At 42.3% G+C, this 230,686-nt stretch carries 222 protein-coding genes, 8 tRNA genes, 3 rRNA genes and 2 pseudogenes (2 of these 235 cut by a window edge); 142 read left to right on the top strand and 93 right to left on the bottom strand.

Going from position 1 to position 230,686, the window contains the following annotated elements; all coding sequences use genetic code 11:
- From EL242_RS00930 to ubiE, 3 genes are all read right to left on the bottom strand, one after another.
- Nucleotides 1–187: the 5' portion of a PDDEXK nuclease domain-containing protein gene (locus EL242_RS00930; protein ID WP_126301154.1), read on the bottom strand. Its footprint begins 824 nt before the window's first position; only the first 187 of its 1,011 coding nucleotides appear in the window; its start codon is at nt 185–187; its stop codon lies off the left edge, out of view.
- Nucleotides 188–317: 130 nt separating this feature from the next.
- Complete coding sequence (locus tag EL242_RS00935; RefSeq protein WP_126301155.1) at nt 318–965, bottom strand: SCP2 domain-containing protein; 648 nt, start codon at nt 963–965, stop codon at nt 318–320.
- Nucleotides 966–1,116: 151 nt separating this feature from the next.
- On the bottom strand, nt 1,117–1,905 hold the full coding sequence (ubiE, locus tag EL242_RS00940) for a bifunctional demethylmenaquinone methyltransferase/2-methoxy-6-polyprenyl-1,4-benzoquinol methylase UbiE (RefSeq protein ID WP_126301156.1): 789 nt from the start codon (nt 1,903–1,905) through the stop codon (nt 1,117–1,119).
- Nucleotides 1,906–2,201: 296 nt separating this feature from the next.
- Here ubiE and corA point away from each other — a divergent pair, with 296 nt between their 5' ends.
- On the top strand, nt 2,202–3,155 hold the full coding sequence (gene corA / locus EL242_RS00945; protein WP_126301157.1) for a magnesium/cobalt transporter CorA: 954 nt from the start codon (nt 2,202–2,204) through the stop codon (nt 3,153–3,155).
- Between the two features lie 148 nt (nt 3,156–3,303).
- A complete protein-coding gene (locus EL242_RS00950; protein WP_126301158.1) occupies nt 3,304–5,109 on the top strand; it encodes a DUF4153 domain-containing protein in 1,806 nt (601 codons plus the stop codon).
- A 42-nt stretch (nt 5,110–5,151) separates the two neighbouring features.
- On the opposite strand, the gene EL242_RS00955 is transcribed toward EL242_RS00950, so the two are convergent.
- The gene (locus EL242_RS00955) at nt 5,152–8,157 is read right to left on the bottom strand and encodes a glycoside hydrolase family 2 TIM barrel-domain containing protein (protein WP_126301159.1); all 3,006 of its coding nucleotides are present in this window, start codon (nt 8,155–8,157) and stop codon (nt 5,152–5,154) included.
- A 175-nt stretch (nt 8,158–8,332) separates the two neighbouring features.
- Here EL242_RS00955 and menB point away from each other — a divergent pair, with 175 nt between their 5' ends.
- The 4 genes from menB (at nt 8,333) to EL242_RS00975 (ending at nt 13,128) form a co-directional block, all read left to right on the top strand.
- A complete protein-coding gene (gene menB / locus EL242_RS00960; RefSeq protein WP_126301160.1) occupies nt 8,333–9,190 on the top strand; it encodes a 1,4-dihydroxy-2-naphthoyl-CoA synthase in 858 nt (285 codons plus the stop codon).
- 82 nt (nt 9,191–9,272) lie between these two features.
- Nucleotides 9,273–11,675 carry a penicillin-binding protein 1B gene (gene mrcB, locus EL242_RS00965; RefSeq protein WP_126301161.1) on the top strand — a complete coding sequence of 801 codons (2,403 nt, stop codon included), beginning with the start codon at nt 9,273–9,275 and terminating at the stop codon, nt 11,673–11,675.
- A gap of 174 nt (nt 11,676–11,849) precedes the next feature.
- On the top strand, nt 11,850–12,356 hold the full coding sequence (locus tag EL242_RS00970; protein WP_126301162.1) for a Dps family protein: 507 nt from the start codon (nt 11,850–11,852) through the stop codon (nt 12,354–12,356).
- A 58-nt stretch (nt 12,357–12,414) separates the two neighbouring features.
- Nucleotides 12,415–13,128 carry a tRNA1(Val) (adenine(37)-N6)-methyltransferase gene (locus EL242_RS00975; protein WP_172595332.1) on the top strand — a complete coding sequence of 238 codons (714 nt, stop codon included), beginning with the start codon at nt 12,415–12,417 and terminating at the stop codon, nt 13,126–13,128.
- Nucleotides 13,129–13,240: 112 nt separating this feature from the next.
- Here the strand turns inward: EL242_RS00975 and EL242_RS00980 are convergent, their stop codons facing one another.
- Complete coding sequence (locus EL242_RS00980; protein ID WP_126301163.1) at nt 13,241–14,245, bottom strand: ornithine carbamoyltransferase; 1,005 nt, start codon at nt 14,243–14,245, stop codon at nt 13,241–13,243.
- A gap of 284 nt (nt 14,246–14,529) precedes the next feature.
- Here EL242_RS00980 and EL242_RS00985 point away from each other — a divergent pair, with 284 nt between their 5' ends.
- Complete coding sequence (locus tag EL242_RS00985; RefSeq protein WP_126301164.1) at nt 14,530–15,864, top strand: anaerobic C4-dicarboxylate transporter; 1,335 nt, start codon at nt 14,530–14,532, stop codon at nt 15,862–15,864.
- 79 nt (nt 15,865–15,943) lie between these two features.
- Here the strand turns inward: EL242_RS00985 and EL242_RS00990 are convergent, their stop codons facing one another.
- Nucleotides 15,944–16,354 carry a DoxX family protein gene (locus EL242_RS00990; protein ID WP_021279633.1) on the bottom strand — a complete coding sequence of 137 codons (411 nt, stop codon included), beginning with the start codon at nt 16,352–16,354 and terminating at the stop codon, nt 15,944–15,946.
- 122 nt (nt 16,355–16,476) lie between these two features.
- Nucleotides 16,477–17,154 carry a phosphoribosyltransferase family protein gene (locus EL242_RS00995; protein ID WP_126301165.1) on the bottom strand — a complete coding sequence of 226 codons (678 nt, stop codon included), beginning with the start codon at nt 17,152–17,154 and terminating at the stop codon, nt 16,477–16,479.
- A 116-nt stretch (nt 17,155–17,270) separates the two neighbouring features.
- Here EL242_RS00995 and EL242_RS01000 point away from each other — a divergent pair, with 116 nt between their 5' ends.
- Nucleotides 17,271–18,083 (top strand): Cof-type HAD-IIB family hydrolase, encoded by an 813-nt coding sequence (locus EL242_RS01000; RefSeq protein WP_126301166.1) that lies wholly within the window; start codon nt 17,271–17,273, stop codon nt 18,081–18,083.
- A gap of 48 nt (nt 18,084–18,131) precedes the next feature.
- Here the strand turns inward: EL242_RS01000 and EL242_RS01005 are convergent, their stop codons facing one another.
- From EL242_RS01005 to rplU, 3 genes are all read right to left on the bottom strand, one after another.
- Nucleotides 18,132–19,052 (bottom strand): DMT family transporter, encoded by a 921-nt coding sequence (locus tag EL242_RS01005; protein WP_126301167.1) that lies wholly within the window; start codon nt 19,050–19,052, stop codon nt 18,132–18,134.
- Between the two features lie 100 nt (nt 19,053–19,152).
- Entirely contained in the window at nt 19,153–19,410 is a 258-nt protein-coding gene (rpmA, locus tag EL242_RS01010) for a 50S ribosomal protein L27 (RefSeq protein WP_006249511.1), read from the bottom strand.
- A 20-nt stretch (nt 19,411–19,430) separates the two neighbouring features.
- Nucleotides 19,431–19,742, bottom strand: a complete 312-nt coding sequence (gene rplU, locus EL242_RS01015) for a 50S ribosomal protein L21 (protein WP_006251992.1) — start codon at nt 19,740–19,742, stop codon at nt 19,431–19,433.
- 278 nt (nt 19,743–20,020) lie between these two features.
- Between rplU and ispB the strand changes: the two genes are divergently transcribed.
- The 7 genes from ispB (at nt 20,021) to mutM (ending at nt 26,556) form a co-directional block, all read left to right on the top strand.
- Entirely contained in the window at nt 20,021–21,016 is a 996-nt protein-coding gene (gene ispB / locus EL242_RS01020; RefSeq protein WP_126301168.1) for an octaprenyl diphosphate synthase, read from the top strand.
- A 102-nt stretch (nt 21,017–21,118) separates the two neighbouring features.
- Nucleotides 21,119–21,865: an epoxyqueuosine reductase QueH gene (locus tag EL242_RS01025; protein ID WP_021279635.1), complete on the top strand. Its 747-nt coding sequence runs from the start codon at nt 21,119–21,121 to the stop codon at nt 21,863–21,865.
- A 250-nt stretch (nt 21,866–22,115) separates the two neighbouring features.
- Nucleotides 22,116–23,051 (top strand): ACP S-malonyltransferase, encoded by a 936-nt coding sequence (fabD, locus tag EL242_RS01030; protein WP_126301169.1) that lies wholly within the window; start codon nt 22,116–22,118, stop codon nt 23,049–23,051.
- Nucleotides 23,052–23,067: 16 nt separating this feature from the next.
- Entirely contained in the window at nt 23,068–23,532 is a 465-nt protein-coding gene (locus tag EL242_RS01035) for a hypothetical protein (RefSeq protein ID WP_126301170.1), read from the top strand.
- A 20-nt stretch (nt 23,533–23,552) separates the two neighbouring features.
- The gene (fabG, locus tag EL242_RS01040) at nt 23,553–24,275 is read left to right on the top strand and encodes a 3-oxoacyl-ACP reductase FabG (protein WP_126301171.1); all 723 of its coding nucleotides are present in this window, start codon (nt 23,553–23,555) and stop codon (nt 24,273–24,275) included.
- 112 nt (nt 24,276–24,387) lie between these two features.
- Entirely contained in the window at nt 24,388–25,686 is a 1,299-nt protein-coding gene (gene brnQ, locus EL242_RS01045) for a branched-chain amino acid transport system II carrier protein (protein ID WP_126301172.1), read from the top strand.
- Nucleotides 25,687–25,731: 45 nt separating this feature from the next.
- Nucleotides 25,732–26,556 (top strand): bifunctional DNA-formamidopyrimidine glycosylase/DNA-(apurinic or apyrimidinic site) lyase, encoded by an 825-nt coding sequence (gene mutM, locus EL242_RS01050; RefSeq protein WP_126301173.1) that lies wholly within the window; start codon nt 25,732–25,734, stop codon nt 26,554–26,556.
- 82 nt (nt 26,557–26,638) lie between these two features.
- On the opposite strand, the gene dtd is transcribed toward mutM, so the two are convergent.
- From dtd to proA, 3 genes are read right to left on the bottom strand one after another with little or no spacing between them, the layout of a single operon-like run.
- The gene (gene dtd / locus EL242_RS01055; protein WP_126301174.1) at nt 26,639–27,073 is read right to left on the bottom strand and encodes a D-aminoacyl-tRNA deacylase; all 435 of its coding nucleotides are present in this window, start codon (nt 27,071–27,073) and stop codon (nt 26,639–26,641) included.
- Entirely contained in the window at nt 27,048–27,893 is an 846-nt protein-coding gene (locus tag EL242_RS01060; RefSeq protein WP_006251985.1) for a virulence factor BrkB family protein, read from the bottom strand. Before EL242_RS01060 ends, dtd begins: the two co-directional genes overlap by 26 nt.
- 1 nt (nt 27,894) lies before the next feature.
- The gene (gene proA, locus EL242_RS01065; RefSeq protein WP_126301175.1) at nt 27,895–29,133 is read right to left on the bottom strand and encodes a glutamate-5-semialdehyde dehydrogenase; all 1,239 of its coding nucleotides are present in this window, start codon (nt 29,131–29,133) and stop codon (nt 27,895–27,897) included.
- 307 nt (nt 29,134–29,440) lie between these two features.
- On the opposite strand from proA, the gene mutL reads away from it, so the two are divergent.
- The gene (gene mutL / locus EL242_RS01070; RefSeq protein ID WP_126301176.1) at nt 29,441–31,339 is read left to right on the top strand and encodes a DNA mismatch repair endonuclease MutL; all 1,899 of its coding nucleotides are present in this window, start codon (nt 29,441–29,443) and stop codon (nt 31,337–31,339) included.
- 18 nt (nt 31,340–31,357) lie between these two features.
- On the opposite strand, the gene EL242_RS01075 is transcribed toward mutL, so the two are convergent.
- Together EL242_RS01075 and EL242_RS01080 are read right to left on the bottom strand one after the other, a co-directional pair.
- Nucleotides 31,358–31,627, bottom strand: coding sequence for a type II toxin-antitoxin system mRNA interferase toxin, RelE/StbE family (locus EL242_RS01075; RefSeq protein WP_006250322.1), 270 nt, complete (start codon nt 31,625–31,627; stop codon nt 31,358–31,360).
- On the bottom strand, nt 31,614–31,880 hold the full coding sequence (locus EL242_RS01080; protein ID WP_006250323.1) for a type II toxin-antitoxin system RelB/DinJ family antitoxin: 267 nt from the start codon (nt 31,878–31,880) through the stop codon (nt 31,614–31,616). Before EL242_RS01080 ends, EL242_RS01075 begins: the two co-directional genes overlap by 14 nt.
- 137 nt (nt 31,881–32,017) lie before the next feature.
- Between EL242_RS01080 and miaA the strand changes: the two genes are divergently transcribed.
- From miaA to hflX, 3 genes are all read left to right on the top strand, one after another.
- Entirely contained in the window at nt 32,018–32,971 is a 954-nt protein-coding gene (miaA, locus tag EL242_RS01085; RefSeq protein ID WP_126301177.1) for a tRNA (adenosine(37)-N6)-dimethylallyltransferase MiaA, read from the top strand.
- Nucleotides 32,972–33,039: 68 nt separating this feature from the next.
- Nucleotides 33,040–33,312, top strand: coding sequence for an RNA chaperone Hfq (gene hfq, locus EL242_RS01090; protein WP_126301178.1), 273 nt, complete (start codon nt 33,040–33,042; stop codon nt 33,310–33,312).
- A 19-nt stretch (nt 33,313–33,331) separates the two neighbouring features.
- Nucleotides 33,332–34,717 (top strand): ribosome rescue GTPase HflX, encoded by a 1,386-nt coding sequence (hflX, locus tag EL242_RS01095; protein ID WP_126301179.1) that lies wholly within the window; start codon nt 33,332–33,334, stop codon nt 34,715–34,717.
- Nucleotides 34,718–34,937: 220 nt separating this feature from the next.
- Here the strand turns inward: hflX and EL242_RS11520 are convergent, their stop codons facing one another.
- The 4 genes from EL242_RS11520 to EL242_RS01160 form a co-directional block, all read right to left on the bottom strand.
- The gene (locus tag EL242_RS11520) at nt 34,938–48,500 is read right to left on the bottom strand and encodes a YadA-like family protein (protein WP_232019675.1); all 13,563 of its coding nucleotides are present in this window, start codon (nt 48,498–48,500) and stop codon (nt 34,938–34,940) included.
- A 506-nt stretch (nt 48,501–49,006) separates the two neighbouring features.
- Nucleotides 49,007–49,237 carry a hypothetical protein gene (locus EL242_RS11525; RefSeq protein WP_126301180.1) on the bottom strand — a complete coding sequence of 77 codons (231 nt, stop codon included), beginning with the start codon at nt 49,235–49,237 and terminating at the stop codon, nt 49,007–49,009.
- A 7-nt stretch (nt 49,238–49,244) separates the two neighbouring features.
- Complete coding sequence (locus tag EL242_RS01155) at nt 49,245–49,988, bottom strand: hypothetical protein (protein WP_126301181.1); 744 nt, start codon at nt 49,986–49,988, stop codon at nt 49,245–49,247.
- Nucleotides 49,989–50,159: 171 nt separating this feature from the next.
- Nucleotides 50,160–50,498, bottom strand: a complete 339-nt coding sequence (locus tag EL242_RS01160; protein WP_126301182.1) for a P-II family nitrogen regulator — start codon at nt 50,496–50,498, stop codon at nt 50,160–50,162.
- A gap of 284 nt (nt 50,499–50,782) precedes the next feature.
- Here EL242_RS01160 and dnaK point away from each other — a divergent pair, with 284 nt between their 5' ends.
- From dnaK to dnaJ, 4 genes are all read left to right on the top strand, one after another.
- Nucleotides 50,783–52,681 (top strand): molecular chaperone DnaK, encoded by a 1,899-nt coding sequence (gene dnaK, locus EL242_RS01165; RefSeq protein ID WP_126301183.1) that lies wholly within the window; start codon nt 50,783–50,785, stop codon nt 52,679–52,681.
- Between the two features lie 152 nt (nt 52,682–52,833).
- Nucleotides 52,834–53,259: a VapD gene (locus EL242_RS01170; RefSeq protein ID WP_126301184.1), complete on the top strand. Its 426-nt coding sequence runs from the start codon at nt 52,834–52,836 to the stop codon at nt 53,257–53,259.
- 31 nt (nt 53,260–53,290) lie between these two features.
- Nucleotides 53,291–53,593: a hypothetical protein gene (locus tag EL242_RS01175; protein WP_126301185.1), complete on the top strand. Its 303-nt coding sequence runs from the start codon at nt 53,291–53,293 to the stop codon at nt 53,591–53,593.
- 54 nt (nt 53,594–53,647) lie between these two features.
- Nucleotides 53,648–54,760, top strand: coding sequence for a molecular chaperone DnaJ (gene dnaJ / locus EL242_RS01180; protein WP_126301186.1), 1,113 nt, complete (start codon nt 53,648–53,650; stop codon nt 54,758–54,760).
- Nucleotides 54,761–54,942: 182 nt separating this feature from the next.
- Here the strand turns inward: dnaJ and EL242_RS01185 are convergent, their stop codons facing one another.
- Entirely contained in the window at nt 54,943–55,641 is a 699-nt protein-coding gene (locus tag EL242_RS01185) for an XRE family transcriptional regulator (protein ID WP_126301187.1), read from the bottom strand.
- Nucleotides 55,642–55,871: 230 nt separating this feature from the next.
- Here EL242_RS01185 and EL242_RS01190 point away from each other — a divergent pair, with 230 nt between their 5' ends.
- From EL242_RS01190 to EL242_RS01440, 53 genes are all read left to right on the top strand, one after another.
- Nucleotides 55,872–56,141, top strand: a complete 270-nt coding sequence (locus tag EL242_RS01190) for a helix-turn-helix domain-containing protein (protein WP_126301188.1) — start codon at nt 55,872–55,874, stop codon at nt 56,139–56,141.
- A 33-nt stretch (nt 56,142–56,174) separates the two neighbouring features.
- Entirely contained in the window at nt 56,175–58,118 is a 1,944-nt protein-coding gene (locus EL242_RS01195) for a Mu transposase C-terminal domain-containing protein (RefSeq protein WP_126301189.1), read from the top strand.
- Between the two features lie 225 nt (nt 58,119–58,343).
- Entirely contained in the window at nt 58,344–59,225 is an 882-nt protein-coding gene (locus EL242_RS01200) for an AAA family ATPase (RefSeq protein ID WP_126301190.1), read from the top strand.
- 10 nt (nt 59,226–59,235) lie between these two features.
- Nucleotides 59,236–59,556, top strand: coding sequence for a hypothetical protein (locus EL242_RS01205; protein WP_006248632.1), 321 nt, complete (start codon nt 59,236–59,238; stop codon nt 59,554–59,556).
- Nucleotides 59,557–59,558: 2 nt separating this feature from the next.
- Entirely contained in the window at nt 59,559–59,750 is a 192-nt protein-coding gene (locus EL242_RS01210) for a hypothetical protein (protein WP_126301191.1), read from the top strand.
- Nucleotides 59,751–59,762: 12 nt separating this feature from the next.
- Complete coding sequence (locus tag EL242_RS01215) at nt 59,763–60,380, top strand: DUF3164 family protein (RefSeq protein WP_126301192.1); 618 nt, start codon at nt 59,763–59,765, stop codon at nt 60,378–60,380.
- 318 nt (nt 60,381–60,698) lie between these two features.
- The gene (locus EL242_RS01220; protein ID WP_126301193.1) at nt 60,699–60,902 is read left to right on the top strand and encodes an ANR family transcriptional regulator; all 204 of its coding nucleotides are present in this window, start codon (nt 60,699–60,701) and stop codon (nt 60,900–60,902) included.
- Nucleotides 60,903–60,911: 9 nt separating this feature from the next.
- Nucleotides 60,912–61,091, top strand: coding sequence for a hypothetical protein (locus EL242_RS01225; protein ID WP_111402748.1), 180 nt, complete (start codon nt 60,912–60,914; stop codon nt 61,089–61,091).
- Between the two features lie 10 nt (nt 61,092–61,101).
- On the top strand, nt 61,102–61,284 hold the full coding sequence (locus EL242_RS01230; protein ID WP_126302683.1) for a hypothetical protein: 183 nt from the start codon (nt 61,102–61,104) through the stop codon (nt 61,282–61,284).
- A gap of 22 nt (nt 61,285–61,306) precedes the next feature.
- Nucleotides 61,307–61,882: a DUF5420 family protein gene (locus EL242_RS01235; protein ID WP_126301194.1), complete on the top strand. Its 576-nt coding sequence runs from the start codon at nt 61,307–61,309 to the stop codon at nt 61,880–61,882.
- Between the two features lie 3 nt (nt 61,883–61,885).
- Nucleotides 61,886–62,281, top strand: a complete 396-nt coding sequence (locus EL242_RS01240) for a hypothetical protein (protein ID WP_126301195.1) — start codon at nt 61,886–61,888, stop codon at nt 62,279–62,281.
- 156 nt (nt 62,282–62,437) lie between these two features.
- On the top strand, nt 62,438–62,698 hold the full coding sequence (locus EL242_RS01245) for a hypothetical protein (protein ID WP_232019677.1): 261 nt from the start codon (nt 62,438–62,440) through the stop codon (nt 62,696–62,698).
- The gene (locus tag EL242_RS01250) at nt 62,695–63,249 is read left to right on the top strand and encodes a hypothetical protein (protein WP_126301196.1); all 555 of its coding nucleotides are present in this window, start codon (nt 62,695–62,697) and stop codon (nt 63,247–63,249) included. The genes EL242_RS01245 and EL242_RS01250 overlap by 4 nt, the downstream gene beginning before the upstream one ends.
- Nucleotides 63,233–63,658 carry a gp16 family protein gene (locus EL242_RS01255; RefSeq protein WP_126301197.1) on the top strand — a complete coding sequence of 142 codons (426 nt, stop codon included), beginning with the start codon at nt 63,233–63,235 and terminating at the stop codon, nt 63,656–63,658. The genes EL242_RS01250 and EL242_RS01255 overlap by 17 nt, the downstream gene beginning before the upstream one ends.
- Nucleotides 63,659–63,739: 81 nt before the next feature.
- Nucleotides 63,740–63,943 (top strand): hypothetical protein, encoded by a 204-nt coding sequence (locus EL242_RS01260; protein ID WP_126301198.1) that lies wholly within the window; start codon nt 63,740–63,742, stop codon nt 63,941–63,943.
- Nucleotides 63,940–64,290, top strand: a complete 351-nt coding sequence (locus tag EL242_RS01265) for a hypothetical protein (RefSeq protein ID WP_172595333.1) — start codon at nt 63,940–63,942, stop codon at nt 64,288–64,290. The genes EL242_RS01260 and EL242_RS01265 overlap by 4 nt, the downstream gene beginning before the upstream one ends.
- 134 nt (nt 64,291–64,424) lie before the next feature.
- On the top strand, nt 64,425–64,847 hold the full coding sequence (locus EL242_RS01270; RefSeq protein WP_126301199.1) for a Mor transcription activator family protein: 423 nt from the start codon (nt 64,425–64,427) through the stop codon (nt 64,845–64,847).
- An 85-nt stretch (nt 64,848–64,932) separates the two neighbouring features.
- Entirely contained in the window at nt 64,933–65,466 is a 534-nt protein-coding gene (locus tag EL242_RS01275; RefSeq protein WP_126301200.1) for a glycoside hydrolase family 108 protein, read from the top strand.
- Between the two features lie 2 nt (nt 65,467–65,468).
- Nucleotides 65,469–65,702 carry a DUF2644 domain-containing protein gene (locus tag EL242_RS01280; protein WP_126301201.1) on the top strand — a complete coding sequence of 78 codons (234 nt, stop codon included), beginning with the start codon at nt 65,469–65,471 and terminating at the stop codon, nt 65,700–65,702.
- A complete protein-coding gene (locus EL242_RS11605; protein ID WP_126301202.1) occupies nt 65,699–66,070 on the top strand; it encodes a DUF2681 domain-containing protein in 372 nt (123 codons plus the stop codon). The genes EL242_RS01280 and EL242_RS11605 overlap by 4 nt, the downstream gene beginning before the upstream one ends.
- A gap of 11 nt (nt 66,071–66,081) precedes the next feature.
- Entirely contained in the window at nt 66,082–66,240 is a 159-nt protein-coding gene (locus EL242_RS11425) for a hypothetical protein (RefSeq protein ID WP_172595328.1), read from the top strand.
- Nucleotides 66,233–66,490, top strand: coding sequence for a hypothetical protein (locus EL242_RS01290; RefSeq protein WP_126301203.1), 258 nt, complete (start codon nt 66,233–66,235; stop codon nt 66,488–66,490). The genes EL242_RS11425 and EL242_RS01290 overlap by 8 nt, the downstream gene beginning before the upstream one ends.
- On the top strand, nt 66,490–66,744 hold the full coding sequence (locus EL242_RS01295) for a hypothetical protein (RefSeq protein WP_126301204.1): 255 nt from the start codon (nt 66,490–66,492) through the stop codon (nt 66,742–66,744). Before EL242_RS01290 ends, EL242_RS01295 begins: the two co-directional genes overlap by 1 nt.
- A 7-nt stretch (nt 66,745–66,751) precedes the next feature.
- The gene (locus tag EL242_RS01300) at nt 66,752–67,252 is read left to right on the top strand and encodes a DUF1804 family protein (protein ID WP_126301205.1); all 501 of its coding nucleotides are present in this window, start codon (nt 66,752–66,754) and stop codon (nt 67,250–67,252) included.
- Complete coding sequence (locus EL242_RS11430) at nt 67,252–67,398, top strand: hypothetical protein (RefSeq protein WP_172595334.1); 147 nt, start codon at nt 67,252–67,254, stop codon at nt 67,396–67,398. The genes EL242_RS01300 and EL242_RS11430 overlap by 1 nt, the downstream gene beginning before the upstream one ends.
- A gap of 3 nt (nt 67,399–67,401) precedes the next feature.
- Nucleotides 67,402–69,027, top strand: coding sequence for a phage terminase large subunit (terL, locus tag EL242_RS01305; RefSeq protein WP_126301206.1), 1,626 nt, complete (start codon nt 67,402–67,404; stop codon nt 69,025–69,027).
- 59 nt (nt 69,028–69,086) lie between these two features.
- Nucleotides 69,087–70,760, top strand: a complete 1,674-nt coding sequence (locus tag EL242_RS01310; RefSeq protein WP_126301207.1) for a DUF935 domain-containing protein — start codon at nt 69,087–69,089, stop codon at nt 70,758–70,760.
- Nucleotides 70,747–72,051 (top strand): phage minor head protein, encoded by a 1,305-nt coding sequence (locus EL242_RS01315; RefSeq protein WP_126301208.1) that lies wholly within the window; start codon nt 70,747–70,749, stop codon nt 72,049–72,051. Before EL242_RS01310 ends, EL242_RS01315 begins: the two co-directional genes overlap by 14 nt.
- Nucleotides 72,052–72,201: 150 nt before the next feature.
- Nucleotides 72,202–72,618: a phage virion morphogenesis protein gene (locus tag EL242_RS01320; protein WP_126301209.1), complete on the top strand. Its 417-nt coding sequence runs from the start codon at nt 72,202–72,204 to the stop codon at nt 72,616–72,618.
- Nucleotides 72,619–72,874: 256 nt separating this feature from the next.
- The gene (locus EL242_RS01325) at nt 72,875–73,951 is read left to right on the top strand and encodes a phage protease (RefSeq protein ID WP_126301210.1); all 1,077 of its coding nucleotides are present in this window, start codon (nt 72,875–72,877) and stop codon (nt 73,949–73,951) included.
- The gene (locus tag EL242_RS01330) at nt 73,951–74,859 is read left to right on the top strand and encodes a Mu-like prophage major head subunit gpT family protein (RefSeq protein ID WP_126301211.1); all 909 of its coding nucleotides are present in this window, start codon (nt 73,951–73,953) and stop codon (nt 74,857–74,859) included. Before EL242_RS01325 ends, EL242_RS01330 begins: the two co-directional genes overlap by 1 nt.
- 127 nt (nt 74,860–74,986) lie before the next feature.
- On the top strand, nt 74,987–75,322 hold the full coding sequence (locus EL242_RS01335) for a hypothetical protein (RefSeq protein WP_232019703.1): 336 nt from the start codon (nt 74,987–74,989) through the stop codon (nt 75,320–75,322).
- The gene (locus tag EL242_RS01340; protein ID WP_126301212.1) at nt 75,322–75,747 is read left to right on the top strand and encodes a gp436 family protein; all 426 of its coding nucleotides are present in this window, start codon (nt 75,322–75,324) and stop codon (nt 75,745–75,747) included. Before EL242_RS01335 ends, EL242_RS01340 begins: the two co-directional genes overlap by 1 nt.
- Nucleotides 75,744–76,382, top strand: coding sequence for a DUF1834 family protein (locus EL242_RS01345; protein WP_126301213.1), 639 nt, complete (start codon nt 75,744–75,746; stop codon nt 76,380–76,382). The genes EL242_RS01340 and EL242_RS01345 overlap by 4 nt, the downstream gene beginning before the upstream one ends.
- Nucleotides 76,379–76,645 (top strand): Gp49 family protein, encoded by a 267-nt coding sequence (locus EL242_RS01350; RefSeq protein ID WP_006251292.1) that lies wholly within the window; start codon nt 76,379–76,381, stop codon nt 76,643–76,645. Before EL242_RS01345 ends, EL242_RS01350 begins: the two co-directional genes overlap by 4 nt.
- Complete coding sequence (locus tag EL242_RS01355) at nt 76,632–76,811, top strand: DUF2635 domain-containing protein (RefSeq protein WP_006248661.1); 180 nt, start codon at nt 76,632–76,634, stop codon at nt 76,809–76,811. Before EL242_RS01350 ends, EL242_RS01355 begins: the two co-directional genes overlap by 14 nt.
- Nucleotides 76,811–78,223 carry a phage tail sheath subtilisin-like domain-containing protein gene (locus EL242_RS01360; protein ID WP_126301214.1) on the top strand — a complete coding sequence of 471 codons (1,413 nt, stop codon included), beginning with the start codon at nt 76,811–76,813 and terminating at the stop codon, nt 78,221–78,223. The genes EL242_RS01355 and EL242_RS01360 overlap by 1 nt, the downstream gene beginning before the upstream one ends.
- A 10-nt stretch (nt 78,224–78,233) precedes the next feature.
- Nucleotides 78,234–78,608, top strand: a complete 375-nt coding sequence (locus EL242_RS01365) for a phage tail protein (protein ID WP_126301215.1) — start codon at nt 78,234–78,236, stop codon at nt 78,606–78,608.
- A complete protein-coding gene (locus EL242_RS01370; RefSeq protein ID WP_126301216.1) occupies nt 78,608–78,973 on the top strand; it encodes a hypothetical protein in 366 nt (121 codons plus the stop codon). Before EL242_RS01365 ends, EL242_RS01370 begins: the two co-directional genes overlap by 1 nt.
- Before the next feature lie 29 nt (nt 78,974–79,002).
- Nucleotides 79,003–79,191: a hypothetical protein gene (locus EL242_RS01375; protein WP_126301217.1), complete on the top strand. Its 189-nt coding sequence runs from the start codon at nt 79,003–79,005 to the stop codon at nt 79,189–79,191.
- A 52-nt stretch (nt 79,192–79,243) separates the two neighbouring features.
- Nucleotides 79,244–81,631, top strand: coding sequence for a phage tail tape measure protein (locus EL242_RS01380; protein WP_126301218.1), 2,388 nt, complete (start codon nt 79,244–79,246; stop codon nt 81,629–81,631).
- The gene (locus EL242_RS01385; RefSeq protein ID WP_126301219.1) at nt 81,631–82,989 is read left to right on the top strand and encodes a DNA circularization protein; all 1,359 of its coding nucleotides are present in this window, start codon (nt 81,631–81,633) and stop codon (nt 82,987–82,989) included. The genes EL242_RS01380 and EL242_RS01385 overlap by 1 nt, the downstream gene beginning before the upstream one ends.
- A 3-nt stretch (nt 82,990–82,992) precedes the next feature.
- Nucleotides 82,993–84,165: a phage baseplate assembly protein gene (locus tag EL242_RS01390; protein WP_126301220.1), complete on the top strand. Its 1,173-nt coding sequence runs from the start codon at nt 82,993–82,995 to the stop codon at nt 84,163–84,165.
- Between the two features lie 2 nt (nt 84,166–84,167).
- Complete coding sequence (locus EL242_RS01395; RefSeq protein ID WP_126301221.1) at nt 84,168–84,821, top strand: phage baseplate assembly protein V; 654 nt, start codon at nt 84,168–84,170, stop codon at nt 84,819–84,821.
- A gap of 105 nt (nt 84,822–84,926) precedes the next feature.
- A complete protein-coding gene (locus EL242_RS01400; protein WP_126301222.1) occupies nt 84,927–85,277 on the top strand; it encodes a phage GP46 family protein in 351 nt (116 codons plus the stop codon).
- 2 nt (nt 85,278–85,279) lie between these two features.
- Nucleotides 85,280–86,341, top strand: a complete 1,062-nt coding sequence (locus EL242_RS01405) for a baseplate J/gp47 family protein (RefSeq protein WP_126301223.1) — start codon at nt 85,280–85,282, stop codon at nt 86,339–86,341.
- On the top strand, nt 86,341–86,925 hold the full coding sequence (locus tag EL242_RS01410) for a YmfQ family protein (RefSeq protein WP_126301224.1): 585 nt from the start codon (nt 86,341–86,343) through the stop codon (nt 86,923–86,925). Before EL242_RS01405 ends, EL242_RS01410 begins: the two co-directional genes overlap by 1 nt.
- A gap of 15 nt (nt 86,926–86,940) precedes the next feature.
- Nucleotides 86,941–88,572, top strand: a complete 1,632-nt coding sequence (locus EL242_RS11535; RefSeq protein ID WP_232019678.1) for a tail fiber protein — start codon at nt 86,941–86,943, stop codon at nt 88,570–88,572.
- A 1-nt stretch (nt 88,573) separates the two neighbouring features.
- Complete coding sequence (locus EL242_RS11540) at nt 88,574–89,182, top strand: hypothetical protein (RefSeq protein WP_232019679.1); 609 nt, start codon at nt 88,574–88,576, stop codon at nt 89,180–89,182.
- Nucleotides 89,175–89,639 carry an enoyl-CoA hydratase gene (locus EL242_RS01425; protein ID WP_126301225.1) on the top strand — a complete coding sequence of 155 codons (465 nt, stop codon included), beginning with the start codon at nt 89,175–89,177 and terminating at the stop codon, nt 89,637–89,639. Before EL242_RS11540 ends, EL242_RS01425 begins: the two co-directional genes overlap by 8 nt.
- Before the next feature lie 134 nt (nt 89,640–89,773).
- Entirely contained in the window at nt 89,774–89,890 is a 117-nt protein-coding gene (locus tag EL242_RS11610; protein WP_126301226.1) for a Com family DNA-binding transcriptional regulator, read from the top strand.
- Nucleotides 89,891–89,939: 49 nt separating this feature from the next.
- Nucleotides 89,940–90,782 (top strand): hypothetical protein, encoded by an 843-nt coding sequence (locus EL242_RS01435; RefSeq protein WP_172595335.1) that lies wholly within the window; start codon nt 89,940–89,942, stop codon nt 90,780–90,782.
- Nucleotides 90,783–91,260: 478 nt separating this feature from the next.
- Entirely contained in the window at nt 91,261–92,769 is a 1,509-nt protein-coding gene (locus EL242_RS01440) for a catalase (RefSeq protein ID WP_006248547.1), read from the top strand.
- Nucleotides 92,770–92,831: 62 nt separating this feature from the next.
- Here EL242_RS01440 and EL242_RS01445 read toward each other — a convergent pair whose 3' ends face one another.
- The 7 genes from EL242_RS01445 to rluC all read right to left on the bottom strand — a co-directional run bounded on the left by EL242_RS01445 (nt 92,832) and on the right by rluC (nt 99,268).
- Complete coding sequence (locus EL242_RS01445; protein ID WP_006248546.1) at nt 92,832–93,053, bottom strand: sulfurtransferase TusA family protein; 222 nt, start codon at nt 93,051–93,053, stop codon at nt 92,832–92,834.
- Nucleotides 93,054–93,074: 21 nt separating this feature from the next.
- A complete protein-coding gene (locus EL242_RS01450) occupies nt 93,075–94,103 on the bottom strand; it encodes a YeeE/YedE family protein (protein ID WP_126301227.1) in 1,029 nt (342 codons plus the stop codon).
- Between the two features lie 108 nt (nt 94,104–94,211).
- Nucleotides 94,212–95,546, bottom strand: a complete 1,335-nt coding sequence (locus tag EL242_RS01455; protein ID WP_126301228.1) for a cation:proton antiporter — start codon at nt 95,544–95,546, stop codon at nt 94,212–94,214.
- Between the two features lie 110 nt (nt 95,547–95,656).
- On the bottom strand, nt 95,657–96,805 hold the full coding sequence (gene dapE, locus EL242_RS01460; protein ID WP_126301229.1) for a succinyl-diaminopimelate desuccinylase: 1,149 nt from the start codon (nt 96,803–96,805) through the stop codon (nt 95,657–95,659).
- 179 nt (nt 96,806–96,984) lie between these two features.
- Entirely contained in the window at nt 96,985–97,335 is a 351-nt protein-coding gene (locus EL242_RS01465) for an ArsC family reductase (protein ID WP_126302688.1), read from the bottom strand.
- Nucleotides 97,335–98,198, bottom strand: a complete 864-nt coding sequence (gene folP, locus EL242_RS01470) for a dihydropteroate synthase (RefSeq protein ID WP_126301230.1) — start codon at nt 98,196–98,198, stop codon at nt 97,335–97,337. The genes EL242_RS01465 and folP overlap by 1 nt, the downstream gene beginning before the upstream one ends.
- Nucleotides 98,199–98,305: 107 nt before the next feature.
- Entirely contained in the window at nt 98,306–99,268 is a 963-nt protein-coding gene (gene rluC / locus EL242_RS01475; protein ID WP_126301231.1) for a 23S rRNA pseudouridine(955/2504/2580) synthase RluC, read from the bottom strand.
- 107 nt (nt 99,269–99,375) lie between these two features.
- Between rluC and EL242_RS01480 the strand changes: the two genes are divergently transcribed.
- Nucleotides 99,376–100,278 carry a mechanosensitive ion channel family protein gene (locus tag EL242_RS01480; protein WP_126301232.1) on the top strand — a complete coding sequence of 301 codons (903 nt, stop codon included), beginning with the start codon at nt 99,376–99,378 and terminating at the stop codon, nt 100,276–100,278.
- Nucleotides 100,279–100,375: 97 nt separating this feature from the next.
- Nucleotides 100,376–100,873 (top strand): ribonuclease E activity regulator RraA, encoded by a 498-nt coding sequence (rraA, locus tag EL242_RS01485; protein ID WP_126301233.1) that lies wholly within the window; start codon nt 100,376–100,378, stop codon nt 100,871–100,873.
- Nucleotides 100,874–100,920: 47 nt separating this feature from the next.
- Here the strand turns inward: rraA and EL242_RS01490 are convergent, their stop codons facing one another.
- Nucleotides 100,921–102,282, bottom strand: a complete 1,362-nt coding sequence (locus EL242_RS01490; RefSeq protein ID WP_021279662.1) for a patatin-like phospholipase family protein — start codon at nt 102,280–102,282, stop codon at nt 100,921–100,923.
- Nucleotides 102,283–102,473: 191 nt separating this feature from the next.
- Here EL242_RS01490 and EL242_RS01495 point away from each other — a divergent pair, with 191 nt between their 5' ends.
- Complete coding sequence (locus tag EL242_RS01495; RefSeq protein WP_126301234.1) at nt 102,474–103,025, top strand: NADPH-dependent FMN reductase; 552 nt, start codon at nt 102,474–102,476, stop codon at nt 103,023–103,025.
- A 69-nt stretch (nt 103,026–103,094) separates the two neighbouring features.
- Here EL242_RS01495 and EL242_RS01500 read toward each other — a convergent pair whose 3' ends face one another.
- The gene (locus tag EL242_RS01500; RefSeq protein WP_126301235.1) at nt 103,095–104,003 is read right to left on the bottom strand and encodes a LysR family transcriptional regulator; all 909 of its coding nucleotides are present in this window, start codon (nt 104,001–104,003) and stop codon (nt 103,095–103,097) included.
- Between the two features lie 90 nt (nt 104,004–104,093).
- Between EL242_RS01500 and EL242_RS01505 the strand changes: the two genes are divergently transcribed.
- The 5 genes from EL242_RS01505 (at nt 104,094) to EL242_RS01525 (ending at nt 109,519) form a co-directional block, all read left to right on the top strand.
- Nucleotides 104,094–105,155 (top strand): NADH:flavin oxidoreductase/NADH oxidase, encoded by a 1,062-nt coding sequence (locus tag EL242_RS01505; RefSeq protein WP_126301236.1) that lies wholly within the window; start codon nt 104,094–104,096, stop codon nt 105,153–105,155.
- A gap of 184 nt (nt 105,156–105,339) precedes the next feature.
- Nucleotides 105,340–105,999 carry an NAD(P)H-dependent oxidoreductase gene (locus EL242_RS01510; RefSeq protein WP_126301237.1) on the top strand — a complete coding sequence of 220 codons (660 nt, stop codon included), beginning with the start codon at nt 105,340–105,342 and terminating at the stop codon, nt 105,997–105,999.
- Nucleotides 106,000–106,134: 135 nt separating this feature from the next.
- Nucleotides 106,135–107,052, top strand: a complete 918-nt coding sequence (locus EL242_RS01515; RefSeq protein ID WP_126301238.1) for a DMT family transporter — start codon at nt 106,135–106,137, stop codon at nt 107,050–107,052.
- 180 nt (nt 107,053–107,232) lie between these two features.
- Complete coding sequence (locus EL242_RS01520) at nt 107,233–108,150, top strand: alpha/beta hydrolase (RefSeq protein WP_126301239.1); 918 nt, start codon at nt 107,233–107,235, stop codon at nt 108,148–108,150.
- Between the two features lie 10 nt (nt 108,151–108,160).
- The gene (locus tag EL242_RS01525) at nt 108,161–109,519 is read left to right on the top strand and encodes an NtaA/DmoA family FMN-dependent monooxygenase (protein ID WP_126301240.1); all 1,359 of its coding nucleotides are present in this window, start codon (nt 108,161–108,163) and stop codon (nt 109,517–109,519) included.
- Between the two features lie 70 nt (nt 109,520–109,589).
- On the opposite strand, the gene EL242_RS01530 is transcribed toward EL242_RS01525, so the two are convergent.
- Nucleotides 109,590–110,522: a LysR family transcriptional regulator gene (locus EL242_RS01530; protein ID WP_126301241.1), complete on the bottom strand. Its 933-nt coding sequence runs from the start codon at nt 110,520–110,522 to the stop codon at nt 109,590–109,592.
- Nucleotides 110,523–110,648: 126 nt separating this feature from the next.
- Here EL242_RS01530 and EL242_RS01535 point away from each other — a divergent pair, with 126 nt between their 5' ends.
- Both EL242_RS01535 and EL242_RS01540 read left to right on the top strand, forming a co-directional pair.
- Nucleotides 110,649–111,665 (top strand): MBL fold metallo-hydrolase, encoded by a 1,017-nt coding sequence (locus tag EL242_RS01535; protein ID WP_126301242.1) that lies wholly within the window; start codon nt 110,649–110,651, stop codon nt 111,663–111,665.
- 188 nt (nt 111,666–111,853) lie between these two features.
- The gene (locus tag EL242_RS01540) at nt 111,854–112,996 is read left to right on the top strand and encodes an NADH-dependent flavin oxidoreductase (protein ID WP_126301243.1); all 1,143 of its coding nucleotides are present in this window, start codon (nt 111,854–111,856) and stop codon (nt 112,994–112,996) included.
- A gap of 57 nt (nt 112,997–113,053) precedes the next feature.
- Here the strand turns inward: EL242_RS01540 and EL242_RS01545 are convergent, their stop codons facing one another.
- Nucleotides 113,054–113,806 carry a KilA-N domain-containing protein gene (locus EL242_RS01545; RefSeq protein ID WP_413463077.1) on the bottom strand — a complete coding sequence of 251 codons (753 nt, stop codon included), beginning with the start codon at nt 113,804–113,806 and terminating at the stop codon, nt 113,054–113,056.
- 264 nt (nt 113,807–114,070) lie between these two features.
- Between EL242_RS01545 and EL242_RS01550 the strand changes: the two genes are divergently transcribed.
- The 3 genes from EL242_RS01550 to EL242_RS01560 are packed head-to-tail and all read left to right on the top strand — an operon-like array spanning nt 114,071 to nt 116,113.
- Nucleotides 114,071–114,925 carry an alpha/beta hydrolase gene (locus EL242_RS01550; RefSeq protein WP_126301244.1) on the top strand — a complete coding sequence of 285 codons (855 nt, stop codon included), beginning with the start codon at nt 114,071–114,073 and terminating at the stop codon, nt 114,923–114,925.
- Nucleotides 114,925–115,269, top strand: coding sequence for a phenylpyruvate tautomerase MIF-related protein (locus tag EL242_RS01555; RefSeq protein ID WP_126301245.1), 345 nt, complete (start codon nt 114,925–114,927; stop codon nt 115,267–115,269). The genes EL242_RS01550 and EL242_RS01555 overlap by 1 nt, the downstream gene beginning before the upstream one ends.
- A complete protein-coding gene (locus tag EL242_RS01560; RefSeq protein ID WP_126301246.1) occupies nt 115,256–116,113 on the top strand; it encodes a DsbA family protein in 858 nt (285 codons plus the stop codon). Before EL242_RS01555 ends, EL242_RS01560 begins: the two co-directional genes overlap by 14 nt.
- Before the next feature lie 84 nt (nt 116,114–116,197).
- On the opposite strand, the gene EL242_RS01565 is transcribed toward EL242_RS01560, so the two are convergent.
- Nucleotides 116,198–116,518 carry a TfoX/Sxy family protein gene (locus tag EL242_RS01565; protein WP_126301247.1) on the bottom strand — a complete coding sequence of 107 codons (321 nt, stop codon included), beginning with the start codon at nt 116,516–116,518 and terminating at the stop codon, nt 116,198–116,200.
- A gap of 90 nt (nt 116,519–116,608) precedes the next feature.
- Entirely contained in the window at nt 116,609–116,962 is a 354-nt protein-coding gene (locus EL242_RS01570; protein ID WP_126301248.1) for a winged helix-turn-helix transcriptional regulator, read from the bottom strand.
- Nucleotides 116,963–117,106: 144 nt separating this feature from the next.
- Between EL242_RS01570 and EL242_RS01575 the strand changes: the two genes are divergently transcribed.
- Nucleotides 117,107–117,766, top strand: a complete 660-nt coding sequence (locus EL242_RS01575; RefSeq protein ID WP_126301249.1) for an NAD(P)-dependent oxidoreductase — start codon at nt 117,107–117,109, stop codon at nt 117,764–117,766.
- A gap of 197 nt (nt 117,767–117,963) precedes the next feature.
- Nucleotides 117,964–118,947 (top strand): NAD(P)H-dependent flavin oxidoreductase, encoded by a 984-nt coding sequence (locus tag EL242_RS01580; protein WP_126301250.1) that lies wholly within the window; start codon nt 117,964–117,966, stop codon nt 118,945–118,947.
- An 88-nt stretch (nt 118,948–119,035) separates the two neighbouring features.
- Here EL242_RS01580 and arsB read toward each other — a convergent pair whose 3' ends face one another.
- Genes arsB through EL242_RS01595 form a run of 3 tightly spaced genes read right to left on the bottom strand, consistent with a single transcriptional unit; the run spans nt 119,036 to nt 120,836 of the window.
- Nucleotides 119,036–120,049 (bottom strand): ACR3 family arsenite efflux transporter, encoded by a 1,014-nt coding sequence (gene arsB / locus EL242_RS01585; RefSeq protein ID WP_126301251.1) that lies wholly within the window; start codon nt 120,047–120,049, stop codon nt 119,036–119,038.
- Nucleotide 120,050: 1 nt separating this feature from the next.
- Nucleotides 120,051–120,461, bottom strand: a complete 411-nt coding sequence (gene arsC, locus EL242_RS01590; protein WP_034293586.1) for an arsenate reductase (glutaredoxin) — start codon at nt 120,459–120,461, stop codon at nt 120,051–120,053.
- A gap of 51 nt (nt 120,462–120,512) precedes the next feature.
- A complete protein-coding gene (locus EL242_RS01595) occupies nt 120,513–120,836 on the bottom strand; it encodes an ArsR/SmtB family transcription factor (RefSeq protein ID WP_126302689.1) in 324 nt (107 codons plus the stop codon).
- A gap of 234 nt (nt 120,837–121,070) precedes the next feature.
- Between EL242_RS01595 and EL242_RS01600 the strand changes: the two genes are divergently transcribed.
- The gene (locus EL242_RS01600; RefSeq protein WP_232019681.1) at nt 121,071–122,015 is read left to right on the top strand and encodes a zinc-dependent alcohol dehydrogenase family protein; all 945 of its coding nucleotides are present in this window, start codon (nt 121,071–121,073) and stop codon (nt 122,013–122,015) included.
- Between the two features lie 60 nt (nt 122,016–122,075).
- Here the strand turns inward: EL242_RS01600 and EL242_RS01605 are convergent, their stop codons facing one another.
- Nucleotides 122,076–123,041 carry a GlxA family transcriptional regulator gene (locus EL242_RS01605; RefSeq protein ID WP_126301252.1) on the bottom strand — a complete coding sequence of 322 codons (966 nt, stop codon included), beginning with the start codon at nt 123,039–123,041 and terminating at the stop codon, nt 122,076–122,078.
- A gap of 99 nt (nt 123,042–123,140) precedes the next feature.
- Here EL242_RS01605 and EL242_RS01610 point away from each other — a divergent pair, with 99 nt between their 5' ends.
- Together EL242_RS01610 and EL242_RS01615 are read left to right on the top strand one after the other, a co-directional pair.
- Complete coding sequence (locus EL242_RS01610; RefSeq protein ID WP_126301253.1) at nt 123,141–123,989, top strand: MBL fold metallo-hydrolase; 849 nt, start codon at nt 123,141–123,143, stop codon at nt 123,987–123,989.
- A 14-nt stretch (nt 123,990–124,003) separates the two neighbouring features.
- The gene (locus tag EL242_RS01615) at nt 124,004–124,504 is read left to right on the top strand and encodes an isochorismatase family protein (protein ID WP_126301254.1); all 501 of its coding nucleotides are present in this window, start codon (nt 124,004–124,006) and stop codon (nt 124,502–124,504) included.
- Nucleotides 124,505–124,590: 86 nt separating this feature from the next.
- On the opposite strand, the gene EL242_RS01620 is transcribed toward EL242_RS01615, so the two are convergent.
- Together EL242_RS01620 and EL242_RS01625 are read right to left on the bottom strand one after the other, a co-directional pair.
- Nucleotides 124,591–125,409 carry a GIY-YIG nuclease family protein gene (locus tag EL242_RS01620; RefSeq protein ID WP_126301255.1) on the bottom strand — a complete coding sequence of 273 codons (819 nt, stop codon included), beginning with the start codon at nt 125,407–125,409 and terminating at the stop codon, nt 124,591–124,593.
- A gap of 121 nt (nt 125,410–125,530) precedes the next feature.
- Nucleotides 125,531–125,644 (bottom strand): annotated as a pseudogene (locus EL242_RS01625) (ATPase); the annotation flags it as partial.
- A gap of 97 nt (nt 125,645–125,741) precedes the next feature.
- Here EL242_RS01625 and EL242_RS01630 point away from each other — a divergent pair.
- Both EL242_RS01630 and EL242_RS01635 read left to right on the top strand, forming a co-directional pair.
- Nucleotides 125,742–126,305 (top strand): flavin reductase family protein, encoded by a 564-nt coding sequence (locus tag EL242_RS01630; RefSeq protein WP_172595336.1) that lies wholly within the window; start codon nt 125,742–125,744, stop codon nt 126,303–126,305.
- A 181-nt stretch (nt 126,306–126,486) separates the two neighbouring features.
- A complete protein-coding gene (locus EL242_RS01635) occupies nt 126,487–127,596 on the top strand; it encodes an SMP-30/gluconolactonase/LRE family protein (protein ID WP_126301257.1) in 1,110 nt (369 codons plus the stop codon).
- A gap of 71 nt (nt 127,597–127,667) precedes the next feature.
- Here EL242_RS01635 and EL242_RS01640 read toward each other — a convergent pair whose 3' ends face one another.
- On the bottom strand, nt 127,668–128,363 hold the full coding sequence (locus tag EL242_RS01640; protein ID WP_126301258.1) for a GNAT family N-acetyltransferase: 696 nt from the start codon (nt 128,361–128,363) through the stop codon (nt 127,668–127,670).
- 26 nt (nt 128,364–128,389) lie between these two features.
- Here EL242_RS01640 and EL242_RS11475 point away from each other — a divergent pair, with 26 nt between their 5' ends.
- From EL242_RS11475 to EL242_RS01665, 5 genes are all read left to right on the top strand, one after another.
- Nucleotides 128,390–128,629, top strand: a complete 240-nt coding sequence (locus EL242_RS11475) for a hypothetical protein (RefSeq protein WP_197720737.1) — start codon at nt 128,390–128,392, stop codon at nt 128,627–128,629.
- Nucleotides 128,630–128,743: 114 nt separating this feature from the next.
- Nucleotides 128,744–129,856 (top strand): S-(hydroxymethyl)glutathione dehydrogenase/class III alcohol dehydrogenase, encoded by a 1,113-nt coding sequence (locus EL242_RS01650; RefSeq protein ID WP_126302690.1) that lies wholly within the window; start codon nt 128,744–128,746, stop codon nt 129,854–129,856.
- A gap of 211 nt (nt 129,857–130,067) precedes the next feature.
- The gene (locus EL242_RS01655) at nt 130,068–131,126 is read left to right on the top strand and encodes an NAD(P)-dependent alcohol dehydrogenase (RefSeq protein ID WP_126301259.1); all 1,059 of its coding nucleotides are present in this window, start codon (nt 130,068–130,070) and stop codon (nt 131,124–131,126) included.
- 79 nt (nt 131,127–131,205) lie between these two features.
- Nucleotides 131,206–132,036 carry an S-formylglutathione hydrolase gene (gene fghA, locus EL242_RS01660; protein ID WP_126301260.1) on the top strand — a complete coding sequence of 277 codons (831 nt, stop codon included), beginning with the start codon at nt 131,206–131,208 and terminating at the stop codon, nt 132,034–132,036.
- 252 nt (nt 132,037–132,288) lie between these two features.
- A complete protein-coding gene (locus EL242_RS01665) occupies nt 132,289–133,008 on the top strand; it encodes a hypothetical protein (RefSeq protein WP_172595337.1) in 720 nt (239 codons plus the stop codon).
- A gap of 53 nt (nt 133,009–133,061) precedes the next feature.
- Here EL242_RS01665 and lldD read toward each other — a convergent pair whose 3' ends face one another.
- A complete protein-coding gene (gene lldD / locus EL242_RS01670; protein WP_126301261.1) occupies nt 133,062–134,207 on the bottom strand; it encodes an FMN-dependent L-lactate dehydrogenase LldD in 1,146 nt (381 codons plus the stop codon).
- Between the two features lie 610 nt (nt 134,208–134,817).
- Here lldD and rppH point away from each other — a divergent pair.
- The 5 genes from rppH (at nt 134,818) to trpS (ending at nt 138,901) form a co-directional block, all read left to right on the top strand.
- Nucleotides 134,818–135,462 (top strand): RNA pyrophosphohydrolase, encoded by a 645-nt coding sequence (gene rppH, locus EL242_RS01675; protein ID WP_126301262.1) that lies wholly within the window; start codon nt 134,818–134,820, stop codon nt 135,460–135,462.
- A 1-nt stretch (nt 135,463) separates the two neighbouring features.
- Nucleotides 135,464–136,252: a sulfite exporter TauE/SafE family protein gene (locus EL242_RS01680; RefSeq protein ID WP_006248520.1), complete on the top strand. Its 789-nt coding sequence runs from the start codon at nt 135,464–135,466 to the stop codon at nt 136,250–136,252.
- A gap of 7 nt (nt 136,253–136,259) precedes the next feature.
- Entirely contained in the window at nt 136,260–137,057 is a 798-nt protein-coding gene (gene lgt, locus EL242_RS01685) for a prolipoprotein diacylglyceryl transferase (protein WP_126301263.1), read from the top strand.
- 86 nt (nt 137,058–137,143) lie between these two features.
- Nucleotides 137,144–137,812 carry a phosphoglycolate phosphatase gene (locus EL242_RS01690; RefSeq protein ID WP_126301264.1) on the top strand — a complete coding sequence of 223 codons (669 nt, stop codon included), beginning with the start codon at nt 137,144–137,146 and terminating at the stop codon, nt 137,810–137,812.
- A 54-nt stretch (nt 137,813–137,866) separates the two neighbouring features.
- Nucleotides 137,867–138,901 carry a tryptophan--tRNA ligase gene (gene trpS / locus EL242_RS01695; RefSeq protein WP_126301265.1) on the top strand — a complete coding sequence of 345 codons (1,035 nt, stop codon included), beginning with the start codon at nt 137,867–137,869 and terminating at the stop codon, nt 138,899–138,901.
- Between the two features lie 58 nt (nt 138,902–138,959).
- On the opposite strand, the gene EL242_RS01700 is transcribed toward trpS, so the two are convergent.
- Nucleotides 138,960–139,715 carry a M48 family metallopeptidase gene (locus tag EL242_RS01700; RefSeq protein ID WP_126301266.1) on the bottom strand — a complete coding sequence of 252 codons (756 nt, stop codon included), beginning with the start codon at nt 139,713–139,715 and terminating at the stop codon, nt 138,960–138,962.
- Nucleotides 139,716–139,770: 55 nt separating this feature from the next.
- The gene (gene ppa / locus EL242_RS01705) at nt 139,771–140,298 is read right to left on the bottom strand and encodes an inorganic diphosphatase (protein ID WP_006248512.1); all 528 of its coding nucleotides are present in this window, start codon (nt 140,296–140,298) and stop codon (nt 139,771–139,773) included.
- Nucleotides 140,299–140,514: 216 nt separating this feature from the next.
- On the opposite strand from ppa, the gene EL242_RS01710 reads away from it, so the two are divergent.
- The 12 genes from EL242_RS01710 to EL242_RS01765 all read left to right on the top strand — a co-directional run bounded on the left by EL242_RS01710 (nt 140,515) and on the right by EL242_RS01765 (nt 147,058).
- Nucleotides 140,515–140,590 (top strand) — tRNA-Lys (locus EL242_RS01710).
- Between the two features lie 22 nt (nt 140,591–140,612).
- Nucleotides 140,613–140,688, top strand: a tRNA-Lys gene (locus tag EL242_RS01715).
- A gap of 22 nt (nt 140,689–140,710) precedes the next feature.
- Nucleotides 140,711–140,786 (top strand) — tRNA-Lys (locus EL242_RS01720).
- Between the two features lie 92 nt (nt 140,787–140,878).
- Nucleotides 140,879–141,913, top strand: coding sequence for an endolytic transglycosylase MltG (gene mltG, locus EL242_RS01725; RefSeq protein ID WP_126301267.1), 1,035 nt, complete (start codon nt 140,879–140,881; stop codon nt 141,911–141,913).
- Nucleotides 141,914–141,923: 10 nt separating this feature from the next.
- A complete protein-coding gene (gene tmk, locus EL242_RS01730; protein WP_126301268.1) occupies nt 141,924–142,544 on the top strand; it encodes a dTMP kinase in 621 nt (206 codons plus the stop codon).
- A complete protein-coding gene (locus tag EL242_RS01735) occupies nt 142,544–143,521 on the top strand; it encodes a DNA polymerase III subunit delta' (RefSeq protein ID WP_126301269.1) in 978 nt (325 codons plus the stop codon). Before tmk ends, EL242_RS01735 begins: the two co-directional genes overlap by 1 nt.
- Before the next feature lie 130 nt (nt 143,522–143,651).
- Complete coding sequence (locus EL242_RS01740) at nt 143,652–143,888, top strand: type II toxin-antitoxin system ParD family antitoxin (protein WP_126301270.1); 237 nt, start codon at nt 143,652–143,654, stop codon at nt 143,886–143,888.
- Entirely contained in the window at nt 143,889–144,173 is a 285-nt protein-coding gene (locus EL242_RS01745) for a type II toxin-antitoxin system RelE/ParE family toxin (protein WP_126301271.1), read from the top strand.
- A 1-nt stretch (nt 144,174) separates the two neighbouring features.
- Nucleotides 144,175–144,963 (top strand): TatD family hydrolase, encoded by a 789-nt coding sequence (locus EL242_RS01750; protein WP_126301272.1) that lies wholly within the window; start codon nt 144,175–144,177, stop codon nt 144,961–144,963.
- A 9-nt stretch (nt 144,964–144,972) separates the two neighbouring features.
- Entirely contained in the window at nt 144,973–145,494 is a 522-nt protein-coding gene (locus tag EL242_RS01755) for a DUF1523 family protein (RefSeq protein WP_126301273.1), read from the top strand.
- Between the two features lie 74 nt (nt 145,495–145,568).
- Nucleotides 145,569–146,270: a UDP-2,3-diacylglucosamine diphosphatase gene (gene lpxH / locus EL242_RS01760; protein WP_126301274.1), complete on the top strand. Its 702-nt coding sequence runs from the start codon at nt 145,569–145,571 to the stop codon at nt 146,268–146,270.
- On the top strand, nt 146,267–147,058 hold the full coding sequence (locus tag EL242_RS01765) for a glycosyltransferase family 2 protein (RefSeq protein ID WP_126301275.1): 792 nt from the start codon (nt 146,267–146,269) through the stop codon (nt 147,056–147,058). The genes lpxH and EL242_RS01765 overlap by 4 nt, the downstream gene beginning before the upstream one ends.
- A 267-nt stretch (nt 147,059–147,325) precedes the next feature.
- Here EL242_RS01765 and rrf read toward each other — a convergent pair.
- The 10 genes from rrf to EL242_RS01815 form a co-directional block, all read right to left on the bottom strand.
- Nucleotides 147,326–147,441: ribosomal RNA gene (rrf, locus tag EL242_RS01770) — 5S ribosomal RNA — on the bottom strand.
- An 89-nt stretch (nt 147,442–147,530) separates the two neighbouring features.
- Nucleotides 147,531–150,429: ribosomal RNA gene (locus tag EL242_RS01775) — 23S ribosomal RNA — on the bottom strand.
- A 244-nt stretch (nt 150,430–150,673) separates the two neighbouring features.
- Nucleotides 150,674–150,749: transfer RNA gene (locus EL242_RS01780), tRNA-Glu, on the bottom strand.
- Nucleotides 150,750–150,916: 167 nt separating this feature from the next.
- Nucleotides 150,917–152,456, bottom strand: a 16S ribosomal RNA gene (locus EL242_RS01785).
- The 16S, 23S and 5S rRNA genes sit together here with 4 tRNA genes alongside, the layout of an rRNA operon.
- 201 nt (nt 152,457–152,657) lie before the next feature.
- A tRNA-Pro gene (locus EL242_RS01790) sits at nt 152,658–152,734 on the bottom strand.
- 24 nt (nt 152,735–152,758) lie between these two features.
- Nucleotides 152,759–152,834: transfer RNA gene (locus EL242_RS01795), tRNA-His, on the bottom strand.
- 29 nt (nt 152,835–152,863) lie between these two features.
- Nucleotides 152,864–152,940: transfer RNA gene (locus tag EL242_RS01800), tRNA-Arg, on the bottom strand.
- A gap of 158 nt (nt 152,941–153,098) precedes the next feature.
- Complete coding sequence (gene wecG, locus EL242_RS01805) at nt 153,099–153,821, bottom strand: lipopolysaccharide N-acetylmannosaminouronosyltransferase (protein ID WP_126301276.1); 723 nt, start codon at nt 153,819–153,821, stop codon at nt 153,099–153,101.
- Complete coding sequence (locus EL242_RS01810; protein ID WP_126301277.1) at nt 153,811–155,079, bottom strand: WzyE family oligosaccharide polymerase; 1,269 nt, start codon at nt 155,077–155,079, stop codon at nt 153,811–153,813. Before EL242_RS01810 ends, wecG begins: the two co-directional genes overlap by 11 nt.
- Nucleotides 155,072–156,142, bottom strand: coding sequence for a TDP-N-acetylfucosamine:lipid II N-acetylfucosaminyltransferase (locus EL242_RS01815; protein WP_172595338.1), 1,071 nt, complete (start codon nt 156,140–156,142; stop codon nt 155,072–155,074). Before EL242_RS01815 ends, EL242_RS01810 begins: the two co-directional genes overlap by 8 nt.
- A gap of 190 nt (nt 156,143–156,332) precedes the next feature.
- Here EL242_RS01815 and glnA point away from each other — a divergent pair, with 190 nt between their 5' ends.
- Nucleotides 156,333–157,754 (top strand): type I glutamate--ammonia ligase, encoded by a 1,422-nt coding sequence (glnA, locus tag EL242_RS01820; RefSeq protein WP_126301278.1) that lies wholly within the window; start codon nt 156,333–156,335, stop codon nt 157,752–157,754.
- 44 nt (nt 157,755–157,798) lie between these two features.
- Here the strand turns inward: glnA and rffA are convergent, their stop codons facing one another.
- From rffA to wecA, 5 genes are read right to left on the bottom strand one after another with little or no spacing between them, the layout of a single operon-like run.
- Entirely contained in the window at nt 157,799–158,944 is a 1,146-nt protein-coding gene (gene rffA, locus EL242_RS01825) for a dTDP-4-amino-4,6-dideoxygalactose transaminase (protein WP_126302692.1), read from the bottom strand.
- The gene (gene rffC, locus EL242_RS01830) at nt 158,931–159,575 is read right to left on the bottom strand and encodes a dTDP-4-amino-4,6-dideoxy-D-galactose acyltransferase (RefSeq protein WP_126301279.1); all 645 of its coding nucleotides are present in this window, start codon (nt 159,573–159,575) and stop codon (nt 158,931–158,933) included. Before rffC ends, rffA begins: the two co-directional genes overlap by 14 nt.
- A complete protein-coding gene (gene wecC / locus EL242_RS01835; protein WP_126301280.1) occupies nt 159,572–160,819 on the bottom strand; it encodes a UDP-N-acetyl-D-mannosamine dehydrogenase in 1,248 nt (415 codons plus the stop codon). Before wecC ends, rffC begins: the two co-directional genes overlap by 4 nt.
- A 45-nt stretch (nt 160,820–160,864) precedes the next feature.
- The gene (locus tag EL242_RS01840; protein WP_126301281.1) at nt 160,865–161,671 is read right to left on the bottom strand and encodes an LPS chain length-determining protein; all 807 of its coding nucleotides are present in this window, start codon (nt 161,669–161,671) and stop codon (nt 160,865–160,867) included.
- A 10-nt stretch (nt 161,672–161,681) separates the two neighbouring features.
- A complete protein-coding gene (gene wecA, locus EL242_RS01845; protein ID WP_126301282.1) occupies nt 161,682–162,746 on the bottom strand; it encodes a UDP-N-acetylglucosamine--undecaprenyl-phosphate N-acetylglucosaminephosphotransferase in 1,065 nt (354 codons plus the stop codon).
- Between the two features lie 142 nt (nt 162,747–162,888).
- Here wecA and hemL point away from each other — a divergent pair, with 142 nt between their 5' ends.
- Together hemL and EL242_RS01855 are read left to right on the top strand one after the other, a co-directional pair.
- On the top strand, nt 162,889–164,169 hold the full coding sequence (gene hemL / locus EL242_RS01850) for a glutamate-1-semialdehyde 2,1-aminomutase (RefSeq protein WP_126301283.1): 1,281 nt from the start codon (nt 162,889–162,891) through the stop codon (nt 164,167–164,169).
- A gap of 259 nt (nt 164,170–164,428) precedes the next feature.
- Nucleotides 164,429–166,012, top strand: a complete 1,584-nt coding sequence (locus tag EL242_RS01855) for a DUF6119 family protein (RefSeq protein WP_126301284.1) — start codon at nt 164,429–164,431, stop codon at nt 166,010–166,012.
- 57 nt (nt 166,013–166,069) lie between these two features.
- Here the strand turns inward: EL242_RS01855 and rpoC are convergent, their stop codons facing one another.
- From rpoC to fkpA, 8 genes are all read right to left on the bottom strand, one after another.
- Entirely contained in the window at nt 166,070–170,353 is a 4,284-nt protein-coding gene (rpoC, locus tag EL242_RS01860) for a DNA-directed RNA polymerase subunit beta' (RefSeq protein WP_126301285.1), read from the bottom strand.
- Between the two features lie 165 nt (nt 170,354–170,518).
- Entirely contained in the window at nt 170,519–174,544 is a 4,026-nt protein-coding gene (gene rpoB / locus EL242_RS01865; protein ID WP_126301286.1) for a DNA-directed RNA polymerase subunit beta, read from the bottom strand.
- Between the two features lie 350 nt (nt 174,545–174,894).
- On the bottom strand, nt 174,895–175,839 hold the full coding sequence (locus tag EL242_RS01875) for a hypothetical protein (protein ID WP_413463074.1): 945 nt from the start codon (nt 175,837–175,839) through the stop codon (nt 174,895–174,897).
- A gap of 70 nt (nt 175,840–175,909) precedes the next feature.
- Nucleotides 175,910–176,185: a sulfurtransferase complex subunit TusB gene (gene tusB, locus EL242_RS01880; RefSeq protein WP_126301288.1), complete on the bottom strand. Its 276-nt coding sequence runs from the start codon at nt 176,183–176,185 to the stop codon at nt 175,910–175,912.
- 9 nt (nt 176,186–176,194) lie between these two features.
- Complete coding sequence (tusC, locus tag EL242_RS01885) at nt 176,195–176,566, bottom strand: sulfurtransferase complex subunit TusC (RefSeq protein WP_126301289.1); 372 nt, start codon at nt 176,564–176,566, stop codon at nt 176,195–176,197.
- Between the two features lies 1 nt (nt 176,567).
- Nucleotides 176,568–176,945, bottom strand: a complete 378-nt coding sequence (tusD, locus tag EL242_RS01890) for a sulfurtransferase complex subunit TusD (protein ID WP_006248453.1) — start codon at nt 176,943–176,945, stop codon at nt 176,568–176,570.
- A complete protein-coding gene (locus EL242_RS01895; protein WP_126301290.1) occupies nt 176,945–177,601 on the bottom strand; it encodes a transcriptional regulator in 657 nt (218 codons plus the stop codon). The genes tusD and EL242_RS01895 overlap by 1 nt, the downstream gene beginning before the upstream one ends.
- Before the next feature lie 96 nt (nt 177,602–177,697).
- Nucleotides 177,698–178,423, bottom strand: a complete 726-nt coding sequence (gene fkpA, locus EL242_RS01900) for an FKBP-type peptidyl-prolyl cis-trans isomerase (RefSeq protein WP_126301291.1) — start codon at nt 178,421–178,423, stop codon at nt 177,698–177,700.
- 87 nt (nt 178,424–178,510) lie between these two features.
- Here fkpA and EL242_RS01905 point away from each other — a divergent pair, with 87 nt between their 5' ends.
- The 4 genes from EL242_RS01905 (at nt 178,511) to EL242_RS01920 (ending at nt 183,020) form a co-directional block, all read left to right on the top strand.
- Entirely contained in the window at nt 178,511–178,732 is a 222-nt protein-coding gene (locus tag EL242_RS01905; RefSeq protein ID WP_006248450.1) for a SlyX family protein, read from the top strand.
- A 57-nt stretch (nt 178,733–178,789) separates the two neighbouring features.
- Entirely contained in the window at nt 178,790–179,482 is a 693-nt protein-coding gene (gene mtnN / locus EL242_RS01910) for a 5'-methylthioadenosine/S-adenosylhomocysteine nucleosidase (RefSeq protein ID WP_126301292.1), read from the top strand.
- A 154-nt stretch (nt 179,483–179,636) separates the two neighbouring features.
- Nucleotides 179,637–180,974 carry a 30S ribosomal protein S12 methylthiotransferase RimO gene (gene rimO / locus EL242_RS01915; RefSeq protein ID WP_006248447.1) on the top strand — a complete coding sequence of 446 codons (1,338 nt, stop codon included), beginning with the start codon at nt 179,637–179,639 and terminating at the stop codon, nt 180,972–180,974.
- A 9-nt stretch (nt 180,975–180,983) separates the two neighbouring features.
- The gene (locus tag EL242_RS01920; RefSeq protein WP_126301293.1) at nt 180,984–183,020 is read left to right on the top strand and encodes an adhesin; all 2,037 of its coding nucleotides are present in this window, start codon (nt 180,984–180,986) and stop codon (nt 183,018–183,020) included.
- A 78-nt stretch (nt 183,021–183,098) separates the two neighbouring features.
- Here the strand turns inward: EL242_RS01920 and EL242_RS11545 are convergent.
- The 3 genes and pseudogenes from EL242_RS11545 to EL242_RS01940 form a co-directional block, all read right to left on the bottom strand.
- Nucleotides 183,099–184,356 (bottom strand): annotated as a pseudogene (locus EL242_RS11545) (NupC/NupG family nucleoside CNT transporter).
- Between the two features lie 12 nt (nt 184,357–184,368).
- On the bottom strand, nt 184,369–185,157 hold the full coding sequence (locus EL242_RS01935) for a 4Fe-4S cluster-binding domain-containing protein (protein ID WP_126301296.1): 789 nt from the start codon (nt 185,155–185,157) through the stop codon (nt 184,369–184,371).
- Nucleotides 185,158–185,159: 2 nt separating this feature from the next.
- A complete protein-coding gene (locus tag EL242_RS01940; RefSeq protein ID WP_006252591.1) occupies nt 185,160–186,701 on the bottom strand; it encodes a YjjI family glycine radical enzyme in 1,542 nt (513 codons plus the stop codon).
- 225 nt (nt 186,702–186,926) lie between these two features.
- Between EL242_RS01940 and EL242_RS01945 the strand changes: the two genes are divergently transcribed.
- Nucleotides 186,927–187,757, top strand: a complete 831-nt coding sequence (locus EL242_RS01945) for an alpha/beta hydrolase (protein ID WP_006251930.1) — start codon at nt 186,927–186,929, stop codon at nt 187,755–187,757.
- 106 nt (nt 187,758–187,863) lie between these two features.
- Here EL242_RS01945 and rplL read toward each other — a convergent pair whose 3' ends face one another.
- From rplL to EL242_RS01980, 7 genes are all read right to left on the bottom strand, one after another.
- A complete protein-coding gene (gene rplL, locus EL242_RS01950; RefSeq protein ID WP_006248748.1) occupies nt 187,864–188,232 on the bottom strand; it encodes a 50S ribosomal protein L7/L12 in 369 nt (122 codons plus the stop codon).
- A gap of 58 nt (nt 188,233–188,290) precedes the next feature.
- Nucleotides 188,291–188,782, bottom strand: coding sequence for a 50S ribosomal protein L10 (rplJ, locus tag EL242_RS01955; protein ID WP_006248749.1), 492 nt, complete (start codon nt 188,780–188,782; stop codon nt 188,291–188,293).
- A 285-nt stretch (nt 188,783–189,067) separates the two neighbouring features.
- Nucleotides 189,068–189,757, bottom strand: a complete 690-nt coding sequence (rplA, locus tag EL242_RS01960; RefSeq protein ID WP_025218160.1) for a 50S ribosomal protein L1 — start codon at nt 189,755–189,757, stop codon at nt 189,068–189,070.
- Nucleotides 189,758–189,761: 4 nt separating this feature from the next.
- Nucleotides 189,762–190,190, bottom strand: a complete 429-nt coding sequence (gene rplK / locus EL242_RS01965) for a 50S ribosomal protein L11 (RefSeq protein ID WP_006248758.1) — start codon at nt 190,188–190,190, stop codon at nt 189,762–189,764.
- Nucleotides 190,191–190,422: 232 nt separating this feature from the next.
- Nucleotides 190,423–190,986 (bottom strand): transcription termination/antitermination protein NusG, encoded by a 564-nt coding sequence (gene nusG / locus EL242_RS01970; RefSeq protein WP_006248760.1) that lies wholly within the window; start codon nt 190,984–190,986, stop codon nt 190,423–190,425.
- Between the two features lies 1 nt (nt 190,987).
- The gene (gene secE, locus EL242_RS01975; RefSeq protein WP_006248761.1) at nt 190,988–191,401 is read right to left on the bottom strand and encodes a preprotein translocase subunit SecE; all 414 of its coding nucleotides are present in this window, start codon (nt 191,399–191,401) and stop codon (nt 190,988–190,990) included.
- Nucleotides 191,402–191,514: 113 nt separating this feature from the next.
- A complete protein-coding gene (locus EL242_RS01980; RefSeq protein ID WP_126301297.1) occupies nt 191,515–192,537 on the bottom strand; it encodes a LacI family DNA-binding transcriptional regulator in 1,023 nt (340 codons plus the stop codon).
- 230 nt (nt 192,538–192,767) lie between these two features.
- Here EL242_RS01980 and EL242_RS01985 point away from each other — a divergent pair, with 230 nt between their 5' ends.
- The gene (locus EL242_RS01985) at nt 192,768–193,037 is read left to right on the top strand and encodes a PTS sugar transporter subunit IIB (protein ID WP_126301298.1); all 270 of its coding nucleotides are present in this window, start codon (nt 192,768–192,770) and stop codon (nt 193,035–193,037) included.
- A gap of 12 nt (nt 193,038–193,049) precedes the next feature.
- Complete coding sequence (locus EL242_RS01990; protein WP_126301299.1) at nt 193,050–194,405, top strand: PTS ascorbate transporter subunit IIC; 1,356 nt, start codon at nt 193,050–193,052, stop codon at nt 194,403–194,405.
- Nucleotides 194,406–194,499: 94 nt separating this feature from the next.
- Here EL242_RS01990 and dprA read toward each other — a convergent pair whose 3' ends face one another.
- Nucleotides 194,500–195,648, bottom strand: coding sequence for a DNA-processing protein DprA (gene dprA, locus EL242_RS01995; protein WP_126301300.1), 1,149 nt, complete (start codon nt 195,646–195,648; stop codon nt 194,500–194,502).
- An 88-nt stretch (nt 195,649–195,736) separates the two neighbouring features.
- On the opposite strand from dprA, the gene def reads away from it, so the two are divergent.
- Entirely contained in the window at nt 195,737–196,249 is a 513-nt protein-coding gene (gene def, locus EL242_RS02000; protein ID WP_006248765.1) for a peptide deformylase, read from the top strand.
- 93 nt (nt 196,250–196,342) lie between these two features.
- Nucleotides 196,343–197,269, top strand: a complete 927-nt coding sequence (gene rfaD / locus EL242_RS02005; protein ID WP_006248766.1) for an ADP-glyceromanno-heptose 6-epimerase — start codon at nt 196,343–196,345, stop codon at nt 197,267–197,269.
- A gap of 67 nt (nt 197,270–197,336) precedes the next feature.
- On the opposite strand, the gene fabA is transcribed toward rfaD, so the two are convergent.
- Both fabA and EL242_RS02015 read right to left on the bottom strand, forming a co-directional pair.
- Nucleotides 197,337–197,867, bottom strand: coding sequence for a bifunctional 3-hydroxydecanoyl-ACP dehydratase/trans-2-decenoyl-ACP isomerase (gene fabA, locus EL242_RS02010; protein WP_126301301.1), 531 nt, complete (start codon nt 197,865–197,867; stop codon nt 197,337–197,339).
- Nucleotides 197,868–197,979: 112 nt separating this feature from the next.
- Nucleotides 197,980–199,617 (bottom strand): AAA family ATPase, encoded by a 1,638-nt coding sequence (locus tag EL242_RS02015; protein ID WP_126301302.1) that lies wholly within the window; start codon nt 199,615–199,617, stop codon nt 197,980–197,982.
- Between the two features lie 92 nt (nt 199,618–199,709).
- On the opposite strand from EL242_RS02015, the gene matP reads away from it, so the two are divergent.
- Nucleotides 199,710–200,156 carry a macrodomain Ter protein MatP gene (matP, locus tag EL242_RS02020; RefSeq protein ID WP_126301303.1) on the top strand — a complete coding sequence of 149 codons (447 nt, stop codon included), beginning with the start codon at nt 199,710–199,712 and terminating at the stop codon, nt 200,154–200,156.
- A 65-nt stretch (nt 200,157–200,221) separates the two neighbouring features.
- Here matP and ompA read toward each other — a convergent pair whose 3' ends face one another.
- On the bottom strand, nt 200,222–201,325 hold the full coding sequence (ompA, locus tag EL242_RS02025; RefSeq protein WP_126301304.1) for a porin OmpA: 1,104 nt from the start codon (nt 201,323–201,325) through the stop codon (nt 200,222–200,224).
- A 417-nt stretch (nt 201,326–201,742) separates the two neighbouring features.
- Here ompA and EL242_RS02030 point away from each other — a divergent pair, with 417 nt between their 5' ends.
- The 3 genes from EL242_RS02030 (at nt 201,743) to yidC (ending at nt 207,367) form a co-directional block, all read left to right on the top strand.
- Complete coding sequence (locus tag EL242_RS02030; protein WP_126301305.1) at nt 201,743–204,835, top strand: FAD-binding and (Fe-S)-binding domain-containing protein; 3,093 nt, start codon at nt 201,743–201,745, stop codon at nt 204,833–204,835.
- A 328-nt stretch (nt 204,836–205,163) separates the two neighbouring features.
- Nucleotides 205,164–205,589, top strand: a complete 426-nt coding sequence (locus EL242_RS02035) for a hotdog fold thioesterase (RefSeq protein WP_126301306.1) — start codon at nt 205,164–205,166, stop codon at nt 205,587–205,589.
- Nucleotides 205,590–205,741: 152 nt separating this feature from the next.
- Nucleotides 205,742–207,367, top strand: a complete 1,626-nt coding sequence (gene yidC, locus EL242_RS02040; RefSeq protein ID WP_126301307.1) for a membrane protein insertase YidC — start codon at nt 205,742–205,744, stop codon at nt 207,365–207,367.
- A gap of 84 nt (nt 207,368–207,451) precedes the next feature.
- Here the strand turns inward: yidC and tpx are convergent, their stop codons facing one another.
- Nucleotides 207,452–207,949, bottom strand: a complete 498-nt coding sequence (gene tpx / locus EL242_RS02045) for a thiol peroxidase (protein ID WP_126301308.1) — start codon at nt 207,947–207,949, stop codon at nt 207,452–207,454.
- A gap of 145 nt (nt 207,950–208,094) precedes the next feature.
- Between tpx and EL242_RS02050 the strand changes: the two genes are divergently transcribed.
- Genes EL242_RS02050 through accA form a run of 3 tightly spaced genes read left to right on the top strand, consistent with a single transcriptional unit; the run spans nt 208,095 to nt 211,262 of the window.
- Nucleotides 208,095–208,829, top strand: a complete 735-nt coding sequence (locus EL242_RS02050; RefSeq protein WP_126301309.1) for a 1-acylglycerol-3-phosphate O-acyltransferase — start codon at nt 208,095–208,097, stop codon at nt 208,827–208,829.
- A gap of 1 nt (nt 208,830) precedes the next feature.
- Entirely contained in the window at nt 208,831–210,255 is a 1,425-nt protein-coding gene (locus EL242_RS02055) for a multicopper oxidase domain-containing protein (RefSeq protein ID WP_126301310.1), read from the top strand.
- A gap of 53 nt (nt 210,256–210,308) precedes the next feature.
- The gene (gene accA / locus EL242_RS02060) at nt 210,309–211,262 is read left to right on the top strand and encodes an acetyl-CoA carboxylase carboxyl transferase subunit alpha (protein ID WP_126301311.1); all 954 of its coding nucleotides are present in this window, start codon (nt 210,309–210,311) and stop codon (nt 211,260–211,262) included.
- A 100-nt stretch (nt 211,263–211,362) separates the two neighbouring features.
- Here accA and EL242_RS02065 read toward each other — a convergent pair.
- A tRNA-Thr gene (locus EL242_RS02065) sits at nt 211,363–211,438 on the bottom strand.
- A 118-nt stretch (nt 211,439–211,556) separates the two neighbouring features.
- Here EL242_RS02065 and pdxY point away from each other — a divergent pair.
- Entirely contained in the window at nt 211,557–212,417 is an 861-nt protein-coding gene (gene pdxY, locus EL242_RS02070; protein ID WP_126301312.1) for a pyridoxal kinase PdxY, read from the top strand.
- An 86-nt stretch (nt 212,418–212,503) separates the two neighbouring features.
- Here pdxY and EL242_RS02075 read toward each other — a convergent pair whose 3' ends face one another.
- The 5 genes from EL242_RS02075 to ulaG all read right to left on the bottom strand — a co-directional run bounded on the left by EL242_RS02075 (nt 212,504) and on the right by ulaG (nt 219,629).
- Entirely contained in the window at nt 212,504–215,830 is a 3,327-nt protein-coding gene (locus EL242_RS02075) for an autotransporter domain-containing protein (RefSeq protein WP_126302694.1), read from the bottom strand.
- A gap of 243 nt (nt 215,831–216,073) precedes the next feature.
- Entirely contained in the window at nt 216,074–216,793 is a 720-nt protein-coding gene (locus EL242_RS02080) for an L-ribulose-5-phosphate 4-epimerase (protein ID WP_126301313.1), read from the bottom strand.
- Complete coding sequence (locus EL242_RS02085; protein ID WP_126301314.1) at nt 216,790–217,650, bottom strand: L-ribulose-5-phosphate 3-epimerase; 861 nt, start codon at nt 217,648–217,650, stop codon at nt 216,790–216,792. The genes EL242_RS02080 and EL242_RS02085 overlap by 4 nt, the downstream gene beginning before the upstream one ends.
- Nucleotides 217,651–217,707: 57 nt before the next feature.
- Nucleotides 217,708–218,454, bottom strand: coding sequence for an HTH-type transcriptional regulator UlaR (gene ulaR, locus EL242_RS02090; RefSeq protein ID WP_126301315.1), 747 nt, complete (start codon nt 218,452–218,454; stop codon nt 217,708–217,710).
- Nucleotides 218,455–218,537: 83 nt separating this feature from the next.
- The gene (gene ulaG, locus EL242_RS02095) at nt 218,538–219,629 is read right to left on the bottom strand and encodes an L-ascorbate 6-phosphate lactonase (RefSeq protein ID WP_006253601.1); all 1,092 of its coding nucleotides are present in this window, start codon (nt 219,627–219,629) and stop codon (nt 218,538–218,540) included.
- A 382-nt stretch (nt 219,630–220,011) separates the two neighbouring features.
- Here ulaG and EL242_RS02100 point away from each other — a divergent pair, with 382 nt between their 5' ends.
- From EL242_RS02100 to EL242_RS02115, 4 genes are all read left to right on the top strand, one after another.
- Nucleotides 220,012–221,808, top strand: coding sequence for a PTS ascorbate-specific subunit IIBC (locus EL242_RS02100; RefSeq protein ID WP_040080535.1), 1,797 nt, complete (start codon nt 220,012–220,014; stop codon nt 221,806–221,808).
- 79 nt (nt 221,809–221,887) lie between these two features.
- Nucleotides 221,888–223,549, top strand: coding sequence for a bifunctional metallophosphatase/5'-nucleotidase (locus tag EL242_RS02105; protein WP_126301316.1), 1,662 nt, complete (start codon nt 221,888–221,890; stop codon nt 223,547–223,549).
- Between the two features lie 15 nt (nt 223,550–223,564).
- Nucleotides 223,565–224,032, top strand: coding sequence for a PTS sugar transporter subunit IIA (locus tag EL242_RS02110; protein WP_126301317.1), 468 nt, complete (start codon nt 223,565–223,567; stop codon nt 224,030–224,032).
- A 54-nt stretch (nt 224,033–224,086) separates the two neighbouring features.
- A complete protein-coding gene (locus tag EL242_RS02115; RefSeq protein ID WP_126301318.1) occupies nt 224,087–224,767 on the top strand; it encodes a 3-keto-L-gulonate-6-phosphate decarboxylase UlaD in 681 nt (226 codons plus the stop codon).
- Between the two features lie 78 nt (nt 224,768–224,845).
- Here the strand turns inward: EL242_RS02115 and EL242_RS02120 are convergent, their stop codons facing one another.
- From EL242_RS02120 to EL242_RS02145, 6 genes are all read right to left on the bottom strand, one after another.
- The gene (locus tag EL242_RS02120) at nt 224,846–225,988 is read right to left on the bottom strand and encodes a glycerate kinase (protein ID WP_126301319.1); all 1,143 of its coding nucleotides are present in this window, start codon (nt 225,986–225,988) and stop codon (nt 224,846–224,848) included.
- A gap of 9 nt (nt 225,989–225,997) precedes the next feature.
- A complete protein-coding gene (locus tag EL242_RS02125) occupies nt 225,998–227,377 on the bottom strand; it encodes a GntP family permease (RefSeq protein ID WP_126301320.1) in 1,380 nt (459 codons plus the stop codon).
- Between the two features lie 121 nt (nt 227,378–227,498).
- Entirely contained in the window at nt 227,499–228,593 is a 1,095-nt protein-coding gene (locus EL242_RS02130) for a CdaR family transcriptional regulator (RefSeq protein WP_126301321.1), read from the bottom strand.
- A 115-nt stretch (nt 228,594–228,708) separates the two neighbouring features.
- A complete protein-coding gene (locus EL242_RS02135) occupies nt 228,709–229,161 on the bottom strand; it encodes a DUF302 domain-containing protein (RefSeq protein ID WP_126301322.1) in 453 nt (150 codons plus the stop codon).
- Between the two features lie 20 nt (nt 229,162–229,181).
- Entirely contained in the window at nt 229,182–229,934 is a 753-nt protein-coding gene (locus EL242_RS02140; protein WP_006249353.1) for an esterase family protein, read from the bottom strand.
- A gap of 10 nt (nt 229,935–229,944) precedes the next feature.
- Nucleotides 229,945–230,686 carry the 3' portion of an ATP-grasp domain-containing protein gene (locus EL242_RS02145; RefSeq protein WP_126301323.1) on the bottom strand. Its footprint extends 443 nt past the window's final position, so 742 of the gene's 1,185 nt are visible here — the last part of the coding sequence; the start codon falls outside the window, past its right edge; the stop codon is at nt 229,945–229,947.

Here is a 230,686-nt window from a genome sequence, read left to right on the forward strand (position 1 = left end):
CAAGGGTTTTAATCAGATACGCACCATAATCAGCACGCTCTTGCCCTTGTTGCTCCTGCTCAAAAATCCGTTTTCCGATGTGCCAATACATCAGCACACGTTGGAAATCTACTGCCCGAACAGCGTTTTCACGGGCTTGAGCAATAATTTGCTTAATATCTTGGATCATTGTTGTTTCTATTAACATAAAAGCCTCCGTTTTGGATTAAGTTTATGCTTAATCTATCCGGAGGCAATTTCTTTCACTCAACTTTTCGAGCCATATCACAATTTTATTTTGTTAAATTTAATTTTGCACAAACGCTTGCGTTTGAACATCAGCTTTGCTGATGGCTCGAAGATCGAACGTAGTGAGTAAATTTTTGCTCTAATTTAACCGCTTGTTGGGCTAACTCTTCAACTTGGTCGTAGAAATTCACTGCTTGCAGGCGATGCACCAACACCGGTCTTTCTTGGATTAAATTCTCAACCAAATGTTGATTATTTTGCTCAAATTGGGCTTTTATTTTGCCTAGCACTTTTTTGGCGAGATCGGTGCTAGTTTGAGCCACCACATCACCGACAAAAGGTGAGAGCAGCTCGGCAGGGTCTTTTTCGAGCTGTTCAAGTAATGCGGTGAAATGTTGCAACACTTGAATATCGCCCGTTAACACCAATGATTTATCATTAATCAGCTCAGTTAATTTCTGTTTATCCGCCAGTTTCGGCAAAATTTCAAATGCTAGTTGCACCGCACAATCTGCCTCCCCTTCGTAATTGCTAAGCCAATCGGTTCGGTTTTCGCGAAACAACACAAAAAAGTCGATTTTAGGCGAAGTTAGGGCAATTTTTAGTACCTTTCCGGACAATTTCTTCAAATTCGGCTCAATATGAGGCGAACGTTTGAGTAACGCATTAAAAGCGGTTTCAATCAACCCAAAGGTAAATTGTGGCAGCATTAATTGTTGTTTTAAATTATTTAACATTAGTACCTACTTACCCTCTCCCTTTGTGGGAGAGATGAATATTTGCAAAATATTGAATAAATATGACCGCTTGCCCCTCTCTCTGCTTATTTCGCTAAACGCTCATAAGCTGTCTCTCTCCCACGAGGGGAGAGAGTCATTTAAGAGAAAACTAAAATTTATAACCTCGATGTAGTGCCACAATACCGGCACTTAAGTTGTAGTAGTTCACGCTTTCAAAACCGGCTTGCTCCATCATTGCTTTTAGCTCGTCTTGTTTCGGGTGCATTCGGATAGATTCAGCTAAATAGCGGTAACTTTCGGCATCATTCACTACCACTTCGCCCACTTTCGGCAAAATGTTAAAGGAGTAGAAATTATAAAGCTGGCTGATTGGGTCGATAATCGGTTTTGAGAACTCTAACACAAGTAAGCGACCGCCCGGTTTTAACACACGGAACATTGAACGCAACGCTTTGTCTTTATCGGTGACATTGCGTAAGCCAAAACTAATCACAATGCAATCAAAAGTGTTATCGGCAAAAGGCAAGCATTCGGCATTCGCTTGAACGTAGCTCACATTACCGACCACGCCTAAATTGCGTAATTTTTCCCGCCCGACTTCCAACATTGAGCTGTTAATATCAGCTAAAATCACCTCACCACTTTCACCAACAATGCGAGAGAATTTTGCGGTAAAATCCCCCGTGCCGCCGGCAAGATCCAACACTTTTTGCCCTTTACGCACACCACTGCAATCAATAGTAAAGCGTTTCCACACTCGATGAATGCCGAAAGAAAGCAAATCGTTCATTAGGTCATATTTGCCTGCCACCGAGTGAAACACATTTGCCACCAGTTGTTGTTTTTCTTCTTTCGCTACGGTTTTAAACCCGAAATGGGTGGTTTCTGCCTGTGGGTTGAGGTTCTCTGTCGGTTCTAATGGTTGAGGGTTAGTCATAGTCAATTTCTCTTTCTCAAAATTTAGGTGTAACCATAGCAAAAAAGCGGTCGTTTTTCTTTAATTTTTTGCAAATTTTCTTAAGTAAATAACCGCTTTCTTGACTAGAAAAGCCAAATTCTGTAACATTCGCACACTATTTTTTCTTGAGGATTACACATTTTGGACAGTCATAGTCGATACTTACCCGTTTAACCTATCTTGTCTAACCTCAATGTTACCGACAAGGTCGGTAATGCTCGCCTAGTATCTTTGTTCCTTTTTGTTCCAAGCCTCCTAACTATTTGGAGCTAAAAATGATCCGTGCTTTTGGACTAGATAACGCACGTTTAATCAGCGTTGATGAAACCAACCCAACTTTACTCAATGATGCGATTTGGATTGACCTAATCGACCCGTCAGAAGCTGAACGAACCGTATTAGAAAACCGCTTAGACCAAACGCTCGCTGAAGAACGTGAATTGGAAGACATTGAGGCATCTGCCCGTTTTTTTGAAGATGAAGACGGTTTGCACCTGCATTCTTTCTTTTACTGTTTAGATGATGACGATTATGCCGATATCGCTACCGTTGCCTTCACTATCCGTGACGGGCGTTTGTTTACCTTGCGTGATCGGGATTTGCCCGCATTTCGCTTATATCGAATGCGTTCCCGCCGTGAGAAACTGATTGACAGTAATGCGTATGAGTTGTTGCTCGACTTATTTGAAACCAAGATCGAGCAGCTCGCAGACGTAATCGAAGAAGTTTATGCCGACTTAGAAAAATTAAGTCGGGTTATTCTCAACGGCCAGCAAGAAAATGAGAATTTCAACGATGCCCTTTCTCGCTTAACCGAATTTGAAGATGCAAGTTCAAAAGTGCGTTTATGTTTGATGGACACGCAACGGGCGTTAAGTTTCTTACTGCGTAAAACCCGTTTGCCGAATAATCAGCTAGAGCAAGCCCGTGACATTATGCGAGATATTGAATCTCTGCAACCCCACAATGAATCCTTGTTCCAAAAAGTGAATTTCTTAATGCAAGCGGCAATGGGTTATATCAATATTGAGCAGAACCGCATTATGAAATTCTTCTCGGTAGTGTCGGTGATGTTCCTACCGGCAACCTTAGTTGCCTCTACTTACGGAATGAACTTTGAATTTATGCCGGAACTCCATTTTCAATATGGCTACCCAATGGCGATTGGTTTAATGATTGTTGCCGCCTCCGCTCCTTATCTTTATTTTAAACGTAAAGGTTGGTTATAATTTATTTTTAAAGCCTATAGTTGAATAACTTAGGCTTTCTTATTTTAATGAATATATTCACCTCTAAAAACAAATAAAGATTAAAACTGTTTACCTATTATTTATTCACATATATACTGTGAGATATTCCTTTCATAGGAGATCTATTATGCTAAGTAAGCTACAACGCTTTACCTTAATGATAAAAAGCACCATCATTAAGCATCCACTGGAAATTTTATTCGTTACTTACGTCACGATTTTACTTATCAATAATGTGAGCGACTACGAATTAATCAAACGCTTTCAAAATCTAATTGCTCTTTTTCCTATTTGCTTTATTTTGCTTTACCTGATACGCGATACCAAAGCTTATTGGCTATTCGCTCCGATTCCGATAGCAATCGTCTTTTTCTTTGATCAAATTAATTTAACATTATTGGAAGATTCTCGTTATTGGGCTACCATAGTTTGTGCATTTCTTTGTTTGCTTAGTCAATATTGGCACAAAAACAACCATTATTTTGTAGCCGAAACCACTAATAAATTAGCCAACATTACCTTTGCTACCGTTTTATCTGGCATTATTTTTGCAACATTAAGCGCTATTACCATAGCCATTATTGCTTTATTTGATTTAAATAAACAAAACAACTTTCATATTTTTGAAAAATTTGGCATTTTTTCTAGTTTTTGGGCATTCCCTGTTTTATTTTTAACTCTTGAACAACAGACTGCCAATGATTCTAGATATCTAAACCGCATTAGTGAAATGTTACTAAACTGGATTTTGTCTCCGGCATTAATTATCTATACTGCAATTATTTATGCTTATGTAATTTTTATTGCGGCTAAGGGGCAAATGCCAGATGGGGTTGTTGCAAACGTAGCACTTCCCTATTTAGCTTTCGGCCTCGCTATACAAGCGGTGCAATTATTACTAAAAAATGCAAAATGGCAGTGGTTTTATTCTCACTTTACCTATTTAGCACTTTTGCCGTTAACATTAATTTGGTATGCCATCTATATTCGTTTCAGCCATTATGGCTTAACTGAAGCCCGTATTTATTTAGTGATTGGCACAATAACCTTATCTATTTGCTATACCTTATTACTATTTAAACAGTTGGCGCAATATCGTCTCTTTTCTGCAGTGTCGATAGCAATTATTTTAATTTCAGTGTTTATTTTAGATCCGAAAATAGTTGCGCTTAAAGATCAAACCAAGCGGTTGGACAACTATTTGCTAAAACACAAATTATTAGATGTAAATAACAAAATCAGCACAAAAGCTGTACTTAAATACCAAGAATCATTAAATGAAAACCGAGATGAAGCCGAATATTTTTATTCAATGCTCCACTATGTTGCCAGAGGAATGCCTGCTGCACAATTTAAAGAGAAATATGGCGTAAATTCAAGCTACGATTTAATGAATGAAATAAGAGAAAGAAATACTGACCCACGTTATTTTGAAGCTACTAATTCTGAGCTGGTTCGCTTAACTAAAGCAGATATGGCAAATGCTCGTGAATATATTACATTTAGTAGCCAATTATATCGGCCTAATTCATTTTCCCATCAAAAAATAGAAAATAAGCTATGCCAAAAACTCCTTTCTCAAGGTTACTATTTTGAGGGAAATATATTAAATATTGAGTATCAATACTCAGAAACGGCTCAAGACTGCTCTTCAATAACACAAGATCCTACTGAATTTGTTATCTACTTTAAAGGACTTGGGACTACTATTGAATTTAACATTAACGATATTTTGAAAAAAATCTTTGCTAAACATCATTTATCTATTACCCAGCAACACAAAAATGAGGTTTTAGAAAAGATTAAAGGCGATTTACTCAAAATGGATTTAGGAAATTCAGTACTTGGGCTTAAGCATATTGAGTTAAGATTTGAAGACAATATCGGCTATATAGTAGAAAGTATTAGTACACAATATATTATGCTGAAATAAAAGGAGATGCTCGTTCAATTAAATTTGAACGAGCATTTTTCGTTAAAAACTCAATTTAAGCAGCCACTCAAAATTGGTTTCATTTAACCGATACGGCTCTTTCAAGCTCGGGCCGCAGGAATTTGAACCGATACCGCTCATTTTGTAATCCACACACAATATCGTTGAGCCACTTTCTTGTAACTCATAGCTATGGGTTTTAGTGGTCAACTCTTCCTGAGTATAAGACGAAAGGTTAAAGCTAAACGGCTGTTCCGCCACAATAGCGAGATCTTGTGCTTTCACATAATGCGTGCCGAAATGGCTGCCGTTCTCCTGCGGTTTGAGGTAATCCGTGTGGTTTTCTCTCGCATTGAGGCGATAAATGCCGAGCTTTGCCAAATGGTGTTTATCAATATAACTTTCCCGCTCGCCATAGCCAAAATATTCTACTTGGTTATTGGCTTTATTGAGGAAGAAACGCAAACCAAAGCGAGGCAAAAACGGTAAATGTGGCGGGCGTTGGGCTTTGACTTTTATCGTGATTTCGCCTGTGGGCGAGATATGATAAACCACTTCCAGCGTTAAAATGCGGCTTTGAGCGGTAGCTACAATGCCACATTCCGCCACAATGGTAACGCCGTTTTCATCCTGGGTAAGCTCAGAACGATAAGCCCGTGTGTAGCATTTATCGTAACCTGCTTTTTGCCAAAACTCTCGAATTAAGCGGTCGTTATCGGTTGGGGCTCGCCAAATGTTGAAATCAAGCGGTTGTTCAATAATCGGCACGCCGTTTTTCTCAATTCGGCTGAAAATCCCCTTGAGTTTATCGAACGTGTAGCGATATTCGCCATTTTGGATCTGCCATTCATTTGCAAAATTTTGCACAAAAATGACCGCTTGTGGGTTTGCTTTTAACTCAGGTTTTACCATTTTGTTGTTTAATATGAGTTGATCGAACCCTAGATGATGACCTTTTGCCAATAAAGCCTTGCTGTCATTCAAGCGATAATCAAGGGTTAAAAGCTGTAGCTTGTCGTTTGGAGTCGGCAACGCTAAGGCTAAACAAGCGGTCTGATTTGGCTCACAATTTACCGATAGCTGCCCCTGATCAATGGTTGTCCCATTTTCAGTAAAGGTGTAATGAACGGTAAGATAATCGGCAAGGTTGGTAAAATCTAATTGATTTTTCAGCCAAATTTTGCCTGCTTTTAATTCCGCTCGCACAGGTCGATTGACATTTTTAACTTCAAGCAAATTGCTGTGCGGAATGCGGTGTTGGGAAACCAAACCGTCCATACAGAAATTGCCGTCGTGCAAGGTTTCGCCGAAGTCGCCACCGTAGCCGTATTTGTCTGAATTTGGCAGAAGTGGGGCGTGGTCGCACCATTCCCACACAAAGCCACCGCACGCACTGCTGTAGCGTTGAAAGGTTTGCCAATAATCTTCCATATCACCACTCGAATTGCCCATTGCGTGAGAATATTCACACAAGATAAAAGGTTTGTGGTTGGCCGGGTCGGCAAAATATTCCTCTAACCGCTCGGTGCTTGGGTACATCTCGCTGTATAAATCGAGGTTTGAAAGATCGTTTTGATGTGCCGAATGTTGGTAAATTGAGCCTTCGTAGTGGGTTAAACGACTCGGATCCCGCTGTTTTACCCAACAGGCTGCGGCTTCAAAATTTTCACCAAAGCCGGACTCGTTACCAAGCGACCAAATAATAACTGAAGTGCGGTTTTTGTCCCGTTCTACATTGGCTATGTTGCGATCTAAAATCGCCTGTTTGAACAGCGGATCTCTTGCAAAATAACAGAAATTATCGACCGCTTGTTGGCGAATTTCTTCCTGTTTGTTTGGGTTTGACACATTGAGGAAAATACTGTTTTCCGGACTTTCAATATACACCGAACTGGAGCCGTGCGATTCAACATCACTTTCGGCAATCAGATAAAAACCGAGTTGATCGCACAATTCACTAAACCACGGAGCGTTAGGGTAATGGGCGGTGCGAATGGCGTTGATGTTATGGGCTTTCATTAAGCGTAAATCCACCAATGCTTGCTCACGGCTAATGCTGTAGCCGGTTTTCGGGTCGGAATCGTGGCGGTTTACCCCTTTAAATTTAATCGGGGCGTTGTTGAATAGCAGCACGCCATTTTCCACACGGATCTGACGAAAGCCGATTTTTTGCTCAATGATTTCGTTTTGGTAGCTCAAGCGTAGGGTGTAGAGTGTCGGATCTTCCGCATTCCACAAACACAAATTGCAAATTTCTTGGCAAAAATCACCGCTTGTTTGCTCGCAGACTAAGCGGTTTTCAGGGTCGAAAAGTTGAAAATGCACAGCTTCAGTGTGGACGGAAAATTGTGTTTCCACCTTGAGTTTTGCCTTTGAAAGATCGGTGTTTAACTCGTAGCGGATAAAGAAATCTTGCAGGTAGTTTTGCTCACGCTCCAAAATATAGACATCACGAAAAATGCCCGACATTCGGAATTTGTCTTGATCTTCCAAATAACTGCCGTCACACCATTTTAGCACCACCACGATGAGGCTGTTTTTGCCCTGTCTAAGCTGTTGAGTGATGTCAAATTCATTGGTGCTGTGGCTGATTTGCCCGTAGCCGACAAATTCGCCGTTTACATAAACAAACAGGCACGAATCTACGCCCTCAAAATTCAGCAAATAGCGTTTGTTAGGCTTGGAGTTAAACATGATTTCACGCTGATATACCCCGCAAGGGTTTTGGTGTGGTACATAAGGCGGATCAAACGGAATCGGGTAGTTGATGTTAGTGTATTGATGGGCATCAAAGCCTTGGGTTTGCCAGTTAGACGGCACGGGGATTTTGTGAGCAAATGTGGTGTTGAGGAAATCCTCCGGCAGATTGTGCGGGCTTGGATAGAAATTAAAATTCCAATCGCCATTTAGCAAAGTAAATAACTCAGATTGTTCCCGTTCCAACTGATTCGGCGTTTGTCCTTTAGCAAACGGAATAAAATAAGCGTGGTGTGGAGTGGTATTAAGGTGCAACACGCTCGGGTCTTGGTAGTAATTCAGTAACGACATAAAAGCCCTATGATCAAAAAGATATAAATACGAATACTTTAATTCTCTTATAAAATAGGGCAATTAACTATGTGAAAAATTGTGAGGCGGATCACAAAATAATTTCCTCACCTTTTTCCTCCGATTCCGTTATAATCACAAGAATTTTTTATGTCATTTTTCAAGGAATTTACCAATGTTATATCCAAGCGAAGAATTTTTATATGCACCGGTTGAGTGGGTTGATCACAGCGAAGGTTACAGCGATATTCGTTACCACAAATCAAAAGACGGAATCGCCAAAATCACCATTAACCGCCCGGAAGTACGTAACGCTTTCCGTCCGCAAACGGTAAAAGAGATGATTGAAGCCTTTGCTGATGCCCGTTTTGATGAAAAAATCGGCGTTATCGTATTAACCGGTGAAGGCAAATATGCGTTCTGTGCCGGCGGCGACCAAAAAGTGCGTGGAGATTACGGTGGTTATAAAGATGAAAGCGGTGTGCATCACTTAAACGTATTGGATTTCCAACGTGATATTCGTACCTGCCCGAAGCCGGTTGTAGCAATGGTTGCCGGTTATGCGATTGGTGGTGGGCACGTTCTGCATATGTTATGTGATTTAACCATTGCGGCAGATAACGCCAAATTCGGTCAAACCGGCCCGAAAGTGGGGTCATTTGACGGCGGTTGGGGTGCAAGCTATATGGCACGTTTAGTCGGTCAGAAAAAAGCGCGTGAAATTTGGTTCTTATGCCGTCAATATAATGCACAAGAAGCGTTAGATATGGGCTTAATCAATACCGTTGTGCCTTATGCTGATTTAGAAAAAGAGACTGTGCGTTGGTGTCGCGAAATGCTACAAAACAGCCCGATTGCCTTACGTTGCTTAAAAGCAGCATTGAATGCAGATTGTGACGGTCAGGCTGGCCTGCAAGAGCTTGCTGGTAATGCAACAATGTTGTTCTATATGACAGAAGAAGGGCAAGAAGGACGCAATGCGTTCAACGAGAAACGTGAGCCAGACTTCAGCAAATTCCGCCGCAATCCATAATTGACGGCAAATACAAGCGGTTCGATTTTGCAAAAAATTTGCAAAAATCGACCGCTTACCTTTTCTAATTTAAGTTAATTTTATGTCAGATGTTGAGTTAAACGAGCAGAGCGAGCAAGAGCCTGAGCAAAAACCGAAAAAGCGAAACTATTTCCTTTCAACCTTATTCAAAATCGGGGTGATAGGAGCTTGCAGTATGGCTTTTTACGGCATTTATTTAGATGGTAAAATCCGCAGCAAAATGGATGGGCAGATATGGGAATTACCGGCTGAGGTGTATGCTCGTATTGAAAGCATTAAAATTGAAGATAACTTGACACTCGAGCAAACCAAGCAGGCTTTGCTGGATAACGGCTATCGCCAAGTTTCTCAAGTTGCGACACCAGGTGATTTCAAAATTGAAGAAAATCAGCTGGTGTTGCTACGCCGAGCTTTCCCGTTTCCAGAAACACCGGAATCGCAACGAGTGCTTCGTTTAACTTTCAAACAAGATAAATTAACTTATATTGAAGATTTGGTGCAGGGTAAGTTGATCGAGGAGTTCCGCTTGGATCCGAAATTACTGGCGTTACTGCATTCCGATAGCGATGAAGAACGTCAAGCATTACGCTTACAACAATACCCTCGCTTGTTAATTGAATCGCTAATTTTAACCGAAGATCGCCGCTTTTATCAGCACGATGGGATTAGCCCAATCGGTATTGCCCGTGCATTAATCACTAACTACCAAGCCGGCAGAACGGTGCAAGGTGGGAGTACCTTAACGCAACAGTTAGTAAAAAACTTGTTCTTAAGCAATGAAAGATCGTTGGTGCGTAAGGTAAATGAAGCGTTAATGTCGGTGATTTTGGACTTTCGCTATGATAAAAACCGCATTTTAGAAACCTATCTCAACGAAATTTATTTAGGGCAGAACGGTAGCTACCAAATTCACGGTTTTGCATTGGCAAGCCAATTCTATTTTGGCCGTCCGATTCAAGAGATTAGCTTAGACCAAATTGCGTTATTGGTGGGAATGGTAAAAGGTCCGTCACTGTATAACCCGTGGCGAAATCCGCAAGGAGCGGTAGAGCGGCGTAATGTGGTGTTAAGATTGTTGTTGGATCATCAAGTGATCAACCAAGAACTTTACGACCTGTTAAGCTCCCGCCCGCTTAATATTCGTGAAAAAGGCACGATTTACCGTGAGCAACCTGCCTTTATGCAGGCATTAACCATTGATTTGAAAAATGAGTTAGGCGAAATTAAGTCAGCTCAACTTTCCGGTACTAAAATTTTTACGACCCTTGACCGTAAACAGCAACGTTCAGCCGAACAAGCAGTGATTACCGGTTTGGAAGATCTGGAAAGTAAAAATAAAAAAGTCAGCGATTTGCAATCGGCGATTGTCGTGGCGGAATACCGCACAGGTAAAGTGAGGGCAATAGTAGGAGACCGCTTAACCCAATTTGCCGGCTTTAACCGTGCGATTCAGTCAAAACGCCAAATCGGTTCTTTAGTCAAACCATCGGTTTATGCGATTGCCTTGGCACAGCCTGAATTATTCCGTTTAAATACACCGATCCAAAATAAACAAATTTCAATTAAGGTTGGTTCAACCTACTGGACACCCCGTAACTATGATCGCAGTTTTAGTGGCTCGGTGATGTTAATGGACGCCTTAGTCCGCTCTCTGAATATTCCAACGGTGAATATTGGTATGAAAGTTGGCTTAAAAAAAGTCATTGCCAAACAAAAAGAGATGGGCTGGGATAATGCAGAAATTCCACCTTACCCATCAACCTTGCTGGGTTCATATTCGATTTCGCCTTACGATGTAACACGTTCTTACCAAGTCATTGCTAATGAAGGGCTAAAAACACCATTAACCACCATTGAGGCAATTATTTCTCACAATGGTGAAATGTTCTACCAGCGAGACAATGCCAAAGTAAGTGAGCAAGTGCTTCCGGCAGAAGCTGCGGTGCAAACAATGTATGCGATGCAGCAGGTTGTGGAACGAGGCACGGCTCGTAGCTTACAAAACGATTTTGCCAAACTGAAATTAGCCGGCAAAACCGGTACGACCAATAATGCTCGAGACACTTGGTTTGTGGGAATTGATGGCGAACACGTCACGACCGTCTGGCTGGGTAAAGATAACAATGGGGATACCAACCTCACCGGTTCAAGTGGTGCATTGTATGTGTATAAGCAATATCTTGAGAGAGCCTTGCCTCAGGCGTATAGATTACCGAAACTTAATACGATGCAATGGGTGGGGATTAATAGTTATGGTAGCTGGAATTGCGATAGTGGCAGACAAATTCCAGTTTGGCGAGATAAAGGGCAACGTTATTGTACCAGTGCTGGTAATGTAGTGGCTACAGAAAAACCAAGTGTTTGGGATGCACTTTCGCTGAAAAAAGAAAATATCGAGGCTAAAGCAGAAGAAGCTGAAGGGAAGCAACCAATCCCTACTGAAGAAGTTGCACCAATTGAATAAAAATAAATTTGATAGCCATTATCATTCAAGATGTATAAGTTGATAGGTTCCACCTATAAAAAGTATATATTATAACCATTTGCTAGTTTTCATTTTGGATTGTAATATAGTAATAAATTAAATAAGCAGTATCTAATTTAATTTTTCAAGATTAACAATTAAGAGGAGCATATTATGGCAATGTCAAATATCGGTTTAGATAAAGAAGTCGCAAAAAAATTAGCAGATGAGTTAAATGGTTTATTAGCTACTTACCAAGTGTTTTACACTAATGTACGTGGCTACCATTGGAACGTACGTGGTGTGAACTTCTTTGAATTACATGCAAAATTTGAAGAAATCTACGATGATTTAGTGACAAAAGTAGATGAAATTGCAGAACGTATTTTAACCTTAGGTCACACACCTCAAAATGCGTTCAGCCAATATTTAACCAAGTCACAAATTCAAGAACATATTGGTGTTTCAGCTGCACAAGAATGTTTACGTGGTACTTTAAATGGTTTCAAAACATTACTAGGACAACAACGTGAAATTCTTGCTCTAGCAAATGATGCAAACGATGAAGGTACTGCCTCTCAAATGAGTGATTACATCAAAGAGCAAGAAAAATTAGTATGGATGTTCACTGCAGCTTGTGCTGAATGTTCAGACTACGCACAAGGCTGTTCTTGTAACTAAGTTGCAATAATATAATTAACCCCTGATAATTAAAAATTCTCAGGGGTTAATTTTTTAGATGGATATGTCGCAAGGATTTCAATTTAAGCAGTTTTTTATTCAGCACGACAAATGTGCTATGAAGGTAAATACAGATGGTATTTTATTGGGAGCGATTGCTCACATAAAAGATTGTCAGAATATTTTAGATCTGGGTACAGGTTCTGGTTTAGTAGCACTTATGCTTGCTCAGAGAACAGATGATTGTTGTCACATTACTGCGTTGGAACTTGAACCAAATGCCTACCAACAAGCGGTCGAAAATGCCCAAAATTCTGCATGGGCAAATCGGATTTCCGTTTTGCAAGGTGATGTGATGCAGCAGGCATTTGAACAGAAATTTGACTTGATTGTTAGTAACCCTCCTTATTTTGCAGATTCACTTGCAGCTCGAACCTCAGAAAGAGATTTAGCTCGCTCAATTAGCCATTACAGCCACTTGAATTGGCTGGCAAAAGCAAAATCATGGTTAGCAGAGAACGGTAAAATTACTCTGATTTTACCAATAGCAGCTGCAGAAAAATTAGTTGATCAAAGTGAACAAATTGGATTGTATTGTGTTGAACAATGGTTAATTTTTACTAAGGCCGGCAAATTGGCTAAACGCAGTGTAGTGAATTTTAGTTTAAACAAGCAAACATGTGAACATAAAGAGCTGATCATCTACGATCTAGATAATTGTTACACTACTGAATTTAAAAGACTTACCCAAGATTTTTATTTGAATTTTTAATTTACTCCCCAGATTAGGGGGTTGCCATAAATTTCCTTCAGCTTCTATGAGCTAGCCCTTAAACTAAAAAGCGGATTACCACCCAAGATAATCCGCTTTTTAGACTTAGCTATTATGCCAAGCTTGCTACCATCACCGCCTTAATAGTGTGCATTCGGTTTTCGGCTTGCTCGAATGCCACATTTGCGGGCGATTCAAACACCTCTTCCGTTACTTCAATGCCGTTTGCCAGTGCAGGATATTTTTCGGCGATCTCTTTGCCGACTTTAGTTTCACTGTTGTGGAACGCCGGTAAGCAGTGCATAAATTTCACTTTCGGGTTGTCGGTTGCTTGCATTAATTCAGGCGTTACTCGGTAAGGCATTAATAAATCAATACGTTCAGCCCAACTCTCTAACGGCTCACCCATTGAGACCCAAACATCCGTATGCACAAAATCTACACCTTTGATTGCAGCCTCAATATCTTCGGTTACCGTCATTCTTGCCCCCGATTCCGCTGCAAATTTTTCACACATTTTCACGAATGATTCTTCCGGTAATAAGGCTTTCGGGGCGCAAATCCGCACGTCCATACCCAATTTCGCACCAATCAATAGTAGCGAATTGCCCATATTATTGCGAGCATCGCCGATATAGACATAACTGATTTGGCTAAGCGGTTTTTCGCAGTTTTCGATCATAGTTAGCACGTCCGCCAACATTTGAGTTGGGTGGAATTCATCGGTTAAACCATTAAACACCGGCACGCCTGCATAATCGGCAAGTTCTTGTACCACCGATTGTTTAAAGCCACGATACTGAATAGCATCATACATTCTTCCTAGCACTCGGGCGGTGTCTTTCATTGATTCTTTATGCCCGATTTGCGAGGAGGTTGGGTCAATATAGGTAACGTGAGCCCCTTGATCGTAAGCTGCCACTTCAAAGGCACAGCGTGTCCGGGTCGAGGTTTTCTCAAAAATTAAAGCGATATTTTTACCTTTTAATTTTTGCTGTTCTGTACCTGCATATTTCGCACGCTTTAAATCACGAGCCAAGTCTAATAAAAAGCGGATTTCACGCTCGGTGTGATTTACTAAACTTAATAAATGTCTGTTTTTTAAGTTAAATGCCATTTTGTTTCTCCCTGTAAACATTAAAATTTATTTTATGCAAAATAATTGCATAAAAATTCACTTTTGGCAAACAGAATTTGCTTATTTTTAACTAAGGTAAATAAAACCACCCCTAAATATAACGAATTGAAATTTTAGCATCTTGAAACGTAATCTCAAAACGAGTAAATTTGCTCATACTCCCCTTTATAGTTATTTATTTTTGATTTATTTCAAAGTAATAAAAAATAGCTAGGAGTAAACTCACACCTAGTAAATATCTTTTAATTTTTAATGAGGTTCTTATGCTTTATGCAGAATTTTTGCTTTTATTAGCCTTTTTATATGCAGGTAGCCGCTTTGGTGGTATCGGTTTAGGGGTGGTTTCCGGCATCGGCTTATTTGTTGAAGTGTTCTTCTTGGGAATGCCGCTTTCCGCTCCACCAATTAGTGTGATGTTAGTAATTTTAGCTGTGGTAACTTGTGCTTCTATTTTGGAAGCGGCAGGCGGTTTAAAATTTATGTTACAAGTTGCCGAACGTATTTTGCGTAGCAACCCAAAGCGTATTACATTTCTTGGACCACTTGTAACTTATCTGATGACCTTAATGCTCGGTACAGGGCATTCAGTTTACTCCATTATGCCGATTATCGGTGATATTGCCTTAAAGAATAAAATTCGCCCAGAGCGTCCGATGGCTGCAGCCTCTGTTGCCTCACAACTAGGAATCACCGGTAGCCCGCTTTCTGCCGCAGTTGCCTATTACTTAACCGAAATCGTTAAATTACCGGGATTTGAAGGGGTGACTTTATTAAATGTAGTAGGGGTAACTATTACTGCAACCTTCTGTGGCGTGATTGCGATGTCATTATATAGCTTACGCCGTGGTAAAGAGTTGGAAGACGATCCTGAGTATCAACGTCGTATGCAAGACCCTGAGCTACGTAAACAAATCGAGCAAACGAGTGCAACATCTTTAGACGAAAAACTGCCATCAAGTGCGAAAAACTCGGTTTATCTATTCTTAGCTGCTATTGCAACCATTGTGATTATTGCAATGATTCCATCCATTAAGCCAACTGTCGCAGCTACAGGCAAAGTTGCCGGTATGGATCAAATCATTCAAATCGTGATGTTAACTTTCGGTGGTTTAATCTTAATTTTAACCAAAACCGACCCGAAAAAAGTACCAAACGGTATTGTATTCAAATCCGGTATGGTAGCAACCATTGCAATTTTCGGGATTGCTTGGATGAGCGATACTTACTTTACCCACGCGATGCCGGCGTTCAAAGAAGGGGTAACAGAAATGGTTCGAGCCCAACCTTGGACATTCGCCTTCGCCTTGTTTGCGGTATCTGTAGTAGTAAACAGTCAAGCCGTAACCGCAAAAATGTTATTACCGGTAGGCATTGCAATGGGCTTGCCTGCTCCATTATTAGTTGGTTTAATGCCGGCAACTTATGCTTACTTCTTTATTCCGAATTATCCGTCTGATATCGCAACCGTTAACTTTGACGTAACCGGTACCACTAAAATCGGTAAATATTACTTCAACCACAGCTTTATGGCTCCGGGTTTAGTTGGCGTAATTACTGCCTGTATTGTCGGTATCGCCGTTGCAAATGTGCTAATTTAATTTTAACAAAAAAACAAGCGGTCAGATTAAGTAAATTTTTTACCAAATCTGACCGCTTGATTATTTACTGCAAAACCAATTAGGCTTTGTTAAAGAGTTTTGCATCTAACGAGTATTTTCCGCCACCGATAAAAATATAGGTTAAGAATAATACCGAATACACGCCTGCTAATTCACCGCCGTTTAATAAAGGTAATAGCACATTGCCTTGAGCTCCGTGAACAATGAAGAACGCGTATGCCATCATACCTGAAAGGATAAACGCTGTTTGGCGGGTAAATAGACCTAAAATAAAGAAAATTCCGCCCACAATTTCCAAAATACCGCCTACACCATAAATGGAGGCAAGAGGTACGCTGCCGTTTCCGTTGGTCATCGACATTGGAAATTCAAAAAATTTCGCTGTGCCGTGTAATAAAAACATATAACCGGCAACAACACGGGTGATTAAAAACGCTAAAGGTTGTAAATTCGTTAAAGTAGAGTTCATTTGCTTTCCTTAAAATAAATTGTGATATAAAGGTCAATTGATTGAGGCAGGCATTCTATTTTAAAAACCTATACTTCACAATCCAGCCGTAATGAAATAGATTATTTACCATTAATAAACAATTAAGCCCTCGCCAACACCCAAACTTGAATTTCCACTACCCCTGCTTTTAATAACTCTGCACAAATTGCATTTAAAGTTGAGCCGGTGGTAAGCACATCATCAACAATCGCCACTCGTTTATAGGCTTTTAACGGTTGATAGCAAAACGCCCCACGTAGATTTTTCCGCCGTTCAGCAGCGGTCAATTCTCTTTGTGAGACGGTTGCTCTTATACGTTGCAAACTCTGTGTATCCAGCGGAATCTGTAACCACTTTGCCAGCCAATTACACAATAATTCACTTTGATTAAACCCTCTTTTCCAATGCCGTTGCCAAAAAAGTGGCACAGGCATAATTACTTCAGGCAAGCTCAGAACTTGTTCCCGTTGAGCTTGCTTAATTGCCAGTAGTAATTGTCGGGCGAGGGCTTGATCCCACCAATACTGTTGCTGAAATTTGAATTGATGTACCCAATGCGAAAGCGGCGGTCGGTATTCATTTACTCTCACTAACTTATGCCATTTCGGTTCATTTTTTAAACAATATCCACAACTATTTCGATACTCCACCGCACTCATTCCGCAATGACGGCAATAAGGCGTAGGCTTTAGCAGTTTTTGGCAATGGCTGCAAACACCTTGCACACCAATAGCAAGTGGATTATCACAACGAAAGCAACGAAACCCAAAGAGATTCACATTTCCTCCTTTTATTTGCAGATTATCAAATTTAGCCTTATTTTTTCCGGCTATTTTTGTGACATCGCTCGAAAAAAGAGTAAAATCTCCTCATTCACACATAAAAGGAAACCGAGATGAAATCCCTCCAAAAACCGATCAAAATTGTCTTTTTCGATATTGATGACACCCTCTATGTAAAACATAAAGCCTATATTCCAAAATCAATTACCGAGCAGGTATTACCTCGTTTAAAAGCCAAAGGTATTATTCCGGCAATTGCCACCGGCAGAAATCACGGCTGCTTTCCTGAAGCCCTAAAACCTTATTTAAACCCGGAAACCGGTTTTGAGCTGTTTGTTACCATTAACGGGCAATATAATTTCTATAAAGATCAAATGATTAGTGATTATTCGTTAAGCCGTGAGCAAATTGAACGCATCATTGAAAAAGCCAATGCCTTGGGTATTCCGTATGCGTTTATTACGCCAATGACCGTTGCGGTTTCCGCCACAAATCCGATTGTGCACGAAGCAGTTTTACCGATCACACCGAATTATTTGATCGATCCACACTACTACGAAAAAGAGAAAATTGTGCAAATGTTGCTGTTCTACACCGAAGAGCAGAAACAAGCGGTCGAAAACAGCGGAATTTTTGCAAATGATTTAAAAGAGGCTCGCTGGCATTCGCATGCAGTAGATATTCTTAGAAAAGAGAACTCGAAAGCACGCGGTATTCAAGATGTATTGGCGACATTGAATATTGAGATTGAAAATGCGATGGCATTTGGCGATGGCATTAACGACTTGGAAATGCTCCCGACCGTAGGGGTTGGTGTGGCAATGGGTAATGGCGTGCCAGAATTAAAAGCGGTGGCAGATTTCATCACCAAGCCGATTGAGGAAGACGGTATTCTATACGCCCTTGAAACGCTTGAGGTGATTTAAAAAGCAAGCGGTTGTAAATTTTTCTCCATTTACAACCGCTTGTAATTTTTATTTACGCCTAAATAACTTATCGCCTGCAATCGCTAAAATCGCCCCACTGACGACCACCAGCGCCCCAAGATAACTGATCCAATTCATATCCGGCTTGGCAAAAATATGCGGATAAAAATAGTGGCTAAGGTTGGAAAAGATCATCGTAAAAATCGGCAACATCGTGGTTACAATGCTAACCTTTGAAGTATCCCAATGATTCAACGCCTCACCGTATGAACCGTAGCCAATTAAGGTGTTCAAACAGCAATAAATAAAGCAACCCCACAGAAAACCGTCCTCAAGATTGCCTAACTGTGCCGGTGAGGCAAACGGTAACATCAGCAGAGAACAGCCGATGTAAATAATAAACAGCACTTGCTGAGAGTTAAATTTCGCTAATAATAATTTTTGAGCCACGCCGTATAGCACCCAAATCAAGCTGGCTCCGGCACTCAATAAAACTCCGAGAGCGTAGGTGTTGAGCTGCAAAATTTCAGCAAATTTATCGTTAAAAAATGCGACAAGCCCGACTATCAATAATATAAAGCCGATCTTTTGAAACAAGCCGAACTTTTCTTTAAACAACAATACGCCTAATAGAATCATCGAAAATGGAGCTAACTGCCACAATACTTGGTTGGTGGTAGGCGAAACATAGTGCAGAGCCTCTGCAAACAAAAAGAAATTTGCCGACAAACCGCATACTCCTAACAAAATTAGACCAAATTCTTTTTTACTACAAGCGGTCAATTTGGGTAAACGTTTTGCAAATCCTAGAATCAACAATAGCCCTACTGATGCCACAACGAACCTAGCCCAAACTAAAGTTTGTGCATCTATCACTTTCAATACTTGCTGGGCGGCAATCGGTAACGTTCCCCACGTCATTGCTGCGGTTAATGCAAGTGAAAAACCAAGTAAAGGGCGTTGTTTCATTGCTGAAATTCCTTTTTCTATTCTATGTTTTCTATATTTGGAAATCTTAAAATACAAAAAACCTCGCCATTGGCGAGGTCTCTTATTGATTTTGAAATGATTAGTCAGCGATGATGCTTACATATTTACGGCTTTTCTCGCCTTTCACTTCAAATTTAACTTTACCGTCAGCAGTTGCAAATAAAGTGTGGTCTTTACCCATACCTACATTGCTACCCGCGTGGAATTTAGTACCACGTTGACGAACGATAATGCTACCTGCTAATACAGATTCACCACCGAAACGTTTAACACCAAGGCGTTTAGCTTCAGAATCACGACCGTTACGAGTTGAACCACCAGCTTTTTTAGTTGCCATCTTCTAGATCTCCTCTGAAATTATGCTTGAATCCCAGTGATTTTCACTTCTGTGAACCACTGACGATGACCTTGTTGTTTACGGCTGTGTTTACGACGACGGAACTTAACGATTTTAACTTTCTCGCCACGACCTTGTGCTACAACTTCAGCCACTACTTTTGCACCTGCTACAACCGGTGCACCGATTTTAACATCTTCACCATTAACGACCATTAACACTGAGTCAAATTCAACTTTCTCACCAGTTGCAAGTTCAAGTTTTTCTAAACGAACTACTTGGCCTTCGCTTACTCGGTGTTGTTTGCCGCCACTTTGGAAAACTGCGTACATATTTACTCCGCTATGTGCCAACTGCTTTTGCTTTTAGGCACTAAATTAATTCATAAAAATAGGGTTGCAATTCTACGGAAAAAGATTCGAAAGAGCAAGAGCGATTTTGAGAATTTTTTGAAATTTGCAAAAAATGGTAAAAATACTACCGCTTGTTTCAACTGCGACTAAAAAACAATAGACTGCTCCGATTTTACAACAAAATCATAATTCTTTTTTGAACACGGACTAAATTAAGGTAGAATCTACCCAATTTTTGTCTTACTTTTATGGATTCGATGGCTGTGCAACTTTCATTAGAACAAATTCAAGCCCTTGCAAATGAAGATATGCAAGCGGTAAATGCAGAAATTTTGGCTCAACTTAATTCGGAAGTTTTACTGATTAATCAGCTCGGGCATTATATTATTGCCGGCGGCGGGAAACGTATTCGCCCGTTAATTGCGGTGCTTGCGGCTCGTGCGTTGGGTTATGGTGGTAAAAAACACATCACGGCGGCTGCTTTTATTGAATTTGTACATACTGCTACACTTTTGCATGATGATGTAGTCGATGAATCCGATATGCGTCGTGGCAGACCGACTGCAAACGCCCATTTTGGCAATGCAGCCAGTGTATTGGTAGGAGATTTTATCTACACCCGCTCGTTCCAGATGATGACGGATTTAGACTCTCTGAGGGTGTTAAAAGTGATGTCTGCCGCCACCAATGCGTTGGCAGAAGGGGAAGTTCAGCAATTAATGAACGTGAACGACCCCAACACCACTGAAGCGAACTATATGCGGGTCATTTACAATAAAACTGCCCGTTTGTTTGAAGCGGCAACCCAATGCGTGGCGATTGCTGCCGATGCTTCTGAAGAAATTGAAATCGCATTAAAAAATTACGGTTGCTACTTAGGCACGGCATTCCAGCTGATTGACGATATTTTAGACTACTCCGCTCAAAGCGAAAGTTTAGGCAAAAACGTAGGTGATGACTTTGTGGAAGGTAAGCCAACCTTGCCATTGCTCCACGCAATGCACGCTGCCGACAAAGCAGGCAAAACTACTCAAGCAGAGCTGATTCGCAATGCCATCGAAAACGGCGGCGAATTGGAACAAATTCCACAAGTATTGGCAATTATGCAAGAACATCAATCTCTGGATTATGCCATGCAAAAAGCCCGTGAAGAAGCCCAAAAAGCGGTGGATTCATTAGGGGTTTTACCGGAAAGCGAGTACAAACAAGCCTTGGTTTCATTGGCGTATTTATCGGTGGATCGCTCTTATTAATTTGCAAAAAATCATATAAATTTAACCACTTGTAGGGGCAAATGATATTTGCCCCATAACCTATAATTCTTTTGGGCAAATGTTATTTGCCCCAACATAACAATGACTGAACAAAACCAACAACCCCAAGAACATATTGAAAGCGTACGAGCGAGACGCCGTGCTCAAAATCAGAAAAAAGACCCGAATGCCCCGTTTGTGCGTGAGAAATTAACGCTGCCAAACGGGCATAACAAATTACTGCTGCACTCTTGCTGTGCCCCTTGCTCGGGTGAGGTAATGGAGGCTATTCACGCCTCCGGCATTGAGTTTACGATCTATTTTTATAACCCGAACATTCACCCGCTGAAAGAGTATTTGATCCGCAAGGAAGAGAATATTCGCTTTGCCGAAAAGTGGGGTATTCCGTTTATCGATTTAGACGATGACTACGAAAACGACCGCAAAGAGTGGTTCAAAAAAGCCAAAGGAATGGAATGGGAGCCGGAACGAGGCATTCGTTGCACAATGTGCTTTGATATGCGGTTTGAAAAAGCAGCGGAATACGCTCACAACAACGGTTTCCCTGTATTTACCAGTTGCTTAGGCATTTCCCGATGGAAAGATATGAACCAAATCAACGACTGTGGTCACCGTGCAGCAGCCAAATTTGATGACGTGGTTTACTGGGACTACAACTGGCGTAAAGGTGGCGGCTCACAACGAATGATCGAAATCAGCAAACGTGAACGTTTCTACCAGCAAGAATACTGCGGTTGCGTCTATTCGTTAAGAGATAGCAACAAATGGCGGTTGGAAACAGGGCGTCAGCGGATTGAAATCGGTAAGCTCTATTACTCACCCGATTAAATGTTACTTTTCTTTGCTTCGCCAAAGAAAAGTAACCAAAAGAAAGGCGGCCCGAACGTGTTTGAATTGGTAGGAAAATTTACTCTGAGCGAAGCGAATGTAAATTTTCCGTGAAACCAATTCAAACTAAGTGAGGATAAGCGGTGAAGTAGGGGTGTTTCTTTGGTTACTTTCTTTGCACAAGCAAAGAAAGTAACGAAAACTCAGATATAGATTTCAACTTAAAAATTTACAGAAGGAATAATAACAAATGTCAAAATTCGCTATGGTTTTCCCCGGTCAAGGCTCACAAGCGGTTGGAATGCTTGCCGACCTTGCGCCACAATATCCAATCGTGGAAGAAACCTTCAAACAAGCAAGTGATGTGCTTGGCTATGACTTATGGGATTTAGTGCAAAACGGTACTGCCGAAGAGTTAGGGCAAACCCACCGCACTCAACCTGCGTTGCTTGCCTCAAGCGTGGCACTTTTCCGCATTTGGCAACAAAAATTCCCTGAGCAAAAACCAGCCGTGATGGCAGGACATAGCTTGGGGGAATACTCAGCATTGGTGTGTGCCGGTGTGTTGGATTTCCAAGATGCGATTAAATTGGTCGAATTGCGTGGTCGTGCAATGCAAGAGGCTGTTCCGGCTGGTAGCGGTGCGATGTTTGCGATTATCGGCTTAGACAACGAAAGCATTATCAAAGCCTGCGAGCAAGCAGCAAACGAGACCGGTGAAATCGTCTCTGCGGTAAACTTTAACAGCCCGGGGCAGGTTGTGATTGCCGGAACAAAAACAGCTGCCGAGCGTGCCGGAGAACTGTGCAAAGAAGCAGGTGCAAAACGTGCGTTACCATTAGCGGTGAGCGTACCTTCACACTGTGCTTTAATGAAACCGGCGGCAGAAAAATTAGCCGAAGCCTTGCAAAATATTGAGCTAAATCAACCGCTTGTCCCTGTTATCAACAACGTGGATGTGGCAGTGGAAACAGATGCCGATACCATTCGTAATGCACTTGTTCGCCAACTTTACAGCCCTGTTCGTTGGACGGAAACCGTTGAAAAAATGGCACAAGATGGCATCACTACTTTATATGAAATCGGTCCGAACAAAGTCTTAACCGGTTTGGCTGGTCGTATTGTGAAAGAATTATCGGCAAAAGCGGTAAACGATGTTGCCAGCTTTGAGGCGGTTGAGGCTTAATTTTCAGGAGCGTAAAATGAGCAAAGAAACCCTCTTTATGCTAACCAGTGCATTGATTGCCTTAGTGATTTTACCTTTAGCTTATACTGTTGGTATCGCTAAAGAAACATTAGACGTAAATATGGGAATGTTAGTCATTGCTGCCGGTTGCTCATTTTTAGCCTATTTTTTAAGTCTAAACCCCAAAATCCGCCACGCCTTTATCGGTGGCTCGGCTATTACAGCTGCCGCTATTCAAGCTTGGGCATTATATGGTGTGCTGTTAAGCAATAGCGATCCAAAAGGGGCGGTGGTATTGTTCCAAATGTATCTGTTTAGTAGTTTAGGGCCACTGGTTTTTTCAGCCATTTGGGCATTTACTCGCCCTCGTTGGATTTATCCTAAACAAGGTAGTGCGGTGAAATATGCCTTATTTGGTGGCTTAACGACCGTGATAAACTACTTTATTACCCTTTTTATTTTTTATATTCTGACGTTATAACGTCATACTAAGGAGAATTTATGAGCAAAATCGCATTAGTCACGGGAGCAACCCGTGGAATCGGCAAAGCGATTGCCGAAGAATTGGTAGCAAAAGGCTACATCGTAGTCGGCACCGCAACCTCTGAAAAAGGAGCGGAATCCATTTCAGCTTATTTAGGTGAGAACGGCAAAGGCTTAGTGCTAAATGTTGCCAATGCAGAATCCATCGAGAGCGTATTAAAGCAGATCAAAGAGACCTTTGGCGATGTGGACGTGTTAGTCAATAACGCCGGCATCACACGTGATGGCTTATTAATGCGTATGAAAGATGACGATTGGTTCGACATCATTCAAACTAACTTAACTTCGGTTTATCGTTTATCCAAAGCGGTATTACGCCCGATGATGAAAAAAGGCGGGCGTATTATCACGATCGGTTCGGTGGTCGGCTCAATGGGCAACCCAGGGCAAACCAACTACTGTGCTGCCAAAGCAGGCTTAGTTGGTTTTTCTAAATCTTTAGCGAAAGAAGTAGCAAGCCGCGGCATTACGGTAAACGTGGTCGCGCCGGGTTTTATTGCCACCGATATGACCGATGAATTAAACGAAGAACAACGCAATGCAATTCTTAGCCAAATCCCAGCCGGCGAACTCGGCTCTCCACAAGATATTGCTAAAGCAGTCGCTTTCTTAGCCAGCGATGATGCTCGTTATATCAATGGAGAAACCCTGCACGTTAATGGTGGCTTATATATGAGCTAATCCGCTACAAGCGGTCTTTTTTCAACCGAGCTTTGTAAATTCAGAGTTCGGTTTTGTTATTTGTTATTTTGTGTTATCACCTGCTTTATAGGTGAAAAAGTGTGAATATGTTATGACTAGAAATACATTAGTAGTAGGCTTTTTATTGTTTGCTATTTTCTTTGGTGCCGGCAATCTGATTTTCCCACCAAAATTAGGTTATGAAAGTAGTACAGAATTTTTCTCAGCCATTTCAGGCTTTGTTTTAACTGGAGTAGGGCTTCCTCTACTCGGTATTATCGTCAGTGCATTTTATAATGGAGGCTATAAATCTGCATTAGACAAAATCCATCCTTGGTTTTCTTTAGCATTCCTAACTTCTATCTATTTAGCGATCGGGCCATTCTTTGCCGGTCCACGCACGGCAGCAACTGCCTATGAAATGGCGATAATGCCGTTTTTAGGAGACTCCAGCCAAATATCAATGTTAATTTTTACCTTAATTTACTTTGCTCTTACCCTATGGTTAGCGCTAAATCCAAGTAAAATGGTTGATCGCATTGGTGCAATTCTTACTCCGATCTTGCTTATCACCATCATTGGATTAGTTATTCGAGCCGGCTTTATTTTAGATGCCGATCCACAAATCATTACGTCTAATACGAATGAACAATCTTACTTTTTTAAAGGTATGGTTGATGGCTATCTAACTATGGATGCACTTGCTTCGTTAGCCTATTCGGTAATTGTATTAAATGCTATTCGTGGGAAAGGGGTAAGCCAAGCCGCATTACAACGCCAAACAGTTGCTGCTGGCTTAGTTGCAGCAGTTGCTCTAGCCGTAATTTATATTTCATTAGGTTGGATTGGTAATAATATGCCAATTAGTGCAGACACACTTTCGATGTTATCAGAAAGAAAATTGGATCTAGGCACTTACATTCTTAACACTGTGACTACCCAAGCCTTTGGTGAACTCGGACGTAGTGTCTTAGGAGTGATTGTTTCACTTGCCTGTTTAACCACTGCTGTCGGTTTAGCCGTATCAGTCAGTGAATACTTTAATGAAATTTTTCCGAAAATTTCATATAAAGTTTATGCTATCTTATTTACTGTGATTAGTTTTACTGTTGCTAACCAAGGATTAAAAGAAGTTATTAGCAAATCCATTCCGGTATTATTAGTTCTCTACCCAATAGCAATGACTGTCATTTTAATGTTGCTGATTAATTTAGTGATTAAACTTCCGTTGTCTGCACAACGTCTATCACTCCTATTAGTGACAATTGTAGCGATAGCTTCAGTTGCCGGTGTCGGGTTTACCGAAAACTTGCCTCTAAAATCTTACTCGATGGAATGGCTACCTTTCGCTATCATTGGAGCTATTATTGGAGCAATTATCCACCCGCTTACCGGTCGAAAGCATAAATAAAGTAAAGGCAGTGAGCATTCACTGCCTCTTTTTTAGGAGAGAATAATGCCTGAATTACCCGAAGTTGAAACCAGCGTTCGTGGTGTATCGCCCTATTTGGTTGGGCAAACTATTGAACAAATCATCGTTCGTCAGCCAAAGTTACGTTGGGCGGTGAGTCCTGAATTAAGCCAAATGGCAGGGGCAAAAATTACCGCAGTAGAAAGACGTGCCAAATATCTGATTATCCGCACCGACAAAGGCGATATTTTGGTGCATCTAGGAATGTCCGGCTCGCTCGGGATTTTGTCTCAAACCGCCGATATCGCTTTCGGTAAGCACGACCACATCGATTTAGTCACCACCAACGGCACAATTTTACGCTACAACGACCCTCGCAAATTCGGTTGTTGGCTGTGGGCGGAACAAGCGGAAACGCACGAACTGGTTGCTAAACTTGGACCGGAGCCACTATCAGAGGCGTTTACAAGCGGTTATCTTTTTGCAAAAAGTCGCAAAAAAACCACCGCTTGCAAGCAGTTTATTATGAATAATGACATCGTGGTCGGCGTGGGTAATATTTACGCTTGTGAGAGCCTGTTTATGGCAGGTATTCACCCTGAACTTGCCGCCCAGAACTTAACCGAAAAACAGTGCGAACGTTTAGTAAAAACCATCAAAGAAGTACTAACGAAAGCGATTATTCAAGGCGGCACAACACTGAAAGATTTTATCCAACCTGATGGCAAACCGGGCTATTTCGCTCAAGTGTTGCAAGTGTATGGAAGAAAAGGGGAAGCCTGTAATGACTGCGGAAAGACAATTGAAACCAAAGTAATCGGGCAGCGTAATACCTATTTTTGCCCAAAGTGTCAGAGATTGCCGAAATAATCTAATAATAAACTCTCTCCCCCTGAGGGAGAGAGACAGCTTGTTGAAACGTTAAGTGAAACAAGCAGAGAGAGGGTAAAACCTAAACCTGCAACCAAAAGGTAACAGGCCCGTCATTTTGTAGGCTGACTTGCATATCGGCTGCAAATTGTCCGGTTTGGGTGTGAATTTTAGTAGCGGCTTGTTGATGAAAGTAGGCATACAAACGCTCGGCATCAGCCGGGCTTGCCCCTTTTGAGAAACTAGGTCGCAAGCCTTTATTGGTATCCGCCGCAAGGGTAAACTGTGAAACCACTAATAAGCTGCCGCCGGCTTGCTGTACGTTTAAATTCATTTTCCCCTCGCTATCCGAAAACACCCGATAATTCAGCACTTTTTCCAGTAGCTTATCCGCTTTCGCTTCATCATCGTCTTTTTCCACACCGAGCAACACCAACAAACCGCTCGCAATTTCACCAACGGTTTGCCCTTCAACCTCCACTTTTGCGAATTTAACCCGCTGAATTAAGCCTATCATTAACGCTCCCCTTATCTGTTTCCATTTCGTCTAAAACCGCCGCAAATTGTCCGCCAAGTAATACCACCTGCCAACTTAACTGAATCCATAACAGCATAATCGGTAACACCGCTAATGCTCCATAAATTGCCTGATAAGACGGAAAAGCAGTAATATACCAAATAAAGGCTTTCTTCCCTAAGGTAAAGAAAATCGCTGCCATTAATGCCCCGATAGCAGCGTGTATAAATTTTACCTTTCTAATCGGAATAAATTTATACACTAAGGTAAAAAGTAACCAAATTAATAAAAACGGCGTCAATTCTAATAAATGCTGCCCGAGCGATAACGCCCCACTTCCATTAAAAATAGAAAGCGACATCACATAGGTGCTAATTGCAATACTCGCGCCGGCAAGCAGCGGCCCAAACAGCAAAATGAGAAAATAAAGCAAAAAAGAGAACCACATCGGGCGCTGACGATTATCGTGCCAAATGGTATTCAATGCCTCATCAATACTCTTAATCAGCATAATAGTAACCACAAATAAGCCGATAAAACTTACCAGCCCCATTTGTTTAGCATTACTGACAAACAACTCAATGTATTCCGACACCATCTCGCTCGCACTCGGGGCAAAGTTGTCATAAATGAACGCTTTTAACTGCTCGTTTGCTTCGTGGAAAATCGGAAAAAAGGTAAAAATGGAAAACAGCACGACAATAAACGGCACTATCGCCAGCATTGTGCTATAAGTGAGATAACCGGCTGAAATCGCAATGTTATTTTCATTATAACGCTTGGCAAAGAGCTTAATAAATCTCCACAGTCGATTTAACATCTTAACCTCTCACCAAATAATCGCCTTCACACACCCATTTGTAGGTGGTTAAGGCTTCTAATCCCATCGGGCCACGAGCGTGTAATTTTTGTGTGCTAACCGCCACTTCCGCACCTAACCCAAACTCACCACCATCGGTGAAACGGGTACTAGCATTAATATAAACCGCCGCTGCATCAACCTGTTGTACAAATTGACGGGCAAGTTGGTAGTCAGAGGTTAAAATCCCCTCTGAATGCTGCGAACCATAGTGGCGGATATGCTCTACCGCTTGTTGCAAGTCATTTACCACTACCACATTAAGATCAAGCGATAACCACTCTCGGCTCAATTTTTCCTGATCAAGCGGTTCAATTCCCTCAATTTTTTGTAAATCGTTACTGTGAATGGTGACGCCAAGCTGTTGCATTTTCGCGACCAATTTCGGCAAAAATTCCACCGCAATCGCTTTTTCCACCAACAACGTCTCTAGCGTATTGCAAGTACTTGGGCGTTGCGTTTTAGCATTGGCGATGAGCTCAAGAGATTTCTCCTGATCCGCCGTTTTTTCCACAAACAGATGGCAAACCCCAATGCCGCCCACAATTACCGGAATGGTCGAATTTTCTTTGCAGAATTGATGTAAACCTGCTCCACCTCGAGGGATCACCATATCAATGTAGCGATCCAATTTCAGTAACTCTAACAATAAGGCTCGATCCGGATCCGTCACCACCTGCACTGCCAATTTCGGCAAGCCGGCTTTTTCTAACGCATCTTGCACTACATCAACCAACACAGCATTGGTAAATTTGGTCTCTTTACCGCCACGCAAAATCACCGCATTGCCGGTTTTGAGGCATAATGATGCCACATCAATCGTTACATTCGGGCGAGCTTCATAAATGGTTAAAATCACCCCGAGCGGCACACGCTGGCGTTCGATTTTCAAACCGCTGTTTAATACGCCACCGTCCATCACCTGCCCGACAGGATCCGCTAATTTGGCAACGTTTCGCACATCGTTGGCAATGCATTTCAGCCGATCTTCATTCAACAATAAGCGGTCAATAATCGCCAATGAAATCCCTTGTGCTTGGGCAAATTCAATATCTTTGGCATTGGCGTATAAAATTTCTTCTGCACGTTGCTCAAGGCTGTCGGCAATCGTGAGTAAGGCTTGGTTTTTCTGTAGGTTGCCAAATTGAGCCAGCTCAAAACTGGCTTGTTTGGCTTGCTGGGCAAGTTCTATCATCTGCATAACTTTCTTCTCATTGATTAATTACGCCATAATCTAACACGTTCTTTTATGTGAAGAAATATGCAAAAGCCAAGAAAATTGGATAAAATGGGGGGAATTTGTGAGTAAACGCACTTTATGAAAAATCTGTAACTAACTCCCCTCTTTAGAAAAGAGGGGGCGGGGGAGATTTGATTACGATACCAAAATGTCGTATGAGCAAAAATTTACTTCTGCCAAATCTCCCCTAGCCCCTCTTTGCTAAAGAGGGGAACTGGATCGAGCATAACATACTTACCTAACACTACCCAAACTTTAGGCAAACATCATGACACCCAACACCCCAACACAGCTAATCCACATTCTTCCGCCGCAACTGGCAAACCAAATTGCTGCCGGCGAGGTGGTGGAACGCCCTGCGTCTGTTGTAAAGGAGCTGGTGGAAAACAGTTTAGATGCCGGAGCCAATACCATTCAAATCGACATTGAAAAAGGCGGCTCTCAGCTTATCCGCATCCGAGATAACGGCTGTGGTATCAGCAAGCAAGATTTACCGCTGGCACTTGCTCGCCACGCCACCAGTAAAATCAGTAGCCTAGAAGATTTAGAGTCGATTTTAAGCCTTGGCTTTCGGGGAGAGGCGTTAGCGAGTATCAGCTCGGTTTCACGTTTAACACTTACCTCTCGCACCGCAGAGCAAACCGAAGCGTGGCAAGCCTATGCACAAGGGCGGGAAATGGCGGTGGAAATTCAACCTGCCTCGCACCCGATTGGCACAACTATTGAAGTAGCAAATCTGTTTTTTAACACACCGGCACGGCGTAAATTTTTACGCACCGATAAAACCGAATTTGCTCATATTGACGAAGTGGTTCGCCGCATTGCCCTTGCCAAACCGAATATCAGTTTTACCTTAAGCCATAATGGTAAAATTGTCCACCAATATCGCAAAGTACAAGATAATTCGGTAGAGCAACAACAAAAACGGGTTGCAGCCATTTGCGGTGATGAGTTTATTCAACATTCCACTTATATTGACTGGCAACACGGGGATCTGCACCTGCACGGCTGGGTTGGCTCACCGGCTCTTGCCCGTCTGCAAAACGACCTTTGCTACAGCTATGTGAACGGGCGAATGATGCGGGATAAAACCATCAATCACGCCATTCGCCAAGCCTACGGCGACAGCATTGCAAGTGGTTACTATCCGGCTTTTGTGATCTTTTTGGATTTAGACCCGACAATGGTTGATGTAAACGTTCACCCGGCTAAACACGAGGTGCGTTTTCATCAAGGAAGACTGGTACACGACTTTATTTTGCAAGGCGTACTCAACAGCCTGCAACAAACCCAACCTACGTTTGAGCTGCGAAATGAAGTGAACGAGCCGTTACCGAGCTATGTTCAATATACTAACCGCCAAGCCGCAGGGCAAAATATTTTTGTGTCGCAAACCGTTCCACAAGCGGTCGAATTTACGCAAAAAAATGCAAATCGCTCAAGCTATACGCCTAAATTTGAAAGAAACTCCAGCGTGAGTTCATCTGCTCAAAAATGGTATAAAGAATTGGTGGGTGGCGATTTGCACGAGACAACACCAACCGTCAAACCTCAAAATCCTATTATTGAGCCCAAAATAGAAGCCCAAACCGAGCGCCAAAAAGAGTCTCAGACAAAAGCAGAAGTTTCGCAAAAAATCACGCAAATTGCACCGCTTGCAAGCCACCATTCACAAGCCCTAGCGATTGTGAAAAACCAAGCGGTGTTAATTAAAGAAGAGGAAGATTTTTACCTGCTTTCATTGGCAACATTAGCCGAGCTTAAACTCAAGCTACAACTGGAAAAAGGGCAATCTCAAGCGTTGTTGATCCCACTGAATCTCAGTTTAGATCAACAACAAACCGAACGCTGGCAACAGACCAAAGAAGAACTAACTGAGCTTGGCTTTTCGATCAGCGAAAAACAGTGGCAAGCCCAAACACGGCTCACAGTGCTTTCCGTGCCACAAGCCGTCAGAGAGCAAAACCTGCAACAGCTTTTATTTGCCCTGTTCAACCAAACACAAGCGGTCAATTTAGCGGAATTTTTTGCAAAAAAATGTGAAAAATCCACCGCTTGCACGCTTAGTGATGTGATTGCTTTGCTCTCAGAAATTGAGCTTTATGCAAATGGGAAAAAAGAGCTGGAGGGAATAAGGAAGGAAGTGGATTTTTCCAAGTTTTTATAGGCTAAGGGGCAATACCCTTTAGCCAAATAAATGAGAGTGGCTGCCAATTCGTAGTAGTTCTAACTTATCATCTTCCACTTTCCGATAGATAAGAACCAAATCAGGTTGGATATGGCAATCCCTAAAGCCTTTCCATTCACCTGTTAAAGCGTGATCACAGTATTTCTCAGGTAATGGCTTGTCATTAATCAGAAAATACAACGCCTCAATTAATGAGGAGGATAAAGACTCAACCGCACATTTTTTATAGTCACGTTTAAAAGCATTACTATACTCAATCTCTCGCATTGAGTTGCTCCATTAAATCCGCAATACTATTTGCTGAATGTAGCTTTTCCTCGCCATTCTTAACAGCCCTTAATACTTCTGCTGTCTCAAAATTAGGCTGATAATCAAACTGAAAACGTTTTTCTGTCGCAATTTTTGCTAATGTCATTCGCATCACATCAGATACAGTCAAGCCGATACCGGCTAACACCTCACTTGCTTGCTCTTTAATTTCAGGGCTGATTCTTACGCTTACTAATGCACTATTTGCCATCAAAAACTCCTTTTGTATATCAAATGATATACAACATAATAACATTTTTTAGAATGAGTGCAACCAATCAACATTAAAACAAATATGCTATACTCCTTTAAATTATTCAAACTAAATTCTCCCTCTGAATTCTTAATATGACTCAAAAACCCCTTGCCCTTTTTTTAATGGGGCCGACTGCCTCCGGTAAAACCGATTTAGCCATTGCTTTACGCCAAGAATTGCCGGTTGAAGTAATCAGTGTCGATTCCGCCTTAATTTACAAAGGAATGGATATTGGCACGGCGAAGCCAAGCAAGGAAGAACTTGCCCTTGCACCGCATCGCTTAATTGATATTTTAGACCCAGCTGAGAGTTATTCGGCAATGAATTTCCACGCTGATGCGTTGCGTGAGATGGCAGATATTACCGCACAGGGTAAAATTCCGCTCTTGGTGGGTGGCACAATGCTTTATTACAAGGCATTGCTTGAAGGGTTATCTCCCCTGCCTTCTGCCGATCCAGCCATTCGGTCTGAAATCGAAAGCCGAGCAGCACAACACGGCTGGGCAACATTGCATCAAGAATTAGTGAAAATCGACCCGGTTGCCGGTGCCAGAATTAACCCCAACGACAGCCAGCGGATCAATCGAGCGTTAGAAGTTTTTTACATTACCGGCAAAACGATGACCGAACTCACCGCACAGCAAGGTGAGGCTCTACCTTATAATATCTTACAATTTGCAATCGCTCCTCAAGATCGAGCAGTTCTACACCAACGGATTGAACAACGCTTTCACAAAATGATCGAGCTGGGCTTCGAAGAGGAAGTCAAGCGGTTATTTTTACGCAAAGATTTGCATATTAATTTGCCCTCGATTCGCTGTGTGGGCTACCGCCAAATGTGGGAATATTTGCAAGGCGATATTTCGCTCGATGAGGCGATCTTTAAAGGCATTTGTGCCACCCGCCAGCTGGCAAAACGGCAGATTACTTGGCTGCGTGGCTGGCAAGGCGAACTGACTTGGTTAGATAGTTTAGCTCCGACCAGTTCTAAAGCAAAAATGGTGGAAAAGATCGATCATTATTTAAAGAATTGTGATAATATCTAAACGCCTTTGGCACTTATCGCATTATTTGGTGTCTTAAAAATCACACAACTATAAAAAGGAAAATAACAATGGCAAAAGGTCAATCTTTACAAGATCCATATTTGAATGCACTTCGTCGTGAGCGTATTCCTGTTTCAATTTATTTAGTTAACGGCATTAAATTACAAGGTCAGATCGAGTCGTTCGACCAATTTGTGATTTTATTAAAAAATACTGTAAGCCAAATGGTGTATAAACACGCTATTTCAACGGTTGTTCCTGCCCGTGCGTTATCGCATAACAATAACAACCAAACCCAACACGCTCAACCGGCTACTGACACGGCTGAACAAGCGGAATAACAACATTAGTACTCAACCAATGTTAAACGAATCATTGCCAAACTCAGAAGAAAATTCTGCGTTTGGCTTTGCTTTATCTGAAGCAAGCCAAACTACAGAGACTATTTCACCTACCGTTCAAGAAAATCAAGATAAAGCCATTTTGGTGCATCTCTATCTCGGGCAACATAAAGATGTTGAAAATTTACTGGAATTTAAAACATTAGCCGAATCTGCCGGTGTCGAAGTGCTGGCAACGCTGACTACCAGCCGCCAAAGTCCACATATCAAATACTATGTAGGGCAAGGCAAAGCGGAGGAAATTGCCGAAGCGGTAGAACAACTCGGGGCAACAGTAGTGCTGGTGAATCATCAACTTAGCCCGGCTCAAACCCGTAATTTGCAATCATTATGCGGCTGCCGTGTGGTGGATAGAACCGGCTTAATTTTGGATATTTTTGCCCAACGGGCAAGATCGCACGAAGGCAAGCTACAAGTTGAGCTGGCACAACTTCGCCATTTATCGACCCGTTTAGTTCGCCGAGTCACCAATCAAGACCAACAAAAAGGCGGTGCGGTTGGCTTGCGTGGACCGGGTGAGACTCAGCTCGAAACCGATCGCCGTTTGATTAAAGTGCGAATCCAACAGTTACTCAACCGCTTGGAAAAAGTCAGCAAGCAACGCAATCAAAATCGAAAAACCAGACAAAAAGCCGATATTCCAACAGTATCCTTAGTGGGCTATACCAATGCCGGCAAATCTACCCTATTTAATGCGATTACCCAAGCCGGCGTTTATGCTGCCGATCAACTTTTTGCGACCCTTGACCCGACTTTACGCCGGATTCAGGTGCAAGATGTCGGCACGACAATTCTTGCCGATACGGTAGGTTTTATCCGTTTTCTACCGCACGATTTAGTTTCAGCCTTTAAATCTACCCTGCAAGAAACCACCGAAGCTACTTTACTGCTCCACGTCATTGACGGCTCAGACGAACGCAAAAACGAAAATATTGATGCGGTAAATCAAGTGCTGGACGAAATCGGAGCGTTAGATATACCTACTTTATTAGTATTCAATAAAATCGATAAATTAGAGGGTGTAGAACCGCATATTGAACGCAATGCTGATGGTATGCCAGTTGCGGTGTATCTTTCCGCTCAAGAAAATAGCGGCGTTGAGTTGTTATTCCAAGCCATTCAAGAAAGGCTTCGCAGTAACTTAGTGTGTGAAAACTTGCTCCTCCCGGTTACTGCCGGTGCAATTTACGCACAATTTAAAGCGGAAAACTGCATTAAAACCGAGCATTTCAATGATTTTGGCGAACGGATTATCGCTATTGAAATTAACGAAGTGCAATGGAACAAATGGGTGAAACAATTTCCGGATCTAGCCGAATATATTGAACTGGCAAAATGGGGGTAATTAATCTCACTTCTGAGTAAGTTATATTTAAATTATGCAAGCGGTCAATTCTTTACGTTTTTTTGCAAAAAAGTGTAAAGAATTGACCGCTTGTTTTATCCATTAAATCCAATTTAGCCAATAAAAAATCCCTCAAATAAACCAGATTTCCCCGTTCTATTTGAAGGATTTTATTTATTCTTCCCCAAAAGTGGGGAAGAAAAGCTTAATCAAGCAGTTACTACCACTGATAACCTACGCTTGCAGCAGCACCTGTATCACCACGGCTGTTAGAGTTAACGCTGAATTTGATACCCACTTTACCATTATCTGATAAACGAGAATAACCTACAGCAATAGCTCCTTGACCACGGTAAGCACCTACACCGGCTGAAACCATCGATTTACCAGGTTGTGTTACGTGATATAAATTACCTGCGGCTAATGCACCTGCAATACCTGCACGTAAGTCTTTATCTACGTTACTGATACGATTGTTCAGACGATTTTCTGCACCTTTCAACTGATTCACATTAACAGCATCAGTGCCTTTCACACCCGGAGCAACGTTCGTAATACGTGTTTGCGCATTCTTGCTACCTGCAATGTTAAGCTCATTTACGCCATCTTTTGCAACAGTTGAACTGATAGTTGTACCACCAACTTTCACTGAATCAAATTCAGGATTGCTTGAGGTTGCCACTTCAACAGTTGAACCTTTACGTGAAACAACGATGTTTTTGCCACCTGAAACGGCCACTTTACCATTGTTATTAACACGTTGAGCACCTTTCTCTGAAGTTTCAGCTACATTACCATCAACAGTGAGATCCCAGCCTGTATTCTGCATTGCATTATACAACTGGCTACCGTTCACAGCATCTTTACTTGTTGCCGTTACATCACCATCTTTAACGTTAGTGATCTTCGTGCCTTTCGCATCAATACCGCCTTTAGTTACACTTGGGCCGTCTTTAATGGTTAAACCATTGTTATTTACAGTTGTGTCGCCAGTTGTTACAGAACCATCTTCAGTTAAATCAATTGCTTTCGCTAATTGTACCTCTAATGTGTCTGTACCATTCGCTTTCACATTGATGTTGCCTGATGCTGACTTAAAGTTTTCAGAAGCTGTTTTATCCACACCTTCACCTTTCACTTTAACTTCAGTATTCAGTTTCTGACGGTTCTTCACATCTTCATTGTTACCAGAGAAGATTAAACCATCATTTAAGGTTGCAACTTGTTCTGTGACAGTTTTACCGTCTTTATCTTTGGTCTCATAAACGATACGAGTCTTACCGTTCTCACCCGGTAATCCATCTTTACCATTTGTACCATCAACACCTTCAGCACCATCTTTCACTGCAATATTTGCACTTGCACCTGGTTTACCGTCAGCGCCTTTCGGACCGGTTAAGCCGATAGAGCCATCTTTACCGTTTAATACAACAGAAGCGCCATCTTTACCTGTAGCTCCAATTGAACCATCAACACCGTCTTTACCGTCACGGCCTGCAGTAATTGTGCCGTCACCTTTAATGGTTACGCCATCTTTACCGTCTTTGCCAGCAATACCGATTTGACCGTCTTTACCATCTTTACCACCAATGGTTAAGTTGTTGTTCAAGCCGAAGGTCACGTTATTACCTTCTTTAGTAATAATAATGTTACCGTCTTTGTTGTTTAGATCAACTGTTGCTCCTGGTTTAACGTTGCCTTTGTCTTTACCATTTGCTGTTAAGTTCCAACCTGCGTTAGCAACTTCTTGCACTTGATATAACTGGCTACCGTTTACCGCATCTTTGCTGGTTGCAGAAATTTCACCGTCTTGAACGTTAGTGATTTTCTTATCGCCTGCATTGATACCGGCTTTAGTTACACTTGGGCCATCTTTGATAGTTAAACCATCATTATTTACCGTAGTATCACCAATAGTTACAGAACCATCTTTCGTTAAATCAATGTCTTTCGCTAATTTAACCGTTAAAGTACCGTTGTTATTTACTACACCGATATTATTAGCATCTGAGAGCTTAGTTGCATCTTTCTCACCACCGGTAATACTTAACGTTTCGTTTAGTTTCTTAGTAATGACTTTACCATCATCACCAACGAATTTTAAGCCATCGTTTAAGGTTGCTACTTCTTCTTTAACAGGGTTGCCGTCTTTGTCTTTGGTTTCATAAACGATACGAGTCTTCGTTTCGCCATCTTTACCATCAACACCCGGTTTACCTTGCTCGAAAGTCATAGTGCCATTCGAACCATCTTTACCGTTGATACCGATTGTGCCATCTTTACCATTTAAGGTCACACCTGTTGTACCGTCTGCACCTTTCACACCGATTGCACCATCTTTACCCGGTTTTCCATCTTTACCCGGACCACCGATAGTTAAATCGTTATTTAATGCAAAGGTTACATTGTTGTCAGTCGTTTCTTTAGTAATGATGATATTACCGTCTTCATTATTAAATGAAACTTTACCTTTAGGACCAACATTGGTGCTGTTATTGCCATTTGCTGCAATATCCCAACCAGAGTTCGCTACATCATAAACCTGTTTTAACTGGTCTTCTGTTGCTGCTTGACCACTAGTAAAGTTATTTGGATCAAATGTCTTATTGGTTAAGCCACCGATTGTACCTTTATTACCGTCAACAGTAATCGAATTATCGCCACCTACTGTTAAGCTATCACCGGTTAATGCCGAATCACCTACACCAACAACATTCGTGTCAATATAAGTATCACCGATTGTTACCGAACCTTCGTCTGTTAAGTCAATGTTTCTTGCTAATTTCACCATTAACTTACCATCTTTATTCACAACGCCGATATTATCATCAGATAAATCATCTAAATCGGTATCGCCGCCTGAAATTTGTAAGGTTTCATTTAGCTTCTTATCGATAACTTTACCGTCATCACCTACGAATCTTAAGCCATCGTTCAGTGTTGCAACTTCCTCAGTTGTACCGTCTGGTTTCTCATAAACGATACGGGTTTTGCTTTCGCCATCTTTACCGTCGTTGCCGGCAAGACCTTTAGCACCATCTTTTACAGAGATAGTTGCACTTGCACCATCTTTACCGTCTTGACCTTTAGGACCGGTTAATCCGATTGAGCCATCTTTTCCGTTTAAGGTCACACCAGCTGTACCATCGGCACCTTTAACACCAACCTTACCATCAACACCATCTTTACCGTCTTTACCCGGACCACCAATGGTTAAATTGTTGTTTAAGGCAAAGTCGATCGCATTATCGCTTACCGTTGTGATGATGTTTTTATCTTTAGAAGTGTAATTTACGGTTTCCCCTAATTTCACATTATCTTCTTTAGCACCATCTGCCAGTTCAGAATTATCCGCAGTAATGTTAAAGCCTTTGTTGATTAAGCTATCCGTTGCATTACGTACATCTTTAATGTTCGCTGCATTAGTACCTACTTTTTCTAGCTGCTCATCTGTTAAATCATTCACAGATTCAACAGCTTTACCATCTTTACCAGGCTGACCATTAATACCATCAATACCGCTCTTCACGTTAACAATTTGGTTGTTACCGTTATCTAAGCCATCTTGAGTTAACTTAACTGGTGCTTTCACTTCACCATCTGCTCCGTCCGCTGGTTTTGCCGGTGTAATAGTCATACCGTTATTGGTAATCTCGGTTGATGGTTTAGTGTTGTCAACAACATCTTTACCACCATTTTCACCTGGCTTGTACTCAACAAATTTCGCACTTGTTAAATCTTTAAGATCACGGTTAAGTTGGATTTCAAGCTGATCTTTCTCATTAGCAACAACATTGATATTACCTGCTGCTGACTTGAAGTTCTCAGATGATTCTTTGTCATTAATTCCTTGTGCTACTTCACCAACGATGTTCACTACGCTATTTAGCTTGTGACGATTTAACTTATCATTGTTACCTGCAAAGATTAAACCATCGTTTAAGGTTGCAACAGTTTCAGGCTCACCTTGTGGGTTACCGTCTTTATCCGTCGGTTGGTAAACGATACGTGTTGTGCCGTTTTGACCCGGTAAGCCGTTTTCACCATCTTTACCATTAACGCCTTGAGCACCATCTGCTGATTTAAATGTTAAACCGTCTTTACCGTCTTTACCATTTAAGCCGATAGAACCATCTTTACCGTTAAGTACAACTGCTGAACCGTCTTTGCCGTTCACACCAACTTTACCGTCAATGCCGTCATCACCGTCTTTACCATCACGACCGACAGTGATTGTTGCTTCACCTGGTGTACCGTCTTTACCGTTATCACCTTTGATTGAAACACCATCTTTGCCGTCTTGGCCTTTAATGCCGATTGTACCTGCTTTACCGTCTTTACCAACACTTAAGTCGCTATTTAAACTTACTTCAAGTGCTTTGGTTGTTGTTCCATCTGGGTTTTGAACATCAACAACTTTGGTATTAATGTTACTATCGCCAGTAATTTGAGCTGTAGTACCTAAGTTTTGTTTAAACTCATTACCTTCTTTATCTTTCAGACCGAAAGCATCTGTAGAAAGATTTTCCGCAGTATTTTTCAAGTCACCTACGTTAACCGCATTGTTAAGCACATCACCTGATGCATTTTTAAGCTCCACGGCATTACCGTCTTTATCTTTTAAGCCGCTATCAACGTTAACGATTTGGTTGTTGCCGTTATCTAAACCTTTATCTGTTAAGGATACTGGTTTAGCATCTGCGCCATTTTCACTATTAGCTGGTGTAATAGTGATACCTTTATTAGTAAGCTCTGTTGATGGTTTAGTATTATCAACAACCTCTTTACCATCATCACCTTGTTTGTACTCAACAAATTTCGCATTTGTTAAATCTTTAAGCTCACGGTTAAGTTGAATTTCAAGCTTATCTGTACCATCAGCTTTAACATTGATGTTACCTGCTGCTGATTTAAATACAGCTGATGCTGCTTTATCAACACCTTCACCCACAACATTAACCACTGTGTTTAGCTTATGACGATTTAACGTATCTGCATTGTTACCAGTAAAGATCAAGCCATCATTTAAGTTAGCAACTTGCTCTTCTTTATCGCCATTTTTGTAAACGATACGAGTTTCGCCGTTATCACCTGGTAAGCCATCTTTACCAGTGCCATCAACACCTTGTTTGCCATCTTTAACAGCAATATTTGTGCTTGCACCTGGCTGACCATCAGCACCTTTCGGGCCTGTTAAGCCGATAGAGCCATCTTTGCCGTTTAATACAACAGACGCACCGTCTTTACCATTTACGCCAACTTTACCGTCAATACCATCGGCACCATTACGACCTACAACAACTGATGCTTCGCCTGGTACGCCGTTTTTACCGTCATCACCTTTAATTGAAACACCATCTTTGCCGTCTTGGCCTTTAACGCCGATTGCACCAGCTTTACCGTCTTTACCAACACTTAAGTCGTTATTTAAACTTACTTCAAGTGCTTTCGTTGTTGTACCGTCCGGGTTTTGAACATCAACAACTTTCGTATTAATGTTGCTATCGCCAGTAATTTGAGCTGTAGTACCTAAGTTTTGTTTAAACTCATTACCTTCTTTATCTTTCAGACCAAAAGCATTTGTAGAAAGATTTTCTGCAGTATTTTTCAAGTCACCAACGTTAACAGCATTATTAAGAACATCACCTTCTGCATCTTTAAGATCTACAGGTTGACCATTTTTGTCTTTTAAGCCGCTGTCAACATTAGTGATTTGGTTACCACCGTTGCTTAAGCCATCCTCTGTTAAGGTAACATTAGATTTATTTGCATCATTAGGATCTTTCTTAGCAATCGTTACACCATCTTTATTGATAACTGTAGAATCACCTTCTGTGCCGAATGTTGCACTATTTAAGCCCGTTAGGTCTTTTGCTAATGCCACGGTAATTGTATTATCTACAATTTGTGTCATTACATTTTGACCGGCATCAAACTTAGTCCAATCGGTATTCCCTGCTGCACCTTTAACATCCACTTGCGTATTTAATTTTGCATTGTGAACTGTGCCATTGTTAGCACCGAATTTTAAGCCATCGTTAAGGGTTGCAACTTCTTCTTTCTCACCGTTTGGTTTTTCGTAAACGATACGAGTTTTGCTTTCGCCGTCTTTACCGTCGTTGCCGTCAAGACCTTTAGCGCCTTTCTCAACTTTGATTGAGGCTGCACCATCTTTACCATCTTTACCATCTGCACCGTCTTTTCCATTTACGCCATCAACGCCGTGGAACACGATTGCTTCTGGTTTAATTGTTACACCATCTTTACCATCAGCACCTTTAACACCGATTGAACCATCTTTACCTGGGGTACCATCTTTACCTGGTTTACCGCCAACAGAGATGTTATCTGCTAAGCCAAAGTCGATTGTATTGTTCGTTACGGTTGTAACAACATTAGTATCGGTTGAAGTGTACTTAACCGTTTCACCTAACTTAACATTATCTTCTTTCGCACCAGCATCTAAACCAGAGTTATCGGCTGTAATGTTAAAGCCAGTTTTAACTAACTTATCAGCTACCGCATAAAGTTGTGAACCGTTGATCGCATCTGTTGAATCAGAAGTGATTCGGCCTGCTGCTACATTTTGAATTTGGCGTTCTTTACCTGCGGAGCCTACTGATACCACATAGTTTGTGTTTTCATTAGCTCCCGCAAAACCAGTGTAAGTAATACCACCTACAGTTGCGTTACTTGTTGGCGTTGCTGCAGTTACAGTTGATTCGCTACCTAATGCTACAGAGTTTTCTAAGGTTGCTTGAGCCCCCATACCTACTGCAACAGCGAACTGTTTATCAGCTACCGATTGAGTACCTACTGCGACTGCTGATTGTGCGCTTGCAGTTGCATTTGTACCTACCGCTAATGCTGCTCGATCTTCAGCTCTTGAGCCTACACCTAAAGCAGTTGCTTTTTCTTTGGTTGCATTTGCATTAGAACCTACTGCTGTTGCATCACCAGCACTTGCTGTTGTTTCACGACCAATCGCTGTTGCACCATTTGCAGTTGCATTTGCTTGAGAACCTACCGCAGTTGCTTGAATACCTTCAGCTTTTGAGTTGACACCTAACGCTGCTGCAGCATTACCATTTGCATTTGAGTTTGTACCCAGTGCAATAGCACCTTGATCTACAGAGGTTGCATTCGGACCAATTGCAATAGAGTTAACACCTTTAGCACCATCATTTAATCTGTTTTCTGGAACCGTTGAATTTACAGAGAAGTATTTAACCGTAAATTTATCTACAGCTGCATCGCTAAGTTTAAAGTCGATAGTATTGTTACTTACTGTAGTCACAATGTTTTTATCAGACGAAGTATAGGTAATAGTTTCACCTAATTGAACATTGTCAGCCGTACCATTATCAGCAGTAATATTGAAGCCTTGAGCTACTTTATTGCTTAAGTTGGTTACATTTTGGTTAGTTGCATAAAGCTGTGAACCATTAACTGCGTCTTTAGAAGTTTCGCTTAAATCACCTTCTTTAACATTCGTGATTTTAACTGGCGCACCATTTACATCACCAACTTTAACGTTACCGCCTTCATTTGTGATTTTCGGACCATTGTTAATGGTAATACCTTCATTAGTAATGTTTGTGCCACCAATGGTTACAGAACCTGAATCAGTTAAGTTTAGGTTTTTCGCTAATTTAACAGTTAAATTACCATTGCCATCTGCAACAACATTAATATTGCCTGCTGCTGATTGGAAAGCGTTTGACTGTTCTTTATTTACACCCTCACCAATAATAGTAACTAAGCTGTTTAACTTATGTTTGTTCTCAACTTCGTTATTACCGGTAAAACGTAAACCATCGTTTAAGGTTGCAACTTCTTCTTTACCACCTGTTTCGTTTGTGTAAACGATACGAGTAGTTTGAGTACCATCTTTACCATCCTTGCCTTGAGCGCCATCTAATCCAGGAGCGCCTTTCTCAACGGTCATGGTTGCATTTGCACCATCTTTACCGTTAATACCGATTTTTCCTGGAGCACCATCTTTGCCGACTACAACAGTGCCGTTACCATTGATAGTTACACCGTCTTTGCCATCTGTACCTTTAACACCGATAGAGCCGTCTTTTCCGTCTTTACCACTTACAGATACATCACCGGCTAATGCAATTTCTAATGCTTTTTCAGCAACATTTGCGGTTACGGTTACACCATCTTTGCCTTTAACTTGAATCGTTTTACCTAAGTCTTGCTTAACTTCAGTATTCTTATCATCGCCAGTTAAACCAAAGCCACCCGTTGTTGCATTAGTTAGGTTATTAACAGTATCTTTTAAATCGCCTACGTTAACCGCATTGGTTGTCGTTGCATTAGCAAGATCTGTTTTTTGACCATTAGCATCCGTTAAACCGCTTGATACATTGGTGATTTGCTTGTTACCAGCGCTAATTCCTGTGTTAGTTACACTTGGGCCATTAGCAATAGTTAATCCTGAATCATTTAAAGTTGTATTACCAATAGTTACCGAACCATCTTTGGTTAAGTTTACATCTTTAGATAATTTAACAACTAATCCATCATTAGTATTTACTACACCAATATTGTTATCAGCCAATTTGGTTAAATCAGCACCACCAGTTACATTTAAAGTTTGGTTTAGTTTCTTCGCGATAACCTTATTATCATCACCTACGAATTTTAAACCATCATTAAGTGTTGCAACTTCTTCCGGACCATCTTTGGTTTCATAAACAATACGTGTTTTAGTTGTACCATCTACGCCATCAACACCTGGTTTACCATTTTTAACAGTAATATTTGCATTAGCACCATCTTTACCGTTAATGCCAATTGAACCATCTTTACCATTTAAAGCAACACCAGTTGAACCATCAGCACCTTTAACACCGATAGAGCCGTCTTTACCATCAGCACCATTTTTACCTGGTCCACCAATAGTTAACTCATTATTTAATGCAAATGTTACATTATGGGCATCTTTAGTAATTTGAATGTTGCCATCTTTATTATTTAGATCAACCGTCTCTTTAGGCTTAACATTACTGCTATTCTGTCCTTCATTAATGGTTAAATTCCAACCTGCATTTGCAATTTCTTGTACAGTATATAACTGGCTTCCATTAACAGCATCTGTAGAAGTATTGTTTACATCACCCGCTTTCACGTTAGTAATTTTTGTTGGGCTTCCATCTTGATTAGCAACACTTACACTACCGTCTTTATTAGTGATTTTCGGGCCATTGTTAATGGTAATACCTTCATTAGTAATGTTTGTGCCACCAATAGTTACAGAACCGTCTTCAGTTAAGTTCACATTTTTCGCTAATGCAACAGTAATATTGTTACCATTGATTTGCGTCATGATGTTTTTACCAGCGTCAAACTTATTCCACTCGGTATTGCCTTCAGCACCTTTTACATTCACTTGCGTATTTAATTTTGCATTGTGAACATCACCTGTGTTAGCGCCAAATTTTAAGCCATCGTTAAGGGTTGCAACTTCTTCTGTAACAGGATTACCATTTTTATCTTTGGTTTCATAAATGATACGAGTCTTACCATCCGCACCATCAACCCCTGGTTGACCATTCTTAACTGTCACATTTGCAGTTGCAGACTGACCATTTTCACCTTTAGGACCTGTTAAGCCGATAGAGCCATCTTTACCGTTTAATACTACCGCAGAACCGTCTTTACCATTTACACCAATAGTTCCGTCTTTACCATCAGCACCTGCTTTACCAATTGATAACGTGCTATTTAACGCAAAATCAATTTGATTATTTGTTACAGTAGTAATAATGTTTTTATCAGTTGAGGTATAAGTAATTTTCTCACCTAATTGAACATTATCTTCTTGACCATTATCTGCAGTAATATTAAAGCCTTTTTTCACAAACTCATCTAACTTCGTTACGTTATTTGAAACATTAGTTACATTTTGATTCGTTTCATGAAGTTGTGAACCATTTACAGCATCTTTGCTATCTGCACTGATTGTACCGTTTGATACATTAGTGATTTTCTTATCACCTGCATTGATACCAGTTTGAGTTACACTTGGGCCATTCGTAATATTCAAACCATCATTGTTAACTGTAGTATTACCAATAACAACAGAACCGCCATTTGTTAAATTCAAGTTTTTAGCTAACTGAACTTCTAAAATTGAATTACCGTCTGCTTTAACATTGATGTTACCTGTAGCAGATTCAAATGTTTTTGACTGCTCTTTAGTTACACCTTCACCTCTCACAGTTACTAAGCTATTAAGCTTATGTTTGTTTTCAGTGTCATCATCATTACCAGTAAAGCGTAAACCATCGTTTAAGTTAGCAACTTCTTCTTTCTCACCTTTTTCATTGGTGTAAACTATACGAGTAGTTTTCTCACCTGTTTTTCCGTCTTTACCAGAAGCACCGTCTAAGCCCGGGGCACCTTTTTCAACGGTCATGGTTGCATTTGCACCATCTTTACCGTTAATACCAATAGTGCCATCTTTACCATTAATGCCAATGCTACCTGGTTGACCATCTTTGCCAACAATAACTGTACCATTTCCATTAATAGTTACACCATTCTCACCGTCTTGCCCTTTAATACCAATAGAACCATCTTTTCCGTCTTTACCACCTACAGAAAGAGTTGAATTTAACGCAAATTTAATTTGGTTATCGCTTACCGTTGTAATAATATTTGCATCAGGATCAGTAAATTTAATTGTATCTCCTAATTTAACATTATCAGGAGTACCATTATCGGCTGTGATATTAAAGCCACCCTCAACTTTATTCGTTAAGTTTGTTACATTTTGGTTTGTTGCATATAATTGTGAACCATTAACAGCATCTTTAGAAGTAGCACTTACGTCCCCATCTGCTACGTTAGTGATTTTTTTGCTACCAGCGTCAATGCCGCTTTTAGTAACATTCGGACCACCATTGATAGTTAAACCATTTTGATCAACTTTGGTGTCGCCAATAGTTACAGATCCACCCGTAGTCAAATCTAAGGTGTTATTTAAGTTAACTTTAACTTTGCCATCTGTAGCAGTTGTATTGATATTATTGTTACCACCAACTACTTCAACAGCTTCACCTAATTTTTTCTTAACTGTTTGACCGTCTTGAGCTGTTAAACCAAAACCTTTTTCTGTTGCTTCATTAACCGCTGTTGTAACCGTTTTGCTTAAGTCAATTTCAACTGTGCCACCATCGTTACGGGTTAAAGTTGCTTTTTTGCCATCTGCATCTGTTGCAGAAGTGGTTACAAAGTTATTTTTAATACCAGTAACCGCTGCGGTTGTACCATCATTTTTGTTTAACGTTGCAGTTGCGTTACCTTGATTATCATAAACTACACTACCACCTGTTACATGCGTATCTTTAGTGAAGTCAGTAATCGCTTTCTCACTCAAGCCCACGATATAAGTACGATCGTCACCTTCACGTTTTTCCGTACCAGTAGTATGTTCGGTAACAGTAAGGTACTCGCTGTTTTTAGGGTTAGCAACTACACCTGTTTTGGTGTCATCATCTTTCTTAAACTCTGTAAGTGCTTTGTCTGTTAACTTAACTTCATAGTTAGTTTTGTTGGTTACAGGATCTTTTGCACCAGCAGTAACTGTTAAGTAGTCTTTTGAAGACTCTGCATGGCTTGCCGTAGTGCCATCAGCATTAATGGTGTAGGTTGTAATGCCTGTTGTATCTTTCTTAGCGTCTACAGAGGCAATATTCGTGCCTTTTTCCACTTTTGCAGCGACAGCGGATAACTTACCTGTTGTTGCATCACGGGTAATAGTTGTGCCATCAACATTCACTGTAAAATCTAATGAATTTTCTTTATCAGCAAAATTTGGTGTAATCGTTACTGATTTATCGCTTGATTTAAAATCAACCACATCACCAAAGTTAACTTTGCTGTCTTTATTTGAGCCGCTTGCTTTTACAGTCCAGCTACCCTCTGTCATCACCGCATATAATTGAGAGCCGTTGATTGCATCGGTTGACGTATTAGAAATTTCACCTGGTGCAACAAATTTGATTTGGCGTTCGTTAGCATCAGAACCCACACTAACATAGTCACCTGCTACTACAGAATCATGACCAGCAAAGTTATAAGTTACGCCATTGATTTCTTTGCTTGCTACAGCTTTAGCTTCTGCAACTGTTGAATGATTACCTAAAATAACAGAACCATTTGTGTTAGCAGTAACATTAGACCCCAACACAAACGTGTCTGTACCGGAAACACGGTTATTTTGACCAAATGCACCTGAGTTATCGCCAGAAACAGTGGTGTTAGCACCTACTGCTAAAGAATAATTCCCACTTGCTTCCGATTTATAAGCCATTGCAGTTGAGTAGTTACCTTTCGCATTCGCTTCATAACCAACAGATGTACCACCTAAACCTTCAACTTTAGCATGTGAACCGATAGCAGTTGCATTATCCTTACTTACTGTTGAGTTATAACCCACAGTAACAGATTGGTTTCCTGAAGATTTTGCCGTTTCACCAATTGCGATACCACCCGCTTTTTCAGCAATAGAATGAGCACCAATACTGATTACTTTTTCTTCTTTTGCGGTAGCGTTCCAACCGATACTGATTGCATTTGCACCTGTCGCATTTGAAATATTACCGAATGCAATAGCTCCTGTACCATTTGATTTTGAATCCACACCAAATGCAATAGCACCATCACCCTTTGCAGTAGCATTAGTTGAGAAAGCTACTGTATCGTTAGATAATGCACGGGTATTTGTACCTAATGCATAAGCATTATTCGCTTTTTCAGAGCTATTAGCATTAACTACTGTTTTCAATTCAGGAATAGTGATAGTTGTACCGTCAGGCAAAATTACCTTACCTTCTGCATTTTCAACAAAACCACCCGCTTGTGCATTAGTACCAATTGCAAAGGCACTTTCACCATTAGTTTTTGCTTTAGTACCAATTGAGAACGCATCTGAACCTACGGCTAAGGTATTATTTTGACCATCATAAATAGAACGTCTATTTTCTGCACCTAAACTACCATCAACAGTCTGTGGTGTACCGCTACCAATTGCAAAAGAACGGTTGCCTAGCGCTGTAGCCGAAGCACCAATAGCAAAGCTGGCTTTTTGATTTGCCCAAGATGATGAACCTATAGCAGCAGAATAATCTGCAATTGCTGCAGATTGACGCATTGCTGCAAATGAGTTAAATCCTTCCGAACGTGCAGAGGTACCTAATGCTACAGAACCAGTATCTGCAGTACGAGAAAAAGGACCAATTGCAAGAGACAATGCCCCTCCAGCATGTGAATAATCACCAATAGCTACGCCTGACGCTTTATTACCATTTTTATCTTCTAAAGCTGTAGCATAGTGTCCAATTACAACTGCTGAGGTAGTATTAGACTTATACAATAATCTAGAATTATCACTAACACCTGTAGTTACCCCAGATGTTTGAGGCTGAGTTCTGTCTGCATAGGATAAGCTACCTGGGTTAAAGTAGTTATATGGATTCGTAGCAGAATTTGTAGGCACACTAGAGTTTGTAGTAACAACTATATTGCCATTAGTCCCTGTGATTGTATCAATAATCACCGCCGCTTCTGCCGGTGTAGCAGAAAGCATAAAGGCTGCCATTCCACCGATAAGGGTTGCTCCCCCTAGAATGCCAGCCGCTGCTAATTTAATAGTACCGCGCTCATCAGTAGAAGAAGCAGCTTTACCTTGCGATCGAGCAAGTTCAGACACAACTTCCATTTTTTGCGTCGTTCGGTTAAAAATAACCTTAAATATTTTGTTCATAATTTTATACCTTTAGATATATAAAAAAGCTTATTTCTGATGTTAGAATTAACCTTAGAAATAAGCTTACTTCGTAAATAATTCGGCAATTACAACCCACCGAATAAACAACTTTACTGCTCTTTATAAGAGGACAGTCATCTCAATAATAGTAAGATTTTCACTTCAAAACCTCAACAAGCTTTTAACATCTTTACAATTCTCTTATTATCAAGATAATAAAATTAACAAAACCCCTTATAAATCAAACAAATACACAGCAAATATACTTAATTTACAAATAAATACCAAACGGAAAATTATTAACATTCTACCTATTTTTAATTAACCAATATGCAACAAAGCCATATTAATAATAAGGTTATCACTGGTTTTTATCCCTTATTTTTTATGAAAAATCTTATAATATTGAATATTTACTCCAGTTTTAATCGAGAATTATGTTCTTTTTTATTTTGTTATTCTCTTTAGGTATAAAAAAACCCGGTAAATACCGGGCTTTTATTTCAATGAGTTATCCAACTTGCTAGAGCGATTACCGCAATAAAAATAACTAACCAAATAAGTTGTAATTTTACGCTTTTGCGATTGATCTCCTGGTTGTGTAATCGGCGCTGTTCTAACTTTTGCCGATATATCACTAAATCGGCTTCTTTAAACGAGAAGCCACAATGTATGCAATGTTCTAAACTGTCACTAATACGCTTTCGACACTCCGGACAACGGTGTAATGCCATAATTACCTCAATTTATTACTTTGCATAATCGGCTATCCGTACATTGTTCAACATGAACATGGTAGTATTGATGAGTATCACGATTGAAAAACAAGAAAGATTGATTACCTCTTATTTTTGTTCCCATAATGTAGCCGTTATCACTATTGGTGGATAATATGTAGTATTTTTGATTCTCTATTTCGATGTAATCATAGGTAGTTCTTAGTCCGGCACGCAAATAACCAATATGCAATGAGAGCAAACTGAAATAGAGAAAAATAAAGATATTAAAGAACGCAAGGCTTCCTCCCAACAACATTTTCCTAAAATCCAGATCGAACTTGGTATTGTTCCATCTCTTACGGAAAAAGAATACGCTCACACCACTTACAAAAATATAGATAAAAGAGATATAAATGGGCACTATCCCGGTAAATAAGTAAAAAGTAAGAATAACAGGCACTGTAAACACAGAAACCAACACAATCACCCTTAACCAACCTAGATTTCGGAAATAATGCAGCTGAAAAACTTTATTTAGTAAACTATAACCTAGGGCATAACACAAGAATAAGATAACTGAAGTACCAAATACATAAGCTAAACTCCTCGCCATACTCCCATTGCCGATTTCGACATGCCACCAAGGGTAGCCATGAAATATGGCTTGTCCCCAACCGTAACAGTAGGCGGTAGCAAAGCTAATAAGTGTAAAAAATGCAAGAGAAAATGAAGAATTGATAATTTTACTAATGTGTTTATTTAGCATAACAAAAAAATGTCTACTTCCATTAAAACCTAACTATTTTTGATTACTATAATAACCCGTATTACACAAAAAACAAACATTTAATTCACACAAAATTAGAAAATTTGCTTTAGTAAGGTTGAAAATATAACTCTAAAACACGATAATAAAAAACTTCCCAGCTAGCAATAGCTAGACTGCTTCATCGTCAGTTTCCCCGGTACGGGTGCGGATAACTTGTTCAATATTCGCCACATAAATTTTGCCATCACCCACTTGCCCAGAATAGGACGCATTGAGAATGGCATTGATCACTTCATCGGCTTGGTAATTAGAAACCAATATCTCCACCTTAATTTTAGGACGAAAGTCAATGCGGCTCATTTGGCTAAGCTCCTGTTCGGTATGCCCATATTGGCGTCCAAAGCCTTTTACTTCGGTAATAGTCATTCCTTGAATACCGATTTCTGAAAGTGCATCTTGCACTTGGTCTAATTTTGAAGGTTGGATAATGGTAGTAATCAGTTTCATATTATATCCTTCTCTGTTTGAGTTGCCGTAAGTATAAAAAGCTATTGAGGGGTATGCAAGGTAGGAGGTATTTTCTCCGTGAAATATTCTGCCAAATTTCCTCCTCTTTGCTTCTGCCAAATCTCCCCCAGCATACAAGCGGTCACTTTTTTCAAAAATTTTGCACTTTTTTTATTTTTGCCCTTGAACAGCGCATTTTCGTCCCTATTTATGGTTTCGTCTGAACGGGAAATGCAATCCCGTTTCTTAATTAAACTGAATTTATTATTTAGAGGAATCATAAAATGGGTAAAATCATTGGTATTGACTTAGGTACAACAAACTCTTGTGTTGCGGTAATGGACGGCGACAAACCTCGTGTAATTGAAAATGCGGAAGGGGCAAGAACAACGCCATCTATCATCGCTTACACCGATAAAGAAACCTTAGTTGGTCAGCCGGCAAAACGTCAGGCAATTACTAACCCGAAAAATACTTTATTTGCAATCAAGCGTTTAATCGGTCGCCGCTTTACTGATGCAGAAGTACAACGTGATATTGAAATTATGCCGTTTGAAATCAGCAAAGCAGACAACGGCGATGCGTGGGTAACGGTAAAAGGCGAAAAATTGGCACCACCACAAATTTCTGCTGAAATCTTGAAAAAAATGAAGAAAACCGCAGAAGATTTCTTAGGTGAGCCGGTAACCGAAGCCGTTATTACTGTGCCTGCATACTTTAACGATGCTCAACGTCAAGCAACTAAAGATGCCGGTCGTATCGCTGGTTTAGATGTAAAACGTATCATCAATGAGCCGACAGCGGCAGCCTTAGCTTACGGCTTAGATTCTAAGAAAGAGAACCAAACTATTGCCGTTTATGACTTAGGTGGTGGTACATTCGATATTTCGATTATCGAAATTGATAACTTCGATGGCGAGCAAACCTTTGAAGTGCGTGCAACCAACGGTGATACTCACTTAGGTGGTGAAGACTTCGATAACCGTGTCATCAACTACTTGGTTGAAGAATTCCAAAAAGAACAAGGCGTTGATTTACGCAACGACCCAATGGCAATGCAACGTGTGAAAGAAGCAGCAGAAAAAGCGAAAATCGAACTTTCTTCTGCACAAGAAACTGAAGTAAATCTTCCGTACATCACGGCAGATGCAAGCGGCCCGAAACACTTAAACATTAAAGTAACCCGTGCGAAATTGGAATCTTTAGTTGAAGATTTAGTAAACCGTTCGTTAGAGCCGTTAAAAACTGCTTTAGCTGATGCCGGCTTATCCGTGGGCGATATCAACGATGTGATTTTAGTCGGTGGTCAAACCCGTATGCCGTTAGTACAGAAAAAAGTGGCAGACTTCTTCGGCAAAGAGCCACGTAAAGATGTAAACCCTGACGAAGCAGTAGCAATCGGTGCGGCAGTGCAAGGTGGTGTATTAAGTGGTTCGGTAACAGATGTATTGTTATTAGACGTTACTCCTCTTTCACTTGGTATCGAAACAATGGGTGGTGTAATGACTACCTTAATTGAGAAAAACACTACGATTCCAACCAAGAAATCACAAGTGTTCTCAACAGCGGAAGATAACCAATCTGCGGTAACTATCCACGTTCTGCAAGGTGAGCGTAAACGTGCGGCGGATAATAAATCTTTAGGTCAATTCAACCTTGAAGGCATTAACCCTGCTCCACGTGGTATGCCACAAATTGAAGTAACCTTTGATATTGATGCGAACGGTATCATCAATGTATCTGCAAAAGACAAAAACACCGGCAAAGAGCAACAAATCAAGATCCAAGCTTCTTCAGGCTTAAGTGATGAAGAAGTGGAACAAATGGTACGTGATGCGGAAGCAAATGCGGAAGCAGACAAAAAATTTGAAGAGTTAGTTCAAGCCCGTAACCAAGCAGACGGTATTGCTCACGCAACCCGTAAGCAAATTACCGAAGCAGGCGATGCGTTAAATGCAGACGATAAAGCGAAGATCGAAGCGGCTATTTCTGAATTAGAAACCGCAGCCAAAGGCGAAGATAAAGCCGAGATCGAAGCAAAAATCGAAGCGTTAATCAAAGCTTCAGAGCCGTTAATGCAAGCAGCACAAGCAAAAGCACAAGGCGGCGAGCAACCACAACAATCTCAAAAAGATGACGGCGTGGTCGATGCGGAATTTGAAGAAGTGAAAGATAATAAATAATCTTGCGTAACTGGTAGGGGCGAAATATCTTTCGCCCCTTTTGTGTAGATATATACCACCTAGCACGAGCCGTGCTAGGTTACACATAATTCAGCCCCTTTGGGGCTGTGCAAGCGGTTAAATTTCACAAAAATTTTGCAAAAGGCAACCTTATGAGCAGATACCTCATCACTTTCGATATGGACACTAATTGTCTAAAAGAAAACTATCACGGTAATACATTCAATAATGCCTATTACGATATCCGTAATGTGCTGAAACAACACGGCTTTGAAAATTTGCAAGGGAGTGTTTATTTAGGTAATGAAGGCGTTAGTGAGGCTCACGGTACTATTGCTATTCAAGAGCTGACGGCAAAATTCAAGTGGTTCTACCCCTGTGTCTCAAATATCAAGTTCTATCGCATTGAAAGCGATTTGAATGCAGATTTTATTGCTTACAATGTGCATAAAGCCCGTGAAAAATTTGAAAAACAGTTACAGGTTTTAGAGCAAACATTAGTGGATACAGGCTTGAACCGTGTGCAAATAGATGAAATTCTGAAAAAACAGGTGTTTAGCTTAGAAGATCTATCGTAACAAGCGGTGCTTTTTAAAGGAAATTTTACAAATGCTAAAACTCTACCCTACAACGGAAAATGTACAGCCACCGTTTTATAAAATTTACGATCATAAAAGTGGTGAAACGGTCATTGCTACAGAAACAGAAAATAGCAATACCCCGATTTTAATGGACGATTTTGTTTGGTTTGAGCAAATTCCAACCACCGAGGCTCTTTTGGTAGATACTTGGTCTGTGATTGAAAACCGTGCCAAACAAGGTTTGCTCAAACGAGCTTACACCAAAGATTTTGAAAAACATTTAGCCGACGGCAAAGTAGAAATTTATATTGCGGTGAATCCGCATTGTTAATTTCTTGATTGGCAAGCGGTCAAAAACAGAGAAAAATTTACAAACGGAACAACAATGGCAAAGAAAGATTATTACGAAGTCCTTGGACTGTCTAAAGGGGCAAGCGAGAAAGACATCAAACGAGCATATAAACGTTTGGCGGCAAAGCATCACCCGGATAAAAACCAAGGCAGTAAAGAGTCGGAAGAGAAATTTAAAGAGATTACCGAAGCCTATGAAGTGCTGACCGACAGCGAGAAAAAAGCGATGTACGACCAATACGGTCACGCTGCCTTTGAACAAGGTGGTGCGGGTGCCGGCGGATTCGGTGGCTTTGGCGGCGGTGGTTTCGGCGGCTTTGAAGACATCTTCAGCGAAATGTTTGGTGGTGGCTTTGGTGGCGGTGGTCGTCGCCAACGTGTAGTGCGTGGCGATGATTTGCGTTACGACATCGAAATCACCCTTGAAGAAGCCGTAAAAGGCTGTAAAAAAGACATTCGCATTCAAACCTTAGCCGAATGTGATACTTGCCACGGTACAGGGGCGGAAGCCGGTAGCAAAGTAGAAACCTGTTCGCATTGCCACGGCTCAGGTCGAATTCGTCGTCAGCAAGGTTTCTTTGTGACTGAGGCGGTTTGCCCAAGCTGTCACGGCACCGGCAAACGCATTGAAAAACCTTGTCGTTCTTGCCACGGCGACGGACGTGTACAGAAAGCGAAAAACCTCTCCGTTACCATTCCGGCAGGTGTGGATACCGGCAATCAACTTCGATTATCCGGCGAAGGAGCTGCGGGCGAAAATGGGGCACCGGCAGGCGATTTATATGTGGTAATTCACGTGAAAGAACACGATATTTTTGAGCGTGACGGCTCGAATTTATATTGCGAAGTACCGATTAGCTTCACCCTTGCAGCCTTAGGCGGTGAAATTGAAGTGCCAACCTTAGACGGCAAATTAAAACTCAAAATTCCGGCAGAAACTCAAACCGGTAAACTATTCCGTGTACGAGGCAAAGGTGTAACAAGCCCTCGTGGTGGCTACGCAGGGGATTTAATTTGCAAAGTGGTGGTCGAAACCCCTGTGAATTTAACCGAAGAACAGAAAGCACTATTACGACAATTTGAAGAGAGTTTAGAAGGACAAGGTAAACATCGTCCGAAATATGGGGTACTGACTATTTTTGCATAGAGAGAAAGAAAAAAATTTGGGCGGAAAAATAACGGCGAGGCTAGGAAATACAAGGCTTCGCCGTTTTTGTTTAGGGTGGGTTATGCAAAAAACGAAAATGAGCAAAAATAGAAAAAAATGGTCGGTTTTTGCATTATTTTTTGCATAGGTTTGAACTGTTTTAAGATGGTTTTAAAACAATTTTAAACTAGGCTATGTCCGTTATGCACCACCTGCCCGATGATTTGTAGATTTTGGGCGTCTTCTTCTGTAATTCTTATTGGGCGGTAAGATTCATTGTCGCTAATCAATTCAATGTAGTCCCATTCTCTTCGCACACGTTTAACCCATACGCTTTCGCCGTTTTGTATAAGGTAAATTTTATCGTCCCCACGAGCCTCTTTTTTGCTGAAATCCACTAGCATTTGGTCGCCATCGCAGATGGTTGGCTCCATTGACGTACCGTTAGCCCAAAACACACCGCAATTATCGGCTTTTACACCTAATTTCTGCAGTAAGCTGTCTGCGTAGGGTTCTTGTCCGTCAGGTTTGGTTATGCCTTCATTGAAGCTACCAAAACCGGCAGAAACGTTAATTGAACCAAAGCTGTTAATCATTGAAATAAGTTCACCTGTTATTTCTCTAAACTTATTAAAGGCTCTTTCTACGATACCTTGTTGGGCTTGTGACTGGCTTTCTTTGCCTGTTGCCAGCCATTCAATACTTACATTTGCCACTTCTGCAATCTTGATTAAATTTGGTCTAGATGGCTCTGCTTCCCCTTTTCTCCAGCGTGCAATGGTAGATAAGGTTACGCCTGTTTGCCTTGCAAATTCACTTGGTCCATTCAATTTGTTAATAACAAGATCAATTCTCTCTGGGAAATTGTCTTCAAAGTTCATATTTACGCCCTTTTATAGCGTAATAGTTATATTTTTTAAACTATTACGGAGTGTTAAAGATAATTAATAACCGTAATAGTTAATATAAAGTATTGATTACATTAGAGTTTACACCCATTAAAGTACAAAATATAAGCAAATAGAACTATTACGGCAAATAAATAGTTGCATAGTTACAACTATTACGGTTAATATACATCACATCAGGTACAACAAAAAAGGTGTATTAAATGAGTGTATTAGAAAAACCAAAAAAAACCGCTGAACAAGATTGGCATAGAGCCGATATTCTGGCGGAACTTCGTAAAAAAGGTTGGTCGATTCGTTCTTTGGCTAAAGCAGGTAATGTTAGCCCTAACACGCTAAAGACCGTTTTAGATAAACCCTACCCGAAAATGGAGCGTTTGGTAGCAAATGCTATCGGTGTAGCTCCAGAAGTGATCTGGGCAGCTAGATTTGCAGAGAGAAATAAACGTCCAATCTTAACGAATAGGTTTTAATTTTAACCATAAAAGTTACAAAAAGGAACATTTATGGGTAATTTAAGTTTAAAAACACATTATTCAGTTTATGAAATAGCCAAGTTTATCGAAAAAGCACCTAAAAATGTAGATGCTCAAGCCAAACGAGAAAACTGGCAATCTCAAAAACGCAAAGGGCGTGGCGGTGGTGTTGAGTATGAATTAGCCTGCCTCCCTCAAGAAATCCAAACCGAAATCCGCTCCCGCTTTATGTCGGCGGTGGTGGAAGCCAAACCGAAAAAGTTACCGGCAGTGCGTGCGGAGGTGGAGTTAGGCAACCTTACTACCAAACAGCGAGAAATTGCTGATGCACGAATGGCACTGGTAGCGTATGTGTTGGAGTTGGAAGGCTCAATGAGCCGGATTAAAGCGATAACCTACCTTTGCAACCTTGCCAAACAAGGCGAAATGCCACCGCACTTGGTGGAGCTGGTTGCCGTAGCAAATGCTAAAAAGACAGCAAAACGCACACTCTCGGTGCGAACCTTAAACGGCTGGGTAGTGGATTACTGCAAGGCGGAGAACGCCGAGCAACGGTTGAAATTACTTGCCCCACAGGTGCGGCAGGAAACCAAGCCGGAAGAAATTTGGTGGCTAAGTGCTTTTTTAGGCGTATATCGGCAGAAAAACGGTATTTGCCTCACCGAAGCCTACCGTGAGTTTGAAGTGGAATGGGCGTATCAGTATGCAGACAACCCGTTACTGTTGGAACAATGCCCTAGCCTAAGCCAAGTACAGCGAGCGATGAATAAGTTGCCGTTGTATGTGAAAGAGTACGGCAGACGCACCGGCTCGCATTACAAGCAGTTACTGAGCTATGTGAAGCGGGATTGGTCGGTACTTCGAGCAAATGATGTATGGATTGGTGACGGTCACTCACTGAAGCTCAAAGTAGCCCACCCGATACACGGTAAGCCGTTTACCCCTGAGCTGACAATGATTGTTGATGGTGCAGGCAGAAAGGTGGTCGGCTGGTCACTTTCACTCAGTGAGAACGCTTTTGCAGTTGCTGATGCTATGCGTCACGCCATTAGCCAGCACGGTGTACCGGCAATCTACTACTCGGATAACGGTGGTGGTGAAAAGAATAAATTTTTGGATGCGGAAATCACGGGGATGTTACCCCGCCTCGGTATCCGACACGAAACAGGACTTTCAGGCAACCCGCAGGGACGAGGGATTATCGAAATCCTGAATAAAACGGTGGGTATGCGGGTTGCGAGGAAGTTTGCAACCGGCTATGCAACCGGTGCCGATCCGGAAACCGTTCGCAAAACCCTGTATGCGGTGAACTCACTGGCAAATGCCAAAGGGAAATTAACGCCTCTACAACGCAAAGCCCAAGGTAAATTGCCAACGTGGCAACAGTTGATTGAAGTAATCCAATCGGTGATTGACTGGTACAACAACGAGCATATTCACTCGCAAATCCGCACCACGCCGGCACGCAAATATCAGCAGATGTTGCACGCAGAAGATGTGGTGTTGCTAACAGAGGTGGAGCTGCGGGATATGAGCCGACCGGAGTTTATCCGTAAGCCGGAGCGAGGTTGGATAAGCTGGTGCAATAACCACTATTTCCATTTGAAATTACTGGATTTTGACCGTGAAGAAGTGGTGATCGGGGTTGATATTCACAATGCCGAGAGCGTGCAGGTGCGTACCAAAGACGGCAGGTTTATTTGTGAGGCAATTTGGAACGGCAACACCCGAGAGGCATTTCCGGTGGCGATGGTGGAACAGCAGCGTAAAGAACGCCATAAACGCCGAGCCAACCTTAAACAGCAACAGCTTGATGAAATTAACGCTGAATTAAACCCAGTTTTAACCATTGAGCAGAAAAACGATTTCAGCTTGCTGGCAACGGCAAGAAAACCGAAAAAAGAAGTAGAACCGATTTTTTTGACCCGAGCAGAAAAAGAGGACTATGAAAAAAAGTTAGCAGTGGGAGATTAAATAAATGCAAATGCTGTTAAGAAAAAGCATAAGAGGGCAAATACAAGTGGGAGGTCAAATATATTACAGCCACTTGCTAGAAGGATTTGAAGGGGATTCGTTTGTTGTACAACCAATTGATGGTGGCAAGAGGTTAAAAGTATTTAGAAATCTCGGCAGAGCCAAACCCCCATTGTATTTATTCACAGCAGAAAAATTACCTGAAATAACATTGGAGATCAGAATATGAAAAATCAAGAACTTAGAGCCTTAATGGATAGCAAAGGCTATCAACAAAAACAAGTGGCACAGCTTTTAGGTGTATCCGTTGCCACAGTCAGTCTGTATCTCAAAGGCGATTATAACGGCAATGTGGCTGAAATGGATCGCAAAGTGGAAGAGCTGATTGAGCGGGATAAGGCGAAGGTGGTGGAAGCGAAATATAACGCTGCTTTTGTGCCAACTTTAGCGGCTCGCCGTGGAATGGAGGTAATGCAGTTTGCCCATATTGAAGGCGAAATTAATGTGATTTTTGGGGCAGCAGGCTTAGGTAAAACCCAAATGCTCAAAGAATACGAACGCCGAAACAGCTCTGCCACATTAATTGAGGTTGATCCGAGTTGCACACCTAAAGTCTTGCTCCGAAAGATTGCCGAGGCGGTGGGGGCAAATGCGAGGGGCGTAAATAACGAGCTATTAGAAAGCATTGTGAACAAGCTAAAAGGCTCTGAAAGGTTGCTAATGATTGATGAAGCTGAATTGCTTTCGACCCGCTCGCTGGAGTTTATCCGCCGAATCCACGATTTAACCAGCGTGGGCGTGGTGTTAGCCGGTATGCCGAGATTGTTGGTTAATCTTAAAGGTAAAAATAATGAGCTGGCACAGCTTTATAGCCGAGTAGGTTTTGCTTGTGACTTAGGCAATGCGTTAAGCGATGAAGATTTAGGGTTACTAGCCGAAAGTGCGTTAGGTACAAATGAATTTAATGCTCCACTGATTAACGCCTGCAAAGGTAATGCCCGCCGATTAAGTAAGTTAATGCGTGGCGTGGTGCGGTCTAGCGAGATTAACCAAACGCCAATTAGTAAAGATTTGGTTGAGCAATATAGCAAGATGTTGATTAGCTAAGGAGCAAGTTATGCAAAAGGTTTACAGCGAAAAAGCAGGCGAAATGATGAACCCCTTAAATGCGTTTATCCACGACAGCCTTGTGAAGTTAGAAATTGCCACTTTGGAATGTGAGGCGATGGAGTTGGAAGTTGAACGAGTGGAATTTGAAGCGAAAAGCCCACCCCGCTTGGTCTTACGGGATAACTGCAAAACACAGGATTTAGTCAAGAACGGCTTGGCAAGCCTGTTTGGAATGAAAACCAAAGGCGGCAGACGGTATGACAGCTATCAAATGCAGGTGCGGGGTGTGAAATGCGTGTGGGAGTCTGAACGTGTTACGAAGGTGTAGAAATGAAAAAACGGCGAATGATTTATGCCCTGTATGTTGGCGAAGAGAATGTAGCTGACGGCACAGCGGAAGAATTAGCAAAACGGTTGGGGGTGGAGGCGAAAACAGTGCGATTTATGTCGTCCCCTGCTCATAACAAGCGAGTGAAGTATAACGGTAAAGCAATCCGCACCGTGAAAGTCGGGTTGGAATAGAGAGGAAGTATTATGAGTAAAGTAACAATCGGTAATGAAATTTACTGGAAAGATGCAAATGGTAATTTAAAACCCGAAGCATTAGTGAAAGAAATTGATAAAGAGCGTGATGAGCTAGTACGCCAATTTGTGAACCGTGCCGAAGAAGTCAGTCAGCTACTAGGTAATTTTAAGCAATCTGTATTTGATGATGTAGGGGCTTTTGTCAGCCTATCGGCTGAAAAATATGGGGTAAAAATCGGCGGTGCAAAAGGCAATATCACGTTATTTACCTATGACGGCGAATATAAGTTGCAGTTAGCGGTGCAAGAGAATATCCGCTTTGACGAACGAATCCACGCAGCAAAAGCCTTGATTGATGAGTGTTTGCACGATTGGTCGGAGGGGGCAAAACCAGAACTTAAAGCATTAATTGATAATGCGTTTGAGGTGGATAAGGAAGGCAATTTATCTACGGCGAAAATCCTATCCCTACGCCGTGTTGAGATTGATGATGCACGCTGGAATCAAGCAATGACGGCAATTTCAGACAGCGTGCAGGTAGTGGGTAGTAAAGATTATATCCGCTTTTATAAGCGTGATGAAAATGGCAAATATCAGCCGATTAGTTTAGATGTGGCGGGGGTTTAGAATGTTTATTACTTTTAATGTTAATTATACGGATAAACCTGTTGTGGTTAATACAGACAAGGTTTGTACAATAGAAAATATTAACGGGAATGTAACAGTACACTTTTGTGATAACACAAAATTAATAATGATGGACTTTGATGATAAAGAATATGCATCGTTATTAAATCATTTGCATATTTTAAATCAGTTAAAAAGAAAGTCTTAGTTAAAAAACCTTTTCAATGCCCTTTAAAAATCTCCCCTAACCCCTCTTTTTCAAAGAGGGGGACAAGATAGAAGGGCATTTATAAAGTGTTTTAACCACAGGAGAAAAAAATGAAAACAACACCAAAGGCGATCAAATTTAACCGCTACAAGCACTATGCCGAAAAAGCAGCTGAAGCAGAACGCAAAGGCAATTATGCAGAAGCTCAAGACCATTGGGAAGTTGCAAAATTATCGGCAAAAACGACCGCTAACCGTGACTGGGCGGAGCAACGGGCAGAATTTTGTAAAAGAATGCACCAAAGACCGTTTTGAGGTGTGTAAATGACAACAAGAGAAAATCTCGAACTGAGAGAGACAATAGATCGTGTGATTGATGTACTCATAATGGTGAGTAATGCGGTGTTAAATGAGGAGTTTAGCAAAGCAAGAAATATCCATAAAGCTGCCATAAAACAACTTAACCAAATAGGCGAAGTGTTAGACCAAGAATTAACAAATTAGGATAAATATGATGACCGAACAAGAAAAAAGCGGGCTTAACAGCCAATTAAATGAGGCAATTATCCAGCTTATACAAGCTCAAAAGTATTTAAACCAAAGCGATTTTATTCGAAGTGGTGTTTATCTAGGTACGGTGCAAGATTTGTTGCCAAAGGTGCACTTTAAGTTATTAACGGCAAATCGGAAACATTAACCACCCCAGTAAGGAGTTAAGAATGAAATTTAGATTTTTTAAAGGGGATATAACCCAAGAGCCACTAAAAAGCATTTATGCAGATTATCAAGTATCTAAAGAAGAACGCAAGGATAAGCTCAATGCTATTTTAGAAAAATATCCTTTCAATGATGGATTAGTAAGTGGTTCGGGCTGGTTTCATCGAATGGTTAATGGAATTGCTTGTAAAGCAACCAATATTAGCCAAGTTTCAGATGTTAAAGGGTTCAAGGTAAGTAAATTTGATGATGAGTTTTATCTCGTCAAACCTGATAAACGTTACAAAAAAGGGAAAGAGCTTGCAGAAGATTTTAAAGCAATTAATGAAATTTATGAGAAACATCGTGATTTTTCGCCCTATATCTTAAAACGTTTGAATATGCTTTATTTTGCAAGTGATTTTAGTTATTCCCCAACATCAGGTAGAAGTTATTTAGCCGTAGCAGGCATTTGTGAAAACACCTTACTGGTTAAAATGCCAATGCCTATTGATAAAAATGATGAACCATTTCCTGAGATTGCAGAGGGATTGGTTGAAATCAAAGAGAGTGAATTTTTAGCGATACAGGGGAAATAAAAAATGGCTATTTCAGCAGAGCAATGGAAAGAAATTAAACAAGCCTTAAGTGGAATTGTTGGGAGTGTTACATTTCAATATAGAGAACATCAACTTACCGTACATGTTACCCAAGCTGGGCGAAAATTGGAGCTTGTTGTGTATGTGGATGGGGAGCTTCGTAGGGAGTGGGTGCGAGAAACACATGAGCTCCGCTCTTATTTGGAAGAAGTTTGGTATCGTAAAGAATTATCTCGTTTTACTGCTAAACAGAAAAAAGAATACAAAGGTTTTATGAGTAAGAAGGAGTTAAATGAAAAAATCGTCGTTTCTTTGCCTACATTTCCTTCCCCAACGGCTTTGATTCGCCAATATAAAAAACTTGATGGCTTAGAGTTGAGTGATTGTTGGGGTCTTTGATCGTAAGAAGGAAATTATGTAATCACTAACCCAACCAACGCCGCACAATCCGTCTAGCTGAAAAACAGGTGCGGCGTTTGTTTTAAGTGAGCAATCAAAAGCGATAACGTTTTTAATTGTTTATTTAAATACAGATTATCTATATAAGGAGCAAAAATGAATATTTACGACCCTAAAAAGAGCTTACCTCCACGTCCTAGCTTACCGCCACACCCTAATAGAATTACTCTTAGGGTTAACACTGAAGAAACAAAACCAAATTATCGTTTGTGTAAAAAGAAAAATGGCGAAATTGTATTGCAACAAATGATTATTATTACAGAGGGATATATCTCACACGAGAATCCATATCCTGAAAGTAAAGTCGAATGGAGAGAAATTGAAACAGTCTGTGAAGATAGTGAGGTAAATCTATGAAACTATGCAAATGCCCGATTTGCCATTCGGAAATCTCGCTGGAGGCGTTGATTGAAGATGATGCAGGGCGTGAGTTGTTAAATACGATAGTCAATATCGGTGGGAATTGTGGGCGTGCGGTGGTGGCGTATTTAGGGTTATTTAAGCCGCAAAAAAACAGCCTTGCCAATAGCCGAGCGTTGAAAATTGTGCAGAGTTTGTTGGAGCTTTATACGCCCTCTAATGTGTTAGAAAAAGCCTTAATGGATACGGTGGAACAAGTAAGACGGAATCGGCGTGAAACCGGCAGATGTGAGCCATTAGCAAACCATAATTACTTGAAGAAAGTATATGAAAGCGTGAAGCCACAATTTGCAGTAGTAAGAAGTGAAGCGAAAGCAGTGAGTAGCCTTGAGCAACAGCAACGCCAAGCAGACCAAAAGAAACACGATGCCGTGATGTATGTGGAAAGAATGAAGCAAATGGGGCAACTGGAAGCCGTGAAGAATACAGAAAGCTACCAAATTTGGCTGAAATGGCAGGAGGAAAAACAAAATGCAACCACAAACTAGAAAGCAGATGATACAGAAAATCCATATCGGCAAAAATGAGCTAAAACTGGATGATAACGCCTATAAAATGCTGTTGTTAGAAGCGGTGGATAAGCCAAGCTGCTCAATGATGACCGATAGCGAATTAATGACCGTACTGCAAACAATGAAAGCCAAAGGGTTTGTGGTAAAGTCTAAAAAGTACAACAAACGCCCAACGGCAAGTAACACTGCTCAACACAGGCAAGGGTTGATGAATAAAATTGGGGCGTTGCTTTATCAAAGCCAAAAGCCGTGGGATTACGCCCACGCCATTGCCAAACGCTCGTTTGGTATTGAGCGGGTGCAATGGCTAACGGACGACCAGTTGCACAAATTAGTGCAGATGTTGGCAAGTTACAACCACCGGCACGGGTTGAGAACCAAATAACGAGATTTTTTTGCATAGCCCCGATGAAATTGGGGCTTTTTTGTGGTAGATTTTGTTGAGATTTAATTTTGAGAGGCAATTATGGCAATAATACATTCTATAAAATGTGGAGATCAGACGCTTGAGGTGAGAGATCATCACGAATACAGAGAGCTTTTATTTTTTGGCATAACAGACCCCTATGTGCCTGAGCTTAATCAGTCCAGTGTAGTGGTTGATGTAAATAAAGCCAAACAGCTTAGAGACGTATTAAATAAATTTATCCAAGAACAGGGGGAAGCGTGAAAAAAACATTTATAACTTTAACACTCGCCATTGCGTCTCTTGGTGCAACGGCAGCAACTGAAAAAGCTCAACAAGAAACTGCAAATGCTCTAGTAAGTGGTGATTATCAACAGTTAAGAAATGTAGCTTACGGAATGGAAACAGGCTCGTTTGGTCACGATCACAATCCTATTGCTGCTTGTGCTTTGCGCCGTGTTATTTTGCTTGTTAATTCAGATAAGGTTGATGTGACTGACTTTAATAACGAGGCGATTGCTTGCCGTAAAATTGAGGTTACAGATAATCAACAGGCTTGGGAAACAGCCTTTACGATTGCGAAATCAATTTCTGCAACTAAGAAAAAATAAGTTTATAGTTAAAGACCGCTTTCAAGCGGTCTTTTTTTATGCAAAATTTGCAAAAAATTTTTGAGTAAGTATTACAGATTTGAATAACCCCCTTGGATAATGGCTTTCGTGGAAATTATTCAAGGGGATTTTTTATGTCTGAATTTGAAAGTGTTGAGCATTATTTGCCGGAAACAGTGAAAGAAATTGTGGGTGTAATTGGTTTACCTGCAACCGAAAAGCTGATTAAAGCCTTTGGAGGCTTTTCGTTTCAATTTTCTAATGGCAAAGTCTATTTTGATAAACTCAAAGAGGTGTTAGGGCAAAATGACGCTGTGAAATTACAGGCTTATATGGGAGCTTGTGAGGTCTATTTGCCACGTTGTGAAACCGCATTAAGAATGTTGCGTAATCAGCAGATTTATACCGATTATTGCCAATTAACCGAGCGTGGACTAAGTGGCAGGCTTGCGATTATGCAAATTTGCCCTAAATACAGCGTGTGTGATCGTGTTGCGTGGGAGGCAGTACGATATTATCAGCGTAAGCATACCGTTTCGCAAGCTACCTTGTTTTAAGTGTGGAATCCTTTCGCCTGCTCCCCGTTGCTCTAAATCATTAAAGTCTCTTTAAATCAGAATTGAATTTAAAGAGGCTTTTTTTATGACTGAACCTATCAAAAACAAGGCAACTATTGCCGATTTCAACCTTGCATTTGACCGCTTGCTTGGTCATGAAGGTGGCTATACAAATGATAAAAACGATAAAGGTGGTGAAACCAATTGGGGAGTAACAATCCACACCGCTCGTGCCAATGGTTATACAGGCTCAATGCGTGCAATGACTCGTGAGCAAGCTAAGCAAATCTATCTTAAAGCGTTCTGGCAACGCTACAACTGCGAAAAATTTGCCCCAGAAATTGCTTTCCAATTCTTTGATGCTGCCGTTAATCACGGGTTCGGTAATGCTGCTCGCATGTTACAGCGTGCTGTGGGTGTAGCTGATGATGGTGTCATCGGCAAAATTACGTTGGCAGCGATTGAACGTCATTCTGTTGCGGATGTTGGGACGCTATTTATTGCTGAACGGGTTGAGTTTTTCACAAAACTTGATGATTTCTCTCGCTATGGTAAAGGCTGGATTCGCCGAATGGCAAACAATCTTCGCTATTTTGCTAAAGACACTATTGAGGATTAAAAATGAAACAGTTTTTACTTGATTTAATTACCAATAAAGACGGCACAGCCAGCACGACTGGTTTTATTCAGTTTATCAGTTGGCTGGTGCTGTCGGGCATTTTAATTCACGCCTACCTTTACGATAAGCCGTTTATTTCCGACTGGTGGTTTGCTTATGCCGGTATTTGTGTGCTGGGCAGCCCTGCCACAAAAGGCGTGGTGAGCGTATTTAAATCCCGAGGAGATGCAGAATGATGAGTTTAATCCTTAGTGTAGTGGCTACTGTTGTGGTTGCAGGTGGCTATATTTTTTACAAATTCCGCAAGGCAAACCGAGAAATCGACCGCTTGTTTGCTACGGTAAACCGCCTCGAATCGGAAAAAGCAGAAAAAGAAGCCAAGATCCAACAACAAAAAGCAGAGGTTAAAAATGCCAAAACTCAACAAAAACACACGCAAAACACTGCTCGTATTAGCTCTGATGCCGTTGATATGCAGCTGCACCAACACGGCTACTTTAGAGACGACGGTCTCGGGCTGCACGGCGTTCCGTCTGCTGTATCCAAGCCGAGCGGACACGGTGGAGACCAAACGTCAGATACTAGCTCACAATCTGACTTATGAGGAGATTTGCCGTGAGAAAGTGGATTAAAAAACTGCGCCAACGTTGGCAACAGTGGCTTTTTTACCGCCGCCGTCCCGATCTTGCCGAACGGCATAATTGGCTACGTGCGGCGGTAGCACAAGGCAATCTACACCCTGTCGGGCGAGCCAAAAGGGGGCGTTATGATTGATGAAAAACTGTTCCAGATGCTGATCTCTTTTGTAGTTGCTCCGTTAGTGGCGTTTGTAGGTAAGGTCATATTTGATCGTATCAACCGCAATGAGCAAACGGTAAAAGAGCTAAAAGCGGAAATGGAGAGTAAATATCAATCAAAAGAGCTTGCCCACGAGGTTAATCGGGGCATCAGAGAAAAATTGGACGATATTTTAGACTCCATCAAAGAAGTAAACCAAAAATTAGATAAAAAGGCGGATAAGTAATGAGCCGAAAAAAACATAAACAAACCGATTCGGAAAAATTAGACCTGATTTTAGGCGGGTTAAATGAGCTTAACGACAAGGTAGATAAGCAAAACGAAGAAATTGAACGCTTACACCGTGAAATCCAAGCGACTAATCGTTTAGTGAATGAAATGGCAACCAAAAACCGCAAGCAAGCCTTAATTGCCGGTGGTGTAGGAGGTGGCATTGTTGCTGTAGGTTTTGAGTTGTTACGCTTGAAATTCGGAATGTAGAGGGCGTATGGCACACGATATTGAAGTACAAAAAGCGGTTCGGCAAGCCTATGTGTTTGACCGTTTAAGCCTCGAAATGGCAGCCGAGCGTGCCGGTGTGTCGTTTGGCACAGCTCGCCGTTGGAAAGCCAACGCTGAAAAGAACGGCGATAACTGGGAAAAAGCCCGTGATGTGCAAGCAATAGCAAGTGGTGGTATTGAGAATATCGCTCAAGGCTTGTTAGCCGGTTTTTTAATTAAGTATCGCACGTTGATGACGGAGCTGGAAGAAAACACCGAAATGCCAACAGCCGCTAAGGTTGAGGCATTATCGGCACTTGCAGATTCGTTTGCGAAGATGACTGCATCGAGCAAGAAACTATTGCCTGAAACCAGTGTAATGGCAACCGCTATGCGTGCGATTGAGATGATGGCGAATATCGTCAAAACCAAGAAACCACATTTATTGCCTGACTTTTTGGAAATGCTGGACGATTTAGAAGTGCAGTTTAAAAAGGAGTTTAAGTAATGGCTAAGAAAAAACAAACTGTGGTGCATAAGCATTACTATTTCCGTTGGATTGTTCAGCTTGCCTGTATTCTCGGTGCAATAAAGCTAATGCTTAATGGTGCAGATGGTTGGGGTTGGTTATTGTTTATCGCAGTTTGTGTGTAATTTATGAAAATCAAAGAATTTGAAAAAGAACTGGAAGAATTACGGCGACAGTTACAACAAAATATCGAAGCGAGTTTTGAGGGTTGGGACGATAAACCACAAGCCATTAGCGAACGCCGTCAGAAGGTTTTAGACCCTGTTCACGGCTTTGAGTATTTTGTGCAGGCTTATTTCCCGCATTATGTGCGTTCTGAGCATAAATCGCAGTTGCATCATTATCTCTTTGAGAATTTACCGCTTTCGGTAAGTGATCTTTCTAAATCTGTTCGCCAAGCGATTGCAGCCCCTCGTGGTGAGGCAAAATCGACGATTTGTACGCAATTATTCCCGCTGTGGTGTTTAGTCCGTGATTTAAAAAGATACATCATTATTGCGATGGACACCAAAGAACAGGCATACAGTATGCTTGAAGCTATTAAAGTGGAAATTGAATCTAACCCTCGTTTAAGAATTGATTTCCCCGAGGTTGCACAAGGCAAGGTTTGGCGTGCAGGTGTCATTATGACGGCTAAAAACCAAAAAGTTGAAGCTGTGGGGGCTGGGCAAAAATTGCGTGGTCGTCGCCACGGAGCTTATCGTCCAGATTTAGTAGTACTTGATGATATTGAGAATGATGAAAGCGTAGAAACACCTGCACAGCGTAATAAATTGCATAACTGGGTTTTAAAAGCAGTTTTAAAACTTGGTGCTGCAGGTGAAAAGTTTGATGTGATCTATGTCGGCACAATTCTTCATTATGACAGTGTGCTGAGTAGGGTTTTAAATACTAAGGGCTGGAAGCGAGTACGCTTTAAAGCCATTTTACGCTTTCCTGACAATATGGTGTTATGGGATGAGTGGGAGAATATTTATCTCTCCGAAGAGGGGGATGATGACACATTATCTGACTTATTCTACCAGCAACATAAAGCCGAAATGGATAAGGGGGCTGTCGTATCGTGGCTGGCTCGTCCAATCCTATACCTGATGAAAATCCGAGCTAGTGACGGACATTCTGCATTTGACTCCGAGTATCAAAACGACCCTGTTTCGGGCGATGATGCGATTTTTGCAAATTCGCTTCAATATTGGACAGAATTGCCGGAAAACCTTATTTATTTTGGAGCGGTCGATCCGTCTTTAGGCAAGGCTGGAGCAAGTCGTGACCCATCAGCTATTTTAGTCGGCGGCTATCAACGTGAAACCGGAAAGCTTTATATAGTAGAGGCACAAATTAAAAAACGTTTGCCGGACTTAATTATTGAGGACATTATTCGGCTACATATGCAATATAGTTGCCACCGATGGGTTGGCGAGGGGATCCAATTTCAGGAGTTTTTAAATAGTGAGATTATTAAGCGGTCTGCGGCACGTGGTGTCCCAGTGCCTCTTGCAAGTGTAAAACCTAATACTGATAAAGTATTACGAATCGAAAGTTTACAGCCACACATTGCGAACGGCTTGATTTTACTGCACCGCTCACAATCGACCCTTGAAAGCCAGCTACGCCACTTTCCGAAAGCCGATCACGATGACGGACCCGATGCGTTGGAAATGTTATGGCGTAATGCCGTGAGTTCTTCTGCCCCGATTGAGTGGGAGAGTGTGAGCGATGATGACGGTGAGTATCAGAGTAAGTGGCGGCATTAAAATCTCCCCCAACCCCCTCTTTGATTAAAGAGGGGGCTTTATAGTGTTAGGAATTTAAAATGGCAAAAAAGAAACAGAAAAAACAAATTAAACCTGATTTAAACCCAATTAAAAATCAGGAATTGCAAACGGATTTAGCCGAAATTACTGCAACGGGGCGGGTGCTTTCCGACCACCCAAGCAATTTTATTACCCCGGCAAAGATGAAGGCGATTTTTGAAGATGCGGAGAACGGCGATATTACCGCTCAGCACGAGTTGTTTATGGATATTGAAGAACGGGACAGTGCGATTTTTGCAAATATCCAAACCCGTAAGCGTGCCGCATTGGGCGTGGATTGGGCGATTGTTGCCCCTCGCAATGCTACACCGCAGGAAGAAAAACTGCGTGATGAGGTCGATGAGCTGTTTTATCAGCTCGGCAACCTTGAAGATTTGGTGATGGACTGTATGGATGCAGTCGGTCACGGTTTTGCTGCATTGGAAATTGAATGGGCGTTTAACGGCAAGTTGTGGTATCCGAACGCCTTTATCCACCGTCCGCAATCGTGGTTTAAGTGGGATAAGGTAGATAATCTGTTGCTGAAAACCCGACAAAATACCGAAGGTGAGCCATTACGAGAATTTGGCTGGGTGGTGCATACGCATAAATCACGCTCCACACAGGCGGCACGCAATAATTTATTCCGCTCGCTGGCGTGGCTGTATATGTTTAAGCATTATAGCATTCACGACTTTGCCGAGTTTTTAGAACTGTACGGTATGCCGATTCGCATCGGTAAATATGGGGCAGGGGCAACCAAAGGCGAAAAAGACACGTTAAAACGTGCGTTAGCGGAAATCGGACACAACGCCGCCGGAATTATGCCGGAGTCGATGAGTATTGAGTTGCATAACGCCGCAAACGCAGGCGGTGCAGCCGGCAATAATCCGTTTTTGCAAATGGTGGATTGGTGCGAGAAATCTATCGCCCGCTTGATTTTGGGGCAAACTTTGACGAGTGGTGCAGATAATAAGATATCTACTAATGCACTCGGCAATGTGCATAACGAAGTGCGGCGTGATTTGTTGGTGTCTGATGTTAAGCAGTTAGGTCAGACCTTTACCCAGCAAATTATTCTGCCGTTTTTGCAGATTAACTTTGCCGGGGTTGATCCAAACCGTATCCCGAGCTTTGAGTTTGACACCAAAGAGCCGGCAGACTTGGCGTTATTTGCTGATAGCTTGCCAAAATTGGTGGATATTGGAATGCCGATTCCGGTGCAGTGGGCGATGGATAAACTCGGCATCCCTGAAGCCCAAGAAAATGAAGCGGTGCTAGGGCGTGTCGCTCCTCTGCCAACAGCGGGGCAAGCGGTGGGATTATCAGCACATTTTGTTAAATCTCCCCCTAACCCCTTCTTTGTCAAAGATGGGGAACAGATTACTGGCTGTTCTTGTGGTTGTGGGGGTAAGGTTAACGCCTTGTCGGCTCAACCCCAAACCGGTATTAAAGAGCAAGATGCGTTAGATAACTTAGCTGATGAAGCTTTTACTGTGCCGGATTTTAACAAGCAGTTCGACCCCATCACGAAAAAGGCTGTGGCGGTGGTAATGGCGTGTAGCTCTTATGATGAGGCAGCAGAAAAATTGGCAGAAGCCTATCCTGACTTAGTGAGTGAAGAGCATAACCGCTATTTAGCCAATGCGTTATTTTTAGCGGATTTATTGGGGGCTGCGAATGCCGACAGCTAATTTTGCGATTGGGTTAGAACCTAAGCAGGCGATTGAGTTTTTACGCCAGAAAAAACTCCTTGCCGGCAAAGTGTTTAAGCAAGAGCTGTTTGACTCTGCATTGGGGCGAGCCACTACGATTAGCAGACTTTCCAGCCTTGAAATGACCAAAGATATTTATGAGTCGATGGAAAAAGCACGGCGTGAGGGGAAATCCTTTAATGAGTGGAAGAAAACGCTTACGGCTGAATTTGAGCGAAAAGGCTGGGTGTATGGACACGACAAAGCGATTAGTCGTGGTATTGACGGCAAATTGCTTGCCGACCCGAAAACCGGTGAGCATTTTGGTACGCCTCGCCGCTTGAATACGATTTATCGTACTAATATGCAACAGGCTTATTCTGCGGCTCGTTATCAGCGGTATATGGAGAATGTGGATAATCGCCCTTATTGGCAGTATTCGGCGGTAGGCGACCAACGCACCCGCCCTGCTCATCAAGCGTTAAACGGTAAAATTTATCGTTATGATGATCCGTTTTGGGCGACCTTTTACCCGCCAAACGGTTTTAATTGCCGTTGTACCGTGATTGCGTTAAGTGATCGGGATTTAAAACGCAAAGGGATTGACGAAGTCGGCAGTAGCGAGGCGTTTTTAGTTAAGGCAAAACGCCCAAAAGATAAGTTAGGCAACCAAGAAGAGACCATTGGTTTTAAATTGGCTGATGGTACGGTGCGATTGGCTGATAAAGGTTTTGATTATAATGTGGGGCGTTTAACCTATAAGCCGAATTTGGATTTATACCCTGAAAAGCTGGCTTACCAATTTGCCAAAGCAGAAATGAACGGTGGTGAATTTAAGCAGGTGTTTAACAAGTTAGAAGAGGCTGTGGCACTTGCCAAAGATGGGGCGAAAAAACTCTCGCCTGATGAGATGGTTAAAGTGCGAAATTCCCTTAATCAAAACTTTAAATTTGCTGCTGGTCGGTTAAGTGAGGAAACTCAGCAGAAGATTGGCAGTAAAGCCGGCACGGTATGGCTTTCGGATGACACACTGATTAAGCAGTTTAATAGCCGTGAGGGGCAGGATTTTGGGCTTGATGTGTATGCAAATATTCCCGATGTAATTTTTCAGCCTAATCATATTTTGCAAGAAGGCAAAAATTTCAGCTTTATACGAAACTTTGAGCATTATCGTATTCTTGTTGTGGTGAAATACTTAGAAGAGTTTGGTGAATTATTTCTGGTATCAACAAGGGAGATTGGACAAAAAGAATTGGATAAGCTGCTGTTGAAAAATACGGTTATTAGGTAAGGCTCCCGGTCACTTACACACGCTCTCGGTCATTTGAGCAGGACTTGCCATCTCAAATAGGCTGCGGCAGGGAGATTATCACCGCTTTTCTAATAACCGTAAAAGGAATATACCCCTGTTTACTTTAAAAATCAACTTACAAGGTTAAAAATGGTTGAAATCCAAATCCACGGCATTGATGAAATTATTGCCACGCTTAACCGTATTGCTGCTAAAACGGCAAATAAAACCGACTTGATGAGGAATATTGCCGGCACGATGGAATCGGCAGTGCTGACGAATTTTGATGAGGGTGGTCGCCCGAAATGGCTGGGTATAAAACATCGGCAAGGCACGCCGCTAGTTGATACGGAAAATTTAATGGGCAGTATTACTAGCGATTATGACAATGATTCGGCGATTGTTGGCACGAATGAGCCTTATGCAGCCATTCATCAATTTGGTGGTATGGCTGGGCGTGGGCGTAAAGTAAAAATTGAAGCCCGCCCGTTTTTGCAATTGACCTCGCAAGACAGGCAAGATATTTTAGACGATGTGCAAGCCTACTGGCAAAAACTGCTGGATTAAGCGATAAGATAATCGCCACAGATAGCCCCTAAATCACTCTCTGTGGCGTTTTTGTTTTATGTGGTACGATTTATCATTCCAGCTTTTTTAAAATTTTTTAAAACGGATTTAAAGCGTTTTAAAATGGGTTACATTTCTTGCTTAATACAAGCGGTCACTTTTTTCTGAAAATTTGCAACTTGTGGAAGTTGCTCCCCGTTACTCTTTCCTCTCAATCCCCTATTCTCTAACCTCAATATTGTATCTGAGGTGTTTTGTGTTTACGCAGAAATTCAAACTAAACCCGATTGCGTGTAGTTTCCAGCTTAACGAGGAAGCGAATGGTCATATCCAGCTTTTTCCTTATGGTTGGTTTTACCCGCAAGACGGGCGTGAGGGAGGTTGGTATGTAGATGATTCAAACGGTTATCAGCTTGCTGATGACATCAATAATTTGACAATCCGACTAATGATTGATTATGAGCATCAAACCCTTTATGTGGCAACCAATGGCAAGGGCAACCCTGCTGCCGGTTGGATGGTGAAAGCAGAATATATTTCAGGGCAAGGCATTTTTGTACAGGTGAAGTGGACGGAAAAAGCCACCGCTGAAATTAAAAATGGCGAATACCGTTACCTTTCTCCGCTGTTTTTAGCAGACAAGTCGGGGCGTGTAATTAAGGTATTAAATGCCGCCTTAACCAATCGCCCAGCTTTGCACAATTTAGCCGAGGTGGTAGCAACCTCAAGCCAATTTGCCCATTACCTAGAACCTAGCGAGGAAAAATCTCCAATGAAAGAACTGTTAATTAAATTATTTGCACTCTCGGCAAATGCGACCGATGAGCAAATTACCGAAAAATTGACCGCACTTGAGAAAGCCAAAGGCGATAGCCCGGTGGCGTTAAGTGATGTTTATACCGAGCTGGCAAAAGAGAAAAGCCAAGTGGTTGCACTCTCTGCCAAAGTGAATCACCCTGACCCGGCGAAGTTTGTGGCGTTAAGCGACTTGCAAGCGGTGCAAACTGAGCTGAATGGCTTAAAACAGCAAATGAACGATAAAGAGCGTGATGCGTTAATTCAAACGGCTCTCTCTGACGGTCGATTATTGCCGGCTCAAAAAGAGTGGGCGGAAAAGCTTGGTAAGCAAGACTTAGTAGCGTTATCCGACTTTTTGAAAACCGTTACCCCTAACCCTGCGTTAAACGGTATGCAGTCGGGCGGTGAAGAGCCGAATGGTGAAAATCAAGTAGTCGCTTTGTCCGACGAAGAAATCGAAATGGCTCGTTTATCAGGAATGACGGTGGAAGCCTTTGCGAAAGGAAAACAAGAATTAAAGAAAGGAGTTAAATAATGGCTTTAATTAAAGATGAAAAAATCAAAGCGTTAGATACGGCGATTAAACTCAACTTCAATGAGGGTTTAAAGACACCTGTTGATACGACTCACGAAGAATTTACGATGGAAATTACATCTGATAGTGCCTCTAACACTTATGAGTGGATGAGCGAAATGCCGATTGCTCAAGAATGGAAAGGAGCTCGTAAATTAAAAGACGTATCTATGCGAACCTATGAAGTAGATAACAAGGATTGGGAAACCAGTATTGAAGTTACCGAAAATGATGTAATGGATAATAAGTTAGCTGGAAAAATGATCTCGGCTAAAAACTTAGGTAAACGAATTCAAGAAGTAAAACCTCGTCAATCATATTTAGCACTTAAAAAAGGTCATGAAACCTTATGTTATGACGGACAGAACTTTTTTGATACGGATCATCCAATCTACGAAAAAGAAGATGGAACAGGTGCATCTACTCCATATTCAAACATTGATGAAGGTACAGGTCCAGCTTGGTTTTTGCTTTGTGCTTCTGACCCGATTATTAAACCTATTGTTTGGCAGAAACGTACTGAACCACGCTTTATGACGAATGGTTCTGAAAATTCAGAGGCCTTCTTTATGGAGAAAAAAATCCGTTATGGTGCAGACCGCCGTGGTGCATCAGGTTATGGCTATTGGCAAATGGCTCACCGCTCTCAAAAAGATCTAACAGAAGAAAATTTTGACGAAGTGTATGACAAGATGTGTAGCCAAAAAGGCGATGGTGGTATTGAGTTAGGTCTTGTGCCTAATTTGCTGGTTGTGCCACCTAAACTGCGTAAAAAAGCCTTGAAAATTGCAGAAGCAATGCAAAATGAAGGCTCAACTAACGTAAATCGTGGCATTGTTAAAGTCATTGTATCTCCTTATTTAGCCTAATGATGTGGGGGATTATCCCCCACTAAGGAAAACTATGTCTCGTAATAAAAAACAAACACAAGCGGTCGATACTGAGCAAAAAACTGCAACGCCACCTGCTGGAAATACCCCACCGCAGGGCGATGGTGTGCCACCTCCACCACAGGAGGGAACGGCAACAGATGACACTGCGGACAAAGCAGAAAATCTAACAGATGGCACAAAATCAGAAAGCGATGAAACGCTGAAAGATGATACGAAAGAACCTAATGGCAAAGATGAAGGAGGCTTAATTGACCCTATCGCCTTTGAAATCAAGCTGAAATCTATCCACCCACAGGCAACGTATGGGCGTTGTGGTTATCGTTTCAGCAAAAAAACGGCGGTAGAAATTGCTCGTGCTGATTTAACTGATGAGCAGATTATCACATTAGCTAACGACCCTTATTTGGAGTTTGTACCTGTTGTTGAGGGCGATGCGTAATGTATGCGTTGGTTAATGATTTCGTTTTGCGAATTGGCGAACAGGAATCCATTGAGCTAACCGACCGTGAAATGGTAGGCGTGGTTGATGAAGCGACTCTTGAAGTAGCTTTAGCGGACTCTTCCAGCCAAATTGATGGCTATTTAAGTGGGCGTTACCGTCTGCCATTAAAGACTGTACCGCAAAATTTAAAGCGTATTTGCTGTGATTTGGCTCGTTATCATTTAACCAGCAAATCATTAGTAACGATGACCGAAGAGGTGGAAAACCGCTACAAACTTTGCTTAAAAGAGCTGGAAAACATCTCTAAGGGCGTAGTGTCGTTAGCGGTTGATGAAACCAATGAGGAAGAATCGGCTACTGGCGAAAATACAGTGCAGTTTTTTAACGGGGGCAACCGTATTTGGGGGCGTGATAAGCGATGATTAGCAAAATTGAGCGTGCTTTGATTGAGCGTTTAACGCTGGGCTTAGGCAAAATGGTGTATGCCGTTGCTGGTTATGCCGGGGAAATTAACGATGAGAAGTTAGATGTTCTCCGTTTGCCTGCTTGTCTTGTCTCTTATGGTGGCTCGGCGTTCGAGGCGAAATCAATGGGAGTAAGAGGTAAACGCTATCAAGCCACTGATGTGTTTGTGGTGTTGGTTATTACTCGCTCAATGCGAAATCAGACTGCTGGGCGTTTAGGTGGCGTAACAAGCCGAGAGGTGGGGGTAAATCAGCTATTGGGGGCAGTTAAGACCTTATTGATTAACCAGACTTTAGACGGTTTAGTCCACCCTATCCAGCCTAAGCGAATCCGTACTATTTGGAATAATGCGGAAGTGAAGAAAGAGAAACTCTCTGCTTATGCTATTGAGTTTGAAATCAGCTACAACGAGTGCAATGTGCTTGATGATGGTAGATTCCCTGAAGGGTTTGAGCCGAATGAGCAAGTCTTTAAGCAGTATCAAGGCAAGCTAGATGAACCGCAAGGCGATTTATCGGGCTTTAATAATCGGATTTTTGACCCGAATAACAATGCAGCCACCGCAGTTACGGTGGTAAGCGAGGAAAAATGAAAAATAAACTCACTATTGATGACATTAAAAGTGTGATTGTTAATGAGCAATATGTTGTTAATGGCACATTAACAATTTGCGTATTAACACTCAAAAATGGTTATAAAGTCACTGGCGAAAGTGCCTGTTTAGATGTAGCCAACTTTGATGTAGAGATTGGCGAAAGTGTCGCTCATGCCAAGGCAGTCTCAAAAATCTGGGAGCTTGAAGGGTATTTGTTGGCACAAAAACGCTATGAGGAGGTAAAAAATGCTAAAGGTTAAAGCCGCTAAAGGGGTGCGTGTGCCGGTAGAAAACCGACCGCATCACTATATTGAACAAGAGGCAGTAGAGGTTGAAAACACCCTTTACTATCAACGCCGCATTGCGGATGGCGATTTGATTGTCGTCAAAGAAACCAAATCCGCTAAAGAAACAGGGGGCAAATAATGTCAAAAATTGAATTTGAGAAAATCCCGAACAGTATTCGCAAACCAAGTGTGCTGACCGAATACAACAACAAAGATGCAGTAACCACCTTGCCGACCAATGAGCAAGAGGTGCTAATTGTTGCACCAATGCTAAACGGTGAGGCTGCTTTTACTGCTCCGCAAAAGATTTTTAGCGATGTGGAGGCGGAAAATTTATTTGGTAAAGGCTCGGTAGCTCATTTAATGGTTCGCCAAGCAATCCAAAATAATCCGCTAATCCGTTTAACGGTGGTGGGCTTAAAAGACCACGAGGCAGGTATTGCAGCAACAGGGCAAGTTAGTTTTACAGGCACAGTAACTTATGCCGGTGTGGTGCGTATTACGATTGCCGGCACAGCTTACGAAGTTGCAGCCGCAAAAGGCGAAGAAGCACAGGCGATTGTGGCTCGTTTAGTTAATGTGATTAATGCAGCGAGTTATAGCCCTGTGGTGGCAAGTGTGGAAAGTGAAACGACACTTAAACTGACCTCAAAAGCAAAAGGCGAAATCGGCAATGAAATTAGCATTGCAACCAAAAATACGGCAACAGGTTTAACCCTTGAGGCTCGTGCGTTTGAAAATGGTCAGCGTAATGCCCTAATTGCTCCGGCGTTGGCAAGCGTTGCCGGCACGCATTATAACGTGATTATTTCGCCGTTTTCAGATGATGAAAATGCCTTGGCGTTGCGTAGCCATTTGGAATCGGTTTCGGCCCCGATTGAAGATAAACCGGCTATTGGTGTAATGGGCTGGCGTGGCACTTATGCCACCGGCACAACCTTAACTGCAAGCCTTAACAGTGAGCGTATTATTGTCGGTTGGTACAAAGGTGCGACTGAATCAAATGCAATGATTGCAGCAGGGCTTGGTGCGGTAATTGCGGGCGAAGAAGATCCTGCTCGCCCATTGAATACCCTTGAAATTAAAGGCTTAACAGTGGTGGATGATTCGCAAAAGCCGTTATTTAGCGAAGTAAACCAAGCGTTATATCACGGTTTAAGCCCGATTGAGGTAGTGGCAAGCCGTGTGCAGATTACCCGTGCGATTACCACTTACACCAAAAATGTCACCAACACGGACGACCCAAGCTATTTGGATTTAACCACTATTCGCACACTTGACTATGTGCGCAAGGCAATCCAAACCCGTCAGCGTTTGCGTTTCCCTCGTGCGAAAAACTCGCACCGTATTGTGGCAAAAGTACGTTCGGAAATTTTAGATGTGCTGTATCAGCTTGAGGGCGAAGAGGTAATCGAAAATGTGGAAGCGTGGAAAGCTCGCTTATTGGTGGTGCGTAATGCTCAAGACCCAACTTACTTGGATTTAGAAATCCCTGCGGATGTGGTTAATGGCTTACACGTTATTCGTAACAAAATTACGTTAATTTTATAGGGGGTGCTAGATGTCAATTGTTTATGAAGGCTCGTGCGTTCTTGAAGTGGATGGTCAAGAGGCGGAAATTACCAAACTTGATGTTAAAACGCTTACGGGTCGTAAGTTGGTAAAAACAATGAACTCTCAAGGTCGTTCAAAGGGCTACACGAAAGGCATTAAAGAATACTCAATCACAATCACTGCTGTTGTGCCAGAGGAGGGAGAAGAAATTGATTGGGAAAATATGTTAAATGCCAAATTAACAAAATACCCATTAGGTAATGAAGGAAAGAGAACTTCTTATTTAGGCTGTTTCTCGACGGAAGTTGGAGAATCTTATACTGTCGATAACGAAACAGTACGAGATATCCAGTTGCACGCATTGCGTAAGGTGGAAGAGTAATGAAAGTTACCCTACTTGGTTTTGAACATAACGGCGTAATCTACCGTGATTGCACTGTACGATTGCTGACAATGGGCGGTCAATGTACCGCTCAAGAAATGATAGCTGATTTAGGGCTTGAGGAAAACTCGGAAGCTTTATCAAAGCGTGAGCAAACGTTGGTCGATATGGCTTATCTTTCTCAGCAAGTGAGCTTTGATGGCTTGGATAAAGAGACCGTTACCCCTCAATTTTTATTTGATAACCTTGCCGCTGATGACTACTGGACTTTGATTGAGGCAACGTTGGAACTGCGAAAAAAGCGGTTAGAAAATGGGGCGAACCAAAGCGAGAGCGAAAGCCCGGTAAATCCCGATTTGGCGTAGCGGAAGCCTTTAAGCAGTACCGACAAGCGGTGATTTTACTCTCAAAATTTGCAATCACAGCCGAGCAAGTGTGGCAAATGCCACTGTTGGAAGTGTTTGCCTGGATTGAGAGCTACTTGGAGAGTGAGGGCGTAAAAACACCGCATAGCCCAATGGGTACGAATAGCGAAGTGAAACACGAAAGCTATGTCTTTACTCGGCGTGGCAAAATTGAATAGGGGCGAAAGCCCCTTTTTTGTACTTTAAAATCATTTTAATGAGACTTTAAAAATGGCAAAAGAATTAAATGCAAAACTGATTTTAACTGCGGTGGATAATGCCTCGAAAGTGGTTAAAGATACTGCCAAAAATGCAGAAAAAGCCTTTAAGGATACCGAGCGAGCGGCACAGCAAAGTGGCAATGCACAAGCCCAATCAGCACAGAAAGCGGCTAATGCAGCGGAAACCTCAAATAAAAAGATTGAACAGAGTTATCGTAATGCCCGTAAAGTGGCTGCGGATGTAGCCAAAGCCCGTGAAACATTGGGCGTTAGAGCTGAAAATGCGATCCAACGTGAAATTGAGCAGACTCGTGCGGCGTATGATCGCTTAAAACGCTCCGGTGTTGCCTCGCAAAACGAACTCCGCCGAGCCTCAGAAGCCACTAAGCAACGAGTGCGAGAACTGAATGCAGAGCTGGGAAAAAGCAGTTTTGGGGATAAGGCTAAAGGCTTTGGGCGTGGGTTGATGAGTGCAGGAGTTGGCATTGCAGCAGGTGTAGCAATGGCTCGTCAGCCTGCCAAAAACCAGATGGAATTTGACCGACAGTTAGCAATGGCATCAAACACCGCTTTTTCCGACCGTGATGTCAAAGGACGTATTGAGGGCAAAAGAGAGTTATTAGCAGCGGTGCAAGAGGCAGTTAAGGTTGGGGGTGGCACAAAAGAGGATGCGTTAGTTACGCTTGATACGCTCATTGCCTCCGGTACAGTCAAAGCCGAAACTGCAATGAGCCTATTGCCAACCTTGCAGAAAGGAGCGGTAGCAACAGGAGCAAGCTCGGAGGATATGGCAAAAATTGCGATCTCCTCTATGCAACAGTTTGGCATCAAAGAAGAAGATATTGGTCGTGCCTTAGATATGGCAGTTGCAGCAGGGCAAGCAGGTAACTTTGAGCTTGCAGATATGGCTCGCTGGTTGCCACAACAGATGGCTGCCGGTAAATCTATTGGCTTGCGTGGACTTGAGGGACTAGAAGCCTTATTAGTCGCTAACCAGCAAGCTAGAGTAACAGCAGGAACCAGTGATGAGGCTGGTAATAATCTTGTAAACCTATTGGCTAAAATTACCTCAAAAGAAACCACCGACCGTCTCGAAAAAATTAAATATAAAGGCAGTGATGGCAAGGTTAAATCCATTGATTATCTTAAATCAATGGAGCATTACAAAGGCAAGGGGCAAGACTCATTACAGGCATTTATGTCTGTTATGGAGGATACTGTCGTTAATAACGACGAGTATAAAATGCTCCAAAAGCGGATAAAAAATGCTAAAGGCGAAGAGGCTAAGAAGCTATTAGAACAAATGACCGATTTGATTGAGGCTACCGCAGTAGGGCAAGTTGTATCAGACCGTCAAGCGTTAATGGCATTAGTCGCTATCCGAAATAATAAAGAGTTAGGTGATAGTGTGCGTGCTGATGTACAAGGCAGCGATGGGGCGGTTGAACAATCTCACGCCGTTATTCGTGATACTAATTCGCACAAGGTAGAGGCATTAAAGAATGCAACTGAATTTGCCCAAATGGATAATTTTGACAAAGTAAACGGTGTGTTAGGTACTTTAGCGGAGCTCTTAACTAGCTATGCTAACCAATACCCTAATTTAATCCAGTTTGTTAGCGGAGCAACAGATGCCGTTAAAATCTTTGGGGCTGCTCTTGCTGCATCAAGTGTGCTTGATTTATTAACCGGTAAAAAAGACAAGGGCGGACTAATTGGTGATGTTTTGGATAAATCATCAAAAGCTAGTGGAGGTAAAGGTAAGGTAGGTAAATTGCTTTCGGTTGGTGGCTCTTTTGCTAGTGTTGCAGGCGTTGCCACAATGCTACACGGCGACCAAGCCCCGATGAGTGAGGAGCGAAAAGCAGAGTTAAGAGATCCTAATTATCAAGCTCGTAAAATGTACGAGTACAAAAAAGAGATTTTAGGTAGCCGTTTTCATTCTTTTTTTCGCAGAAATGAAACCCTTGAGCAGTATCGGAAAGATATTAAGTCTTATGAGGCTAAACAAGCATCTGCGGTCTATTTACCTAGTGTAGCAAGTACTGTGGCACATAATGTTGCGAATTTTAAGCCTACATTACCACAGATTGCTCCACATCCTGCAGTACCTAATATTGCGACAGGTGCAATGCAAGGAGTGCTTAGTGCAATCCCAAATTTACAGCAAGCAGTATCACAGGAGTTACGCCCTAAAGTTGATTCGGTTACTCAAACCCTATCCACCTATCAAGCCGACTTTCAGGCATTTGGGGCAACGATTTCAGCCGGGATTGAGGCAGGGCTTGCCTCGCAATCTCATACGATTGCAAATCAAATCACCGTGGAGTTGGACGGTTCGGTGGTAGCTGAAAAAGTGGCTGAATATCAGTTTAATTTTAACAAAAGGATGGCGTAATGAGCGGTTGGACAATGCCTATTCAGCAGGCAAGTTTTAAAGGTGTACGTTTTGATGTGCTTGCGGTGGACGATAGCTTTGAGCGAGCGGTAGTTGAACACGCCTACCCTTTTGTGAATGGGGCTGATTTAGAGGATATGGGGCTCAATAAACAAACAGTACGGCTACAAGCGGTATTGTTTGGCGAGGGTTATTATGCCGACTATAAAGCCTTTTTAGCGATGGTGCAAAAACGGGGGGAAGGTGTATTAGTCCACCCTGTGCGTGGTCGTATGCCAAATATGATGTTACTTTCGGCAAACCTCCGCCACGATGCGGAGAATGTGAATTATGTCTCACTCGACCTTAATTTTGCTGAAGCCTCCGAAATGCAGCCTATTTTTGTGTTTGAGAACAGTTTGCTCTCTCGTATTGATAAATTTTTACTGCAAATTGAAAATTTAGTGGAAAAAGTGACCGCTTGGTGGGCGAAAAATATGGAAATGGTGGTGGCTGCGCATAATGTTAAAAAGCGGTTGCTCTCTCAATGGGCAGCTATTTTTTATATGGGAGAGCAGCTATTTAGCTTATTGGATTTTGACAATAGTCTCTATGATTTGCCGTTAGGGGTGACTAAAGCCTCATTTTTACCGCAAAGCAGTGAGGCAATCCGTCTGTTTTTTAAGGCATTTATGCGGGCAGCAGATAAATACAATTTTGGTACGGTATTAAGTGTTAAATCGGCATTTAATGATTTAATACGAGAGTTTGACGAGGTCGCAAAAATCCCACGTTTACTCGAAACCAAGCAAACACAGCGGATTAGCTCGGCAGCTCAATTTTTTAAGCAGCGTGAACGACAAAATCAAGGTTATTTTACTACTCAATTTAAACACGCTGATTTACAAGCCTTAAACTGTGCATTGCAGTTAATGCGTTCTGCTGTGCTGGCAAAAAGTGCGGTGCAGATTATTGAGGCTCAAGCTGAAGAGCTGACTCCGACAGAAATTGAATATGTGACCACACAAGCGAGATTAGCGTTACTCAATAGCTTAAATTTGGTGCGTGCGATGCAACAAGCCTCTCAAAATAATGTTGCCGTCAATGAGCCGAATAACGGACTTTATACCGCTATGCACGAGTTAAGCGAGGCATTGAGAGACAGTAGCCACGAAGTAATGCAGATTGCTTTGTCTGCAATTAATCAAAAACCACCTTTAATTGTTAAGGAGGTGGCTTTTGATGGCACATTACCGCAAGTTGCTCATCAATTTTACGCCGATTACAGCCGGGCTAACGAGCTATTACGCCTTAATCCACAAATCCGTAAACCTAATTTTATTGAGCGTGGCACATTGTTAAATTGTTATTCGGAGTAGGCAATGTTTGAAAATGAAATCGTAGTGGAAATTGACGGCTCACAGCATAAAAACTGGAAAAGTTATGATATTGACAGTGATTTTTTAATCCCTGCCGATAGCTTTAATTTTGAGTTGGGGAAATCCAGCAACTTAGAGGTATTACCCAATTATTCGGGTAAAACGGCGGTAGTTAAAATTAATGGCGAAACGGTTTTAACCGGTATTGTGGATACCACACATCACGCTATTAGCAAAAGCGGGCGGGGCTTTAGCCTTAATGGACGTGATAAAGCCTCTATTTTGGTAGATTGCTCTGCTCCGATTACCAATGTGCAAGGGTTGTCGTTGCTTGATGCGGTTAAAAAAATTGTGAATCCACTCGGCATAAAAGAGGTGCAACTTAAAGCCGAGAAAAACCCGACTTTAAGCAAGGTGGATATTGATGTGGGCGAATCAGCGTGGGAGGCGATTATGCGGTGTGCCAACTCCGCCGGTTTGCATTGTTGGTTTGACCCTAAAGGCGTGTTGATTGTGGGCGGTGCAGATTATGCTCAACCGCCTGTTGCCACGCTGTATTGTGTTAAAGAGTCAGGCGATACCCGCAAAAATAACTTTGTGGACGCCACGCTTTCTTATGATGTATCGCAAAGTTATTCAGAGGTGACTTTTTTAGCTCAAAAGCACGGTAAAGACTCAGATAATGCCAAGCACGATTTTAAGTGGGTTTACAAAAATGAGGAGATGGAGCTTTATAAGCCGAAAACCATTGTGCTGGGCGATGTGGAGAACCTTGAAGCCTTGATGAAACAGGCGAAAAAGCAGGTGTCAGATTGGCAGTTGGAGTCGTTTAGCCTCACAATTATTGTACCCGACCATAAAACCCAAGACGGCACACTGTGGCAAGCAGGGCAACGTGTTCACGTTGTGTGCGAGGAGTATGATTTAGACGGTATTTTCTTTCTAATGGGGCGGCGTTTTAGGCTTTCTCGCACGGGAGGCACAACTACCGAGCTACGGTTAAAACTAGATGGTGTGTGGACACCGGACGCTTATCAAGCCAAAGCCGAAGAGGCTCGCAAACGGAAAGGTAAGAAAGGCGATAAAGCCTCGAAAGCCAAAACGAAAAAAGGTAAAAAAGGACGTAAGAAAAAAGAGCCGGTGGAGTATGTAGGCTCTTGGGAGTTGGGGCAATAAGTATGATGCGAAAACTGGCAAAACAGACAAAAGAGGTGGCAAAAGGTGTGCAAGATAGCGTGCGTGCTGCTTTTAGGGGGGTATTAAATTTAGTTAAAAGTGGGAGCGATATTCAGCAGGTACAAGTTTCCGGTTTGGCTGATGAGACTATCCAAGACTTAGAGTTAATGCAGCACTTTGGCTTTACCTCTGTGCCACCTGCCGGCACACAAGCGGTAGTGATTCCGTTAGGCGGTAAAACTACGCACGGCATTATTGTGGCAACTGAAAATGGCTCATTTCGGGTTAAAAATCTAAAAAATGGCGAGACTGCCATTTATGATTCGAGCGGCTCAACCATTATTTTAAAAAATGGACGAGTAATTGATATTGAGTGCGATAGCTTTAACGTTAAGTGCAAGCAGTATAGTGTAACAGCAAGCAGTGGAGCGAATTTTAAAACCCCAAAACTAGAGACCGACCAGCAGTTTGTTTCGCAAGGACAAATTAGTGGCAATGGTGGTATGGCTGTGCAAGGTGGAAAAGGAGCAAGCTTTAGTGGTGACGTAAACCAAACTAACGGTAGCTTTAAAACGGGTGGAGATGTAACTGCCGGTACAGTATCCCTTAAAAACCATACTCATCAAGGTGATGGACGAGGCAGACCCAATGCTTAATTTCAAGCGGTTATTTTTTGCAAAATTTTTGCAGAATCTAACCGCTTGTTGTTTGTGGAAGTCTCTCCCCGTTACTCCTATCTTTAACTGCTCTACCATAGCAATATGGACAGAGAAATCAGCCCGCTCACTCGGGACTATACAAGTGAAAAAATAGATACACTGCAAAATGCTGTGTATATCCGATTAACAACCCCTAAAGGCTCGTGGTGGGCAGATGGGCGTGTAGGTTCTTTGCTCCATCTTATTCAGCGTGAGAAAGATTTAAGCCGTGTGGGGCTATTAGCTCAACAGTACGCCGAAGAAGCATTGCAGCCGATTATTGATGACGGACGGGCGAAAAGTATTGTGGTCACACACGAGCAGCCGAAAGATGGCTCGTTAAATCTTAATATCCAAGTCACGGATAATCGTGGCAAAACCTATCAATTTAAACATAGCGTAAAAGTGATTTAAAAATGTTTATTACCCCGACTTTAGATGAGATTAGAGACAATATCTTGCGAGATGTTGTCTCACTTGAGCCTACCGCCGATATTGCGGTGGACTCAGATTATTACGCTCGTGCCAGTAGCTTAGCTGCGGTGGCTGAGGGCGTTTACGCTCATCAAAAATGGGCAATTAAGCAATTTTTCCCGGATACCGCAGACAGCGAGTATCTGGAAAAACACGCAGGGTTGCGAGGGATTAAACGCCGTAATGCAACCTATGCGAGTGGCTTGGGGCTTGAGGTGTTTGGTAATGCAGGCTCCCATATTGAGGTGGGCAAACAAGTTGTGACAGCTGATGGGCGTTTTTATGAGGTGATTGAGGCTGGGACGATTCGTGATTCGTCCGTTGTTTTAAGAGTCCGGTCGCTTAGTATGGGGGCAAATCAAAATATTATTGCCTCTACACCGGCTAATTTTACCGCAGCACCGGTAGGCGTAAAAACTGCCTGTATATTGCGTGAAATTGTCGGCGGTACTGATGCGGAGAGTGATAGCTCTCTACTTGAGCGTTTGCTTAATCGTATTCGCAGACCACCTGCCGGAGGCAATCGCTACGACTACAAAGAGTGGGCTTTAGACGTTGACGGTGTTGAGGCTGCTTTTGTTTACCCACTCCGCCGTGGTTTAGGCACAGTTGATATTGTGATTACCAGTAATAATGATTTACCGAGTGATGAGACAGTCAATAAGGTGCAAGCCTATATTGATGAAGTCCGCCCTGTTACCGCCAAAGAGGCAAAAGTCATTAAGCCAACCGCCAGACGGATTAATTTTAACATCCAAGTTAAGCTAAGTGGCGTGAGTTTAAGTGCGATAACGGCAGAAATTAAAACCGCTCTAGGGGATTATTTTAACCAATTAGCCCCGGCTGATAGTGTGATTGTCTCCCAATGTGAGGCGATTGTGAGTGATTTGATTGGAGTGGTTGACCGCAAAATCACCTCGCCTCTTACTAATTTACAAGCAGATTTATCGCAAAATGTAGAATGGTTTAGGCTTGGTACGGTAAGTGTTGAGGAGATGAGATAATGCCGGAGTTATATCACGCCGAGATTTTAAAAAAGCTCTATCCTCCGGTCTCTTATGATATTAACGGCGAGCAATTTATCGTGCAATGCGAGGTAGATGGTCGCTGTTTTGACCGTTTGCAGGCTAGTGCCGAGCAAATGTTAGCAGCAATTGAGCCTTCCACTTCTCGCACAATGTTAGCCGATTGGGAGCGTGTATGTGGGATTGCAACCGATTTAAGCAAATCCTATAGCGACAGAGTTAAGCGAGTAATTATCCAGCTTAATGCCGTGGGTGGCTTGTCTATCCCTTATTTTATCCAACTTGCCGAGTCTATTGGTTACAAAATTGAGATTAAGGAGTTCTCTCATTTAGCCAATGATTTACCCAACGCCGGTGATATACCGATTCAAAATTCTCCTCCGGAGGTGTTGGGCTATATGTGGCGAGTCGATGTTAAAAATGCTGATGACAATATCACCCGATTTCGTGCCGGGCAATCTATGGCAGGTGATCGCTTAACTGATTTTGGCGACCGGATTTTGGAGGAGTTTTTTAAGGATTTAAAACCGGCTCATACCTATTGTTATTTTGCCTATAAATAATACCGAGACCAAAAAATGAAAAATAAATTAGCTAATATTAACTCAAATAACGGCCGTTTTATTGATGGCAACCCTAACACCGGCACGCTTGGCACAATTGTAACAGCAGAGTGGCTCAATGGCGTGCAAGACCGTATGCAAGATGTATATGAGGAGCTACGCAATGTATTACTGCTTGGCAATTTGCAACCAGATGGGCAACGACAAAACCAAGTTGCAGAAGCAATTAAGGCATATTGCAATAATATTAATCTTAAGGTGCAGTCTAATACTCGTAATTTTGACAACTACATCCCCAACAGCAAAAAATCAAATGCGGTAAACAGCAATAGTGCGGATACGGTGGCAACGAGTTATGCGGTTAAGGCTGCCTATGACTTAGCCGATGCCGCTTATAAAGTTGACACTAATAACCAAAATCAAAACCTCAACAATCTGCTTGGGCAAAATACTGTATTTGGTACATCGGGTCGGGCAGCCGGTACAACTGGTTTGAGTGGTATTTATAGCTACGGTGTAGGTTTAGCGATGAGTGCTGCCGGCGCTAGAGCCATGCTCTATATCCCTCACTCTCACGCCGGCAGTAATAATGGCGTTTGGGTGCAGGCAAGTTTTGCTGGCAATAACTCGGCAGCGCAATGGAGGCGTATTGATGGTGCGGATTTTGCTGATATACGTGGTAATCCATTTACGGTAGCTGGATACAAAATAAGTAGCACAACAGGATATATCAGTGTGCAAGCCTCAAATGCCGGATATGCCGGACTTGAGGTTGAGCGTAGCGGTACAAGTGGTAATTGGCAATCACGATTTGAGGCTCTACCGGACCGCCGGTGGAAATTTTGGACTAACTCTGACAGCCGAGGGTTTGAGCAATATTTGCCGGCAAAAAGTGGCACTATTGCATTAATGGATGATGTCAACGGTCGTGTGAGCAAATCCGGTGACACGATGACAGGCACATTATCCGTTAAAAACGGCGAATATTCGGCATTACATACCTACAACACTGCCAACTGGTTAGTCAAATGGGAGTCAGCACCGCAATCGGCAGCTCACTTTGCAGCGATTGTGCAAGCTAACAATAACGGTGCTGTAGTTAATCGGGTATTAATGCCTAAAAAAAGCGGCATAGTATTACTAGATAGCGATGGTAGTATTCTTGGTGATGCTAATACCTACGTTAAGCGAGATGTAGCAGGCGACATATTTGCCCGATTGCTAAGAAGTACATACCAAAACGAAAGCCGTATGGTTGGGGCGATCGCTTTCAGAGTTAATAATGGCACTGACAACTTCACACGATATTGTGATAGCCCGGCTGCGGTGCGTAATTGGTTGGGGGTTAATGTACAAAATATTGTGGTCTTACAAGGCGTCATTAATCACGGTGGCACATTACCTTTACCATCAGGATTTAATGAGTCTCAATGTAAATTTATCATCTCTACCAACAACTCTAACCCAAATGGTGCAACCTGGGATTGGAACGAATCTTTTAAAGGCAAACATTACCGAAATATCTGCGAGCTCAATGGTAGAGTTGTAACCTGTCAGACAGTTGTTAATGACGGTATTTCAGGCAACGGAGCAATACACACCATTATTAATGGTAAAGCAAATTATATGGTAATTGGAGTTAAATAATATGTATTACATTTTTGATAAAAGTGGCAATTTTATAGCCAATTCGGATTTTGAACCAAACCTTGAAGACCTCGCCGAACGAGGTGAACAAGCGGTCGAAAATGCCGAGATTCTTACAAATCCGATACTGATTAACGGCAAAATTATTGATAAGGGCATCGCTCCAAGCCATTATCACGTATGGAGCGGCAAAAATTGGGTCTTACCGAAAGCCCAACAACAAGCGGTCATATCAGCCGAAAAATCTGCAAAACTGGAAGAAATTAACCGCAAGGCACAGGACTTTATCAATGATTTAGCCAAATATAACGAAACACCCTCATTTGAGCGTGACACTTGGCTAGAGCAAGCCAAAGAGGCAAAAGCGTGGGTGGCAGACCCAACTACCCAAACCCCAACCCTTGCGTTAATTGCTCAAATGCGAGGTGTGCCGATTGATACATTACGCCAAAAAGCCTACGAAAAAGCGATGGCGTATCAAACGGTGGCAGCGATTGTGGCAGGGCAAAGACAAGCATACGAAGACCGCCTTAATGCGGCGGAGAATTTAGAGCAAATACAGGCGATTAAGCCGGTGTATCAGTTACCGCAAGGAGGTCAAAATGAATAAAGTTTATCTAGCCCTCTACAGAGGCTCAGGCGGTAATTTGTACGACCGCTTTACCGACTGGCTGATTCGCAAAGTCACTAAAGGCAAATATTCGCATTGCGAAATAGTAGTACAAAAGAGCGAGATTAAAGACCACTATCACAGAGAGGTGTGGTATGAGTGCTACAGCTCCAGCCCTCGTGACGGTGGAGTAAGGCAAACTGTGATTAACCTTGATGATGGCAAATGGGATTTAATTGAGCTGCCAAACGTACACGAGCAACAAATTAAGGCCTATTTCGCCAGCACAAAAGGCAAACCTTATGACTGGCGAGGCGTGTTTGGGATTGTGTTGGGGATTAAACAAAAACGGGATAAGTACTTTTGTTCGGAGTGGTGCTTTAATCTAATCAAAAATAGCGATGAGGGCTGGCGATTCAGTCCGAATCAGTTGGCTGCTATGCTCAAAGGAGGTTAGCACCAAAAGATAGCGATAAAGCAAGTGGTAGCAACACTTACTTTATCGGCTCAACGCAAATCCAGCTTGCATTGGACGGCTGCTATCACCTTGCAAGGCGATAGCATTATATCAATACACTGGATATAAACACAATGCAACTAAAAGAATTAAGATGCCAATGCTGTAATAAATTATTGGCAAAAGCAAAAAACGTACAGAATTTAGAAATTAAGTGTGTACGCTGCAAATCAATTAATCAATTTAATTAAGTTGAGTGTCGGAGCGTCTTGAACGCCGGAACGCCATAGGAGAAAAACTATGGCAAAACAAATTTTTAAACAAGCTCCGTTGCCGTTTATTGGTCAAAAGCGGATGTTTTTAACCCAATTCACGCAAATCTTATATGATAACATTGAGGGAGATGGCGAGGGGTGGACGATTATAGATGTGTTTGGAGGCAGCGGATTACTTGCACATACTGCAAAACGTGAAAAGCCATTGGCACAAGTAATTTATAATGATTTTGACGGTTACGCCGAAAGGCTAAAACACATCAAAGAGATAAATCAACTTCGCCAAGAAATATACCAAATTGTCGATGGAATTATACCAAAAAATAAGCGTATAAACAAAGAAATAAAGGCAGAAATTATTAATAAAATCAATGAATTTGAAGGTTTTATTGACCTAAACTGCCTCAGTTCTTGGCTACTTTTTAGTGGTAATCAAGTCAGTAGTTTAGACGCACTTTTTCAGTTGGATTTTTGGCACTGTATTCGTCAATCAAACTATCCTGAGGCAGAGGGATATTTAAATGGTTTGGTGGTTATTCAGGAGAGTTTCCATACGCTTCTGCCTAAGTATCAGAATAAACCTAATGTTTTACTACTACTTGATCCACCTTATCTTTGCACAAGACAGGAGAGTTATAAGCAGGCAAATTACTTTGATTTAATTGATTTCTTGCGATTAATAGACCTTACCAAACCGCCTTATATCTTCTTTAGCTCAACCAAAAGCGAGTTTATTCGCTTTATTCACTATATGGTAGAGAGCAAAAAAGAAAACTGGCAAGCATTTGAGGGAGCGGAAAGGATAGTGGTTAATGCCTCGGCAAGTTATAACGGTAAATATGAGGATAATATGGTTTTTAAGTTCTAAAAATTTAAACGCCCTTTAATGATGGTTTAAAGGGCGTGAATTTTATTTTTTGCGATTTATTTTGCATAGTTTTTAACTTTTATCTATGCAAAATTGAGTGTAATTCTATGCAAAATAATTCGGCTGCTTATAGAAACACGAAGGTTTCTTTGATGGTGTGAAGAAATTCTTTGATAACTTAGGCAAATAAAATCATAAAAAGTACATATTTCTTAGATATGTACTTTTTTATTATCTATTCTTTGTTGAAATCTACTTCTCGGCCGTTAGTTTTTACACCTACATTACTGCAAAAAATAGTGGAAAAATAACCGCTTATCATCTTTCTCAGAATACCTGACAATTAAAATCAACTATTAAATATTAATATTTAATAGCCATAAATTATCAAATTGATAGATTGAGAAAAAATCTACAACACCTATAATCCTCTTCGGATTAATTACCTATCTTATTTCTAATTTATGAGGATTCTATTATGTCTAAATGTCCTGTTACACATTTGACAATGAACAACGGTGCGCCTGTTGTTGATAACCAAAACAGCTTAACAGCGGGTCCACGTGGTCCATTATTAGCGCAAGATTTATGGTTAAATGAAAAATTAGCAAACTTCGTGCGTGAAGTCATTCCTGAGCGTCGTATGCACGCTAAAGGTTCTGGTGCGTTCGGTACTTTCACTGTAACTAACGACATCACTAAATACACTCGTGCGGCAATTTTCAGCCAAGTCGGTAAAAAAACTGAAATGTTTGCTCGTTTTACTACCGTTGCAGGTGAACGTGGTGCGGCAGATGCTGAGCGTGATATTCGTGGTTTCGCCTTAAAATTCTATACTGAAGAAGGTAACTGGGATATGGTGGGTAACAACACCCCTGTGTTCTTCTTACGTGACCCACGTAAATTCCCGGATTTAAACAAAGCGGTTAAACGTGACCCTCGCACGAATATGCGTTCTGCAACTAACAACTGGGATTTCTGGACATTATTACCAGAAGCATTTCACCAAGTGACTATCGTAATGAGTGAACGTGGTATTCCGGCTTCATATCGTCATATGCACGGTTATGGCTCACATACTTATAGCTTCATCAATGCAGCTAATGAGCGTTTCTGGGTGAAATTCCATTTCCATACACAACAAGGCATTAAAAACTTAACTAACGAAGAGGCAGCTGCTATTATCGCTAACGATCGTGAAAGTCACCAACGTGATTTATACGAAGCGATTGAGCGTGGCGATTTCCCGAAATGGAAAATGTTTGTTCAAATTATGCCTGAAACTGATGCAGATAAAGTACCATACCACCCGTTTGACTTAACCAAAGTATGGCCAAAATCAGACTACCCATTAATTGAAGTGGGTGAGTTTGAATTAAATCGTAACCCTGAAAACTTCTTTGCTGATGTTGAACAATCTGCGTTCGCACCAAGCAACTTAGTGCCGGGTATCAGCGTGTCTCCGGACCGTATGTTACAAGCTCGTTTATTCAACTATGCGGACGCTCAACGCTACCGCTTAGGTGTGAACCACCACCAAATTCCTGTAAATGCACCACGTTGCCCGGTTCATAGCAACGCTCGTGACGGTCAAGGTCGTGTGGACGGTAACTACGGCAGCACTATTCACTACGAACCAAACAGCTTCGGCAAATGGCAAGAACAAGCTCAATATGCAGAGCCGCCACTGAAAATTAATGGTGATGCAGCCCACTGGAACTATCGTGAAGATGATGCTGACTACTTCAGCCAACCACGTGTATTGTTCAATATGATGAATGATGAACAAAAACAAGCATTATTCAATAATACTGCTGCAGGTATGGGCGATGCATTAGACTTCATTAAATACCGTCATATTCGTAACTGCTATGCCTGTGATCCGGCATACGGTGAAGGTGTGGCAAAAGCATTAGGTATGACGGTTGAAGATGCTATTGCTGCAAGAGCAACAGACCCAGCATTAGGTCAACCGGGTTTACTCTAATCCTTAGTGAATACAAAACTCAAAGCAAAAGCTCTACGAAAGTAGAGCTTTTTTACTGCTAATTATTTAACCACCGTAATTTCCCACAAGGCATCGCCAAGTTGTTGGTAATCGGTAACTTCATAGCCTTCCTCTTCCGCCCAATTTGGTATGGCTTCGGTTGCTTGAGTGCAGTCAAATTCAATCGTTAAGCTATCGCCTTTATTCAATTTTGCCATCGCCGCTTTGGCTTCGACTAATGGAAACGGGCAGACAAGCCCTGAGGCAGGTAAACGTACGTTCATCTTTATTACTCCTTAAAAAAATTAACCTTTTAAACGCTGTGGGCGGATAATCGTAAAATACGCTCCAACAAATGTACCGAGAATCATCATTGGTAATGAGAGCCAGCCTTGCCAAGAGAAGAAAGCTGTTTCAACTAATCCGTTCCCGATTGAACAACCACCGGCAAGGCTTGCACCGATTCCCATTAATGCACCGCCGCCTGCACTGCGTAACATTGTGGTCGCATCTGGCACTCTGAAACGGAATTCATTCGAGAACTTTGCAGCCACAAACGAGCCGATCAAAATCCCTAACACCAAAAATACTGCCCAGTTAATAAATTTAGCTTCACCGGTTACAAAATATTGAACCAAATTTGCACTTGGCGTAGTAATTCCTAAGCCGAAGTTTCTACCGGCAGCACTGCTAAGAGGCCAAGCAAGCAGTGCAATTAAGCCTACCAACACTGCCGTCACAAACGGGTGCCAACGTTTTTCAAACAGAATATGAGCTAAGCCGGTTTTGCGTGGTTTTAACGCGATGGTTTTACCTCTCGGTTTTCTTAAATGATAGAAGGTTAATGCGAATGTAATTACACTCAGAGTAAACACTAACACCCAAGGGGAAATACCAAATGTTTCATAAATCGTGCGGTGTTGAATTACATTGCTTTTTAGCTCTTGATTAAGTGGTGCTAACACACCGGTTCGCATAGAAGCGGAAAACAGCCCATAAATAATCAGTGCAACCCAACTGCCGATTAAACCCTCACCGGCACGATACCAAGTGCCTGTAGCACAACCGCCCGCATAAATAATACCGATACCAAACAGAAATGCCCCAATGATCACTGCAAGCAAAGGCAAATCTTCCGCCGGAGAACTAAAAGAGCCGGCTTCATACAAAAGCCAAATCCCGATCAATTGCACCGTAATTGCAATTAAAAGTGCCACAAACATACGGCTATTCTTTGTTACATAGAGATCACGAAATGCTCCGGTAATACAAAAACGCCCTCTTTGCATCACAAACCCGAGTAGAAAGCCACATAATAATCCTGTGAATAACATAAAAAATACCTCTCAACAAATTAACGTGAGAGGTATTTAAATATAAAGCCGTCTAGATGGCTAATAATCTTTAGCAAAATGATATGTTATTCAGTTATATCAATGCTATTAAATATGCGGAATTACATCATCAGGTGCACCTAATTTATTGAGTGCCACTTTTCTTGGATCTACCAACTTGGATTTTTTTATCATCGGTTCAACCGTTGAACCTTGTACTAAAATCGAGAAAGTGACTACCGCATAAGTCATTAACAAAATCAAATCACGCACATCAAGATTGCCTTCTGAACTCGATACCACCGCAGCACCTGCCGGTATGGAAAGTGCCATCGCAAGGGCTAATCCACCGCGTAATCCTCCCCAAGTCATAATGCGTAAGGTGTAAGGATTATAAGTGCGGAAGCGTTTTAACACTTGGTATGGAATCCACAGACTGATGTAGCGTGCAAGCAAACAAATTGGAATTGCTGCCAACATTAACACCCCACCAATAAAGGTGAAATCAACTAACAGTGTGCTTAAACCGATAAGCAGGAATAACAGGTAGTTTAATGAATGGTCGATCATCTCCCAGAAGTGATCAAGATATTTTTGGCTCTGTTCGGAGAAACCGGAACGGCGAGTCCAGTTGCCAATCATAATACCGGCAACGACCATTGTTAATGCACCAGAAACGTGTAAGTAGTTCGCAATCACAAAGCCAACGGTTGGAATGGTTAAGGTGATTAAGATCTCAAGGCTTCCGTCATCGGTTGCAGAAATAAATTTATGTGCCACAAAACCGGTTAATAAGCCAAAAACAATACCGCCTACTGCTTCTTGTAAGAACAGCCCGGTAATGCCACTGAGTGTTGGAGCCTGTCCGCCAAAAGCCACCGCAAAGATAGTGGTAAAAATTACTAAGCCGATACCATCATTAAACAACGATTCCCCCTCAACGTGCATTGAAAGGCGTTTTGGAGCTTTCAAGCTTTTGATAATTGCCAATACGGCAATCGGGTCGGTTGGCGAAATCAATGAGCCGAACAACAAGCAATAAACAAAACCGATCTCCAAACCACATAGTTTTGCCACGCCATAAATCAAAGCACCGATTAAGAAAGTGGAAATTAAGGTAGAAAGTAAAGCATAAACTGCAATTTCTCGGCGTTGTTCTTTCATTAACGGTAGTTTAATTCCAAGTGAACCGGCAAACAGTAAGAAACCAAGCATTCCGTTTAGTAGGAAACTTTTAAAATCGAGCTGTTCAAAAATGGAAATGGCAAGTTTATCAACGTGAAACCAGCCAAGAGAACCGAAGGTAAGAATAAGAAGGGAGCCTATAAGGGCAGAGGCTGTAATAGCTATGGTGGTTTGAATATTTTCGTTTAATTTTCGGGTAAAAAACGAAATAAACATCGCAAGCCCAAACAGCAGGCAGATATACGAGTAGAGTTGCATAACATTTTCCTATAAATATAAAAACTGCTGCTAGTGTAAACGCTGTTTAACAGAATAGCTACATAAAAAATAGGCAGAATACAATTTGATAACATTCTGCCTATTTAGGGTTATGCGGTTGCCAATAATTTTTCTAAAATTTGATAATAAATTTCGCCACAATGTGCCAAATCATCCACACTCACACACTCATTAACCTTATGAATGGTTGTGTTAAGTGGCCCAAACTCCACGACTTCAGCGCCCATTAACGCAATAAAACGCCCGTCTGAAGTACCGCCGCCGGTGTCTAAGCGAGGCGTAATTTTTGCCACATTTTCGACCGCTTGTAATGCAGCTTCTACCAACTTCCCATTGCCGGCAAGGAACGGTTTGCCCGATAAATTCCAACTAATTCGGTATTTTAGCCCCTGTTTTTCGAGCATTTCCGCCACTTTTGCTTTAATGATTTCATCGGTCACTTCAGTGCAATAACGCAAGTTAAACTGCACATAAAGCTCGCCCGGAATCACATTATTACTACCTGTGCCGGCTTTGATATTGGCAATTTGCAAACTGGTAGGCGGGAAAAATTCGTTACCGTTATCCCACTGGTAAGTGGTCAGCTCGGTTAAAAAGCCCAGTGACGTATGCACCGGATTTTCCGCCAAATGCGGATAAGCAACGTGGCCTTGAACGCCCTCGATATAGAGATTTGCCGTAATTGAACCACGTCTGCCGTTTTTGATCACATCGCCAAACACTTTGCTACTAGAGGGCTCACCCACCACCGCATAATGCACCGCTTCATTGCGAGCCATTAAGGTTTCAACCACTTTTACCGTACCGTCTTTGGCTGCTGCCTCTTCATCGGAGGTAATCAATAATGCCACTTTTCCTTTGTGGTTTGGGTGATGTTGCACGAAAGTTTCTGCCGCCACAACTAGTGCGGCAAGCGAACCTTTCATATCTGCTGCTCCTCGCCCGTAAAGCATTCCATCTACAATTTCAGCCGAAAACGGTGGATAAGCCCATTGGCTTTCATCGCCTACCGGCACCACATCAGTATGTCCGGCAAACACAATGCAAGGCTCTGCTTTACCATTCTCCGAGCCGTGCGTTGCCCATAAATTCAAGGTGTCGCCAAACGGCAACCATTCAATATTAAAGCCCAGTTTTTCAAGACGTTGTGCAATTTCTTGCTGACAGCCTTTGTCTGCCGGACTAATCGAATCACGGCGGATTAGGTTCTGAGCAAGGGAGATAATTTCATTTTTCATAGGTTACAAGCGGTTACTTTCGATGAATTTTTTACAATGTTAATTTTACGCTCTATCTAGTCTCCCTCTTTAGCAAAGAGGGGTTATGGGAGATTTGGCAGAATGTCCATACGCTCATACGAAATTTGAGTATCGTTATCAAATCTCCCTTCTAAAGAGTGGAGCAGCTCTCAGGTTAATTAAAGATTAAAGGCAGCCACATACTCTTTCTCATTAAAGCCAATCAAAGCAATATTATCTTTAATTACAATCGGGCGTTTAATCAGAGTTGGCTGTTCGGTTAGCACTTTTAATGCCGACTCACGGTTTAGGCTGTTTTTAACTGACTCATCAAGGTTTCGCCAAGTGGTACTACGTTTATTCACTAAGTTTTCCCAACCGAATTTCGCCTCCATTTCTACTAACCAATCAGCATTTAAGCCGTCCACACGGTAATCGTGCAGTTGTGGGTTTTGATTATGATCTTCGAGCCATTTCAAGGCTTTTTTTACTGTGTCGCAATTTTTAATGCCATAAACTAAGGTTTTCATCATTTTTCCTCATTATCAGAATCAGATTCCAGCATTGCCTGCCAGATTTTTAACGCATCAGCGGTTTCTGCCACATCGTGCACCCGTAAAATTTTCGCCCCGTTTTGGGCAGCTAATAACGCTCCTGCCACAGAGCCAATCAGCCTTTGTTCTACCGGTTTATCTAACACCGCCCCAATCATTGATTTACGGGAAAGCCCTGCAAGCACAGGAAAACCTGAATCCACAAAGGCTTTAAGATGTTTCAATAATTGGTAATTGTGCTTCACGCTTTTACCAAAGCCAAAACCGGGGTCTAATATAATATGCTCTTTGGGAATGCCTGCGGTGATGCACTCGAAAATCCGTTGATTTAGGAAATCCGCCACCTCTTCCAATACATCATCATAGTGTGGATTTTGTTGCATTGTTTGCGGATTGCCCTGCATATGCATTAAACAAACCGGCAAGCCCAATTCTACTGCCGTTACTAACGCATTTGGCTCAGTTAAGGCTCGAATATCGTTAATCATATCCATACCTGCTTTTGCAGATGCTTTGAATACTTCCGCTTTAGAACTATCCACCGAAATCAAGCAATCAAAACGGCTGCGGATCGCCTCCACCACCGGCACAACACGCTCCAATTCCTGTTCTAGCGTTACAATCGCCGCATTCGGGCGGGTAGATTCACCGCCAATATCAATAATGCTTGCCCCGTCAGCTAACATTTTTTCTGCTTGGAACAGAGCTTTATCGAGAGAAAAAAACTTGCCCGAATCGGAAAATGAATCCGGCGTGAAGTTTAAAATTCCCATAATTTGCGGCGTGGTTAAATCTAACAAGCGGTCATTTTTTTGAAAATTTTTGAAATGGATTTTCATATTTTTGCTTATATTTAGCTGGTGCAAGCGTCCACGCTTGTACCACTCTATGTTTGTTACAGCACAAGCGTGGACGCTTGCGCTATCTTACTCTCTCATTACGTTATTTAGTAATTAGCCCTTAATTTTGCCAACACCCCTTTTAAGGTTTTATCCAAAGGTGCCGTAATGACCATTTCTTCGCCGGTTTTGGGGTGTTCAAAACGAATAGAATAGGCGTGTAGAAATAAGCGATGTAAACCGGCTTCTTTCATTTTACTGTCGAAATCGCTGTCGCCGTATTTATCATCTAAGGCAATCGGGTGTCCTGCATATTGGGTATGCACACGGATTTGGTGGGTTCTGCCGGTAATCGGCGAGGCTTTTACCAAAGTGGCATTGGCATAACGTTCCTCAATGCTAAATCGAGTTTCGGAAGGTTTACCTTCTTCGCTCACTCGCACAATTCGTTCACCGCTGGCAAGTTCGTTTTTCAGTAATGGGGCTTTAATCACTTTGGTGTGAGCCTGCCATTGCCCTCGCACAAGGGCAAGATAATCTTTTTGCACCACTTTTTCACGTAGTTGTTCGTGCAAGGAACGTAATGCCGAGCGCTTTTTCGCTACCAGCAAAATACCCGATGTATCACGGTCGATACGGTGTACCAATTCCAAGAAGCGAGCCTGTGGGCGTAACGCACGCAAGGCTTCAATCACACCAAAACTTAAACCGCTGCCACCGTGTACTGCAATGCCTGATGGTTTATTAATCACCAGCATTGCATCATCTTCATACAGAATTTGGCTTTCCAGCTCCGCCACTTTGTTTAATTTAGTCGAAATTGGGGCTTCATTTTTTTCCGCTACACGCACCGGCGGCACACGCACCACATCATCGGCTTGAAGTTTATATTCAGGCTTGATTCGCCCTTTGTTTACTCGCACCTCGCCTTTTCGCACAATGCGGTAAATCAAACTTTTCGGCACGCCTTTGAGCTTTGCCAATAAAAAATTATCTAAACGCTGTCCGGCTTCGTCTTCACTGATCGTAAAAAATTGAACACCGGCACTAATTATTTTTTCTGTTGTCATTATCTTGTCTTTTAGAGAAAATATTGCTCTAAATTCTAGCACAAAACCGCTTAGCGAGTGAGGCAAATTCGCTAGGCTTATTTTCATTTTTATTTTAAGGAAACAATATGACTGAAAAAGTCACCGAAACAGCTCCAAACATTGACGTGGTTGCTGAAACCGAAAAAGTAATTAACAAAGTCAGCACAATGGATTTTAATTCCGTATTAAACGAGTGGGTTATCCCTTACGGTACAAAAATTCTACTTGCGATTGCAATTTTTGTAATCGGTAAATTTCTTGCCCGTGTAATAAGTGCGTTATTAGGCAAAGCGGCATTAAAATCAACCAAAGATGAAATGCTGCAAAGTTTTATTGTCTCAATCAGCTATTTTTTACTGCTGTTAATTGTGGTGATTGCCTCGCTTTCACAAATCGGCATTAACACCAGCTCGCTGGTTGCATTAATCGGTGCTGCCGGTTTAGCCATCGGTTTATCATTACAAAACTCATTACAAAACTTTGCTGCCGGCGTGATGTTGTTAATCTTCAAGCCATTTCGCAAAGGGGATTTAATCGAAACCGGCGGAATGACCGGCGTGGTTGAACAAATGGGGCTTTTAGTGTTGGAACTTCGCACCGGCGATAACAAAACCGTGTTATTACCAAACGGCAAAGTGTTTTCTGACAGCATCATCAACTACTCTAACAACCCGACACGCCGTATTGATTTCACCTTTGATATTTCTTATGAATCTAACTTAAAAGAGGCGAAAGAGATTATCCAACGCATTTTAGACGCCAATACTTATGTATTAAAAGATCCGGCACCTGTAGTAGCAGTCGGCGCTTTAGCACCGCATAGTGTTCAACTTGTTGTTCGCCCTTGGGTTCAGACGCCAAATTACTGGGCAGCATATTGGGAAATTATCGAACAAGTAAAATTAGCCTTTGGTGAAGCAGGTATATCTATTCCTTACAACCAAATGGAATTGCATATTAAAAGCGGTTCACTAGAGAATAAAGCATAAGAAAAAAGCCTGTAAGCGGTCTTTTTTTGATAAAATTTTGCAAATTTTGGGCGAAGGTTTATACTTTAGCTAAATAATCTACGAACAGGAGCATATTATGCGTATTGATACCTCTGCACTTTGCGATCTTTATTCTGACCAAGTTGATGTGGTTGAACCAATTTTCTCAAGCTTTGGCGGTGCTTCTTCCTTCTTTGGGAAGATTACCACGGTTAAATGCTTTGAAAGCAACGGTTTAATTGCTGAGGTTTTGGAAGAAGAGGGTGAAGGGCGAGTGCTGTTAGTCGATGGTGGCGGTGCAGTTCGTCGTGCCTTAATTGACGCAGAGCTGGCTCAACTTGCTGTAGATAACGGCTGGGAAGGTATCATCGTTTATGGTGCGGTTCGCCAATTAGATATTTTGGAAAGATTAGATATCGGTATTCATGCTTTAGCGCCAATTCCAGTGGGAGCAGATAACACCGATATTGGAGAAGTGGACACACCGGTCAATTTCGGTGGCGTAACCTTCTTCCCTGAAGATTACATTTACGCTGATTTAACCGGCATTATTCTTTCGCAAGAGTTGCTGGATTTAAACGACATCAGCGAATAAATATTTGCAAAAAAATACCAAAAACCGACCGCTTGGTCGGTTTTTTACTACTGCAATATTTTTAATGCCGCATTATATTCTTGAGATTGCTGTAATAAAACCCGAGCAGCTTCACGTAATTTATCTACATCGTCTTCCGGCAGATAAAATGAGGTTGCAATATTTAGCACATCTCTTTTTAAATCACCATCAGGCAATTCTTTTAAACCTAAACTAACAAAATGCATTTCGATCTTCGATGGCTGTTTATTTGCATATTCATTCCAACCATCCGTAAACTGGCGATAACGCTGTAAATTAATTTGTGTCGTTCTATCAATTGGCACATTAACTATTGTATTCACTACATCAGCCACACCCGGCACATTTGCGGTCTTATCGATCTCGCTAGAGACTTCATTTTGTGCATTTACATTAATCACTACAATATTTTTCACCCCAAGCTGATGAATATACTGGTACATCTCTTCAATACCCATAACATCAGATATTTCCAGCACACTGGCAAGCCCTAAATTATCTGTTAATCCACCATCAACTAAATGGATAAAGGGGCGTTCTTTACTATCTTGATAAAGGCTGAGTATATGATTCGTTTCTTCAATATTTTTTGTAATTAGTCCATCAATTGCTTTTTCTCTAGCACTAAATTCTTGTGGCATACTAAAATGGCAATTTCCACCATTGTTATTCAGTGTAAGCGGCGCAAAAATCAGAGGAACAGAACTAGAAGCAGCAACAGCACGGGAAATTTCTAAATCATTCAAATTTAAACAAAGCCCATCAAAGGTTTCTTGCGTAAAGGTCAGTTTTTGACCAATATTCATGTCTGTTGCGCTAATCACAGCAAAAGGTCCTTTACGATTTTTCACTAAATCACCAAACTTTTTACCATGATAAAGGGCAAAATTTAAGCGTTCTTGCAATAAATCACCACGCCCATATTGAGGAGAACTTAAACGAGGAAGATTGGATAACGAAAACACCTCTGTAATAATATCTTTTTGAAAGTTCGCTTTTAAAAAACGGTCAGCAAATTTAGGAATGATATCCTTTCCTTCCAACGCAAAATAAGTGGCTAATATCGATCCACCTGATACGCCAAAGGCAATATCTATATTCTCTAATAAAGTATTACCTTTATTTGTTTCTTTCACCCTTACCTTTTTAAACTCTTCCAACACTCCATAACCAAGCGCCGCCGCTCTTGTTCCACCACCTGAAAACATGATAACAACAATATTACCGTCTTTTGCACTTTCAGCGATCACATTTTTTTGTCGATAACCTCTTTCAACATTTACCTGTTTAATTGTTTCAACTGGCTTATAAACAACCAAACTGCAAGCAGATAACACTAGCGTAAAGGCGAAGATGAAAAGCTGTTTTATTTTGTTTAGAAAAAGCATAAAAACCCTAAATTAAGATCTATTTCTACAAATTATAACCTTTTTAGCTAAAGATAAAAGCGGTCAAATTTGGCCTAAAATTTGCAAAATTATTTAATATAAGTAAATAGTGCTTTTCATCATAAGCGCTTTATGAAACAGATTGAAAGGGATAAAATACCTACATTCTCTATGTACTAAGGAATTATAAAATGGCAAAACAAATTGCAATATTAATTGGTAGCGGCAGCAAAACTTCATTTAGTCACTTGACTGTTCGTCACTTACAAAAAATGGCACCTGCAAGCATTCAATTAAACATTGTGGATATTGCAGACTTACCACTTTACGACCGTGATTTAGATGAAAACAGCCCGGCACAATACACCCGAGTGCGTGAAGCGGTTGCTGTGGCAGATGGCGTGTTATTAGTCACTCCTGAGCATAATGCAAGCTTTTCTGCAATGCTAAAAAATGCGATTGACGTGGTTTCTCGCCCAATGGGGCAAAGCAAATGGATTGGCAAACCGGCAGGTATCGTAACCGTTGGCGCAAGCCCGGCAGGCGGTGTACGTGCCGCTGATCAAGTACGTACTATTACTTCAGGCTCATTTGTAAATATGCCAACCTTACCTTTCGCATTAAACGTAGGAAACTTATTTACAGGCGTATTTGATGAACAGGGTGAAATTGCCTCTGAGACATTAAAAAGTGCAATGCAAAACTTCATTAATGCCTATGCTCAGTTTGTAGAAAAATACTAATATTAGAATGCAAAAAAGCCGTTTATCTAAAAATATAAACGGCTTTTTTCGTAGCAAAAGAAAGAATAATTAAAGAGCCTGTTTAGGTTTTACCACACCCTGCAGTACCTCCCTTAACCACCGATGTGCCGTATCTTGTTCGGTTCTTTCGTGCCAAGCCATCATCATGGTGAAGCCTTCTACCTCTATGGGCGGAAGTTGTAAATAGACATTGGGTAGTGTTTTTGCCAAGCGTTCGGGTAATACTGCAACTAAGTCGGAGCCTTGCAATAGCTGGGGCAGCAGTGAAATATGATTTACAGATACCATCACCTTGCGCTGTAGCCCAATCTTTTGTAATGCCAGATCTGTGGCACCGCTGAATTCTCCGCCATTGTAAGAAAGCATTGCAAACGGCAATTGGCTGAATTGTTGGGGTGAGAGCGGCTTGGCGACCATCGGGTGCGTTTTACTCATCGCACACACATAACGTTCCTCATATAACACGGTTTTGATGATGTCAGCGCTTAAATGTTGTTGGCTGACTAAAGCAAGATCAATCTTGTTTTGCTCAAATAAGGTTTTGATATTTTGCCCCTGCACTGGCAGCAAGGCGACTTTTACATTCGGGGCAAGCCGTCTTAAACGCAGAATCAGCGGCAAGGCAATGATTTGTTGTACATAATCCATCGCTGCAATACGCAAAGTCATATTCAAATGTTCCGGCTCCAATATGGGCGGTTGCAGCATGGAGCGGATATCTTGCAGAATGTTGCGTGCGGTCTGCCCCAGTTGCAACGCGCGGTCAGTGGGCTGCATACCGTGTTGTACCCGTACGAACAGCGGATCGTTAAAACTCTCCCGCAAGCGGTTTAAAATACCGCTCATCGCCGGTTGAGTAATGGATAATCGTTGTGCTGCTCGGCTAACATTGCATTCGTCCAGCAGTACCACAAAGGCTTTGAGCAAATTGAAATCCAGAGTTCTTATATCACTCATTATTATACCTAACTATCACAATAATCAATTTGAACAGATAATAGCACTGAATTATTATTCCGCCTAATCTATTTCATTAAGGAACGCAACATGGCGAAATTTAGAAAATTATTCACTCCGTTTAACATTAAAAACTTGGCATTGAAAAACCGTGTGGTCATGCCACCAATGTGTCAATATTCAGCGACCGACGGCATGCCGAACGATTGGCATTTCGTGCATTACACCAGCCGTGCGGTAGGTGGTGTAGGCTTGATTATTATGGAGATGACCAATGTGGCGCCAAACGGCAGAATTACGCCAAACTGCTTAGGCTTATGGAACGATGAACAACAACAGGCATTCAAAAAACTGGTAGACAGCGTTCATGCTCAAGGGGCAAAAATCGGTGTGCAAATCGCCCATGCCGGACGCAAAGCCCAAGACGAGCCGGATGCAGTGGCTCCAAGTGCAATTCACTACGGTGAGTTGGATTATGCCGGACAAAATCTGATTACACCTCGCGAGCTGACGACAGACGAAGTCAAAGCATTGGTTCAAGCCTTTAAGGATTCGGTCAAACGTGCCGTTGAGGCAGGCTTTGATACAATTGAAATCCACGGCGCACACGGTTATCTAATTCACCAATTCTATTCGCCGAAATCCAATCAGCGCAGTGATGAGTACGGCCAAGACAAAATGTTGTTTGGCGAGCAAGTGATTCAGGCAGCACGTGAAGTGATGCCGTCTGAAATGCCGTTAATTGTCCGCATTTCTGCACAAGAATACGGTGAAAACGGCTTTGGCTTGGATTATGGTTTGCAGGTAGCGAAACGTTTTGCCGATGCCGGCGCAGATGTCTTAGACATCAGCGGTGGTGGCGACGGTGTGTTGCATGCAGGCAATCACCCCGAATTTTACGCAGGTTATCAAGTGGACTTTGCCCGTCAAGTGAAGCACGCTACAGGTAAGCCGGTAATTGCAGTGGGCATGTTGGATAATCCGGCGGTAGGCGATCATATCTTAGGTATGGGCGATGCGGATTTAGTGGCTGTGGGAAGAGCCTTATTGCGCGATCCGTACTGGGTATTGAATGCGCAATATGACCAAAATGCAGCAGACAGCAGTGAAATGCAGTTTGTACCGAAGCAATATGAACGCGGATTTATGTAAACAACCAACGTTAAAGACCGTCTGAACATTCAGAGGGTCTGTTTTTTCTCATCACGTCAACTTATACCTAAATATCAAAATTATCAATTATTAAAAATAACTTAAATCTTTTATACTTATTCGTATTTCATCTAGACTTTTCAGACCGTCTGAAAAGACTGTTTTGCATTTTTAGGAGTGTTCCATGCAATTTTTCAACAAAGAAGACGTAATCAATGCCTTTCATTACCGTGCATCTACCCGTTCTTACGACGGTAACAGAAAAATTCCGGCTGAAGATTTCAACTATATTCTGGAACTCGGCCGTTTAAGTCCAAGTTCGGTAGGCTCAGAGCCTTGGCAGTTTTTAGTGTTGCAAAACCCTGAATTACGGCAAAAAATCAAACCTTACTGCTGGGGCATTCCAACTATGGAAACCTCAAGCCATATCGTGGTGATTTTAGCGAAGAAAAATGCCCGTTACGACAGCCAATATTTTTCTGAAATTATGGACAGACGAGGCTTGCAAGGCGAAGCACGTGAAAAAGCCATGGCCGTGTATAAAAAATTCCAAGAGAAAGATATCGGCATTTTAGACAACGAACGCAGTCTGTTTGACTGGGCAAGCAAACAAACCTATATCGCATTGGGCAACATGATGACAGGCGCAGCTTTGATTGGCGTAGATTCTTGTCCGATTGAAGGTTTCGCTTACCAAGAAGTCAACGATATTTTAGCAGCGGAAGGATTATTTGACCCAAGCGAATGGGGCGTATCGGTGATGTGTACCTTCGGTTACCGTGATAAAGAAATCCGCCAAAAAGCACGTAAAGATTTCGAAACCGTGGTGAAATTCATCGAATAAACCGGCTAGGCAAAACGGCTATTCAATATCAGGTAAACGCCGATACCAAGCCTTAAGGCCGTCTGAATCCGCATTCAGACGGCATTTCTTTTCAACCACCACTCATTTTGAGGCGGCAACACAACCCAGTTAGTCATGACATTTATTATCGGTATTTTAGCCGGCGTGCTGATTGCATTTCAATCAGCCATCAACGCCCGTTTGCGTATGCACGTGGGTGCGGCATTTTTAACCTCGTTTGTCTCTTTCAGCGTAGGCCTCCTGTTTCTACTCGGACTCTCGCTCATCATGCAACAAACACCAGCATTTAGTCTCGACAATTTAGGCAACGTCCCCTTATGGGCATGGACGGGCGGATTACTCGGCATGGTGGGGCTAACGGCAAACGTACTGATCTTCCCCAAGCTCGGCGGCGTACAAACTGCGGTCATGCCGATTTTAGGCCAAGTGCTGATGGGCGTGCTGATCGACACTTTCGCTTGGCTTAACTCGCCTTACATAGCCTTCACGGCCAGCCGCCTGTTTGGCATTGGTTTAGTCTTATTCGGCGTATGGATTGCCGTAGTACTGCTCCATCTGTCCGGTATAAAACGCAAAGAAAACGCAAATTTATGGCTGTGGCGCGCAGTCGGCATATTGGGCGGAACCGCATTAGCAACCCAAGCCGCCGTTAATGGCGAACTCGGCAGACAGCTCGGCTCATCACTCGGCGCAGCAACAGTCTCCTTCGGTGTCGGTGCCATCGGCTTATTACTGGTAGTGCTGTTTTATGAAAAAAGCCTGCCGAAACTCTGCCAGCCAACCGAAGGCAAACCGTTTTGGATATGGAGCGGCGGCATACTGGGCAGCCTGTTTATCCTCGCTGGCGTTTGGCTCGTCCCCCAAATCGGCACAGGCTCGGTGGTGATGCTCGTCCTCTCTGGCCTGATTTGCGGCAGCCTGCTGGTAGATAAATTCGGTCTGTTCGGCATTACACAAAAACCCATTCTACCGCTGCAGATCATCGGCGTTACCTTACTCTTAGCCGGCGTCGCATTTATACGCTTACTGTAGCCAAGCTGACACCTCTTGCAAAATAACCAACAAAAACCACCGCTTGCATTTTAAATCCAAGCAGTGGTTTTATTGTTTATCTTTCCATTTATAAAAACGAACTTCCCAACAATCATCATTCTTCCACCGATTTTAAAAAAGTATAATATTCGCATGATAATTAACCACAAGAGGCTCCTTATGAAAACCTTATTCACATCAATTGCATTAGCCTTATCACTGGCTTCCCTGGCAAACGCCCACCCCTCTGCTCAAGCCGGTATCAGCCAGCCGCTCAAATCAAACATTAGCCAAATTCACACCCTTGACGGCCTAAACCTGCACCTACAAAAAGACCTTCCGAACAGTAAACCTAAAGCGGTGGTCGTGGTTTCGCACGGCTTGGCGAGCCATTCGGGGGTGTTTGGCGATTTTGCCAAAACGATGAACCAAAACGGCATTGCCGTGTATCGCTTTGACCATCGTGGGCACGGCAAATCAGACGGACGAGACTCAATTCACATCAAAAGCTATTTTGAAATGGTGGAGGATTTGCGTTTGGTGGTAGAAAAAGCCAAAAAAGAAAATCCAAACACGCCTGTGTTTGTGCTGGGGCATTCAATGGGCGGACACATTGCCGCACTCTACGGCACCCAATACCCACAAGGGGCGGACGGCTTTATTTTGGCGGCAGGTGTGCTTCGCTATAACCAAATGAATTTTGGGCATTTGCCACGACCAGAACCCAAAGACAGTTTTGTCAGCGGTGCGGTGGCAATGACCACGCTCAATTTGCCCTTTAATGGCGAGGGTTTATCGCTGGGTGGCGACCCATTGATGTTAGACAAATTCTCCGTTTCATTCCCCAATAGTTTTAAAGAAGGCATACAGTATTTAAAAGACAATGACGACAAATTCACCGCCCCTGTACTTTTGATTAGCGGTAACAAAGATTTGTTTGTCGTACCCAAAGACGCTATTGATTTTTATAACGAAACCAACTCTACTGATAAAAGTTTGATTTTATATCCCAATTTTGGACATTTGTTGATGTTGGAAAACGGTGGGCAAAAAATTAATGATGATGTGGCAGAGTGGATAAATGAGAGAGTGAAATAAGGAGGATAAAATGACCGATTATCTTGATAATTCAAATAAAAAAATCAAACTCGCCCTGCAACTGGTTTCAGGTTATGGCGGGGAGTTTCAGTCTTGGCGGTTTGAAGAGAGTAACGAGCGAGCCTATACCGACATTGATTTTTATGTGGAAATGGCAAAAACGGCGGAACAAGGCAAAATCCACACCCTGTTTATTGCCGATACACCTTCGTTTGGTGGGGCTGGCGGTGGTACGGACATTGCTCGTCGTAGTCCTGCTTTTCCGCTTGAACCGATGGTAATGCTTTCCGCCGTTGCCTATGCCACGCAAAAAATCGGAATGGTGGCGACTTTTTCCACCACTTACAATTTGCCCTACAACTTGGCTCGCCAGCTCAAAACGCTGGACACCTTATCCAAAGGGCGTATGGGCTGGAATGCCGTTACTACAGGCACGCCATTTACTGCTTACAATTTTGGCAATAAGCCCTTGCCCGACACGAGCACTCGTTATGAGATGGCACACGAAATGGTGGAAGCGGTGCAAACGCTGTGGGGGACTTTTGGCGAAAATGCCTACATCACCGACAAAGTGTCAGGACAATTTGCCGATATGAGCCAAATCAAGCCAGCCAATTATCAAGGCAAGCATTATCAGGTCAAAGGGGCATTGCCGATTCCTGCCACGCCGCAAGGGCAACCGCCGATTTTTCAGGCAGGTCCAAGTCCTGAGGGGGTGGAGCTGGCAGGACGCTTTGCCAGTGGCGTGTATGCCAATCCGTTTAGCATTGATGAGGCAAGAAGTTACCGCAATGTGTTAAAACAAAGCGCTTTGGCTCACGGCAGAAATCCTGATGAAATCAATATGTTTAGTGGATTTATGTTTACCATTGGCGACAGTTATGAAGAAGCGCTCGCTCGCCGTATGCAGCTCCTTGATTTTATGAGTGATGAGGAATTTAATGGGCAAATTCGCTATTTATCGGCGATGATTGGGGTGGATTTGACAGGGCGAGATGTGAATGAGCCTTTGCCGGAATATCTACAAAATCAGGCAAGCCCACACCCCCACGACCCGCGTTCGCCAAGAGCGGTGGAGCTGATTCAGCGTGGAATGTCGCCCAAAGAAGTGCTGGCAAATGGCGTGATTAACTATCACCCTGTGGTGGTGGGTACGGCAAGCGATGTGGCGGATTTTATGGAAGAATGGTTTAAGGCTGGGGCAACAGACGGCTTTTCGCTCGCTCCGGACAGCCAAAAAGGGGTAAGCGATTTTGTGGAAAAAGTCGTGCCGATTTTGCAAGAGCGAGGCATTTATCATCTTGATTATGAAGGGGATACCTTACGTGAGCATTTGGGCGTGGGTTATCAGTATGGGCTAAAAGCATAGCCTTTATGTTTGAAAACAAACTGACCGTTTGCTACACGCAAGCGGTCTTTTTCCTCAAAACTTTGCAAATTTAGACCGCACTTTCCACCTGCCAACACTTCCCACCGTCTAATTTCTCGATAAAAAAATCCATCACCGCTTGCACATTCACTGGGCGATAGGTGCTTTGTGGGGTGAGCATTGAGATAAAAATCTCGCTCTCTTGGCTGGAAATCAGCTGGTCGGGCAGCACTTGCACCAGCGTGCCGTTGCGTAGCTCGTGATGCACCGCCCAATCCGGCATCATCAGCAAACCGCCGCCGTTTACCGCTGTTTCAATCAAGCTGTTGGCATTGTTGCTGATCAGCATCGGCTGTGCCTCAATCTGCTTCCCTTGTTTGCCAAACCGCCAATGTAACACGCCCAACTGCCCTCGATAAAACAAGCCTTGATGTTGAGGCAAATCGCTCAACTGCTTGGGCGTGCCGTGTTGGGCGAGATAGCTCGGTGAGGCAAGCAGAAAATGGCGTTGCGGGGCAATGATCCGCAGTTTCAGATTACTGTCCACCAATGCCGATATCCGAAAAATCACGTCCGCCGTTTCACTATACGGATCGATAAAATCATCGGTCTGGGTGAGCTGAATATGCAATTTCGGATAACGGCGGTGCAACTCCGCCAAGTGGGGTGCAATATGTTTCTGCCCGAAGAATACCGGTGCATTCAGGCGAATAATGCCGTGCGGCTCTTGGTTGCTACGATGAAGTTCTTCATTTAGGCTCTGGAACTGGCTCAACATTGCATGAGCGTGCTTGGCAAACTGTTCACCCGCTTGGGTCAAACTCATCGCACGAGTGTTGCGATAAAACAGCGTTTGCCCAAAATCATCTTCAAGCTGTTTGATTTGCCGAGAAATCACCGAACTTGCCACATCATACTGACGAGCCACTTCGGAAAAGTTTTTCTCACGAGCCACGGCAAGAAAAATGTCTAAGGCGTGGAGGGTGGTGTTTTTAGGGTTCATTTGTGCTAATTTTGTAAAAGTGTTTTGCAATTGATGAGATTTTAACAAGTATTTCAACCAATTAAAATACACCTACTTTTAACGATGACTTATTGGTCATCATTTTTATATTTAATCAGGTGTTTTATGAACAAATTATCTCAAATCAGTACCGTATTATTACTTACAGGTTCACTTTTCAGCTCGGTCGCTATGGCGCACACTCATCACTCCACAGCGATATATCAGCCAAAAGAAAATGTCGTGGAACAAAAACGCACCCAAGTAGACAGTTACTACCGTATGATGTTGGGTGAATATGAAGTTACCGCATTGTATGATGGCTACTTATCTATCGGCGTGCCGGCGTATCAACAGTTTACCAAGCTCACCAAACAACAGTTAGATGAGTTGATTTCAGGGCAATTCCGCCCAATGTTGCCAGATGGTGGCGTGCAAACCGCTGTGACAGGCTATTTAATCAATACCGGCAAAAACTTGGTGCTTTTAGATGCCGGTTCAGGCGATGTATTTGATGACAAAGTGGGCAAATTAACGGATAGCCTAATCAAAGCAGGTTATCGTCCAGAGCAAGTGGATACCATTATTCCAACCCATTTACACTTCGATCACTTCAGTGGCGTAACTCGTAACGGCAAAATGGAATTTCCTAATGCAACGGTTTATATCGCTAATCAAGAAAAGGAATTTTGGTTAGATACACCGATCAAAGAAATGCCTGAGCATACCCAAAAATATGCGCAGTGGACACGAGATGCTGTCGCCCCTTATGCTGCTGCAGGACGTGTGAAGTATTATAATTTGGGCGATGAGATTATCCCGAATTTCAAATCGGTGGCAACCACAGGGCATACCCCGGGGCATTCCAGCGTGGAAGTCACTTCCAATGGCGAAAGCTTATTTGTATGGGGCGATTTATTGCACAATCACGCACTGCAATTACCTGAACCTGAGGTCGCTGCGGAATTTGATGTCGATGCAAAAGGGGCAAGACAAGCTCGTTTAGACATTTTGCCACAATTAGCCGAGCGCAAAGTGTGGATTGCAGGCGCACACCTTCCATTCCCCGGTTTAGGACATCTACGCAAAGAAGCCAAAGGTTTCTCTTGGGTGCCGGTTGAATATAAACCGCTTGAATACTAATTTGGTATAAATAAAAACACCGTTTGTTGAAAAACAAGCGGTATTTTTTATCAGAAATCTGCCGATTTTCAGGCAGCCTGAAACCGAATTTGTGCTAATTTTGCAAAGCTATTTCTCGATTTATGATGTTTTTCAGGCAAATCTATTCCTCTAAAATACGCCCATCTTTTGAATACAAGGAACAAGCAATGAACCCAAAATACCAACCCCTTTTTGAACCCTACCCCCTAAACAACGGCGTTACTATCAAAAACCGCCTTACTGTCGCCCCTTTGACCATTTACGACTCAGGGGCGGACGGCGAGATGACCGACGCAGGCAGAAATTTTTGGCAAAACCGCTTTGACGGCTTTGGCTTATACATTATGCCCTTTACCAATGTGCACCCAAGCGGTATCGGCTTTGAGAGCCCCAACGCTTTTGACGAGCGTCATTTACCCACTTTAAAAGAATATGCCGAGCTTGCCCACGCACAAGGAGCCAAGGCGGTGGTGCAGATTGCCCATTCGGGACTGCGTGCCGACCCCGCAATGACGCAAGGCTTTGATGTCGTTGCCCCAACTGGTGATGCTTATGGACGCTTTCGCACGATGAGCGAACAAGAAGTATGGGACATGGTGGCAAGTTATGCCTATGCGTCCGAGCTGGTTATGCAGGCAGGTTTTGACGGTGTGGAGATTCACGGGGCGAACGGCTGGCAGATTCAGCAGTTTGTCTCGGCAAGCACCAATTACCACAACGATTTTTGGGGTGGAAGCCTAGAAAAACGCCTGAATTTTCCGCTTGAAATCGTCAAAGCCATTGATGAGATGCGTACCAAACACAACCGCTCCGACTTTATCATCGGCTACCGTTTTTCCCCCGAAGAGCCGGGCGAGCGTGGCATTACGATGACAGAAACGCTTGTCCTGGTGGATAAATTGTTGGAGCTACCCATTCAGTATCTGCACATTTCGCTGTGGGATTTTTATAAAAAAGTGCGGCGTGGGGCGGACACCAGTCTTACCCGTATGCAGGTGGTGCACGAGCGTATCAAAGGGCGAGTGCCGTTTTTGGGCAGTGGCAATCTTTATACCGCAGACGATATGCTCAAAGCGTATCAGACAGGTTGGGTGGAGAGCGTGTCCATCGGCAAAAGCATTATGCTTAATCCCAATTTGGTGGAGCTGATACAAAGCGGGCGGGAAGACGAAATCCAAACCACTTTTGACTGGGATAAAGCCGACTTCTACCGCTACACCCCGGCAATGCTGCACGGCACAAGGGCAGGACACGACTTTTATCCGCCGAGCAAACAGCTTGGCGTGCGTTATAAATCCGAGCATTTTTAATGAAAACAAGCGGTCTTTATTTTGCAAATTTCTGCAAAAACCTGACCGCTTGCAAGGTTATTCCTCTAACCATTTTTTCGGTGTGATCTCAGCTAAAATCTGCATTTGGTGAATAGCAATCTGGTTTAAACGGCTTAAACGTTCGCTTGGCGATAAGCCGTCTTGAATAAAAACCGCATTGAGGTTTTCTAAATTTGCCAAACAGATCAGCTGCTCTACACTGGCATAGTCACGCATATTGCCTTTTTGAGCCGGATTTTGTTCTTTCCACTGTTTCGCCGTCATACCAAACAGTGCCATATTTAATAAATCTGCTTCATCAGCATAAACCAAATGGAGTTGTGATTGGCTGAGTGCTGACGGAATTAAGTACTGCTTAACGGCATCGGTATGAATTCGATAATTGACTTTCGCCAGTTCTCTTTTTACCGTCCAACCTAAACTTTGCTGTTCCTTCTCTTTTAAACGTTGAAATTCTTGGATTAAATAGAGTTTAAACGGCACACTGATCGCACTGCCAAACTCAAATGCAATATCTTTGTGGGCATAAGTACCACCATATCGCCCTTTCTTAACCACCAATCCAATCGCATTTGTCCGTTCTATCCATTCCGAAGCGCTCAGTACAAAACTATGTAATCCGGCTTGTGATTTAAAGTGGTCAAATTCGACCACTTTAAAATTCGGGTTGTGGAGCATTTCCCAAGTTCCGAGAAACTCCAATGTGTATCGGGTTCTGAGCCAATTTTTAATAATATCCGCCGCTCTGGTTTGGTTTTCTTTGGCATTTGCCATATCGGTTAAGCAAATATAATCCTAATCTTGGATTGAAATGACATTAATTTCTGTTTGTTGAACCCATATTTTCATCTCGTCTTCCATTTATTACCTTTATGGTTCTCTAAATCATAAAAGCTCAAAACTAAAAATCAATCTACAACTTACTATTTCTCGATGGAGATCACAAAAATACTATTTTTGCCAATTTAGCAAAACTCTTTATCTGATAACCTGCTTTTTTAGCAAAAATCACGCTTTTATAATACGCCATATCTAAATAAATAGCGTGATTTTATGCAAAAACTGAATATCGCCACCGAGACCGGCACGATTTTGCACGGTGTCTTATTTAACAGCCCCCAAGCCCGCACTGTGATGATTGCCATCACCGGCATACACGGCAATTTTTATTCCAATCCGTTTTATGTCAATTTAGGGCAGACCTTATCGGCAAACGGCATTGATTTTGTCTATGCCCAAACCCGTAACGCTTTTAACCAAATCCCCATTGTCAATGCGAAAACTGGGCTGTCCCAAACCATCGGTTCGTATAACGAAGACTTCGGCAAAGCACTGGAAGATGTCAAAGCCTATGTGGATTTTGCCCAAAAACAGGGCTATGGGCGGATTATTTTGGCAGGGCATTCTTTGGGGGCGAACAAAGTCATTCATTATCTGGCAAAGAGCCAAGATAAACGGGTGGATAAATTTATCCTGCTGAGTCCTGCCAATGTTACCCATTTGACAAACAGCATTAGCGAGCCTGAACGGGCGTTTATCCGTAGCCAAGTACAAAACGGCAAAGGTCAGACAATGCTCCCTTTTGAGCTGTTCGGCTGGCTGCCTTGCACCGCAGACACCGCTTATCAGTGGCTGTATTCGCCTGTTTTGAACAATGTGCATCAAGAAGCGGACGGCGATTTTTCGCAGATTGGGCAGATTACCCACACAGGGGCGTTATTGATTGGCACGCTGGATAGGTTTACCTATGGCGACCCACAAAGCTTTTTGCACAACATCAACCGCCATTTTCCCAGTGCCGAACACAACACCCTGATTTTTATTGAAAACACCGGGCATACTTATCAGCAAAAAGAACAGGTAATAGCGGATAACGTGCTTAAAGTCATACAGGATTGGGGGCGGTGATGGCGTTTATCACCATACAGACCAATGCGGGTATCTCAAAAGAGGTGCAAAAAGAGATTTCAGACGGCATCGGCAAGGCAGTAAGCCTAATCCCGCACCAGTCGGCAGACAGCATTCTGATTGTGTTTGACGATAACAAAGCGATGTATTATCAAGGCGATGAACCTGTGGCACTCATCACGGTGCGTGCTTTTGGCAATGAAAACTACATCGGCTATCGTGAGTTTTGTTCCCAAATCAATCAAATTTTGCACCGCACTTTACCTATTGCAAGCGGTCGGATTTTTGTGGAATTTTGCGACATCAACGCCTTTGGCATGGGGGCGTTTTATGCCGAGCGTTAAGCAAGTCAAAATCTATAACTTTACCGACCCGATGATGGGACTGTCTTATGAAAGCGAGCCGTTTTTCAGGCAGCTTGACACCCATTTTGGCAAGCAAGTGGCACTGCATTTTGTGATGGGCGGACTGGTGCGTGATGTGGCGGATTTTATGATTGGCGATGATTTTAAAGACGGCAAAGACCACGCCTTTAAACGCTACAATGCCCGCCTTGCCCAAATTTATGAAGCCGAACAAGTCATTAGCGGAATGCCGATTAAAATGGACAGACTGGCGTTGTTTGATGAGACGCACACATCGTCCCTGCCTTTAAATCTGGCGTTTAAAGCGGTGGAAATCATCAGTCCACACCTTGCCGAGCCGTTTTTATACCGTCTGCGTTTTGCCACCATTGTCGAGCAAAGAATGACCACCGATGAGCGTGTGCTTGCCGATGTTGCCGTTCAAACGGGCATAGCAAAAGAGGCGTTTTTTAAGGCGTATCACAGCGATACGGTCAAACACGCCTTGCAAAACGATTTTGACCTGCGGACAAAATGGGGCATTCGTGCCTTACCTGCCTATCTGTTTTGTTATGGCGACAGGCAGATTTTAAAAACAGGCGTGCTGGATTTTGACGGTTTTGCAAGCGTGATTAAGCAGATTTCAGACGGACAGATTGTGCCAACCACGCCCACGCTAAACACCGCCACTTTGCAACATTTTCTGCAAAAACGACCGCTTGTTTCGCTCACCGAAATCCGCCACGCCTTTGATTTGGCGGACAATCAGACGGTACGGGAATGGCTTGGTAAAATAGAGCAAAACTGGCGGTGGTTTGATGAGGAGTTTTTGATTTTGGAGTGAAAAATCAATATTAAAAACAGCATTTGCAATAAGGCGTGGCTGGAGCTGGGTGTTTAACATAGCGAAAATCTCGGACATCAATGCCTAGCCTGCTGAAATTCCCAATCTTGCCCAGTAACATAACTCATCGCTGTTATCGAGGGCGGTTTCTGGCAATTGATAATAATTCAGTGCCACTTGGGTTCTCACGCCTTTTCGGGTAGTGAAATACCGAAACGGCTCACAGCCTTCTTGAATAAACAGCGGTTTGCTCTTCTCATCAACTTTGATATAGAGCAGATCATCGTCAATAATGGCAAACATTTTCCCATATCGAAACAGCCCCCAACAGCCAAACATTCGTTTCACATTAATTGGGGCGAGCGGGTGCAACTGTTCCACAATAAAATCACAAAATTCACTCATTATTTAATCCTCTTTATTGCATTTTTGAACACAAACAAGCGGCCTGTTTTTGATAAAAATCTACAAAACCTGCCTGAAAATCGCTATTTTTTAGGCGGTTTGTTGGGCTAAAATGCCGTTTAAATTCACTTCCAACCAATCCACAAGGGCGTGGATTTTCTCCGCCGCCTGCGTGCCGTAGGGCGTGAGGGTATATTCAACGTGGGGCGGCACGGTGTCGAAGGATTTGCGAACCAACATTCCGTCTGCCTCTAACTGTTTTAAGGTTTCGGTCAGCATTCGTTCACTCACGCCCTCAATGGCACGGCGGATTTCCGAAAAACGCTTTGTGCCGTCTTTCAATACAATCATCACCAACACGCCCCAGCGACTGGTTAAGTGGTTTAAAATAAGTCTGCTTGGGCAGTTTTTGGCAAGAACGTAGCCTCTATCTCTGTTTTCCATAAAATTAACTCCTTAAAAATCAATTGGTTAAAAATTATTTTTAAACTTACGTTTTTGTAAGTACTTACAAAAAGTAATTTTGATAACTATACTACGACACATCTGATTTATCTTCAACATGCAATTAAATATAAGGAGTTTACTATGAAAAAATTTGCCGTGATTGGTGCAACAGGCTTGGTTGGCTCGGCGGTGGTGAAAGAACTTGCCGAGCGTGGACATCGTGTTACCGCCTTTGCTCGTCACATTGACAAAGTACAAAAAGCCGACAATGTGCAAGCGGTGGCGATTGATGTCAATGCGCCTGATTTTGCTCAAAACTTGTTGGGCTTTGATGCGGTGGTCAATGCCTTTAACGCAGGTTGGGAAAACCCAAATCTTGCCAATGACTTAAAACAGGGACACGCCAGCATTTTAACGGCGGCCAAAACCGCCAATGTGCCTTATTTGCTGGTGGTTGGTGGTGCTGGTAGTCTGAACATTGCTCCGAACGTGCAACTGGTGGATACCCCTGATTTTCCTGCGGAGGTCTATCCTGCCGCCAATGTGGTGCGGGAGTTGTTGAATGAGCTTCGCAGCCGTAATGACATCAACTGGGCATTTTTATCGCCGGCGATGATGTTTGCCATCAATCCCGTTTCTTTTGAAAGAACAGGTAAGTATCGCACAGGTAAAGATGATGTGCTGTTTAATGCGGACGGTTCGCCTGCGGATATTAGCGTGGCAGATTTGGCGGTAGCGATTGCCGATGATCTCGAACAAAAAGCGCATTTACATCAACGTTTCACCGTAGCAAGTATTTGATTTTTAGCTGAAAACACCGTTTGTCAGAATGCAAGCGGTGTTTTTCTTTGTAAAATCGGCAAAACCACTTTTCAGGCAGCCTGAAAAGCACCATTTGTGCAAAATCCGCAAATCTATTTCTCAATTTATGCGATTTTTCAAACAAATTCATTCCGCTAGAATGTACTCATCTTTTTCCAGTTATAGAGAGTATTTTTATGAACAATCGCATTTGCCAAATTTTAAATATTGAAAAACCCATTATCCAAGCCCCTTTGTCGTGGCTCACAGACGCACGCCTTGTTGCTGCTGTGGGCAATGCTGGCGGTATGGGCGTGCTTGGACCAAACGCTGGCTTAACCGCACAAACTGCCGTTTCCACCCCAGAGGAAACCGCCCAAAAAATGCGTGAAGAAATCCAAAAAGTCAAAGCCTTAACCGATAAGCCCTTTGGTGTGAATTTAATCCCAATGGCAGAAAATGACATTTGGACTGCCCCAATGGTAGCCGTTATCAAAGATGAAAAAGTCCCTGCGGTGGTCTATACAGGCTATGGCGAGGGGACAATTAAGCCAGAACTGTTTGCCGAATTAAAACAGGCAGGCATCAAAATCATCTACCGTGATTTAAACCCAACGCCAGAAAATACTCGCCTTGCCGAGCAGGCAGGAGCGGATATTATTGTCGCCACAGGCTTTGATGAAGGCGGGACTTTGCCGGCAGTGGCTTTGGGGACTTTTTCCATTGTGCCACTGATTGCCGACAGCACCAACTTGCCTGTGATGGCGGCTGGTGGTATTGTGGACAGACGCACCGCCAAAGCGGCTTTGGCACTGGGGGCAGAGGGCGTGTTTGCAGGCTCGCTGTTTTTATCAAGCATTGAGAGCCGTATGCACACTGCTGTAAAAGAACGATTGGTTCAATCAAATGGTTTGGATTTGATGTTGTTTCGCACAATGCCAGCGTATTATCGTTCGCTTTCAGGAAAATTGGCTGAAAAATTGGTGGCAATGGACAAAGCAGGGGCAAGCAATGAGGAGCTTGGCAAAACAATGGGCGGACTGCGTGGCTTGCGTTTAGGAATGCTGGAAAACAACAGCGATGAGGGCTACATTTCGCTTGGCACAGGCATTGGGGCGATTAAAGCCATTCGCTTTGTGGCAGAGATTGTTGATGAGTTGATGGTGGGGATTGAAGGGTAAGTGGGTTTGAAAAACACCGTTTGAGCAATTCAAGCGGTGTTTTTCTTTTTAAAATGGGCAAAATAAACTTTTCGGGCTGCCTGAAAACCTACACCCCTTTATTTTCCCGCGATTTTCGGTTTATCCACCACACCAGCGACAACATCACAGGCACTTCAACCAACACACCCACCACCGTTGCCAATGCCGCCCCCGAATTTAAACCAAATAAAGCAATCGCCACCGCCACCGCCAATTCAAAAAAATTGCTCGTGCCGATTAAGCAAGCAGGGGCGGAAATGGCGTGGGGCAATTTAAGCCATTTTGCCCAAATCGCACTGAGTGCAAAAATGCCGTAAGTCTGCACCAATAAAGGAATGGCAATCAGCAGGATAATCATCGGCTTATCCACAATGGTTTGTGCCTGAAACGCAAACAACAGCACCACCGTCAATAACAATCCCAAAATAGACAAAGGCTTAAAACGCTGGCTGAATTGGCGAATTTTGTGTTCATCTTGCAAAGATTTGCGAGTGGCAACTCCCACAAGCAAAGGCAATACCAAATACAGCAACACGCTAAAAAACAGCGTGTCCCACGGGATTGTGATGTCGTTCATACCAAGCAAAAGCCCTGTAATCGGAGCAAAGGCAAAAATCATAATCACATCATTTAAAGACACTTGCACCAGCGTGTAATTGGGGTCGCCTTTGACCAGTTGAGACCAAACAAAAACCATTGCCGTACAAGGTGCAACCCCAAGCAAAATCATACCTGCAATGTACTCGCTTGCCGATTGTTCATCTACCCAGCCAGCAAAAAATACCTTAAAAAACAACCAGCCCACAAGTGCCATAGTAAAAGGCTTAATCAACCAATTTACCGTTAAAGTCAGCCAAAGCCCTTTGGGATTGTGGCGGATATTTTTAATGGCAAGCCAGTCAATTTGTATCATCATTGGATAAATCATCAGCCAAATCAGCACCGCAATCGGCAAATTGATTTGAGCCACTTGCATTGTGGCAATCCATTGAAAATAAGGCGTAAACCAAATACCCAGCCCCACGCCAAGCAAAATCGCCAACCCCACCCACACACTCAAAAATCGTTCAAAAATGCCCATTTTATGCCCCTTGTACACGGATGATTTCGCCGTCTTCTTTGATAAAATCACTTTGCAATGCCACAGGTGAAATGCTCAAAAATACTTCGCTCGGACGGCACAAACGCACGCCTTTTTCGGTGATGACAATCGGGCGGTTGATTAAAATGGGAGCATTTAGCATTGCCTTGATGATGTCGTCGTCGCTCACATCATTGTCCAAATTAAATTGTTGATATTCAGGCACATTACTTCGCAAAAGCTCTCTGGGCGTGATGTTCATTTGCTCAATCAATTGGCGTAATGTGCGTTCATCGGGCGGGGTGTCCAGATAATGAATAATGGTCGGCTCAATGCCCAAATGGCGAATCAAAGCCAGCGTGTTGCGAGAAGTACCGCATTTGGGATTGTGATAAATGCTGATTTGGTGCATAGTATGTTCCTTATTTCAAGAGTTATTGAAATGAATGAGCAAAAAAATTTGCTAACACGATTGGCAAAATTTTTCGCAATCGCCACCGCTTGCGTTTTCACAACAGCGATGCAATAAAAATTCAATCAAGCCGTTCATCATCGCTAAATTGGCGAAATAACGGACAAATTTTCCCTGCTGTTCACTGTAAACAAGGTTGGCGTTTGCCAAAGTTTTTAAGTGAAACGACAGATTATTGGGGGCAAGATTGAGCTGTTTTGCCAAATCGCCCACCACCATACCACGCCCCCCTTCGGCGGTCAGGGCTTGGAAAATGGCAAGGCGTGTGGGCGAAGCAAGACTTTCAAACAGTTTGCTGGCGTGTTCGGTGTTCATATTCATAGGCGGTTAGTATAGCAGGATGTGTTTTTCATTTCAATAGGTATTGAAATGATGTTTGTGTGTTCAGGCTGCCTGAAAAACCATTTATGCCAATTTAGCAAAAGTGTTTTGCAATTGATGTGATTTTTAAAATAAATTCATTGCATTAAAATACGCCCATTATTTACACAAAAGGTCAAAACAATGAGCAAACAAATTCAATTTCATCAAACAGGTTAGCCTGATGTCTTGCAAATCGTTGATGTAGTAATTCCTGCACCAAAAGCACACGAAGTACAAATCCAAATCCAAGCCATTGGCTTAAACCGTGCCGAAATGATGTACCGAGAAGGGGCGTATGTGATTGACCCTGTATTCCCTGCGACTTTGGGTTATGAAGGGGCAGGCGTGGTCGTGGCGATTGGCGAGGGGGTGAGCGAGCTTGCCATTGGCGATAAGGTCAGCATTATTCCGTCTTTTATGTTTACCGAATACGGTACTTATGGCGAAATCGTCAATATGCCCAAACACGCCGTTGTTAAGCACCCTGATAATTTATCAATGGAACAAGCGTCCGCCAGTTGGATGGCGTTTGTTACCGCTTATGGTGGACTGATTGAGTTTGGCAAAGTACAAAAAGGCGATGTGGTGGTGCTAGGCGGTGCAACCAGTTCGGTCGGTCTGGCAAGCATTCAAATCGCCAAAATGCAAGGGGCAACGGTGATTGCCTTGTCTCGCACCCACGCCAAAGGCGATGCACTTTTGGAAAAAGGGGCGGATTTTGTGATTGCCACAAGCGAAAACGATGTAACCGCCAAACTTTTTGAAATCACCAATGGCAAAGGCGTGAATGTGGTGTTTGACCCTGTGGGCGGACAAGAGGCGGCAAAAATCATCAATGCAATGGCACAAGACGGTCGTTACATCATTTATGGGGCATTAAGCCACGATGATATTGCTGTGCCAGTCTTTGCGATTTTGGGTAAGCATTTGACAGTGCGGGGGTATGAACTCTTTGAAATTACCACCGTACCTGAAAAACTCGCCCAAGCCAAACAATTTGTCTATGACGGCTTGGCAAGCGGTCAATTACGCCCTGAAATTGACAAAATCTTTGCCTTTGATGAAATGGTTAAAGCTCACGAATATATGGCAAGCAATCAGCAGATTGGGAAGATTGTAGTTAAGATTTGATGACTTGAAACCACCGCTTGTGATCGGCAAGCGGTCATTTTCATTGGAAATTTTGCAAATCTACACGTTTTCAGCCCCGCCAAACCCTCTCCGCCACACCTGTGGACTCACCCCAAACCGTGCTTTAAACTGCGTTCTTAGATTGCTTGCGCTGCCGAAGCCTGATCTTTGGGCGATGGTTTCGATGCTGTCATCGCTGCTTTCCAATAATTCCTGCACTTTTGCCAAGCGTTTGGCGGTGAGCCATTCGGAGAGGGTGAGGTTGGTGGCGTTTTTAAAATAACGAGCGAAACTGCGTTTGGATAAATGCACGCTGTCCGCCAAGTCGTCCAGTTTGTGCGGTTTATCCAAATTATCGCCTAGAAATTGCAATAAGGCATTGATTTTGCTGTCTTTGGCGTGGCTAATGGGGGCGACTTGGCTAAACTGTGCCTGACCACCTTCACGATGCGGGGCGGAAACAAGCATTCGTGCCAAACTGTTTGCGATGTTTGCGCCATAAAGGCTGCGGATAAAATACAAACAGCAGTCCATACCGGCCAATGCACCAGCGGAGGTCAAAATATTGCCGTCATCAATATACAGGCGGTTGCTGTCGAGCCGAATATGCGGAAAGCGGGCTTTTAATTCCGCCTCGCCCGCCCAGTGCGTAACCAGCGTTTTATCCGTGGCAATGCCGGCATAGGCGAGGGCGTAAGTGCCATAACATAAGGCAATGATTTTCTTATTGTTTTGATGATGAGCTTGCAGTTTTTGCATAAAGGTTTCAGACGGCATTTCCCCCACCCAGCCGGCAATCACAATAATATCCGCCCAGTCCATCTGCTCCAAATGCCCGTCTAACTGCACCTTCGCACCCAATGCGGTTTGCACCGATTTTCCCTTATCCCCGAACACTTTCATATCAAACAACCGCTCGCCCTGATGCGCCATCTGAAACAGTGAAAAAGGCAGATTAAACACAAAATCATTACAGCCGTTTTGGGCATAAAGGGCAAGTTTGGGAGCGTGAGGTTTCATCTTCATTTTGGCAACATCCTTGCGATAAATGGCAATGTTGCCTATTTTAGCATAGGGGTGAAACCACTAAAATATGCTTATCTTTTCGTTATTTGGAGTTTGAAAATGTTTAAAAAACTTACCCTTACCGCTCTGGCATTGACCATCAGTGCATCTGCCTTCGCTCTGGACAGCTATCAGCATATCCGTAATGCCACTGCCAAGATTGAATATGCCGGGCAGACCTTTTTGGTCGATCCGTTTTTTGCCAAGAAAGGGGCAATGGAGGGCTTTAAAGGGACGTTTAACAGCCAATTGCGTATGCCGTTGGTGGAATTGCCGATGTCGCCCGAGCAAATCTTGCAAGGCGTGGATGCGGTGATCGTCACCCATACCCACGAAGATCATTGGGACGAAGCTGCGCAAAAAGCCATTCCAAAACACTTGCCGATTTTTGTTCAACACGAAGATGATGCTAAATTGATTCGTTCGCAAGGTTTTCAGAATGTCAGTGTGTTGCACGAAAAAGCGGAGTTTAACGGCGTAGAATTACACAAAACCGGCGGTTCTCACGGCACGGTTGAGATGTATGCCAATCCACAACTGTCGGCTCTGTTGGGTGAGGCGATGGGCGTGGTCATCAAAAAAGACGGGCACAAAACCGCCTACATTATGGGCGACACAGTCTGGACGGCAGAGGTAAACAAAGCCTTGCACAAATACCAGCCTCATTACATTGTGATGAATACCGGTTTTGCCCGCATTAACGGCTTATCCGACAGCATTATTATGGGCGTGGAAGATGTGTTAAAAGCCAGCCAAACGGCGCCGAATGCCAAGCTGATTACAGTGCATATGGATACCGTAAACCATACCGCCACCAGCCGTGATGATATGCGTACATTTGTCATTGGCGAAAAATTAACGGATAAAGTCATTATTCCAAATGATGGCGAAGTGATTGAATTAAAATAATTTTGGAGAACAATATGAAAACCGCACTTTTAGTGATTGATGTACAAAACGAATACTTTGCTTCCGCAGGCGGCAAATTTGATCAATTCAATGTTGATGAGTTGGGGCAAAAAATTGCCGATTATGCCCAAACTGCCGTACAAAACGGGGAGCTTGTGATTGGCGTTCAGCACCTGATGGCAGAAGATTATCCTTTATTTGCCAAAGGCTCAGAGGGTGCAAAAATCCATTCCTCGGTGGCAGGGATTTTGGCAGATAAACCGTTGGTACAAAAAGCCCACGCCGATAGTTTTTTAAACACCAATCTGCTTGAAATCTTAAAACAACACGGCATTGAACAAATTGACATCTGTGGGATTATGACTCAAAACTGCGTAACCCATACCGCCCTTTCGCCTTTTGCCAAGGATTACAAAGTTCGGGTTCTGTCAAACCTTTGCACCGCGCCGACGGAGTTAATTCACCAAATCGCCTTGGGGGCATTGGCAGATAGAGAATGGATTGAGGTGGTTTAAATTTGATAAAACACCGTTTGGATTAAGATTCAAGCGGTGTTTTTTATCGAAAATTTGCAAAATTTCAGGCGCTTGGATAGTACGATCTATTTCCAATGAAAAACAATATTCAGCCCCATTGCATTGGCAAAGTTTTGAATGGCTTGTTGTAAGCCTTTTGCCGACAAATTGGTATAAAGGTAAATATTTTCTTTAAGCTGAGTGGTATATTTCATTCCATTAGGTCTATGGCTTGGCTCACTCCCCAGACAATGTGATGGTGTCGGCTTTCCACTTAAACAATAATCTTCCACCAATTCACGATACTCAGGTTCGTTTAATAAAAATGAAAAGAACGCTTTTTGATTATCTCGGTAGCTTTTTCCTGTAATTTTATGCCCGTTTAATTCAATATAAATTTGCTGAGTTTGATTTTCTTCTTCCTCCCTGAAATCACTTTCAAATAGATTGATATGCGCCACTTCGTCCATAATTTCTTGGGCAATATTCCATACATTATCGGCTTTGATTTTATTAGTTTTATCAATGAAAGAAAGATTGCCGGAGGTGTTATTATCTAAAATCAAATCCGTTTTTTTAAATTCATCGATTAATTTCTTTTCCAAATAATCCGTTTGTGATTTATCTAAACGTCCATCTTCCCGCCCAAAGAAAATAATTTTATTCCACCAATCTTTTTGCTCATTATGCTGTTTTAGGCGATCATAAATTTTGCCGCTGGCTTGCCCGACATAACGCTGATTTTCCCCCAGCAAAATATAAATGCCGGCTTTATTGGCCTCTTCCAAGTCTTTCAAGACTTTTAAATCTTCACGATCCGCAATCGCCAAAAAGACAGGCTCTTTGGTATAAACCGTTATATTATCTTTGGAGCGATCACTGACAATTACAGTATGTGTCACCATCAAATTTTCCTTGTTTATCAGTTGAATTTTCTGTTTATTCTACCTCATACAAGGGCATATTCACCAGCCAATCCTGTTGCCTAAAACCCATCATAGAAAACCACATGGTGGGTTTGCGTGACAAAGCAATTTTATCATCTTTGCTTCCGGCACCTTTTGGCAAATCAGCATAGACAAATTTTTTGTTGTCTTTGGCAAGTGGTGCCGGAATCGAAGCCCAAATCGACCGCACTTTTTACGCCGTTTACCCATCACGGATATGTTGAAAAATCTGCAAAACATCTGCCCGATGTTTATAATGCTTGAAATGTTAATCAATGTTGGAGTTTACGATGATAAAACCTGTACCGCTTGATAAATTTTACCGCCTCATCAATCACGGTGTTACGGCACTCATCAGTGGTAAACACGGCAATGATGAAAATGTGATGAGTGCATCGTGGGTGTGTCCTTTGGATTTTTCGCCCAATGCCAAACTCACCGTGGTGCTGGATAAATCCACCCACACACGCACCTTGATAGAACAAAGCGGTTATTTTGCCGTGCAAGTGCCTGTTTTATCGCAAATTGATTGGGTGGTTAAACTGGGTTCTATCAGCAAAAAAGACCACCCAAACAAACTGTACGGACTGCCTCTGTTTTACCAAGACGGCTACGATGTACCTTTGGTGTCAGGCTGTGCAGGGTGGATTGTGTGTCGGCTTATCCGCAATCTTGATAATGAACAAAATCACGACTTGTTTATCGGTGAAGTGCTATCGGCGTGGGCAGATGAGAGTATTTTTGATAACGGGCGTTGGAAATTTGATGAGATGGGCGATGAATGGAGAACGTTGCACTATATCGCTGGTGGGCAGTTTTATACCACAGGCAAAAGTGTGGTGGTGGACGAGTGAGCAAAACACCGCTTGGATTGAAGTTCAAGCGGTGGTTTTCTTTCTAAATTTTGCAAAATTTCAGGCAGTCTGAAAACTCACTTTTCCAAAAATAAAAACTAACTTCCAAGAAATAGCAATTCTGTTGTTGATTTTAAAACTTTAAAATACGCTTATTCCATTCCAATAAAAGAGAAATTTTATGAAAAAATTCACAACAACCGCCATCGTCCTAGCTTTTGCCACTTTGGGTGTGGCGTGTAGCCCAATCCATCATACAATAAAAAATACACGAAGCATTCAGACAGCAACGCTTGACACTGCCCAAGAAATCGCTCAATTAAGCTATATTGAAAATCTAAAAAGCCCAGAAGACTTGGTGCAAATCCCCAATTCTAACTGGATTATCGCAAGCGGTATGACCCACCATAGCGGTTTATACTTGATTGATAGCCAAACAAAAACCGCCCAAAGACTCATCGCCCCAAAAGCCGATAAACCCTCCACCCAATTTAAAAACAGCCAGCCACAACCGCACGCAGATGAAATGCAAATTCACGGTTTAAGCATTCGTGCGATGGGTGGTGGTAAATCACTGCTGTATGCAGTCAATCACAATGGCTTTGATAAAAATATCAATCGTGAAACCATTGAAGTTTTTGAAGTGAACGCCAATACCACCACACCGACAATAAAATGGCTTGGCAATGTGCCAATGCCCAAAGATGACAAGGGCAGATATTTAGCCGCCAACAGCGTGGTGTCAGGGGCGGACGGCTCAATTTACACCACTGTAATGATGCACCCACACAATACACTTGAAGATATGTTTGCAGGCAAAACCACAGGAGCAATCTATCGCTGGTCGCCAAAAACGCAAGTCTTTGAAAAATTGCAAGGCACGGAATTTAACGGCAATAATGGCATTGAACTCTCCCCCGACGGTCAATTTATTTATGTTGCCCATATGAAAAATTTAAGTAAATTAACCAATACCAACCCTGCCAAAGAAGTTGCCACGACACAGCTTAATTATGGCGTATTTGACAATTTGCATTGGGTGAGCGATAAGCTGATTACCGCAGGTTCTAGCACTCAAAATTGTGGCGATACAATGACTTATGATTGCCTAAAAGATTATCACATCACCACCATTAGCCCTGATAATCTATCTACCAACGCCATTTATCAAGGCAAATATACCGCCGATTTTAGTGGGGTTTCTACCGTATTGCCTGTGGGCAAAACTTATTATTTAGGCTCGTTTTATAGAGATAAAATGGCGTATTTTGTAAGTGAAATAGTGATTTAAACACCGTTTGAGCAATTCAAGCGGTGGTTTTCTTTTCACATTTTGCAAAGGACTTTCAGGCGGTATCACCGTTAAAACGACTGTAACGTGCGTCGTTGCTTGCCGTTTTCATCAAAATTGCTTGCGTCGAGCCAGCATTCAAATTTGGGTTTCATCGCCTGCCATTCATTTGGCAACATGGAAAACCACGCCGTGTCTCGGTTTCTGCCTTTGTAAACCACAGCGTTACGGAAAATGCCTTCAAAAACAAAACCCAACCGCTTGGCAGCATTGGCTGAGGGCTGATTCAAGCTATCGCATTTCCATTCATAACGGCGGTATTGCAAGGTTTCAAACACATAGTTCATCACCAAAAATTGGGCTTCGGTGGCAATGCGTGAACGCTTTAACTCAGGCGAATAAATCACCCAGCCCATTTCCGCCACGCGATTGGCTGGATCAATACGCATTAAGGCAAAGGTGCCAACTGCTTTGTTGCGTTGTTTGTCGATGATGCTGAAATAGTAAGGATCGGCAGAGCGTTCCCATTCGCTCAGCCATTGTTTGACGGCGGCTTCATCACCGGCGGCTTCGCAAGGCAGATAAGTCCACATCTCTGCCGGACTATCGTTGCCGTAAAGTGCGGTTAAGTCAGCCAAGTGTTTTTCGACAGACAGTTTTTCCAAGCGGCAATACTGCCCTTCCAGCACTTGCACATTCGGCAGTTCGCCTGCACAAAAGTCCGGCAACGGCTCGCCAATCGCTTGATTAAATAAATTAAACCACATCGTTTGCTCCTGTTTGCTGATCTGCGATGAAATCACAGTATAAATCTCCGTCTCAAAAATACAATCAAGCATTTAACTCGGGTGAGGGTAATCGCTTATTTGTGGTGGCAATATTATCGCAATTGGGCATTGATTTTATTGAAATTTCCGGCGGTAATTATGAAAGTTCGGCGACGTTGCCCAACCCGAGATTATCAGCATGGAAAGTGTTGCTGAAAACCTTGTGGGAAAACGGCAAAGCAGGGGTGAGAACGGGGCGGGGATAATACATCACTTCAACTTATACCTGATTATCATAATTATCAATTACAGAGAATAACTAAACCAAACTATAATAGTGCTTTGTTTTGTTATTGAGATAACGTTAAAAAATGAACACAATCAAATCCCGTGCAGCGGTGGCATTTGCCCCTAATGAACCCTTAAAAATCGTAGAAATCGATGTCGAACGCCCGAAAAAGGGCGAAGTCTTGGTCAAAATCACCCATACCGGCGTATGCCATACTGATGCCTTTACCCTATCAGGGGCTGATCCGGAAGGGATCTTCCCAGTAGTGCTAGGACACGAAGGCGCAGGCGTGGTGGTAGAAGTGGGCGAAGGGGTAACCAGCGTACAGCCGGGCGACCACGTAATTCCGCTCTATACCGCCGAATGCCGTGAGTGTGATTTCTGCAAATCCGGCAAGAGCAATTTATGCATTGCCGTGCGTGAAACCCAAGGCAAAGGCTTGATGCCGGACGGAACTACACGCTTTTCTTACGAAGGCAAGCCGATTTATCACTATATGGGCTGTTCCACTTTTAGCGAATACACCGTTGTGGCGGAAGTATCGCTTGCCAAAATCAACCCCGAAGCCAATCCGGAAGAAGTCTGCCTACTCGGCTGCGGTGTAACCACCGGCATTGGGGCGGTACACAATACCGCCAAAGTGCAAGAGGGCGACTCGGTGGCAGTATTCGGCTTAGGCGGAATTGGTTTGGCGGTTATTCAAGGCGCAAAACAGGCGAAAGCCGGGCGGATTTTTGCGATTGATACCAATCCGGAAAAATTCGCCTTAGCAAAAGAGTTTGGTGCAACCGACTGCCTAAACCCGAACGATTTTGAGAAGCCGATTCAGCAGGTGATTATCGAACAGACCAAATGGGGCGTTGATCATACCTTTGAATGTATCGGCAACGTGAATGTGATGCGTGCTGCCCTTGAATCTGCACATCGAGGCTGGGGACAATCTATCATCATCGGCGTAGCGGGTGCAGGACAGGAAATTTCCACCCGACCGTTCCAACTGGTTACCGGCAGAACGTGGAAAGGTACGGCATTCGGCGGAGTGAAAGGTCGCACTCAGTTACCGCAAATGGTGGAAGATGCAATGAAAGGGATTATCCGCCTACGTCCATTTGTTACGCACACCATGGGCTTGGAGCAAATCAACGACGCCTTTGATTTAATGCACGAGGGCAAGTCGATCCGTTCGGTAATTCATTACGCATAATACCAAACAAGCGGTTATTTTTTGCACTTAGATTGTAAATTCAAGGCAGAAAAATGACCGCTTGTTTGTTTTGTACCAACGAGCTATTGAGATGTTTCAGACAGCCTAAAATTATCATGAAAAATGATACCTACCTATCAGAATTATCAATTTCTCGTAATAATTCAAGCCCTTTATAATATTCACAGTTTTAACCATTTGGGAGCAGAATATGACTTATCCAGTAAAATCCTATGCCGCATTTAGTGCCACCACACCACTTGCCCCACACAGTTTTGAACGCCGTGAATTGCGTGAAGACGATGTTTTGATTGATATTTTGTACTGTGGCGTGTGCCATTCCGATTTGCATACCGCCCGTAACGATTGGGGCTGGACACATACTTATCCGATTGTTCCCGGCCATGAAATTATCGGCCGTGTTGCCCAAGTTGGCAAAAATGCGAAAAAATTCCAAGTCGGTGATTTGGTAGGTGTGGGGTGTATGGTAGATTCCTGCCGAACCTGTTCACCATGCCAACACGGCTTGGAGCAATATTGCGAACACGGCCATATCGGCACTTACGGAGCCATTGACCGTTTCGACGGCAGCTTAACCCAAGGTGGTTACAGCACCGGTGTAGTCGTAAGCGAAGATTTCGTTTTGAAAGTATCAGAAAAATTGGATACCCGAGCCGTTGCACCATTACTGTGTGCCGGTATCACTACTTATTCGCCGCTCAGACACTGGAATGTGAAAGCCGGCTCAAAAGTTGCCGTTGTCGGTTTGGGCGGCCTCGGTCATATGGCTGTGAAACTCGCCAAAGCGATGGGTGCGGAGGTAACACTGTTTACCCGCTCGCTCAATAAATCCGACGATGCCTTCCGTTTAGGCGCCAGCCACGTGGTGCTTTCAACCGATGAAAAGCAAATGGCAGACGTTGCAAATACCTTTGATTTAATCATCGATACCGTGCCATACACCCACGATTTAAAACCTTATATGCCAACTTTGGCATTGGACGGCACGCTGGTGCTGGTAGGACTGGTGGGCGAACTTAAAGAAACAATCAACACCGTACCGATGATTGTCGGTCGCCGCAGCATCTCCGCCTCTGTAATTGGTGGCATTAAAGAGACCCAAGAAATGCTCGACTTCTGCGCCGAACACAACATTGTGCCGGATGTGGAAATGATTGATATGCAAACTATTAATGATGCTTATGAACGAATGCTGAAATCAGACGTAAAATATCGGTTTGTGATTGATATGGGAAGTTTGAAGGGTTGATATTACAATATAAAGGCGGTGAGTCCCGCCTTTATTTTTGCAAAAAATCAGCGGAATTAAACCGCTTGTAAGGAATATTATGCAACAATTTGAAAACTACCGCTGTTTTAGCGGTGAACAACAGGTTTGGCAACATTTCTCAGCCAGCCTAAACTGTGAAATGAAATTTGCTATTTATCTGCCGCAATCTGCTAAAACACAAAAGCTATCCGTACTATATTGGCTTTCTGGTTTAACCTGTACCGAGCAGAACTTCATCACTAAATCTGGCTTTCAACGTTATGCCGATGAACATCATCTGATTGTGGTCGCACCGGATACCAGCCCTCGTGGAGTAAATGTCGCTAATGACGGGGCTTATGATTTAGGTCAGGGTGCCGGATTTTACCTAAATGCTACGCAAGGCGAATGGACAACACATTACCAAATGTATGATTACATTGTCAGCGAACTGCCAACATTAATTAATGCTCATTTCCCGACTAACGGTAAACAATCAATTTTTGGGCATTCAATGGGCGGACATGGTGCCTTAACCATTGCATTTAAAAATCCGGGGCAATATCAAAGTGTATCGGCATTTGCACCGATTGTCGCCCCAACCCAAGTTCCTTGGGGGCAAAAAGCATTTTTAGCATATTTAGGCGAAGATCAGACCGCTTGGAAGGCGTATGATAGCGTGGCATTGCTGGAAAAATATCGCCCAAGCTTGCCAATTCTAATCGATCAAGGTAGCCAAGATAGTTTTTTGCGCGAGCAACTGAAGCCGGAAATCTTCTGTGAAACCGCAGATAGACTTGGAATACCCTACCAATTCAATTTACGTGATGGTTACGATCACAGCTACTATTTCATTAGTAGCTTTATCGGTGAACATATAGCCTTTCATGCAAAACATTTAAAAGGCTAAAGACAGTAAATTATCGAAACATGCTTTATCATTTTTATCATGTTTCGATATATTCAGAGTGCATTACAAGCGGTCAGTTTACGATCATTTTTTACAAAATGCTGGTTTTTTGTAAAAACAAAGGTTTGAAATACAACAAAAGCCATGCTTTAATAAAGCTCTCCTCTAAACAAAGGAGTTGGGTGGAAGCTAAACTCAGTCTGCTTTCTTGTTTTTCATCTTTAACTAAGTAGGTGCAATCTATTTACTGTTATGACTAATCAGAAATTCAACAAATTCATCAACTCTTCTCTTACTCTCGCTTTCTTTACTTTAATCTCTTTTTCTACCGCTTACTGTTATGCTTGGGGTATTGCTGCTTTTCATGGCTACCCGTGGTGGCATGTTGAGGTTGGTAATGCCGGTATAGCTCGCGCACTAGCCTACGTTTTTGGCACATTTTTAACTATCTTTCTTTTTTATTTGATAGGATACGCTTTAGTTAATAAAGTTTTTAAGCTGCATTACTTTAAATACCTTGGCTGGCTACGGGTGAGTGTTCTTGTTACTATTTTTAGCTTGCCTGTAATGATCAGTTTCTATCTGTTTATTGGCAAAGTGCCAATGTATTTACACCTACTCTATCTAGGGACAACTACCCTATCAGTATTATTATTTCACAAACATTGGGATCACCGCGTATTCCACTTAGATATTCAAAAAATGTTAAGCGAAGAACGCTTTGGTTTTTTCTATATTTTTATTTTTATCTATTTTAGCTTACTTTCTTTGAGCATTGGCTACATTCGCCCTGAGCTGAGAACAACGTATGATTATCTTGAAATTGAAAATAAGCGATATTATGTCTTATCTATTCATTGCAATAACATTTATGTGCTAGGCGAAAAAACTAAAGATAACGATGAATTCCTCTTTTTTAACCAAGATACACTGAAATATCACCGCATTAATATTACCAAAATGCCAAATTAGCCTATCTAAAATAACAATCCGCACCTAGAACGTGCGGATTGTGACTATTTGAGCTAAAGCTTACTTAAATCCACCAAAGCATCTCTGCTAATATCACTGATATTCGCGTTGCTGGTGAGGGTCATTGCGACTTTCATCTCTTTCAGGAAGATGTCGAGTAGGTTTTCCACACCCGCTTGACCGGCGGCACTGAGGGCGTAAATAAAGGAACGCCCGATCATCGTGCAATCTGCGCCGAGCGCCAGCATTCTCACTACGTCTAAGCCGTTACGGATACCGGAGTCGGCGAGGATTTTGATATCCCCTTTTACCGCATCGGCAATGCTTGGTAAGGCTTTGGCGGAAGAAAGTACCCCATCTAACTGGCGACCACCGTGGTTAGAGACGATAATGCCGTCTGCACCAAATCTTACAGCATCTTTAGCATCTTCAGGGTCGAGAATGCCTTTGATCACCATCGGGCCGTCCCAGAATTCACGGATCCACTCTAAATCTTTCCACGAAATAGACGGGTCGAAATTATCCGTCAGCCAGCCGATGTAGTTGTTCAGATCAATCGGCTTACCCATATATTTTGACACATTACCCAGCGTATGTGGTTTACCTTGAATACCGACGTCCCATGCCCAGAATGGGTGAACCATTGCTTGCAACACGCGGCGAATATCTTTGTATGGGCCGCTCATTCCAGAGTGCATATCACGATAGCGTGCACCGGGAGTCGGCATATCTACGGTGAACACCAGCGTGGAACAACCGGCAGCTTTGGCACGTTCTAACGCATTTTTCATAAAGCCCCGATCTTTTAGCACATAGAGCTGGAACCACATCGGGCGTTTAATTGCGGGCACGACCTCTTCAATCGGGCAGATTGAGACAGTGGAAAGGGTAAAGGGAATACCTTTGTTATCCGCTGCTTTGGCTGCTTGCACCTCACCACGGCGAGCATACATTCCCAGCGCACCAACAGGGGCGAGGGTCACCGGCATTGACAATTTTTCGCCGAACAGCTCGATGCCGGTATCTAATTGCGACATATCTTTTAACACACGTTGACGTAGGGCAATGTCTTCCAAATCGCTCACATTACGACGTAAGGTCTGTTCGGCGTAAGAACCGCCGTCCGCATAGTGGAACATAAAAGGGGGAACACGGCGTTTTGCCGCACGGCGGTAGTCGTTTGCAGATGAAATGATCATTTAAAACCTCATAAATCATTAAGAAAAAGTGCGGTTATTCTACTTTAAAATAAAAATAAGAATTACTATTATTTACAAAATATGAGAAATAGATCACATTTTTGTTACAAACCAACCAGCACAAAAATATGAGAGAACAAAAAGTAACCAGCAAAATAATCGATTATTCACAGAGAGAAAAATCACCATTAACTCTTTGATTTAATTAGAATTTATAAAAATAACAAAAGGATAATTTGAGTTATTCACGCCTAATTTTAAAAACTATCACATCTTTATCCACAAATGGTGGGGATAACTCTACTTTATTTATTAAGCAAACATGGCTCTGTTTATGCATTTTAAAATTTAAACTTATTTTGACGAGAAAAAACTCAACAACTTGATCTTTATCCAGATCATTGCTTAAGAAAAAGATCGCATTTTTAGATCTGATTAATTACTCTGTTTTACAACGTTCAGTATGGTTATCCTCAACTTATACCGCTTATATTCAATAGTTATCCACAAGTTTATTCACAAGCGGTCATATTTTATGGTTTTTTTGCAAATCAACCCAAAGTATGAAACAATTCTCCCATTCTAGAATTTTTATCAATTAGGTGGTCGAGTGATCGATTTCGATGGCTACCGCCCAAATGTTGGAATCGTTATCTGTAATAAGCACGGGCAAGTTCTGTGGGCAAAACGGTTTGGTCAAAACTCTTGGCAATTTCCGCAAGGAGGAATTAACGAGGGGGAAAACATTGAAACAGCAATGTACCGTGAGCTTTATGAAGAGGTCGGCTTAAATAAAAAAGATGTACGATTACTTTGGGCGTCTAAATATTGGCTAAAATATAAACTGCCAAAACGCTTGGTACGCAATGAAGGTTCAGGCCCTATCTGTATCGGGCAAAAACAGCGTTGGTTTTTACTACAATTAATCGGCGATGAAAGCCTGATTAACTTGAAAACGATGAAAAATCCGGAGTTTGACGGCTGGCGTTGGGTCAGCTTTTGGTATCCAGTCCGCCAAGTGGTCTCTTTTAAACGAGATGTTTATCGCAAAGCGATGAAAGAGTTTGCACAGGTTTTGCAAAACAATATTCAAAAAGCGACTGACGATAAAACCGGTGAGAAACCACGCATTGAGCGTGGCGAGACTTCGCCCCATACTTATAAAAAAACCTCTCAGGATTCTGCCAAAGCCTATAAACGAGAAGCTCGTAAGCCTTATCGTCCTTGGCATCAACATAATCAAAAAGGAAAATAAGATGACTATTTTATTAAGCTGCCTTTTTTTAGGGGTGTTTGTCGGCTTTTTAGCCGGCTTGTTCGGCATTGGTGGTGGGTTAATCATCGTGCCGAGTTTGGTCTTCCTACTGCCCATGGCAGGTGTACCGCCGGAATATATAATGTCTACCGCACTCGGCACATCATTTTCAACCATTATTATTACCGCCTTTGCATCGGCACAACGCCATCATAAGTTAGGCAATGTCGATATCCAAACCAGTAAATATTTTATTCCAGCGTTGATGGTTTCGGTTTTTCTATCGGGCTTGGTGGTAAGCCGCCTCGATCCGCAACTGATGTCTAGAATTTTTGCGGTAATGGTACTTTACCTTGCAGGTAAAATGATTTTTTCAATAAAAAGAGCACCGAAAAATAAACCACTTACCGTTCAAACGACGATAATCGGAGGTTCAATCATCGGTGCGTTAGCCAGTATGGCAGGGATCGCAGGTGGAGCCTTTATTGTACCATTTTTAAACGATCGAGGCTTAGAAATGAAACGTGCCATCGGCACTTCCTCATTTTGCGGAGCATTTTTAGGTTTATCTGGCACAATCAGCTTTATTGTAAGTGGCTGGGGCTTAGAAGGAATGCCTGATTATTCACTCGGTTATGTTTATTTACCAGCTCTGTTTGGTATTACGGCAACTTCATTTTTCACCTCAAAAATGGGGGCAAGTGCCGCCAACGCTCTACCTGTGCCGATGCTGAAAAAAGCCTTTGCAGTGCTTTTGGTCTGTATCGCTATCAATATGTTTTTAAAATAAGGACACTATGAACGAACAATTTATCCAATTTCCACAAATTAGCCCGATTGTGTTTGAAATCGGTCCGATTGCCCTACGTTGGTATGGGCTAATGTATTTAGCCGGATTTGCCTTTGCCTACTGGCTGGGAATGAGACGGGCAAAAAATTCCAATGGCATTTGGACAACCGAGCAAGTCGATAGCTTAGTCTATACCTGTTTCTGGGGCGTGGTATTAGGTGGTCGTATCGGCGATGTGTTCTTTTATAGCTTCGACCGTTTCTTACAAGATCCACTCTACCTTTTCCGCATTTGGGAAGGCGGAATGTCCTTTCACGGCGGCTTAATCGGCGTGATTTTAGCGATGATTTGGGTTTCCTACCGCCAAAAACGCAGTTTCTGGCAAACAGCGGATTTTATTGCACCGCTAGTGCCATTCGGGCTAGGTATGGGGCGTATCGGCAATTTTATTAACGATGAACTTTGGGGGCGTGTAACCGATGTGCCTTGGGCGGTGCTGTTCCCAAGCGGTGGCTACCTTCCCCGCCACCCGTCACAACTTTATGAAGCCTTTTTAGAGGGCGTGGTGTTACTCTTTATCCTCAACTACTTTATCCAAAAGCCTCGTCCGGCAGGTGCGGTTTCAGGATTATTTTTAATCGGCTACGGCACATTCCGCTTTATTGTGGAATACTTCCGAGAAATCGACCACAACGTCAATACCACCGCAGATTTAATCACTCGTGGGCAACTGCTCTCTTTACCGATGATTATCGGCGGAATCCTGATTATGGTATGGGCGTATAAAGCCAATAAAGCGAAATAAGCGCAGGGGCAAATCATCATTTGCCCTCATTACAAAAATTGCAAAAAATTCACATAAAACGACCGCTTGTGTTTGAAGGATATACTATGAGTAAAAAATACAAAGTCATCGGTTTCGACTTAGACGGAACCTTAATCAACACTCTCCCTGATCTCACCCTTGTCGCTAATTCAATGTTTTTAGACGCCGGTTTGCCAACGGTCACACAGGAAAAAGTGCTGACTTGGATCGGTAAAGGGGCGGATATTTTCTTCCAAAATGCCGTTGCTCACACCGGCAAAATTTTCCAAGCCGATGAATTAGTCAAAATGCGGGCGAGCTTTGATAAATACTACGCCACCTATGTATGTGAGGAAAGTACCCTGTTCCCAAATGTGAAAGAAACCTTAGAAACCCTCAAAGCAAACGGCTACCCACTGGTGGTGATTACCAATAAACCGACCAAATTAGTCGAGCCGGTGCTTTCTGCTTTCGGCATTTATCATTTATTCGATGAAACGCTTGGTGGGCAATCGCTCCCCAAAATCAAACCGCACCCTGACCCGATGTTTTTTATCTGCGAAAAATTCGGCATCACTCCATCAGAATTACTCTTTGTCGGCGACTCCGAAAATGATGTGATTGCTGCTAAAGCCGCCGGCTGTGATGTAGTTGGGCTGACTTACGGCTATAACTATAATATCCCGATTGAACAATCTAACCCGACTTTCGTGACATCTGAATTTAAAGATGTGTTGAAAATTGTAGGCGAATAAGGTGACAAGCGGTATAATTTCTAGAATTTTTTGTAATTACAACGAGAAGATAAAATGAGCAAACCTATTGTATTTAGTGGCGTGCAGCCCTCAGGTGAATTAACGATTGGCAACTACTTAGGGGCGTTACGCAACTGGGTGAAAATGCAAGATGATTATGACTGCGTGTATTGTATTGTCGATCAACACGCTATTACCGTTCGTCAAGATCCGGAATCGCTACGCAAAGCAACCTTAGACGTGTTAGCCCTGTATTTAGCTTGTGGTATTGACCCAAACAAAAGTACTATTTTTATTCAATCCCACGTGCCGGAACACGCCCAATTAGCTTGGGTGCTTAACTGCTATACCTATTTCGGTGAAATGGGGCGTATGACGCAATTTAAAGATAAATCGGCACGCTATGAAGAGAATGTCAATGTGGGCTTATTTACTTATCCGGTATTAATGGCGGCAGATATTCTGCTTTACCAAGCCAACCAAGTACCGGTAGGTGATGACCAAAAACAGCACTTGGAAATCACCCGTGACATTGCCAACCGTTTCAATGCGTTGTATGGCAAAAAAGATGCCGAAGGCAATCTAATTGAGCCTGTTTTTGCGGTGCCGGAAGTGTTTATTGCGAAATCCGGGGCAAGAGTGATGTCGCTGCTTGAGCCGACTAAGAAAATGTCAAAATCGGATGATAATCGCAACAATGTGATTGGGCTATTGGAAGATCCGAAAGCAGTAGCGAAGAAAATCAAACGGGCAATGACCGATGGCGATGAACCGCCTGTAGTGCGTTATGATGTACAGAATAAAGCCGGTGTCTCAAATTTATTGGATATTCTCTCCGCTATTACCGGCAAAACTATTGCTGAATTAGAAACAGAATTTGAAGGCAAAATGTATGGTCATTTGAAAACGGAAGTGGCGGATAAGGTTTCCGAGCTATTAACCAATTTGCAAGAACGTTATCACCACTATCGCCAAGATGAAGCGTTATTGGAAAAAATCTATCGTGAAGGGGCAGAAAAAGCTCGAACTAGAGCCAAAGCAACGTTAGATAAGGTGTATGAATTAGTCGGTTTTGTGCGTAGCGCTTAATGAAAAATGCTCTTGAATACTCAAGAGCATTTTTTTGCAAAAAACGACCGCTTGTCAATTATTTACGAGCGTTATAAATCTTCATCGCTTCCGGCACAAGGCGGGCTAAGTTTTCTTGGCGGTCGGCATTTGACGGGTGAGTCGAGAAAATGGATAAACCCGAATCGCCATTGGCTTTGCTCATTTTTACCCAAACATTCGGTGCTGCTGATGGGTTGTAGCCTGATTCTGCCATTAAAATTAACCCAACTTCGTCCGCCTCAGTTTCTTGGCTACGAGAGAATGGCTTGGTGGCAATCAAATCCACGCCGGTGCTAAGTAAACCTTCGGTACTGACGCCTGTTGATGCAGTCACAGCCACATCTGCAATAGCCCCTACAATACCGGTAATAGTGCTAACCGTACGGTCTGATTTACCGTGTTCTTTTAGTGCGTGAGCCATCTCGTGCCCCATCACCACCGCAATTTCATCGTTTGATAAATTAAGTCTTTCCACTAACCCCGTGTAAAACGCCATTTTACCGCCCGGCATCGCCCACGCATTGAGTTCATCCGATTTCAATACGGTAATTTCCCAATGAAAAGGTACACCAGTCTGGTTGGCTCTTTCCGCATAAGGCTTCATTTTATGAAAAACAGTGTGAATCCGCTTAGCGGTGGCAGACGAATTGTCAATCGCATTTTGCTGACGAGCTTGGGTTTTCACTTGAGCATAACTTTGAGCCGCTTCTTGGTTAATGCTTTCTGTTGTGGCACAAGCGGTAATCACTGTTGCTAAAAAAACTGAATAACTTAATTTTTTGATGAATTTCATTTTATATCCCACAAAAAATGCCAAACAAATTTGCTTGGCATCCAAAAATAAATAATTATTTCTTAGCACGCTCGAATGATTCTAAGATTTCTTGGCGAGCTTCGTTTACATCGCCCCAACCTTCTACTTTCACCCATTTGCCCGCTTCTAATGCTTTATAGCTTTCGAAGAAGTGCTGGATTTGTGCTTTTAATAACGCCGGTAAGTCACCTACATCTTTGATGTGGTCATACTCTTTACTTAATTTGGTGTGTGGAACAGCAACCACTTTTGCATCACCGCCGGCTTCATCGGTCATTTTTAACACGCCAACAGGACGGCAACGAATCACCGAACCCGGTTGTAACGGATATGGTGTTGGCACTAATACATCAACCGGGTCACCATCTGATGATAAGGTGTTATTCACATAGCCATAGTTTGCCGGATAAAACATTGCGGTTGCCATAAAGCGATCCACAAATAATGCCCCGGTTTCTTTGTCCACTTCATATTTGATTGGATCAGAGTTTGCCGGAATTTCAATTACAACATAAATATCGTCCGGTAATTCTTTACCGGCAGGAACTAATTCTAAGCCCATTTTGGTTTCCTTCTATAATAGGTTAAATAAACGGCGTGATTATAGCTTATTTTCAGAAAAAGATAAAAGCCCGTTTCTCTTTTCATTTTCCGCCAACAAATCCGGCTAATTTTTTGCTAAATTGCTTACAAACCGCACACTCAACCATTTTTCGATAAAAAAAACTTGCCAAAGTTTTAAAAATCCGTAAGATATGCCCTCGTTACGCAAGATTATGGGTCATTAGCTCAGTCGGTAGAGCAGCGGACTTTTAATCCGTTGGTCGAAGGTTCGAATCCTTCATGACCCACCATTAATCTTCAAAACACCTCTAAGGGTCATTAGCTCAGTCGGTAGAGCAGCGGACTTTTAATCCGTTGGTCGAAGGTTCGAATCCTTCATGACCCACCATTAATCTTCAAAACACCTCTAAGGGTCATTAGCTCAGTCGGTAGAGCAGCGGACTTTTAATCCGTTGGTCGAAGGTTCGAATCCTTCATGACCCACCATTTACTCAAATCTCATTTGCAAATTTTTCTGAAAAAACAACCGCTTTATAGTAGAATTCAGTCAATTTTTATCACTTTTATTTTATTCATCAATGCTAAAAAAAATCCTTATTGCGTTAGGTTTAGCCGGCGTTATTGCTTGCGGTGGGCTGTTTTACGGCTACCAAAAACTCACCTCTTTAGCCGAACACCCAATCACAATTCAGCCGAATCAACTTTTCGTATTGGAAAAAGGCGTTTCCAGCCAAAAATTAGCTGCTCTGTTAGAAGAGCAAGGCATTGTCACCCACAATGATGCCGATCTTATCCCTTATTTAATGCGATTACACTCTGAGCTAAGCAAATTCAAGGCGGGGGCTTACTCACTCGAAGGTTTAACAACAGTCAAAGATCTGCTCGCTCATTTAAGCTCAGGCAAAGAAGTACAACTTAATGTGCAATTTATTGAGGGCAAAACCTTTAAAATTTGGCGGGAACAACTAGCGAAAGCCGATTATTTACAGCATACCCTACAGGGTAAATCGGAGAAAGAAATCGCTGACTTACTCGGCATTCCACACGAAAAAATCGAAGGTTGGATAGCCCCGGATACTTACAACTACACGCCCAATTCCACCGATTTAGCCTTGCTTAAACGGGCTTATCAAAAGCAGAAAACGGCGTTGGAACAGGCTTGGCAAAATAGAGCGGAAAATCTACCGCTTGCAACACCATACGAAATGCTGATTCTTGCCTCGATTGTGGAAAAAGAGACCGGCATTGCGACCGAACGCCCACAAGTGGCATCGGTCTTTATTAACCGTTTACGCAACAATATGCGACTGCAAACCGACCCAACCGTCATTTACGGAATGGGCGATCGTTATAACGGCAATATCCGCCGCAAAGATTTAGAAGAGGTAACGCCATACAATACTTACCAGATTGACGGCTTACCTCCAACGCCGATTGCAATGCCGAGCGAAGCCTCAATTAAAGCGGTTGCCAACCCGGATAATACACCCTACCTCTATTTTGTGGCAGACGGTACTGGCGGTCATAAATTCAGCAAAACACTGAATGAGCATAATAAAGCGGTGGCAGAATGGATTCAAATTGAACGTAAACGCAAAAATGAACAAAAATAGTGAGAACAATATGCGTGGAAAATTTATTGTAATTGAAGGCTTAGAGGGAGCAGGCAAAACCACTGCTCACCAAGTGATTCTCAAAGAGCTGGAACAAGCCGGTATTACTGACGTAGTAATGACCCGAGAACCCGGCGGCACCCCCCTTGCCGAAAAACTCCGCCATTTAATTAAACACGAAACCGAAGAACCTGTGAGCGACAAAGCAGAGCTGCTAATGCTCTACGCTGCCCGTGTTCAATTAGTCGAAAATGTGATCAAACCTGCCCTTGCCGAAGGCAAATGGGTGCTAGGCGACCGCCACGATATGTCTTCGCAAGCCTATCAAGGCGGTGGACGAAAATTGGATCGCCACTTGCTCGAAACCTTAAAAGAATCGGTGCTTGGCACATTCGAGCCTGATTTAACGATTTATCTGGATCTCGATCCGGTAATTGGTTTAGAACGAGCCAGAGGCAGAGGCGAATTAGATCGCATCGAACAGCAAAGCCTTGACTTCTTCTACCGCACCCGAGAGCGTTATTTAGAATTAACCCGAAACAACGATAAAGCCGTGATCATCAACGCCGAACAACCCATCGAACAGGTGACTGCGGATATTCAACAAGCAATTAGAAACTGGCTGAAATAATGTATCCTTGGCTTGAAAGTACTTATCAACAACTCACCGATTCATTTTTACAGGGGCGAGGCCATCACGCTTTACTGTTCAAAACAGATGTCGGTCTTGGCACAGACACCTTAATCTACAAGGTGGCTGAATGGTTGCTTTGTAGTCAAAAACTCCGCCATCAACCTTGTCTTGAATGCAAAAGTTGCCTGCTTATGCAGAGCAATAACCACCCCGATTTCCACATTCTCGAACCGATTGAGGGTAAAGATATTGGTATCGACCAAGTACGTGAGCTGATTTATAAACTCCAGAATTTCGCCCAACAGGGGGGGAATACGGTCGTTTATATTCGAGGAGTTGATCGTTTAACCGAGGCAAGCAGTAATGCTCTGCTCAAAACGTTGGAAGAGCCACGTGAAAACGTCTATTTCTTGCTTGAGGCACCACTTCAAGCAACGGTTTTAGCCACCATTCAAAGCCGTAGCCAAACTTGGGTACTTTACGCCCCACAAGCCTCAGAAGTAATGGCTTGGCTACAAACGCAATGCCCTGCAACCTCAACCAACGATTTAGAGATTGCACTCCGCCTTTGTCACTCACGACCGCTGATTTGCAAAAATTTTATCGAAAATGACCGCTTGCAACAGCGAAAAACCTTTTTGCAAACCTTCTGGCGTTTCTACAAAAGCCACGATGTCTTCTTGCTATTCCAAGCGTTCGCCCAAGAAAAAGAGCTGATTTTACAGCAACTCGAATGGCTGGAAAGTTTCTTTAGCGATGCCCTAAAAGCTAAAATGGCAATCAGCCACGGTTGGCTAAACCCGGATCTCCAAAACGGTATTCTCCCTTTTAGCCAACAACTGACCACCCACGGCTTACTCAAAGGATATCAAATTCTCCAACAAACCCAGCGAGATTTAACCGAAATCAACGCTGTCAATCCAGAATTGATGTTGCTAGATTGCCTGACGAAGTTGGTTTTGGTGTTTGAGTAAAAGCCCTCCCTCATAGAAGGTAGCGTTCAATTAGCCGTAAAAAGAGGCTTCTAGCCCTGTAATATAGTTTATAACTTGCAAAATTATTTATCTTTGTTATTGTATGAATAATTCACACAAGGAGAATATTATGGCAAGAACAACCAGCGTGACTTTAGGCGAACCTCTAAATGATTTTGTGAATGAAATGGTGGCAAGTGGGCGTTATGGCTCTACCAGTGAAGTAGTGAGAACGGCTTTACGAATGCTCGAGGAAAAAGAACAATATTTGGCTCAGTTACGATATGCGATTCAAGAAGGTATTGATAGCGGAGAATGCGATGATACTTTTGATGAAATTGTCGCTCAGGCAAGGGAGCATTTATAAATGTATAAATTCTCAGCCAAAGCCAAAAAAGATTTATTATCCATTACTCAATATACTACCGAGCAATTTGGGCTGAAGCAATCAAATGAATATTTACGATCCTTAAAAGAAACTCTAGATAAAATATCAATATTTCCTCGAATGGGGCGGCTCAGAAATGAGATAGGCATAAATATTTTTAGCTTCGTCTGTAAGTCGCATACTATTTATTATCAGCAAAAACAAAATTACCTTTTTATTATCCGTATTTTAAATAACCGAATGGATCATCAAAAATATCTCTAAAATGAAAGACTTATTTATCATAGACTCACATTGTCATCTGGACTCACTAGACTACGAAACTCGCCACAAAAACGTGGATGAAGTGATTGAAAATGCCAAATCCCGAGGGGTGCATCATTTTATCTCGGTTTGTACCACTGTTGGGCGTTTTGAGGTAATGAAAAACTTAACCGCTCATCGTAATGACGTTTCGCTTTCTTGTGGTGTTCACCCGCTGAATGTGGAAGATGAACCTTTTGATTACGAAAAATTGTTTCAGTTCGCCCAAGATCCGAAAGTGGTTGCTATTGGGGAAACCGGCTTGGATTATCACTACACACCGGAAACCAAAGCGTTGCAACAATCGCTTTTCGTTCAGCAAATTGAAATTGCAAACAAACTCAATAAGCCACTCATTATCCACTCTCGCTCGGCACGCCAAGATACGATGGATATCTTGGAACAACATCATGCGGAAAAATGCGGCGGGGTGTTGCACTGCTTTACCGAAGATTGGACAATGGCAAAACGAGCTTTAGATATCGGCTTTTATATCTCAATTTCGGGCATTATTACTTTCCGCAATGCAGAAGAACTCCGAGAAGTGGTACGAAAAGTACCGTTAGATCGCTTATTGGTTGAAACAGATTCACCTTATCTTGCCCCCATTCCTTATCGTGGTAAACCGAACCAGCCGGCGTATGTGCGAGAAACTTGTGAATATGTTGCCACATTAAAAGGCGTCTCAACTGAAGAATTAGCTCGCATTACAACCGAAAATGTGCAACACTTATTCAACATTAAATTATAAGGAACTAATATGAGAGCAATACTTAAGTATTTTCTGATTCTTGTCTCACTATCATTTTTTATTGTATTAGGTGGTGCAGTTAATTATGCAATGCCAAGTTATGAAGATACCGTAGTAACAGGTATGGAAGTACGCCGAATGGATAAAGATGGTATTATCAGCAAAGCGAATCCTGCTGATGGCGAGGTGCGCGATGTTTATTTCTTATTTACGGAAGATCCTGAAACCAAAAAGGTAATGGTTTATCGTAATGAAGATACCGGCTGGGGCTTACCACCTTATTTCAAATTCGGTTCAGCGGATATTCAAGCTAAAGCCCAAGCCTATGCCAACGAGAAACAACGTGTACAAATCAAATATTACGGCTGGCGTATTAACTGGCTAAATGAATTCAGAAATATCGTTTCTATCAAGCCACTAGCCGAAGCGGAAACCGTGAGTAAACCGATTATGAGCTATGTACTTTATGCCGTACTCGCCTTCTTATTCTTCCTTTCGGTACAATTTATTCGTGGTATCTTTAAAGATTAAGCCAATTAAACCTTTGACAAACGGTTCGATTTTGTAAAAAATTGAACCGTTTTCTTTTTTATCAACAATATCAAATGACGTACTATTTTATTGCCGATCTCCACTTAAATGAAAATCAGCCTGAAATTACCCACCTCTTTTTGCAATTTATGCAAGAAAAAGCACCACTTGCAGAAGCGGTTTATATCTTAGGTGATCTGTTTGATTTCTGGATTGGCGATGATGAGCAGTCTGAACTCATTTCAACCGTTAAACAGGCAATCAAAACCCTCACTACAAGCGGTACAAAATGCTATTTTATTTGCGGAAATCGTGATTTTTTAATTGGCAAACGATTCAGCGAACAAACGGGTATGGTTATTTTGCCTGATTATCACGTTATAGATTTATTCGGCACATCTACCTTGCTTTGCCACGGCGATACGCTTTGTACTGATGATGTGAAATATCAACAATTTCGTAAAAAAGTCCACCAAAAATGGCGACAGGCTTTCTTTCTTTGCTTACCACTATCGTGGCGGATTCGTATTGCTCAAAAAATTAGGGCAAAAAGCAAACAAGAAAAAGGCGAGAAACCGGCAGAAATTATGGATGTAAACCCTGAATTTACTGCCAATATTGTCGAACAATTTAAGGTCTCAAGGCTGATCCACGGGCATACACATCGACAAGCTATTCACATGGAAGAAAAATTTACCCGTATTGTGTTAGGCGATTGGAAGGGCGATTATGCTTCTATTTTAAAAGTGACTGAGCAAGAAGCTAAATTTATATGATTGATGTGATTATTCCTTGCTATAACGCCGAAGAAACTCTGGTTCGAGCGGTGCAAAGCGTGCTAAACCAACCGGAACTAGACACATTGTGGATTGTAGATGATGGCTCAACTGATAATACCTTTTTGCTGGCTAAACAACTCCAATCGCAAGTACCGGATAAAATCAGAGTAGAACAAATGCCACAAAATGGTGGTGTGGCAAAAGCTCGTAATTGGGGAGCAATGCAAAGTGAAGCGGTATTGATTGCCTTCTTAGATGCCGATGATGCCTACGAAAACAGAGCGTTACAAGTTGCAGCAAAGATCTTTGAATTCAAACCAGAAACCTGTTTGGTTCGGTTAGCTTTAAAACCGGTAAACTTAGAGCAACGCTACAGCTCTCACCCTAATTTTGAGCTGGCTTGGCAACATATGCAAATGACCGGTGCAGGCAACACTGTGTTTCGGCGTAGTTTCTTCCTAGCTTGTGGTGGATTTCCTCAACATCAGCTCTTCCGAGAATTAGGCGGTGAAGATGGGGCTTTAGGCATCGCCACCACGCAAATTAGTTCCGTAGCTACTGCATTCAATGATGTTGGTGTTTTACATTACTGCCGAGAGGGTATGCACGCAGAAAGATTATTAAATGCGATTTTATTCAACGAAAAAGATCCCAATGTTACTGAAGAAAAAGTTAAACAAGCCAACCTAATTACCGAAAATATTGTTAATAATATTAGAAATCTACAAGACTGTCTTAATAGTAAAGGGATTGGTATTAAGCCTTATACGCTTGAATGGAGCTAAAAAAGCATTTGCAGATTTTCCCTAAAAAACAACCGCTTGTATTCTTGAGCCTTCTTTCCTCTCCGATAACAAGCGGTCATTTTCCGTGAGTTTTTTACCTTTACCACCACAACAAAAAACCGCCTGTATCTCTACAGGCGGCTCTTCTTTTTATTTACTTTTTCTTAGCTTTTTACTTTTTATTCGTTTTTGCTTTGCGCTTCGCTTTTGATTAAGTTTCCGCTTTTGTCACTTTTCGCTTTCACTTAATCCCGCTTAAAATTAAAACCCCGACGATGCTCTACTCTCACATGGCGAATCACCACACTACCATCGACGTCACTGCGTTTTACTTCTGAGTTCGGTATGGGGTCAGGTAGGACCACAGCACTCTTGTCGTCGGGAAAATTCCTTTCTATCTTATGATTTCTTTATCTTTTCTTTATTCGTTCTTCTCAATACAAAAACAAGCCTAAAAACATTTGAGCGTTGTATAGTTAAGCCTCTCGGGCAATTAGTACTGGTTAGCTCAATGTCTCACAACACTTACACACCCAGCCTATCTACGTCGTAGTCTCCAACAACCCTTACACACTTATAGTGTGGGAGAACTCATCTCTTGGCAAGTTTCGTGCTTAGATGCTTTCAGCACTTATCTCTTCCGCACTTAGCTACCCGGCAATGCGTCTGGCGACACAACCGGAACACCAGTGGTGCGTCCACTCCGGTCCTCTCGTACTAGGAGCAGCCCCAACCAATTCTCCAACGCCCACGGCAGATAGGGACCGAACTGTCTCACGACGTTCTAAACCCAGCTCGCGTACCACTTTAAATGGCGAACAGCCATACCCTTGGGACCTACTTCAGCCCCAGGATGTGATGAGCCGACATCGAGGTGCCAAACACCGCCGTCGATATGAACTCTTGGGCGGTATCAGCCTGTTATCCCCGGAGTACCTTTTATCCGTTGAGCGATGGCCCTTCCATTCAGAACCACCGGATCACTATGACCTGCTTTCGCACCTGCTCGACTTGTCTGTCTCGCAGTTAAGCTTGCTTATACCATTGCACTAACCTCACGATGTCCGACCGTGATTAGCAAACCTTCGTGCTCCTCCGTTACTCTTTGGGAGGAGACCGCCCCAGTCAAACTACCCACCAGACACTGTCCGAGACCGCGTTCCGCAATCTTCGTTAGAACATCAAACGTTAAAGGGTGGTATTTCAAGGACGCCTCCACAATCACTGGCGTGACTGCTTCTAAGGCTCCCACCTATCCTACACATCAAAATTCAATGTTCAGTGTCAAGCTATAGTAAAGGTTCACGGGGTCTTTCCGTCTAGCCGCGGGTACACCGCATCTTCACGGCGATTTCAATTTCACTGAGTCTCGGGTGGAGACAGCCTGGCCATCATTATGCCATTCGTGCAGGTCGGAACTTACCCGACAAGGAATTTCGCTACCTTAGGACCGTTATAGTTACGGCCGCCGTTTACTGGGGCTTCGATCAGGAGCTTCTCTTTCGATAACACCATCAATTAACCTTCCAGCACCGGGCAGGCATCACACCCTATACGTCCACTTTCGTGTTTGCAGAGTGCTGTGTTTTTAATAAACAGTTGCAGCCAGCTGGTATCTTCGACCGGTTCAACCTTCGTGTGCAAGACACTACAATCTACGCCGGCGCACCTTCTCCCGAAGTTACGGTGCTATTTTGCCTAGTTCCTTCACCCGAGTTCTCTCAAGCGCCTGAGTATTCTCTACCTGACCACCTGTGTCGGTTTATAGTACGGTTTATAATAACCTGAAGCTTAGTGGCTTTTCCTGGAAGCGTGGTATCAGTTACTTCATCTCCGTAGAGACTCGTCATCACTTCTCGGTGTTAATAAGCGTCCGGATTTGCCTAAACGCTCCACCTACCGGCTTAAACAGACATCCAACAGTCTGCTAACCTAACCTTCTCCGTCCCCACATCGCAGTTATTACAAGTACGGGAATATTAACCCGTTTCCCATCGACTACGCTTTTCAGCCTCGCCTTAGGGGCCGACTCACCCTGCCCCGATTAACGTTGGACAGGAACCCTTGGTCTTCCGGCGAACGAGTTTTTCACTCGTTTTATCGTTACTTATGTCAGCATTCGCACTTGTGATATCTCCAGCAGACTTCTCAATCCACCTTCATCGACTTACACAACGCTCCCCTACCCAACAGACTTTCATCTGATGCCGCAGCTTCGGTGCTATATTTGAGCCCCGTTACATCTTCCGCGCAGGCCGACTCGACTAGTGAGCTATTACGCTTTCTTTAAATGATGGCTGCTTCTAAGCCAACATCCTAGCTGTCTAAGCCTTCCCACTTCGTTTCCCACTTAATATAGACTTTGGGACCTTAGCTGGCGGTCTGGGTTGTTTCCCTCTCCACGATGGACGTTAGCACCCACCGTGTGTCTCCTGAGTATCACTCTTCGGTATTCGCAGTTTGCATCGGGTTGGTAATCCGGGATGGACCCCTAGCCGAAACAGTGCTCTACCCCCGAAGGTGTCCGCTCAAGGCTCTACCTAAATAGATTTCGGGGAGAACCAGCTATCTCCCGGTTTGATTGGCCTTTCACCCCCAGCCACAAGTCATCCGCTAATTTTTCAACATTAGTCGGTTCGGTCCTCCAGTTAGTGTTACCCAACCTTCAACCTGCCCATGGCTAGATCACCGGGTTTCGGGTCTATACCTTGCAACTAGACGCCCAGTTAAGACTCGGTTTCCCTTCGGCTCCCTTATTCAGTTAACCTTGCTACAAAATATAAGTCGCTGACCCATTATACAAAAGGTACGCAGTCACAGAATAAATCTGCTCCCACTGCTTGTACGCACAAGGTTTCAGGTTCTATTTCACTCCCCTCGCCGGGGTTCTTTTCGCCTTTCCTTCACAGTACTGGTTCACTATCGGTCAATCAGGAGTATTTAGCCTTGGAGGATGGTCCCCCCATCTTCAAACAGGATATCACGTGTCCCGCCCTACTTGTTGTTAGCCTAGTACCACAATGGAGTTTTAAGGTACGGGATTATCACCCTCTACGATTGTCCTTCCCAGAACATTCCCCTAACTTCACTGCTATCACTAACTGGCTCTTTCGCGTTCGCTCGCCGCTACTAACGAAATCTCGGTTGATTTCTTTTCCTCGGGGTACTTAGATGTTTCAGTTCTCCCGGTTTGCCTCACACAGCTATGTATTCACTGGGTGATAGTAGGTTCTTCACCTACTGGGTTTCCCCATTCGGACATCTTGGATTAAACGCCTCTTATCGACTCATCCAAGCTTTTCGCAGATTAGCACGTCCTTCATCGCCTCTGATTGCCAAGGCATCCACCTTGTGCGCTTAGTCACTTAACTATACAACCTCAAATGTTTTCTAAAACTTCTTAGAAATAAAAAGTAAAAAACAATGAAGTCAGTTTTACAACTAAACACTTGACTGCTTTTGTTCAGTCAAGATTTTTTTACTACTCAGACTTTCAATTTATTCGTTATCACTTATGTATAATTACTTATGCGTAACGAACTTGAAATATCTCTCAGTTTTTCAGCTTGTTTCTATATTGTTAAAGAACAGAAGACAATAAAAATCATCTTTAAATGGCGTCCCCACGGGGATTCGAACCCCGGTTACCGCCGTGAAAGGGCGATGTCCTAGGCCTCTAGACGATGGGGACAACATTTAAAGATGCTTTCCACTTTGCCATTTGAGAGTAAAATATTCTAGCCAATTTTGTAAAAATCTTCAAGATTTTCACCGCTTGAATGGCTATCTTTCACTCATCTTCTCTCATTCATCTATCAAACAATCTGTGTGAACACTTGCTGTCGTTCTCGATTTTGGTAAGGAGGTGATCCAACCGCAGGTTCCCCTACGGTTACCTTGTTACGACTTCACCCCAGTCATGAATCATACCGTGGTAAACGCCCCCCTTTCGGTTAAGCTATCTACTTCTGGTACAACCCACTCCCATGGTGTGACGGGCGGTGTGTACAAGGCCCGGGAACGTATTCACCGCAACATTCTGATTTGCGATTACTAGCGATTCCGACTTCATGGAGTCGAGTTGCAGACTCCAATCCGGACTTAGACGTACTTTCTGAGATTCGCTCCCCATCGCTGGCTCGCCGCCCTCTGTATACGCCATTGTAGCACGTGTGTAGCCCTACTCGTAAGGGCCATGATGACTTGACGTCATCCCCACCTTCCTCCGGTTTATCACCGGCAGTCTCCTTTGAGTTCCCGACCGAATCGCTGGCAACAAAGGATAAGGGTTGCGCTCGTTGCGGGACTTAACCCAACATTTCACAACACGAGCTGACGACAGCCATGCAGCACCTGTCTCAGAGCTCCCGAAGGCACCCTCGTATCTCTACAAGGTTCTCTGGATGTCAAGAGTAGGTAAGGTTCTTCGCGTTGCATCGAATTAAACCACATGCTCCACCGCTTGTGCGGGCCCCCGTCAATTCATTTGAGTTTTAACCTTGCGGCCGTACTCCCCAGGCGGTCGATTTATCACGTTAGCTACGGGCACCAAGCTTAAAGCCCAATCCCCAAATCGACAGCGTTTACGGCGTGGACTACCAGGGTATCTAATCCTGTTTGCTCCCCACGCTTTCGCACATGAGCGTCAGTACATTCCCAAGGGGCTGCCTTCGCCTTCGGTATTCCTCCACATCTCTACGCATTTCACCGCTACACGTGGAATTCTACCCCTCCCTAAAGTACTCTAGTTGTCCAGTCTGAAATGCAATTCCCAGGTTAAGCCCGGGGCTTTCACACCTCACTTAAACAACCGCCTGCGTGCCCTTTACGCCCAGTTATTCCGATTAACGCTCGCACCCCCCGTATTACCGCGGCTGCTGGCACGGAGTTAGCCGGTGCTTCTTCTGTGATTAACGTCAATCGACTGTTCTATTAAAACAGTCGCCTTCCTCGTCACCGAAAGAACTTTACAACCCGAAGGCCTTCTTCATTCACGCGGCATGGCTGCATCAGGGTTCCCCCCATTGTGCAATATTCCCCACTGCTGCCTCCCGTAGGAGTCTGGACCGTGTCTCAGTTCCAGTGTGGCTGGTCATCCTCTCAGACCAGCTAGAGATCGCGGGCTTGGTGAGCCTTTACCTCACCAACTACCTAATCCCACTTGGGCTCATCTTATGGCAGGTGGCCAAATGGTCCCACCCTTTAGTCCTAAGACATTACGCGGTATTAGCTACCGTTTCCAGTAGTTATCCCCCTCCATAAGCCAGATTCCCAAGCATTACTCACCCGTCCGCCACTCGTCAGCAAAGAAGCAAGCTTCTTCCTGCTACCGTTCGACTTGCATGTGTTAAGCCTGCCGCCAGCGTTCAATCTGAGCCATGATCAAACTCTTCAATTCAAAAAGTTTAATCGCTCAATACTGCTGACATAAAATCGCACTTTCAAATTTAAACCTAATTAAAATCAGGTTAAACGAAAGTAATGAATTTCTAGTTAGCACCTATTAAGACTTCAAAATTAAAAAAATATTTTCAATCAAGTCAATCAACAAGTGCCCACACAGATTGTCTGATAAATTGTTAAAGAACAAAAAATAAATTGGTCGGCGAGATAGGATTTGAACCTACGACCCACTGGTCCCAAACCAGTTGCGCTACCAAGCTGCGCTACTCGCCGTCTGATACTCACAAGAGTATTGAATGGGGTGGCTAATGGGATTCGAACCCACGACAACTGGAATCACAATCCAGGGCTCTACCAACTGAGCTATAGCCACCATTGTGTTGATAGTGCCGCATTGACATCTGGCGCGCTCGACAAGATTCGAACTTGCGACCTTTGGCTCCGGAGGCCAACGCTCTATCCAACTGAGCTACGAACGCTTCGATTTACATCAATTCAACTTAATGCGTCGCAACGGAGGCGTATATTATAGATTTCACATTCCCTTGTCTAGCACTTTTTCAAAAAAATATGAAAAAACAGATCATTTGGTCTTATTTTATTCAAAACGTTTAATAAATATCAAAAAATGCGTTTTTTAGAGCTGATTTGTCAGATAGTAATAGGCATATTTTAGTAAATTTAATTGCCTTTGCCAGCGAGTAGGCTGTCGCAATAAACGATAAAGCCATTCCAGCCCCAAATTTTGCCAAATTTTAGGTGCTCGTTTCACTTTACCGACAAACACATCATAAGTCCCGCCAACGCCCATATATAACGCTTGTGGATATTGTTGTTGTAACTGTTGGATAAAAAGTTCCTGTTTTGGTGTTCCCATTGCCACACTAATAAACTTCGCACCACTTGCTTTAATTTGCTGTATAACATCCTGTGTTTGCTCTACCTTAAAATAGCCATTCTGCCTACCGACAATATTAACCTTCCATTGTGCCAGCTTGGCTTCTACCAGCGTTAGGGTATCCGCCGAGCTTCCGACCAAAAACACCGGCACATTTAACGCTCCGGCTCTTTGCATTAAGGTTTCCCATAAATCGGCTCCGGCAATTCGCTCTATTTTACAGTTCGGATATTTTTTTCGAATTGATTGAACAACACTGATGCCGTCTGCATAGTTGAACTCGGCTTCATCTATCACCCGGCGTAACAACGGATTTTTTTCCGACAGAATCACTTTCTCAGCATTAATTGCAACTAATCTTCCGAACTGAATCTGGTTTTCATTCATCAGCCAATTTGCAAAAATTTCCCGATTTTTGACCGCTTGTAACGCAATGCCCCGAATAATAACCTTATCGAACATTATTTTTCCCCATTGAAACGATTTTCGCCAGCCAATAGCAAGCCATAAATATCAGCGTGAAAAAGCAAAAACGGGAAACAAATGCATCGATTCCCTCTCGCACTAATACGATCAAATTGAATAAATTGCCGAAGCAGTAGGCTTGCAGCAAGGCGGAATTGCACGCTTTGGCGTAAGCGAATAGGTTATCTAAGGCTTTAATCATCACTGCCACTACCCCCATTCCCAACGCCATAGCACTAAATCCACCCATAATATAGAAAGAGCCAAGCAAAGTAGGTGAAATTGCCAACCCTGATTGATTGCCTAAAATCACTTTGGTGAAATAATTTGCTGTGTTCCAGACGATCTCAGGGCGTTCTTGCCATAAAGATTGTGGAATATACACATAAAAATCCCGCACAATCGGCATTAAACCTTGATATTCCACCTCATTAGAAAATACACGAGCCAAATTTTCCCAAGGCGAAAAAGTATCTCGGCTTAAATATAAGAAGGTGTAAATCATCTCGCTACCGGAAAGGGTAAGTTTGTAACGGGCTAATGCAAGGAAAAACATCGCCACCACGCCGATTAGGCTTACGCCAATCACTTTTGATAATGAGAGATAGCCTTGCTGTAGCCCAATCAATAAGAAAAAGCCGACCGCCAGTGCTAAATTTGCCCGTGTGCCACCTACCGCCACATAGCTTAATATGCCGAATGCCCCACCAACAATCAGCAACGCCCACCACGCTGTTTTATTCTTATATAGAAAGCAGAAAATTAACAACGCCGGCAATAAAAAGTAGAAAAATCGTTTTAATGCCGAAAGTATGACCCTATCTTTGGCAAACAGTTGGCTATATTTTTCGAGTTTAAAAAGCAGGAATCCGTTTAAATAAAGGAAATATAGCAGAGCAACAACTGCCACACCGGCAAGAATACAAGCGGTCGTTTTTGCCTGAAAATTTGCAACAAGAGCAGTTGGTTGCGACAAAGCACTCCAAAGGCGTGAATAGACAACATAATAAATCAAATAGCCAACACCTGCGGTTGCAAAAACCTGCCATTGTGTTTTCAACTCCGGCAACGGGTAATCAAAGCCGAATGCCATCGCTAACGAAAACGGAAAACCGGCGTAAAAAGTAACAAAATAGAGCAAACTAAACAGTAAATGGAAAGAAAGCCCCGATTTCTGATAAAGCCGACAGAGTAAGGTGAAAAATAGCCCGACAGAAACAAGATAAAATCCGCCGAGTGGTATTAAATTATTCATTTTGCATTAATTCGATTAATCGCTGTTGCCATAGTTTAGTGTAGCCCGGAGCAAAAAACGCAATGCGGTTTTTATCGATGCTCTTCAGTTGTTGTTTGACTGTTTGAATGTGTGAAAGGGTCAGATTTTCCGCCAACAAATAAGGCACTTTTTCTGCCTGTAGATCCAACCCAAACGGATTGGCTGAATGTAACACACAAGGCACATTATGGCGAATCAACAGGCTTATCGTGCCAATACCTTGCTGGCGTTTAAAATTGAAATAGCCGAGATCGCAATGGCTCAATAACGTCACATACTCTTCAAAGCTCAGTTTCTGCCGCAAAATTTGCAAATTTTCCTCCCAAAATAACCGCTTGCCATAGGTTTCCACCTGCCGAATATAGTTTTCATTATTTTCTGGGTAGCCCATTGGTATGATAATCCGCACATTATTCCCTAGTCGTTGATGAATCTCGCTTAAGGCTTGAATATGATCATTCGCTGGATCGCCTGAATTGCCAAGCAATATCGTTAAGCGATCATTTTGAACTGCACTGATTTTTGTTTGATCGCCTAATTTCGTGGGGAAATAGATTAAACGATCCTGTTCTGATCTTGCCCGCACATTTCGCCACAAATAATCCAGATCGCCTCTTGTTGCCCAAACCTGTAAGATTTTTTGTTGGGCAATACGCCGAAACGGGTAAAACAGCTTAAATTTCCACGAAGTTGCCATTTCATATAAATCTGCCCCCCAAATATGCCAAATCAGGTTGGTGGTCGGCAATCTGCCTAAGGCTATCGCCAGCCAAATCCAAGGGTTAAACTGCCCGTGTAACAGAAAACAAGCGGTCGGATTTTGCCGTTTTTTTGCAATTAAGGCGTTCGCAATCGCTTTTTGTGAAGAAAACTGCTCAATTCGCAAATGAGGAAAAGCAGTTTGCAGTGAAGGCTTGCCTACCACATAGAAAAAATGTTCGGAGTCCGGCAGTAAAGGCAACAGCTCTTGCTGAAAAAAGGTTAAAACCCGTTGGTTATGATGCTCAATCTCGGAGCCTAGAATATGATAAATCGGCAACATTACACGCTTTTCTCTCCCCACCATACAAACAATATGCAAGCGGTACGATTTTAGCAAAAAATTGCAACATTACTGCAACTTCTTTTGGCTTTCAAACACTAAAAAACATCACACGCTCGGTTAAAAAATGCTATGATAACCGAGCTTTTTTATTATTCATCTATTTATCCCAACGAGGACTTATTTTACTATGTCAAACGCAATCGCTAATGTATCTAAACTGATTCAAGACAATGATATTAAATTTGTCTTATTAAAATTTACTGATATTAAAGGTAAAGAACACGGAGTTTCGCTCCCTGTCAGCTTAGTTGCCAACGATTTGGAAGACTTATTCGAGGAAGGCAAAATGTTCGACGGTTCGTCCGTAGAAGGTTGGAAGGCAATTAACAAAGCCGATATGTTGTTAATGCCGATTGCTGAAACCGCTGTAGTTGACCCTTTCGCCCGTATTCCTACCCTTTCCATTCGTTGTTCCATTTACGACCCAAACACAATGCAGTCTTATGACCGCGACCCTCGCTCTATTGCAACCCGTGCCGAAAACTACTTGAAATCCACCGGTATTGCCGATAGCGTCATGTTTGGGCCGGAGCCTGAATTTTTCTTGTTCGATGATGTACGTTTTAGCACCGAAATGAACAATGTGTCATATCGCATTGACGATGTAGAAGCGGCTTGGAATACCAACCGTAAATTTGAAGAAGGCAACAAAGCCTATCGTCCGTTGAAAAAAGGCGGCTACTGTGCGGTTGCACCGATTGATACCGCCCACGATATTCGTTCTGAAATGTGTTTATTAATGGAAGAGATGGGCTTGGTGATTGAAGCTCACCACCACGAAGTGGCTACCGCAGGTCAAAATGAGATCGCAACCCGATTCAACAGCCTGACCTTAAAATCCGATGAAACCCAAATCTACAAATACATCGTGCAAAATGTTGCTGTAGAACACGGCAAAACCGCCTGCTTTATGCCAAAACCATTCGCCGGCGATAACGGCTCGGGAATGCACTGTAATATGTCGTTAAGCAAAGACGGCAAAAATGTGTTTATGGGCGATAAATATGCCGGCTTGTCGGAAACCGCACTTTATTATATCGGCGGTATCATCAAACACGCGAAAGCATTAAATGCCTTTACCAACCCAACCACAAACTCTTATAAACGTTTAGTGCCGGGTTTTGAAGCACCGGTGTTATTGGCGTACTCTGCAAGTAACCGTTCTGCTTCTATCCGTATTCCAGCTGTGACCAGCCCGAAAGCGACCCGTGTAGAAGCACGTTTCCCGGATCCAATGGCGAACCCATATCTTTGCTTTGCCGCCCTGTTAATGGCTGGCTTAGACGGTGTGATCAACAAAATCCACCCGGGCGATGCAATGGATAAAAACTTATATGACTTACCGCCGGAAGAGTTAAAGGATATCCCAACGGTTGCTTCTTCTTTAGAATCCGCCCTTGATGCATTAAGCAATGATTTTGAGTTCTTAACACAAGGTGGCGTGTTCACGAAAGACTTTATTGATGCTTATATCGGTATTCGTCGCAAAGAGGTTGAACGTGTGAATATGACCCCACATCCGGTAGAATTTGAACTTTACTATTCATAGTAACAACATATAGCAAAAAAACGGCTGAAACACTCAGCCGTTTTTTATTGATTGAAAAAAGCAAGCACCGCTTGAATAACTCTATCTTGCTCCTGCTTAGTCAAATTATAAAACAGTGGCAATCTCACCAACCGTTCGCTCTCTAAGGTAGTAAAGCGATCATCGCCTGCCAATCGCCCTAATTTCTGCCCTGCCGGGCTGCTGTGCAACGGCACATAATGAAACACCGTTAAGATATTCTGTGCCTTCATAAAATCAATAAAAACAGTTCTCTGTTTCAAATCATTTAGCTTTAAGTAGAACAAATGTCCGTTATGGCGACAATATTCGCCAATGTGAGGAAGTTCGCACTGAGCTGTTTGGGCAAGCGGCAAAAAGGCTTGGTAGTAATTGTGCCAAAGAGTTAAACGCTGTTGGTTGATTTTATCTGCCTCTATAAGCTGAGCATACAAATAAGCCGCTTGAATTTCCGATATTAAAAAACTTGAGCCGATATCCTGCCAGCGATATTTATCTACCTCGCCTCGAAAAAATTGGCTACGGTTAGTGCCTTTCTCTCTGATTATTTCTGCTCTTTTGAGCAAATTCGCCTCATTAATCACGATCGCCCCACCTTCACCGCCCGAGGTATAGTTTTTAGTTTCGTGAAAACTATAGCAACCAATATGCCCGATGGAACCTAACGCCCTGCCTTTATAAAACGAATTGACTGCCTGTGCCGCATCTTCCACCACATAAAGCCCGTATTTTTCGGCGGTTGCCATTATTGAATCCATTTCACAGGCGACTCCTGCGTAATGTACCGGCACAATCACTTTGGTTTTTGGGGTAATGGCTTGCTCAATTTTGCGTTCATCAATATTCATTGTATCCGGGCGGATATCCACAAACACAATCTTTGCCCCACGCAACGCAAACGCATTTGCAGTAGAGACAAAAGTATAGCTCGGCATAATCACTTCATCGTCCGACTGAATATCAAGCAGTATTGCCGCCATCTCTAACGCAGCCGTGCAAGACGGGGTAAGCAGCACCTTACTATGGGTCAGGTTTTCAAGCCACTGCTCACATAAAAGGGTGAATTTACCACCGCCCGAAAGCTGCCCTGTTTCCATTGCTTGGAGAATATAGGTTTGTTCCGAACCCACAATCGGGGGTTGGTTAAACGGAATAAAATCAGGATTGTTCATCATTGTATTTTTCCAAAGCAGGGTAAAACCAATAATACGCCGCCTTAATGCTTGCACCAAACGCTTGATAAAAACGAATCGCTTTCTGGTTGCTCAGCTGAGTAGTAATCATCAGTTTTTTTGCATTTTGCTGTTTCGCCCACGCTATTGCAGCATTTAACAATTCCGTACCGATACCTTGTTGTTGGCAATCAGGCTTTACCGCCAACAAGCCGATTTTCGCTTGCTGTTCAGCCAGTAAGCGAACCGTTACCGCTCCTTGAATTTGCCCGTCAGCATTGCATTGAACCAAGCTAATATCATCCAACTGCCCTTTCACCGCATTTTCAATCCACGTGCGATAAAAGCGTTGATTTTCTTCCCTTGAAAAATAGGGCAGACGAAAACGGCTATCGGGAAATGCCGAGCCAAACAATAAGCCCAAGTCGGGCAAATCTGCCATATCTGCCGGGCGACAAGCGGTCATATTTTCAGAAAAGGTTGCAAGTGGCAACTCAAATTCCAATTCTCCTTCCACAAACACAAAACCTTGTTTTTGCAACCGGTCGATTTGCGTAAAATCATCGGCCGCTACTTTTACTTGCACAATTTCTCTACCGAAAAAATCGGACAGCCATTGATCAGGTTTCATCTTACCCACACTCCTCGGCAATCAATAATATACCGTTGCCTTATCTGCTCCCTTGAAATTTGTTTAAACGAAGTGTGATCCACCAACAAGACTAAAATGTCTGCCTGCGAAAGAGCGGTATTGAGATCGACTAAAGTGATATTTTCGCCAGCCAGCTGTTGAATATTTGGCTCAACCGCCAACAGGCTACCCTGATGCCAACTGGAAAGTTGCCGAGTAATCGCTAACGCTGGGCTTTCCCGCAAATCATCAATATTCGGCTTAAAGGCTAACCCTAAGCAAGCGATAGTTAGCTCATTTGGCTTACAATTTTGCTCCATTGCACAGTCTGCGACCGCTGTTTTCACTTGCTCGATTACCCATTGTGGCTTGCTGTCATTCACTTCTCTTGCCGTGCGAATAAGACGAGCCCGTTGTGGCGATGTGGAAACGATAAACCACGGATCAACCGCTAAACAATGTCCGCCTACCCCGGCTCCGGGCTGGAGAATATTTACTCTTGGGTGAAGGTTCGCCAATTCAATCAGCTCCCACACGTTGATCTTCAACGCCTCACAAATCATTGAAATTTCATTGGCAAAGGCAATGTTCACATCACGAAAGCTGTTTTCCACCAACTTGCACATCTCCGCCGTGCGGGCTGTGGTGGTGACACAACGTCCTTTTGCAAAAATTTGGTATAAATCGACCGCTTGTTGGCTGCATTGCTCGCTTAATCCACCGATAATGCGGTCATTTTCAACCAATTCCGTCATTATATTGCCCGGTAAAACACGCTCAGGGCAGTAGGCAAGAGACACATCGGCTGGAAAGGCTAAATCAGGGCGGGCTTGGCTTAACCATTCGGCTAATTTTTCTGTTGTACCAACAGGCGAAGTGGACTCCAGCACCACCAAATTTCCTTTACGCAAACAAGGGGCAATCATAGCAGCGGCATTTTGAATATAAGTGAGATCGGGCTGTTTCCCGCAAAGTGGGGTTGGCACGGCAATGATAAAAGCATTGGCAGGTTGCGGTTTGGCTGTAGCAAAAAAATTGCCTTTTTTGACCGCTTGTGTGAAAGCAGTTTGTAAATCCGGCTCAATAATATGAATTGTGCCTTGATTGAGGCTTTCCACCACTTGCGGCTTAATATCCACCCCAATTACTTGCTTGCCGGCATTGGCAAAAGCAACTGCGGTCGGTAATCCGATATAGCCTAAACCCAAAATACAAATAGTGTTAAATTCAGTTTTACTCATCATCAGTTACAAAGAGAAATGGCACACTAAATTGTGTGCCATTTTAGATTAAAGTTCCGCAGGTTGAGCTTTCGCTTTCACCGCAAAGCTAAGCATAAAGCCCAGCAGTAAGCCACTTAATGCCCCAATCATTAGCCAAAATAGGCGATCAGGCGATTCCGATTTAAGTGGAACGGTAGGCGATTTAACCAAGCGATAAGCCGTGAGTTGGTTGTCTAACGGCTGAACAGAACGCATCATTTGCAGTTTAGCTGCCCAATCTTGTGAGCCTTGCTTACCGTTAATATTCAACTCCGAAGCAGTTTTAATTTGCTGGAACAATACTTTCCATTTCGCAATTAAATCCGCATTTAATTTATCTCGAGCTTGCATGTTTGCCACTGGAATAAAATCGGCTAATAATTTTTGCGCCTCTTCCACATTTTCTGAAATTAAGCTGATATTATCTGCTGAAGTTGCCATATCTTTTTCAAAACGGAATTGCTCCAATAATTCAGCCACTACCACCGCCGGTGATTTCTTTGCAACCTGAGCTTTTAATTTCACCGCTTCTGTTTGTAGCAAATAGGCTTGGAGCAAGTCGGCAGACGTGAGGTTACGTTTAAATTCCGCATAAACCTGTTCACTTGCCTGTTGCTGTGCCATTTGGCTATTTGCCTCTTGGTTATTACTATTCAAAAAATGATAAGTAGAAAGCAGCGAGTAGTAATTGCCTAAATCGGGAATAGTTGGTTGCTCAAACTGAGCGGTCACTTTCCATTTTTCAGGCTGAGTATAACTTAAACCATAACCGGCACCTGCCCCGATAGCAGTAAATAAAATTAGCACTAAAAGTCGATAAAATAAGGTTTTCACAACATATCCTTTAAAGTTGTTTACTACGTTTTGCACGGCGTTTTAAACGGCGGATAAAACGGGTTACACGCCAAGCGTGGGTAATGGAATAGGCATATAGGAAAAACAGCCCGATAAACATCAGCATCATCACCCACTGATTCCAATAATACACCTCGCCTAATACCCCAATGGCGGCACAAAATCCCGCCCAAAGGGTAATCACCAATAATGCTTGGCGAGAGGTAAGCCCTGCTCGCATCATTAAATGGTGTAAGTGCAAGCGGTCTGGTTTGAACGGACTTTTACCTTTTTTCAAGCGGCGGATAATCACCGCAACCATATCAATTAACGGCACGGCAATCAGCCACAAACCGGTAATCGGGCTAATTGGCGAGCCTTGACCTTGGGTGCTTAACAGTAAAATCCAAATAATGGTAAAGCCAATCAGCATACTCCCTGAGTCGCCCATAAACACTTTCCATTTCGCCCCAAACAGGCTCAAATTAAACATTGCATACGGCAACAACACAAAGATAAGGGCAAAGCACCAATAGCCCAAACTTGGTTCGCCATTAATGAACATTAAAGTGCCGAGGCCGGCAAAACTGACGCTGGAAAGCCCAGCCAATAAGCCATCAATCCCATCAACCATATTAAACGCATTAATGACACCGATGGTGATAAACACGGTAAAGAAAATACCGAGCCAACCTAACTCAATACTAAAAGGAGCAATAATTTGCCCTAAACTGCTAAGTGACAAACCGCTCGCCACCATAGCTCCGGCAAGTGCCGCTTGAATTCCGGCACGCAGTAACGGGCTAATGTCAAACCTATCGTCTAACACACCGATAATCAGCAAAATAGTTACCGCTGTCAGATAAAGCTCGGGCAATCGCATATCTTGCCACTGCATAAAATAGAAGGTGAGATTGCCGATAAATAATGCAATACCACCAATTAACGGAATCAACCCCTGATGGCGTTTACGGAAGTTCGGTTTATCAACCAAGCCGACAAATTCCGCCACCGGACGCATCACAATCAGGGCTAAAAAAGAAACAATAAATACGGTTAAAAAAGTAAGCCACATACAGGGATTGCCTCAAAAAATGAGCCATAAAATAGGAATGCAGAATAGCATAAGGCAACAAAATCGTAAATTTTTTTAGCGAAAACAAGGGCTTTTCAGTACAATAACAGGCAAATTTTTACATTAAAAGAAAGGAATTGATATGTCTATTTCAGAACAACTGTTTGAACAAGCCCAAAAAGTGATTCCGGGCGGCGTAAACTCCCCTGTGCGTGCATTTAAAGGCGTGGGTGGCACGCCGGTTTTTATTGAAAAAGCCGAAGGAGCTTATATTACCGATAGCGACGGCAAACAATACATCGACTATGTCGGATCTTGGGGCCCGATGGTACTCGGGCATAACCACCCAGCGATTATTGATGCGGTGCTAAAAGCCGTGCCAAAAGGCTTAAGTTTCGGTGCCCCAACGTCAGCAGAAATCACACTTGCCGAATTAGTGTGCAAATTAGTGCCATCGATTGAAATGGTGAGAATGGTGAGCAGCGGCACAGAGGCAACAATGTCTGCCATTCGTTTGGCTCGTGGCTATACTAATCGAGATAAAATCATCAAATTTGAAGGCTGCTACCACGGACATTCCGATTCTCTGTTAGTAAAAGCCGGTTCAGGTGCTTTAACCCTTGGTCAGCCAAGTGGCCCAGGCGTGCCGGCTGATTTCGCCAAGCATACGCTCACTTGCACCTATAATGATTTAGATTCAGTAAAAGCGGCGTTTGAGGAATATCCAAATGAGATCGCTTGTTTAATTGTTGAGCCTGTTGCCGGCAATATGAACTGTATTCCGCCACAAAAAGGCTTTTTACAAGGCTTGCGTGAGCTTTGCACACAATATGGTGCGGTATTCATTATTGATGAAGTAATGACCGGCTTCCGTGTCGCACTCGGTGGGGCACAATCTTACTACGACATAACACCAGATTTAACCACGCTCGGCAAAATTATCGGCGGCGGAATGCCGGTGGGGGCATTTGGGGGTAAAAAAGAGATTATGGAATACATCGCCCCAACCGGCCCGGTTTACCAAGCCGGCACACTCTCTGGCAACCCGATTGCAATGGCAGCAGGTTTGGCGTGCTTAACTGAATTATCAAAAGCAGGCAATGAAAGTATTTTAGCGGAAAAAACCAAAACCCTCGCTGAAGGCTTTAAAGCTCTTGCAGATAAGCACAATGTACCGCTTACAGTGCAATACGTTGGCGGAATGTTCGGCTTATTCTTCACCGAACAAAAAGCCATTACCAACTTCCAAGAAGTAATGAAATGCGATGCCACCAAATTCAACCGTTTCTTCCACCTAATGTTAGAACAAGGCGTATATTTAGCCCCATCAGCATTTGAGGCTGGGTTTATGTCTTTAGCTCATAGTGATGAAGATATTGCCCGCACGTTAGAGGCTGCGGATAAGGCATTTGCTCAGCTTTAGAAGAATGACAAGCGGTTGGATTTACTCGCTACGCTCGCTCCTTCGGAGCCGTTGGCAACGCCAACTCTCAAACTCAAGCGTTTGTTGAGAAAAATTTGCAGATTTTTGAGGAAATTTGACCGCTTGTATTAAAGATACCATTTATCAGATGGTTCAAGTGCTAATTCTTGTATTATCAGAAGCAAGTTAGGTTAGTCAATTTAGGTATAACTAAGATTTTCAATACAATAATATACTTATATTTAAAGGATAGATTATTATGGCTAGAACTAAAACAAATCGTATAAATATCTTTAAATTAAGATCACTTTTTACTATCGATAATTTCTCTTCTATAAATGAATACGAAAAGATTTTCTCAGACGAAAAAAGCAGCTTATTTATACAAAAAAATAAAAGAAGCACTCCTGAATGGAGTAAATTTATAGCACCATTAGCACCTGAAATATCATTCGAGAATTATTCAAATAGTTTTATCTATCTAATAAACTATAAAAATAACCTTTATGCCCTTACTGGTGGATATGGGTTTAAGATTATTCAAGAGTATATTGAAGATGAATTTGGATTAGATGTCGCCTTGCGATTAATAGATAATTTATCTATTTCTGCTATCCATCAGTTTTCTATAAAGAGCCAAACAAGGCAAATACAAAGAAGTGTAGCGAACTATAACCCTAACTTCGACAATGAAAACTATAATAAAATATTAAAAAGTATATCAGGAAAAGGGGAGTTCTCAGGAAAACACTTTGTAGTGCAAGGTAAATCATCTATTATTCTCCGCACAGAAAAAGATATTAGAAAGATAGAGCAGGTGCTTGATGAAATTAATAAAATTCTAGGACAAGAAGAAAAAATTAAGATACCAAAATCATATCAACAAGTTAAAAATAAGGAATTAATACATAAGTTAAATTTAAATTGTTATCGAAAACTATATAAGTTCTATAAAAATATCAATAGCGGAGAATCTACCTTATACTTAGACTTACCAGATCCATTCAAACGATTTGATTATTCTGAATATGAATTATCTATTAAAAATAATAATTTCAAAATAGATGAGCTTGATATAGATGAAATCAAAGCCCTTATTCAAGAAAATTTTCAAATGAATCTATCTCTTAAAGAACTATTAAATATACATATTATGGGAATAATAACTGAGGGAGAAAAAGATTTCTATCACAATAACTCACTAGAAAGGCTTATTGTTTGCGAAACTTCTTTAAATAATCAACATTACGTGAAATTAGATGGCAAATGGTTTAATATTTTAGATAATATCATTTCTTTTATAGATGATAAAATAAGAAATATTACCATTGAAAATGACTATCTACCAAAATGGAATGCTGATGACATAAAAAACAAAATTATTTCCATAGAAAAAAATGAGGGTAGAAAAAATTATGCTGAACAGATATATAATGATGAGGTTTCTAAACAGAAAGGTTTCTTATTACTTGATCGAAATTTAATTAAGACTGATGAAAAGTCAAAAATTGAACTTGCCGACCTTTATGATCATAGTAAACATCGTTTTATTCACATTAAAAATGTCTGGGGAGCAAAATCCTCATACCTATTTTCACAAGCATATATAGCATCTACTTTATATGCAAACTCAAAAGAATTTAGGGAAAAATGTACAAGCGTCTTTACTATTTCAGAAGAAACAAAGAAAACTGTTGTAATTGCTATTGCAATAGAATCTAAGAAAATTAGTGGTTTTCCTCTTAATATGAGTTCTTTCTCGAAGATAAGTTTATTTAATACTATAAATAATATAAGGAATGATGGATATGATGTTATTTTAACTCCAATAGAAATCATATAATAAACAAAAAGCCCTCAGAACTTTCATTCCGGGGGCTTTTTTATCTTACGCTAAAAATTACTCCTCATCACCCGCATTTAACAACGCTGCTAAACTTTGGGTTGCATCGTCTGCAACAAATTCAAATTCAGCTTCGATGTCTGCATCGGTAACGAATGAATTGGCTTTAGCTGCCGGTGCTTCAAATTCAGGAACGACTGCAATGCCTGCTTCCAGTTGGGCACGTTTTTTAGCACGATTTTGGTGGTAAGCAAAGCCGGTACCTGCCGGAATTAAGCGACCAACAATTACGTTCTCTTTCAAGCCACGCAATTCATCTTGTTTACCTGCCACTGCAGCTTCGGTAAGCACTCGAGTGGTTTCTTGGAACGAGGCTGCAGAAATAAAGCTTTCCGTTGCAAGAGATGCTTTAGTAATACCAAGCAATTCACGTTCAAACTCAACAAGTGGTTTGCCTTCTGCTGCACGTTTGCGGTTAACAATTTTCACACGTGCCACTTCAACTTGCTCACCCTCTAAGAATTCAGAGTCGTAAGCGTTGCTGATCACGGCTTTACGCAACATTTGACGAACAATCACTTCGATGTGCTTGTCGTTAATTTTTACCCCTTGTAAGCGGTAAACTTCTTGCACTTCGTTTACGATGTAGTCGGTTACCGCGTGAACACCACGTAAGCGTAAGATGTCGTGTGGAGTTTCTGCACCGTCTGAGATCACATCACCACGTTGTACCATCTCGCCTTCGAATACGTTGAGCTGACGCCATTTTGGAATCATCTCTTCAAATGCTTCACCTTCCGCCGGTGTAATTACCAAGCGGCGTTTACCTTTGGTTTCTTTACCGAATGACACGATACCTGAAATTTCTGCCAAGATTGCCGGCTCTTTCGGTTTACGAGCTTCGAATAAGTCTGCCACGCGTGGAAGACCACCGGTAATATCTTTCGTACCCACAGATTCTTGTGGAATACGTGCTAAGGCTTCACCGACTTCGATTTCTGCACCATCGTCTAAGGTTACGATTGCTTTACCCGGTAAGAAGTATTGTGCTGCAACGTCTGTACCCGGAATTAAGATGTCTTTGCCGTTGCTATCAACTAAGCGTAATGCCGGACGTAAATCTTTACCTGCAGTTGCACGTTCACCTACATCTTGCACCACGATAGATGATAAACCGGTTAATTCATCGGTTTGACGAGTAACGGTTAAGCCATCTACGATGTCGCTAAATTGGATACGACCTGATACCTCTGAGATAACTGGCATTGTGTGCGGATCCCAGTTCGCAACCACTTCACCCACTGCTACTTCTGCACCGTCGTTTTTAGAAAGCACCGCACCGTAAGGCACTTTATAGTTTTCTTTGGTACGACCGAAGGTGTCGATTACAGTTAATTCAGTATTACGAGAAGTTAATACGATTTTGCCTTCTTTGTTGGTTACAAATTTAGCGTTAGTTAATTTAATCGTACCTGCGTTTTTCACTTGGATGCTAGATTCTTTTGCTGCCGCAGAAGCCGCACCACCGATATGGAACGTACGCATCGTTAACTGTGTACCCGGCTCACCGATAGATTGTGCCGCAATAACACCCACTGCCTCACCTTGGTTGATTAAGTGACCACGAGCCAAGTCACGTCCGTAACATTTCGCACACACACCGAAGTCTGTATCACAAGTTACTACCGAACGTACTTTGATCACATCGACAGATTCACGATCTACCACATCACACCATTTTTCATCTAATAAGGTGTTGCGTGGAATTAATACTTCATCTGTACCCGGTTTTAACACGTCTTCTGCCACCACACGACCTAATACACGATCACGCAGGGCTTCTTTCACATCACCACCTTCGATAAGTGGTGTCATCACGATACCTTCGTGCGTACCACAGTCATCTTCAATGATAACTAAATCTTGTGCTACATCAACCAAACGACGGGTTAAGTAACCGGAGTTAGCTGTTTTTAATGCGGTATCGGCAAGACCTTTACGTGCACCGTGGGTTGAAATAAAGTACTGTAATACGTTCAAACCTTCACGGAAGTTTGCCGTGATTGGGGTTTCGATAATCGAGCCGTCCGGACGAGCCATCAAGCCACGCATACCCGCTAACTGACGAATCTGTGCCGCAGAACCACGCGCACCGGAGTCCGCCATCATAAAGATACTGTTAAATGAGGCTTGTTTTTCCGGATTACCTTCACGGTTAATTACTTCTTCCGTTGAAAGGTTTTCCATCATCGCTTTCGCAACACGTTCATTTGCTGCAGCCCAAATATCGATCACTTTGTTATAACGCTCACCGGCTGTTACTAAACCGCCGTTGAATTGTTCTTGGATCTCAGCGACTTCCGCTTCTGCCGCTTCGATGATTGCATATTTTTGCTCCGGAATTACCATATCGTCGATACCTACTGAGGCACCAGAACGAGCCGCATAAGCAAAGCCGGTATACATAATTTGGTCAGCTAAAACCACAGATTCTTTTAAACCTAAACGGCGATAGCTCTCGTTAATTAATTTAGAGATCGCTTTTTTACCTAATGTTTGGTTGAACAAGCTAAACGGCATACCTTTTGGTGCAATCATCCATAAGATTGAACGACCAATGGTGGTATCCACTAATGATGTTTTTGCTTCAAATTCGCCTGCTTCGTTTTTCTCATATTCTGTGACACGCACTTTAACACGAGAGTGTAATTCAGCCTGACCGGTACGGTATGCTTTTTCCGCTTCACGAGGGTCAAGGAAGTACATTCCCTCACCTTTACCGTTTACTTTCTCACGGGTCATATAGTAAAGACCAAGTACAACGTCCTGAGATGGTACGATAATCGGATCACCACTTGCCGGTGAAAGTACGTTGTTGGTGGACATCATTAACGCACGAGCTTCTAACTGTGCTTCTAGTGTTAATGGAACGTGAACCGCCATTTGGTCACCATCGAAGTCCGCGTTGAACGCCGCACACACGAGTGGGTGTAACTGAATCGCTTTACCTTCAATCAATAACGGCTCAAACGCTTGGATACCTAAACGGTGAAGTGTTGGTGCACGGTTAAGTAGAATCGGGTGTTCACGAATCACTTCAGCAAGAATATCCCATACGATTGGATCTTCACGCTCTACCATTTTCTTCGCAGCTTTAATGGTTGAAGCAATGCCACGGTTTTCTAATTTTGAATAGATAAACGGACGGAATAATTCCAATGCCATTTTCTTCGGTAAACCACATTGGTGTAAGCGTAAGTATGGACCTACGGTAATTACCGAACGGCCTGAGTAATCTACACGTTTACCTAATAAGTTTTGACGGAAACGACCTTGTTTACCTTTGATCATATCTGCCAACGATTTTAACGGACGTTTGTTCGAACCGGTAATCGCACGACCACGGCGACCGTTATCTAATAACGCATCGACCGACTCTTGTAACATACGTTTTTCGTTACGCACGATGATGTCCGGTGCAACTAAATCTAACAAACGTTTTAAACGGTTGTTACGGTTAATTACACGGCGGTATAAATCGTTTAAGTCAGAAGTCGCAAAACGTCCACCATCAAGCGGTACTAACGGACGTAAATCCGGTGGAAGTACCGGTAATACCGTCATCACCATCCATTCCGGTTTGTTGCCGGATTGTAAGAATGCTTCTAAGGTTTTTAAACGCTTAGTGATTTTTTTACGCTTGGTTTCTGAATTGGTTTCTTGTAACTCTTCACGCAAAGTTTCGCATTGGTGTTCTAAATCTAAATCACGAAGTAATGCTTGGATACCCTCTGCACCCATTTTCGCTTCAAATTCATCGCCCCAACGCTCTTCAGCGTCCATAAATTGTTCTTCGGTTAATAACTGATTTTTCTCTAAATCGGTCATTCCCGGCTCAGTAACTACATAAGATTCAAAATAAAGCACACGTTCAATATCACGCAACGGCATATCTAAGATTAAACCGATACGGGACGGCAGTGATTTTAAGAACCAGATGTGTGCGACTGGGCAAGCTAATTCAATGTGTCCCATACGCTCACGACGTACTTTGGTTTGGGTTACTTCAACACCACATTTTTCACAAATTACGCCACGGTGTTTTAAACGTTTATATTTCCCACACAAGCACTCGTAATCTTTCACCGGCCCGAAAATACGTGCACAGAATAAACCGTCACGTTCCGGCTTGAAGGTACGATAGTTAATGGTTTCCGGTTTTTTCACTTCACCAAAAGACCAAGAACGGATCTTGTCCGGTGATGCTAAACCAATTTTAATCACATCAAAATCTTCGTTCGATTTTGTTTGTGCTTTTAAAAACTTCACTAAGTCTTTCACTTTTTTGCCCCTAGGGTAGGTTTTTAAGTTCGCCCCGCCATCAGCCGAGCGAGTAAATTTTGAGTACAAGCGGCTAGATTTTACAAAATTTTTACCAAAATCGACCGCTTGTTATTTCGTTTGTGTGGGCGAATATTATTCGCCCCTACATTTATTCAAACGAAATTACGCTTCGTCCAGCTCCATATCAATCGCTAATGCACGGATCTCTTTGGTAATTACGTTAAAGGATTCTGGAATACCCGGCTCCATATAATGTGTACCATCTACGATGTTTTTATACATCTTCGTACGACCGTTCACATCGTCCGATTTCACCGTAAGCATTTCTTGAAGAGTATAAGCCGCACCGTATGCTTCTAATGCCCAAACCTCCATCTCACCGAAACGCTGACCACCGAATTGAGCTTTACCACCCAATGGTTGTTGAGTAACAAGGCTATAAGAACCGGTTGAACGAGCGTGCATTTTGTCATCAACCAAGTGGTTCAATTTGAGCATATACATATAACCAACGGTTACCGGACGCTCAAATTTCTCACCGGTACGACCATCATAAAGTGTGATCTGACCAGAAGTCGGCAAGCCACCTAACTCTAATAAGCCTTTGATTTCGCTTTCGTGTGCACCATCGAATACCGGTGTGGCAAGTGGTAAACCTTTACGTAAGTTTTGGGCTAAACGCATCACTTCTTCATCAGAGAATGTGCTTAAATCCACCGATTGTGCACCGTGACCTAAATCGTAGGCTTTTTGCATATATTCACGTAATTTAGCCACTTCTTGTTGCTGTTTGATCATCTTATCAATCTGATCACCGATACCACGAGCCGCTAAGCCTAAGTGAGTTTCTAAGATCTGACCGATGTTCATACGAGACGGTACGCCCAGCGGGTTCAATACGATTTCAACCGGCTGACCGTTCTCATCGTATGGCATATCTTCTACAGGGTTGATTTTCGAGATAACCCCTTTGTTACCGTGACGACCCGCCATCTTATCACCCGGCTGGATTTGGCGTTTCACCGCAAGGTAAACTTTCACCACTTTTAACACACCCGGTGCTAAATCGTCGCCTTGGATAATCTTGTTGCGTTTGATCTCAAGTTTACGTTCAAATTCTTTGCGTAACTCTTCGTGCTGTTCCGCTAACTGTTCTAATTGATTTTGCTTCGCTTCGTCTTCAAGGGTTTGTTCTAACCATTTTTCACGAGCCACGCCATCTAATGCAGACTCTTTAACGCCGCCTTCAATTAATAGGTTGCGAACACGAGTAAATAAACCGGCTTCTAAGATTTCCAACTCTTCCGCTAAGTCTTTCTTCGCTTCACGCAGTTGCATCTCTTCGATTTCTTTCGCACGTTTATCTTTCTCTACGCCATCACGGGTAAATACTTGAACATCGATAACCGTACCTGAAGTGCCGTTTGGTACACGCAATGATGAATCTTTCACATCAGAGGCTTTTTCACCGAAGATCGCACGTAATAGTTTTTCTTCCGGTGTTAATTGGGTTTCACCTTTAGGAGTTACTTTACCTACTAAGATGTCGCCACCTTTCACTTCCGCACCGATGTAAACGATACCTGATTCATCTAATTTGCTTAATGCAGATTCACCCACGTTTGGAATATCGGCAGTGATCTCTTCTGCACCTAACTTGGTATCACGCGCCACACAAGATAATTCTTGAATGTGGATAGTGGTAAAGCGGTCTTCTTGTACCACACGCTCAGACACTAACATTGAGTCTTCGAAGTTATAACCGTTCCAAGGCATAAATGCCACACGGATATTTTGACCTAATGCTAATTCACCTAAGTCTGTTGAAGGGCCGTCTGCTAAGATTTCACCACGAGCAACCGGCTCACCTAAGTTCACACAAGGCACTTGGTTGATACAGGTGTTTTGGTTTGAACGGGTGTATTTGATTAAGTTATAAATATCAATACCCGCTTCGCCCGGAATGGTTTCATCTTCATTCACTTTCACCACAATGCGTGATGCATCAACATACTGAACTGTACCACCACGTTTTGCGACAATCGCTACACCTGAGTCAAGAGCGATAGGTTTTTCCATACCGGTACCGACTAATGGTTTGTCCGCACGTAATGTTGGAACAGCCTGACGTTGCATGTTCGCACCCATTAACGCACGGTTCGCATCGTCGTGCTCAAGGAACGGAATTAACGCTGCTGCCACAGAAACTACTTGTTGGGTTGAGATGTCCATATATTGAACTTCTTCCGGTTTAAATAAGCCCGATTCACCTTGCTGACGGCAAGTCACATAAGTATCGGTAAAACGGAAGTTCTCATCTAAATCTGAGTTTGCCTGTGCAATGATATTGTTGCTTTCTTCAATCGCAGATAAATACTCGATCTCTTCAGTGACTTGACCATTCACCACTTTACGGAATGGAGTCTCTAAGAAACCGTAGTTATTAGTACGAGCATACACCGATAGTGAGTTGATCAAACCGATATTCGGGCCTTCAGGCGTTTCGATTGGACATAAACGACCATAGTGAGTCGGGTGTACGTCACGCACCTCAAAGCCGGCACGCTCACGGGTTAAACCACCCGGGCCTAATGCTGAGATACGGCGTTTATGTGTTACCTCTGAAAGCGGGTTGTTTTGGTCCATAAATTGCGAAAGCTGTGATGAACCAAAGAACTCTTTCACTGCTGCTGAAATTGGTTTAGCGTTGATTAAATCTTGTGGCGTTACACCATCTAAATCGCCTAAAGATAAACGCTCACGCACCGCACGTTCTACACGCACCAAACCAATGCGGAATTGGTTTTCTGCCATTTCACCAACGCTGCGGATACGACGGTTACCTAAGTGGTCGATATCGTCCACTTCACCGCGGCCGTTACGGATTTCGATTAATTTTTTCATTACACCGATGATGTCATCGTTGCTTAAAATACCGCTGCCTACGCCTTCCGGAATATCTAATGAGCGGTTAAACTTCATACGACCTACCGCAGATAAATCGTAACGCTCCGCTGAGAAGAACATATTGTCAAATAAGGCTTCTGCCGCTTCTTTTGTTGGTGGCTCACCCGGACGCATCATACGGTAAATTTCAACCAACGCACTTAAACGGTCATAAGTTGGATCAACGCGTAAGGTTTCAGAAATATAAGAACCGTGGTCTAAATCGTTGGTAAATAATACTTCAATCTCTTTATAGCCGGCTTGCGATAAGTTCGCCAACATTTCCATTGAGATTTCCATATTCGCCGGGCAAATCACTTCACCTGAAGATAAATCAACGTAATCTTGAGCCGCAACCTTGCCGACAATATATTCCACCGGCACTTCAATTTGAGTGATATTGTCTTTTTCTAATGCACGAATATGACGAGCGGTAATACGGCGACCCATTTCAACATACACTTTGCCGTTTGCTGCAATATCAAATGATGCAGTCTCGCCTCTTAAACGCTCAGGCACTAACGTCATTAATAATTTGTTCTCAACTACTTCAAATTTAATTTTCTCGAAGAATAAATTTAGAATTTCTTCGGTGGTGTAGCCTAATGCACGCAGAATAATGGTTGCCGGCAATTTACGACGACGGTCGATACGGGCAAATAAGTTATCTTTCGGGTCGAACTCGAAATCTAACCAAGAACCACGGTAAGGAATAATACGTGCGTTATAAAGCACTTTACCTGAAGAGTGGGTTTTACCTTTGTCAGAATCGAAGAACACGCCCGGGCTACGGTGTAATTGAGAAACGATAACACGTTCGGTACCGTTAATCACGAAAGTACCGTTGTCAGTCATTAATGGGATTTCGCCCATATACACGTTTTGCTCTTTAATGTCTTTTACCGTACCGGCTGCGGCTTCACGGTCATAAGATACTAAACGCAATTTCACGCGTAATGGTGCAGCGTAGGTTGTGCCACGAATTTGGCATTCACGCACGTCAAACACCGGCTCGCCTAATTCGTAAGAAACGTATTGTAATTCTGTTGCTCCATTATTGCTTACAATCGGGAAAACAGAACGGAATGCCGCTTCTAAACCTTGTTGCCCTTCAGGATCTTTTTCGATAAATTTTTCAAAAGAATCAAGCTGAATTGTTAATAGATAAGGTACGTTCAGAACTTGTGGGCGTTTGCCAAAGCTCTTACGGATACGCTTTTTCTCGGAATATGAATATGCCATTTTTTAAGATAGCCTCTGAAATATATTTTGGTTGAGATTACACAATCCGACACGAAAGACTCGGTTGGAAGTGGCATTATAAAAAACTGTACGAGATGTCATTTTCCAATCGCCAATCAAGCAGTCAAAAATCACTACTGCAAGCGGTCAAATTGGGCAGGAAATTTGCAAATGTTGCTGATTAAAATGACAAAATCAGCCCTTGCGTTCAAGCACAAAAGGCTGACCGGTCAAGCCGTCAGCCAATTTTTGCTAAAAATGGTTAGGAATTATAGCGGATTTTGTAAATTTTGGCAACAAATTGACCGCTTGCAAAAACAAGCCCCAAGATTCTACTTGAGGCTTAATAGCTAGAAGATAGCCTCTAAACGTACAAATGTCTGAATAAAGTGCTTACGATCTTTATCTTTGTCGTTATAAAAACTGATTTCAGGCTGGATAAAGAGCCAGTTGCGCCAGATTGGTTGACGATAGGAGACAAATGGACCCCAATAGTTAAATTTTGATAACTCTTTATCTAAACGCCCCCCCATACTGATACCATAGCTGATGTGCGTGAGTGGTTTGAAGTTATGTTGCCGATATAAACTATTTCCCCAACTTCTTTCTTCATCTACATCATGGCGATATTCAAAATTGGTGTGGTTCATAATAAAGGTGGTATCCGTTTCGGTATATTTATTTTCAAAGTTAGTACGTAAATAGTGCTTACTCTCTGAACCGTAACGATAAATCTGCTCTAGACGGGTGCTGAACTGGTCGGTGATTTTCCAATCTTTACTGAGGCGTAAACGTCCGAAAATATCGCTTCCCGAACGAATACCAGCATCTAAATCGGTCTCAATCCCTAAAGCCTTAATGCCATCAGACCAACGTAAACCAATAGAAGAGTTCGAATCTCTCGCTTCACGAGAATTATAGCGTTTATTTGGATTGACGTTTTTATACAATTTTCCAGCATGATTTTTATCGGTAAGCTCATTATCCAGTTCGTCATCACCAAATACGACATTTAGACGCTTTTTCAAGATAGGGAGTTTGATTTTACCACGAACACGGGGCTTATAAGTAAATTTATCGTGTTTATCCCAACGGCTATCTAACATTACCCGTAAAGAAGCCGTTCCCGGTTTATCAGGGTCTGCATCACCTAGCCAACTGTTAATATTATTCGCCCAACGATCTAAGGTGGTGCTTATTGTTTCATGTTTCTTGTCTACCCAAGTGTCATTTTCTTCTGCCATCACCATAACAGGTGTAAGTGCTAGTAACGGAATAAGACATTTTGTTTTCATAATATTCTCCTTTTTAGGAATCACATCATAATCTAAATTATTTGGTATTACAAAAAATATCCTCTCTAGGCTACAGTGCAACCTGGGGAAAATAAACCGCTGTTAATTTGACTAATTCGGATAATGAAATGCACTGAAATGCAGTGAGCTTCCCTTGCAATCCTCGAGCTTGCACATCTTGTGCCAATAAATAGCAACGGGGCAATTTTGCAAAAAATTGCGGATTTTTGACCGCTTGTAGCACGCCATCTTGCCACAGAACAACCGCATCGTTCTCACTAAGATGTGAGAAAAAGAAGTTTAAGGTTTCTTCATCATAATTCGCTTTGGAAAGGGTATAAAGCATAAATATTCCTTAAAACGTCATTACTTTTTCAGCTTGATTGAGCAATGCGATCATCTCAGCGTGAGTTTTAAATTGAAGCATTCGCAGTAACCAATCTGCATTATCCAGCCCTCGTAAACTTACACTTTCTTGGCAAATAAAACATTCAGTTAAGTCATACAATTCCAATAATTTGAAGGTAGAAATATGGTCTTTTTGTAAGAGTTTTTCTGGTTGTTGATCGGCAATGAGATTAAATACACCATCATTAATAAAGCAGATAGCTATCTCTTGCTCGTCACAAAAAGCACTGGCTGCAAGCAGGGCATCTAGCCCCTCTCGGCTAACTGCGGAACCAAAAGGTGGCTGGGTAAATAAAAAGGCAAGTTTATATTTCTTCATCTTAAAAAGTCAGTAATCGATCCGCTTTTAATACTGCTTGGCTAAATTCGCCTAACCCGGCTAGGGTAAATCCTTCGGCTAAATTATGTGTTGCATTAGCTGAGATTTGCTCATCCACCACGCCTCTACGCTGGGCAGCAGCAATGCACAAATGCAGAGGCAAGCGGTGCAATTTAGCCAATTTTTTCCACATCTCGACTAAATTCACTTCATCGCTTGCTGGATTCACTAAGGCATTAGCATTGCTCACGCCTTCTTGAAAAAAGAATATTTGGCAAATTGTATGATTGGCTTTTAATAATTCTTCCGCCACTTGGTAGGCTAAAAATGCCCCTTGTGAACCGTAAACCGGCGATTTTATCGCTAATACATAATCCATTACTCACTATCCTGCTTGATTTGTCGAATGTAGAGATATACGGTGTGGCGGGAAATATCCAACTTCTCTGCCACTTGGTTGATCGCATCTTTAATATCAAAAATGCCTTTTTCAAACAGCGAAATCACAATTTGGCGGTTTTTATTATTGTTAGAAATTTGACGATCTGCCATCACATCATCAATCGTCGTTTGAATCGTTTGTGAAACCAAATCTTCTACTGAACTGGCAAATGTGACTTCTGAAGCTGTATCTACAGGGGCAATAAAAGAATTGAGAAACTGTGAGGTAGGAACTTCCAAATTAATATTAATGCACAGTAACCCGATAACGTGCTGCTTACCATTACGAATCGCAATAGTGATAGACTTCATTAAAACGCCACCTTTTGCCTTGGTAAAATAAGGTTTGGAGACGCTATCCGTTGCCATATGATGCAGCGATTTCAATGCACGGTCAGTAATCGGAGAGCCGATTTTACGGTTAGTATTGTGTCCGTTAGCAATATAAATTGCCGAATGTTCCAGAAACTCTAACGAATGCAATACAATTTCGCAATGCTCACCAATCAGTGCCGCAATCCCATCTACCATCGGAAAGTAAGAAGCAAGAATGGCGTGATCTTCGTCAGAAAAAGGCGTGAATTTTTTGGTCATAATACAAATTACAAGCGGTTAGTTTTATCACATTTTTTGCAAATATTATAATAAATCTAACCGCTTACGTATCTTCAATAATTAAGGAATAACGAATTATTTCTTAGCATCTGCTGCTTTAAAATCTAATAATTCAATTTCAAATTTCAAGGTTGAATTTGCTGGTATTTTGCCTGCGGCACGATCACCATAAGCTAATGCAGGTGGCACTACAATTTCCATCTTACCGCCTTTTTTCAACATAGGAATCGCTTCAATCCAACCTGGAATTAATTGATTTAACTGAAATTCAATCGGCTCACCACGGTCGTAAGAGCTGTCAAATACTGTGCCATCAGTCAGAGTGCCTTTGTAATGCACCTTCACCGTATCTTCCGCTTTTGGTGAATTGCCTTCACCTGCTTTTTCAATTTTATATAACAAGCCTGAAGCCGTTTCTTTTACGCCAGACTGTTTTTTATAATCTGCACGGAATTTGTCGCCTGCAGCTACCGTTGCTTTGGTTTTTTCTTCGTTAATCTTTGCTTCTTTCGCAGATAAATAGGCATCTAACGATTTTAACTGCTTTTGCAAATCTTCATCGGTTAATTTACCGGTTTTCTTTAAGGTGTCCTGAACACCGGCTAAGATTTTATCCTGGTTATAGGTAAAAATATCTTTTTGTGATTCAATCACACCATTAATATTTTTACCCATTAATACACCCACGGCATAAGAGGAATCATCCACAAATTTAGGATCTGCTTTTTCTTCCGCCATCACATTTGTACTGAAAAGTGCGCCAACAATAAGAGTAAACAATGATAATTTGGTTTTTAACATAATTTTTCCTTATAAAAATAACTGTTAAGAAAATTGTAGATAGGGTAAAGTGTAATTCCGTTTCACACAACCTTTTTTTAGTAAAAAATGGATAATAATTATACATTATCGGCAAAAATTACCGAATTGGAGACTAAAGTTGCTTTCCAAGAGCTGATTATTGAAGAGTTAAATCAAGCACTTATTGAGCAACAATTTGCAATTGATAAGTTACAAACTCAGATTCGCCATATTGCTGAGAAATTGAAAGGGGCTCAACTAAGCCAAGTTGCTTCACAAGCAGAAGAAACACCCCCTCCTCACTATTAATGCTATTAAAATAGCGTTTTTTTCAAAAAATAAACAATACATTAGAGAAGGAAAGTAATGAAAATTGGTATTATTGGTGCGATGGCACAAGAAATTGAGATTTTACGCCAAGTAATGGTTGAACCTAAAGTCACTGAATTAGCAGGTTGTAAAATTTTTGAAGGCAAAATTAATAACACCCGTGTGGCATTATTACAATCGGGTATCGGCAAAGTTGCTGCCGCCATCGGCACTACCTTACTGATACAGCTCACCCAGCCGGATATGATTATTAATACAGGCTCTGCCGGTGGATTAGATCCAGATTTAAACGTAGGTGATATTTTGATTTCAACCGAAGTTCGTCATCACGATGTTGATGTGACCGCCTTTGGTTATGAAATCGGGCAACTACCGGCAAACCCGCCAGCATTTTCGCCAAACGAGCAATTAGTCGAATTAGCTCAAAAGGAAGCGAAAAAAGCCGGTTACAATGTGGTTTCAGGCTTAATCTGTAGCGGCGATGCCTTTATTAACGGTAATGATAAGATTAATCAAATTCGTCAGAATTTCCCGAATGTCGTTGCAGTCGAAATGGAAGCTGCAGCCATTGCGCAGGTTTGTCACGGTTTTAACCTTCCATTTGTAATCGTAAGAGCAGTATCGGATGTAGCGGACAAAGAATCCCACCTTTCTTTTGAAGAATTTCTGCCATTGGCCGCAGAAAAATCTTCCACGATTGTATTAGCAATGCTAAATAATATCGATTAATTTTAATTGTTAGCGAAATTTCAAGTTTGTAAATGTTTATTAAAAATTGACCGCTTGTTATCGCTATTTTGGGCAAGATTTTGTAGAATCTTGTTAGTTTTTTGCCTACAGACAAAAATTGTAGGCATTTTTCTTTTTAGTTATTGAGAGTTATATGAGTGCTTCACCAAATATTGGTTTTATCAGCTTAGGCTGCCCTAAAAATTTAGTTGATTCCGAACGTATTTTGACCGAACTGCGTGCGGATGGTTATAACATCATCCCTAGTTATGAAAATGCGGATCTTGTGATTGTAAACACCTGCGGTTTTATTGATTCCGCAGTACAAGAATCTCTTGAAAGCATTGGTGAAGCGTTAGAAGCTAACGGAAAAGTAATTGTCACCGGCTGTTTAGGAGCAAAAGAAAACCAAATTCGTGAGGTACACCCTAAAGTATTGGAAATTACAGGGCCACATAGCTATGAGGCGGTAATGAACCACGTCCATAAATATGTGCCAAAACCGGAATTTAACCCTTACACCAGCTTAGTGCCAAAACAAGGGATTAAATTAACACCGAAGCATTACGCTTATTTGAAAATTTCCGAAGGCTGCGATCATCGCTGCACTTTCTGCATTATTCCTTCAATGCGTGGCGATTTAGCAAGCCGTTCTATCGTGCAAGTATTAGATGAAGCAAAACGCCTAGTTGATGCCGGGGTAAAAGAGCTGTTAATCGTCTCACAAGACACCTCTGCCTATTCGTTAGATCGCAAAAAAGAAGAAGCAACCAAAACCGTTTTCTGGAACGGTATGCCGATTAAAAGTAACTTAATTACGCTATGTGAGCAATTAGGCTCAATGGGCGTTTGGGTACGTTTGCACTATGTTTACCCATACCCACACGTGGACGATTTAATTCCATTAATGGCTGCCGGCAAAATCTTGCCGTATTTGGATATTCCACTCCAACACGCCAGCCCGAAAATTTTAAAAGCGATGAAACGTCCGGGTTCGATTGAAAGAACCTTAGAACGCATTAAAAAATGGCGTGAAATTTGCCCGGAATTAACCCTGCGTTCTACCTTTATTGTCGGCTTCCCGGGTGAAACAGAAGAAGATTTCCAACTATTACTCGATTTCTTAAAAGAAGCACAGTTAGATCGTGTTGGTTGCTTTAAATTCAGCCCAGTGGAAGGTGCTGTTGCTACCGATATGCCGGATCAAGTGCCGGAAGAAGTAAAAGAGGAACGTTTCCACCGTTTTATGCAACTACAACAAGAAATTTCCGCTGCTCGCTTACAAGCAAAAATCGGCAAAACCGTACAAGTAATTATTGATGACATTGACGAAGAAGGCATTATCGGTCGCTCAATGGCAGATGCACCGGAAATTGACGGTGTAGTCTATGTAGATAATCCTTCAAACCAATTAGTGACAGTAGGGCAAATTATTTCAGTAACCATTACACATGCAGATGAGTATGATCTGTGGGGAATTTTAAACAACTAAGGATACATTATGTCAGCAGAAAATATGCCTAGCGTCATCCGTTTTGAGCAGGCGGTCGCGAAAAAAGATTATGAATCGGCTTGTACCGAGCTACTGTCTATCCTTTCAAAATTAGATAGTAATTTTGGTGGCATTTCCAATATTGAATTGAATATGCCAGAGCAGATTGAAAATTTAGAAAATGATAAAGCTATCTATTTCTGTACTCGAATGGCGGTAGCGATTACTCGCTTGTTTGAAGATCCTGCATTAGAGATCTCCGAACACGGTGCTATGCGTTTTCTGACATTACAACGCTGGATAGCATTAATTTTTGCCAGTTCTCCATACGTAAACGCAGACCATATCTTGCGTACTTACAATAGAAATAAAGAATCTGCTAATCCAAATACGGTTGATTTAGATGCCACATTACAAGCACTAATTAAGTTCTGTATTTTATACTTACCGGAATCTAATATTTTATTGAATCTAGATGCTGCATGGAATGCTTCATCAGATCTCACCGCATCACTTTGTTTTGCACTCCAATCACCTAGATTTATTGGTACATCCTCTGCTTTTGCAAAACGCGCGGCTATTTTGCAATGGTTCCCAGAAAAATTAGCGCAAATTGAAAACTTAAACAAGCTACCGAGTGCCATCTCACACGATGTTTATATGCATTGCAGTTATGATATTGAAGCCAATAAACATAATGTAAAACGGTCGTTAAATGCTGTAATTCGTCGTCATTTGCTTTCTATCGGTTGGGAAGATAGAAAAATTGAACAACTTGGCACCAGAAATAATAAGCCTGTCATGGTAGTATTATTGGAGCATTTCCATTCATCACATTCTATTTATCGCACTCATTCAACCTCAATGATTGCTGCACGCGAACATTTCCATCTTATTGGGCTAGGTAGTGATGCAGTAGACGAAATGGGACGACAAGTATTCGACGAATTTCATTTATTACCACAAGATGGATCTCTCTTTGACCGCTTAAGCTTTTTAAAAAATATCTGTGATAAAAATAATCCAGCCGTATTCTATATGCCAAGCATTGGAATGGATTTAACCACTATTTTCGCCAGTAACACTCGCCTAGCGCCAATTCAAGCTGTTGCGCTAGGTCATCCAGCAACCACACACTCTGATTTTATTGAATATGTTATCGTAGAAGATGACTATGTTGGTTCCGAAAGCTGCTTTAGTGAGCAATTATTACGTCTTCCAAAAGATGCGCTACCCTATGTGCCTTCCGCATTAGCGCCTAAAAATGTGGTCTATAACCTACGTGAAAATCCAGAGGTTATCCATATCGGAATTGCATCAACCACTATGAAATTAAACCCATATTTCTTAGAGGCATTGAAAGCCATTCGTGATAGGGCGAAGGTAAAAACTCATTTCCATTTTGCATTAGGGCAATCTAGTGGAATTACGCATCCTTATGTGGAACGTTTTATCAAAAGCTATTTAGGAAATGATGCAACCGCACACCCGCATTCGCCATATGATGAATATCTAAATATTCTACATAATTGCGATATGATGCTAAATCCATTCCCATTTGGAAATACAAACGGTATTATCGATATGGTTACGCTTGGTTTAGTTGGTGTCTGTAAAACAGGCCCTGAAGTTCATGAACATATTGATGAAGGTTTATTTAAGCGCCTCGGGCTACCTAATTGGTTAATTACCCAAACAGCAGAGGAATACGTTACCCAAGCTATTCGTTTAGTGGAAAACCACGAAGAACGCTTAGCAATTAGGCGCGACATTATTGAAAATAATAAATTACAAACATTATTTTCTGGCGATCCTCGCCCGATGGGACAAATATTCTTAGCTAAAGTGCAGGCATGGTTAGCGGATAAAAACCCTAAAAATGCGGAAGTAGAAGTTAAAACAAAGAAAGTAAGAAAAGCAGCTACTGCTAGCCAATCCACAAAAAAACAGACAACTTCGAAAACAAAAACAGCCAAAGCAGAAAAGAATAACACAGCAAAAAAAACGACTAGAAAAAAGACAGCAAAAATCGAAACTGAAAGCTAGCCCATAAAACAAAGCCCAAGTAATCATTTGACTTACTTGGGCTTTTTGCAAAAAATTGAGTAAATTTAACCGCTTGTATCAGCCTAATGCGGCACCACTTAAACCAATAAAGAAACCAGCAATAGTTGCACTCATTAGATTAGCTAAGGTTCCACCAATCACTGCTTTTAAACCTAAACGAGCAATATCTGAACGCCGACTTGGTGCCATACTTCCGATACCACCAATCAATACCGCAATTGCACTAAAGTTTGCAAAACCACATAAAGCAAAAGTAATGATTGCCTTAGTTTTATCGCTTAATTGCACCACAGCATCAGGCTGTAAATATTTAGCAAACTCAAGGTAGCCGACAAATTCATTAACAGCAAGTTTCATACCTATCATTTGACCTGCAATATCGGCATCTTGCCACGGCACACCGATTAAGAAAGCAAGTGGTTGGAATAAATAACCTAATAAAATTTGTAAGGTTAGCCCCTCATAACCAAACCAATTACCAATGCCACCAATAAAGCCATTTAATAAAGCGATCACTGCAATAAATGCTATTAACATAGCACCGACATTAATAGCCAAAGTAACACCTGCACTAGCACCATTAGCTAGGGCCTCAACCACGTTATTTGGCTTTTCAACTTCAACATTGTCATCTGCTTTACTCTCCAAGGTTTCCGTTTGAGGATACATTAATTTAGCAAATAGTAACCCAGCTGGTGCAGCCATAAAGGAGGCCGCAATAAGATAAGTTAAAGGAACGCCCATTCCGGCATAACCAGCCATAACGGAACCAGCAATTGAAGCAGTTCCACCAACCATAATGGCAAATAATTCTGACTCTGTCATACGGCTAATGTATGGTTTTACAACTAGAGGAGCTTCTGTCTGACCAACAAAAATAATTAGCTGCCGCTGACATTGATTCTGCCTTGGAAGTGCCTAGTGTTTTTTGTAATGCTCCACCAATAATTTTAATCACCCATTGCATCACACCAAGGTAGTAAAGCATTGAAATTAACGCAGAGAAGAAGATAATAATAGGCAATACTTTAACCGCAAACACAAAACCAATGCTGCTATTACTCGGATTCGCTAAATTGCCAAACACAAAGCTAATACCTTCGTTACCATAATTAATAATATTGCTCACACAATTTGCAGTAGCTAGCAATGCATTTCTTCCCGCGGGGAAGTAAAGAATAAGGGCAGCAAAACCAATTTGAATCGCTAACGCGCCAAAAATTGTGCGAAATTTAATAGCTTTGCGATTATTTGACAATAAAATACCTAGCCCTAATAACACAAAAACACCAATTATGCTAATTAGTATATCCATCGTAAGTCTCCATTAGTAAATAGTAATAATTTTATTAATGCCACTCTGCTTAGCAAATTCCACGAGTTCATTTGTCTGTTCGATAGTCGGCACAAAACGAGCCAAGCCTGATTCATCTCTTGCTCCTTTGGTATGCACCCGAATAATTTTAAGTAGCACATCTGGATAAGGTTTTAGCAATACCGCCACTTTTTCCAGTAACTGATGGGCATCATAAAACTGATTAAGGTAAACCAAACGCACTTCTTCCACCTTATCGAGCGGTAATAATTTGGCTAAATTTTGCAAATTGCGTGCCAAGTTTTCAGGTTTAATATGATTCACGTTTGGAAGAGCCTGTTCAGGCACTTTGCCGGCTTGGTTTTTCCGATCAAAGCATAGCGTTTGTAAGCCCGCCCCATCTCCTTTGAGATCGAACAGAAATTTATCGGTAACATTAATTAACGGCTCTGTTGCCTCAAAATCAAAAAAGCCGCTGCTGTCTAAATAACAGGTTAGCCCTTGCTCACGCAACGCCTCGAACAGTGGCACTAATTTTTTATGATGAATGGTTGGCTCTCCACCCGAAATAGTGACTCCTCGAATAAAGGGAACTGCCTCCATCACTTGATCGTACAAGTATTGCAAGCTAACCTGTTTTGCTTCCTTGCTATAACGTGGAATGGTTTCCGGGTTATGGCAATACAGGCAATTCAGCTTGCAACCTTGTAGAAAAATGCTGGTACGATTGCCCTGCCCTTCTACATTCGAGAAGGGGATAATGCGGTGTAACGGCACAAAAATCTCAGAAAGTGCAGCCATTGTTACCCTGCATTCACATTTTCTTCATCACGCAGCTGGCGGTCGAACACTTTCGCACAATCATCGGTGCCTGAACCATACCAAGTGGTATCACGCAATACCGCTTCGCCTTTGCGATAACGTTCAACCTCGCTTTTTTTCACCAAGTAGCCTGTCACTCGAATCAAATCAGTATTTTTCAGGTAAGTGGTAATGTAGCGATAACCTTGGGCGAACGAGCCGTCAATAATATCCACCACCGCATCTAAATGATCAGTGTAGGTTTGGTCAAAGGCGAATAAATCCCCCGTACCGGATGGGAAATATTTATGGAAAGGAGCAGACTGTTTTAAGTGTGCCAATAAGGTTGGCTCTTCGCCCACACGAATGCGGTGTGCCGGCGTGTTCATTTTGTCTTCAGCGTGGTTATTTGCCCCCACTTGAGCGTGTAACAGATATTGGTTATTGGTTCGTTCAACATACAGCCCTTTATGAGCGTCATTTACTGCTTGGAGCTTATCCATAATCAGCGTCGCAATTTCATCGCCACGTTTGCTTTGCCCAAAGGTTTCATTTAAACCTTCTTGCTTGAGTAAATGATTCACCGCATCGGCAAGACCTACAATCGCAATCATACTTGTGAAGTTAGTACGTTTGATAAAGCCCTCCTGAACCAAGAAGCTACTTTCAAAGAAATTGCTTTCTTCCACCAAGAATTTATGCCGTTTATCCATCGTGGAAAGGGCGAGTTTTGCCACTTTCGGCAGCATCTCATTGACCATTTGTTCAACACTCGCACAAGCACGCCCGATAGTACCTAAACGCAGGCGGGTCAGAGTGTAAGCACCGCCACATTCCGGTAAGGCGTTATAACAGCTTGCAATTCCGTATTCTTCGCCTAAATCTTGAATGTAGTAGGCATCATTAGCAAAAGACGGTTTGGACACCAACAAGCACGCTTTCGCCGCCAGTTCGGCAAATTCACGCGATGTTTTGGTTTTATCATAACGAATCGTCATATTCGGTGTAGTGTTTTCAAGCTCAATCACCGCTTTTAAGATTAAACGACCGGCTTTGGTGTCATTCGGCCCGATGTTAGCGTGGCAGAAAGAATCGGAAATGGTTTTATCGATATGATTTAAGAAACGCTTGATTTTAATGTAATCTTGCTCTTCATCGGTTATAAACGGTTCTAACAGTTGGTCTAAACGCCCGATATACACCGGAAAAGTAGTAATGGACGGAACGTGTGAATACAGAATTAACAAGCCGTCTAAGGCTTCATCTAAATTGGTTGGCGGAGGTAAATCTAAGAATTGGCAACCTTTTTGCATATACACATTATAATCAGGCAAAATATAACGTGGGCGATAAATCGCATAACCTTCATTTAAATCGCAAATCATCTGATTTTCAATGTGTTCCCACTCTTCTTCAGTGTAGCCAAGTAGTTCAATCGGGTTAAATAACCGCTCAGCAATATTGCCTAAACTCATCAATTTTTGCTGATAAGTGAGATTTTTTGCTTTTACTACCTCAAGAATATCTTGTAATGAAGCCTGCATAACATTTTCCTCTCTATTAAGTGATAGTTCGGATTTTAGTCAAACCGAATAAAAATTGCTGTGACTTAGATCACAGTTTCTCTTTTATATTCCTCAAAAGCATAAGGCAACCGATTGCGTTAGGTAACAGCAATTTGCAAATTTTTGACTTTTTCTGACCGCTTGTTTTAACTCAGACTGATTAAGGTGTAAAATACGCCACAATTTAAGCAAAAGGACAGACTGATGGTACAAAAACCACTTAACCACTATTTAGAAATGCAGGAGCATTTTTTATATGTTCCCTATTTACACCATCACCGCCGCATTCGGGTACTATTGCCGAAGGATTATCACAACGAAGGTTGGGAACGTTATCCGGTGTTATATATGCACGACGGGCAAAATGTGTTTTACAGCAAAGAGTCTTATTCGGGGCATTCTTGGAAAATTATTCCAACCATTAAATCACACCAAGAATTACCGAAGATGATTATTGTCGGCATTGATAACGCAGGAGCTAATCGCTTAAATGAATACGGCCCGTGGAAAACAACCACCGGCTCAACCCCTGAAACCCGAAATGCCGGAGGCTTAGGGGAGGAATATGCCAAATGGGTGGTGGAAACGGTTAAACCCTTTATTGATATTCACTATCGCACCAAGCCTCAGCAAGAACATACCTTATTGGCAGGCAGTTCAATGGGTGGCATTATCACCGCTTATATGGGCAGCCGCTACCCACATATTTTCGGGCATTTAGGGGTGTTTTCGCTTGCCTCTTGGTTTAGTGAGCCGGATTTTCTGCGTTTTACGCACCAATATCCGTTACAACCCAATACCAAAGTGTTTATTCAGGTTGGCACTAACGAAGGCGATGAAATCGATTCGCACTTTATCTCTAATACGAACCAAACCTATATTGATTGTTCGCTCAATTACTACCAAGCACTGATTCGGATTGGCGTGCCGTTAGACAATATCCGCCTGCGGATTATGGCAAATGAAATCCACCACGAAATGCACTGGGCAGATCACTTTGTGGAATTTTTACATTTTTCACTGCTGCGCAAGTAATGGATAAAGGTAATCATATCTACATTACACAATTCTGAAAAAACAAAACCCCGATGTTTCCATCGGGGTTTGTTGAACTTGAAGTTCTGACAAAATAAATCAAAAATTATTTGATTTCTACTTTCGCGCCAGCTTCTTCTAATTCTTTCTTAAGTGCTTCAGCTTCTGCTTTAGAGATGCCTTCTTTTAATGCAGCTGGAGCTGATTCTACTAAGTCTTTAGCTTCTTTTAAGCCTAAACCTGTTGCACCACGTACTGCTTTGATTACAGCAACTTTGTTTGCACCAGCTTCTGCTAATACTACATCAAACTCAGTTTTCTCTTCTGCTGCCGCTGCGCCTGCTGCTGGAGCTGCTGCTACTGCTGCCGCTGCTGAAACACCGAATTTTTCTTCCATCGCAGTGATTAATTCAACGATTTCTGATACTGATTTAGAAGCAATCGCTTCAATGATTTGTTCGTTAGTTAATGACATAACAATCGATTCCTAAAGTAAAATAAGTTGTTAAACGAATAAAGAAGAGTGCTTAAAATTAAGCTGCTGCTTCCATTTGATCGCGTAATGCTGCAAGAGTGCGAACAAGTTTGCCTGCCGCAGCTTCTTTCATTGTGCCCATTAAACGTGCAATTGCTTCTTCGTAAGTTGGTAAGGTTGCTAAGAATGCAACATCTTGTTTTTTACCTTCAAAGGCTGCACCTTTAAGTTCAAACTCTTTGTTTGTTTTCGCAAATTCAGTGAATAAACGTGCTGCTGCACCTGGGTGTTCATTTGAGAATGCGATAAGAGTCGGACCGGTAAACGTATCTGTTAAGCACTCGAACTCGGTGCCTTCCACTGCACGACGTAATAAAGTATTACGTACAACTTGCATTGTCACACCAGCTTCACGAGCTGCTTTACGTAACTCAGTCATTTTTTCAACTGTTACACCGCGAGAATCCGCAACAACAGCTGAAAGTGCACCTTTGGCAGCTTCGTTTACTTCAGCAACAATCGCTTGTTTGTCTTGAAGATTTAATGCCATTGGTTTTAGCTCCTGATACACTCTGCCTTTTCAAGCAGAATTTACAAAAAATCCCAAAAATATTACCGCTTGCATTGCTACAAACTGCAATCTTCTTTGAGCCTAAGGTGTCCAGAAGCAGAGAATTCTGTCTGTTCACCATCTATGTAGGATTATTAAGTTTTCACCCCTACAGTCTTAGACGGGGCTTAGATAGGCTAAGCACCATCAGCTTGCTCTCGCAAGTTAAGGTCGCAAATTATACAGATAATCTGCGACCCTGTAAAGTTTAACTTCTGTTAGAAATTAAAGTGATGCTTGATCAACTGCAACACCAGCACCCATTGTAGTAGAGATGCTTACTTTCTTGATGAAGATACCTTTTGCTGTTGTTGGTTTTGCTTTTGTTAAAGCAGCTAACAATGCGTTTAAGTTATCTTTTAATTGTTCAGCTGAGAAGTCTGCTTTACCGATAGTAGTGTGGATAATACCGTTTTTGTCGTTACGGTAGCGGATCTGACCAGATTTAGCATTTTTAACCGCTTCTGCAACGTTTGGTGTTACTGTACCTACTTTCGGGTTTGGCATTAAGCCGCGTGGACCTAATACTTGACCTAATTGACCTACAACACGCATTGCATCAGGAGAAGCGATAACAACATCAAAGTTCATTTCGCCTTTCTTGATTTGCTCTGCAAGATCTTCCATACCCACTAAGTCAGCACCCGCTGCTTTTGCTGCTTCTGCGTTTGCACCTTGTGTAAACACAGCAACACGAGCTGTACGACCTGTACCGTGTGGTAATACTGTTGCACCACGCACGTTTTGGTCTGATTTACGAGGGTCAATCCCTAAGTTTACTGCAACATCAACGCTTTCAACGAATTTAGCGGTTGCGAATTTTTTTAACACTTCAACTGCTTCGTTGATGTCATAAGCTTTAGTAGAATCTACACCAGCTTTAATTGCTTTCATTTTTTTAGTCAATTTAGCCATTGTATTATTCCTCTACGATTAAGCCCATTGAGCGAGCTGTACCAGCGATTGATTTCATTTTGGTTTCGATAGTCGCACCTGTCATATCTGCTGCTTTAGTTTCAGCGATTTGACGGATTTGCTCTTGAGTTACTGTACCCACTTTATCTTTATTCGGTTTACCAGAACCAGATTTGATACCTACCGCTTTTTTCAGTAATACTGCTGCCGGTGGAGTTTTGGTAACGAATGTGAAAGATTTATCAGCGTAAACTGTGATAACAACCGGAATCGGTAAACCTTTCTCTAAGCTCTCAGTACGAGCGTTGAATGCTTTACAGAATTCCATAATGTTAACACCTTGTTGACCTAATGCAGGACCAACTGGTGGTGATGGGTTAGCCATACCTGCTGCAACTTGCAGTTTAACGTAGGCTTGGACTTTTTTTGCCATTTTAATTTTCCTCTAAATGGGTGATAACGCTGAAAATCAGCTCCCCTGTTACATAAAAAATACGAGTCAGCAGGCTGGCTCGTAATAGGTCGCAAATTTTAAAGAATTTGCGACTATTTTTCAAGCAAAACTTTCGCTTTGTTGAATAAATCTTGTTACAAGCGGTCTTTTTTCCGCTGAATTTTGCAAAAAATTGAGAAAAATAACCGCTTGTGTGTGAAATTAATTGAAATTAGCTCTGCTTTTCCACTTGACTGAATTCTAATTCTACCGGTGTTGCACGACCAAAAATCGACACCGATACTTTTAAGCGACCTTTTTCGTAATCCACTTCTTCGACCGTACCGGAGAAATCTGCAAACGGACCTTCTGTAACCAAAATGCTTTCGCCCGGTTGGAATTCTTTTCTGTGGCGTGGTTTTTCCGCCGTTTCTTGTACACGGTTTAAAATGCGGTCTGCTTCACGTTTGGTAATTGGTGCGGGGCGATCTGCCGTACCACCAATAAAGCCCATTACACGAGGCACACTTTTCACTAAATGCCAAGTATCGTCATTCATTTCCATTTCAACCAATACATAACCTGGGAAGAATTTACGCTCGGTTTTACGGCGTTTACCGCCCACATTTTCAACGACTTCTTCGGTTGGCACTAATACTTCACCAAACTGCTCTTCCATTTTGTGAAGCTTAATGTATTCACGCAATGTTACTGCCACACGGTTTTCAAAGCCTGAAAACGCCTGTAATACATACCAGCGTTTTGAGCCATTTTCTTTCACTTCTACTTCACTCATTTTAGAACCTTAAACTTGTTACAAATGTAATTAATGCGACGATGATTGAGTCAATACCCCATAAAACCAAGGAAACTACTACGCACATTGCCAATACAATCAAGGTGGTTTGTGTTGCTTCAGGGCGTGTCGGCCAAATAATTTTGCGTAGTTCGGTTCGAGACTCTTTAATAAAATGAATTGCCTTTTGCCCCTGATTTGTAATTGCCGCTAGTGCAACAGCACCAACTAGCAACACCACCAATAAAAGCACTCGAACAATTAATGAAAAATGAGATGAAAAATAGGCATTACCTACCGCAGCAACTGCTAAAAATACAATCGCAACCAGCCATAATGCTGTATTTGCACCTTTGCTTTTCCCCCCTTTTTGTTCGACTTGCTCGGGGGTTTTTGTTTTAATCTCAGTAGCCATATATAACCTAAAAAAATGAATAAAAAAATCAGAAATTATTTTAAAGCGTTAAATTCTATCATTTTCTACAAGACTTGCCACGATCTTTTATAGATTTTTATGCAAAATCAATATTATGCGGTGCTATCACGAATCACTAGCTTAGTCGGTAATTTAACAATCATCTCTTCTGCTGATAAGGTTTTACCACTCAAAAGAGTAAGTAGTTGTTTACCTGCTATTTTTCCCATTTGCTCGTAAGGGATCGCAATGGTTGTCAATTTAGGGTAGGAAATACTCCCCACTTCTAAACCACCTAAACCGGCAATCGCAAGATCTTTTGGAATGCTCATATGTCGGCGTAATGCTTCATATAATGCTCCGCAAGCCAATTCATCGGATAAAAAAACCAATGCATCTATTGCTTCCCAATTTAGAAGGGCTTCAGTCAACAAAGTTGCTCCTGCCGAAAACGAAATATCCTCTACTACGTGGTGGATTTTTAAAGGAGAAATATGATGTGCAAATAAAGTCGTATGCCAACTTTCTAAATATTGTTTGAAGATGGATAAATCTTGCTTCGCCGATAATAATCCAATCTCTCGATAGCCTTTTTTCACCAAAAAATGGATCATTTTCTCCATTGCTTCGTGGCTATCAATTCCAACACTGAGATGAATCGGTTCTTTTTTTATCGCACCTATTTCTACGGTAGGGATATTGCTGTTTTTAATCCACTCACGGGCATTAGGAGGGCAATCTAAATTCAAAAACACTATCGCTTGAGGAGCATGATTAATCAGTTCTTGAAACCAAGATTCTTGATCAGCGATCAAAATCACCATTTGCAATGCGGAATCCGCCAAGCTTTTGCGTAATGCCGATAAAATTAAGGTATTTTCCGTTGAGCTAATCGACGTCGTCACAATGACCAAATTATGTGATTCTGCAGAAGCTAATTGCCGAGCAGAAAAATGCGGAATATATCCTAGTTCAATGATTGCCTCTTCAATCCGTTTACGTAGTGGCTCCGACACCATTTCTGGTGTACGCAAAGCACGAGATACTGTCATCTGTCCAACACCAACAACTTTAGCTACATCAGCTAAAGTGACTCTGCCCGAAGATCTTCGATTTCTACTTGTTCCATTTGCCATACTATTTTCCTAATTGGGCCATATTATATGGCTAAATCCTTAATTTTCCTATTTAGAAAGATCAGAACAAAATACCAACTAATTATTTTTTATCCAATTAAATACTAAAAATGTTAACGCTATCACATTTTTAATATTTTCTGTTTGGTAGCGTTAACATTTCTATTTTATAGTATTTCTGCAGTTCAAAATTCAGACAACCATTCATTCACCTTTAATGGAGATTTACTATGAAAATTATGGCAGTATGTGGTTCCGGCTTAGGTAGCAGCTTTATGATGGAAATGAACATTAAAAAAGTATTGACGAAACTCGGAGTCGAAGCGGAAGTGAGTCATACCGACCTTTCCTCCGTTGTTGTTGATGATGCTGATTTATTTGTGATGGCAAAAGATATTGCCACAAGCAGCAATGTACCGGAAGAAAAACTCATCGTGGTAAAAAACATTGTTGGATTAGCAGAATTTGAAGAAAAATTGACCGCTTACTTTAACCAATAACGGGGATGTTATATGGAATCGCTACTCTTTTTTATATTAGATATTCTCAAAGTGCCTTCCGTTCTAGTGGGTTTAATTGCCCTGGTCGGTTTAGTTGCACAGAAAAAATCGGTATCCGATATTGTTAAAGGAACCATTAAAACTATTTTAGGCTTCTTAGTATTAAGCGGTGGTGCAACGGTACTTTTAAGCTCCCTAACTCCTTTAGGCGGTATGTTTGAGCACGCCTTCAACGTGCAAGGCATTATCCCTAATAACGAAGCGATTGTATCTATGGCAATCGAAAAATATGGTACGGCGACTGCGCTAATTATGGCATTCGGTATGGTAGCCAATATTTTAATTGCACGTTTTACCCGCCTAAAATTCATTTTCTTAACCGGACACCATACTTTCTATATGGCGTGTATGATAGGCGTAATCCTAACCGTTGCCGGCTTTGAAGGTATTCAGCTCGTCTTTGTCGGGGCATTAACCTTAGGGTTAATTATGGCATTTTTCCCGACTATCGCTCACTTCTATATGAAAAAAGTGACCGGTAGCAATGATGTTGCCTTAGGTCATTTCGGCACATTGGGCTACGTGCTTGCCGGTTCAATCGGGCAACTGGTAGGCAAAGGCTCTAAATCTACCGAAGAAATGGATTTACCCAAAAACCTCGGCTTCTTGCGTGATAGCTCCATTTCTATTTCACTCACGATGATGGCGATTTACTATATTCTCGCCATTGCTTCAGGCAGTGAATACGTTTCCACATTAAGCGGTGGACAACATTATTTAGTGTATGCCACCATTCAAGCCATCACGTTTGCAGCCGGTGTTTATGTCATTTTGCAAGGGGTTCGTTTAATTTTAGCTGAGATCGTCCCGGCATTTACCGGCTTCTCCGAAAAATTAGTACCTGATGCGAAACCGGCTCTCGACTGCCCGATTGTCTTCCCTTATGCTCCAAATGCGGTATTAGTCGGGTTTCTTGCCAGTTTCTTAGGTGGTATTTTAAGCTTAGCCATTCTAGGGCAACTTAATTGGGTGTTAATTTTACCAGGCGTGGTGCCACATTTCTTCTGTGGTGCAACTGCCGGTGTATTTGGAAATGCTACCGGCGGACGTCGTGGTGCGATTATCGGGGCTTTTATTCACGGTATATTAATTACTTTCTTACCGGTATTCTTATTACCTGTACTAGGTTCACTTGGCTTTGCTAACACCACCTTCTCTGACTCAGACTTCGGCGGTATTGGGATTGTGTTAGGCTATATGGCTCAATACTTCGATAAGAATATTATTACGCTCATTATTGTCGGCTTATTCGCTCTGTTGGTAGCCTATAATTATTTGGCGAAAAAACCGGCAGAACCGAAAGCCTAATTAAAATCAGATGTTATTTGCTACCTGCGAGGAATCTTCCCTACCATTTATTGATGGTAGGGAATTTTGTTTGGTTAAGCGACAACGCTCTTGTTCAATACCCATTATCCATCACATACCCCCCACTCACTTGTTTAATCACACCGGCTAATTCCAGCCCCAGCAATTCGACCAGTAATGTTTCAATCGTCAAGCTTGTGGCTTTGGCTAAATCATCAATCGCCATCGGCTCTAAGCTGATATGCTGATAAATTTGCTGCTGGCAAGCGGTCAGATTTGGCAGATTTTTTGCAAATTTTTCGCTGTTTTTGACCGCTTGTAAAGAGGTGCTTACTGCTGGTTTAGGCTCATCAAACAAAGGGATTTGCTGAGGTTGATATTGCGAGGCGACCGCCTCTAACATATCCTCCACACACTCCACGAGCAATGCTCCTTCTTTAATCAGCTTGTGGCAACCTTGTGCGTAAGGGTTTTGTACCGCATTCGGTAACGCAAACACTTCCCGACCTTGTTCAAGGGCATAGCGAGCGGTAATTAATGAGCCACTATTGATAGTTGCTTCAATCACCAAAGTACCGAGCGATAAACCGCTGATTATGCGGTTTCGACGTGGGAAATTTTCAGCAATCGGGGGCTGATTAGGCGAAAATTCAGACACCAACGCACCGCCTAACTCGATAATTTGCTTTGCCAGTTTTTGATGGCGGGCAGGATAAATCCGGTTTAATCCGCTGCCTAACACGGCAATCGTAACCCCTTGATGTTCCACTACTTTTTTATGTGCAAAACCGTCAATACCAATCGCCAAACCGCTGGTCACCGCTATATTGTGCTTCACCAAGTCAGCGGCAAATTGCCCCGCCCAATATTCCCCGTAGGGCGAATAATCCCGACTGCCGACAATCGCAATTTGCGGTAAAGCAAGGCTTTCGACATTACCCTTTACAAATAAAATCGGTGGAGCGGTGGAAATTTGCCGCAACAAGAAAGGGTAAGCTTTATCAAATAAACTCAGGATTTGCTGATTCGGCTGCTCCGCCCAAGTTAGTGCCTGCTCAATCCAATTTTTATCCGGATTAAACCAACGCTGAATCTGCTTTTCATTCCAGCCCATCTGCCTTAACTGTGTTTTATCGTAGGCACAAAATTCGGCAAAATCCAACTCCGCCAATAACCGTCCGATTCGCTGCGGACCAATTTGCGGAACCTGCAACAAACGCAATAAATCATACTGATATGCCATTTTTTCACCCTCAAAATTTCCCTAATAATAAGAAAACGTTTAGAATAGCCAAACGAATTTTTTAAACTTTTCGAGAGAGATCACAAAAATGGCTATATTAGATGTTGTGCTTTACCCCGATGAGAAACTGGCAACCGTGTGTGAACCGGTGGAACAGGTGGACGAAGCACTGAATCGTTTTATCGATGATATGTTTGAAACAATGTACGAACACGAAGGTATCGGCTTAGCTGCACCGCAAGTGGGCGTACTTAAGCGTGTTATTACTATTGATATTGAGGGCGACAAAACCAATCAAGTGGTGTTGATTAACCCTGAAATTTTAGAAAGTAGCGGTGAAACCGGCATTGAGGAGGGTTGCCTCTCCATTCCCGGGCATCGTGCCTTAGTGCCACGCAAAGAGAAAGTGAAAGTCAAAGCCCTTAACCGCCAAGGCGAAGAAATTATCATTGATGCCGATGATTTATTTGCGATTTGTATTCAACACGAAATCGACCACTTAAACGGCGTGCTTTTTGTTGACCACATCTCCAATTTAAAACGCCAACGCATCAAAGAAAAAATGCAAAAATTGAAAAAGCAAATTGCACGAGCGAAATAACCAGGCACAAGCGGTTAAAATGGCTTAAAAATTTGCAAATTAAGTGTGATGACACGATAATAACCACAGTTCAACTTTAGAAAGGATAAAAATATGATTATCGTCACCGGCGGCGCAGGTATGATTGGCAGTAACATTGTTAAAGCCTTAAATGAAATCGGTCGCAAAGATATTTTAGTAGTAGATAACCTCAAAAACGGGGAAAAATTTATCAACTTAGTGGACTTAGATATTGCGGATTATTGCGATAAAGAGGATTTCATCGCCTCTATTATCGCCGGCGATGATTTTGGTGAGATTGATGCGGTTTTCCATCAAGGAGCTTGCTCGGCAACCACCGAATGGGACGGCAAATACTTAATGCAAAATAACTACGAATATTCAAAAGAGTTATTGCATTTTTGTTTAGATCGCCAAATTCCTTTCTTCTATGCCTCAAGTGCGGCAACCTATGGCGGACGCTCGGATAATTTTATCGAGAAACGGGAGTTTGAAGGCCCATTAAATGCTTATGGCTACTCTAAATTCCTATTTGATGAATATGTCCGCCGTATTTTGCCTGAGGCAGAATCGCCAGTTTGTGGTTTTAAATATTTCAATGTATATGGCCCTCGTGAGCAACACAAAGGATCAATGGCAAGTGTTGCGTTCCACTTAAACAACCAAATGTTGAAAGGGGAAAATCCAAAACTATTTGCCGGTTCAGAGCAGTTCTTGCGTGATTTTGTTTATGTGGAAGATGTGGCAAAAGTGAATCTTTGGGCGTGGCAAAACAGCATTTCTGGCATTTTCAACCTCGGCACCGGAAAAGCGGAATCTTTCCAAGAAGTTGCGAATGCGGTTATCAAATACCACGGCAAAGGCGAAATTGAAACCATCCCATTCCCGGATCATTTAAAATCCCGCTACCAAACGTTCACTCAAGCGGACTTAACCAACCTAAGAGCCGCTGGCTACACAGGCACATTTAAAACCGTTGCTGAAGGAACAGCGGAATATATGGCGTGGTTGAATCGCTAATCAAACGTTGTTAAAAAAGCAGAAAGAGCTACGAAATGTAGCTCTTTTTGTTATAAGGTTATAAGGATTAGAATGCTGTCGTATCTTGGAATAAGCCTACTTTTAAATCAGTAGCAGTATAGATCACTCGCCCATCTACTTCGACTTCACCATCAGCAACACCCATCACTAACTTACGATTGACCACTCGTTTCATATGAATACGGTAAGTCACTTTTTTTGCTGTCGGTAAAATTTGCCCGGTGAATTTTACTTCACCTACGCCCAATGCACGTCCTTTGCCTTCGCCACCAATCCAGCCGAGATAAAAACCAACCAGTTGCCACATCGCATCTAAGCCTAAGCAACCCGGCATTACAGGATCGTTAATAAAATGACAGTTAAAAAACCATAAATCCGGTTTAATATCAAACTCAGCTTCAATATACCCTTTTTCAAAATTGCCTTTTTCTTGGCTCATTTCAATGATTCGATCCATCATTAACATTGGTGGAGCCGGTAATTGAGGCCCTTTTTCACCGAATAATTGACCTTTGCCTGATAGCAAAAGCTCTTCGTAAGTATAGCTTGGTTTGATGATTGGTGTACAACTGTTCATTATTTTTAAAATCCTGTAAAGTAAAAAAAGCCTGTTATATCAATAACTGATAAATCAGGCTGATAGTAACAGACTTTTAATTCAGTGAACAGTTGTAAGCTGACTTGTCGGATCAGTCTAGCTTTATCTTTTTGCAAATTTTGCTTAAAAATGAACCGCTTGTTTCTTCACTTTCCCGCTCATCTAGATTCTGGTGAATCAAGGTAAATAATGCTGTTTGGGCTGGGTTAGGGGCTTTCTCATCATCATAAAAATCCCGCTCAAACAGAATCGCTATGGCATCAAACACATTTTCCACCGTCCAAATTTTAAATAGACCTTGCTCCACTGCCTCAACAACTTCTGAACTTAAACTCAAATGGCTAACACAGGCTGCCGGAATAATCACACCTTGTTTCCCCGTTAATTGGCGAGCATGACAAATATTAAAGAAGCCTTCAATTTTCTGATTTACCCCGCCCACGCTTAGCACATTCCCAAATTGATCGATAGCACCTGTCACCGCAATAGATTGTGGCAAGCCAACTTTAGCTAAGGCACTCACTAGTACATTGAAAATCGCAAGAGAAGAACTATCCCCATCAATTTCACCATAGGATTGTTCAAAAGCAATCGAAGCTGAAAACGGTAACTGGGTTGGTAGTTCTAACAGATTCGCTAAACAAGATTGAGCGATAATAATACCTTTGGAGTGGATATTTCCCCCTAGCTCCACTTTACGCTCAATATCTGTAATTTCGCCATCACCATATTGTACATTACAACTTATGCGTAAGGGCTCGCCAAAACTATGCGGAATGCCTTCAAACTCAATGACCGATAAGCCATTGATCTGCCCAATTTCCTCTCCTTCGGTTTCAATATAAAGTTGATTAGTCAGAATATCACCCACCGTATATTGATTTAATATCGATGATTGCTGTTCTAAATAATCAAAATAACCTTTTACCTCGTCAATTTCGGTCACATTTGGGTAAAAATTTTGAATTCCTAATAAATGTTTTCTCAATAATGTAGGGGAAATAGACACCAACTCTCGGCTTTCACTTTCACGTATATAGGCCTGTAAAAATTGATTAAGCGCTGTGGAAGTTAATCGCTTATTGATGAGATTCTCAGCATAATTCTGAACATAACCTCCCCACTGCTCCACATTATCCGATAATGATAAGTAGGATTTTATTTCGGTATATTGCCCAAATTGATACAACCCATCATCATAAGCAGATAAAGTAGAAATATCTTCTCTTTCCCCTACTAAAATCAATTTAAATGTTGATTTCTCTTTAGCCGATAAATAGGGTGAGTGATTAACAGAATTTGGCTCATATTCACCAAATAATAATGCCTGTTTTAGCTTATCCCATTGGGTAATATCCAATAAGAGCGAACGGATATTAACAATTAAAATTCCCTTATCTGCCTCGTGAATTGCACCTTTAACATATTCTGTTTTCAGCTCTCTTTCCAAAAACACAGAATAACCAAATAGACTATTTTTATTGAAATCCATTTTGCTAATAATCGGCAGATCTACACTATATTTTTTCAGATATTCCGTGATTTCATTGATAAATTCCGGAAAAAGCTCAGATTTTAAGACTAATAAAGCACCAGACTGAGATTGTAAAAATTGATTTAACGCTTGTTTTGCTTGAGGTTGAAAATCTAAAAAATTCAATTTCTCATCTAAACGAGAGAAATCATTTTGCATTACTAATTTTTGGCTACTAAGTAAAGAAAGGGTCACAAATCTGCCTCATTATTGAAAATTTGGTTTATTATACAAAATTCCGCTATACTTGCTAAATATAGCTTACTTTTTCCTATCATATTCAGATTATGCGATATCAGAAACTCATCACCCAAGAAACAACTTGGAAATGGCAATATCTCCTAAAAAAACATCGTGAAGGAGAAAATATTACTAAGCATGAAGAACAAAGCTTGATCGATTTAAAAGTTCAGTTCCTCTCTACTTTGCAAGACTCTCCGGACGAAGTGGAAAAATGGATTAAGTCGGAAATGACACCTGAGCAACGTAAGAAAATGCGCCAATCAGTACGCGCCAAACGCAAACGCTTCTTTAATGCTGAAAAGCAAACAACCAAGAAAAAATCCATTGATTTAGAGTATTCGAGCTGGTTAAGGCTCTCTAAATATGCAAAAAGCCAAAAACTAACGCTTTCTGAAGCTATTGTCAAATTAACCGATGAACTCGAAAATAAACAACTTTACTTAGAGCAAGTTGCTAAAATGAAATCAAGTTTAAAAGATTTACTGAAATAAAAAAAGAAAAAAGCCCACTAACAAGCGGGCTTTTTTTGATTCAATTTTTCAACTGAATAACTATATTACATAGTTACTTCTTTTGAACCTTGAACTTGGATTTCAACACGACGATCTGGTGCTAAGCAAGCGATTAATGCTTTACGACCTTTAACTGCATCACATGTATGACCAGTTACTGGGTTTGCTTCACCGTAACCTACAGCTGTTACATTAGCTGGGTTAGTACCTTTAGAAACGATGTAGTTAGCTACTGTTTCAGCACGACGTTGTGAAAGTTTTAAGTTAGATGCTTCTTTACCGATACGGTCTGTGTAACCATTAACTTGGATAGCTGGGTTTGCTAAGCCTAAGTTGCTGATTTCAGCGTGTGCTGCATCTAAAGAAGTTGCTGCTGCCGGTTTTAAGCTTGATTTACCGAAATCAAATAAAACATCAGAGCTGAATGCGAAGTTTTTAGTTACAACTTCTGGTGCTTCAACTGGTGCTGCACCTTGACCGAAACGGTATGATAAACCTGCAGATACAGAGTGGATATCTGGGCTGTATTGGAAGTTTGTACCCTCGATATTAGCTGTTTTACGAGCTGCCTTATCTAAGTTACCAACACGGTTTAAGTATTGATATTCAACACGAGCAGCTAATTCAGGAGTAATTGCATACTCAAGACCAGCACCTAATAATAGAGAAGGTTTTAAGTTGTGAGCTTTAATGCGTGAATCTTTAGCTACATTTTGTTGTACGTAGTAATCGTTACGAACTAATGCAACACCTACTTTACCGTAAACATCTAAGTTAGGAACAACTTCGTAGCTTGGTTTTAAGCTTAAGTGAGCACCGTGAGCTGAATGTTTGGCTGCACGTTTATCTGAATTTTCACCTTCAAAAGTTTTGTTACCGCGAACACGACCAAAATAATCATAACCTAATTCTGTCGCTAAACCAAAGTTGTTTTGGTTTAAGATTTGGTAACCACCGAATACACCGTAAGTTACAGAGTTACGGTTAATACCGAATTCACCACCATCTTTGTGGTCAAATTGAGTTAAACCGTCGTGGAATGATGCCCAACCAGCTTTAGCACCTGCATAGAAAGTGTTAGCTTGTGGAGCTGCTTGAGCTACTGCAGCTGCTGATAATACTGCTAATGCAACTAATGTTTTTTTCATTTTGATGATCCTCTTAAATATTGTCATCGATTAAAATAAATTCTTAATACCCACAAAAAGTATTAAAACTTTAACTTTATGCTTCAACAATTAAGAAGCAAGATAGCTAATGTCAGAAGCTATTATACAAAAATTTATCTAAAAACAGAACTTTTTTGTATAAAATTTATCTTCTGAGTAACATTCTTGTTCTAATTTAGATTGAGCAAGAATATTGTCATTATGTGGTTTCATTTTCGAAAAATCAATCGTTTTTTCCTAATGAAATGTATAGAAATGTATAAATTTGAATATTTTTTGCACAAATAATTGGTTTTTGAACATATTTTAATCAACCCTCCTTCCATTCCCAATTTCCCTAAATCTTGCTAAGATAAACAAAATTTAATGCTTTCATTATAAAAACTAAACACAACTATGATACCTAGACTTTCTGAAGTACCGCAACTGGATAAAACCACCCAATCCTATTTAACCGAACTCGTCAATCAGCATTTTAGTGGGGAAATCGCATCACATTATGCAGATAGACTTTCGCTCGCAACAGACAACAGTGTATATCAGCAAATTCCACAGGCTATTCTGTTTCCGAAATCCGTTTCCGATGTCATCATTTTGACCAAACTTGCCCAAAAGCCGACATATCAACATTTAACCTTTACTCCAAGAGGTGGCGGTACAGGAACTAACGGGCAGTCTCTTAACAATAATATTATTGTTGATCTCTCCCGCCATATGAATCAGATTTTGGAACTGAATGTGGAAGAGCGTTGGGTGCGGGTGCAGGCAGGTGTGGTGAAAGACCAACTCAATCAATTTTTAAAGCCACACGGGCTGTTCTTTTCCCCCGAACTTTCTACCAGTAACAGAGCGACTTTAGGCGGAATGATCAACACCGATGCTTCAGGGCAAGGCTCTTTGCAATATGGTAAAACCTCGGATCACATTCTCGCCATCAAATCTGTGCTTATTAACGGCGATATTTTAGAGACACAAGCGGTCAAATCTGCTGATTTTTTTGCAAACATCGAAGAATTGAACCTCTCCGCTCTCGGCAAAACCTTGCACCGAGAAATTTTCAACCGTTGCAAAACATTACGCCCCAAAGTGCTGAGCGAACTCCCCCAGCTTAACCGTTTTATTACCGGCTATGATTTAAAAAATGTGTTTAACCATGATGAAAGCGAATTTAACCTTACCCGTATTTTAACCGGTTCTGAAGGTTCGCTTGCCTTTATTTGCGAAGCCAAACTGAATTTACTGCCGATTCCCAAATATCGCACTTTAATTAATATAAAATATAACTCCTTTGACGCTGCCCTACGCTCCGCTCCTTTTATGTTAGAGGCAAAAGCCTTATCGGTGGAAACGGTAGATTCCAAAGTGCTCAATCTTGCCAAGCAAGATATCGTCTGGCATTCGGTGTCAGATTTATTAACCGAAGATCCAGCCAACCCGATTTTAGGGATTAACATTGTTGAATATGCCTCAAGCGATCAGGCTCAAATTGAACCCCAAGTGAAAGCACTCTGCCAAAGCCTCGATCAAAAAATAGCGAAAGGAGAAGGTGGGATTATCGGCTATCAACTCACAAGTGATGTAAATTCTATTGAGAAAATCTACGCAATGCGGAAAAAAGCCGTGGGTTTGCTTGGCAATGCCAAAGGCTGGGCAAAACCAATCGCCTTTGTAGAAGATACCGCCGTGCCACCGGAAAACCTTGCCGATTACATTGCGGAATTTCGAGCTTTATTAGATCGCTATAATTTGCCTTACGGAATGTTCGGACACGTTGATGCCGGCGTGCTACACGTTCGCCCTGCTCTTGATTTATGCGACAAAGCCCAAGTGGAAACCTTTAAGCAAATTTCCGACCAAGTAGTCGAACTCACCGCCAAATACGGTGGCTTGATTTGGGGCGAACACGGCAAAGGAATGCGTTCTTACTACGGCGAACGTTTCTTTGGCGAAACTTTGTGGCAAGAACTCCGCTACATCAAAACCTTATTTGACCCGCACAACCGCTTGAATCCGGGTAAAATTTGTACGCCATTAGAAAGCAAAGCCTCGCTCTACCCGATTGATTCCCAAATGCGAGCCGATTTTGACCGCCAAATTCCAATCCAAATGCGAGAAGAATTTAAAGGAGCAATGAATTGTAACGGCAACGGCTTATGCTTTAACTTTGATGTTCACAGCACGATGTGCCCCTCAATGAAAGTCTCGGGCAATCGTCTTTACTCACCGAAAGGGCGGGCAACGCTTGTGCGTGAATGGCTCAGATTGCTTGCCGAACAAAATGTTTCGCCCGACGATTTGATCTTCAAACCGCAGAAACAAGCGGTCAAATTAGCTGATTTTGTTGCAAAAATTCGCAACACGCTCAATAAAAACAAAGAGTATGATTTTTCACACGAAGTCAAAGCGGCGATGGACACCTGCCTTGCCTGCAAAGCCTGTGCCAGCCAATGCCCGATTAAAATTGACGTACCGACGTTCAGATCGCAATTTAACGAGCTTTACCACAGCCGCTATTTGCGACCACTGAAAGATTATGTGGTCTCAAACTTAGAATTTATCGCCCCGTTAATGGCGAAACAACCACGTTTTTTCAATTTTTTCAGCACTTCAACCTTCGCTGAAAAAGCTGCAAACAAAACTATTGGAATGACCTATTTGCCAGCATTATCAGTGCCAAATCTGCAACATCAGTTGGTGGAAATCGGCTATCAAGGCGAGAGCCTAGAAAGCCTTGAACAACAAGCTGCAAGCGGTGATTTCTCTGCAAAAAATTGCAAAACCTTGTTGATTGTGCAAGATCCATTCACCTCTTACTACGATGCCAAAGTGGTGGCAGACTTTGTTGCTCTTATACAAAAATTAGGCTTTAAGCCGATTGTGCTGCCATTCAAGCCAAGCGGTAAAGCACAACACGTTAAAGGCTTTTTGCATAAATTTGCAAAAACGGCGAAAAACCAAGCCGATTTTTTAAATCGTGTGGCGAAATTGGGGCTACCGATGGTGGCAGTCGATCCTGCCTTAACTTTGCTTTATCGTGAAGAATACAAAGAGATCCTCAAAGAAGCTCGGGGCGATTTCAAAGTCTTATTGGCACACGAATGGTTAAAGGAAGCGATTAAAAACGGCGAGCTGGAAAATTGCAAAAAATCGGCAAATTCCAACCGCTTGCAATGGCATTTATTCTCCCATTGTACTGAATCTACCGCACTCCCTAGCTCGCCTAAAGAGTGGCAAGCTATTTTTGCCCATTTTGGCGAAACATTAGTAACCGAAACGGTCGGCTGCTGCGGAATGGCAGGCACATTCGGACACGAAACCAAACATCTTGCGATGTCAAAAGCGATTTACGAGCAGTCGTGGCAACAAAAAATCCACGGCAAACCGCTTGAACGCTGTTTAGCCACAGGCTACTCTTGTCGCTCTCAAGTCAAACGATTTGAACAACAAGCCATTAAGCACCCTGTTCAGGCATTGCTGGAAGTGATTTAAGGTTGAAATATCAACAGAAAGGACTTAGAATAAAAAGTGAGGCAGGTAACCAGCCTGCCTCTGTCTGATTTTAGGTTATCTTGCGAATAACCGAACTAGCACATCGAGTATGCTGAGTACTTTAATGCTAGCGGACGTTACTATTAAAAATAGTAACGCAACCAGAAATAAAATTTCTGATTTTTTCACATAAATCACCTCCTTAGTGCTATATGACTTAAGGTAATATGGGCGATCAAATAATGTACTATTGGCGTAGTATGTTTCGCTCAAAGAGATAATGAAAGCTGTCTAAATAGACAGCTTTTTTATTAGACAGGAAATAATAATGACCATTTGGAAACAAACCGCAACTTGTGAACAATTAAACACACTCAGCCAAAAATCGGCGGTGTCACACTTAGGGATTGAATTTACCGCTATCGGTGAAGATTGGATTGAAGCACAGCTTCGGGTGGACGAACGCACTCAACAGCCGTTTGGCGTATTGCACGGCGGTGTATCGGCAGCACTCGCGGAAACTACTGCCAATGCAGGGGCGTTAATGGTGTGTGAGTCCCATCAAATTGCGGTGGGAATGGAGCTAAACATCAGCCATTTAAAATCAATTCCGGCAGGCACAAAAGCGATTGCCAAAGCTACACCGCTGAAATTAGGGCGTGAAGTACAGGTCTGGAATATCGACATTAAAGACGAACAAGGTAACTTGTGTGCAGTGGCTCGCCTTTCCACCAAAACCTTAGATAAACGGTAGTTTCTTATTCACTACAAGCGGTCAAATTCTCCAAAAATTTTGCAAAAAACTTGGAAAATCCGACCGCTTGTTCATAAAAGGCGTTTGGAAAACCCGCTAACCTATTATAAAATACCTTTCTTTTTATCCATTACTAACAAGAGAATTCCAACATGAATAATCGTGGCTTACTGCTAATGGGTTTATTTCTTGTGTCTATTTTGATTTTTACACAATGGCAACAAGATTTTGATCCTGAAATTCAAGCACAAAAACAAGCTCAAGTGGCAGCACAAACCCAACAAGCGGGTGATGTTCCGTCTGCTTCCAATGCCAATAATCCAATCGCAGATAGCATCACGCAAGGTAAAACCATTACCGTGGAAAGCGATGTATTACGTCTGACTATTGATACCTTAGGCGGTGATGTCATCGGTTCAGATTTGTTAAAACATAATGCTGAATTGCACTCTAACACGCCATTTAAACTATTACAGCAAGACGGCGGTAAAATCTACGTTGCTCAAAGCGGTTTAGTGGGTAAAAACGGGATTGATACCAATGCCGGTCGTCCACAATATGCGGTGACTGCGGAGAGTTTCAAATTAGCCGAAGGTCAAAATGAAATTTCTGTACCATTAACCTTTGAAAAAGAGGGTGTGGTTTACACCAAAACTTTCACCCTAAAACGTGGCAGCTATGATGTTGGAGTAAACTTCAATATCAAAAATAACACTGCACAATCGATTGAAGTTCAGCCTTACGGACAGCTCAAACACTCTGTGATTGAAAGTTCAGGTAGCTTAACAATGCCAACTTATACAGGTGGTGCTTACTCTTCTTCAGAAACCAACTACAAAAAATACAGCTTCCAAGATATGGAAAAAGCCAACTTAAGCGTGGACACCAAAGCCGGTTGGATTGCGGTATTACAACACTATTTCGTGTCTGCTTGGGTACCAAACCAAGATTCGGATAACAACCTTTATTCACGCACCAATAATGGTGTAGCGACTATCGGTTATCGCGGTCCGTTAACTACTGTTGCTCCAAACTCGGAAGCGAATTTAAGCAGCAAACTTTGGACAGGTTCTAAAGATCAGAAAGAAATGGCTGATGCGGCAAATAACCTTGATTTAACCGTAGATTACGGCTGGGCGTGGTTTATTGCCAAACCGCTTTTCTGGTTACTGACTGCAATCCAAAAAGTTGTTGGCAACTGGGGCTTGGCAATTATCGGAGTGACGATTGTGGTGAAAACCCTTCTTTACCCATTAACCAAAGCACAATACACCTCAATGGCAAAAATGCGTATGTTACAGCCTCGTATTACTGAAATGCGTGAACGTTTCGGCGACGACCGTCAACGTATGAGCCAAGAGATGATGAAGCTCTACAAAGAAGAAAAAGTGAACCCAATGGGTGGCTGCTTACCAATCCTAATCCAAATGCCGATTTTCATTGCTTTATATTGGACATTTATGGAAGCGGTAGAATTACGCCACGCCCCGTTCTTCGGCTGGATTCAAGACTTATCGGCACAAGACCCATACTACATTCTGCCTTTATTAATGGGTGGCTCGATGTTCTTGTTACAAAAAATGTCACCAACACCGGTAGCTGACCCGGTACAACAAAAAGTAATGACCTTTATGCCGGTTATCTTTACCGTGTTCTTCTTATGGTTCCCATCAGGCTTAGTGCTTTACTGGTTAACCTCAAACTTAATTACGATTGCACAGCAATGGTTGATTTACCGTAACCTTGAGAAAAAAGGCTTACACTCTCGTAAGAAATAATCACTAAAAACAAAGCCCGTTGAATTGAATCAACGGGCTTTTTGTTGCTTTACAAGCGGTTATTTTCCAGCATAATTCTGCAAATTATAATACCGCTAACGCCGCCTCATAATCCGGCTCTTGTTTAATTTCCGGCACTAATTCGCTGTGTAATACCTTGTTGTTTTCATCTAACACAATTACTGAACGTGAGGTTAAGCCTGCCAACGGACCTGAAATAATATCTACCCCCAGTTTGTTGTGTAAATCACGATGACGGAAACTGGATAACACTTTGGCATTTTCAATCCCTTCCGCTCCACAGAAACGTGCTTGAGCAAAAGGTAAATCCGCTGAAATGCAAAGGACAACCGTATTCGCTACATCAGCCGCTTTTTGATTAAACACACGCACAGAAGTGGCACAAATGCCGGTGTCAATACTTGGGAAAATATTTAACACTTTACGTTTGCCGTCAAAATCGGAAAGCGAAACATCACTTAAATCACTGTTGACTAAAGTAAAATCGGCAACCACATCGCCTTTTTGTGGAAATGTGCCTGCAACATCAATCGGGTTTCCTGCTAAAGTCACTTTACTCATTTTTTTCTCCTTATCAATAAACAAGCGGTTTAAATATACCGATTTTTTGCAAAATAGGAAACTATCAATTTAATGCGGATAGCCTTTAGAAACTAGCCTTATTTTGCTATACTCCTAGACAATTTATTTTTAAGGTTATTCCATTATGTTAAAAATTTTTCGTATTTTAATTGTTGCCCTTGCCGCTATTTTCATTTCTATTTTTGGCACTATTTATGCGTTACTGCGTTTACGTCACCCAAGTAGCGTGGGTGTGGTAGCTCGTTGGTTTGGTGCTTTGCATAAATTAGTCGGGTTGGAATTAATTACCCGCAAAAAGCCGGAAATTAACTATCCGGTTGTCTATATCGGCAATCATCAAAACAATTACGATATGGTGACGATTTCCTCAATGGTGGCAGAAAAGACGGTGAGTATCGGCAAAAAAAGCCTGATTTGGATTCCGTTTTTCGGTTTGGTTTACTGGGCAACCGGCAATATTTTTATTCACCGTGAAAAGCGTTCCAGTGCGATTGAAACAATGAATAAAGCAGGGCAAATCGTGAAAGAACGCAATGTGTCGGTGTGGATGTTCCCAGAAGGCACTCGTAGCCGTGGGCGTGGTTTACTGCCATTTAAAACTGGTGCATTCCATTTAGCCATTTCTGCTGGCGTGCCGATTGTGCCGGTAGTTTGCTCTAATTTACACAATAAAGTCGATTTAAACCGCTCAAATAACGGCACAGTAATCTGTGAAATGCTTGATCCGATTGATACTTCAGGCTATTCGCGTGAAAACGTCAAAGAGCTAATGGAAAAGTGTCATCAAATTATGTTGGCAAAATTTGAACAACTTAATCAAGAAGTCGAACAGTTAGAAAACACTGAAAAAAACGCCTAATATGAAAAAACAGATCACCCGACGCCAATTTTTACAAGGCTCTGCCCTTGCGGCTGCATTTGCAACAGTGCCAACACCGCTATTAGCAGCAGAGCGACCGCAACTGAACATTCCGCCTTTAATGGATATTGGGCGAGGAAAGCCAGTTCGGTTGGATTTACGCCCTGCACAAACCCAATTTGATAAAGGCAAATTGGTTGATGTATGGGGTGTGAACGGGCAATATCTTGCCCCGACTGTGCGGGTGAAATCAGGCGATTTTGTTAAATTAACCTATCTCAATAATTTACCGCAAAAAATCTCAATGAATATTCAAGGATTGCAAGCCTCGAGTGAGATGATTGGTTCGGTACACCGCTCTCTGGAGCCGAAAAGCAGTTGGTCGCCGATTGTTTCTATTAGCCAACCGGCTTGTACTTGTTGGTATCACGCCGATACGATGCTCAACTCAGCGTTTCAAGTATATCGAGGCTTAGCAGGTTTATGGCTGATTGAAGATGAACAGAGTAAAAAAGCTGCTTTACCCAATAAATATGGCGTAAACGATATTCCGTTAATTCTGCAAGACCAGCTTCTCAACAAAGACGGCGTGCAGGTGTTAGATAAAAACACCCCACACTTTTTCGGTAAGCGATTATTTGTCAACGGGCAGGAATCCCCTTATTTTAACGTGCCTCGTGGCTGGGTCAGATTGCGGATCGTCAATGCCTCACTTTCCCGTGCTTATGAATTACGCTTAGATAACAAGCAGCCGTTGCACCTAATCGCCACCGGCTTAGGAATGCTGGCAGAGCCACTTGAAACCGAATCGGTTCAACTTGCACCGAGTGAACGAGTGGAACTGTTGGTCGATTTAAGCGAAGGGAAAGCGGTATCGCTGATAAGCGGTCAAAAAAGAGATATTTTTTACAAAATCGGGCAGGTCTTTGCCAATAACGATGAATTAAATGATAACGTGATTTTAGAGCTTCGCCCTGAAGGAATGGCAGCGGTATTGAATAATAAACCGAGTTTACCGGCTTTCAACTTAGAGGAATTTAACCTGAAAATCAGCCAAGAGAGACGTTTTGCCATTCGTCCGGCTGATTATTTAATCAACCAAAAGCGGTTTGACCCAAAACGCATTGATTTTACCGCGCAAAAAGGCAGCGTTGAGCGTTGGTATTTACATAGCACACAAGCGGTCGGATTTACGCTACAAGGTGCAAAATTCATTATTGAAACCCAAAACCGCAAGCAATACCCTATCAAACAACTTGCTTGGCGGGATACCGTTTGGCTTGAGGCGGAGCAAGAAATCACTCTGTTGGTTCGCTTTGATAATACTGCCCCCGAGCAACTGCCATTTACCTTTGGTGTGAGCGATTTTATGCTGCGTGATAGAGGTACGATGGGTCAATTTAGCGTAATTGAAAATGGACAATAACCGGCTGATAAGCGATAATGCCCCATAATTTTGCCCATAAAAAGGAAAATAGAATGAGCCAAGAATTTTTAGATTTTGAATTGCCGATTGCTGAATTGGAAGCCAAAATCGAGTCTTTAAGAGCAGTCAGCGAGCAAGATGACAAAATTAATCTTGATGATGAAATCAAGCGTTTACAAAAGAAAAGCGAAGAATTAACCAAGAAAACTTTTGCCAATTTAGATGCGTGGCAAATTTCCCGTATGGCTCGCCACCCAAATCGTCCATACACGTTAGATTATATTGAGCATATTTTTACCGAATTTGACGAACTGGCAGGCGACCGTGCCTTTGCCGATGATAAAGCGATTGTCGGTGGCATTGCCCGTCTGGACGGACGTCCGGTGATGGTTATCGGTCATCAGAAAGGTCGTACCGTAAAAGAGAAAGTGAAACGTAACTTTGGTATGCCCGCTCCTGAAGGCTATCGCAAAGCGTTACGTTTAATGGAAATGGCAGAACGCTTTAATATGCCAATCATCACCTTTATCGACACACCGGGAGCTTATCCGGGCATTGGTGCGGAAGAGCGTGGTCAGTCAGAAGCGATTGCCCGTAACCTGCGTGAAATGTCACAGCTTTCAGTGCCGGTAATCTGTACTGTCATCGGCGAAGGTGGCTCAGGCGGTGCATTAGCGATCGGTGTAGGCGATAAGGTCAATATGTTGCAATATTCAACTTACTCGGTAATTTCACCTGAGGGCTGTGCTTCTATTCTGTGGAAAAGTGCTGATAAAGCCTCCACGGCAGCAGAAGTAATGGGCTTAACCGCTCCTCGTTTAAAAGAGCTTGAGCTGATTGATAACATTGTGCCGGAACCATTAGGCGGTGCTCATCGCAATGTTGAACAAATCGCCCAAAACCTTAAACAGCGTATTGTTGAAGATTTGGCAGAGTTAGATCAACTTAATAAAGAGGATTTACTGGAACGCCGTTATCAACGCTTAATGAATTATGGTTACGTCTAATTCAATTTCACCCTACAAGCGGTAAGATTTTTGTGAAAATTTGCAAAATCTTGCCGTTTTACATTAAAGGGGACTCATCAGAAAATAAAGGTGATGGTGATGGTGCCGACTACCGGAATCGAACTGGTGACCTACTGATTACAAGTCAGTTGCTCTACCTACTGAGCTAAGTCGGCATATTGAATGGATAAGAGAACGAGGCGGGATTATAGAGATTTCTTGATGAGCTTCAAGTCCTTGCAACTTCAAATGACGAAAAAACAACACATATTGAAACTTTAAAGGAGTGAATGAATGAAAAACATACTATCCATACAATCGCACGTTGTCTACGGCTATGCCGGCAATAAGGCTGCAACTTTTCCTATGCAGCTGTTAGGTGTTGATGTATGGGCGTTAAATACCGTACAGTTTTCCAACCATACCCAATATGGAAAATGGGGCGGTATGGTGATGCCAAAAGAACAAATCGGTAGCATTGTTGATGGCATTCACAATATCGGTGAACTGCATCGTTGCGATGCCGTACTCTCTGGCTATATCGGCTCGGCAGAACAAGTAGCCGAAATTATTCAGGCTTTTCATAAAGTGAAAGCAGAAAATCCAAACGCAATTTATGTATGCGACCCGGTAATGGGACACCCCGACAAAGGCTGCATTGTGGCAGACGGCGTAAAAGAGGGATTGATCAATCTGGCAATGGCACAAGCCGACATTATCACACCAAATTTAGTGGAATTAAGAGAATTAACCGGTTTAACGGTGGAAAATTTTGAGCAAGCGGTCGAGGCAGTGAAAGTGATTTTAACCAAAGGCCCGAAAAAAGTATTGGTTAAACATTTAAGCCGAGTCGGCAAAGAGAGCAACAAATTTGAAATGCTGTTCGCCAACCAAGATGGCATTTGGCACATCAGCCGCCCACTCTACCAATTTGCCAAAGAACCTGTCGGTGTAGGCGATTTAACCGCAGGGCTATTTGTGGCGAACTTATTAAATGGAAAATCCGATCTAGAAGCCTTTGAACACACTGCAAATGCGGTCAATGAGGTAATGGAACAAACTGCTAGATCAGGGCTTTATGAGTTACAAATTATTGCTTCTCGTGATCGGATTGTTAATCCACAGTGTAGTTACCAAGCTGTAAAGATTGCCTAATTAAATGAAGTATAAAATAACATTATTATCTCTATAACTATAAAAAAACGGGCGTATAAACGCCCGTTTTGTTTAAAAAGATTCAGTTAGAAATTAATTCTAATCCCAGCAGTCACAACGTTGTTGTGACCACTATTTTTTGCGAGTTTAAGGTCGTAATTCACATATAAGGAAGCATTTTTATTTACTTCCGCCAATGCACCAATCCCTACCCACGTTTTATGTTTTACAAGCCCAATACCTTTTACGTCGAATTTTGCATCTTGTAAACCTGTATAACTTGCTTTAAAGCTAAGATCTTCTCGATTAAACGCTTTTTGATGATTTACATAGCCTTGGAAAGTCGTTTTCATCCCAGCTAAATTCACCTCTAAAGATGTTCGTAAACCAATCAATCCGCTTGTTTGTTTATAGGTTACTTTGTCCGCGGTGAGACCAAATTGACTGTTTTGCTCACTGAATGCGCCACGTCTGACAACATCATGACTAAAACCGACAAATGGAGTTAACGCAAAGCGACCTTGCTTGAAGTCATAGCCTGATTCGACATAAGCAGAAAACACTCTGTCTCGGTGGTTGATTTTTGCTGTACTTGCGTTATTATCCGCCAAAATAATATGACGCTCTACATCTGAATCAACACTGCCATAACCGGCTCGACCTTGTAAATACCAAGGTGTTTTATGCTTATTGCCTATACGGGCATATAATGATGCACCTATTCCATCTGCTTTTGAACTACCGCCATAACGATCGAAGTTCACTTTTGCTTTAGAATAATTAAGTGCCGCACCTAAAATTACATGGTCTGTAACTGGCTTATCAAAACCTATTTGGCCAGCATAGGTATTGGTTTTACCTTCACCAAACCCTATTTCTTTTAGAGTACCGTTCCCATAAATACCCGTTACCCACACACCAGCAGTCTCACCTACATTATCCAGCGTTCCTAACATTACAAGACGATTAGAGAGATCTTTATTCACTGTTTCTGAATTTTCAAAAGTAAGCGCTTGCGCAGACGCATAAATTTGACCAGATAAGCTATCTAAAACCACACTTTGCGTATTGATGTTTGCAATACTGTTTTGTAAAGTAGCCGCTTGTTGTGCGAATTCATCATTTGTAGCATTTGTAGAACCATTATTTCCTTCAATTTGGTTATCCAATGCCGAAAATGAGCTCTCTAAAGCAGTCGCGACATTTTTCCACATTGCATCACCAGAGGTGTTTTCGTTTACATAGTCTGCTACATTTTTCCGGCTAACTGTTGCTTTTACTTCATTCTCATTGGTTTTTTCCGCCGTCGCAGTTAATAACCCTGAGGTTTCTATTGCAGCAAAGTTACCCTTAATTGCGGAATCAGAAGTAATAGCACTCATTGATAAACCTTTTTGGGTCACATACTGAGCTTTACCCTCTTTTACCGCAGCTAGTGATAAAGTAGAGCCGTTTAAGTCAACTTCTCCTTTTACATTTAAGTTTGAACCTAAATCTGACACTAGCGTACTTTGTGCTGAAGCAACGTAAGCTCTCTTAATCGTAGAATAACCCTGGTTGACAACTGTACCCTCGTTATTTACGCCATTTTCTAACGTGGTATTATTGACAACCAATGTACCACTTGGAGATACGTTTACTTTAGACACATATTTTTTACCGTTAATAGTGACAGCACCTTCATTGAGTGTTGTATCCCCTTCAAAAGTACTAGCACCCGATAAAATTAATTCACCTTGGCCATTTTTCACCAAGCCTGCATCACCGTTAATATTATTGGAAAACTCATAGCTTCCATTTGGAATATTTACAGTCACGTTATCGGCTAAAGCGAGTCGTTTATCAAAACGCGCAGGACCATTAGTGGCTTTTTCAATATTAAGTAAACCCCATCCATATACATCATCAACTCCAGGAGCGCCGATATCGGTTGCCGTCGAGAGAATAGATTGTTTGATAAGGTTACCATCCATCCAAGGATATTTTTGTTTCACGAGAGCTGCTGTACCCGTAACGGCTGGAGCTGCAAAGGATGAACCACTAGCAATAATGTTTCTACCTCCTAAATTAAAGATGTAGTCACCCATTGCGGTAACGGTCCAATTTTTTGCCACACCGGCTTGAGAATATGGCAATAAATTGCTCCATTCAAAGTTACCCAATCCCTGATTAGTTCTGGTTGCTACCGCAACAACAGAAATCCAACCTTTTTCCAAGTCAGCTTCATAATGAGGTAAACCAGCTTGGAGTGATGGATCGAGATCACCACGGTTATTCCCCGCAGCCCAGACAAATAAGCCCCCCTCTTTTACTTTATCCTTATAGAATTGCAACACATTACTATCAAATTGGTGTAAATAGTAATAGTGTGAGTTTCTATTGTTATTAAAATAAGTAAGAGGCTTTGGAATACCGTATGATTGGTTAAAAATACGGGCTCCCCTACTCCATAAGTCATAATAAATTGGAGCTGTTGCGGATAATCCAGTACCCGCATTTGTTATTTTGGTAATATCCGCAAGTAATAACGTTGACTTAGACGCTACTCCATTGCGAGAGTTCCCTCCCCCAACCATTTCTGCGACCTCAATACCATGTGTCGCAGAAGCCGGGGCAGTGCGGCCTGTTTCAATAATAACAGCGCGATTACCAAATTTTTTGAGTATATCGTCCTGCATTAAATAGTTTTTAAAACCACTATCTAAAATACCGACCTTAACGCCCTCACCTGTTAACTTAACATTTTGTTTGTTATTAGGATCATCAATGTTGTAACCACGAGAGCGGTCATTCCATCGAATACCTACATTGGGTACACCAACGGCTACAGGTTCAGGATGAAGATTTACCGGTGTTGTAGGCCTAATGATAACTGGACGGGTGTCATAAATTGGCGATTCAATGACAGGTTTGTTATCTGTAATTGGATTAGGCTGTGTATCAGTGATGGGTTTATTATCAACTATTGGTTGGACTGGCGGATCCATAATTGGGTTGGCATCAATAACCGGTTGAGTTGGCGTATCTACAACGGGTTTATTGGCAATCGGTGTCGGCTTATTTACAATTGGTTTGTCTACAACGGGGGTATAAGTAGTACGAACGGTTGTTCTTCCATTACTCGTTGTATAAACTTTTGTAACTGTAATGCCATTAACTGTTGTCGAAACAGTTCTGGTTGTTACACCTGTATTGCTACCTGGATAATACCACGACGAATAACCATTACGGCTATTCGATGTATAGTAGCCCGAATAGGTCGGTGCATATTTATAGTAACTATAATAACTATCCGTGGCGGAAGGATAATATCTTGTTCTACTTGCAAGCTGATCTGAAAGTTCAGTTGCGTTAACCTCTGGCGATAAGGCTAATATTGTTGCTATTGCAACAAAATAATTTCTGTTTTTCACCTTTTGGTTTCCTTCTAATAAATACAAAGATACTCTTGTTTATTTCAAATCTACTACGGATCCTTAATAGACTTGTAAAAACAAGAGGCAGAGATTAGAACAAAAATCAAAATTAAAATCAAGAAAAGGAAAATGGTAATTATTTGTGAATTTATCTATAAACTTAGATAGACTGAGGGGCTATCCTAAATAAAAAGCCCCTCAAAAGCTGTTGATAATTTGGAAAATGATTTTTAAGGTTAACTATTGCCCATAATACGCATTTGCGCCATGCTTACGCAGATAGTGCTTATCTAATAATTCCTGTTGCATTGGGCCAATTTGTGGACAAATTTGATGGCTAATAAAATTCATATAAGCCACCTCTTCTAATACTACAGAATTATGCACCGCATCGTGTCCATCTTTTCCCCAAGTAAATGGGCCGTGTGAATGTACCAACACACCTGGAACTGCTTTAGGCTCAATGCCTCGAGTTCGGAAAGTTTCGACAATCACCTTTCCGGTTTCCAGCTCATAACTGCCGGCAATTTCCTCTGCGGTCATTTTGCGAGTGCAAGGAATCGCACCGTAGAAATAGTCGCCTTGAGTCGTACCAAGTGCCAATAAATCACATCCGGCTTGCGCCCAACCCACAGCATTGCGAGAGTGGGTATGCACCACGCCGCCAATATCTGCAAATTGACGATACAATTCAAGGTGGGTATCGGTATCGGAAGAAGGTTTTTTATCTCCGTAAACTCGATTACCTTGTAAATCAACCAATACAATGTCTTCCACCGTCATCGCATCGTATTCTACGCCGGAAGGTTTGATGGCGACTAAACCGGTCTCACGGTCGATTTCACTTACGTTACCCCAAGTGAAAGTTACCAAGCCATACTTCGGTAATTCTAAATTGGCTTTTAACACACGCTCTCTTAAGGCTTGTAATGCAGGGGTTAATTCAGTTAATTGCGTCATAGGGTAAATCCTCCTTCTTGCATTTTTTGTTCGATCCAACGGCGGGCGTTGATGATTTCAGTAATCGGCTCTTCGGCTTTTTCCGTCCACATTTCAATTAAGAATGCGCCACGGTAATTCAGTTCGGCAAGGGTTTTAAAACAAGCGACGAAATCGACGCAACCATCACCAAATGGCACGTCACGGAACTGCCCTTTGCAGGTTTCAGTCACTTTGTAAGTGTCTTTTAAGTGAATGGCAGAGATTTTGTCGATGCCGAGTTTCAGCTCTTCCGCCACATTGTCGTTCCACGCTGAGAGGTTGCCTAAATCCGGATACACGGTAAACCACGGTGATTTGATGATCTCGTCCCATTTTTTCCAGCGGGAAATCGAACTCATAAATTGGGTGTCCATAATCTCTACCGCAATGGTGACTTGGTTGCTTGCTGCCAGCTCCACCGCCCATTCTAAGCCTTGTTGGAAGCGTTGGATTGTGCCTTCGTCCTGCTCTTCGTAATAGACGTCATAACCGGCAAGCTGAATGGTGCGAATGCCGAGATCGACCGCCAGTTGAATCGCTTTTTCCATAATTTCATAGGCTTTTTGGCGGGTGGCTTCATCACGGGAACCAAACGGGAAACGGCGATGACCGGACAAGCACATTGACGGAATGGTCACGCCGGTGTTGATGATGGTTTTCACCAGCTTGGCACGTTCTTTTTTGCTCCAATCAAGGCGAGCTAAGCGTTCGTCCGTTTCGTCAATCGACATTTCCACAAAGTCAAAACCGCAGACTTTGGCGATAGAAAGGCGGTCTTGCCACGAAATGTTTTTCGGCAAGGCCTTTTCGTAAATACCCAGTTTATGTTTTCTCATAGTTTTCCCTTGAAGATGATAAGTAAAATTTTGATTAAATTTGACCGCTTGCACAGGCTAAGCCAAGATAATATCCAGGCCTTTGTTTCTTAATGCTTGGATAATAGTCGGATCCGCCTCTTTGCCGGTAATCAATAAATCAATTTTATCGAACTCTTTAAACAGCATACCGACTTTTTTGCCGAGCTTGGTGCTATCCAATAACACCACATAACGTTCTGCGTGCTTGGCCATTTGTTGCTCGGCATTGGCAATAATCATATCGGTTTTAAATAATCCTTCGGAGGTTAAGCCTTTGCCACTGGTAAACATGGTGGTAGCAGCATAAGTCATCTCATTTTGTATGTTGAGCGAGAGCATCACTTTCTTATGTTTATTATATTGCCCGCCCATAATCACTACATCATCGTGGCAACCTGCAATCAACTGGTTTGCAAGCGGTAGATAATTGGTAATAATTTGCAATTTTCTACCACATAATACTTCACCGAGCATTTCCATTGTGGAACCACACGTCAGAATAAGACTTTCCCCATCTTTACATAAACGACCGGCAGCTTCCGCTATTCTACGTTTCTCCTGCGCATTGTTAGTTATTTTGTGTGCTGTAAAAACTGTAGGAGCTAGAATTGCTTCTGCTCCGTTTCTAACCTTTTTTAATTTACCTTGACCATCTAATTTACTGATATCACGTCTTGCTGTTGCCGGAGAAATATTTAACAGCTGCATAATATCTGCTGTTGAAAGTGCTTTCCGCTCTTCCAACAGGGCTAATAACTCTTTGTGTCTATAACTTTCGTTCACTACTTTATCCCATTACTAATCACTACTGCTCCATAATGAACTTGCTAAAACGCCACTCTCCAGTGAGAGTGGCGACTGCTCACCTATAGCATGGATTTAAATTGAATATTTGGCTCTTGCTCGAAGCAGTCATCAAAGCCGCGAGGGTGATGATATTCAATTAAGTCTTTATCACGTGGGTAAACATATTTGCCGCCCACTTCCCAAATAAATGGGTGGAATTGGTATTGTAAGCGATCTTTACGCATACGCCATAAATCAATAATTTCTTGCGTACTTGCCATAAAGTTTGTCCAAATATCATGGTGAACTGGAATAATCACTTTACAGCGTAAGCATTCCGCCATACGTAATAAATCAACTGAAGTCATTTTATCCGCAATACCAACCGGGTTTTCGCCATAGTTATTCAGTGCTACGTCAATATCAAATTGCTTACCGTGTTTAGCGAATTGGATTGAGTAGTGAGAATCTGCACCGTGATAAATCGTACCGCCCGGGGTTTTGAACACATAGTTCACCGCTTTGCGTCCCATTTCTTCATCTGATGGGCATAAGCCTGCAAGTTCTCCGCCACGTTCTTCTGCACCTTCTACCGGTAAGGTCACTAAACAAGTACGGTCAAATGAATCTAGGGCGTGAATTTCTACATCTTTTAATTTCACTACATCGCCCGGTTTTACCACAATGATACGCTCTTCCGGCACGCCCCATTTTTTCCATAATTCTGCACAGTGCCACGGGCCGACAAATTTAACGTGGTCTAATTTCGGGTTATTGCAAATAGCCGCTGCCACGTTTACATCAATATGGTCTGAGTGATAGTGAGAAGCGAGAATGAAGTCCACTTCGTTAATCGCAAACGGATCTAACACCATCGGTTGAGCTCGTAGATTAGGCTGGAGCTTACGCACCCCTGCCATATTTGCCATTTGATGACCACGCACCATATCTTTTACTTTCTTGGTGGATTTACCACGACCGCACCATAAATCCATACAGATATTCGCACCAGCTGGGGTTTTAATCCACACACCGACACAGCCTAGCCACCACATTGCAAAATTGCCTTCCGGTACAACTTCTTCTTCAATTTCTTCATTCAACCAAGTACCCCATTCAGGGAAAGTTGAAAGGATCCAGCTTTCACGAGTGATTTCTTGAATTTTGCTCATAATAGTCTCCTGATTTACGCTAAAATAAGAACAATGTAATCAAAACAAATCATAAACAATCACAAAAAATTGTACATCTTTTTTATTCAAAAATGTGATCTATGTCTAATTTTTTATGCTTCACTGGTAAAAATTTATTTTAATAAATTGATTAAAATACCATTTATTTAGCATATATGAGCTAATTTAAAGAATAATCTTTAATAATCACGAATAAATATATTTTTCTGCCCCCATGACGAGATTATAAAAATAAAATGTGATCTCGCTCACAAATAATTAAAAATAATCTTTTTTAATCTTTTTCTAGCGTTTATCATTAATTCCGACAACTTCTCTGAAGTTTTTTAGTTCTATTAATCTCTCAACAAAGAGGCCCCCTATGGACTTTTTAACCGAAATTCTCCTTTTCTTAAAGGATCAAGTGCTGAATAAAGCACCCTTCTTACTAGGTATCGTAGCTTGCTTAGGTTACATTCTTCTTAAAAAAGACACTTCTACGATTATTAAAGGAACAATTAAAACAATTGTCGGTTTTATGATTGTACAAGCCGGTTCTGGTTTCTTAGTAACCAACTTTAAGCCGGTTATTGATGGCTTAGCTAAATATCACCAACTTACCGGTGCAGTAATTGACCCTTACACCAGTATGCAATCGACCATTCAAACAATGGGCGAGAACTACGCTTGGGTCGGTTATGCCGTAATCGGAGCGTTGTTCCTCAATATTCTATTAGTGGTATTCCGCCGTTTAACCGGTATCCGCACCATTATGCTCACCGGTCACATTATGTTCCAACAAGCAGGCTTGGTAGCGGTGTTCTATATGATCATCGGAGCGTCAATGTGGGAGACCATTATCTACACCTCAGTATTGATGGCTCTTTATTGGGGTATTTCGTCTAACATTATGTATAAACCAACCCAAGCGGTAACAGGCGGTGCAGGCTTCTCAATTGGTCACCAACAACAAATTGCTTCTTGGATTGCAGTCAAACTCGCACCAAAACTTGGCGATAAAGACGATACTGTAGATAAAATGAAATTGCCTAACTGGCTCAATATTTTCCACGACAGTATTTCTGCAACCGCATTAGTAATGACCATCTTCTTTGGAATCATCTTACTTTCATTCGGCTTAGATAACCTCAAAGAACTTGCCGGCAAAACCAACTGGTTTATGTACATTTTAGAAATGGGCTTGAAATTTGCGGTGGCAATTCAAATCATCGTAACCGGCGTACGTATGTTTGTAGCTGAGCTTTCAGAAGCCTTCAAAGGTATTGCTGAACGCTTAATTCCAAACTCAGTATTAGCGATTGACTGTGCCGCTATCTACGCTTTCTCGCCAAATGCGATGGTATTCGGCTTTATGTGGGGGGCTATCGGTCAATTTGTGGCAGTAGGCGGCTTGCTTGCAGTAGGCTCACCAGTGCTTATTATTCCGGGCTTTATCCCGATGTTCTTCTCTAACGCAACCATTGGTGTTTTTGCAAACCAATTTGGTGGTTGGAAAGCAGTAATGAAAATCTGTTTTGTGATGGGTATTATTGAAGTGCTTGGCTCAGCTTGGGTTATTCAAATGCTTGCTTCACAAGGCACAACCTTTAACGGTTGGATGGGTATGGCTGACTGGGCATTATTCTTCCCACCAATCCTACAAGGTATTATCAGCATTCCGGGCTTCTTCTTTGTAATTGTGGCAGCAGCAATGGTTTATATGTTCTTCGCATCTAAACAACTTCGTGCCGAAGAAGCAGAAGCGGCAGCTCGTGGCATTACACTTGAACAATTAGACGGCTACGGCTTAGATGAAGTAAAAGCAGAACCAAAAGCGGAGGCAGTAGTACAACAAGCGGTCGAAAATGCCGAAAATTCTGCAAACCCAATCCGCATTCTAGCGGTGTGTGGCTCTGGTCAAGGCTCATCAATGATGATGAAAATGAAGATCAAAGGCTATCTCGACAAACGTGGTATTCCGAATATTATGGATTCCTGTGCGGTAACTGATTACAAAGGCAAATTAAGCGAGGTTGATATTATTGTCTCCAGCAAACATTTAGCCAACGAAATCGAAGTACCGGAAGGCAAAGCGGTATTAGGTGTACAAAATATGCTAAATCCAAACTCATTTGGTGATGAATTAGTTGAGCTAATCAATCAGCATAATGCAAAATAAGTAAGTTTAGGGGTGAATAATCACCCCTATCTATGCTAAAGATTGTAAAAACTCACTTCATCAAACGAGGAATTATCCAATGAAAAAAATCTTATCCACCCTGTTTATGCTCTCTGCGGTTAGCGTTGCCGTTGCCAAAGAGGTAAACATTAAACTGCTTGGTACTTCAGATGTTCACGGACGTGTTGTGCCGTGGAGCTACGGGGCAGACGTGGAAGACAAATCCGGCTCGTTCGCCCAAATCGCAACCTATGTCAAAGAGGTGCGAGCCAACCACAAAAACGTGTTGCTGTTTGATATTGGCGATGCGATTCAAGACAACCAAGTCGAAGAGTTCGCTAAAACCTTAGACAAAGCGAAAAACAACCCCGTGCCGAAAGTGCTGAATGCGATGAATTACGACATCTTCATTCTCGGTAACCACGAATTTAACTTCGGAATGCCGAATTTAGATGCAATTTTAAAAGACATCAACGCCAAAATTCTCACTGCCAACTTCTATCACAAAGACGGCAAACGCTACGTTGAGCCAACCACTATCATTGAGCGTGAGGGCGTGAAACTTGGGATTATCGGCTTAACCACCCCAATGTCTGCTATTTTTGAAAAAGACACCGGTCATTTAGACGCAATGAAGTTCACTTCGCCGATTGAAGAGGCGAAAACCCAAATCGCCGATCTCAAAGCCAAAGGCGTGGACGCTATTATCGTGCTGGCACATATGGGAATTGAGAACGAAAACAACATTCCCGACACCGGCGTGGCGGATTTAGTGAATGCGGTGGACGGCATTGATGTGATTATCGCCGGCCATATGCATAAAGATGTGCCGAGTGAAACCATCAAAAATACCCTGATTACCGAACCGCACCGCTACGGCACTGTGGTTTCCGAAGTTGATCTTGCCTTTGATGTGAATGACAAAGGTGAAGTAAAACTACTTTCTAAAACCGCTAAAACCGTACCGGTGAAGAAACTCGCAAGCGATCCGGAAATCGAAAAAATTTACCAACCGTATCACGATGAACTGCGTGCCTTAAACAACGTCAAAATCGGTGAAACTGCACAAGATTTAATCCCACAAGGCAAAAATCACGGTGTATCGATTGCTTTCTCGCAAGACACCGGAATGTCCTCATTGATCCACGATGTACAACAACATTACAGCGGTGCAGATGTAGTGAGTTTTGCATTTGACTACGAAACCGTGCGTTTAGACAAAGGCGACATCAAGAAAAAAGACATCATCTACAACTACCGCTATGCGGGTGGCGATGTGAGCGTGTATGAGCTAACCGGCAAACAGCTGAAACAGTATATGGAATGGTCATCGGACTACTTCGACACCATTCAAGCCGGTGACAAAGACTACCGCTACAACGAAGTACGGGGTAAATCTAAATACGTTACCTTCGACCTATTCGGCGGCGTAAGCTACAACATCGACCTACGCAATCCAAGCGGTAGCAAAATTGTCGATCTAAAACTGGCGAACGGCAGCCCAATCACCGATGACGGCAAATACAAAGTGGGAATGAACTCCTACCGCTTTGGTCAGCTCACCAAAAAAGGCGGCATCTGGGAAGGACAACAGATCCCCGTGATTTGGGAATCCAAAGTCGCCATGGGGGCTGAAAAAGGCACAATCCAAAATATGCTGATTGATTACATCACCAACGTCAAAGGCGGAAAAATCGAAGGCAAATCGCATAACCGCTGGGCGATTATCGGCTTAAATTAACGAAAGGGAAACACTATGAACTTAAAACAATCTCTTATTGAAAATAACTCTATTTTGCTCAATCAATCGGCGGCGAATTGGGAAGACGCAATCAAAATCGGCACTGATTTATTAGTTAAAGCCGGCACGATTGAACCACGTTATTACGACAATATTATCAGTAAAATCAAAGAGATGGGGCCTTATATTATTCTTGCACCGGGCTTGGCAATGCCTCACGCTCGCCCAGAAGAAGGCGTAATTAAAACCTCTTTCGCTTTGGTGACTTTTGACACCCCGATTTATTTTGAGGGCGAAGATGAGCCGGTTCACGTTATGCTAACCCTTGCAGGGAGTGACTCTGATCAGCATATGCAAGGCTTGGTAGAAATCACCCAAGTGCTAGATGACCCAGAGAGCGACACAGGTGTTGATTTAGATAAAATCCGCCGCTGTAAAACGGCTGAAGAAGTGTATGCAGTAATCGATCAGGCATTAGCCTAATATTCTACAAGCGGTTCAAAAACATCAATATTTTGCAAATAGAGGAATACAACTATGTCCAAACCATTATTACAAATTGCCCTTGACTCTCTTTCGCTGGAAAAAGCGGTGGCGGATGCAAAACAAGCGGAAAACCAAGTCGAAATTATTGAATGCGGTACTATTCTTGCTTTTGCTGAGGGTATGAAAGCCGTTTCTACCTTGCGTGCATTGCACCCAAATCACATTATTGTGTGTGACTTAAAAACCACCGATGGCGGTGCAATTTTAGCCAAAATGGCATTTGAGGCAGGAGCCGACTGGCTCACGGTTTCGGCTGCGGCTCACCCTGCAACCAAAGCGGCTTGCAAAAAAGTAGCGGACGAATTTAACGCCGCTCACCCGGAGCTAAAAGTAAAAAAAGAAATTCAAATTGAAATATACGGCAACTGGACGGTGGAAAAAGATGCCAAAGAGTGGGTAGAATTAGGCGTAACTCAAGCTATTTACCACCGTTCTCGTGATGCTGAACTTGCAGGTAAAGGCTGGACAGCGGAAGATATCGAGTTGATGAAACAACTTTCTGACTTAGGCATTGAAGTTTCCATCACCGGCGGTATCGTACCGGAAGATATTCACCTGTTCAAAGAGATCAAAAACGCTAAAGCCTTTATTGCAGGGCGTGCGTTAGTCGGCGAAAAAGGCAAACAAACTGCCGAAGCGATTCGTGCAGAGATTGATAAATATTGGAACTAATCGAACATTTGAATCCAATAAAAATGGCGTTCTCTCAACCGGAACGCCATTTTCATCTCATTTTTTCTATCCTTTTTTCTATTTTGGGGAAGCGGATATTCTCCATAATCTCGCCACATTTTCAGCAGTTGAAATCAGATTCTCTTTGCCTGATTTTAACACTGTTTCTAAATTGCTGACTTGTCGAATAATCGGAAATACCGCATCTATGCCGTGTTGGTACACCACAGGGTAATCCTCTTTCAATGAGCCAACTATCGCAATCACCGGCTTGCCAAATTGCTTGGCGGTTTTTGCCACCCCAATCGGGGTTTTACCGGCGATAGATTGAGCGTCCATTCGTCCTTCCCCTGTCACTACTAAATCCGCATCGGCAAGTTTCTCGGCAAGATCGGTTGCTTCAAGAATAATTTGCACGCCGGAGCGTAATGTTACATTCGGCAGTAGCAGTAAACCGCCACCCATTCCACCGGCTGCACCGGCACCGGCTTTCTCGGCAATCTCAATGCCTAATTGGGATTTCACGGTTTCGGCAAAATGCAACAGGGCGTAGTCGAGCGTTTCAACCATCTCCAGTGTAGCTCCTTTCTGCGGTCCAAAAATTGCTGAAGCCCCACGCTCGCCACACAACGGATTATCTACATCGCAAGCGACTTCAAATTCCACTTGCTTTAAGCGTAAATCCAAACCGCTTAAATCAATCTGCTGAATTTGGCTTAACGCTTCGCCGCCAAAACTAATTTCCCGCTGTTCGGCATTTAGGAATGTCGCCCCTAAGGCTTGTAGCATTCCAACACCGCAATCGTTAGTCGCACTGCCGCCAATGCCGAGAATGATTTTTTCCACCCCTAAATCTAAGGCAGCTTTAATTAACTGCCCCGTGCCATAGCTGGTGGTAATCAGCGGATTTCGTAGCTCCATTGGCACTAAATGCAAGCCACTTGCTGCTGCCATTTCAATAAAGGCGGTTTTTTGATCCCCCGACAAGCCGAAAAAGCCCTCTACCTCATTTGCAAGCGGTGCAATTACGCTGATTTTTTGCAAACTGCCGTGAGTCGCATCAATCAGCGACTGTACCGAGCCTTCGCCACCGTCTGCCATCGGCACAAGCTGATACTCCGCTTCAGGAAAAACACGGGCAAATCCCTGTTGAATTGCTTGAGCCACCTCTAATGCGGTTAAGCTCTCTTTAAATGAATCTGGTGCGATCACAATTTTCATCGTCAATCCTTACAGTAAAATCAATGAAAGTAGATAAACCGTGAGCATTCCCGTCACGCCCATAATGAAAGTTAGGGTAGTTTGCGTACGGTAGCCTTGTTGCGGAGTCAGTTTGGTAAAGTTTGTCACCACCCAGTAGTAACTGTCATTGGCGTGGGAAACGCACATTGAGCCGGCCGCAATCGCCATTACAGTTAAGGCTGCCGCCATTTCACTGGTTAGCCCTAAGGCATTCATTAATGAGTCCGGTGCGTTGAACATTCCCATAATGGAGGCGGTGGTGATAATTGCCACCGTTGAGCTGCCTTGTGCGGTTTTTAAAATCGCCGAAATCAGGAATGGAAAGAAAATCCCCGCAGTGCTGATAATGTGGGCGTTTTGTTTGATGTAATCCACAAAGCCGGCTTGGGTAATCACGTTGCCTAGCACGCCACCGGCAGCAGTAATAAAGAGAATTGGGCCGACTAATTTCAGGGTGTCATTGGTTAAGCTGTCAAATTCTGCCATTTTATCGCTAGAAACAAGTAGGAAAATAGCGAAGATTACCCCAATCGCTAAGGCAATAATCGGGTTGCCGACAAATTGTAAGAATACACCGAAATCGCCACTTACGCCGACAATTTTGGCAATCGAGCCGATAGCCATTAAGAGAATCGGCATAAAAATCGGGACAAGGCTTAAAAAACCGCTCGGTAATTTACCATATTGTTTAATCAGATCTTCATAGCTTTGGCTGATCACCTGATCCGCTTGTGCCTCTTCCGCCACGCTCACTCGTTTACCGATATATTTGGCGAAGAAGTAGCTGGCAATCAACACAGGAATCGAGACCACAAAGCCCATTCCGATAACAAGCAGTAGATTATGGCTTAAACCAACAGCACCGGCTGCCGCAATTGGACCCGGTGTCGGCGGAATAAAGACGTGGGAGGCATATAAACCGGCACTTAATGCCACCGCCATTCCCACCGGATTGGCAAGAATTTTTTTGCGAATGGCTTCTCGAATTGGGTTTAATACCACAAAGCCGCTGTCACAAAACACCGGAATGCCGACCACCCAGCCCATAATCAACACTGCCAGCTCAGGGCGTTTTTGCCCTACCACTTTCACCACCATATCGGCTAATTTGAGGGCAGCTCCGGTTTTTTCTAAAATCGTGCCGATAATCGCCCCAAAAATAATTACGATACCGATGCTTTTGAAGGTATTACTAAACCCTTCGCCCACAATAGACGGAATTTTCGCCAGCGGTAAACCGGCAACAAGAGCTAATGCGAGTGAAATCGACATTAAAGCTAAGAACGGGTGAACTTTCCACTTCGCAATCATATAAATCATAATGATGATGGCGACCAGAAAGGTCAGAATAAGTGCAATACCTGACATAATAAGTCTCCTCATTGTAGAAAAATCAACCTATTATTCGGTATTTATCGGTAAAAATCTTTAGAGAAATTTGCAAAAAATTTGTTAAAAATGACCGCTTGTTTGTATATTTCTACAATTTTTAAGACAGAACTGCTCCAAGATACAACACAAATTTTTGCTCTATATTATTGAAAGATAAGCCGGTTATCTGCTCGATCTTCTCTAAACGATAACGTAGCGTATTTGGGTGAATGAACAATTTCTTGGCAGCGTGATCCAGATCACAATTTGCGAAAAAATAGTAACGCAGACTTTTCAGCAACACCTGTTTTTTGTCGGAAACCAGCAAGGTTTGGAACGGCGAAAGCAAGGTTTTCGCTTCCCAAGAATGACTAAAACGATGCAAGAGAGCCGGCAGTTTGAAATCCTCAAAATGAATAATCTGCTTACGGCTTTGGATCTGCTCGGCATAATTGAGGGTATGGCAGGCGGTTTGGTAGGAAATATGGGTTTGCGATAAATTTTCGACAGCCAGCCCGACTACGGTTTTGAAGGAAATATCCGAATCGTTAAGTTTGTTTAGGGTATTGCGGATTAACGATTTTTCGTTGGATAAATGGTTCAGCAAGGCAATTTTATCTAACCCAATCACGGCGGTGAGTAGGCTCGGAAAATGGTGGTCGAAAAAATCAATCAGGCGTTGGAGTTTTTCCGCAGTAGAGCTGTGAATTTTAATCACCATTACCGACAGCGGTTTTGCAAAATCTTGCCCGAAAAAGACCGCCTGTTGCCGGATTTCCGCTGAGTTTAGGCTACCTTTGAGCAAAGCACGCACAAACTCTTCCCGATAGCGGCGTTGCCAACGCTCCTGCTCCAACTCAAACGCTTGTTGCATAATCAGCTCCGCCGCCATTTTCACCAGTTGAGCATATTGGCGAACTTGTTGCGGCTGCCCTGAAATCCCAACTACACCAATGGTTGAGCCTAAATAGTGAAGCGGTAAGTTAATGCCCACTTTCACTTCATCACACCACTGTTTTGCAAGATTTTCATCAATTTCGACCGCTTGATCGTTGCGTAACGCAATCACCGCTCCTGTGTGTCGTTGTCCGATACGAGCGACATCACCGGAGGCAATAATCACGCCTTCGTTATCCATCACATTAACGGAGTTGGGAATAATCTGCATTGTGCGTTTAACGATACGCTCGGCAATAGCTTGGTTAAGTTTCATTATATGATTCCTACTCATTAGCTAAGTATCACCCAATACTATGAAAAATCCCTCTCTCGAGGGATTTGCAAATTATCTACGCTTCCACTTCCTGAGAATAGATCATAGCGTGAAGTTATTTTGCCACAGTCGCTTGAATCAGTTTTTCCGCTTTGGCAAGGTTGTTTTCTACATCGGCATAATCGGTATTAGCGTGAGCCACCACTTGATCGGCACGATTTAACATTACTTCTACCTTGCCCTTGTTCGGTTCGGTAATTAACACTTTTAATGGCAATTGTAATGCTAACATCGGATCTTTCACCATTAATGGCGTGCCGGCTTTCGGCGTGCCATAAACCAGCACGGTTGCCGGTTGCATTTCTAAGCCGGCTTGTTTCGCAGCCGCTTGGTGATCGATTTCGGCAAAAATCGTCATTCCTTTTTCTTTTAAAGTGTTAGATAAGGTGGTCACTGTGGTTTCGAAATCAAACTTGCTTTCAAATACCATTGGTTTAACGTCAGCAATATCTGCCATTGCCACGCTGCTCATTGCTAATGCAGAAACTGCGACTGCTTTTAAGTTCATTTCTTTTCTCCTCAAATAGATTAAATAATCCCTTGTTCTTCCAACTTGCCTAAGAAATAAGGCATTTGTTTACGCCAAGTCGGCCAGTCGTGGTCAATATCAAAGCCCCAGTAGTCAAACCAAGCATCGATCCCCTTTGCGTTAAAAGCCTCTTGTAATCGGCGGGTATCTTCAATATGCTGTTCTTCCCACGCGCCTTGTCCGACGGCAATCACATAGTGGTTTTGACGGTAGCGGTCTAAGAACCAATCGTCATTTTGACCCCATACATAATCAATCGGCGAGTTAAAATAAACCGCTTTATCGCCATAAAACTCACCACTGAAAAAGCGAGCGTCATAAACACCGCTTAAGGCGATGGCAATATCAAACAGATCCGGGTGGCGTAGGGCAAAGTTTACCGTATGGAATGCCCCCATACTGCAACCGGTGGCAATCATCGTGCCGTTCCAGTGCGATTCGTGGCGGATTAACGGCACCAGCTCGTGAATAATGTAACGGTCGTAAGCATTATGAGCTAATGCCATATCGTGTCCGGATTTATGTTTGGATAACCAAGATTCCGCATCGTAAGAATCAGGCGTGTAAAATTTGATTAAGCCACGTTCAATAAAGGAACGGCACGCCTCAATCATTCCGAAATTGCCATACTCGTTTTCATTGCCGCCGGAGGAGGGGAAAACAATAACCGGTTTACCTGCATGCCCGTAAACATTGAATGACATTTCACGACCTAATTCGCCACTCCAGTGGCTTCTTTTTTCAAAATGCATACTTCACCTCTTACTGTTTCGCTTGTGCAAATTGTGCAATTTCACGCATTTGCTCCATTGTTTCGGTACGGGCTAAAATGCCTTGTTCGCCCATTACTTTGGCAAATACGCCCGGTACGCTTTGCACGCTGATAATATTGCCGGCAAATTTCTCACAAACAGCTTCAATCGAATTCACATAATTTTGGTTTGCCTTGCGGGAAATATAAACCACGTTCCAAGGGTGCTGAATATCGGCATAGAATTTGTTTTCTTTCACAATATTGGCAAATTCACGGAACACATCGAAATCGTTGGCGTAGTTCCACATATCAATAGTTAAGCCACCCGGCGGACGGCAGTTGATTTCGAGTGGTAACAACTCTTCTTTTTTGCTCCCTTTAACACGGAAGAACTCAAAATGGAAAAAACGCTCTTTTACGTTAAAGGCTTTCACACATTGTTTGCCCATTTCCACTAATTTTGGCGAAATTTCACGTGGGACATAGTAGAACATATCGCCATCTTTTGAAACGGTATCCAATACCGCTTCTGAATATTCAAGGCTAGAGTAGAAAACGATGTTGCCCTCTTTATCGGTTAAGCCGTCAAAAGTAATAATATCGCCGTCAATAAACTCTTCCATAATATATTCAACCGTTGGCGTTTTATAACCGAAGAAAGCTTCTAGCTCTTCCGCCGTTTTGATTTTGTAAGTATCGCTCGCCCCAACCCCTGAATTTGGCTTGATGATTACCGGGAATTTAAGCTGT

Source organism: Mannheimia haemolytica (genome assembly GCA_900638155.1).
Lineage (GTDB): Bacteria > Pseudomonadota > Gammaproteobacteria > Enterobacterales > Pasteurellaceae > Mannheimia > Mannheimia glucosida.

Coding starts and splice junctions, on each gene's coding strand:
- EL242_RS00935 (WP_126301155.1), bottom strand. CDS start 965: ATGTTAAATAATTTAAAACAACAATTAATGCTGCCACAATTTACCTTT.
- ubiE (WP_126301156.1), bottom strand. CDS start 1,905: ATGACTAACCCTCAACCATTAGAACCGACAGAGAACCTCAACCCACAG.
- corA (WP_126301157.1), top strand. CDS start 2,202: ATGATCCGTGCTTTTGGACTAGATAACGCACGTTTAATCAGCGTTGAT.
- EL242_RS00950 (WP_126301158.1), top strand. CDS start 3,304: ATGCTAAGTAAGCTACAACGCTTTACCTTAATGATAAAAAGCACCATC.
- EL242_RS00955 (WP_126301159.1), bottom strand. CDS start 8,157: ATGTCGTTACTGAATTACTACCAAGACCCGAGCGTGTTGCACCTTAAT.
- menB (WP_126301160.1), top strand. CDS start 8,333: ATGTTATATCCAAGCGAAGAATTTTTATATGCACCGGTTGAGTGGGTT.
- mrcB (WP_126301161.1), top strand. CDS start 9,273: ATGTCAGATGTTGAGTTAAACGAGCAGAGCGAGCAAGAGCCTGAGCAA.
- EL242_RS00970 (WP_126301162.1), top strand. CDS start 11,850: ATGGCAATGTCAAATATCGGTTTAGATAAAGAAGTCGCAAAAAAATTA.
- EL242_RS00975 (WP_172595332.1), top strand. CDS start 12,415: ATGGATATGTCGCAAGGATTTCAATTTAAGCAGTTTTTTATTCAGCAC.
- EL242_RS00980 (WP_126301163.1), bottom strand. CDS start 14,245: ATGGCATTTAACTTAAAAAACAGACATTTATTAAGTTTAGTAAATCAC.
- EL242_RS00985 (WP_126301164.1), top strand. CDS start 14,530: ATGCTTTATGCAGAATTTTTGCTTTTATTAGCCTTTTTATATGCAGGT.
- EL242_RS00990 (WP_021279633.1), bottom strand. CDS start 16,354: ATGAACTCTACTTTAACGAATTTACAACCTTTAGCGTTTTTAATCACC.
- EL242_RS01000 (WP_126301166.1), top strand. CDS start 17,271: ATGAAATCCCTCCAAAAACCGATCAAAATTGTCTTTTTCGATATTGAT.
- EL242_RS01005 (WP_126301167.1), bottom strand. CDS start 19,052: ATGAAACAACGCCCTTTACTTGGTTTTTCACTTGCATTAACCGCAGCA.
- rpmA (WP_006249511.1), bottom strand. CDS start 19,410: ATGGCAACTAAAAAAGCTGGTGGTTCAACTCGTAACGGTCGTGATTCT.
- rplU (WP_006251992.1), bottom strand. CDS start 19,742: ATGTACGCAGTTTTCCAAAGTGGCGGCAAACAACACCGAGTAAGCGAA.
- ispB (WP_126301168.1), top strand. CDS start 20,021: ATGGCTGTGCAACTTTCATTAGAACAAATTCAAGCCCTTGCAAATGAA.
- EL242_RS01025 (WP_021279635.1), top strand. CDS start 21,119: ATGACTGAACAAAACCAACAACCCCAAGAACATATTGAAAGCGTACGA.
- fabD (WP_126301169.1), top strand. CDS start 22,116: ATGTCAAAATTCGCTATGGTTTTCCCCGGTCAAGGCTCACAAGCGGTT.
- EL242_RS01035 (WP_126301170.1), top strand. CDS start 23,068: ATGAGCAAAGAAACCCTCTTTATGCTAACCAGTGCATTGATTGCCTTA.
- fabG (WP_126301171.1), top strand. CDS start 23,553: ATGAGCAAAATCGCATTAGTCACGGGAGCAACCCGTGGAATCGGCAAA.
- brnQ (WP_126301172.1), top strand. CDS start 24,388: ATGACTAGAAATACATTAGTAGTAGGCTTTTTATTGTTTGCTATTTTC.
- mutM (WP_126301173.1), top strand. CDS start 25,732: ATGCCTGAATTACCCGAAGTTGAAACCAGCGTTCGTGGTGTATCGCCC.
- dtd (WP_126301174.1), bottom strand. CDS start 27,073: ATGATAGGCTTAATTCAGCGGGTTAAATTCGCAAAAGTGGAGGTTGAA.
- EL242_RS01060 (WP_006251985.1), bottom strand. CDS start 27,893: ATGTTAAATCGACTGTGGAGATTTATTAAGCTCTTTGCCAAGCGTTAT.
- proA (WP_126301175.1), bottom strand. CDS start 29,133: ATGCAGATGATAGAACTTGCCCAGCAAGCCAAACAAGCCAGTTTTGAG.
- mutL (WP_126301176.1), top strand. CDS start 29,441: ATGACACCCAACACCCCAACACAGCTAATCCACATTCTTCCGCCGCAA.
- EL242_RS01075 (WP_006250322.1), bottom strand. CDS start 31,627: ATGCGAGAGATTGAGTATAGTAATGCTTTTAAACGTGACTATAAAAAA.
- EL242_RS01080 (WP_006250323.1), bottom strand. CDS start 31,880: ATGGCAAATAGTGCATTAGTAAGCGTAAGAATCAGCCCTGAAATTAAA.
- miaA (WP_126301177.1), top strand. CDS start 32,018: ATGACTCAAAAACCCCTTGCCCTTTTTTTAATGGGGCCGACTGCCTCC.
- hfq (WP_126301178.1), top strand. CDS start 33,040: ATGGCAAAAGGTCAATCTTTACAAGATCCATATTTGAATGCACTTCGT.
- hflX (WP_126301179.1), top strand. CDS start 33,332: ATGTTAAACGAATCATTGCCAAACTCAGAAGAAAATTCTGCGTTTGGC.
- EL242_RS11520 (WP_232019675.1), bottom strand. CDS start 48,500: ATGAACAAAATATTTAAGGTTATTTTTAACCGAACGACGCAAAAAATG.
- EL242_RS11525 (WP_126301180.1), bottom strand. CDS start 49,237: ATGGCATTACACCGTTGTCCGGAGTGTCGAAAGCGTATTAGTGACAGT.
- EL242_RS01155 (WP_126301181.1), bottom strand. CDS start 49,988: ATGCTAAATAAACACATTAGTAAAATTATCAATTCTTCATTTTCTCTT.
- EL242_RS01160 (WP_126301182.1), bottom strand. CDS start 50,498: ATGAAACTGATTACTACCATTATCCAACCTTCAAAATTAGACCAAGTG.
- dnaK (WP_126301183.1), top strand. CDS start 50,783: ATGGGTAAAATCATTGGTATTGACTTAGGTACAACAAACTCTTGTGTT.
- EL242_RS01170 (WP_126301184.1), top strand. CDS start 52,834: ATGAGCAGATACCTCATCACTTTCGATATGGACACTAATTGTCTAAAA.
- EL242_RS01175 (WP_126301185.1), top strand. CDS start 53,291: ATGCTAAAACTCTACCCTACAACGGAAAATGTACAGCCACCGTTTTAT.
- dnaJ (WP_126301186.1), top strand. CDS start 53,648: ATGGCAAAGAAAGATTATTACGAAGTCCTTGGACTGTCTAAAGGGGCA.
- EL242_RS01185 (WP_126301187.1), bottom strand. CDS start 55,641: ATGAACTTTGAAGACAATTTCCCAGAGAGAATTGATCTTGTTATTAAC.
- EL242_RS01190 (WP_126301188.1), top strand. CDS start 55,872: ATGAGTGTATTAGAAAAACCAAAAAAAACCGCTGAACAAGATTGGCAT.
- EL242_RS01195 (WP_126301189.1), top strand. CDS start 56,175: ATGGGTAATTTAAGTTTAAAAACACATTATTCAGTTTATGAAATAGCC.
- EL242_RS01200 (WP_126301190.1), top strand. CDS start 58,344: ATGAAAAATCAAGAACTTAGAGCCTTAATGGATAGCAAAGGCTATCAA.
- EL242_RS01205 (WP_006248632.1), top strand. CDS start 59,236: ATGCAAAAGGTTTACAGCGAAAAAGCAGGCGAAATGATGAACCCCTTA.
- EL242_RS01210 (WP_126301191.1), top strand. CDS start 59,559: ATGAAAAAACGGCGAATGATTTATGCCCTGTATGTTGGCGAAGAGAAT.
- EL242_RS01215 (WP_126301192.1), top strand. CDS start 59,763: ATGAGTAAAGTAACAATCGGTAATGAAATTTACTGGAAAGATGCAAAT.
- EL242_RS01220 (WP_126301193.1), top strand. CDS start 60,699: ATGAAAACAACACCAAAGGCGATCAAATTTAACCGCTACAAGCACTAT.
- EL242_RS01225 (WP_111402748.1), top strand. CDS start 60,912: ATGACAACAAGAGAAAATCTCGAACTGAGAGAGACAATAGATCGTGTG.
- EL242_RS01230 (WP_126302683.1), top strand. CDS start 61,102: ATGACCGAACAAGAAAAAAGCGGGCTTAACAGCCAATTAAATGAGGCA.
- EL242_RS01235 (WP_126301194.1), top strand. CDS start 61,307: ATGAAATTTAGATTTTTTAAAGGGGATATAACCCAAGAGCCACTAAAA.
- EL242_RS01240 (WP_126301195.1), top strand. CDS start 61,886: ATGGCTATTTCAGCAGAGCAATGGAAAGAAATTAAACAAGCCTTAAGT.
- EL242_RS01245 (WP_232019677.1), top strand. CDS start 62,438: ATGAATATTTACGACCCTAAAAAGAGCTTACCTCCACGTCCTAGCTTA.
- EL242_RS01250 (WP_126301196.1), top strand. CDS start 62,695: ATGAAACTATGCAAATGCCCGATTTGCCATTCGGAAATCTCGCTGGAG.
- EL242_RS01255 (WP_126301197.1), top strand. CDS start 63,233: ATGCAACCACAAACTAGAAAGCAGATGATACAGAAAATCCATATCGGC.
- EL242_RS01260 (WP_126301198.1), top strand. CDS start 63,740: ATGGCAATAATACATTCTATAAAATGTGGAGATCAGACGCTTGAGGTG.
- EL242_RS01270 (WP_126301199.1), top strand. CDS start 64,425: ATGTCTGAATTTGAAAGTGTTGAGCATTATTTGCCGGAAACAGTGAAA.
- EL242_RS01275 (WP_126301200.1), top strand. CDS start 64,933: ATGACTGAACCTATCAAAAACAAGGCAACTATTGCCGATTTCAACCTT.
- EL242_RS01280 (WP_126301201.1), top strand. CDS start 65,469: ATGAAACAGTTTTTACTTGATTTAATTACCAATAAAGACGGCACAGCC.
- EL242_RS11605 (WP_126301202.1), top strand. CDS start 65,699: ATGATGAGTTTAATCCTTAGTGTAGTGGCTACTGTTGTGGTTGCAGGT.
- EL242_RS01290 (WP_126301203.1), top strand. CDS start 66,233: ATGATTGATGAAAAACTGTTCCAGATGCTGATCTCTTTTGTAGTTGCT.
- EL242_RS01295 (WP_126301204.1), top strand. CDS start 66,490: ATGAGCCGAAAAAAACATAAACAAACCGATTCGGAAAAATTAGACCTG.
- EL242_RS01300 (WP_126301205.1), top strand. CDS start 66,752: ATGGCACACGATATTGAAGTACAAAAAGCGGTTCGGCAAGCCTATGTG.
- EL242_RS11430 (WP_172595334.1), top strand. CDS start 67,252: ATGGCTAAGAAAAAACAAACTGTGGTGCATAAGCATTACTATTTCCGT.
- terL (WP_126301206.1), top strand. CDS start 67,402: ATGAAAATCAAAGAATTTGAAAAAGAACTGGAAGAATTACGGCGACAG.
- EL242_RS01310 (WP_126301207.1), top strand. CDS start 69,087: ATGGCAAAAAAGAAACAGAAAAAACAAATTAAACCTGATTTAAACCCA.
- EL242_RS01315 (WP_126301208.1), top strand. CDS start 70,747: ATGCCGACAGCTAATTTTGCGATTGGGTTAGAACCTAAGCAGGCGATT.
- EL242_RS01320 (WP_126301209.1), top strand. CDS start 72,202: ATGGTTGAAATCCAAATCCACGGCATTGATGAAATTATTGCCACGCTT.
- EL242_RS01330 (WP_126301211.1), top strand. CDS start 73,951: ATGGCTTTAATTAAAGATGAAAAAATCAAAGCGTTAGATACGGCGATT.
- EL242_RS01340 (WP_126301212.1), top strand. CDS start 75,322: ATGTATGCGTTGGTTAATGATTTCGTTTTGCGAATTGGCGAACAGGAA.
- EL242_RS01345 (WP_126301213.1), top strand. CDS start 75,744: ATGATTAGCAAAATTGAGCGTGCTTTGATTGAGCGTTTAACGCTGGGC.
- EL242_RS01350 (WP_006251292.1), top strand. CDS start 76,379: ATGAAAAATAAACTCACTATTGATGACATTAAAAGTGTGATTGTTAAT.
- EL242_RS01355 (WP_006248661.1), top strand. CDS start 76,632: ATGCTAAAGGTTAAAGCCGCTAAAGGGGTGCGTGTGCCGGTAGAAAAC.
- EL242_RS01360 (WP_126301214.1), top strand. CDS start 76,811: ATGTCAAAAATTGAATTTGAGAAAATCCCGAACAGTATTCGCAAACCA.
- EL242_RS01365 (WP_126301215.1), top strand. CDS start 78,234: ATGTCAATTGTTTATGAAGGCTCGTGCGTTCTTGAAGTGGATGGTCAA.
- EL242_RS01370 (WP_126301216.1), top strand. CDS start 78,608: ATGAAAGTTACCCTACTTGGTTTTGAACATAACGGCGTAATCTACCGT.
- EL242_RS01380 (WP_126301218.1), top strand. CDS start 79,244: ATGGCAAAAGAATTAAATGCAAAACTGATTTTAACTGCGGTGGATAAT.
- EL242_RS01385 (WP_126301219.1), top strand. CDS start 81,631: ATGAGCGGTTGGACAATGCCTATTCAGCAGGCAAGTTTTAAAGGTGTA.
- EL242_RS01390 (WP_126301220.1), top strand. CDS start 82,993: ATGTTTGAAAATGAAATCGTAGTGGAAATTGACGGCTCACAGCATAAA.
- EL242_RS01395 (WP_126301221.1), top strand. CDS start 84,168: ATGATGCGAAAACTGGCAAAACAGACAAAAGAGGTGGCAAAAGGTGTG.
- EL242_RS01400 (WP_126301222.1), top strand. CDS start 84,927: ATGGACAGAGAAATCAGCCCGCTCACTCGGGACTATACAAGTGAAAAA.
- EL242_RS01405 (WP_126301223.1), top strand. CDS start 85,280: ATGTTTATTACCCCGACTTTAGATGAGATTAGAGACAATATCTTGCGA.
- EL242_RS01410 (WP_126301224.1), top strand. CDS start 86,341: ATGCCGGAGTTATATCACGCCGAGATTTTAAAAAAGCTCTATCCTCCG.
- EL242_RS11535 (WP_232019678.1), top strand. CDS start 86,941: ATGAAAAATAAATTAGCTAATATTAACTCAAATAACGGCCGTTTTATT.
- EL242_RS11540 (WP_232019679.1), top strand. CDS start 88,574: ATGTATTACATTTTTGATAAAAGTGGCAATTTTATAGCCAATTCGGAT.
- EL242_RS01425 (WP_126301225.1), top strand. CDS start 89,175: ATGAATAAAGTTTATCTAGCCCTCTACAGAGGCTCAGGCGGTAATTTG.
- EL242_RS11610 (WP_126301226.1), top strand. CDS start 89,774: ATGCAACTAAAAGAATTAAGATGCCAATGCTGTAATAAATTATTGGCA.
- EL242_RS01435 (WP_172595335.1), top strand. CDS start 89,940: ATGGCAAAACAAATTTTTAAACAAGCTCCGTTGCCGTTTATTGGTCAA.
- EL242_RS01440 (WP_006248547.1), top strand. CDS start 91,261: ATGTCTAAATGTCCTGTTACACATTTGACAATGAACAACGGTGCGCCT.
- EL242_RS01445 (WP_006248546.1), bottom strand. CDS start 93,053: ATGAACGTACGTTTACCTGCCTCAGGGCTTGTCTGCCCGTTTCCATTA.
- EL242_RS01450 (WP_126301227.1), bottom strand. CDS start 94,103: ATGTTATTCACAGGATTATTATGTGGCTTTCTACTCGGGTTTGTGATG.
- EL242_RS01455 (WP_126301228.1), bottom strand. CDS start 95,546: ATGCAACTCTACTCGTATATCTGCCTGCTGTTTGGGCTTGCGATGTTT.
- dapE (WP_126301229.1), bottom strand. CDS start 96,805: ATGAAAAATGAAATTATCTCCCTTGCTCAGAACCTAATCCGCCGTGAT.
- EL242_RS01465 (WP_126302688.1), bottom strand. CDS start 97,335: ATGAAAACCTTAGTTTATGGCATTAAAAATTGCGACACAGTAAAAAAA.
- folP (WP_126301230.1), bottom strand. CDS start 98,198: ATGAAAATCCATTTCAAAAATTTTCAAAAAAATGACCGCTTGTTAGAT.
- rluC (WP_126301231.1), bottom strand. CDS start 99,268: ATGACAACAGAAAAAATAATTAGTGCCGGTGTTCAATTTTTTACGATC.
- EL242_RS01480 (WP_126301232.1), top strand. CDS start 99,376: ATGACTGAAAAAGTCACCGAAACAGCTCCAAACATTGACGTGGTTGCT.
- rraA (WP_126301233.1), top strand. CDS start 100,376: ATGCGTATTGATACCTCTGCACTTTGCGATCTTTATTCTGACCAAGTT.
- EL242_RS01490 (WP_021279662.1), bottom strand. CDS start 102,282: ATGCTTTTTCTAAACAAAATAAAACAGCTTTTCATCTTCGCCTTTACG.
- EL242_RS01495 (WP_126301234.1), top strand. CDS start 102,474: ATGGCAAAACAAATTGCAATATTAATTGGTAGCGGCAGCAAAACTTCA.
- EL242_RS01500 (WP_126301235.1), bottom strand. CDS start 104,003: ATGAGTGATATAAGAACTCTGGATTTCAATTTGCTCAAAGCCTTTGTG.
- EL242_RS01505 (WP_126301236.1), top strand. CDS start 104,094: ATGGCGAAATTTAGAAAATTATTCACTCCGTTTAACATTAAAAACTTG.
- EL242_RS01510 (WP_126301237.1), top strand. CDS start 105,340: ATGCAATTTTTCAACAAAGAAGACGTAATCAATGCCTTTCATTACCGT.
- EL242_RS01515 (WP_126301238.1), top strand. CDS start 106,135: ATGACATTTATTATCGGTATTTTAGCCGGCGTGCTGATTGCATTTCAA.
- EL242_RS01520 (WP_126301239.1), top strand. CDS start 107,233: ATGAAAACCTTATTCACATCAATTGCATTAGCCTTATCACTGGCTTCC.
- EL242_RS01525 (WP_126301240.1), top strand. CDS start 108,161: ATGACCGATTATCTTGATAATTCAAATAAAAAAATCAAACTCGCCCTG.
- EL242_RS01530 (WP_126301241.1), bottom strand. CDS start 110,522: ATGAACCCTAAAAACACCACCCTCCACGCCTTAGACATTTTTCTTGCC.
- EL242_RS01535 (WP_126301242.1), top strand. CDS start 110,649: ATGAACAAATTATCTCAAATCAGTACCGTATTATTACTTACAGGTTCA.
- EL242_RS01540 (WP_126301243.1), top strand. CDS start 111,854: ATGAACCCAAAATACCAACCCCTTTTTGAACCCTACCCCCTAAACAAC.
- EL242_RS01550 (WP_126301244.1), top strand. CDS start 114,071: ATGCAAAAACTGAATATCGCCACCGAGACCGGCACGATTTTGCACGGT.
- EL242_RS01555 (WP_126301245.1), top strand. CDS start 114,925: ATGGCGTTTATCACCATACAGACCAATGCGGGTATCTCAAAAGAGGTG.
- EL242_RS01560 (WP_126301246.1), top strand. CDS start 115,256: ATGCCGAGCGTTAAGCAAGTCAAAATCTATAACTTTACCGACCCGATG.
- EL242_RS01565 (WP_126301247.1), bottom strand. CDS start 116,518: ATGAGTGAATTTTGTGATTTTATTGTGGAACAGTTGCACCCGCTCGCC.
- EL242_RS01570 (WP_126301248.1), bottom strand. CDS start 116,962: ATGGAAAACAGAGATAGAGGCTACGTTCTTGCCAAAAACTGCCCAAGC.
- EL242_RS01575 (WP_126301249.1), top strand. CDS start 117,107: ATGAAAAAATTTGCCGTGATTGGTGCAACAGGCTTGGTTGGCTCGGCG.
- EL242_RS01580 (WP_126301250.1), top strand. CDS start 117,964: ATGAACAATCGCATTTGCCAAATTTTAAATATTGAAAAACCCATTATC.
- arsB (WP_126301251.1), bottom strand. CDS start 120,049: ATGGGCATTTTTGAACGATTTTTGAGTGTGTGGGTGGGGTTGGCGATT.
- arsC (WP_034293586.1), bottom strand. CDS start 120,461: ATGCACCAAATCAGCATTTATCACAATCCCAAATGCGGTACTTCTCGC.
- EL242_RS01595 (WP_126302689.1), bottom strand. CDS start 120,836: ATGAACACCGAACACGCCAGCAAACTGTTTGAAAGTCTTGCTTCGCCC.
- EL242_RS01605 (WP_126301252.1), bottom strand. CDS start 123,041: ATGAAGATGAAACCTCACGCTCCCAAACTTGCCCTTTATGCCCAAAAC.
- EL242_RS01610 (WP_126301253.1), top strand. CDS start 123,141: ATGTTTAAAAAACTTACCCTTACCGCTCTGGCATTGACCATCAGTGCA.
- EL242_RS01615 (WP_126301254.1), top strand. CDS start 124,004: ATGAAAACCGCACTTTTAGTGATTGATGTACAAAACGAATACTTTGCT.
- EL242_RS01620 (WP_126301255.1), bottom strand. CDS start 125,409: ATGGTGACACATACTGTAATTGTCAGTGATCGCTCCAAAGATAATATA.
- EL242_RS01630 (WP_172595336.1), top strand. CDS start 125,742: ATGATAAAACCTGTACCGCTTGATAAATTTTACCGCCTCATCAATCAC.
- EL242_RS01635 (WP_126301257.1), top strand. CDS start 126,487: ATGAAAAAATTCACAACAACCGCCATCGTCCTAGCTTTTGCCACTTTG.
- EL242_RS01640 (WP_126301258.1), bottom strand. CDS start 128,363: ATGTGGTTTAATTTATTTAATCAAGCGATTGGCGAGCCGTTGCCGGAC.
- EL242_RS11475 (WP_197720737.1), top strand. CDS start 128,390: ATGAAATCACAGTATAAATCTCCGTCTCAAAAATACAATCAAGCATTT.
- EL242_RS01655 (WP_126301259.1), top strand. CDS start 130,068: ATGACTTATCCAGTAAAATCCTATGCCGCATTTAGTGCCACCACACCA.
- fghA (WP_126301260.1), top strand. CDS start 131,206: ATGCAACAATTTGAAAACTACCGCTGTTTTAGCGGTGAACAACAGGTT.
- EL242_RS01665 (WP_172595337.1), top strand. CDS start 132,289: ATGACTAATCAGAAATTCAACAAATTCATCAACTCTTCTCTTACTCTC.
- lldD (WP_126301261.1), bottom strand. CDS start 134,207: ATGATCATTTCATCTGCAAACGACTACCGCCGTGCGGCAAAACGCCGT.
- EL242_RS01680 (WP_006248520.1), top strand. CDS start 135,464: ATGACTATTTTATTAAGCTGCCTTTTTTTAGGGGTGTTTGTCGGCTTT.
- lgt (WP_126301263.1), top strand. CDS start 136,260: ATGAACGAACAATTTATCCAATTTCCACAAATTAGCCCGATTGTGTTT.
- EL242_RS01690 (WP_126301264.1), top strand. CDS start 137,144: ATGAGTAAAAAATACAAAGTCATCGGTTTCGACTTAGACGGAACCTTA.
- trpS (WP_126301265.1), top strand. CDS start 137,867: ATGAGCAAACCTATTGTATTTAGTGGCGTGCAGCCCTCAGGTGAATTA.
- EL242_RS01700 (WP_126301266.1), bottom strand. CDS start 139,715: ATGAAATTCATCAAAAAATTAAGTTATTCAGTTTTTTTAGCAACAGTG.
- ppa (WP_006248512.1), bottom strand. CDS start 140,298: ATGGGCTTAGAATTAGTTCCTGCCGGTAAAGAATTACCGGACGATATT.
- mltG (WP_126301267.1), top strand. CDS start 140,879: ATGCTAAAAAAAATCCTTATTGCGTTAGGTTTAGCCGGCGTTATTGCT.
- tmk (WP_126301268.1), top strand. CDS start 141,924: ATGCGTGGAAAATTTATTGTAATTGAAGGCTTAGAGGGAGCAGGCAAA.
- EL242_RS01735 (WP_126301269.1), top strand. CDS start 142,544: ATGTATCCTTGGCTTGAAAGTACTTATCAACAACTCACCGATTCATTT.
- EL242_RS01740 (WP_126301270.1), top strand. CDS start 143,652: ATGGCAAGAACAACCAGCGTGACTTTAGGCGAACCTCTAAATGATTTT.
- EL242_RS01745 (WP_126301271.1), top strand. CDS start 143,889: ATGTATAAATTCTCAGCCAAAGCCAAAAAAGATTTATTATCCATTACT.
- EL242_RS01750 (WP_126301272.1), top strand. CDS start 144,175: ATGAAAGACTTATTTATCATAGACTCACATTGTCATCTGGACTCACTA.
- EL242_RS01755 (WP_126301273.1), top strand. CDS start 144,973: ATGAGAGCAATACTTAAGTATTTTCTGATTCTTGTCTCACTATCATTT.
- lpxH (WP_126301274.1), top strand. CDS start 145,569: ATGACGTACTATTTTATTGCCGATCTCCACTTAAATGAAAATCAGCCT.
- EL242_RS01765 (WP_126301275.1), top strand. CDS start 146,267: ATGATTGATGTGATTATTCCTTGCTATAACGCCGAAGAAACTCTGGTT.
- wecG (WP_126301276.1), bottom strand. CDS start 153,821: ATGTTCGATAAGGTTATTATTCGGGGCATTGCGTTACAAGCGGTCAAA.
- EL242_RS01810 (WP_126301277.1), bottom strand. CDS start 155,079: ATGAATAATTTAATACCACTCGGCGGATTTTATCTTGTTTCTGTCGGG.
- EL242_RS01815 (WP_172595338.1), bottom strand. CDS start 156,142: ATGTTGCCGATTTATCATATTCTAGGCTCCGAGATTGAGCATCATAAC.
- glnA (WP_126301278.1), top strand. CDS start 156,333: ATGTCAAACGCAATCGCTAATGTATCTAAACTGATTCAAGACAATGAT.
- rffA (WP_126302692.1), bottom strand. CDS start 158,944: ATGAACAATCCTGATTTTATTCCGTTTAACCAACCCCCGATTGTGGGT.
- rffC (WP_126301279.1), bottom strand. CDS start 159,575: ATGAAACCTGATCAATGGCTGTCCGATTTTTTCGGTAGAGAAATTGTG.
- wecC (WP_126301280.1), bottom strand. CDS start 160,819: ATGATGAGTAAAACTGAATTTAACACTATTTGTATTTTGGGTTTAGGC.
- wecA (WP_126301282.1), bottom strand. CDS start 162,746: ATGTGGCTTACTTTTTTAACCGTATTTATTGTTTCTTTTTTAGCCCTG.
- hemL (WP_126301283.1), top strand. CDS start 162,889: ATGTCTATTTCAGAACAACTGTTTGAACAAGCCCAAAAAGTGATTCCG.
- EL242_RS01855 (WP_126301284.1), top strand. CDS start 164,429: ATGGCTAGAACTAAAACAAATCGTATAAATATCTTTAAATTAAGATCA.
- rpoB (WP_126301286.1), bottom strand. CDS start 174,544: ATGGCATATTCATATTCCGAGAAAAAGCGTATCCGTAAGAGCTTTGGC.
- EL242_RS01875 (WP_413463074.1), bottom strand. CDS start 175,839: ATGAAAACAAAATGTCTTATTCCGTTACTAGCACTTACACCTGTTATG.
- tusB (WP_126301288.1), bottom strand. CDS start 176,185: ATGCTTTATACCCTTTCCAAAGCGAATTATGATGAAGAAACCTTAAAC.
- tusC (WP_126301289.1), bottom strand. CDS start 176,566: ATGAAGAAATATAAACTTGCCTTTTTATTTACCCAGCCACCTTTTGGT.
- tusD (WP_006248453.1), bottom strand. CDS start 176,945: ATGGATTATGTATTAGCGATAAAATCGCCGGTTTACGGTTCACAAGGG.
- EL242_RS01895 (WP_126301290.1), bottom strand. CDS start 177,601: ATGACCAAAAAATTCACGCCTTTTTCTGACGAAGATCACGCCATTCTT.
- fkpA (WP_126301291.1), bottom strand. CDS start 178,423: ATGTTAAAAACCAAATTATCATTGTTTACTCTTATTGTTGGCGCACTT.
- EL242_RS01905 (WP_006248450.1), top strand. CDS start 178,511: ATGGATAATAATTATACATTATCGGCAAAAATTACCGAATTGGAGACT.
- mtnN (WP_126301292.1), top strand. CDS start 178,790: ATGAAAATTGGTATTATTGGTGCGATGGCACAAGAAATTGAGATTTTA.
- rimO (WP_006248447.1), top strand. CDS start 179,637: ATGAGTGCTTCACCAAATATTGGTTTTATCAGCTTAGGCTGCCCTAAA.
- EL242_RS01920 (WP_126301293.1), top strand. CDS start 180,984: ATGTCAGCAGAAAATATGCCTAGCGTCATCCGTTTTGAGCAGGCGGTC.
- EL242_RS01935 (WP_126301296.1), bottom strand. CDS start 185,157: ATGGCTGCACTTTCTGAGATTTTTGTGCCGTTACACCGCATTATCCCC.
- EL242_RS01940 (WP_006252591.1), bottom strand. CDS start 186,701: ATGCAGGCTTCATTACAAGATATTCTTGAGGTAGTAAAAGCAAAAAAT.
- EL242_RS01945 (WP_006251930.1), top strand. CDS start 186,927: ATGGTACAAAAACCACTTAACCACTATTTAGAAATGCAGGAGCATTTT.
- rplL (WP_006248748.1), bottom strand. CDS start 188,232: ATGTCATTAACTAACGAACAAATCATTGAAGCGATTGCTTCTAAATCA.
- rplJ (WP_006248749.1), bottom strand. CDS start 188,782: ATGGCATTAAATCTTCAAGACAAACAAGCGATTGTTGCTGAAGTAAAC.
- rplA (WP_025218160.1), bottom strand. CDS start 189,757: ATGGCTAAATTGACTAAAAAAATGAAAGCAATTAAAGCTGGTGTAGAT.
- rplK (WP_006248758.1), bottom strand. CDS start 190,190: ATGGCAAAAAAAGTCCAAGCCTACGTTAAACTGCAAGTTGCAGCAGGT.
- nusG (WP_006248760.1), bottom strand. CDS start 190,986: ATGAGTGAAGTAGAAGTGAAAGAAAATGGCTCAAAACGCTGGTATGTA.
- secE (WP_006248761.1), bottom strand. CDS start 191,401: ATGGCTACTGAGATTAAAACAAAAACCCCCGAGCAAGTCGAACAAAAA.
- EL242_RS01980 (WP_126301297.1), bottom strand. CDS start 192,537: ATGGCAAATGGAACAAGTAGAAATCGAAGATCTTCGGGCAGAGTCACT.
- EL242_RS01985 (WP_126301298.1), top strand. CDS start 192,768: ATGAAAATTATGGCAGTATGTGGTTCCGGCTTAGGTAGCAGCTTTATG.
- EL242_RS01990 (WP_126301299.1), top strand. CDS start 193,050: ATGGAATCGCTACTCTTTTTTATATTAGATATTCTCAAAGTGCCTTCC.
- dprA (WP_126301300.1), bottom strand. CDS start 195,648: ATGGCATATCAGTATGATTTATTGCGTTTGTTGCAGGTTCCGCAAATT.
- def (WP_006248765.1), top strand. CDS start 195,737: ATGGCTATATTAGATGTTGTGCTTTACCCCGATGAGAAACTGGCAACC.
- rfaD (WP_006248766.1), top strand. CDS start 196,343: ATGATTATCGTCACCGGCGGCGCAGGTATGATTGGCAGTAACATTGTT.
- fabA (WP_126301301.1), bottom strand. CDS start 197,867: ATGAACAGTTGTACACCAATCATCAAACCAAGCTATACTTACGAAGAG.
- matP (WP_126301303.1), top strand. CDS start 199,710: ATGCGATATCAGAAACTCATCACCCAAGAAACAACTTGGAAATGGCAA.
- ompA (WP_126301304.1), bottom strand. CDS start 201,325: ATGAAAAAAACATTAGTTGCATTAGCAGTATTATCAGCAGCTGCAGTA.
- EL242_RS02030 (WP_126301305.1), top strand. CDS start 201,743: ATGATACCTAGACTTTCTGAAGTACCGCAACTGGATAAAACCACCCAA.
- EL242_RS02035 (WP_126301306.1), top strand. CDS start 205,164: ATGACCATTTGGAAACAAACCGCAACTTGTGAACAATTAAACACACTC.
- yidC (WP_126301307.1), top strand. CDS start 205,742: ATGAATAATCGTGGCTTACTGCTAATGGGTTTATTTCTTGTGTCTATT.
- tpx (WP_126301308.1), bottom strand. CDS start 207,949: ATGAGTAAAGTGACTTTAGCAGGAAACCCGATTGATGTTGCAGGCACA.
- EL242_RS02050 (WP_126301309.1), top strand. CDS start 208,095: ATGTTAAAAATTTTTCGTATTTTAATTGTTGCCCTTGCCGCTATTTTC.
- EL242_RS02055 (WP_126301310.1), top strand. CDS start 208,831: ATGAAAAAACAGATCACCCGACGCCAATTTTTACAAGGCTCTGCCCTT.
- accA (WP_126301311.1), top strand. CDS start 210,309: ATGAGCCAAGAATTTTTAGATTTTGAATTGCCGATTGCTGAATTGGAA.
- pdxY (WP_126301312.1), top strand. CDS start 211,557: ATGAAAAACATACTATCCATACAATCGCACGTTGTCTACGGCTATGCC.
- EL242_RS02080 (WP_126301313.1), bottom strand. CDS start 216,793: ATGACGCAATTAACTGAATTAACCCCTGCATTACAAGCCTTAAGAGAG.
- EL242_RS02085 (WP_126301314.1), bottom strand. CDS start 217,650: ATGAGAAAACATAAACTGGGTATTTACGAAAAGGCCTTGCCGAAAAAC.
- ulaG (WP_006253601.1), bottom strand. CDS start 219,629: ATGAGCAAAATTCAAGAAATCACTCGTGAAAGCTGGATCCTTTCAACT.
- EL242_RS02100 (WP_040080535.1), top strand. CDS start 220,012: ATGGACTTTTTAACCGAAATTCTCCTTTTCTTAAAGGATCAAGTGCTG.
- EL242_RS02105 (WP_126301316.1), top strand. CDS start 221,888: ATGAAAAAAATCTTATCCACCCTGTTTATGCTCTCTGCGGTTAGCGTT.
- EL242_RS02110 (WP_126301317.1), top strand. CDS start 223,565: ATGAACTTAAAACAATCTCTTATTGAAAATAACTCTATTTTGCTCAAT.
- EL242_RS02115 (WP_126301318.1), top strand. CDS start 224,087: ATGTCCAAACCATTATTACAAATTGCCCTTGACTCTCTTTCGCTGGAA.
- EL242_RS02120 (WP_126301319.1), bottom strand. CDS start 225,988: ATGAAAATTGTGATCGCACCAGATTCATTTAAAGAGAGCTTAACCGCA.
- EL242_RS02125 (WP_126301320.1), bottom strand. CDS start 227,377: ATGTCAGGTATTGCACTTATTCTGACCTTTCTGGTCGCCATCATCATT.
- EL242_RS02130 (WP_126301321.1), bottom strand. CDS start 228,593: ATGAAACTTAACCAAGCTATTGCCGAGCGTATCGTTAAACGCACAATG.
- EL242_RS02135 (WP_126301322.1), bottom strand. CDS start 229,161: ATGAACTTAAAAGCAGTCGCAGTTTCTGCATTAGCAATGAGCAGCGTG.
- EL242_RS02140 (WP_006249353.1), bottom strand. CDS start 229,934: ATGCATTTTGAAAAAAGAAGCCACTGGAGTGGCGAATTAGGTCGTGAA.